We start from the raw sequence: 228693 nt of genomic DNA, 5'->3' as shown, positions 1-228693 counted from the left end.
CGTATCGAGAAACGGCCGCAACGCACGGGCGCGGGAAAGACGCTCGTCCAGCCCCGACTGGTGTCGCAGATCGTCGGCGTCCGGAGAGATTTCAAGATATCTGGCTATTCCGAGACCCGCGATCTCGCCCGACAGCGTCGCCGCAAGCCAGCCGCCGATCCCGCCGGCATCACCGGCCACGAACAGCCCCGGCCGGCTGGTTTCGCCCCAGCGGTCCAATCGCGCCGAGAAATAGTTCTGGGCAGGATTCCAGACGTGAACACAGCCGAGCGCCATCGTCTCATGAATGCGCGGCACCACGCCTTCATGTACGAGCAATACATCCGCCCTGACCTGGCGCTGCTCGTTGCCGGCCCGCCACTGGAGATGCTGGAGACTTCCCTCGCCTTCGGCGTGCAGGTCGCTGAAGCCGCGGACTATCCGGCCGCTGCGCTTGAGATCCCAAAGCCAGCGAGCCCCTTTGAGCAAGCCCGGAATATCGCGCCATGCGCCAGGAAGTCTGCTCAAGGCTGCCAGTCCTGGCCGTTTTGACGTGTCGAGGAAGCCGGCGATCCGCCCTTCAAGGCCGAGAAGCTGGGTTGCGTAGAGCAGCGGAAGCGGTCCGGCGCCAGCGATCCACACTTCGCCTTCCGGCAACATGCCGCCGGATTTCAGAAGGATCTGTGCGGCCCCGACCGTCATGACGCCCGGAAGCGTCCAGCCCGGAAACGGCACCGGCCTCTCCTGTGCACCGTTCGCCAGAAGCACCGCGCGTGCCTTGATGCGGCGCGCCTTTCCCTCCGATGTCAGGAAGAGGTTCCATCCTTCTTCGATTTGCCAGACCTGAGTCGCCGGCAGATACTCGGCGCCGCTGGCTCGGAAGGCTTCGACAAGAGCGGCGCCTTTCTGGTAGTCGGCTCCCAGTGCCGCCGAAACCGGTCCGCCATTGCGCTCGACTCCGCGCCAGATTTGACCTCCGGGTGCGGCCTGCTCGTCAACCACCGCAACGACAATACCTGCCTTCCGCAACTGGATTGCAGCCGACATGCCGGCCGGCCCGGCGCCGATCACCACGACATCATAAGTCATTTGGAAATCTCCCGTGGGCCGTGCTGGCTCTCGATCCGCATTCCCGGCGCCACGGGTACCAGACATCCCTGCGTCGAGGCCGTGCCGTCGACGATCACCAGACATTCGAAACAGACACCCATTTGGCAATAGGGCAGACGCGGCTCGCCGCTGACGGTCGACCGCCTTTCCGCTCCCGGCGCGCGCAAAAGCACGCTGGCGACCGTCTCACCATTCCAGGCGGCGATTTCCGCCCCATTGACGAAGACGGTCATGTCCGACGCCTTGCCGGGTTTGTCATGCACATTTTTGAACATTGAATCTTCCGTTGGAAAAGGGCGCCAGGTCGTCAGGTAGACGTCCGTTGGCGACAGTCGGCGCGATGACGTCGGCATGGGCCGCGGCAAGGGTCACGCCTGAGTGGCAAGCCACTGCGAAAAGACCGGGATGATCGCTCGATTCGGCATAGATCGGTGTCTTGTCGAGCGGCAGCACTCGCAATCCCGCCCATTGCCTGACCAGTCGGGCGGATCCGAGCGCCGGGATAATCCGTGTTGCTCTTTGCGCCAGCTTGGTTGCGGATGCCGCGGTCACGGCGATGTCCGCGATCTTCTCGTTCGTCGCACCGATCATCACCGTCCCGTCGGCGCTCTGCCTGAGGCCACTTGCGGGAAACGGCAGGATGGGTGCGACGCGTTCCGTAACAAGGATTTGCCCACGCTCCGACTTCAAGGGTATGGCAAGTCCGAGTGGCTCGGTCAGCCCCGGCGTCGCGAGGCCCGCCGCAACGACGACACGCGGCGCCTGCAGCGTTCCGTCGGAGACGGAAACGCGAAAACCGCCGGAAACTGGCACGATCCTGTCGACCGGGTTGCGGAACAGGATTTTTCCTCCCAGAGCCACGATCGCCCGGTGCAATGCTGCCAGCAGCTGCAGCGGGTTTACGTGTCCGTCGAGCCTGCAATAGCTCGCCCCGACGACATCCGGGCCGAGGGTCACCGCCGGAAGCATGCGCTCAAGCTGCACGCGCGGGACCATTTCCGTATCGGCCTGGGCTACCTGATTGTGCGTACGCTCGTTGACGGCCTGGCGACTGGCGTATTCCGTCTCGCTCAAACAGTAGACGAGACCACCCGGCCGCGCGTAATCGACGCGGCTGGCCGAAATGTCCGAAAGCTCGTTCAGGAAGCTCGGCCAGAGATCCGAGCTTTGCCTGGTCAGGGCACTATAGGCGGGCGCATCGGCCCCCTTGCCTTGCACCCAGACCAGGCCGAAATTCGCCCGCGCCGCGCGCAGGTCACGATCGGCGCCGTCGAGAACGACGACGCTCCGACCCTTTCGTGCGAGGCCATAGGCCAAAGCCGCACCGACCACGCCGGCTCCGATAACTAGGACGTCACAATCCACTTGGGTTCTCCCTACTTGTTGTCACAATCTTGTTAGAAGGGTAGAAAGTCAAAGTCGATTATTTTGCCACGGTATTCATAGAGGTTATAGTGATGAGAAATCCGAGCCTGAGGCAGCTCGAGGCGCTGATGGCCGTCGTCGAGGCGGGGACTGTCAGTCGGGCTTCCGAGATATTGCGCATTTCCCAGCCTGCCGCGAGCAAGCTCATCCAGGATCTGGAGGCCGATACAGGGCTGCAATTGTTCGAACGCGACAGCGGCCGGCTGGTGCCGACGGGCCGCGGAATGCGGCTCTACGAGGAAGTCGAGCGCATCTTTGGCGGCGTCAATCAATTAGCACGTGCCGTTGAAGCCATCCGGCGCGAAGAGCATGGCCAACTATTCATCGGCACCATGCCGGCCCTGTCGGGCCCTTTCATTACACGGGTGCTGAAGCTCTTCCGGGTCCGCCATCCCGACGTCTTCGTGTCGGTGGAGGCCAGAAGTTCGCAATACCTGACCGAAGCGGTGCTGCTGCGACGGCTCGACGTGGTTTTGGTCATCAGCGGGCTGGAACACCCGTCGGTCGTCGCGGAAGCCGTGAAGAACCCTCCGGCGGTCGCCATCCTGCCTAGAGGGCATCGTCTTTGCGAGAAGGAGGAGCTGACGCCGCTCGACCTTGCGGAAGAGCCTTTTATCGCTTTCGGGCCGACCAGCATGATGCGCCGGAAGGTCGATGCGGCTTTCAACGACTGCGGACTTCGTCCCCGGATCGTCATCGAGGCCACCACGGCTCCGAACGTGGCCGAATTCGTCGCCGCCGGGCTGGGCATAACCATCGGCGACCCTCTCTCCATGGAGATCATCGCGGATCGCGTGGCCGTTCGCCGGTTCAAACCGGAACTGGCTTTCGAATATGATATCGTCCGGCCAGTCCGCGCCCGCCACAGCAGTCTTGTCGCGGATTTTGTCGAAGCCGTCCATGCTGCGGCATCGACTACGACGATATCGCCATGAACGAAAAATGCCCCGCCTGAGACGAGCCGCTGTCAGGCGGGCACTCAGGTCGAGGCAAGGCTTGGGAATTTGGTCGCTTTAGCGTTTCAACACGGTCTTTTCGGTGATCGGCGGAGCGAGATTGAGGGAACCTTTCAGTTCATAACCGTAATCCAGGGCTTTGCTGCGAACCCAGACCTGCATCAGGCTGAACAGCGGAACCGCGCAGACCTGCTCGAAGATTTTCTTCTGCGCGGACGACCAAAGCTTCAGCCGCTCAACATCCGAGCTTGCCCGCCTTGCGGCGGTAATATCGGCGTCGGCCGCATTGCAGTGCGAGAAATTCGTGGATGCCGTCGGCTTACCGACGGCGGCATCCGAGTGGTAGAACTGGCTCAAATAACTGTCGGCAACGGGATAACGGGCGGCTCCGTAGAAAATGACATCGCCAAGATCCTTGCGGATCTGTTCCTGATAGGTCGGGTGATCGACGACTTTCATCTGCAAGTCGATCCCTGCCTCTGCGAGCTGCGCCTGGATAACCTCCATGATGGGAAGCTGCGACGAGTTCGACGAGACGACCGCCGAAAGCTTCACACCCTTGGCAAAACCCGCTTCCGCGAGCAGCTTCTTCGATGCGGCCGGGTCGAATTTATAGGTCCAGCTACAGTCTTCCCCAACGTAGCCGGACGGAACGACCGAGCAGCCCTTCGGCCCGACGCCGGCCCCTACGAACTGGACGATCTGGTCGATATTGATGGCTTGCGCCACGGCCTGGCGGACTTTGAGATTGTCCAGGGGCGGATGGGTCATGTTGAGAAAGACGGTACGGTATTCACCCGGCGCGAAGATATCGACGACCGCACCGCTCCATGCCTTCGCCTGGTCGACCCATCGCTGCTCCCGCTTGCCGTAGATAAGATCCAGTTCGCCGGAGCGGAACGCCAGTTCCCGGCTGGAGTCGGTCGGGATGAGGTCGAAGCGGATGCCGTCCAGTTTGGGAGCGCCGCGGAAATAGCCGGGGAAAGCCTTCAGGTTGACCGCCTGCTGGGTGACGGCACTATCGAACATGAACGGACCGGTGCCGACCGGCCGGCTCTTGAAATCCGCTCCGAGCTTCTCGAAGGCTTTCTTGCTGATGATGTTGCCGCCATGATAGTTGGCGATCAGCCCGAGAAAGCCCGGAACTGGTTCGTTCAACGTAATCCTGACGGTTGTCGGATCGACGGTCTCGATCGACTTCACGCCTGCAAAATCGCTGGAGAAAGACGAGGTTTTCGGATCCTTGGCCCGCATCAGGGAAAAGACGACGTCTTCAGAGCTCAGCGTCCCGTAGTCCCCATGGAACTTGACGTTGGGCCGCAGTTTGAATGTCCAGACCAGCCCATCCTGCGAAGAAGTCCAGCTTTCGGCCAGATCAGGCTCGATCGACGCCGGATCCGCGCTTCCCGGCGGGAAACGCACAAGCCCGTTGAACAGCCAGGACACGAGCGTGACATCCGCGGTTGCCGTTGCGCGCGCGGGATCAAGGGTCGATATATCAGGAGCGTTCATGCCGACTTTCAGGGTCTCGGCCATTGCAAGCCGGGGCGCCATAACCATGGCTGCCAGCGAGATTGCAAATGCGGTTACGGCTCTGGTTTTATTCTTTTGGTTCATGTTCACCTCCTTATTATGCGCGAATACGGCCACGTTTGCGTATAAGTGTCAAAGTCGCTATCTTTGGAATGGTATTCAAACAGGTTATACCAATCGTACTGCGGCTGAATTTGACGGGTGCTGATCCCAGGCCTTTTCGTTTCACGCGGCGCCGAGAGAGCGGGCTCCGACCACACGTCAGCGCCATATTCGGCAGTACACACAGGCTGTCCAGGTCACCGTTGACACGTGTTGATGGCTTGGAAGAACTATCCCGATGTTACATTCAAAAATCGGCGTGGTGGCGCGGATCTCGACGTCCGCATTGACGTATTCTGGAAATGAGGTTGTCGATTTACGGATTTGCAACGTAGCGGTATTGGCCCGGCCAGATTGCCGCCGAGTCGGCCGTATCAAGAACTCAATAGACCTGAAACCGTAGATCGCAAAGTGTCGTAGAGATCGGCTGGGACGTGATCTGCCGCAATTCGGACATCGCCATCGAGAAGAAACTCAGCGGCATTCTGCAAGTCATCGGCGGCAAGCCGCAGGAACTTGGCTTCGACGCCGGCGCCATCGAGACCGCCCGTAGCGAGGTCAAATCCCCTGCTCACGGCAACCGCTGCGTTCTGCATTTTGCCTCTGACGGTCCGGATAGAAAGACCGGGTTGCTCCGCATGGTCGAAGCGGAAAGCAAATGCGTCAAAATTGGCGGCAATCTCTGTCTCCCATCGCGGTCCAGGCTCTACACGATCAATCAGCATGGAGAACAAGGCCGGCAGGCTGAAAGCGATATCTGCCGTGCCGACAAGTACGGACGAGCAGAATTTCTCGACCTCCTCGGGGCCATAAACGATGACCTCCTCAACCCGATCGTCAGGCTCGACGATTTCGAGGAGGTCGCAGAGCGACTTCAGATATTGCTGGGTGTGCCAGCAACCCGGAAAGCGTTTGAACCCCGCCCGAAGGACAGCCGGTTTCGTGGCTAGAGGTTGCGGATCAGGGATCCAGCGATCGGACCCCGCCATCCGCCACATTCCGTTTTCTCCATCTAGCACGTTCGTCACGCCGGTTTGTCCCGCCTCCGCCAGATTGGCGGAGAGAACTGCACCCATGGCGATCCAGCCCATGTTGTTCTTCATGGCCGGAACCGGCCGGTCATACCATTTGGCGGTATATGGCAGGATCGTATGGGCTGTCGCCACTCCGATCACCCGTTCGATCATCTCGGCGTGGGCGTTCCGGGCGATCAATATGCCGATCGCAGATGCGAGCGTATCCCATATGCCGACTGACCGGACATTCACTGCGTGTTGGGGAGAGGGCAATGCAGCCGAGCAAAGGAAGGCGTGAGCCTCATACCCGCCGGCGATGCCCCTCAAGACCCTGTCTGAGGGCAAGTTCTCTTCGGCTGCGATGGCCAGCACCGCTCCGACGATCGGCGCACCGGGATGCCCGATCAGGGTGTCGTCGTAATCGAGCGCATTGCTGGCCTGCCCATAGACATAGGCGGCGCCGGCTGCACTCGATACATGCGCAAAGCTTTTTCTGAAGCCGATGAGAGACTGCTGAAAATGGTGCAGACTGAGACCCGCCGAAAAGCAGGCGAGACTGTCAAGAAGGCATAGTTTCGTGCGCGCCAGCACTTCGCTATCCCAGTTGCCGTCACGATAACGCCCAAGGTGAGAGATCAGTATCGATGGCGCGCTGCCTGGATGAGACATTCGACGATTCCTACCGGTCAAGAAGGCGGATCGCGTTAGCGCTGATGGAAACGGTGATCGGCTGCCCGGCCTTGAGCGTGCCGCTACGGTTCGATCTGACCAGCGCCTTGATCGTTATGCCCGGATCGATGGAGACCCAGAGATCTAGATGCGCGCCCAGATTGACGATCTTCGCGATCGTGCCGTCGAAAACGTTCTCATTCGGCATCGGCTGGGTTCCACTATCGATCACCCTGACGTTCTCTGGCCGGATGCAGCAGAATTTCGCGTTTGCTCGCGTCGAGGCATCACCTTCCACCCGAAGCGACAGGGGAGTTCCACCAATGGAGATCTCCCGGCAATCGCCGCCTGCCTGCTTGACCGCAACCGGCAGGATGTTCGACTTGCCGATGAAATCCGCCACAAAGCTTGTGGTCGGGCTGTTGTAGATAGCCTCCGGCCTTCCCTGCTGGGCGATCACGCCGCCGGCCATGACCACGACCCTGTCCGACATCGCCATGGCCTCCTCCTGATCATGGGTGACATAAACGAAGGTCATTCCGAGCTTTTCCTGAATTTCCTTGAGCTCGACGCGCATCGCCTCACGAAGCTTGAGGTCGAGGTTGGAAAGGGGCTCGTCCAGCAGCAGTACGGAAGGTTTGGGAGCGATGGCTCGGGCAAGCGCGGTGCGCTGCTGCTGTCCGCCGGACAATTCCTTCGGATATCGAGCATCGAGGCCCTCGAGATGGACGCTCTTCAGTGCAGCCTTCACCGCCTTATCGATTTCGGCACGCGGTGCGCCTTTCATCCTCAGCCCGAAACCGACATTCTCGGCAACGGTCATATGCGGAAAGAGGGCGTAGTTCTGAAACACCAGGCCGATGTTCCGCTTTTCCGGCGGTGTTTTCGTCTGGCTTTTCCCACGTATCCGGATTTCGCCGGAAGTCGGCTCCTGAAAACCGGCGATCATGTTCAGCGTGGTGGTCTTGCCGCAACCGGAGGGGCCGAGCAGGCTGACGAATTCGCCCTTCGGAACCGAGAGGCTGACGTCATTCACCGCCCGAAAGTCTCCAAAGGTCTTGCACACGGAAACGAGTTCGATGTCGATGTCGCTCATTTACTGCCACCATGAATTTGTGCGGAAAAACCGCCGAGTTTTTCGAACAGGAATATCGTCGCAAGAATGAAGATCAGCGACGCAACATTCACCGCCGCCAGGACGGGATCGAGGCTGTATTCCATGTAGTTGATGACCGTTATCGGCAGCGTCGTCTGGCCGGGCCGCACGAGGAAGACCGAAAGCGGGATGTTGTTGAAGGAGATGATGAACGCGAAGATCATGCCCGAGAACACGCCCGGCTTCACCAGGGGAAAGAGAATGTGCCTGATCCTCTGCCACTTGCTGGCGCCAAGGATCTGCGCCGCGCGATCGAGATTCCGGTCGAAATTGTAGATCGACGTAGCGATCATGCGGGCTGCAAACGGCAGCGTCAGGACGATATGCGCGGCGATCAATCCCGGCGTTCCGAGCAGCATGTAGAAACCCGCCGACGACAGAAAGAGAACGATCGCGACACCTTTGACGATCTGTGGGACTGCCAGCGGCGACAGCAAAAACGTCATGATCGCAGCGCTGCCGGGGCATTTCTCGTAGGCGATCGCATAGGCCGCAAGCGCGCCAAGTACGCCGCTCAGGAGAGATACGACCAGAGCGATCTTCAGGCTCAACAGGAAGGGGTTCAGCCATTTGTTCGCCCACAGGGCGCCATACCATTTCAAGGTCCAGTCCGAAGGCGCGAAGGTGACGGCCGAGGACGGGCTCAGCGATGCGGCAACGACAACAAGCAGCGGCAGCGTGATGAACAGGAGGATCAGGATCAGCGAAAGCCAATAGAGGCCGGATAAAGCTCGATTCATTGTCCGCCTCCCTAAACGTTCAGCTTCTTGTGAAGCCGTGCTTCGCTGCGCGTGCCAACGAACGAAAAGACCAGCATTAGCACTAGGAGAACAAGCGCCATCACCGCAGCCATGGGCCAGTTGGTATAGAACATGATCTGTTCGTAGATCATCGTCGCCAGCACCTTAAAGCGGGCTCCGCCGAGCAGTGCCGGTGTCGCATAGGCGCTTGCCGCCATCGTGAATGAAATCAGCAGCGAGCTCACGATCCCCGGCACCGAAAGCGGCAATACGATATGCCTGAGGACGGACAGGCGTGACGCGCCAAGGATCTGGGCTGCCTTTTCGAGGTTGGGATCGATGCCCTGGATGCTTGTCAGGATGGCAAGGATTCCGAATGGAAGAACGACATGCGTCAGACCGACCACGACCCCGAAAAGGTTCTTCGCAAGCGGCAGCGGGTATGACACAAAGCCTGACCAGATCAGCGCGTCATTGATGAAGCCGCGGTCTTCCAGGATGATCAGCCAACCGTAGGTCCGCAAAACGACGCCGGCGAGTTCCGGCGCGATCGCCAGAGCGAAGACGACAGCGCGCCAGCGGGAGGTCGACCGCGCCAGAAAATAGCCGACCGGATAGGCCATCACCGTGACGCATATCGCGACCAGCCCGGACATCACCAGCGTCCGAATAAGACCGGCTATCATCAGGTTGTCGGTGAAGAACTTTTCGTAGCTGACGAGGCTCCACGCAGCCGTCTTGGGATCCTGAAAGCTGATGCCGATCATCATGCCGATCGGTATTGTGAAGAAGATCACAAGGACGGTGAGAGGCGGTACAAGCGGAATATATCCGCCGAGTGACGATCTGCGGCTTCCTGGCGCCGCAGGCATTTCCGTTGCAACAGCCGACATCGTGCGCGCTCTCAATTGGCTGCGTGAACGACGTCTCGCTCCCAGCGGTCGCCCCACTCGGGCAGTTTGGCCGCGGTGATGGACAGGTCGGGCAACAGCAGCTTCTTCAGATCGTCTTCGGTGGTGATCTGCCTGGCGCGGACGCTGTCCGGAACCTCGATGTCGGGGCGGGCGCTGCCGACCTTGTATCCGGTGACCCAGGCTTCCTGGCTGGACTTCTCCAGGAAGAAGTCGACGAACTTCATGGCCGCCGCCTTGTTTTCCGCGCCGGTCGGTACGTTCAAGGTGGCGATCAGCGGTATGGTTCCTTCCCTGGGACGCGTATAGTCAACGGGAAGTCCGCTATCCATCAGGAGCTGAGCGCGGCCGTTCCAGAAGGGCATCGCCCACACTTGGCCGTCTTTTATGTAGGTTTCCATCACCGCCGACGATTGCTCGAAACCGAGCGTCTGCTTGGCCAGCTTCCCCATCGCCGTGAAGCCTGGAGCGACGTTTTCGAGGAGATCGCCGCCGTTCATGGCAGACAGGGCCTGAACGAGATTCGCGGCCATGATGTTCTGGAACGTCGGCAGGATGACCTTGCCTTTGAGCTCCGGCTGGAACAGCAGCGACCACGAGGTCGGCGCGGATTTGATCTTGTCCGTCCGCCATATCAGGGACATGTACTGAAGCTCGTGAACCGCGCCGCATTCGCCGGCGATCTTGTTGATCGCGGGGCTCAGCTTCGCGAGGTTTGGCACAGTTTTCACGGTGAATTTTTCCAATAGGCCTTCGCGGCAGCCGTCGAGCGACTGTGACGCCGTCATGACGACGACGTCGAAACCGGGCCGGCCTCTGGTGGCCTTGATCTTCGCGTAATCCTGCGACGCCGAGCCGACTGAGTCATAAATGACGGAAATACCTGTCTTTTTCTGGAACGGCTCGATAATGCGCGCCATGATGATCTGCTCGTACGGGCCGCCATAACTGTTGACGACCAGCTGCTCGGCATGCGCGACGGATGCCGCTCCGGCGGCGAAAACAACGGATGCGAAAAGGTGTTTTGTGATCGGCATGATGTACTCCCTTTATGTTTGTTCCCAATGTGAATGCTTGCTCGTTCACATGCCGTGCGTCCAATAGGAATTGAGTTCTATTTATTATCGATGCAAATCAATTCGGGCGCATCTAGTGCATCTTATGGTCTCTCCGTAACCATATTACCGAGGACGGGCCTTATCAGCGAGCAAGCGGCGCAATTCTCAAGTATTTGCCAATGGCAGCTCGGTTCAGAGAATCCTTTCAGTTTATCCATGGCCGGCGAGCGCCTCATTGCGGCAGCAGAATGCTGGTGTGCAGCCATCGACTTTTGGCCAAGGCAGGTCGATGTCGCTCACGCTTCCCGAGTTCTCTATTGGTCCATTATCGAGTGGCCTTCCGCGACAGATTGATTGGAAACTGAAATCAATGCTCGCGAATCCTTACTTCTCTGCGTGAAGGCTCTCGCTGTACCGTCGTGTCGATGCGACTGCCGGATCTTAGACCAGGTTCGAAACATCGCAGCCAACACGATGAATTCACATGCCCTGGGCATCTCCCCGGGCTTTCTAAACTGAAGAGAACGCGAAATATGCTTCGGATAGGCGTCGATATTGGCGGCACATTCACTGATTTCTGCGGTTGGCGCGAAGGCGAACACGAGATTATCAGCCTCAAGGTGCCCTCCACCCCCCCTGCATTTGAGAACGGCTTCCGCCGGGGGTTCGAAAACCTGCTTGAACTCCTGTCACCAAAGACCGGAGAGGCTGCTCTCGTCATGCATGGGACGACCGTCAGCACCAACGCCGTGATCGAGCGCAAGGGGCCAAAGATCGCTTTCTTCGTTACGAAAGGCTATCGAGACCTGCTCGAACTGCAGCGGATGGGCGTCCGTAACCCTCTCAATATTTTCGAGAATCGCACACGGCCGCTGATCGCACGCTCTATGGTCTTCGAAGTCGAGGAAAGGCTCGTGCGGGGCGGTGTCGTCGAAACCCCCATTGATGAAGCCGCAGTCGAGGCTTCGGTTCGCCGGGCCTGCGCCGCCGGCGCGGCCGGATACGCCGTCGCCCTTCTGCACAGCTACGCCGATCCGCGACATGAGCAAGCGGTGGAGCGGGTCATCAGGAGAGTGGTCGGTGACGATGCGGAAGTCAGCCTCTCAAGCGAAATCTGGCCCAGGATCGGCGAGTACGAACGAGCGACCGTCAGCGTGCTCAATGCCTTCGTGCGACAGCGCATGAACGAATATATCGGGGCGGTCGAGAGCTATGTGGCTGAACGACTGCCGGGATCCCAGCTTTTCGTAACCCGTTCGAACGGCGGAGCGATGGCTGCCGCGGAGGCCAGGATCTTCCCCGTCCACACGCTTCTTTCAGGCCCCGCCTCGGGCGTCACGGCGGTGCAATATCTCGGTCGGTCGCTCGGCGAGCGAAACATCCTCACGGTGGATATGGGCGGCACCAGTACCGACATCTCCCTCGTGCGAGACGGCGAAGCCCTCACATCGACAGCTGCCGAGGTGGGCGATTTTCCCGTCGTGATGCCGGTGACGGGGATCGAAGCGATCGGAGCCGGCGGCGGCTCGATTGCGACGATCGACGGCGGCGTGTTGCGGATCGGCCCTCAGAGCGCCGGTTCCTATCCTGGCCCTGCATGCTTCAGCCGAGGTGGCACGGCGCCGACCCTGACGGACGCCTATCTGCTGGCCGGCTATCTGCCCGAAGCGCTGCTGGGCGGCGAGATGAAACTCGATATAACCGCCGCCGAACGCGCTATGGCGCCGATCGGCGAAGCGCTGGGCACCGACACGTTGAGCGCGGCGGAAATGTGCGTCACCGTTGCGAGTTCGAACATGGTTGCGGGCGTGCTTCCCTATCTGGCCCGCCAAGGCGTCGATCCTGAAGAACTCACCCTGCTCGTCTACGGTGGTGCGGGTGCGCTTCAGGGACCACTGCTCGCAGCCGAGATCGGCGTCAACCGCGTTTTGGTACCGAGCACCCCTTCGGTTTTCTGCGCGCTTGGAGGACTTGTTTCGGAACTGAGCAACGACACGCTCGAAACGGTGCACGGCGTCGATCTCGACGGTCCGACCATCGCAAGCAAGTTCTCGGTTCTCAAGGAGAAGGCAGCCGAGTGGCTTTCGCGTCAGGCAGCCTCGGATCGCCTTGTGGCGGAGAAATTCGAATACTGGGCCGAGATGCGTTATCTCGGTCAATCATTCCAGATCGATGTCCGCCTGCCCGACAGTGCCGTCGACAGCGGCGATATCGCAGCCATGCACGAGGCTTTTCATAAGGAGCACGAAAGGATCTACAGCCACGCCGATCCGTCTGCAGCCGTCGAATTCGTCGATCTGAGAATGCGGGTCCGCGGCGCCCTGTCCATCCCCGAACCATCATCTCCCAGGACATCGACCGGCGGCGACGCGCTGAAGGCCATGCGACCGATGCGCTTCCAGGGCGAGGTTTTTCCGAAAGTTTGCGTCTATGACCGGGGCCGCCTCGGCTTAAACGAGGAGGTGCGGGGCCCCGCCGTGATCGAGCAGCCAGAAGCCACAATCGTCGTACCGCCAGGTTTTGCCGCCCGCGTCGGCGCCTATGGCGCAATTTTCATGAGCCGGAGCTGATCGATGGACGCTGTAAGAACCGCTATTATGAGCAACCGCTTCAATGCGATCGTCGAAGAGGCTTCGGCTGCCGTCTATCGCACGGCGCATACGACCTTCGTGAAACTGGTTCAGGATTATCAATGCGCACTAGCGACCGCTGACGGCGACATGTTCGCTTACCCGATGATGTCGGGCGTCAACGTCTTCATCGGTTCGCCCATGCGCCCGACGCTCGACGCCATCGGGCGCGAGAACCTGAAGCCCGGCGACATCATCATCACCAACGATCCCTTCGCCACGGATGGTCTCGTGACGCATCTGATGGATATCACCCTGCTCTACCCGATCTTCCGCGACGGCAAGCTGATCGCCGTGGCCTGGGCATTCGTGCATGCATCCGATATCGGCGGGGCGGTGCCTGGAAGCATTTCGCCGGCCTTCACGGAAGTGTTCCAGGAAGGACTGCGCCTAAGGCCGGTCAAGCTATACGAAAACGGCGTCCTCAACGGCGCCATCAAATCCATCCTGGAAGACAATAGCCGGATCCCCGGCGAATTGTGGGGGGACATGCAGGCCATGATTTCCGGCCTGAAGAGCCTGGATCGGCGCATCAACGAACTGTGCGACCGCTATGGCCCCGCGGCCGTCGAGGAAGGCATGCATGACGTGATCGGTTATGCCGAAGCGAAGGCCCGCGCCGTCATCGAGACGATCCCCGACGGCGTCTACAGTTTCTCGGATTATCTGGAAGGCATCAACCAGGGCCAGCTTGCCTATTTCAGCGTGACGATCACGGTCAGCGGCGGTGAGATCGAGGTGGATTTCTCGGGCACCGACCCCCAGCTTTCTGCAGCCTACAATCTGGTCACCGGCGCCACGACCCATCCTTACGTGGTGATGTGCCTCATCACCTTCATCCTAACGATGGACCCGCTGACCCCGCGCAATTCCGGGATTCTGCGAGCGATCCGTGCGCACGCGCCGCGCGGAACGGTCCTGAACGCGGTATTTCCTGCCTCCGGCGGGTCGCGTGCGGCCTCCGCCACCCGCGCCTATGACATCATCATGGGTTGCCTGGCCCAGGCACTGCCCGACGGCCTGGGTGCAGCCGGCGCGGGCATGGCGGGCGTCATCGTCGTCTCCGCTCCCGATCCGAGGACCGGCCGCGACCGGGTCAACGTCATCAACACCATTCACGGCGGCGGCGGCGGTCGTCGCGGCAGCGATGGCGTGGATGGCACCGAAGTACGATACGCGCAACGCATGGTGCCGGTGGAAGTGATTGAGGTCGAAACGCCCATCATCATGAGGACGATACGCAGCGTTCCCGACAGCCGCCGGGCGGGCAAGTTCTCAAGCGGCGCGGCTCTGGAAATGGAGATCGAGAACACCGCGAACCGCGCGGTCATGACCGTCAGAAACATGAATCGCTTCGTCTTTGCGCCCTGGGGTTTCCGTGGCGGCGAAAAAGGGCTGCTTGGCCAGACGCTAGTCAACCCGGGTCGCCCGGATGAGCGCTCGATCGGCAAGATCTCGGTCCTGGAAATGGGACAAGGCGATGTCGTGCGCATCACCAGCCCGACCGGCGGCGGTTTTGGCAACCCGCTCGAGCGCGAAATCAAGGCGATCGCTGCCGATATCGAAAACGGAATGCTCTCGCGTGAGCGCGCAGCAGAAGCCTATGCCGTCATATTCGATGCCGGTGGCGACATTGATGCGTCCGCGACATTCGCAGAGAGAGAAAGGAGAAGCGAGCATGAGCTTGCGGACTTCAATTTCTGCGACGAACGTAAACGGCATGATCACGTCTGGCCTCTACCGATACGCCGACAGCTCGCGTGCCTCGCACTCACGTTCGAACAGCGAATTCGCAGCCAACTCGTCGCCAACGTCCATAGCCAGCTCTTGAACGAAGGTAGCCCTGTCGAGCAGAGCCGGCTCAAGGAAGTCGTCGATAGCGAGGCGATGCGACTGTCGGGAAAACTGAAGCGCGCGTCCTGATCGAACGCGCTGCATCCCGTCGCATCCACTTGAGGCGCATCGGTTGCGCCTCTTTTTTCTGCATAACTCCCGGTTTTGTCCGGTCCCGATCCAGGCTGGCGATCTGCAGTTTCCTGGAGAATGCCAGGCCTGACATTGCCAGACGGGATTTTGCTTTCAATCCGGATCGTGATACGCCTGCTGCGATACGTGATGAGCAGCACTCTTCGACAAAAGAGGTCCTCCCACACGATCTACCTGTGGTGTGGATTAAATCTCCAGGAGGATGGCGTACTCGTCCGATGGCCCCGTCAATGGAACTGTCAAGCATCCGCTGCTTTATCGCCCTGGCCGAGGAACTGCATTTTGGAAGGGCGGCCAAGCGCCTGAACATGACGCAGCCGACACTCAGTCAGCAGATACGCAAAATCGAATCCAGTTTTGGCGTGGCGCTGTTCAATCGATCCACCCGGAGCGTGGAAATGACGGCCTCGGGCGAGGCTTTTCTACCCCTTGCGCGTGAGGCTCTTGCAAAACTTGAAGAAGCGGTCCTCGTTTCAAAACTGGCTGCCGGGGGGATGACGCCCGGCGGCGAGCAGCTCAGGATCGGCGCCATCGATCCTGCAGTGCATCGGATTCTGCCCCTCATCCTGCGGCGTTTTCGAAATCGGTTTCCTGACACGCGGCTCGACGTGCGAACGTTCGATTCCTCCGAGATATTGCGGGCGCTGGAGAGAGGAGAATATGACGTCGGCATCATGCGCCCACCGGTTAATGTCAACCTCATTCGCTTTCGGCCCCTGGTCGCGGATCGTTTTGTGGCGGTCATCCCGAGACAGTCTCCGCTCGCGGGTCGTGGCACCCTGCATATGAGAGATTTCATCGGCCATCATGTGTTCACGCTCGATCGTTTCGAACTGTCGAGCTTCAAAGCCGTGCGCGACCAGGTGGTCGAGAGCGGGATATCCGCCGATCAAGGCATCAAGGTTTCTAACACCACGGCCGCGCTCGCCCTCGCATCTGCCGGCTTGGGCATCACTTTCCTGCCGGAGTGGATCTCCAGCATCGTCGGCAAGGACGTAGTGCTTCGACGGGTAGAAGATCTGACGGAAGAGATCTCCATCGGCATCGCCTGGCGCGGGGACAACCCCATTCCGGGGATCCTGCCATTCGTCGAATACGCGGAACTGGTCTCCCGGCACGCGTGAGACGGTTTGATCTACAAGTGCGTCGAGCCGTCCCCCTACCCCGATCACCTCTCTTTGGCTCAAGCGAAAGCTCGCCGTTGCAATGAGATGAGCGTGGCCTCTCCGTCTTGAGATCCCGTCAGGGGTGAGTAGCGGCCTGCACCGTGGCAGAGTGAGGTCGCTAGAAAACTCTCTGGAGGCCAATCATGCCGATAGCAGCAGACCAAATCCAAGCACAGACCACTACCCCCGTCGAATTTGGCGCAATATTCGTCTCTTTGGAATTGAGCAAATCGACGTGGCTCGTAACGGCGCTGTCGCCGGGCAGCGAAAAGATGTCTCGTCATACTGTCACTGGATGCGATACCGCGGACCTGTCTTCGTGTTCTGCAGCACTTCGCCAGAAAACCCAACGGCGAAAGAACAGACTTCACCCATTGATGGTGATCCAGGAGGCCGGACTGGACGGCTTCCGGCTAGGATGAGTCCTCTGCAATGAAGCATGGATAGAGAGCCATACTGTAGAGGAGAGGTCGTGTTCGAGAACTTCAACGCCGCGATCGGCGAAATCAGCTTCACCGGCGTCAGCGCCCATCCCATGTCCGCCAATGGCGGCCGGCGACCCTGCAATCAAGGGCGAGCCGCCCCGTGTCGTTCATGGCTGAGGTGCCGCGAAAAAATCAAAGCCATCCGGTTGGTGATGATCCTCCCATCCTCACCCAAATTGTTTAATCGCCCTTTCAGTTGCAAACTCCTTCCAAGAGATGCGGCCTGTCTTTGCAAATTCCAGCAAGGCTCCCGACATCTCATAGGCGAGCCGCACGGCATCCGGCTTGCCGCCGGCTAGTGGCACACGCTCGGCTTCGACATTCCCAAACACGAACGGCTCATCGAATCCATGCGAGGAGCCCAGCCGACCGCCCTCGAAATCTGGCACCCAGGCGAACTCGTAAGCAAACGCCCGTCCTCCTGCATTGGCATGCGTTGAAGCGGTTCGTTGCGCGGCATCCCGATAGATCGTCGCCGAAAGAAACCGTTCTTCGAGTTCGGCAAGCCCGGCCTGCGGATAGGCCTTTTCCAGCTCCGCCAGCACTGCTTCAGAACGATCGGGGAAAAAGCGCGCAACCGTCGAGAGGACCCGCGCGCGGTCCTGTGGCGCCTGCATGATGCCGAAGGCATACCACATGCGCGCCTCGTCACGGGTCCAACCGACCACCATCTGCTTGTCGCGGTAGGCTCCGGAGGCAAGCCCCTCGAGCGGATGGCGCTTCAGGCTCGTGCCGTCCAGCACGATGCCCATCGTGCGACCGCCGGGAGAATTGCGTTCGCCGAGATCAGTGGCGATGATCCTTTCCTGCACGGCAAGAATGGTTTCGACAGGAAGGTTCTCCAGCGCCTGACGGTTTTCCGGTTCGATACCGGCCTGTTGCAGGAAATCCAGCGCCATGCCGCTGGCCGTTTGCGGATCGATGATGCGGCTGGCGGAGCCGCTCATCATCCAGGCACGCCGGAAGAGGTGCGCGACACCGTCCATGCCGAACAGCGCGCCGATCGTAAAGCCGCCAGAGGAGAGGCCAACCAGCGTGACGTTGCCCGGATCGCCGCCGAAATCGGCGATATGCGCCTGCACCCATTCAAGCGCCAGCACGAGGTCCAGCATGCCGCGATTGGCCGGGGCTCCGTCGCCCGTGACATCACCGAGATGCAGGAAGCCCAATGCGCCTGTCCGAAAATTCGGCCGCACGAAAACCACATCGCCACGGGTGATGAAGCCGAGTTCATCCTGGTAACCGCCATTGACCGAGCCCGTCTGAAAGCCGCCGCCAAGGACATGCACGATGACCGGGCGGCTGGCATCGTCTGCCGCCGGCGTGAAGACATTGAGGTTGAGGCAATCTTCGCCGGTCTCGAATCCGGTATTGCGCGTCGTCCAGTCCGGCACGGGACGACGGATCTGGGGCGGCGCCTTGCCGGGCTGCGTCGCATCGACAAGGCCCTTGGCCATCACCGCCTGCGGCGGCTGGAAACGTAGAGTGCCGACCGGCGGTTGGCCATAGGGAATGCCGAGAAAGCTCAATCCCCGCGCGGAGACAAGGCCGCGATAGGTCGCGCCATCAGAGGAAATGTCGATCGCCGTCATACGCTCACCGCCTGGTCGAGAAGATGGCAGGCCGCCTGCTGACCATCGTCGAGCTGCCGCATTACCGGAGGCTCGATCGCGCAACGTTCATGGGCGTGCGGACAGCGGGTGCGGAACGCACAACCGCTCGGTACTGCATGGGCGCTCGGGATTTCGCCACTCAGCCGCGCTCTTTTGCCGGCGCCTTTGCCGGGCGCCGAGGCAAGCAGCGCCTGCGTATAGGGATGCGCCGGGGCGCCATAGATGCGATCGCGTGGTCCCTGCTCGACGATCTCTCCGAGATACATGACGGCAATCTCGTCGCACATGAACTGCACGACGCGCAGGTCGTGAGAGATGAACAGCATGGTCGTGCCGTGCCGGTCTTGCAGGTCGCGCATCAGGTTCAGCACCTGCGCCTGCACCGAGACGTCGAGCGCACTCACCGGCTCGTCGGCGACGATCAGTTCCGGATTGGTGGCAAGCGCGCGGGCAATGGCGATGCGCTGGCGCTGGCCGCCAGAAAACTCATGCGGAAACCTGTCGAGGGCGCTCGATGGCAAGCCGACTTCGGCAAGCAGGTTGCGCGCCACCTCCGCCCGCGAAGCGGGCGCGCCGATGCCGTGCACGAGCTGCGGTTCGGTCAGCGTCTCGCGCACCGTCATGCGGCCGTTCAACGAACCGAACGGGTCCTGGAAAATCATCTGCATGTGCCGCCGCTGGCGTCGCAGTTCTTCCTGCCGCATTGCCGCCAGATCGACGCCCTGAAAACGGATATCGCCAGTAGTCGGGTCGATGAGCCTCAACACGAGCCGCGCGGTGGTCGATTTACCGCTGCCGGATTCCCCGACAATACCGAAGGTCCTGCCCTTGGCGATGGAGAACGAAACGTTGCGGACGGCCTTGACGGCTTTGAAGGATTTTGAGAGGCCGCGGACTTCGAGCACCGGCGCCGGCACGATGTTCATCACAGGCGTGCCTCCTCGACCGGATGCCAGCAACGGACGAGCGATGCGCCTGCCGGCCCAAGTTCGGGACGCGTACGACACTGTTCATCGGCCCGCAGGCATCGCGGTGCGAACCGACAGCCTTTGGGCCAGGTGCCTACGGGCGGCACTGTGCCGGGAATGGGTGTCAACCGATGACGGGTCTCGCCGTGCGCCGGAATTGCGTCGATCAGCCCGCGCGTATAGGGGTGCCGCGGCGTCTCGACGACCGCCCTGCTCGTCGCCCGCTCCACCACGTCGCCGGCATACATGACCACGGCGCGGTCACAGAAATCCCCGACCACTTCGAGATCGTGGGTGATGAATAACATCGCAAGGTCGAGCTCGCGGCGCATGTCTTCCAAAAGGTCCAGCACCTGCGCCTGGATCGTCACATCAAGGGCGGTGGTCGGCTCGTCCGCGATGATCAGAGACGGACCGCAGGAAATGGCGAGCGCGATCATGACGCGCTGCCGCATGCCGCCGGATAGTTCGTGGACATAGCCCTTGAGGATGTCGCGCGCCCTTGGAATACCGACCTTAGCAAGCAGCTCGGCCGCCCGATCAGTCGCGGCGCGGTGGCTCAAGGCCAGGTTATGGCGCAGCGTATCGGTCATCTGCCGGCCGATCGTCAGCGTCGGGTGCAAGGCCGTCATCGGCTCCTGGAAGATGAAGCCCATGTGCCGGCCGCAGAGCTTGCGCCGTTCCTTCGGAGGCAGGCCGGAAATCCGCTGACCATTCAGCATGATCTCACCGGTGATGACCGCATTGTCGGGTGCAAGGCCCATGACAGCGCTGGCGGTGATAGACTTGCCGCAGCCGGACTCGCCGACCAGCGCCACCGCCTCGCCACGACCGATCGAGAATGAAACATCGGTGACGATGGGGAGGAGACCACCCTCGTTGCGAAACGACAGCGACAGTCCCTCGACCTCCAGCACCGGCCCGGTCTTTTCCGCCTCCTGTGGCATGGCAAACGCCTCCGGTGGAATATGCGTGTTCATTGGTAACGTATCCGCGGGTCGAGGAGAGCGTAGACTATGTCAATCGCAAGGTTCAGCACGGCGAGAATCAAAGAGATGGTCAGCACGCCACCCTCGACGAGCGGATAATCGCGCCGCGCGACAGCTTCCACCAGCATGCGGCCAAGCCCCGGCAACGCAAAGATGATCTCGATCGCCACCGCCCCGCCGAGCATGTGGCCGGCAGCAAGCCCAACCACGGTGACGACCGGAATGGCGGCGGTGCGTAGCGCATAACTGCCGATGACCTTGCTTTCCGGCAGGCCCTGGGCACGCGCAGTGGTGATGTAGGGCTCGTTCAATACGTCGAGCATGGATGAGCGCATCATCCGGGTCATCAGCGCCGACTGACGCACTCCAAGCGCCAGCGCCGGCAGAAAGATGGTCGCCGCGAAGGCGATGATTCCGGCCGATGGCGGATTGTAACCCGCGACCGGAAACCAGCGCAGCGTCACGGCAAAAAGGAAGATCAGCAGCAGCGCGAACCAGAATTCCGGCAGCGAAATGCCAAGCACCGCGCTGACGATGACACCCCGGTCAATCGGCTTGTTGCGGTTCATCGCCGAGATGAGACCGAACGTCACACCGATGACGATCGTCAGCGTCAAAGCAACGACCGCCAGCATGATTGTCACGCCGGCATATTCGGGAATGATCTTCATCACCGGCTCGCGGAAGAAAATCGACTGGCCGAGATCGAGCGTCACGATATCCTTCAGCCAGATGAAGAACTGCACATAGATCGGCTGGTCGAGGCCGAGTTCACTCCTGAGCGCTGCGATCTGGTCGGCGGTGGCCTGATCGCCGAGCATCATGCCGGCCGGATCACCTGGGGAAAGGCGCAGCAGCAGGAACACCAGGATCAGCGGAACGAAGATCGTCGGAAGGATGAGCAGGAAACGCCGGGTCAGATAATTGAGCATCAACGCCTCCTCGCCAGCCGCGGATCGAGCACGTCACGCAGCGCGTCGCCCAGCAGATTGAGCGACAGGATCGTCAACATCAGCGCCAGTCCCGGAAAGAGTACGATCCACGGCGCCTGGCTGATGTAGTTGCGCGCTTCTGTCAGCGCATTCCCCCAGCTCAGGTCCTTCGGACCGATGCCGACGCCGATGAAACTCAGCCCGGCTTCGCCGAGCACGGCGGCCGAGAAGATGAAGGAGGCCTGGACCAGGATCGGCGAGCTGACTGCCGGCAGGACGTATTTCGTGAAGATGCGCAATGTCGGCACGCCGACCGCCCGCGCTGCCTCGATCATCTGCAGTTCTCGCACAACAAGGACCTGGCCGCGAACGATCCTGAGCGACGGCGCGATCAGCACGATCGACAGCGAAGTCATGACGGTCGTGACGCTCGGTCCCATGATGCCGGCGGCAGCCGTCGCCAGCACGATGCCCGGAAACGCCATCAGTCCGTCGACGAAGCGCATCAGCACCACGTCTACCTTGCGATAGAAGCCGGAAACCACCCCGAGCACGATCGCCATCGACATCGATATAGTGGTCACGACGAGACCGACGAGCAGCGAAGTTCGCGAGCCGTGCAGCACCATCTTGAACATGTCGCGGCCAAGATTGTCGGTGCCGAACGGGTGCCCCATGCCCGGCGGCGTGAACCGCAGAGCCGGGCTGACGCGCATCGGATTCCCGGGGGCGATCACCGGCGCCAGGATTGCTCCAAGCGTCAGGATCATCAAGACGACGATGGAAAAGACCGCCGCGGGATTGCGGATCAGCCTTTGCCACAGGGGCCTTTGGCTGGAGACGAGGGTTGCCTCCTCGCCAGCCGCCAGTCGTTCCGGCAGATTTTGCTCGATCGTGCTCATGCTCACTTCGCCGGCGGTGGCGCCACGTTGTAGAAGTCGTCCGAGCGGGCCGGAACCCGCGGCGCGTTACCGACGCCCTTGCGCATGCCGTACATGTTGGACTCGGTCCCGTATTTGATGAATGGAAACTGATCATAAGCAAGGGCATGAATCTTCTCGAAGATCGCCTTGCGCTCCTTCGGGTCGATCGTCGTCGAGATTTGCTTCATTAGCTCAGTCTTCTGAGCGTCCGCCCAGAACCCCGGATAGGTCGGGTTCAGGTAAGCGATCGACGTGGGGTCCACGTAGGTCGGCAGGAAACTGGAAAAGGCATCCATCTGGGCGACATTGGCGCGGGCCTGAATGTAGCTCGCCATCGGTGACTGGACGATATCTACCTTGATACCGAATTCCTCGAGCTGCTGGCTGGCGGTGATCGCCGTCAGATAGTGCTTCTGGTATTGCTCGCTGGCGACCAGCCAGCGTATCGGCTGTCCCTTGTAGTTCGACTTGGCGAGATATTCCTTCACCTTGGCGGCGTTCGGTTTGCCGAAACCATCCGGAACGCCTGCCTTTGTGTACCAGAAGGAGTTCGGATCAGGAATCCAGCTCGGATCGAGCGTATAGAATTCCGCCTTGCCGACGGAAGCCTGCATGATCGGCTGCATTTCCAGTGCATAATAGATCGCCCGGCGCAGGTTGACGTCGGCGGCAACCCCGTCCTTGGTGTTGAAGACCACCGTCAGCGACTGATTGTTCGGCACGACCACTGGCTCGGTCTCCGGATTGTTCTTCAGCGCATCGTAGAAATCACTCGGCAGTTCGCGGGCGATGTCGATCTGGCCAGTAATCAATGCGTCGCGGCGCACGGAAGGCTCCGGCATCAGCCGGAGATTGATCTCGTCGGCATAGGCGTGCTTGGCGCCCGACATTGCCGAAGGCTGCTCCTTGCGGCTCTGATAGCCGCTCCAGCGCGCCAACTTGGCGCCCTGGTCGGGCTGGTAGCTTGCGAGCGTATAGGGGCCGGTGCAATCGAGCCCCTTGGTGGCGATGGTCGGCGAAGCGCCCTCCAGCGACTTCGCCGACATGATGGCGGATTGCGCGCCGGCCAGCAAGCCCGGCAGAATAGGGCTAGGGCTCGTCAGTTCGAATTCGATGGTCCTGTCATCGACCGCCCTGATCGTCTTGGTGGTCGCCTTCAGCGAGGCGCCGATGCCTGCAGATTCCCGGAAACGATTGAGCGAGGCGACGACGTCCGCGGATGTAACGGCGCCGCCGGAATGGAATTTCAGGCCCTGGCGCAGCACGATCGTGAGCTTCAGCCCGTCCTTACTGTACTCGAAACTATCGGCCAGCATAGGCTGCGGCGTCCAGTTCTCGTCGAGGCCAAACAATCCTTCGCAGACGAGATAGGATGTTCCCCAGTTGACCCCGAACGTAGTGACGACCGGGTCAGGTGACGGGGCCATCTGCGAAATGGCGATGCGCAGATTTCCGCCACGCTTCGGCTCCTGCGCACCGACAGGTGCCGTGAGCAGCGCGGTTGCGGAAATGCCCGCTAAAAGCATCAAATTCCTCTTGCTATTCATTATCCACTCCTCCCATGACTGGATCAAGATTAGGTTGGTCGGCGCGGATGGTCCGGCCGGCCGGCAAGGTTTGCAATGGCAGTTCAACGGGCAGGTCGAGCACCAGGAAAGACAGCGTCTTGCCATGCGTATCGAGGCTGAGGCTCGAATTGACGCCGCCTTCCAGTGCATCGTCGATGACGAAATTGAGCGCCTGCAGCTTCGGCAGCTCGTATCGGACGACGTTCGTCGCCCCGCGATGGGCAAAAAGCTCTGCGATGCGGGCGGCCGTCACCTGCTCGAGCAGGATCGGCCAATATTGCGGCTGATAGGCGATGACGTTGACATTGAGCCGATTGCCCTTGTCGCCTGAACGGCCATGCGCGATCACATGTAATGGAACGGTGATGCGTGCACTGTTCAAACTACGTCTCCAACGAAAGTGTGCGAGACCGAGACCAACGAACGGGGCACGAGGTGCGAAACAGTGCGGACGCGCGGGCGCACGCTCTGGCGAACGCCACCGCCCCCCGCGGGGCCGCAACAATAGAGCGCATTCACCTCCTGGACCGCCGCCTCGACCGCCGGAGCCTCGCCGCCGAAGGCGAAACGGACACGATAATCGCCATTGCCGTCCGCCTGGAAACCCGAAAGCAATACGCCCCGGTCGTCATCGAAGGTGCTGACAGTGCCGATGATATCCGCTCTCGATGTAACATCGAGACCACGCATTGCTAGGCGCTGCCGGATGATCGATATCGCCAGCCGCGCCCGCTGGAGCGCATTAGGTCCGGCATAGGAGATTTCGGCCTCGCCCAACCAGTCGCCGTAATACCCAACCGTCGCCTTGAGCTTTTCCGGCGCCGCACGGCCGCGCGCGCCGCTGACGCGAACCCGGTCGCGGGCGATGCCGATGACGTCCACATCAGTCAGATCGAGAGTGACGTCGGGCGTCAGATAGGCGGCCGGATCGTGGATTTCATAGAGAAGCTGTTCCTTGACAGTTCGCGTGTCGATGCAGCCGCCCGTCCCTTCGGCCTTGGTCAAGACGAAAGTCCCGTCCGCCTCCACTTCGGCGATCGGAAACCCGATATTGGCGGGAGCCGGCACATCCTTGAAACCGGGATCAGCAAAAAAACCCCCGGAGACCTGCGAACCGCATTCCAGCAGATGGCCGATCAAGGTTCCCGCGGCGATGCGATCGAAGTCGTTCCAGTCCCAGCCGAAATGCGCGGCAAGCGGACCTAGGGCCAGTGCGGGATCGGCTACGCGACCCGTGACCACGACCTGCGCGCCGGCACGGATCGCCTCGGCGATCGGCTGGGCGCCGATATAGGCATTCACGGCGATCACGTCTCCGGACGGCGCCGGCAAATGGCTGTCGCCTTCCCAGCGTTCTGTCGCTGCGATATCCACCTTGCCGCTCAGGTCATCGCCTTCGACGACCGCAACGCGGATATTCGCCAGCCCGAATGCCTTCGCCATATCGATGATAATGGCCGCGGCGGCACGCGGGTTGGCGCAGCCGAAATTGCCGACGATGACGATGCCTTTCTCGATACAGATTTTCAGGATCGGCAGCAGGAATTGTTCCAGGAGAGGCTCGTAGCCCTTTCTCGCATCCCGGCGCTTGGCGATCTGCCCGAGCGCCAGTGTTCTTTCGCCGATTGTCTCGAAGATAATCGCGCCGCCCTCGCCCGCAGCAGCAATGGCCGCAACAACCGATTGCGCGGCATCGATACGATCACCCGAAAATCCCGCTCCACTGCCGATCCGATACACTTGCATTTCCTCCGTCGAAATTTTCGTAGGTAAATTTATCGATAATGTCAACGATGATTGTTTTGCTCATTAAGATGCGATAATGCTTGCAATTGGGAGCTTCGTCTGAGAGCAGCGATTAAATGGATGAATCAACTGAGAAAAGCGGCAGCTGGGAAGCAGTCTACCGCGACCTGCAGCGCAAGATTATATCCGGCGCCTGCCGTCCGCGAGAAAGGTTGATCGAGGACGAGATCATGGCACGCACCGGCGCAACGCGGCACGGCGTACGCCGCGCGCTCGATGAGTTGGAAAAGGCCGGCCTCGTCATTCGCCAGCCGAACAAGGGGGTTCAGGTTCGCGACTATTCGGTTCGAGAAGTCGAGGAACTTTACGAAATTCGCGAATGCCTGGAGACACAGGCTGCCCAACATTTTTCCACGCCTGCCCCCCGGCAGTTTATTGCTGCCATAACCGAGGTGGCGGAGAAACACCGCGATGCCTCACGGGCGATGCGATTCTCCGAGGTATTCACGCTCAACAACCAGTTTCATGAACTGCTCTACGGCCAGGCCGGCAATAAGCGGCTGGCGGAAGCGATCCAGCATTACACCTTCTCCACTCACCCGATCCGAACCCGTGCCTTTCCCAACGAGGAGATGCGCGAAGTGGCGATCAAGGAGCACTTCGCAATGATCGACGCCGTCCGGGACGGCGATGGAGGCAAGCTCGCCGAGATCATCCGCGGCCACATTTCACGGCCCAAGGAGTTCTACCTTCAAGCCACCAATTTCGAGGCGTCGTTCGAGGAAGATCTAGCAGACGAGGCATCGATAAAGTCGCGCGCGCAGCCAACTTAGGGCCTAAACCCTACGTTGGCTGCGGTTAGGCAGATTTGCTCAGGAAGAGCATCCTGCAGTTGCTCCTGAACTGATAGCTATCGAATATCAACCGGCGACCGAAAAAGGCACGTCCAGAGATCGAGGTGAAGCGCGCGGAGCAATCTATAGAGATCGTTGGGAAAGAACAGGGCGATGCGGGTCGCCCAAGGTCGGATGCCAGCCCCGTTCCTGTTCAGATTTCCGAAGACGCATCTATTCCGGCGGTGAATAGAGGCTCTGCCATTTCGGCGGATACCAAAGATTCAGCATTCATAGATGCACCAACCGAGATCAAGGAAAACGTCGCTGCAGAAGGAGAGACACCGCCCGTAGATGTTTTGGCCAAGCCCGCCACCATACCGCAGCTTAAGCGCCGGAAAATGACCGAACCGGTTGTGAGGCGACTGGCACCGTTGAGCCAAACGGAAGACGATGAGTTTGCAGCCCCAAAATCGTTTATCGATGAGATGGGCGATCTCGATGTTGAGGTCGATGCTTTGCGGCACCGCCAACGGCTTGGAATTGAACTTTAGTCATATCCTATTTTTAGGGTCGCATGATTAAAATTAAGTAATTTCTAACTTTGGAACAATATGATCTCAGTAATGCTTCGGCGCTTACACTGCTGCTATCGGGTCTGTGAATATTCACGAAGCGAGGGCTGTGTGTTCGAAGTGTTTGCCTGCCGAATTCAACTTGAAGCGCCAGCATGACTAACCTGCGCATTAAAAGAGGTGTATGAACAACACGATGGCGGATTCTTCATCCTGACGGGTTATTCCGAATTTCACTCATTCGCATGAGTCATGCTCTATCAGGCAGCTCCTACGTTTTGATGCTGAGTATAGCGAACTCCGGCAGGAACCTTCATTACTGCTTTGCACCTCGCTCGGTCGAGCCAAAACCTTGAAGTCGCGCGTATTCTAGGCTGGCAGGCCGATAGTCGAGGGAATTCAGGCGGCTCATACTTGGCAAACCTGCCTACTCCCTCCCTCTTTGGACCCCCCGCGATGACCAAGATCTTACCCTTCCCCTTCCGTCGCAATGCGTTGGCACCCAGAAGACAACTATGGGATGCAATCCATGACGAAAACATCAAGATTGGAAGCGAGCTCTCGCACTTGCGGGATCGACTGGTTACCGTCAACCAATATCTTGAGAACGCTTTAGCAGAGATATTTTCGACACCCCCGCATCCCTGCGAAACCAAAGATGATGCCGAGGCGAAGTGCACGACAGTCCTTAAGCCGGGGCCGGAATAGGACCCAGTCTCTGATCCGCTCAGAACCACATCCGAACCCACGATCAAGTGGCCCAAGTCGGGCTCTCGAAACCAAAGGAAAGCAAATGTTTGGAAGTTCCAGCGTTTCCCGCATGCAGACGCAATCGTTAGGCCTGATCACAGCAAACATCATGATTGCCGATGCTGGTCTTAACATCCGCTACATGAACGCATCGGTGATGGACCTCATGAGAGAGGCGGAGACAGACCTAAAAAAGGAGCTGCCGCGCTTTGAATTTTCGAAACTCATCGGCAGCAACATCGATATCTTTCACAAGAACCCGTCGCATCAGCGCCAGATGCTCGCGACCCTTAAAACACAGCACCGGGCGACAATCTGGGTCGGCCACCGGGCATTTGACCTTATCGTTACACCGCTTCTCGATGGGCACAAGATTACCGGCTACGTCGTCGAGTGGGCGAATGCGAAAGAACGCCTGCAGAACTTGGACTACCAGGGACAGATGGTGGCGATCAGCCGGTCCCAGGGTATTATCGAATTCACGACAGACGGCGAGATTGTGACCGCCAACGAGAATTTCCTGAACGCTATTGGCTACCGTCTGGATGAGATCAAGGGGCGTTCGCATAGCATGCTGGTGGAAGCAAGTTACGCACAGTCGGCCGAATATAAGGAATTCTGGAGCGCACTTCGCCGCGGTGAAGTTCAAGCAGCGGAGTTCACTCGATACGGTAAGAATGGCAAGGTCGTGGTGATCAACGCCTCCTACAATCCTATCCTGGATTCGAAGGGCAAAGTGACGAAAGTCGTCAAGTTCGCAACGGACGTGACGGAGCGCGTCCATGCGGTGAACACGATTGGTGCTGCCCTTACGAAACTCGCGCAGGGTGATCTCTCGTTCAGCCTTGACCAGCCTTTCGCTGCTGACTTCGAGGGCCTTAGGCGGACAATGAACGAAGCGCTAGAACAGATGCGCAACGCGCTGGGAGCCGTTGCGCAGTCGACCGACCATATCGACACCGGTACGCGCGAGATCAGTCAGAGTGCAGAAGATTTGTCCAAGCGCACCGAACAGCAAGCCGCATCTCTTGAACAGACGGCTGCGGCACTTGACGAGATCACCGTAAACGTAACAAACGCCTCTAAACGTGCCGAAGAAGCGAGACACGCGGCCGCAACAGCTAGCAGCAACGCCGAGCGCTCAGGCAAGGTGGTGGCGGACGCAGTCGGCGCAATGTCCCGCATCGAGAATTCCTCCAACCAGATATCCAATATCATAGGTGTTATCGACGAGATTGCATTCCAGACGAACCTGCTGGCTCTCAACGCCGGCGTGGAAGCTGCCCGCGCGGGCGAAGCTGGCAAGGGATTTGCGGTCGTAGCCCAAGAAGTGCGCGAGCTTGCACAGCGCTCAGCGCAAGCGGCCAAAGAAATCAAAGACCTGATCAGGAACTCCTCCGAAGAGGTCAGTACTGGGGTCAAGCTTGTCAGTGAGACCGGTGACGCACTTCGGACGATCCAACAGAATATCGTTGCGGTCAACGACCATATGGAGGCGATCACAAGCTCAGCAAGGGAGCAGGCAACCGGCCTGTCCGAGGTCAATTCCGCCGTAAACCAGATGGACCAGGTCACCCAGCAGAACGCTGCGATGGTGGAGGAGACGAACGCGGCAAGCGCCACGTTGGCCCAGGAAACTGCTCGTTTGCGCCAGTTGATCGAGGGCTTTCAATTGGGTGGCGGGCGCGAACGGTCCGGATCCCGCCAACTCAGTTCCGCCACGGCTCGCCACCTGCCTGTCACTTCGCCAGCTCGGCGAATGGTCGCAAGGGTCGCCGCGGCGGCCGGTTCCTCAGCGAATGGACCATCGCGCGCCTGGGACGAATTTTGATTGGTCAGGGTTCCTCAACGTCAATTGGGGAACCCCAGCGCTGACCGCCGCTTGCTTGCTGCTGCCACAACGTTTCTTACTCAAGCGCTGGCGGCTTCAGCGAAGCGGTCTCGGCATGAGGAGATTCGGGGGTGGCATGGACTTCGAGGCATTTTTCAAGAGCGAACTGGACGAACTTCATGGGGAAGGCCGCTACCGTGTGTTCGCCGATCTGGAGAGGCACCGCGGCAATTTTCCCCGCGCCACGCGCCATACTCCCGATGGCCCGAAGGAAGTGACCGTCTGGTGTTCGAACGACTATCTCGGCATGGGCCAGCACCCCGCCGTGATCGAGGCGATGAAGGAAGCCATCGATCACTGTGGCGCGGGTGCGGGAGGCACCCGGAATATTTCTGGCACCACGCATTACCACGTCATGCTCGAGCGTGAACTTGCCGACCTGCATGGCAAGGAAGCCGGCCTGATCTTCAATTCCGGCTATATGTCGAACTGGGCGACGCTCGGCACGCTCGGCCAGAAGATCCCCGGCCTGATCATCTTCTCCGATGCGCTGAACCACGCGTCGATGATCGAGGGCATCCGTTACGCCAAGTGCGAACGGGTGATCTGGAAGCATAACGATCTCAACGACCTCGAAGCGAAGCTGGCGGCCGCCGATCCGAACGCGCCGAAGCTGATCGCCTTCGAAAGCGTCTATTCGATGGACGGCGACATCTCGCCGATCAAGGAAATCTGCGATCTCGCCGATAAATACGGCGCGATGACCTATCTCGACGAAGTCCACGCGGTCGGCATGTACGGCCCGCGCGGCGGCGGCATCGCCGAACGCGAAGGCCTGATGGACCGCCTGACGGTCATTGAAGGCACGCTCGGCAAGGCTTTTGGCGTGATGGGCGGTTATATCGCCGCCTCCAGCGCGCTCTGTGATTTCATCCGATCCTTCGCCTCGGGCTTCATTTTCACGACGGCGCTGCCGCCGGCGCTGGCAGCCGGGGCGATCGCCTCGATCCGGCACCTGAAGGCAAGCCCGTTCGAGCGCGTCCGTCATCAGGACCGCGTCAGGAAGCTGCGCACCATGCTCGACCACCAGGGCATTCCGCACATGCACAACCCGAGCCATATCGTTCCGGTCATGGTCGGCGATGCGGCCAAGTGCAAGTGGATCTCGGATATCCTGCTCGACACCTGCAATGTCTATGTGCAGCCGATCAACTATCCGACCGTGCCGCGCAAGACCGAACGCCTGCGCATCACCCCGACGCCTCTGCACAGCGATGCGGATATCGAGCACCTGGTCGGCTCGCTGCACCAGCTGTGGTCCCGCTGCGCGCTGGCGCGGCAGGTGGCTTAACTTCCACTGGCGTCTTAAGGCAAACCCTAAGCCCTTCAGCATCCTTTGCTGTGATACCATAAAACGGCAGCGTTCTCGCGAACGCCAAGCATGTCCTGCAAGCCGTATCGAGTCGACTCTGTTACAAAAAAATTTCGTCTGAGATCGAGCGGCTGACGACTTTCTCAGCGAATGCCGGCACCGAGTGCGTCCGAACGAGCGATTCTAGTGCGAATCCGCTTCCCCCGGAAGGCTGTAGGTCCTCTGGTTCCAAAGGCCTAGAACATCGCGAATCTTTAGAACGCGACTGGCATCGCACCGGTAATAGACGGTCGGATCGTGACGGCGCGTCTTTACGATCGAGAGGTCGCGGAGTTTCTTGAGGTGCTGGGGCAGCGCGGATTGGCTCAACCCGACAGCCCGGGCCAGGCCTCCGACGTCCCACTCCTTGTGACTGATTAGTGTGACGATCAATAACCGGGAGGGATTTCCTATTGCTGCCAGCACCCGGGCGGCTTCTTCAGGCGAAAAGGTGTAATGGTCGAACTTGGTGGTCACGGATTTATCCTCGCCAGCTGGCTGGCCTTGAAGCACTAGGCGGCGGCACTTTTGCCGGTTGGCACCAAAGCATCTTCGATCTGCCGTCCTTCGTCCAGGTTTGCCAACATGATGCTCATGATGCTTGGAAGAGCCTCCTCGAACGCAGCGACGCACTCGGGATCGAACTGTGATCCGGCCCGCTCGCGGATGTGAGCGACCGCTCGTTCGACACTCCAGGCCTCCTTGTACGGCCTCACCGTCGTCAATGCGTCGAAGTTGTCCGCCAAAGCCACGATCCGGCCCGCAAGGGGAATCGCCGATCCGGACAGACGCAATGGATAGCCCTGACCATCCCATCTCTCGTGGTGGCTACTGGCGATTGATGCGGCCAGCTGAAGGAGGCTGGACTGCGACTCCCGCAGGATATCTGAGCCGACGGTCGTATGCTGCTGCATAGCCGCGAACTCCTGTTCCGTCAACTTTCCGGCTTTCAGGAGAACCGCGTCGGGTATGGCGACTTTACCGATATCGTGCATCGGAGAAGCAAGGCGGATGTCGGTGCAAAGCGGCTCGTCGAGGCCGTAGGCGCGGGCGATAGCCTCCGAATAGAAACCGACGCGTCGCGTGTGTTTCGCGGTTTCCTTGTCCTTGTAGCTGGCAGCGATTGTCAGGCGCTCGATGATTTCCTCCTCGCGCGCTCTCAGTTCGGCCACGGCTTTTTCGACCTCAGTCCTCAGCCATTCGGCTTTGTCGGCAAGCTTGTTGCGCGCATCCACCAGTGCCATGAGATTGCGAATTCGGGCTTGGAACTCCAGCGGGTTGACGGGTTTGGTCAGGAAATCGATCGCTCCCGCGTCAAGCGCAGCCATTCTTGTCGCAATGTCTGTATCCGCCGTGACGAAAACCGCGGGTTTGTCGCGGTATTTCTCAAAGCGGGAGATCTCGAGGAGAAGCTCGACACCGTTGTAGACGGGCATCTGAAAGTCGATGATGGCGACGTCGTAGTCGAGCGCGGGCATGGCGAGGAGCAGATCGCCTGGCGTGTCGTACGTCACCGCCTCGCACCTGAGTTTCTCAACCAGTTTCTTCAAGAACAAGAGATTCGTCTTGTTATCGTCAATCAGAAGGATACGCATTGCTTGTTCCTAAGCGGCAAGGAAGGTCCGGTGTGTGGAAATGGTCTGGTCAAGCTCGCGAATGTCACTCAGCGTGATATCTCGACCCCGTAAATTTTGGCAATCATCGGCAAGGTTTTGGAACCCGACGCTACTGGCGGCTCCCTTGAAGGTGTGCAGCAGCCGATCAACATCGTTGAACTCGCCTCGGGAAGCTGCGTGATCGAGTTTACCCAAAAGACCGGAGGCATCGTCGAAGAAACTGACAAGCAGCTCCTGCCATCCGTCCTCGCCCAAAGCTTCGATGACTTCCTGCCGTCTGGCCTGAAATTTGTGGTCGGCGCTCACGGGTAGCGCGTGATGCCGTTGGACGGAAAGGATGACCTCGCGGAGTTTTGCCAACGATACTGGTTTTGACTGGAATCCGTCCATTCCTGCTTCGCTACAAAGGTGTCGGTCATCCTCTGAGGCGTTTGCTGTCATCGCAACAATCGGAACTCGACCGCGTTGGCCGTCCAGCTGACGAATCCTGCGCGTGGCTTCGAGACCGTCCATCCCCGGCATTTGCATGTCCATGAGGACAAGGTCGAAATCGCGGATTGAAGCAATATCAACGCCCTCGACGCCGTCGCGTGCTACGATGACCTCTTGGCCGAGTTTGGCGAGAAAACCGCGGGCAACGTCCTGATTGACCTTGTTGTCCTCGACCAACAGTATTTTCATCCGTGGGAGCGATGACATGCAGATGGTGGGGGCCGGCCCCGTTTCGCGAGCATCCTTTATAGAAGCCGCCGGTGCAGATACTTCCAACCAGAAAGTACTGCCTCGCCCCTTCTCACTCTCGGCTCCAATCTTGCCGCCCATAGCCTCAACGATCTGCAGACAAATCGTTAGCCCGAGACCGGTGCCACCGAAGCGCCGGTTGATGGTGGCGTCAACCTGACTGAAGGGCCGAAACAATTTATCCAATCCCTCCTGATCTATACCTATTCCCGTGTCGCTGATCTCGAAGCGCGTCCGGGGGTCGGCATCGTTTTCAAGCTGAAGAATTTTCACAGTGATGCGGCCGTTGGTGGTGAATTTTGCCGCGTTGCTCAACAGATTGAGAAGAACCTGCTTAAGCCGCGTCGGATCGGCAAAGACAACTGGATCGACCAGTTGTTCTGGAATTTCCAGCTGAATGCTATTGCCATTTTCCAGCGCTCGGTCATTTACGATGTCAATTGCGGCCCTCGCGACGAGCTCCAAATCGGTCGGGCGCAGTTCCATGGTCAGCATGCCGCTCTCGATTTTCGCATAGTCGAGTATCTCGTTTATGATTTCCAACAGAGCTTCACCGGACTTGCGGATGGTCGCCACGCTCTGACGGACATGGTCGGGAAGCGCTGCGAGTTGAAGCAGTTCGGCGGTGCCGAGGATGCCATTCAGTGGAGTGCGGATTTCGTGTCCCATGGTCGCCATGAACTGGGATTTTGCGCGGTTGCCGGCGTCTGCGGCCTGGTAGGCCATCTGCAGGTCGTTCGACATGGTCTCGAAGCTGATCCCCGCGGCGCGCACGGCGCGCAGCTGTCGGTTGAGCCTATAAATAAGGAATACAACGGAGAGCACAAGCGTCACAACGAGCATGGCGGACTTAATTTGAAGTGCCATGAGGGTTTCGCGAGCCTCGGCCCGGTCCGAGCTGACAGCGTTGTTGGCATAGATCAGCAGAGCTTCAGTCCGTGACAGCATGTCCTCGACAGATTCGTCAGCGGCAATGAGTATCGGCGACGACACACTGCGCCCTGCGGCTATACCGTCGAACACATCTTCCAGCTTCCTGATATCCGTCCGAATGTCGCCTAGGGCCGGACCGGCATCGTGGTCGCCTCCAAAGCTGCGGTCGAATTTGCCTTCGTCGAGGATCGTCATCCGGGAATACAGGATGTCATACCGCTGCGATGCTTCCTTCAACGCCGCCTTGTCCGCCTCGCCGCGTACGGAAATGACATGAAGCGTCTCGTGCAGCTTCCGCGCTTCCCGGTCGAGTTGATAGACAGACCAAAGCGCGTTTTCGCGGATACCATCCTGCAAAGTCGAATATCGGTGGGAGATGAGAGCGAAAATCACGGCGAGGCCGACCAGCAGGACCACCGAAAAAGCCTGCATGACCACAGTAGCCTTGTTCGCTCTGCGAATTATCTCGCTGCCCGGATGCAACGACTGGGTCACTCGACAACCTCGATTTCCTTGATCTGCCACACGGATCGCGCGAAGTACTTTTCGTTGTAGAGGTTACGGTCCTTGTCGAAAGGATAGATCAGGAACAGCGGCCCCTTTTCACGGATAGACATCGTTTTTCCGTCGATCCGCGTGGCAAGGATAGTGTCAAGCTTGGCGTCTTCGAACGGCAGGTCGGCCGCGTAGTCATTGAGGGCCTTTACTCTGAGCACTCTGCCCCTCGCACCAGCTGCTTCCAGGACGGCTCTCAGCAAGGGCCCCGAAAAGCTCACCTCGCCCGATGTCCAGGGGGTCCCCATTTTCGCGTCTCGGCCGGATAGGTTCTCGAGCATATCGAGATCGAACTGAGCCCTCTTTCCAGCATTAGGGTGATCAAGGTGGGCCGAGACAATCGTCAAGAGGACCTCACCTTTGGGTGCATCCAATGCCGCGGCGGGTCCGGTCCCGAATACCAAGGCAACAAGAAGGAACATGAGATTAATGCGGGCCGATACAATCACGTCGTCGCCTCCATGGCGTTGCGTTCAGGGGTGTGGAAGGGTCAGTCGAACGGTATTGATGACCCGAAAGATGGGCAAAGCGTTTTGGCATCAGGTCTGATGGACTACTGGACAGCCCAACCACCCAAAATATAGGGTGCAAAGGTTTACAGGCTGTCAGCTAAGATGCTCGAATGCGAAACACCTGCTTGATTTTTGAGCGGTAATGACGAGTTTTCCAGCAGCGTCTCAGGCGTCAACCCGCAGATTCGGTTGAATTAAGTCCGTTCATTAAACTTATACGGGGTTACGTTAACCTGGATTTAAGACTTTAACCCCAATTTTTGACCGGATCCCCGATTACGTCGCTCACCTGAGAGCCTGCCAGAAGTGGTGCAGATGTCCGAACTACCCGCCGATTTGAGCTCGTTTCCCAGGCATAGAAGGCTGGTCCAGGATGCTGCGCTCGAACTTGCGCGCCGGGCTGTTCCTTTCGAATTCGTTAGCGTCAGCGGTCTTGACCTCGGCGACTACAAGGTCGGCAATTTCACCAGCGTGACCTCGAATTTCCCGCCCGCGTTCGTCGAAGCCTATGAAGAGGAAAAACTCTATCTAACCGATCCGGTCGTTCTGGCGGGTTCTGCAGGCGCGCGGGTTGCGAGTGACGCGACAGTCATAGAGGAATACCAGACCCCTCAGAGACTGGCCTACCTTCTGAGAACCTTTAGGATCTTGCACAGGGTTGCCTTCTTCCTCCGAAGGGGAATAGGCAACTACGGGTCCGTGACGTTTGCCCGTGAGGGCGGCGCCTTCATGTCCAACGAGATCGAATACCTTGAACTCATCGCGCCGACGCTCCATGAGAAAGTCACCCGCCCGGTTGTCGATCGGTTCGGCGCGGAGATCGCGGGGCTTTTAGAGGGCGAACTCGAATGCCTGCGGCTCGCGGGCCAGGGTCTGACAAGCGAAGAGATCGCGAACACGTCCCGCTTCACGAGAGAGACAGTCGATAGCTACCTCAAGGCGGCGGCGAGGAAGCTCGGAGCCCGAAACAGAGCCCATGCTGTCGCAGAGGCGATACGCCATCGACTTATAGACTAAAGACGAAGATTTCGCCGTTTTTGACCGCTTTTCGGGCATTTGCTCGGAAAAGCACGCATTTCGTTGGCTTGCAGGGATTTTTTTAATCCTCCGTTAGATTCTCACCCCTATTTTCGGGGTCAGCGAAATCAACGGAACTTGAACCGTGGCCTTCGCGTCGTCGGCATTCAATCTAAGACGACCGGCTTTTCAATTGAACCTCATCCCGCGTGTGGCCGCCTTTCGCTGCTTCCACGCAATCGCTCGCTATCAGCGACTGCCTCAGAAAGGCAGCGAACCCAGCCGCATGCTTTAGACGCGGCCTATAAGGAAAACACGAATGACACTGTCTCTCTTCGGCCTTTCGGACACAGGCGCCGTTATGTCGGCTATGAACCGTTCACAGGCGATCATCGAATTCGATCTCCACGGCAAAGTCCTGACGGCCAACGCCAACTTCTGCGCGGTCCTCGGCTACGAGCTTTCCGAAATCGTGGGACACCATCACCGCATGTTCATCGACCCCGGCGAAGCAGGGTCTACCGAATATCGCGCCTTCTGGGAGCGCCTCGCCGCAGGACAGTTCGAACAGCGCCAATACAAGCGGATCGGCAAGGGTGGTCGCGAGGTCTGGATCGAGGCTTCCTATAACCCGGTGATGCGTCGCGGCAAACCATATAAGGTCGTGAAGTTCGCGACAGACATCACGGCCACCAAGCTCAAGGCGGCGGAAGACGCCGGAAAGATCAACGCGATTTCGAGAGCCCAGGCGGTTATCGAATTCACCCCTTCCGGCGAGATCATCACGGCCAACGAGAATTTTCTAACCGTGCTTGGATACCAGCTCTCGGACATCGCGGGCAAGCATCACTCGATGTTCTGCGAACCGGATCAAGTCAGAACGCCTGAGTACGGATTGTTCTGGGATCGGCTACGTAACGGAGAGTTCATGTCCGACGAGTTCACCCGTATTGGACGCGGTGGCAAGAAAGTCTATATCCAGGCCTCCTACAACCCAATCTTCGATCTGAACGGCAAGGTTTTCAAGGTGGTGAAGTTCGCGACCGATGTGACTGGTCGCGTCGAAAATGTCCTCGCGCTCGGAAACGGCCTTCAGCAGCTCTCGTCCGGGAACCTCTGTGCCGAGCTTCCAACGTCGTTCATCCCGGCGCTTGAACCTCTCCGGATCGACTTCAACCACACTTCGAATCGTCTGCGTGATACGATGCGATCGATCCGGCAGAATGCGCAAGCAATCGCGGCCGGCTCCTCGGAGATGAAATCGGCGGCGAACGATCTAGCAAAGAGAACCGAACAGCAGGCCGCCTCAGTCGAGGAGACCGCCGCCGCTCTGGAAGAAATCACCCAGACGGTTTCCGATTCAAGTCGACGGGCAGACGAAGCTGGCAAGCTGGTGATAGCCGCCAGGTCCAACGCCGAACAATCCGCCAGCGTCGTCGCCCGGGCGATCGATGCGATGGGCGCGATCGAAAAGTCCTCCCGCGAGATCGCCAACATCATCGGGGTCATCGACGATATCGCCTTCCAGACCAACCTCCTCGCGCTCAATGCAGGGGTTGAGGCGGCGCGGGCAGGTGAAGCTGGCAAGGGCTTTGCCGTTGTCGCACAGGAAGTGCGCGAACTTGCGCAACGCTCGGCGGCCGCGGCGAAGGAAATCAAGTCTCTGATCAACCTCTCCGGAGAGCAGGTAAAGACAGGCGTGACGCTGGTTGACGAGACCGGCCAAGCCCTAAGGCTCATCGCGACACAGGTCAAAGACGTCGATGTCAATGTCGCGGCGATCGTAGAAGGTGCGAGAGAACAGGCGGTCGGGCTGCGCGAGATCAACGTCGCAGTGAACACGATCGATCAGGGAACGCAGCAGAATGCCGCGATGGTCGAAGAGTCGAATGCTGCAAGTCACGGCTTGGCCGCCGAGGCGACGGCATTATTCAGCGTGATCAGTCAGTTCCAAATGGAGGATGACGTCACGCCGAGCGCCAAGAGGCCGCTAATTCTAAGTCCTGTCGATACTTCTCCCGTTCATGAACTCCGCCGGAAAGTGACCCGTCAGTTCACGGGCAACGCCGCAGTGGCCCAGCAGTGGGAGGACTTCTGATGCTGTCCAATTCGCGCAACCAGGCCGTAGTCGGCGATCTCGATATCATCGCCTTCCGCCTGCGGGGTCAGGAGTTCTGCGTCGAGACGACGAAGGTCCGCGAAATTCGCGGGTGGGTCGCCTGCACACCCGTTCCTTACACGCCTCCCGACGTTCTCGGGGTCATCAACCTTCGCGGCGAGGTCGTTCCCATCATCGATCTCGCAAGGCGGCTGGGGATGGAAATGACCTCCGGTACGGACCGTTCGGCGATCGTCGTGGCAGAAGTCGGGGACGCAATCGTGGGACTTCTTGTTGATAGCGTCTCCGACATTCTGACAGTCAGCAGTTCGAAAATACAGTCTGTGCCGGATGTCGTTGTGGCAGGCTCAAGAGCGAGGTCGACGCGGGGAATGCTGACACATGAACAGGGAATGATCTGTCTACTTGACCTCCCGCAGCTTCTTGGCGGGGGAGACGGCAATCAGGACGGAGCGGTGGATCATGCCCGACCAAGTGTCGCGACACGTCATTGATCTGGTCGATGCGTTGCTGGCAGAGGGCTGCGACATGTGGAGCGTCGGTCGCGGTTATTGCATCGGCGAACCGACGCAGGAGCCGATGGCAACCAACGTGAAGGCGATCCTCAAGAAATTCGGCCCTCGCGATCACCTGATGGAGGAAATCTCCGGCCACCTGCGCCGGATCGGGCGGACAATAGATCAGCCGATCTGACCCCGGCATTTCAAGAGATCACCCGCCTGCGGAGCGCTTCGGCGATCGCCTGCGTACGGTTCGCGCATCCCAGCTTCTTGATGGCGTTCTTGATATAGCTGTTGACGGTGTCGGCCTGGTAGCCCGTCGCCGCCGCAATGGCCTCACTTGTCAATCCGAAGCTGGCTTGGGTCAGGCAAGCGACTTCTCCGGCGGTCAGCTTCATCTGTGCGGTTGCAAACTTCTCCATCAACCGTCTGACGATGGCTGTATGAATAGGTTCAGCGACGAGTTCCAGAAACGCAAGCTCCTCTGCATCAAAAGGGTGCACACGTGTAAAGCATACACCACCGTATACGATATCGTTGCGTCGAACCGGTATGAGCGTCCGGTTGAGAACCTTGAACGACCTAATCAGGTAGAGCAAGCGCTGCGGAGGTTCGCAGGTCTTCCACACCTCGCTTTCAACCACAATGCCTTGGCCGCTCTTGGCGGCCTTCACGAACGGATCGTTGCCTACCAAACCTTCGGCCGCATATGCCTCGATAAAAGCAGGCGGGAAATCACTGTCGATCGATGTTGCCTGCCCGAAGCGATAGCCGTCAATGTCAAGACCACTGATAGCGATATGGTCAAACGGTACCGCCAGCCGTATCCGGTCGACAATCGGGTGCCTAACGAAATGCCTGTGGCGCGGAACGGAACGCAGGTCCACGTAGTCGTCAAGAGCGGGTAAGTCGTTTTTGTTAACAGCTGAAAATGGCATAACTAAGCGCGTCCTTGATAAATCTCAATTATAAGGCGGAAAGATTAACGCTTGTTAAACATTCGCTTTACTCCCACATGACGACGAGCTCTCAACCTCCATGTCGAGCTCTAGCTGTCGTTTTGCATTTAATCAGATTCTTCCTCACTTTGCGTGGCGCGGAGGGAGCATGCGTGCCCTCGGCAGTCCAGGGCCTGCCCTACCGTGCATTGCGCGCTTCAGCGTCTTGAGACGGTTGATCTGGCCTTCGGCCTGTCCGTTGCTCCAGGGCCGCTCAATTGCGTTGTTGACGGCATCGATGTGTCTGCGAGGGACGCGGGCGAACCTGGCTCATCTGTTCTTCGACGGCCGAGCGAAGATTCTAGACCAGATGAAATCGATCGGCAACCTGTCGCGCCTACGGTGCGCCCGCCCGAACAGCCTGCGCATCGATGCCGCAGCGGTCCGGGCTGACCACTTCGACCGGAGGATGGCTCCGCAGCCACTTGGCCGCACTCTCAACGATCTTCCAGAATGTCGACAACCGAGCGGCGCTCGAGATCAATCATGATGGTCCCGTAGCTTGTCGCCCGCCACCAACTCCAGTCATCGATGCCGACCACCCGGACTTCGGAGGCGGGTGAGCGACCCTGGCATCCCGCTTCAACAGTCGCAGGATAGTGCCGTCGCTGACCGGCCTGCCGAGCCGCTGCATCAGGCGCTCGCCAGGGCGCCCCCCCGTGCAGTGGCCAAGGCAGGCCAAGCTTCACTCCGACCTCCATTTTTGCTAACGTTAGCGCATGTGGGCAAGCGTCGTTATATATCTCCCTTGTAGCGAGAATATTGCTTCGCGGCAGACTGTTGCCGAAGGCGAAAGCAGACCACTGGCCGAGCCTCTGGCGCAGCCCCGTCGCAAGTCGCCCGCCTATCAGACAAGTGCATTCTGCATGATCAGATTGCGTCGTATATCCTCAGAAACAGCCTTCTTTGCCTGCAACCCGAGAGCCGCGACTATGCCGGCAGCGTGACCGGTTGCGAAGGCCGTGCCCATGACCCGTATCGATCCATAGGCGGCCTGGTCGGCGCCGACGACACGTCCTGCGAAGTAAAGATTGTCGAGATCAGCGGCCTGAAGCGCCCCAATCGGAATATCGGCATATCCTTCTCCGCCGAGATCGATGAACCGCGCTCGACCGGGCGCTTCATGCACTTCCATCGGCCAAGCTGCCCGTCCGATGCCGTCGGGCCGTTTCAGGCCGATCTCCAGTGCGGCGCCCGTCATGTCTTTGCGTGAAAGTGGTCTTCGGCTTTCCCGGATTCCGATCTGCGGCCCCGTTGCCACCAGATAGGCGTGTTCGAAGCCAGGCAATTGCTTGAGCAGTGAAAGATTGCGCCATGCTTGGCGTCTCGCCTCGCGCTCGACCGCGCCCAGGCTCACAGACGTTAATCCGTCCGTGACCAGGTCAATCGTCATCCACCAGACATCGCCCGAGATCGGCAGCCGCGACAGCACGCCGCCGTCCGCTCGGGGAATAGCCGTATCGGCCGTTGCATTATACTCACTGATGATACCGGCTAGGCGCGCTCGGTCACTTTCGGCGCCTTGCATGACACCGCCGATCCTGACCGGCATCGAGGCGGGCTGGGCATGGTCGCCACGCAGGCTGTCGAAGGTCATCCGCGCACCTGCCATGGAGGATAGGGCCGCGTCGCCGCTCGCGTCAACGAAGGCCTGGGCGGTGATCGTGATGGGGCCGGCGGGATCGAACACCGTCACCGATACCACACGCTCCTTGTCCATCATCACTGCCGCCAATCTGCTATGCAGCAGAACCTGGACGCCTGCCGTGTCGCACATCCGATCGAAGGCGAACTTGACTGCTTCCGGATCCAGCATGACGATCCAGTTGCCCGTGCGGGAGACCACGGGTGATACAGGCTGTCCGATCGCCGCCAGCTCGCCAAGCAGATCCGCGCCGACACCGCCCACCGCCGCGACCGGCGCAGGACCTTTCTGGTAGAAGCCGCAATAGGCCAGCACCAACGAATTCGCCGCGGCCCCGCCAAGAAATCCGTATTGCTCAATGAGGATTACCCGGGCGCCAAGCCGTGCGGCCGCCACTGCGGCGCTCATGCCGCCTGCGCCGCCGCCGATGACGACGACATCGGCAGTCTCATGCCTGGCGCTAAGCATGGGCCGCTCCGTCCATGATTCCCATAGTTTGCCCGAGCAGTTGCATTTGCGCCCCGGCCATCTCGGCCCCGGTTTGCACCGCGAGGCCGCGTGCGGCCGCTGCCTTGAGGAATGGCGTGTGTTCCGGCGAGGTAATGACCTCGGCGGCCAGTCCGTCCGCCGGCATCTTGTCGATAACATTTTGCGCCACCGGTTGCGCATCGGAGCTGCGCATGCCTGCCGGCGAGCAGTTCACCACCAGATCGAAGGGCCTCGCTTTTCCTATTGCCACGGCGGTGCGGCATTCCGGAAAGGCGGCGGTCAACTTCTCAACCAGCTGACGCGCACGCATCGTGTCGAGATCCTCGATCGAGAGGTCGGAAAGACCGGCCTCCGCCAACGCCTGGGCGATCGCACTGCCGGCCGCTCCCGCTCCAACAAGAAGGGCCGACCTGCCCTTGAGCGAAAAACCTCGCGTGCGGAGCGCTTCGATGAAGCCCGTACCATCGGTCATGTCGCCCGAAAGGCGGCCGTCCGCATGACGCCGCACGACATTGACAGCGCTGAGAAAGCGAGCGCGCGGGCTCAGGTCATCGACAAGGCGCGCCACCGCGTTCTTGTGGGGAATGGTGACGACAAAGCCGTCGAGGTTTCCCCACCCGCGCGCCATCCGCATGAAATACCCGACATGCTCAGCCCGCAGGTCGAGCGCGATCATGGCGCGGTCGATACCTCTTTCCTCGAAGTAGCGGTTGAAGTTTTCCGGTGATTTTACCTGGATGATGGGCGAGCCGATGATGGCAACCAGTCGGGTAGATGCACCGATCATATCGTTCCAATCCGTTGTGTAGCATCAACATAAGGGCGGCCGAACCATTGACGCCAATATATAAAACGACAAGATGCATAATCAGGATTTATAGCTTGACCGCGGGGAAGCGTGATCACTCCGAAGCTGAAGGAACGTCATCTCGAGATCTTCCGCATCGTCATGGCGACCCATTCGCTGACGGCGGCCGCACGGCATCTCGGCGTGTCCCAACCCAGCCTCTCCGTCGCGATCAAGCGGCTGGAGGACCAGTTGGGCGTGGCGCTGTTTGCGCGCATCTCGGGGCGCATGGTGCCGACGGAGGAAGCACAATTGATCCTGACGGAGGTGGAGCGCGTTCACCAGCAGTCGGAAATGCTGTCCGATGTCGTCTATGCGATCGCACGCGGCAAGGCGACAACCTTCCGCTTCGGCGCCACGCCGAGCATCGGCATGCGCCTGTTGCCCAAGGCGGTGCGGCAGTTGCAGCTGAAGGGCACGGCCGGCACATATTATTGCGATTCCTTGCCGCAGCGCGATGTCCGGGATTACCTGCTGTTCGGGCAGGGCGCCTGCGTGGCGACCATCGCCATGGTGGAGGACCCGCTGATCGAGACCGCCGAGATCGCCAAGGCAAACCTCGTCTGCGTAGTTCCGGCCGGCCATGCCCTGGCGTCCTGGGCCTCCGTCACGCCTGTGGATCTCATGGGCGAATCGCTGATTTCCTTTGCGCCCGCCACAACGCACGGCCTGCATATCGACGAGACCTTCCGTCGCTGGGGTGTTGTCCGGGAAACCTCGGTCTTCGTGCATTTCGTCGAGGCCGCCTTGTCTTTCGTCACCGAAGGTATAGGCATCACCATCCTCGACGCTTTCTCGGCAATGGACTGTACATCGAGTGGTCTCGTTGCCATACCGATCGAGAACAGTGTGACGATATCGGCCTATGTGCATTCCTGCCGGCTGCGACCGCGCCCGGTTGCCGCCGATGCGCTGATTGCCGAATTGCGCGCCATCGCAGTCGACGCATGCGGACGTTGAGGAGATGCGAGTGTGACTGATGTGGAACAGCTTTTCCCGGGATTTGCCGAGCTTGTGATCGATACCGGAGATGTCAGGTTTGCGGTTCTGACCCTCGGCCAAGGGCCGGTGATCCTGCTTTTGCACGGCTATCCGGAAACGCGCGCCGCCTGGCATCGCGTAGCTCCCAAGCTCGCCGAAACGCATACCGTGGTCGTGCCCGATCTGCCGGGATATGGCAGGAGCCGCGTCACGGCCGATGCCGACGGCGCCGGTTCGAAGCGCCGAATGGCTGCCAGCCTCGTCGCCATGATGCATATCCTGGGGCATGAGAGGTTCGCAGTAGTCGGGCACGACCGTGGCGGGCGGGTCGCCTATCGCATGGCACTGGACTTTCCGGACCAGATTGCCGCTCTGGTTTCCGTCACGGTCGTGCCGACGCCGGAAATGTGGGAGGGTGCGAGCAAGGCCTTCGGCATGGGAGCCTGGCACTGGTTCATGATGGCCCAACCAGAGCCATTGCCTGAAAGATTGATGAGCGGAGATCCGCGCTATCTGCTGGACAGAACGCTGGAAAAAATGGCGGGCGGGCTGGAACGGCTGCACCCACAGGCTCTTGCCGATTACAGGACAAGCTTCGATGACCCCGATGTTCGGCATGCCATGTGCGAGGATTATCGCGCTGGTGCCGCCACGGACGAGACAGACGACCTGGCGGACAGGGCAGCCGGGCGGCGCATCGCAGCGCCCGTGTTGGTGATGTGGGAAGCCGGACGGCGCTATGGTGGCGGACGGGAGCCACTCGATATCTGGCATGACTGGGCAGATGATGTAGAAGGCGAAGCTCTGGAGGGTGGCCACCTGTTGCCGGAAACAGCGGCAGGACAGGTCCAGGAGCGTATCCTGGCATTTCTGGGAAGGGTTGGTCATGGCTCGTGACGATTTGGATGACTACGGAAAGAGCCCGACTGAACAGCTTCTCAGTCTGCGCCAGATCGAGGTATTCCACACCGTCATGGAGGCGCGCTCGATCACCGGCGCGTCCAAGGTGCTCAACGTGTCGCAGCCGGCGCTGAGCCGCACGATCAGGCGAGTCGAGGACGTCCTTGGCATAGCCTTGTTCACCCGGGACCGGAACGGTCTGGTACCCACGTCAGAAGCGCTTGAGATCTATTCCGAAATCGATCCCGTGCTGCGGCAATTCGCGGGCGTCGGCGCACAGATCGAGCGCATTGTGCGAGGCGAGACCGCCGTTTTCCGCATCGGCTCGACGGCTAGCGTGGCGCGCGCTCTGGTACCGCAGGCGTTGCGTGAGCTATCGCAGGAAGTTCCCGGCATCGAGCTTTTCTTTGATGTGCTGCCGGTCGACCAGATCGAGGATTACCTGACCACAGGCCGAGGAGAAGCACTGGTGACGCTTGCTTTGCCCGACCATCCGCTGATCGAGGTCGAGCCGGTCGGACGGGCCGACCTCGTGGCCGTCATCCCGCGCACTCATCCCCTTTCGACAAAAGCGCTGATACGCGCCAGCGACCTGGCGGGCGCGGATTTCATAGCCTTTGCCGCCGGCGGGGCCCATCAGCGCGTCGTTGACAGCTTTCTCGACAGCGCTAAGGTCAAGGTGAATGCACGCGCTGTTGCGCGTTTCTCCGACACCGCTCTTGCGCTTGCCAACGAGGAAATGGGCATCGTCCTGGTGGACTACATGACCACCCTTGGCCCCCTGGGAGGCAACCTTGTGGTTCGGCCGATCGAAGAGGCGCCGCAGTTCGAGATCTCGGTGCTGTGGAACCGCCGACGGCCGCATTCGGCGAACCTGCAGAAATTCATCGAAATCCTTGGCAGAAAGCTCTCCAATCTGCCCGCCTTGACTTGATTATGGCCGATGGACGGCGCGAATCCAGAGCCGCGCCCATGCTTTGAAGGCATGGGAGACATAATCATTGTTGGTTGTCATCCGGGGGAGTGGGTGGCAATGAGGGCAAATGGCGCCGGGGAGGCGTCCTTTATCGGAGGAGACAGACATGAATTTTACAGTGAATCGCCGTCAGGCCCTTCGGGGCATGGGCGCTTTAGCAGCTGTTTCGGCTTTCGGCCTTCCTGCCCGCGCTGCAACCCGCAATCTTGCCGTCCTGCACCTGGCCAGCCACGCACCCAGTTTCATCGCTTTCGAACGCGGTTACTACAAGGATGCAGGCCTTGATATCGAGCTGAAATTCTTCGAAGCGGCTCAGCCCATGGCCGTTGCAATTGCCTCCGGCGATGCTGATTTCGGCGTGACCGCGATGAGCGGCGGCCTGATCAGTCTAGCGCAGAAGGATGCGGTCAAGGTGATCGGTGGCGCGCTGACTGAAGAGAAGGGCATCACGGGCGCCATTGTACTGGCATCGAACAAGGCCTATGACGCCGGTCTGACCGACCCTTCGAAGCTGGCCGGAAAGACCTTCGGCATCACCACCGCAGGCTCGTCCTTCCACTTCATGGCCCACAAGATCGCCAAGGCGACCAATGTAAACCTGTCAGACATCGAACTGCGTCCGCTGCAGAAGCTTGGCGCCATCATCGGTGCACTATCGACCGGTCAGATCGACGCCTGGGCCATTCAGCCAAGCGTCGCCAAGAAGATGATCAGCGAAGGTGCTGCCAAGCAGATCGGGCTCGTTTCGGATTATGCGCCGAACTACCAGGTGACAACTGCCTTCACCTCGACCAAGAATGCCAGGGACGAGCGGGCTATGACGGAAGCTTTCGTCAAGGCCTATTCCAAGGCAATCGCCGACTATAATGCGGCCTTCGTAGACAAGACCGCCGATGCTGGCGAGGTCGATGCACTGGCCCAGATCGTTCACAAATATGTCGAGAGCGACAGCCCGGCCGACGTGGCGAAGCAGAACCTGATCGATGGCTCTATGCGGATCAACCAGGGCCTCGCCCTATCGCTGGACAGTTGCGTGGAGCAACTCGAATGGTTCAAGTCCGAAGGCATGGTCAAGGAAGCGATCACCAACGAACAGCTCTTTGATTCATCCTATGTGAAGACGATCTGATCGCCCAAAGATCGGAATGCGGAGGCGCCTGGGCCTCCGCGAGGAGATCCCATGGACCTTAAACTTAGCAATATCAGCCACTACTACGGAGCAGTCGAGGTCCTCAAGGACATTACGCTCGACATACCGCAGGGACAGATCGTCTGTCTGATCGGTCCGTCAGGTTGTGGCAAGTCCACTCTCCTGCGTTTCCTAGGAGGGCTTGAGCGCCCCTCAAAGGGCGAGGTCCTGCAGATAGGCGATGCGCCACGGGACTCCCTCAACCCGTTGACCTACGTTTTTCAGCATTTTGCACTTCTGCCCTGGCGATCGGTCGAAGGCAATATCAAGCTTGTTCTGGAAGACCACAATCTGACCCGTCGCGAGATGGAGGATATCGTAACAGACGTCCTGGAACGGACGCGTCTTTCCGACTTTCGCACGGCCCTTCCCAAGCAGCTGTCCGGCGGCATGCGCCAGCGCGTTGCCATCAGCCGAGCGCTTGCCGTGCGACCCGCCGTCATGCTCATGGATGAACCCTTGTCGGCGCTCGACAGTCAGACCCGTGAACTGTTGATGGATGACCTGATCTCGCTCTGGACCCGCCAGCCTTTCACATCTGTCTATGTGACCCACAATCTCAACGAGGCGGTGCGCCTTGGCCATAGGGTGGTCGTGCTATCACGCCGGCCAGGCCGGATCCGAGAAGTCGTCGATATCGACATTCCTCTGGAAGATCGCCATCTCGGAGACCCACAGTTGGAAGCCAAGCAAAAGCAACTTTGGGATCTCATGCGCGAAGAAGCGATGGCAGCCGACAAGGAACTGGTCAATGTCTGACACTATAACGACAGCCGGCGAGGTCCCCTTGATCGTGAAGCCCGATCAGAACGCCAGTCGCAGCACGGCGGTCAGTTTCCGCGGCGGCGGCTTTGCCCCGGTGCCCGTTCGCGGCGTCGGCATCATCGTCTTCGTCGCGCTCATCGCGCTTGCGGAGGTTGGCACACGCAGTGGCTTCATCTCAAGCCTCACCCTGCCGCGGCCCTCTGCTGTGCTCGACACCTTCGTGCAACTCTGGAAGACCGGGCTGCTCTGGAAGCACCTGCTGCCCTCGATGCAGAGACTGATCGTGGGCGGACTGCTGGGCATATCCGTCGGCATCGCGCTTGGCGTGATGATCGGGCTGTTCAGCTATGTCCGCGCCGGCCTCGTTCCGCTCGTCGCGGCACTGTTTCCAATCCCCAAGATTGCGCTTCTGCCATTGTTCGTCATCTGGTTCGGCATTGACGAGATGTCGAAATACATGCTGATCGCCTTCGGCACCTTCACGCCCACCGTGGTCGCCACCTACGGCGCGGTCGACAATGTCGATCGCTCGCTGATCCGTATGGGCCAGAGTTTCGGGCTGAGTTGGTGGTCGATCGTGCGCAAGATCGTGCTTCCCGGCGCCTTTCCGGCGATCCTGTCGGGTCTCAGGGTTTCAATCTCGATTGCCATCATCCTGCTGGTCGCGGCCGAAATGCTTGGCGCACAGTATGGCGTGGGCTCGTACATCCTCGAGGCCGGCTCGCTCTACGACCTGGAAAAGCTTTTCGCCGGGGTAACGATCCTGTCGGTGCTGGGTCTGATCGTCAGCTTTGTCATTGGCCAGATCGAAAAACACTTTCTCAGCTGGCGCGGATAAGATCCGCGGCACGACTTTCTGGAGATCGCAAGATGCTTGCACTGCAAAAGACCCTCGCTGCCGAGGGGCTGGAATTTCGCACGCCTGCTGAACCTGTCCTGAACCCGGGCGAAGTTCTGATCCGGGTGCATTCCGCGGGAATTTGCGGTACCGACCTCCATATCGCGGAGTGGACGCCCGGATACGAGTCGATGCAAAGCGCAATGCCCATCACGCTGGGCCACGAATTCGCAGGGACGATCGATAGTGTCGGCCCAGGCGTTGCGCAGGACGTCGTGGGAACGCGGGTTACCGCGCGCCCTTCGGTCACCTGCGGCCGATGCGCGCCCTGTCTTGCCGGCGACGAGGACAATTGCAGCGGCCGCAAAGGAGTAGGCATCGGGCGCAACGGAGCCTTTGCCGAACTGGTCAGCGTGCCCTACCGCAACTGCCATGTCGTGCCGGAGGGTCTCGACATGGACATCGGGGCACTGACGGAGCCGATGACCGTCTGCGCGGAGGCTGTGGCCACCGCAGAGGTCCGCCCTGGCCAGACGGTGCTGGTGATCGGACCCGGTTTCATCGGCCAGGGGATTGCCATACTCGCGAGGGCCAAGGGCGCATCGGTTGTCATCGTTGGCAGGAATGACCAGACCCGCCTGGAGACCTTGGCCAATAGCGGCTTCCAGCATGTGATTGACACCGCCGACACCCCGCTTCAACCCGCGCTCGGCGCCTTTGCGCCCTTCGATTCAATCATCGAAGCGGCAGGCGTACCCTCACTGGTCGATGCCTGCCTGCCATTTCTCAAGAAGCGGGGCATATTCACAATTGTCGGCATTCATCCGAGACCTGCGGAAATCGACCTGACACGGCTGGTGCGAATGCATCAGCAGATCCGTGGTTCGTATCGCGCTCCAGCCGCGACCTGGGACGAGATCCTTTCGTTTCTGCGACAGAACCAAGAGATCATGCGCGATCTGATTTCGCATCGCTTCCCGCTTTCGGATGCGCTTGACGGTTTCAGACTGGCGCACGCGCGCATCGCCTCCAAGGTCATTCTGCGGATCGGGTATGGCTCATGACGAAGGCCTTTCTGTCCCTTTGGAACGATTATCCCACGACCTTTGCCGACGAATACGAGGTTTGGCATACGTTCGAGCACGTGCCCGAAAGATTGACGCCACCGGGCATCCGCACCGCGCGGCGCTACGGTTCCGTGGTCGATGGCGAGGTCAGCCACTATTTCACGCTGTACGATCTCGACAATCTCGAGACGATCCAGCATCCGACCTATCTGGATCTGGTGCGCAATCCGACGCGCTGGTCGGAGAAGATGCGCCGGCATTTTTCCAATGTTCTGCGCATACCGGCCGAATGCGTTGCCTCCGGCGGCCGGGGGATGGGCGCCCACGTGCTGGTACAGGCCTATTCCGTCGATCGCAGCCATGCCGGCGGCTCTTGCACCAAACTGGCACTGGTTCTTCAGGATCTGGTATCGACCGGGCAGATGCTCTCCTATCGGATCGGGCTTGCCGAACCGAACCAGAAATACGAGGTGTTCGAGCAGGAACCACAAATGGATACCGATATGCTCAATGTAGTCGTGCTGGTCGAAAGCAGCAGCCGTGGCGGACTGGAGCAGGTCCGTCCAGCAATTGCGACCGCGGCGAAGGATATGCTGCAACCGCAGGCCAATCTTCGCGATGGGCTGTTCGAGCTACTTGTCAGCTTTCATGACGGTGAAGTACCCGCCAACCGATCTCAGATTCTGGCCGGCGAGACGATGAGGTCGCGGTTCACGGAGGCCAGTTGAGGAAAACGCCGCCCCGCAAAACCGAAAGCTAACTTGCAGCCCATTCATTTTGCATTGCGGCATTGCACTTTTTCGAGGCGCAGGACCGTGTGTCTCATTTCGCTTCCTACCGGATTGGACGAGCGTCGGGAGGGCCCGTCGCGTGGGACAGAATGCGGCTTCCAATCAAGGCAATCCTCGTTTTTCATGCTGCGGAAGATCTGAGCGTCACTCCCTCGGCCGTCAGCCAGCAGATACAATTGCTTGATGATGGCCCGCCCTTCCGTGAACATCGCGCGTGATGCGCCGTCGTGGAAGGACGAGGAGCCGATCCATGTCAACCCATGGATTGCTTCAGGAATCCGGGCATATCCGCCGCACTCTGTTCGATCGCGTTAATGAGCGACATGACGGTGGGCGGCTGGGGGCGGCCGAGTGCGGTGATCACCCCCCAAGAAAAGGGAATGTGGAAACTGAGCGGAATGACGCTGACGCCAGTGATCGGCAAGCCGAAGATCGTGGCAGATTCAACGACGGCAATTCCCAAACCCGCCCGCGCCAAGGACATCGACACATATGTGGCATTGCTGTCGATGATACCTTGCGGAACTATGCCATGCTCCTGCATTGCCTGATTGATCCGCATGCGCAGGCGATAAGGATTGGCGGAGGCGATCAATCGCCGAGTAGACAGATCGTGCGGGGTCAGCACCGATCTCTTCGCCAGCTCGTCAGATGCGGAGATGATGGCGACGCACGGCACCTCGCCAATCCAATGTACCTCGACGCCGGAATTATCGACCGGCAGGCTGGCTATGCCCACATCGGCGGTACGTGAGACAACAGCCTGCACGACGTTTTCAGAGGCTATGCTTTGCAGATGTACCTGGTTTGGAAAAAGGTCCGCCGATAATCGGCCGAGCGCCTGGGGTACGATGCTTGCTGCGATCGCCGGTATGGAGGCGATTTCTATTGGCCTTGCCTGGGTGCTGGCGATATTGCGGGCACGCTCGCTGATAGTGCGCAAGCCACCCAGGAAAAGCTCCGCCTGCACGTAAAAATCCGTTCCCTGCGCGGTCGGTGCGATGCGGGGGCCATTGCGATGGAGCAGCAGGAAGCCAAGCTCCTGTTCCAATTCCTGGATCAGCCGCGTCACAACCGGCTGTGACTTTCCCAAAGCCTTGGCAGCACCGGTCATGCTGCCGATCGAGATGACCGCGACGAAAGCTTCCAGCTGTTTGGTATCAAGATATTGTGGGATCATCAAATGTCCGAAATCGCTCACTCTGAAGAAGCTCCATCATCACACGGATTGCCACAATGCCGGCCGGTTGTCGAACGGATCCAACTCGAAGCGGAAGTCTGGTTTTTGCATTTGCAGCAGCACGGGCTTTTCTGCGCGATAGATCGGCCAATCGCCCGCTGGAGAGATTGGCGTCTCATCGCGGATGAACGAGACCCAGACATCATGCAGTTGGCTGCCGAACGCCGTATCGGTCACGGCCTGACGTGCCGGCAGATGGCTCACATCCATGCCGGCGCGGTACCAGACCTCGCCGACCTCCGCTCCATGCGGGGCGCCGAGTTCATCGGCTTCAATCGGACCATAGAGATATTTATAGACCGGCTGGCGTTCAGAATGCAGCCGGGCAAACCGCGTCGCCGGGTTCTGGAAAACCAGATCGCCGCCAACCGCGCGCCAGATTCCCCGCGGCGAGTGGTCTGGCAATGCGCTGCGATAACGCCGAACGATATCCGCCCCTGTGAGGCCAAACGCACGAACACGTTCGTGAAGCAGCTGGGCGGCAAGGTCGAAATCCATATCCGGTTGCGCCGTCGCATGCGTGGCGTATTCGCCGGTCGTGCAACCGATCATCATCGGGACCTGCGCAACGCGGCCCGCATCCGCTGCGGCCTCTGGATGCTCGAGCAAAGAGACACCATCGATCACGGGTACAAAAGGAACGCCCAGCATGGCTGCCGAACCGTCCCGGTCAAAACTGTGACGTTCATAGGACTGGTTGCAGAGATCGCGTTGCGCCACCATCAGCGCCGCAATCGAAACCTCCTTCAGTCCGGCTTCCGTCGTCTGCAGCGCCTCCTGCATGCGTTGCGTCAGCTTTTGCGCGTCGTCCATGGTAGCGATAGCCGTGCTTGCGCCACTCTGCGGCATCGCCCGGGCAAACAGGCCCTTGGCCGCGGGCATCGCCATTACGGCAGCGACCGAAAAACCGCCGGCGGAACGGCCGGCGAACGTCACCCGAGCCGGATCGCCGCCAAATTGCGCGATGTTGTCGCGCACCCACTGGAGTGCAGCGATCTGGTCCAGCAGGCCCCGATTGTCCGGCGACCCGTCATTGAGATGCAGAAAGCCTAAGGCACCGAGGCGGTAGTTGACGCTGACCTCGACCACGCCGCTCGCCGCAAAGGCGCCGCTCTGCAGCACCGTCTCATTGGCGGAGCCGAGCGCATAACCGCCGCCATGGATCCACACCAGCACCGGCGCAGAACCTGCGACCGACGGCGTCCGAATGTTGAGCGTCAGGAAATCCGTGCCGAACTGCAGTCTGGAAGCCGCGGCATTGCCGACCGGCCCATAGGTGGGGATCTGCGGGCAGATGCTGCTGAGGACCTTTGCCGAGCGGACGTCTGACCAAGGCTCGACAGGCTGCGGCGCCAGGAACCGCCTCTCTGTAGTCACCGGTGCGGCATAGGCAACGCCGAGGAATACGGTCAGGCCGTCTTCCTCAAAACCTTCGATACGCCCGGCATTTGTCTCGACGATCGTCATATCATAGCGCCTTGCGGAGACCGATCAGCCGCTCGACGGCGATGACGACACCGATCGAGATAAAGATCAGGATCACCGAGAGCGCCGCAATCTGCGGGTCGGTCGAATATTCGAGATAGTGGTAGATTTCCGTCGGCAGGGTCGATGCCTTGACCGACACGATGAACAACGAAATGGTCGCCTCGTCGAAGGAGATCAGGAAGGCGATCACGGTGCCGGCGATCAGGCCGGGGCGCACCAGCGGCAGCGTGATGCGCCAGAAGACCATCAGCGGCGATGCGCCATGCACCAGTGCTGCCTCTTCCACGCGGGTATCGACGGCCATCAAGCTCATGGTGATGGTGCGCACCGTGTAGGGGATGGTAATCCCGAGATGGGCAAGGATGATGCCTGGATAGCTGTCGAGCAGACCGAGGGGCGCCATGACCAGCATGATGCCGACCGCCAGCACGATATGCGGCACAAGGAAGGGTGCAAGGATGAGAAAGTTGACGGCGCCCTTGCCGCGAAAACGATACCGGACCAAAGCCAGCGACAGCATCATGCCGGCCGACACCGCGACCACTCCGACAATGGCCCCGATGATCAGGCTTCGGCCAAAAGCCGAGATGAATTTTGCGTTGGCAAAAACCTTCGCATAGGAGCCCAGCGAAAAACTCTCGGGCGGAAAAGCAAGGTATTGGCGGGTATCGAAGGAGATGATGAATACAACGATGATCGGCGCCAACAGGAACACGTAGAGCAGCACGATCAGCGTGTTCCAGGCAACCCGACCGAGAAGCGGACTGTTTTGCATGGCCGACCTCACGCTTCGAGCGATCGCAGGGCGCGCTGATAGAGAAAGATCACGCTGCTGAACAGGACAAGCAGCAGCATCGACAAGGCAGCGGCAAGCGGCCAGTTAAGGGTCACCGTCGCCTCGTTGAAGACTTCGGTGCCGAGCACGAAGACGCGCCCTCCCCCCATCAGCCGCGGCGTCACGAACGACGAGATCGCCAGAACGAAGACCAGAAGCGCTGCGGTGAGGACACCCGGCAGTGACAGTGGCAGAATGATACGAGTGAAGATCTTGAAGCGATTGGCACCCAGCATCGCGGCGGCCTCTTCCAACTGCGCATTCAGCCGGCCGAAGCCGCTGAGCATGGCGAGAATAGCGTAGGGCATAAGGATCTCGATCAGCGCAACTGTTGCCCCGAAACTGTTATTGGTCAGCCGCACCACACCGGATGTCAGCGACACCGACTGCAGCGTGCTGTTGATAACACCACGATCCCCCAGGATAACCATCCAGCCATAGGTGCGCACCACCGAGGAGGTGAGCAGGGGCGCAACTGCCAGCGCTGTCAGAACGCCACGCCAGCGGCTTTCCGTCCGCACCAGGAACAGTGCAATCGGAAAGGCAAGGATGACAGCAAACAGTGCCACATTGAACCCCAGAACCAGCGTATTCCAGGCGACACGCCAGTAGAAGGGGTCAAACAGCACCGCGATATAGGATGCCAGCACCCAGTCCCCGCCGCTCAACGCGCCGATGGTCGAGGAGGCAAACGACGCCCGAAACAGCCAGATCAGCGGCAGCAGAAAGGTCACGCCGAGCGCAATCAGGCCCGGCAGGAGCAACATGAGGAGGACACCGCGCGAAACATTCGCAGACGGCGGCGCGGCGGAGGGGGATGTTGCGGCAGTGCTCATCAGACGACCTGCCCGATGAAGGTGACGTCTTGCGGCGCAACAGAAAGTGTCACTTCGCTGCCCTTTTCCGGCAGAATGCCGGCGTGGGTGAGCAGGTCGGCCTGCAGCCTGTAGTTGCCGCTTCGCACCGTCAGCGTCAGGATCTGGCCACGATAGACGACGTGTTCGACAGTGCCGGCAAAACAGTTGATGCCTTCCGCGCGGCCGAGCGCAACCGCCAGGCGGTGCGGCCTGATCATCAGCCTGACCGTTGAGCGGACCGGAGCGTCGCCGACAAACCGCAACGGGCCGAGCCCTTCAACGATGGCAAGACCGGGTTCGACCACCTTGGCGGTATAAAAATTGCCGGCGCCGATGAAGGAGGCGACGAAATCGGTCTGCGGACGATCGAAGATCTCGCGCGGCGTGCCGATCTGCTCCAGCTTTCCGTTCGACATCACGGCGAGCCGATCGGCCATCGACAGGGCTTCGTCCTGGTCGTGGGTCACGAAGATCGCGGTGACACCGGTGCGCGCCTGGATTTCCCGGATTTCATCGCGCATCTCGTCGCGCAGCTTGGCGTCGAGATTGGAGAGCGGTTCGTCGAGCAGCAGCAGCTCCGGCTCGATCACCAGCGAACGGGCGATTGCCGCGCGCTGCTGCTGACCGCCGGAAAGCTGGGTTGCCTTGCGGTTGCCGAGACCGGTCAGCTTGACGAGATCGAGCGCCCTGTTGACGCGCTCGTCGCGTTCGGCCTTGCCGACCTTGCGCATCTCGAGGCCGAAAGAGATGTTTTCGGCGATCGTCATATGCGGAAACAGGGCATAGGCCTGGAAGACCATGCCCATGTTGCGCTTGTAGACGGCAATCGAGGAGATATCCCGTCCATCGAGGCGGATCGCCCCGGATGTCGGGGCGACAAGGCCTGCGATCATCCGCAGGATGGTTGTCTTGCCGCAGCCCGAAGGGCCAAGCAAGGCCAGCATCTCGCCACGCGGCAGCGAGAAGCTGACAAGATCGACGGAAGGCTTCTGGGCGCCGGGATACGTCTTGACGAGACTATCGATATTGACGTGATGATCAGCCATGACGGCCAGTTTCCTTGCAAAGATCAGGTATTGAGGATCAGTTGAACGCAATCACTTCGCGGTTGATGCGCTGGATCCATGCGGAATACTTCTCGGCGACGAAACTCCAGTCGAGCGACATCTGAGCGGCCTGAGCTTCCTTCGAGCCATAGATGCGCGTGGCAACGGCATCGCTGAGTTTGACCTTGGTATTGACCGGTCCGTAGAAGCTTTTCTCGGCAAATGTCGCCTGGGCATCAGCGCTCAGGGCGTAGTTGATGAACAACTGCGCTGCCTCGGCATTGTGTGAACCCTCGACCAAGCCAACGGTATTGGTTTGACCGATCGAGCCCTCCTTGGGAGCTGCAACCGCGATCTTGCCACCCTGGCTATCATGCAGGAACTGGGCGCGGCCGTTCCAGCATACAGACAGATCGACTTCACCGCTCTGAACAACCGCATAACAATCCGGTGCCGGTTCCCAGGTGGATACGTTGGGCGCAAAGGCCTTCATCGCCTCCATCGCGGGTTCGATCGACGTCTTGTAGTCGGCACCGGCGATCCTGTTGAGAATCGGGATCAGGATGACGCCTCGGGTATCGCCGAGCTTGGCGGCAATCTTTCCCTTGTATTTCGGATCTGCGAGATCCTTCCAGCTGGTCGGAGGGGTCTTGACGGTATCTGTGTTGTAGAGGATGGCGAGATTATCCTGCGAGAAGGCAACCGACTTATCGCCGTCGAGGCGGGCCCAATCCGGCATGTCTGCAAGTGCCGTGACCTTGGCCGGATCGAGCTTGGCAAAGATGCCGTCCTTGTTGGCCTTGATGGCGACGGCGACGTCTATCAGCGCCACGTCGACCTTGGGGTCTGCGCGCTGCAGCGTCAACAGGGCGAGGGTTTCAGCCGAATTTTTGCTCGGCTGATAGGTCACATCGATGCCCGGATATTTCGTCTCGAAGGCATTGATGATGAACTTCTGATAATTGTCTGCAAAGACACCGGAGAAACCGACGATATTAACGGTTCCCTTGATGGACGATGCATCCTGCGCAGAGGCGCCGGTCGACAGGGATGCGATGCAGAGAGCGAACGCGCCAAGACCGGCAAGCGTTCGGGAAATTTCAGACTTCAGGTGTATTGTCATGACTTTCTCCAGTTTGCGTTGTTTGTTTTTTATACGCTTGCTTTGTTCCCCGGGCGCGCAAGGCGCGCCCTAAATTATTGATGTAGTGAGCATTTCTTGCCAAGCGACGGCAAGAGACAAGACGCTACGCAGCAGGCTGCCAAGCGGCATCGAGAACCCGCAGCCAGTTCTTGCCAAGCAGTTTCAGAACCCGTTCCTCGCTCCAGCCGCGCGCCAGCATACGGGCTGTAAGGTTCGGCATTTCGGTCATGCGCTGAATGCCCTGGGGCTTGTTGATCTTGACCGAGCCGAATTCCGTGAGGGTGCGCGCCGTACCCTTGTCTTTGTTGGCCCAGAGCAGCCAGGGACCCGGACGGGGGCGGTCCAGCGAGAAATCGGTGCCGATGCCGACATGATCCTCACCGACGAGATCGATGACATAGGACATGGCATCGAGATAACTTTCGACCGTCGCGTCATTGCCATCGGCAAGACCCGGTGCAAACAGGCTGATGCCGATAATGCCGCCCTTGCTGGCGCAGGCGGTGAACAGTTCATCTGGCTTGTTGCGCTTCACATCTTTCAGGGCGCGCGGCAAAATATGCGAAATGCAGACCGGCGATTTCGAATATTCGATGATGTCGGCGCTGGTCTTGTCGCCGACATGGCTGAGATCGCACAATACGCCGACCCGGTTCATCTCCGAGAGCACTTCCTTACCGAACCCGGTAAGACCGCTGTCATTTTCCTCCAGATAGCCGGCGCCGGAATAGTTCTGGGTGTTATAGGTCATCTGCATGATGCCGACGCCCAGATCCTTGAAGATTTCGACGTAATCCAGCTTGTCTTCCAGCGGCGAGGTGTTCTGCCAGCCGAGGATGATGCCGGTCTTGTTCTCGGCCTTGGCGGCATGGATGTCGGCCACGGTGCGAACCGGACGGATCAGGTCGCTGTTGTCACGCAGGAAATGTTTCCATTGCGAAACGTAATCGATGCCCTCCCGGAAGTTTTCCCACAATACGGTCGAAACGTTGACGGCGGTAATCCCGCCGGCGCGCATCTCTTCAAAGATCGGCCTGCCCCACTGGCTGGTCTGCAGGCCGTCGAATACGATGGCGCGATCATGAAGCTGCTTGGCATCGGTCATCAGGCGATATCCTTGAAATTGATGGTATTGTTGCGATCGGCGAGCCTGCGCGCGACGAAATCGAGACGATCCTGACCCCAGAAGATGTCTTCGCCGACCACGTAGGTGGGCGTCCCAAATATGCCGAGCTGTTTGGCCTCCTCAAGATTGCCGTTCCATTCGGCTATGATGGCATCCGGCTGAGGATCGACGACCAATGCCTCTGCCTGCGGGCCGACCGTGCGTGCCGCAATCTCGCGCAACACGGAAAGATCGGCGATATCGCGGTCCTCGGCCCAGAGCGCTCGCTGGATGGCGAACGAAAAATCGAACGCGGCGAGGCCGGCCTTCTGCACGGCAATCACCGCCTGGGCAGCCGGCTCGATGGTGCGGCAAGGGTAAAATTTCGGCTTCAGATTGAGCGGAATTCCCAGATGCCGGCTCCAGCGCCCAAGCTCCACTGCGTGGTAAAGTTGGCGCGCGTCGGGACGCGTACGCAAGGGAATACCGCCATTCGCCTCGATGAGGCGTATCGGCCGCAGCTTGACGGAGACGCCGGCATCATGTCCGATCTTTACCGCGCGGCGGGCACCGAAATAGGCCCAGGGCGACGAGATGCCGTAAAAGATCTGCAAGGACAGCGGCTCAGGTGGATACATTATAAATTTCCTCGATCATGTCTGCGTCCTCCCACTCGTCGCCAAAAAGTTCGGGCGTATCGAAGGCAAGGAATTTGTCGATATGGGTCTGCCGGTCTTCGACGAAGATCGAGCGGGCCAAGCCTTGCGCGAGACGAGCCGCGCCATCGCTGATTGAAGGAATGCCGCTCGTGATCTTGCCGTGCGAGGGAACCGCCGGATAGGCAAAGCAGTACAATCTGGAAACCTGACCGTCGGCTTCCGACTTCGGCAGGAATTCGAAATTTGGCCCAAGATACGGCATCGACGCGAGCCCCTGATGCTCCATGCCGGGTGGTGCCGTGTAGGCATCGCCCCAAAGCCTGATCCGGCCGGCCAGTTCGGCAAACTCCGGACGCCTGGCGAAATCGACTGCAAATCCTGTCGCGAAGATCACCTTGTCAGCAGCATATTCGCCCTTGGGTGTGGCAATAATCACGGCTCCAGCCTTTTCGCGCAGATCGCGGATCGGGCTACCGAGATGAAAAAATGCGTTTTCGTGGCGGGACACCCGTAGCACGCTATGGCGCGGCGGCGGTATCTGCGTGCGCTCACCTTCCAGCATCAGCACCCATTTGTCTGCGTCCGGCAGCCCGAGATATCCTTGTGTCATGCCCTGGCTACCGACACCGGTGAATTTGTCGATGCGGGGGATGTCCTTGCGGCGGATGAAGATATCCACCCGGGCAGCGCCAGCTTCGAGCGCGGCCGCGGCATTGTCCATCGCGGAGGCACCTGCTCCCACCACGGCGACGCGTTTTCCGGCAAGGGCGGTCACGTCGATCATATCGGCGCCGTGGGCGACATAATGTCCAGGAACACGCGACACGACATCCGGCAGGCTCGGCGCTCCGAGACCATCCAGTCCGGTCGCGATGACGACCCGGCGGGCCAGCACCTTCTTGAGGCCGCCCGGCGAGCCATAATGCAGCTCGACCATGCCATCATCCCGCAGATGCATCGCGTGAACGCCGGCATCATTGGTAACAGGAAGATCGAGAACCCTACGATACCAGACGAGATATTCCATCCACTGCGTGCGCGGGATGAGATTCATTCTGTCATAGGCTTCCGTGCCGAATTGCATTTCGAACCAGGCCCTGAAAGTCAGCGACGAGATGCCCAGTGCCGGACCTGCCGCTTCCTTGCGGGTGCGCAGGGTTTCCATGCGGGCATAAGTGATCCATGGCCCTTCGAGGCCGGCCGGCGCGCGGTCGAAGGCGCGCGCATTGTCGATCCCAAGCTTTTTCAAAGCGGCCAGCGCCACCAGGCCGCAAAGTCCGGCGCCGATGATGGCGACATCCAGAACCCGCTCGCAATCCACGAAACAGGGCGGCACCCAACTCTTCGGAGGGAGGTTGAGCCACAGCAAGTCCTGCTTCAGGCGCTGCTCCAGATGCTGGAGGGATCGAGGCTGCGAGACTGGCATTTATCCCCACTTCTGAATTATGTTCATTTTACATATACAGGATGCCATTATCTGAAAATTGAATTTAGAGAATGAATGGGAATTAGCAAGCGTTATTTTCAGGCGCTTTGCGCTACTGATCTTCCTGCGTATGCGTGCCGAATGCGCGTTGAGAATGCGGTCCGTTTAGGCCGCCGAACGCAATGAACACCTATGGATTCTTTGCTGCGGCAAGAGCCACTGCGCCCGTCGGTATGCACGGTGCATAGAGTAAACTGATCACCCGGCGGCGTTGTCGCGTTGTTGGTGGCTTAGCGGTTGATGGCCAATCGATCGCGATGAACATGCCGATCGTCAGCTACAGGAAGCACCACTACCAGCCCAGTCTGGCAGATATCTTGCTGGAAGCGTCCTTGAGGAGGACGATGAAGCGATCAACATCACTTCGTTGCGTGCGGAAAGCCGGCGCACCAATATTAACCGCAGCAATCACAGAGCCGTCGAAGGCAAGGACAGGTACCGACACCGAGACCAGTTGCTCGCTCACTTCCCCAAAACTCACGCAATAGCCCTGGCGCTTGATCTTTTCCAGTTCCGAAATCAGCTTGTCTCGATCCGTGATCGTCCGCTTCGTCATCCTCGGCAGGATTTCGGGGATCATCTGCTGCTGAACTTGCTGGTGGAGATAGGCGAGAAGCACCTTGTACGAGCCTGCAGTAAGTGGCCTCCGACGCCCGATCATCGCCTGTACGCGTAGATCTCGCATTGGCTCGAACTTAGCGATGCAGAGTGATTCACCATTGTCGATGATGCGCAGTTGGGTGGTTTCGTTCGCCTTCTGCCCGAGTTCTTCCAGGATCGGATTAGCAATGCGCACCAGATCGACCTGGGTCGATGCGGCCGTTCCGAGCACGATCGCCGTCGTGCCCAGACGATAGGTGCCGGTATCGCTCTTGCGGACGAGGCCACGCCGTTCCATTGTGCGTAACATGCGCAAAATTCTTGGTTTCGTCTCACCGATGTTTTGCGCGATCTCCGTTAGCCTGACGTCAGGATTTTTGGCCACATTCAGCAACACGTCGATGCACACATCAACGGCCTGTACGATATTGTTTTTTTCTGTTGAATTGTCGTCCATTTGGCGAAATTTCTTGCCGTCGCGATACTGCGGAGATTGCCACAGAGAGCATTACGACTAGCGTAACACACTTGATTTCTGTTTGACAGCATCCTTTGGCGGCCTTTACCAATTCGGTCAGGAGTGGATGGGAACCCACTCGTTCCGACCCCGTACAAGGTCGGCGAAAGAACGCTAAAACTGGGATTGAGAAAATGGCCGTAAAGACACTAAAGCGGGCAGCGATCACGCTGTTCGGCACGATTGCTATTCCTGCAATGGTCGCAGCGCAAGAAGCTCCGCTGACGATCGGCATGTCGACGACGCCGACCACTCTGGATCCGCACGAGGACAGCTCGGCGCCGAACAATGCCACCTCGCGCCACATCTGGGACAGCCTGATCAACCTCACCGGAACATCTTCCAACGCGCCGGAACTTGCGACCGAATGGAAGGCCGTCGATCCGACCCATTGGGAATTCAAGCTGCACAAGGACGTCAAATTCCATGATGGCAGCGAATTTAATGCCGACGACGTCATAGCATCGCTTCTGCGTGCCCGCGACAAGCCGAGCCAGGGCTTCGCCTCCTACACCCGTAACATCGCCAACGTTACGGCCAAAGACCCGCTGACGGTTGTCATCGAGACGAAAGTGCCGGATCCGCTCCTGCTCAATTCCGTGAGCCGGATCCGCATCATCAGCGCCGCCTGTAAGGACGCGCCTGTTACGGATTTCGACAACGGCAAGTGTGCGATCGGCACAGGCGCCTACTCCTTTGTCTCCTACCAGCCGGGCAGCAATCTGACGGTCAAGCGCAACGACAGCTATTTTGCCGGGCCGTCTCATTGGTCGAATGTCACCCTGCGCTTCCTGCCGGATGACGGTGCGCGCCTGGCATCGCTCCTGTCCAATGAGATTGACATCATCGAAAGCTTGCCGGCCGACGGCATGGCCCGCGTCGAATCGAGCAAGAACCTGCAGATCGTCAACGGCCAGTCTTCTCGCTTCGTCTACATGGGCATGGACGTGAGCCATGATGTGTCGCCCTTCCTCAAGGCTGCAGACGGCTCCGATCTCGGCAAGAACCCGCTGAAGGACGAGCGCGTCCGCAAGGCGATGCTGATGTCGATCAACCGCCCGGCGATCGTCGAGCGCGTCATGCAGAAGAACGGTACGGTCGCAGACCAGTTCGTCGCGGAAGGTTATGCCGGTCACTCCGAGAAGGTCCAAACCGTTAAATACGATCCGGCTGCCGCCAAGACGCTTCTGGCCGAGGCCGGTTATCCGGCTGGCTTCAGCCTTACCCTGCACGGTCCGTCCGGCCGCTACGTCAAGGATGCGGAAGTGCTCCAGGCCGTCGGTCAAATGTTCACCCGCATCGGCATCAAGACGAAAGTCGAGGTCATGCCGTGGTCGATGTATTCCGAAGCCTATTCGAAGGGCGCCTACAGCGTCTATCTCGGCTCCTGGGGTGTAAATACCGGCGAGACCACTAATCCGACCGTCGCCCTCGTCGCCACCCGCGACGAGAAGAAGGGCACTGGCCGTTACAATGGCGGTGGCGTCTCCGACCCAAAAATCGACGAGGTACTGGCCAAGGCAAGCTCGACGCTTGATGAAGCCGAGCGGACGCCTCTGCTGGAAGAACTCTCGACCCAGACCTTCGACAATCTCTGGCTCCTTCCGATGCACTACGAAAACGTCGTGCTCGGCGCCAGGAAGACCGTGTCCTACACGCCCCGTGGCGACAAGTACACGCTCGCCTACGAATTGAAGCCGGCAAAGTAAACCACGAGAATATCGGGGCTGCGCGATTGCAGCCCCACTCTATTTCCCCCCAGGAGACATTCATGCAGGAACTCGGAACGGGCGAAGCCGTCGCTCGGGCGAAGGCTATCTATGACTATGGCCAGACGGCGATTTTCGCCTCCAAGGTCGACCCACGCCTTCATATGGTTCTTTATGTACCGCCGACGGCTGCGGACGGCCGCAAGCTCGACCTGCTCGTCGCAGTTCACGGCACTGGGCGTACCTCCGCCCTCGACTTCCGCGACGGCTTTGCCGAGTTCGGCCTTTACAACGACTGCGCCATCCTGTGTCCGATCTTCCCGGTCGGCGTTTTGGGCGACGGCGCGCGCTCCGGTTACAAGTTCATCGCGGAAGGCGACATCCGCTACGACCGGATCGTCATCGCCATGGTCGAGGAAATGGCGGAGAAATATCAGCAGGACTGGTCCAAGTTCGCGATCTTCGGCTTCTCCGGCGGTGGTCATTTCAGCCACCGTTTCGCGATCCTGCACCCCGAAAAGCTCTGGGCGGCCTCCGTCGGCGCGCCGGGCTCCGTCACCCTTCTTGATCCGAGCCGTGACTGGTGGGTCGGCATCCGCGATCTGGAAGCTCGCTTCGGCAAACCGTTCCAGCCCGAGGTACTCGCCAGGATCCCGGTCCAGATGATCGTCGGCGACGCCGATCTGGAAACCTGGGAAATCACCCACAAACCGGGCGGCAAGTATTACATGGAAGGCGCCAACGACGCGGGCAACACCCGCCCGGAACGCCTCGCCACGCTTGCGCAATCGTTCCGCGATGCCGGCGTAAACGTGACGCTCGACCGCGTGGCGGGCGTGTCCCACGACCGGGTCAAGGTGCTCGGCCACGTCAAGGCCTTCCTCGCCAAGGTACTGAAGGACCGTCGCGCGAAATGAACAATGCAACCATTGTAGCCCCGCAGCCGGAAGCCGTGGAAGCCGGCGCGGAAGTTCTCGAACGCGGCGGCAACGCCATCGATGCGGCGCTCGCCTGCGCCTTCGTCCAGGGCGTCGTCGATCCGCAGATGTCGGGCATCGGCGGCTTCGGCTCGATGCATGTCTACATGCCGAAGAAGGGCGTCCACGAGATCCTCGAATTCTATGCCCGGGCTTCGCTCAAGGCGACGCCGGACATGTGGCTGCACAAGATCAAGCACCAGAGCCGCGACGGTTTCGGCTACGTGCTGGAAGACAATATTTCAGATATCGGTTATCACGCCGTCTGCACGCCGGGATCGCTTAAGGGGTATGAGACGGCCCTGCGCGACTACGGCACCTTCGACTGGGCCGACCTGATCAAGCCGGCCATCCGACTCGCCCGCAACGGCTTCATGATCCGCAACCACATGCACTGGTACTGGGCCAAGGACCAGTCGGGTGACGGCTTCGCAAACACGCTCGACAAGCTGCGCTTTTCCGAAACCGGGCGGCGGGTCTATTTCCACGAAGACGGAACGCTGAGGAATGTCGGCGACCTGCTGATCAACAAGGATATGGGCGATACGCTCGAGCGGATCGCGCAAAGCGGCGGATCCGACATCTTCTATCACGGCGAACTGGCCGAACAGATCGCGGCCGACTTCAAGGTCAATGGCGGCCTGATCGACGAGGAAGACCTGGCGAGATACGAACTGTCGCGGGTTTCTCCCATCTGGGGCGGGTATCGTGGCAATCGCATCGCCACGTCCCCCCCTCCGGGCTCGGGCTTCCCGCTGCTGGAATTCCTCCACATCATGGAGCAGTTCGACGTTGGTGCAATGCAGCACTCCAGCGCCGAGCATGTTCGCATCCTCTTCGAGGCCATGAAGCGGATGACGATCGACAAGGACTCACATATGGGTGATCCGACCTATGTCGACGTCCCCTACGAGAGGCTTCTGTCGAAGGAACATGCACAGGCGCAGGCGCGCTCGATCAAGGCGGGCGAGATCGCCAATGTCACTCGGATCGACCGGTCCCAGCGCGAAACCACGCATATCTCGGTGATTGATAAAGATGGCAATGCCGTTGCGATGACCCATACGCTCGGCAGCCCCTCCGGCGCCATCACAGACGGTCTCGGCTTCATGTATAATGGCACGATGAGCCGGTTCAATCCGGTTCCCGGCAAGCCCGGATCGATCGCGCCGGGCAAGCGCCGCCCGAGCTCCGCGGCTCCGACGATCGTCTTCAGGGACGGCAAGCCAAACATCGTCATCGGCGCACCGGGCGGCAGCTATATCGCGCCTGCGGTCGCCCAGTGCCTGATGAACATGATCGACTTCGACATGTCCGTGCTCGAAGCCGTCGCGGCACCGAGGATCGTCGGCGTGTCGAACACGATCGACATCTCCAATCGCATCCGTCACTCTGTCGAAGGCGAGCTGAAAGCGCAGGGCCACCAGGTGGCGCGGTCGCCCCAGACATACGCGTTCGCCGCGGTTCATGCGATCAAGATCGAGGACGGCATCTCCAGGGGCGCCGCAGATCCGCAACGGGACGGGATGGCGATCTCCGTCGGCTAGTGCATCGGCCCGAAATCCGGATCAAGCTTTCGGAAAAGGCGATGCGCAGGTTCTAGAATGCTACAGCGTCTCCTATGCGCTAAATGTGCGCACAGGAGACGCTGTAGACACCAGGGAAAGGTTCAATGGTCACTTCCATCATCAGGCGATTGATACAGGCTCTGTTCGTCATCGTGGCGATGACGATCATTGTCTTTATCGGCGTAAGCGTGATCGGCAACCCGGTCGATATTCTCATCAATCCGGATGCGAACCAGGCGGAGCGTGCACGGATCATCGCCCATTACGGGCTCGATCAGCCTCTGTGGAAACAGTACCTACTGTTCCTGCAGGGATTGCTGCAGGGGGATTTCGGCAATAGCTTCGTCTATGGCCGACCGGCCCTCGGGCTCATTCTCGAACGCCTCCCGGCAACGCTGGAACTGGCCATCACCGCGCTCGGCATCGCCATCGTTTTCGGATTGCCGCTTGGCCTTTACGCCGGACTCTACCCAAACCGGGTGTCGTCCAAGCTCATCATGTCCGGTTCGATCCTCGGCTTCTCGCTGCCGACTTTCTGGGTCGGCCTGATGCTGATCATGATCTTTTCGGTCGAGCTCGGCTGGCTGCCGACCAATGGCCGCGGCCCGACCGTCGAACTGTTCGGCGCGCAATGGTCTTTCCTCACCGGGGAGGGCCTCAGGCATCTTCTGTTGCCGGCCTTCAATCTGGCACTGTTCAAGACCTCCCTCATCATGCGGCTCACCCGTGCCGGCGTGCAGGAAGTCCTGCCCCAGGACTATATAAAATTCGCCCGTGCCAAGGGCCTGCGCGAGCGCCGGGTGATCACAGTGCACGTGCTGAAAAACCTGATGATCCCGGTGATCACCATCATCGGCTTGGAATTCGGATCGCTGATCGCCTTTTCCGTCGTCACCGAGAGCATTTTCGCATGGCCGGGCATGGGCAAGCTAATCATCGACTCGATCAACCTTCTCGACCGCCCCGTCATCGTCGCCTACCTGATGATGATGGTCCTGCTCTTCGTCGTGCTGAATTTCGTCATCGACATCTGTTACACCATTCTGGATCCGCGGATCCGGCTTGACGCAAAGGCTTGACCCATGGCTGAACCAAACGCGCAAGAGAGCAGCGTTCCCGATGCCGGTCCCGGTCGCCTCGCCAAAGGCATCTCGGACTTCTTCCGCTCCCCGGCTGCCGCCATCGGCCTCATCAGTCTGATCGCCATCTGTTGCCTGGCGCTGCTGGCGCCCTGGATCTCCCCGCAGAACCCCTATGACCTGATGCAGCTCGACATCATGGACGGACGTCTGCCTCCGGGTTCGGAATCGATGACCGGCCTTGTCTACCATCTCGGCACCGACAGCCAGGGTCGCGACATTCTCTCGGGCATCCTTTACGGTTTGCGCACGTCCCTGATGGTCGGCGTCCTGTCGGCCTTCGCGGCCGCGGTCATCGGCACCACCGCCGGCCTGTTCGCCGCCTATATGGGGAGGCGCACCGAAACCGTGATCATGCGGCTCGTCGACCTGCAGCTCTCATTCCCGACCATATTGATGGCCCTGATGATGCTGGCCATCCTGGGCAAGGGCGTGACAAACGTCGTCGTCGCTCTGATCATCGCCGAATGGGCGACCTATGCCCGCACCGTCCGTGGCACCGCGCTTGTCGAGCGCGAGAAGGAATATATCGAGGCGGCGCGCATGCTCCGCCTGCCCGGCTGGCGCATCTTGTTCAGGCATCTGCTTCCGAACTGTCTTGCGCCCGTCATCGTCATTGCCACCATGCAGGTGGCAAGGGCGATCGGGCTCGAGGCAACCCTCTCCTTCCTCGGTCTGGGCGCCTCCGTCACCGAGCCGTCTCTCGGCATGCTGATTTCGACCGGCTACCAGTACCTCCTGACCGGCCTCTACTGGATCAGCTTCTTCCCCGGCATCGCGCTTCTTGTAACGATCGTGGCGATCAACCTCGTCGGCGACCGGCTTCGCGATGTCCTCAATCCGAGGAACATGTCATGACCGCCTTGCTCAAGGTAGAAAATCTCGTCACCGAATTCGGTGGCGACGCAGCGAAACCGGGACTGCGGGCCGTCAACGACGTGTCGTTCTCCGTCGAACGCGGCAAGGTTCTCGGCCTCGTCGGAGAATCCGGGTCCGGCAAGTCGGTGACCGGCTTCTCGATCATGCGGCTGCTCGAAAAACCGGGCCGCATAGCGGGCGGGAGAGTGATTTTCGACGGCACCGATATCGCGAGCTGTTCCGACGAGGAAATGCGACGGCTGCGCGGCAAGCGCATCGCGATGGTCTTCCAGGACCCGACGATGACGCTCAACCCGGTGCTGACCATCGGTACCCAGATGGTGGAAGCAGTCCTGGCGCATGACAACGTCTCTAAGGACGCGGCTCGCCAGCGCTCGCGGGATGCTTTGGCACTCGTTGGCATTCCGAGCCCCGAGGAACGGCTTTCCGCCTATCCGCACCAGTTTTCCGGCGGCATGCGCCAGCGAGTGGCGATCGCCATCGCGCTTCTGCACAGGCCTGACCTCATCATAGCCGACGAGCCGACTACGGCCCTCGACGTGACGATCCAGAGCCAGATTATCTCGGAATTCCAGAAGCTCACCGAAGAGTCCAACACCGCGGTGATCTGGATCACCCACGATCTCGCGATCGTCTCGAGGCTGGCCGACGATATCGCCGTCATGTATGCGGGCCGCCTGGTCGAGACTGGTCCCGTGAGCAAGGTGCTGACCGATCCGCACCATCCCTATACGGCCGGCCTGATCGCATCCGTCCCGTCGCAGAACCGTCGCGGCGAACCCCTGCGCCAGATCCGCGGCATGACGCCGGCGATCAATCGCCTGCCCCAAGGCTGCAGCTTTCGCACGCGTTGCGACCGGGTGACGGACGGTTGCCTGGTGATGCCGGCCCTGATCCCGCAAGCCGACCGATCCTTCCGCTGCATCCATCCTGTGATGAAAGGGACTGTATGATGACGGCAACCGACGCGCCCTTGACCGAAGCCGCTTTGATTGAGGCCCCTTTGATCGAGGCCCCGTTGATCGAGGCAAGACATGTCTCGCAGCGCTTCGGCCCGAAGCCTGACCTCGCCGCCAAGATCGCGCTGAGGCTCAAACTCGCAAAGCCCGCGCCGATCGTCCACGCCCTCGACGACGTCAGCCTGACGATCCGCAGCGGAGAGGTCGTCGGCCTTGTCGGCGAGAGCGGCTGCGGCAAGTCGACGCTCGGCCGTATCATCGCCGGGATCACCCCCCCGAGCGATGGCGATGTTCTCTGGAAAGGCATCGACCGGAACGCCATGTCGAGACGCGAGAGACATCAACTCGGCCTCGCCACCCAGATGATTTTCCAGAACCCGATGGCAGCGCTCAACCCACGCATGACCGTCGAGGAACTGCTCTGGGAAGCGCCCAAGACCCATGGCTTGGCCCGTTCATCCGAGCGCGACCTCTATGTCGACAAATACCTGATGCTCGCCGGCTTCGATCCGGTGATGAAGAAGCGTTACCCCCATCAGTTTTCCGGTGGCCAGCGGCAGCGCGTCAATATCGCCCGGGCACTCGCCGTGCAGCCTAAATTCCTCGTCTGCGATGAAAGCGTGGCGGCGCTCGACGTGTCCATCCAGGCGCAGGTCATCAACCTGTTCATGGAACTGCGCGACAAGCTCGACCTCACCTACCTGTTCGTCAGCCACGATCTTGGTGTCGTCGAGCATATCTCCGATCGCGTCGCGATCATGTATCTCGGCCGTATCGTAGAGGAAGCGCCCGTCGAGGAGATCTTCAAGCGCGCCAATCACCCCTACACGCAGGCGCTTCTGTCTGAAGTGCCGCGTATCGAATCCGGAAAGCGACGGTTCAAGCCGGTAGAGGGCGAACTTCCAAGCCCGCTCAATCCGCCGAAGGGCTGTCACTTCCATCCTCGATGCCCGTTGGCGATGGATCGCTGCCGCGCGGAGATACCGCGCAAACTGGAGATTGCACCCGGGCATTGGTCGGCCTGTCACCTGAACAGCTGAGGAAATTCTCGCTTCCTTGCTCTGAACCAATTCAAGCTGCCGTTACGGTTTGCTTCTTCTCCGTCTGCTCGCCGCTCACCTGCTGGGCCAAAAGCTTGGAAAAGACGGGTCCGGCAGAATGACAACGAAGAATTTTGCGTTGTCCATGTGAGGCCCGTACAGTTTGGGAGCCTACGATAAGATGACCAGCAGGCCGTGCACGGCCTGTATCCGAGCCTCGGCGGTGAACACCCCTTCAGAGACAACCCGTGAAGGCGGGTGCTGGCCGGGTCGCCAAAATCTTCAGGTCGTATCGGTCACTTTTGCCATCCCTCTGTACGCCCGCCGGTGGCCGCGTCGAAAAGATGAACATCGGCCGTGCTGACAGCAAGGTTTATCGTCTCGCCGGGACGCAAGGCGACGCGTTCGCGCAGCAGTATTGTCAGATTCTCATCTTGCGCCCGGACGGTTACCTGCGTCTCCGACCCTGTCGGTTCAACTATCGCGACGCGGGCGGCAATGCCACCGTCCGCGACCAAGATGAGTTTTTCCGGCCGCACACCGTAGATCAGCTCGCGATCACTGCCCGCAAGCCTCCGGTCGGGCGGGAGCGGCAGAGGAACGCCGCTTGCAGTCCGGAATATGCTAGGATCGTCGGCCTGAATGCGGCCTTTGATCAGGTTCATGGGTGGCATGCCGATAAAGCCGGCAACGAAAGTCGTCGCGGGATTGTCGTAGATATCAAGCGGCGTGCCGACCTGTTCGACCATCCCGTCTCGCATCACGACGATGCGGTCCGCCATAGTCATCGCCTCCGTCTGGTCATGGGTGACATAGACGGTCGTGATTTTCAGCCGCTGATGCAGTTCCTTTATCTCCGCCCGCATCGCCACGCGCAGCTTGGCATCCAGATTGGACAGTGGCTCGTCGAACAGGAAGACCTTTGGATCCCGGACGATGGCGCGGCCCATTGCCACGCGCTGGCGCTGGCCACCTGAGAGATGGCGCGGATGACGGTCAAGATAGGGTTGCAGCGCCAGAATTTTTGCCGCATTACCGACCCGCCAGGCGATTTCGTCCTTGGCCACGCCGCGCAATTTCAACGAAAAGCCCATATTTTCGGCGACCGTCAGGTGGGGATAAAGCGCATAATTCTGGAACACCATGGCGATGTCGCGATCCTTAGATCTTAGGTCGTTGACGAAGGTTTCGCCGATGGAAAGCCGACCCTCGCTGATCGATTCCAGCCCAGCTATCATCCGGAGCAAAGTGGATTTTCCGCAACCAGATGGGCCGACCAGCACGATGAACTCCCCGTCCTCGATGGCGATGTCGATGCCGTGGATGACCGGCAGGCTGCCGTAGCTCTTCCTGATATTCTGCAATGCAATCGAAGCCATGCCTCTCCTCCTCCCCGGGCGACCTTCAGGCCGTCCCCTCGCCTTCATGATTCAGGGCGGTGCGCTGGCCTGACGAAAACATGATCAGCGCGAACAGGGGCTCGGAACCGAGCGCTCGCGCCCAGTGGCGGATGTTGCGGGGAATGCGGATGGCATCGCCCTGTTGCAACACATACAGCGCGTCGCCGAGCTTGTGTTCGCAACTACCCGAGAGGACATAGAGGATTTCCTCGCAATCGGGGTGCGAATGCAGCTGATTGCGTTTGCCCGGATTGATGCGGCAAGTGCCGAAGGTCATCTCCGCACCCAGCGTGCCTTCGCCGGTTATCTTCCAGTTCAGTTCGCCCCAGGATGTCGGCACGAACTCGCCGCCCGCCTTCCTGAAGATGATGTCGCTTTCCGTCATGTGCGGCTCCCGGATCAAAGAGTGATGGTGACGCCGGCATCGGCGCGTCGGTAGAATTCGAAGAGTTTCATGATCTCGCGCGCGACCTCGAGCGTTCCCTTGGTGATCGGGCGCCCGGACTGGATCGCGTCGGCCAGGTGCAGGATCTCCGGCACGTAGCCGAGATAGAAGAGGTTGTTGTTATAGAGCTGTCCGAGCGAATGCTCCGGCTCGTAGACCAGGGCCGCGTTGGTGTCGGGTTGGATGAAGCTCGCCGCACGGCCATAGCTCGGCAGGTCCGCCTTGCGGAAATAAGTGAGCTTGCTGCCGTTCTCGACGATGGCGTTTGCGCCTTCGCCGATGATCTCGACGCGCTCGAACATGCTGCCGCCGGACTGGCCGGCAGCGAAATGCAGCGTGCCGATCGCACCCGAGCGGAACCTCATGTTGGTGACGGTCGCCCCCGTGGCCGGCTCCCACTCGTAGCTCGCCCGCTCGATCTCGCCGCCGAGAAAATTGAGGATTGAGCCTGGATGATAGATGTGGTCGAGGAAGCTCTGCATCTTGACGAGGTCGCCGCGCTCGCCAGGCGCCGGCAGGCTCTGGGGGTAGCGCAGATTGATCGAGGTCAGCCTGCCGAATTCGGGCGAACCGATCAGGTCCTTGAGCTTCTCGATAGTCGGGAAGAAGGTCTTCTTGAGGCCTGTCATGACCAGGCGCCCGGCAGCGGAGCTGGCCGCCACAAGCCGCTCGATCTCCTCGACGCTGGCCGCGGTCGGCTTTTCCATCCAGACATGGCAACCCGCCTTCAGCGCATCCAGCGCAAGGTCGGTTGCCTGCACCCGCCCGTCTGGATGGTAGGCGGTGACCAGGAATACCAGGTCGGGCTTTTCCTTCGCCAGCATCTCGTGGTGATCGCTATAGGCCCTCTCCGCGCCGAACAGCCTGGCGAACTTGGCCGCGCGGGCGACATCAAGATCGCAGATGCCGAGCAGTTCGACCGGCGCGTAGCGCAGGGCCGGATAGACATTGCGATAGGCATGCCCCCCGGCGCCGATGAAGCAGGCCTTGATGCGGTTGTCGAATTCGAAATTATAGCGGATTTCCCGCTGGACATGATGTGACATGGTCAGCCCTTGATTGCACCTTGTGTCAGGCCCTCGGTAAAGCGGCGCTGCATCAGGATGTAGAGAATGATGACAGGCAGGAAGGAAATGACGGTGCCGGAAAACACCAGCCGGTATTCGGAAGCGTAAGTGCTGGCGAACCTGACCAGGCCGAGCGGAAGCGTCTGTACCTCGGGACTGATCAGCACGATCAGCGGCAGGAAGAAATCGTTCCAGGTGGATAGCGCGCTGATGATGACCAGCGCCTGGATTGCTGGCGTCGAGATCGGCAACAGCACCTTGGTCAGGATCTGCAGATGCGATGCTCCATCGATCTTGGCGGCCTCGATCAGTTCGTCGGGCACGCTGATGAAGAAGCTGCGCATCAGGAAGATGCCGAAGGGAATGCCGCTGCTCACCTGGGCCAGCACGATGCCCGACAGCGTGTTCACCAGGTTGAGGCCGAACAGCACCTGATAGAGCGGGATGACGATGGCCTGGACAGGGATCGTCAGCCCCAAAATGAAAGTGTAGAACAGCCATTCCCTGCCGGGAAAGCGTATCTTGGCCAACGCGTAGCCCGCGGGCACGCAGGTCAGCAGTGACAGGAGCACGACGCCTGCGAGATTGAGCAGGCTGTTGCCAACAAGTTCCCCGAAGCCGCCGATCTGCCAGGCATCCTGGTAGTTGCGCCACATAAGGTCGGCGGGCCAGGCATAGGGATCGGCCAGCCCGATCTCGGCCTCTGTCTTGAGACTCGACACGATGAGCCAGGCAAAGGGGGCCAGGATCAGCAGCATGACGGGAGCGAGGCCAAGCATGAGAGGCCACTCGCGGTGACGGGTACTCATCGGGAAAGCCTCGCGCGCCAGCGGTTGAAGACGATGGTGATGGTGATCGCCAGCAGGCTGAGCAGGATGCACAGCACCGCTGCTCGCCCGTGATCCTGCGACTGAAAGGCCAGTCGATAGATATAGGTGGTGATCAACTCGCTCTGGTAGAACGGCCCGCCGTTGGTCATGACGAAGACGGTCGCGAAGCCCTTCAGGCCGTTGATCATGGCCAGCGACACGACGAACGTGGTCACCTCCCGCAACCCCGGCAGGGTGACATGCACGAGCTTCTGCCAGCTTGAGGCGCCATCGACCTCCGCAGCATCATAGAGCGAGCGATCGATGTTCTGCAGGCCGGCGATGAACAGTAGCATGTAGAGGCCAAAACCCTGCCACGAGCTCGCGACGTTGACGGAGAAAAGCACCAAGGCAGGATCGGAGAGCCAGCCCTGCGTGAAGGACCCCAGCCTCAGTTCCGTCAGCGCGGTATTGAGCAGGCCGTAATACGGATCGTAGATATTGGCCCAGATGACCCCGACCACGGCGAGCGACACCAGATGCGGAAGGAAGAACGCAGTGCGGAAGAACACCTGTGTGACCTTCAGCCTGCTGATGGCCAGCGCCAGCGCAAGCCCAAGGCCGCCGGCCAGGACCACATGGTAGATCAGCCACAGGAACGTATGCCACAGGCTCTGCCAGACGATGGGGTCGGTAGCTGTGGCTGCATAGTTATCGAGTCCGACGAAGCTGGAAGCCGTGTTGAAACCGGCCGAACTGTTGAAGCTCAGCCAGAAGGTGGCGGCGATCGGCAGCAGGCTGAAGATCGCGTAGAGCACCAGGGCAGGCGCCATCAACCACAGCGCGCTGCCGGTGTCGTGGCTGTCGAAGCGACCGGCTACGGACCCTGCCGCTTCGACTGTTACCGTTTTGACTATTGCCGAACGGTTGCCAAGGGGAGCAACAGCGCTGCTCCCGGGCGTTTCACGATTGATCACGCTATTTCGCCTCTGCCATTTTTGCCTGAATCTGCTTCATCCCAGCCTCGCCGGTGACCTGCCCGGAGATCAGTCCCTGGATCACCTGGAAATAGGTGTCGAGCACGGTGGCAGGCAGGTAGACGCTGGGATTATAGCCGACGCCTGCGGCTGCGGCCGCGAAGATCTCCTTGAGCACGGGGGTCGGCGGCTCGATGCCGGTCAGTTCACGCGGATAGATCATGGCGCTGGCCGGCGCCTGGGCGCGTTTCTTCATCACGGGGTCGGACAGCATGAAATCGATCCATTTCATCGCCAGATCAGGTTGCTTGGAATTGACCGGCACGAGCCAGCTCCAGCCGACGCCGCCGGTCGGGATCGCCTCGCCCGGAATGTCCGAGGGCATGGGCGCATAGCCGGCATTGACCAAGTCGTATCCGGCCTTGCGGGCATTGGCGGTGAACCAGGGACCGGCGACGAACATCGCCGCGCGCTTGTTGAACCACAGCCGCGAGGCGCCATCGAGATCGAGGCCCGCCATCTCCTTCTTGATGAAGCCGGCCTCGACCAGCTTTTGCAGACGCACGGCTCCAACCGCGACCTTGGGATCGTCCCAGGCGATTTCCTTGCGTAGGGCCTTGCCGATCGTCTCCTTGCCGCTGGCAGACTGCAGCAGGTTGCCGAACAGGTGGCCCGCGCTGCCGGTTGTGCGCGGACCGATGGCGATCGGCTGCAGGCCCTTGGCCTCGATGGCCGTCAGCAGGGTTTCAAACTCCTTCCAGGTGGCCGGAACCTTCCAGCCGGCCTGGGCGAAGAGATCCTTATGATACCAGATGCCCAGCGCATCCAGTCCGTCGGGCACTTCATAGACTTCGCCGCCAAACTGCCCCTTCAGCTCGGTATAGAGCCAGGGATAAATCTGGTTCTTCCATCCGCGCTTCTCGAATTGCTCGGTCAGCGGCATCACCTGCTTGGCGTTCCTGACGATGCTGATCCGGCCGATGCCGGAATTGGTCAGGATAACGTCCGGCCCTACATTGGACTGGATCGCGGATTGTACTGCACCGTTGCTGATCGTGCCGGTCGGCGGCATGAACTCGACTGTTACGCCGGGATTGGCCTTCTCGAAATCCGCCTTGATGCCGTTCCAGAGTTCGGCGACCAGCGGTTCGGTGATCTGCTCCGGGCCCCACATTTTCAGCGTCTGGGCATTGGCGACGGCGCCTGTGGCGAAAATCGCCAGTGCCGCGACGCCGGCTGCAAGAAATTTCAGCATTGTTTCCTCCTCTTGAACGGCCATGACATGGACCGCCTCCCGTTTTGCTGGAAAAGGGGGACCTCCCTCCCCTTCCCGCCGCCCGGCTATGACGCCGGGTTTTCCTTCTTGAAGCGGGCGAGCACCGCCTGCTGCACGTCGCTGATATGCGCATGCATCAGCGCCTTTGCCTGCGGAATGTTCCGCGCCCTGAACGCGCGCAGGATCTGATCGCGCTCCTGCGCTGCGCGCTCGGCAAACTCCTTGCTTTCATTGGCGATGGCGCGGCAGATCTGGATCTGCAGGGCCAGCCGCGAGAGCGTCTCGATCAGCGGCGCGCTGCCCGACAATTCGGCGATGGTCTCGTGAAATTCGCGGTCACGGGTGCCGTAGGTCTCGAGGTCGCCCCGCCGCAACGCCGCAACCGCTTCGTCCAGAATTCGTTCGAAACCGGCGATGTGGGTATCGCTCATCTGCGGGACCGCCAGTTCCACGGCAAAGCATTCCAATGTCTTGCGCAGTTCGTAGAGGTCGCCGACCTCCTTGCGGCTGAAGCTTCTGACGAAGAAGCCGCGATAGGGCTTGATCTCGATCAGGCCTTCCTTGGCCAGGGTGCCAATTGCTTCGCGGAACGGCGTTCGGCTCACCTGGAGCCGCTCCGTCAGCAGCTTTTCGTCGATCGACACGCCGCTCGGCAGCTCTCCCGATACGATCAGGCGAACGATCTCCTCGTAGATCCGCTCTCGAAGGGTCTGGTGGTGCGGAGCATTCATGTCTTCATTTCCGTCTGGATTTCGATGATTAAGTATGCAATACCAAAAATAATATACAATATGCAAAATGTGGTTTTTTGAAAAATCTACTCCGCCGTGAGGAGACGGCGTAAAAATGGGAGGAATAACAATGGGAAAGGTCTATATCGTCGGCACCTGCGACACCAAGTTCGCAGAACTGGACTATGCCAGGAGGGCGGCCAGACAGGCCGGCGCAGAGGCGATCTTGGTCGATGTCGGCACGCAGGATGCGCATCCGGGCACCGATGTCGCCGCCGGAGAGGTGGCAGCACGCCATCCGTCGGGCGCCGCCGCCGTGCTCGGCCAGACCGATCGCGGCACGGCCATTTCCGCCATGGCCGAGGCGCTGACCGTCTTCCTGCAGGAATGCGGCGATGTCGGCGCCGTTCTCGGGCTGGGCGGCACCGGCAATACCGCGCTCGTCACCCAAGCCATGCGTGGCCTGCCCGTGGGGCTGCCGAAGCTGATGGTATCGACGGTGGCATCAGGCAATGTCGCCCCTTATGTCGGCCCCAACGATATCGCCATGATGTATTCGGTCGTCGATATCGCGGGCCTCAACGCCATATCCCGCAAGGTGATCGGCAATGCCGCCCATGCCATTGCCGGCATGGCGGTGCACCCGCCAGTCCTGTCCGACGACGACCGGCCGGGCGTCGGCATCACGATGTTCGGCGTGACGACCGCATGCGTCACGCAACTGAGGGATATGCTGGGCGAGACCCGCGAGCTATTCGTCTTCCATGCCACCGGCGTCGGAGGGCGGTCGATGGAGAAGCTGGCGGATTCCGGCCTGTTGCAGGCGGTCATCGATGTCACGACGACGGAAGTTCCGGACCTTCTGGTCGGAGGCGTGTTTCCCGCGACGGAGGATCGTTTCGGCGCCATCATTCGGACGAAGATGCCCTATGTCGGCTCGGTCGGGGCCGTGGACATGGTAAATTTCGGTGCGAAGGAATCCGTGCCGGCCGAATTCCACGACCGCTGCTTGCATGTGCACAATCCCCAGGTGACCCTGATGCGCACCACGCCGGAGGAGAACCGGCAGATCGGCGCCTTTATCGTCGAGAAGCTTAACCGCATGGACGGGGCAGTGCGCTTCCTCCTGCCGTTGCAAGGTGTGTCGGCGATCGATGCGCCGGGGCAACCGTTTCACGATCCAGCCGCCGACGAAGCCCTGTTTTCGACCATCCGCGCGGGCTGGCAGACCGCGCCGAACCGGCAGTTGGTAGAGATCGACGCCCATATCAACAGCCCTGAATTCGCAGCCGCACTTGCTGCCAATTTCCACGACATAACCGCCTGAGGATTTCCGCTCTTCTTCGAAACCCTCTCCGTTTCGTCTTTTACGCAATTCCGGCCGCAACCCACTGCACAATTTGGCTGGAATTGCCCTGAGGAAAAATCATGACACGCCATTCACGCAACGACATCCTAGACCGCCTGCGCCGCAAGATCGCCGACGGGCGGCCGATCATCGGCGGGGGCGCCGGTACCGGCCTTTCCGCCAAGAGCGAGGAAGCCGGCGGCATCGACCTGATCGTGATCTACAATTCCGGCCGGTACCGCATGGCCGGCCGCGGTTCTCTGGCCGGCCTCCTGGCATATGGAAACGCCAACGACATTGTGCGGGACATGGGCCGCGAAGTACTTCCTGTGGTGCGCCACACGCCCGTTCTCGCCGGGGTCAACGGCACCGACCCCTTCATGCTACCCGACCTGTTCCTGGACGAACTGAAAGCCATGGGGTTTGCCGGCATCCAGAACTTCCCGACGGTCGGCCTGATCGACGGCACGTTCCGCGCCAATCTGGAGGAGACCGGGATGAGCTTCGACCTGGAGATCGACATCATCGCGCGCGCGCATGCGAAGGACATGCTGACGACACCCTATGTCTTCGGAGAAAGCGACGCGATTGCCATGACCAAGGCCGGGGCGGATATCGTCGTGTGCCATCTCGGGCTGACGACCGGCGGCGCGATCGGGGCCGAAACGACCGCCACGCTCGACGAATGCGTCGAACGCGTCAATGCCTGGTCGGACGCAGCCCGCTCGGTGCGCGACGACGTCATCATGCTATGCCACGGCGGCCCTATCGCCATGCCGGAAGACGCCGCTTACGTGCTCTCCCGCTGCAAGGGCTGCGACGGGTTCTATGGCGCGAGTTCCATGGAGCGGTTACCTACGGAACAGGCGATCAAAGCGCAAATCGAGGCTTTCAGCAGCCTAGCTAGTAGAAGGTAGCTTCCGCCGGCAAGCGATGTCGGACCCTGCGGCCGGCATGTCCGCTGTCGTCTATTGCGGTTCCATGGGTGATTGGCCACTTCTGACGGACGCCCAACGCTGCACTTCAACGAAACCGACAGCCTTTCGGAAAGCCACTGCGCCCGTTACGACAGCCTCGGGAGGGCAAGTTGATGGAACGCACGCAGGTTCTCCAATTGATGGGCACACTCAAGCTCTACGGAACGCGCGCCGCCTAAGCATCGAGAACGATGGCCAAATCCAGATCAACAGAGTAATAGCCCCAAGCGATGCCGCGATCGGCCGATCAAAGAACGCGACCAGCGAACCACCTGATTTCATCATCGAAGTCAGGAAATTCTGTTCCACAAGCGGACCGAGTACGATACCGAGGACGAAGGGCGCGATCGGAATGCCGTTTTCTTCCATGAAATAGCCAAGGACGCCGAAGGCAAGCGCCACGCCGACTGCGGTGATCGTATTGTCGACGGCGAACGAACCAACTATGCAGAACACCAGGATGATCGGCATGAGAATGGAAAGCTTCACCTTCAGGATCGAGCGGCCGCAACGGATCGCCACCCAGCCGAGCGGGATCATCAGCAGGTTGGCAAGCACGAAGGCCATGAAGATGCCGTAGACCGTCTGCGGGTTGTTGAGGAAGATCGTCGGCCCCGGATTGACACCTTTCATGAATAGAACGCCGATGACGATCGCGGTGATCGCGTCGCCCGGGATGCCGAACACCAGCGCTGGCACATAGGCGCCGCTGACCGCGGCATTGTTGGCGGCACCGGCGGCTGCAAGCCCTTCCTGTGATCCCCGCCCATATTCCTGCGGGTTCTTCGAGAATTTCTTGGCCAGCGAATAGGAAACCCACGCGGCGATATCCGCACCCGCGCCGGGGACGATGCCGATGATGGTTCCGAGGATGTTGCCCTGTGCGATCGCCTTGCGCTGCCGCCAGAGAATACCGGCCAGCCCGGAAAACACGCCCCGCAATTCCGCTTGTTCGAGCGCCAGCTTCGGATCGCGATGGGCATAAAAACGAAAGATCTCGGCGATGGCGAAGACGCCGATCATGACCGGCACGAGCGATACGCCACCGATCAGCGCAGAACTGCCGAAAGTGAAGCGCGGCACGCCGCTGACCGGGTCGATGCCGATGGTCGAGACCAGCAGGCCGAGCGCCAGCGAGATGATGCCCTTGATCGGCGATCCCTGCATGATGAAGGCGGATGTCGTCAGGCCGAGCAGGCAGAGCCAGAAATATTCGAAGCTGCTGAACTTCAGGGCGATCATCGCGAGGGGTGGAGCAAAGACCGATAGCACGATGGCGCCGAAAATGCCGCCGATCGCCGAAGTGAGCAGGCATATCCCGAGCGAGACATGCGCCAGCCCCTTCTTGGTCAGCGCATAGGCATCGTCCGTATAGGCCGCCGAGGCCGGCGTTCCCGGCATGCGAAGCAGAGCCGATGGAATGTCGCCGGCAAACATGGCCATCGCCGATGCGGTCACCATCGCCGCCACTGCCGGCACTGGATCCATGTAGAACGTCACCGGGACCAGCAGTGCCGTCGCCATCGTGGCGGTCAGTCCGGGGATTGCGCCGATGAACAGCCCAAACACCGCGCTGGCGAAGATGACCATCAGGACATAGGGGGAAAAGAGTTCGGCAGCCGCCGCAAGGAGATGAGCCGTCATAGCCAGATTGCCCAGGGTTGAAGGAGGCCGCGCGGCAGGGGCACGAGCAGGCCCTTCGAGAACATGAGATAGATAAAGACGCTCGCCACCAGCGAAAGCGCGATTGCGAGCAGGACCCGCATGCCGCCGAAGATCAGAAGGACGGCAAGCGTCACGGCTGCGAGCGGTATGAACCCAATCAGTTCGCTGAAGTATATATACGCCAGCATCGCCAGCAGCACCAGGAGAGGCCCTGCGAGCCGGGGCCGGCCGGTGTGCGGCGAGGCAACGGCGTCCTCATTCTCGACGGCATCCGGCCGGAAAACCGCAAGCGCCACACCTGCCGCAACGGTCGCTATTCCGAGCAGGACCGGGAAGAACCCCGGCCCGTAGGCGATGTGAGACCCGGCCATCGGCTCCGGCAATTGCAGCGCCATGTAGATAACTGCAATGCCCAATGCCGCGATCAGAAGGCCAAGCCCCCTGTCTCCGAGATTAGTCATGGAACTACTCCCGACTTTGGGCGTCACTTGCCCTTGAGGGCGCTGATGACCTTCGTCGTCTCGTCGAAATGATTGCCGAGGAAGGTCGTGAAGTCCGCATGGTTCAGCCAGGCGACGCCGAAGCCGCGTGCTTCCATGCCCTTCCTGAACTTGTCGCCGTCCACGACTTTCTTGATCGCGCCCTCGATGCGCGACACGAGCGCCGGATCCATCTTTGCCGGGCCGCCGATGCCGCGCCAGGTCCCGCCAACATAGGATTTCCCCAGCTGTTCCTTGACCGTCGGCACTTTCGCATCGATCGCGACACGTTCCTCGCTCATAACGGCCACGGTGCGCACGACGCCGGCCTGGGCAAGTGCTGTGGTTTCAGGAATGGAGCACAGGACGACATCAACGCCGCCTGCAGCCAATTCCTGCAACGCGGCCGAGGAGCCGGGGCCGGGAATGAGGTTGAGCTTGGTGACATCGACGCCCTGATCGAGCAGCATGGCGACGAAGGGAATATCCCAGCTCGCATTGCAGGCTCCGCCGCAATGAATCTTGAGCTTGCCGGGATCGGCCTTGATCGCGGCGACCAGTTCCTTCATGTCCTTGAAGGAAGAGTCCTTTGCCACATGGATGGCCGATGGATCCGCGTTGAACTGGGCAATGGCCGTAAAGGTCTCTGGCGTGAAATTGGCCTGCCCGAGCAGCTTGAACTGGGCGATCGGAGAGAGCTGGCCGAGCGTATAGCCGTCTTTCGCGGCGTTCGAATAGGTCGTGTAGCCGACGATACCCGAGGCCTGCGCCTGGTTGACGATCGTGAACGGCTTACCGAGAGCGGCCTCGAGCTCTGCGCCGAGAAGGCGCATCGTGTAGTCGCTGCCGCCACCGGCACCCGCAACCACGACCAGCGTGACGGGGCGCTCAGGCCATTCCGCCATGGCAACGGATGCGGACAGCGTAACGCCGGCGAGCGCGAGACCGCCGGCAACACGCGAAAATACTGTAGAACGATTGGTCATGAATTCCTCCCTTGTGAAAGCTTGCGGGTGTCGTGCCGCGATAATTCTCCGACAGAAGTCCCGGCGGCATACCTCCATGCCGCCGGGGCTGACCGATTGGCGTCAGGCCGCCATTTTGAACGGGACGTCGAGGCCGGCGAATGCGTCGGCGATGCGGCGCTTGCGGGCTTCGTCGGGCATGCGCATGGGCGCACGCGGCAGTGCCAACGGCACGCCCTGCAGCGACTGGGCATACTTGATGCAGGCCGGCAGGTCGTCGCAGATCAGCGCGTTCCAGAAGGTCAGCAGCTTGCGGTGAAGCGCCAATGCCTCGACATGGTTGCCGGCCTGGACCAGATCCCACAGCTTGACGACGGCGGCAGGCGCCGCTGCGGGATTGGCCGCGATCGTGCCATGCGCACCAAGTGCAAAGCTCGGATAAAGAAGCGCATCGACGGCGGTGAACACCAGCTTGCCTTCCGGGACCTGCTGCAACAGATCGGCCAGCAGCTTCAGGTCGCCATTGCTCTGCTTGACGCCGATGACGCCCGGCACTTCCGTCATGATGCGGATCAGCAGCGCGGGGCTCAGGTAGCACCACGGCACGACGTTGTAGATCAGAACCGGCAGGCCGCTTTCACCGGCGATCGCCTTGAAGTGCTCGACAATCGCGTCATCGGACGGGCGGAAGACGTAATGCGGCGGGGTGACCTGCAGCGCCACCGAGCCCGCCTTCCTTGCCATCTTGCAGCGGTCCACAGCCTGGCGGGTGGAATTGATGATGACGCCGGCGATCAGCGGCGCCTTGCCGTCGAGGGTTTCGGCGGCGGTCTCGAGCAGCGCCTGCAGTTCGGACATTTCAAGTGTGTGGCCTTCGGCCGACGAACCGCCGACACAGATGCCATGCACGCCGGAATCCAGCATGAAGCGGATCTGGGTCTTGAACTGGTCGAAGAGGATATCGCCATTGGCGTCGAAGGGTGTTGTGGTTGGCGGTATGATGCCAAAGAACTGCGGCGCTGCGGCCATCGCTTCCTCCATTATGCGAACATAATGTTTGAATAGTGGACATATACAAGCCCGTCAAGGATAAAAGAAGGCGCGGGAGCTCTTTGATGAAACGATCCCTCAACGAGACGCGGCTGATCGATGGCGCGCCGTATAGCATTGATTTAAATGAACAATTCAACGATTTTTGGGCCGCGCCACGCCACCGGCCGCAGCGGCATTGCGCCCGCTTCAGCCGACAGGGGCTTGCATCGAACCCATGCAAGCCTCAATCGCCGTTTCGCTCGTATCCCAGGCGACGCGAAATCTTCTCCGCCTGAGCCACGACCAGACTGCCGTATTCCCGGATGGTCTGGTCGGTGAAATTCTCTTTCTTGCCCGTCACGCTGATCGCGGCAAAAACCCTTCCGCTCGCGTTGCGGATGGGAGCGGCCACACAGCGGCGCCAGTCCTCGTATTCGGCATCGTCGATCGAATATCCTCGCTCGCGGATCGTGGCGAGATCATCCATCAACTGTTTGCCGGTCGTGATCGTATTCGGCGTCAGTGCCGTGAAGCCGTGGGATATGATCCGGTCGATGACCGATTGCGGCTGGAAGGCAAGTGCGGCCTTGCCGGTGGCACTGCAATAGGCGGCGGCGCTTTCCAGCGTGACTACACGATTCACTTGGCCAACCTTTGAATCAGCGCGTTCGACCATCACGATTTCGAAACCGTCGAACACACCGAGATGGACGGATTGACCGGTCTTGTTGACGAGCGTCGCGATGCTTTCGCTTGCCTCCCGCTGGACGTCCATGTTGGCCAGAACGGTATTGCCCAGCTCGAAGAGCTTGAGGCCAAGCCGGTATTTCTCGCGGTCGCGATCCTGGTCGATCAGGCCAAGCGCCCGAAGCGACCCGACGATGCGATGCACCGTGGTGCGCGGCAGCTTGGTGCGCCTGGCGATCTCGAGGACGGAAAGAGAGCGATCATCACGCGAAAAACAGTCCAGAACGGCAAGCATCTTCGAAAAGGATAGCATCTGGCTGGAATTGCGTTCACCCTCCCCTTCAGATTTATCGATCTGCATTGACATTCCCGCTCCTGATCAAAATCGTCTCGAAGCCCTCGGTTACCATGGTTCATCGACGGTTGAAACGTCGCCGGTTGAAAGCCGCTATGCGATGGCCTCGCAAAGTTTGGCGAATGCGAGCATGCCCGGATCGTCGAGGCCGATCGTCTGGTCGGCGAACATTCGAGCTCGCCCGATCTTGTTTGGCTTGCCGCGGAATTCGGTCAGGACGCCCGCAGCCGCCTTGACCGCCTTGGCCTTTGCCTCTGCGGGATCGCTGACCCCCTCCAGCACCTGCGCGACCGCGTCAATCGCATCGAGAACCGTCTTGTCACCAAGGTTAGCGCCGCCTCGCGCCATCATGGCATCCCGCGCCAGCCCCAGCAGGCGACCGAGTTCGAAGACGGGGACGGCCGGTTTGCCCTTGGTTTCCCTGGCGAAGGTCATCAGTGCGGTCGCAAACAATGTTCCGAGGCTGGAGCCGGTCGCCGTTGCAGCCGCCCGCGCATAGGCCGAGAAACAGGCGCCGACGTCGTCCTGCGAGGCGATCGCGGCCCCATCGATCGCGTTGATGACGCGCGCAAGCATGCCGCCGGTATCGCCGTCGCCGAGCTTGGCGTCGGCATCGTTCAGTTCCTGCTCGAGATGCACCATGGCGGAGGCGGCCTTCGAGGCCGCCTCCATGACATCAGATACATTGAAGTCTCTCATCCGACCCTCCAGAATGGGCAATAGGCAGGAGCCGCCAGCATCGACTTCAGTTCCTCGTCGAGGAAGCAGAGGCTAATCGAGGCTCCCGCCATTTCCATAGAGGTCACGTAATTGCCGACGAGCGGCTGCACGATCGAGAACCCGGCGGCGGAAAGCTTCTGCGAGGCGCGGCGGAAGAGGATAAAAAGCTCCTCCAGCGGCGTCGCACCCAGGCCATTGACGAGGATCGACACGTCGGAACCGGCGCCTTTCGGCGTTTCGGCGATAAGCCGCTCCAGCATCTCGTCGGCAATCGCATCCGCGGAACGAAGTTTGTTGCGCCAGATTCCGGGCTCGCCGTGAATGCCCATGCCCATCTCGATCTCGTCGTCGGCGAGCGTGAAGGTCGGCTTGGCCGACCCCGGCACCTGGCAGGGCGCCAGCGCCACGCCGATCGTACGGGTCGCGGCAACCGCCTTGGCGGCAATGGCCGTTACCTCGTCGAGATCGGCGCCGGTTTCGGCCTTGGCACCGGCGATCTTGTAGGCATAAACGATGCCGGCCACGCCGCGGCGCTTGGCGCTTTCCTCCGGCGAGGCGCTGGCAATGTCATCGGTGCCGAGCACCGTCGTCGTGAGGATCTCGTCCTCCAGCATTTCGCCGGCCATGTCGAAATTCATCCGGTCGCCGCCGTAATTGCCGTAAAGGCGAAGGACGCCGCGACCACCGTCGGCGAGCTTTATCGCATCCATGCAGGAGCCGACATTCGGCCCCTCGAAGACGTTGCCGATCGAGCAGGTGTCGAGAAGGCCCTTGCCGACATAGCCGGTGAAGAGCGGCAGATGGCCCGAACCGCCGCCGGAGGCGACGCCGACCTTGCCCTTGCGGGCGCCTTCCGCCCGGCGGATCACCCGGCCGTTCTCGCCATCGCGCACGATCGAGGGGTTGGCCATTGTTAGACCGTCCAATGCCTGGTCGACGAAATCGCCAGGCGCGTTCATCAGCTTCTTCATGTCAGTGTTCTCCCATGCCCGAAGGCAACATCTTGCCGGGATTCATGATCCCATTGGGGTCCAGTGCGGCCTTGATCCTGCGCATCACGTCGAGCGCATCGCCATGTTCCGTTTCCATGTAACGAATCTTGCCGATGCCGACCCCGTGCTCGCCGGTGCAGGTTCCGCCGAACTCGATGGCGCGCAGGCTGACACGGCTTGCAAGCGTCTCGGCCTTCTTCCGCTCCTCGGGCTTGTCGGGATCGAAAAGGATCGCCAGATGGAAATTGCCGTCGCCCACGTGGCCGACAAGCGGCGCCACCATGCCGCTTTCCTCGATATCCTTCTGGGTCGCCTCGATGCAGGCGGCAAGTTCCGAGATCGGCACGCAGGCGTCCGTGCCGATCAGCTTGCAGCCCGGGATCAGCGCCACATTGGCGAAATAGGCATTGTGCCTCGCGGTCCACAGGCGCGAACGCTCCTCCGGCCTGTTGGCGAACTGAAACCCGTCGCCGCCGAACTCCGAGGCGAGCGACTGCATCATCTCTGTCTGCTCCGCCACCACGGCCGGCGTCCCATGAAACTCGAAGAACAGCGTCGGCAGTTCCTGGAATTCCTCGAGCTTTGAATAACGGATGCAGGCGCGCATTTGCATCTGGTCGGCAAGCTCGATGCGCGCCACGGTGATGCCGATCTGCAGCGCCGCGATCACGGTGCCGACCGCGCTTTCCATGTCAGGAAACTGGCAGACCGCCGAGGAGATTGTTTCCGGAATCCCGCTCAGCTTCAGCGCTATCTCGGTGATGATGCCGAGCGTACCTTCGCTGCCCACATAAAGGCGGGTGAGGTCCAGCCCGGCAGAGGATTTGCGTGCACGCCCGCCGGTGCGGATGATGCGGCCATCAGGTGTGACAACCGTCAGGCCAAGCGTCACCTCGCGCATGGTTCCGTAGCGGACGGCGTTGGTGCCGGAGGCCCGCGTCGCGGCCATTCCGCCAAGCGTTGCATGAGCGCCGGGATCCACCGGGAAGAACAGTCCGCTCGAGCGCAGCTCGGTGTTGAGCTGTTCCTTCGTCACGCCGGCCTCGACGCGGCAATCCATGCTCTCGGCATTGATCTCGATGATCCGCGTCATCCCGGAAAGGTCGAGGGCCACGCCGCCATAAAGCGGTACGACGTGGCCCTCCAGGGAGGATCCGGCTCCGAACGGGATGAGAGGCGTGCGCGTCTCGTTGCAGATCGCCGCGATCGCCGCGACCTCTTCGGTCGTCTGAGCGAACGCGACGGCATCCGGCATGGCGCTATCGGGCAGGCCCTCGCCGTGGCCGTGCTGTTCGCGCACGACCCGCGAGGTGACGATCCGATCGCCCAGAAGGGCGGCCAGTCTGGGCAAGGTGATGGTGTCGAAATCGGACGATAGTTGGATCACCGGCTGCATGACATCACCTCAACGCAGGTACTGGAGCGGCACGGTTACCAGCTCCGGGAAAAGAACCAGCAGGAAAAGCACTAGGATTTCGGCGATCAGGAACGGCGTCACCCCACGTATGACCGACCCTAGCGGGACCTTCGCGACACCCGCCGCAACGTTCAGAACCGTGCCGACCGGCGGCGTGATCAGGCCGATGGCGTTGTTCATGATGAACAGCACGCCGAAATAGACCGGATCGATGCCCGCCATCTTGATCACCGGCACGAGGACTGGCGTCAGGATGAGGATTGTCGGCACGAAGTCCAGCGCGGTTCCGATGATCACCACGAGAACCATGATGACGAACATCAGCATGATCTTGTTGTCCATGAAGGGCTCGAGAAAACCGCTGACTTCCGCCGGCACGTTGGCGATCGTGATCAGCCAGGCCGAGACCACGGCGGTCGCCGCGAGGAACATCACCACCGACGTGGTTTTCGCCGCCGACAGGAACACGTGGTACAAATGGCTGATCTTCAGCTCGCGATAGACGAACATTCCGACGATCAGGGCATAGACTGCGGCGACGACCGCCGCTTCCGTCGGCGTGAAGACACCCAGCTTCAGGCCGCCGATGATGACGACAGGCAGAAAGAAGGCCCAGACACCATCGACAAGGGTCTTTCGGCGCTGCTCCCAGCTCGCTTTCGGTGTGGTGACAACCTTGTCGCGGCGAGCGACCAGCCACCATGTCGTCATCAGGGCAACGCCCATCAGGATCCCGGGCACGATCCCGGCAAGGAAAAGCTGGCGAATGGAAACATTGCCGGACACGCCGTAAAGCACCAGGCCGATCGACGGTGGAATGATCGGCGCGATGACGCCGCCGGCCGAGATCAGGCCCGCAGAGCGGGGTATGTTGTAATTCGCCTTGCGCATCATCGGGATGAGCAGCGCTGCGATCGCGGCCGTATCGGCCACGGCCGAGCCCGAAAGCGATGCCATGATGACCGACGCGATGATGGCGACATAACCAAGGCCACCGCGCCAGTGACCGACCCAGGCCATGGCCGCTTCGACGATGCGCCGCGACAGGCCGCCTGCATTCATCAACTCGCCGGCAAGCATGAAGAAGGGCACGGCCATCAACGGAAAGCTGTCGGCGCCGGTGAACAGGTTCTGGGCGATGATCTGGGCATCGAAATTGTTGAGATAGACCATCAACGCGATGCCGGTGACCAGCAGGGCGAATGCGATCGGCAGCCCGATCGCCATGGACCCCAGCAGGGCAGATACGAAAACGACGACGGTCATGCATTCTTCTCTTCGGATTTCGCGGCGGCCATGGCCGGTCCGGCGGCTTCGATCGCCAGCGCCTCTTCCGTATCGACGACCGAGAACAGGTCGTCATTGCGGATACGGCCTCTCGCCAACTGGTAGAGACGGGCGACCGTCAGGGCTATGATGCCGATGCTGAGCACGTAGGCCGAGGCATAGACGTATTCCATCGGAATACCCATGACCGGCGAGTAGTTCTGCATGTTGACCGAGTGGCCACGGGCCGTGCCGAGGAAGATCAGCGAGCAGCTCCAGATGATCAGCAGCGAGCAAAGAACGAAGCAGATCTTCCGGCCCATCGGCGGGAGGGCGCTGACGAGAAAGTCAGCTCCGAGATGCGCCCTGTCTCGCATGCCCACGACCGTGCCCAGGAAGGCCAGCCAGATGAAGGCGAAACGGGAGAGTTCTTCGGAGACGGTCAGGCCGGAATTGAACCCGTATCGCAGAACGACATTGCCGAATACCATGACGACCATGCATGCCAGCAGGGCGACGAGGATGAGTTCAAACAGGCGAAATAGCCAGTCGACGTAGCGCATCAAATTTATCTCCCGGACGTGGAGCCGAGCGGATGCCTCGGCTCCACGGCACCATCATTTGCCGGTGCGCGACGCTTCGATCGCCTTGATGTAGCGATCGGCAAAATCCTTGCCGGCAAGCTCGGAATGCTTCGCGATGACAGGTTTCATCTGCTCTGCCATGCGGGCAAGCTCGGCATTGTCGACCTTGTTGACCTTCATGCCGCCATCCTCGATCGTCTTGACGAGACCCGCTTCCATTTCGGCGAACTGCTTGCGCTTCCACTCGACCGCATCCTTGCCGGCGGCGACCACGAGCTTCTGGTCCTCCGGCGACATTGCGTCATAAGTCTTGCGGCTCATGATGATGACTTCCGAATTGACGGAATGACCGGTCATGCTGATGAATTTCTGCACTTCATACACGCGCATGGCGCTGATCTGGGCGAGCGGCGCTTCCTGGGCATCGACGGTACCCGTTTCCAGAGCCGCATAGACTTCGGACACCGGCATCGGGGTCGGATTCGCTCCGAGCGCCGAAAACATGTCGATATACATCGCGTTCGGGATGACACGTACCTTCAGACCCTTGAAGTCTTCCCACTTCTGGATCGGTCGCTTGCTGTTCGTCGCGTGGCGGAAACCGTTATGGGAAAAGCCGAGCGCGACCCAGCCTTTTTCGTAGAGCTTGGCGGACAGTTCCTTGCCCATGTCGCCGCCCAGAACGCCGTAGAACTCGTCGGAATTGCGATAGATGAACGGAAATTCGACGACAGCCATTTCCTTCACCTGCGCGGCAAGGCCGGCAGCGTTGGCGGTCGAGATATCCTGCGTGCCGGACTGGACCTGCTGCTGCATCTGTCCGTCGTTGCCAAGCGTGCCATCCGTATAAACGTTGATGTTCAGTTTGCCGGCACTTTTTTCCTTCACAAGCTCGGACAACTTCTTCAGAACCATGGCCGAAGGGTGACTCGCCGCCATGCTGGTACCGGCCCTCAGATCCGCGGAAAAAGCGGTGCCCGCCAAGGCGATGACGATAGCCGCAACGGATGTGACGAGCTTGAGATTGTACAATTGTGTCATGAATTCCTCCCTTGTGAAAGCTTGCGGGTGTCGTGCCGCGATAATTCTCCGACAGAAGTCCCGGCGGCATACCTCCATGCCGCCGGGGCTGACCGATTGGCGTCAGGCCGCCATTTTGAACGGGACGTCGAGGCCGGCGAATGCGTCGGCGATGCGGCGCTTGCGGGCTTCGTCGGGCATGCGCATGGGCGCACGCGGCAGTGCCAACGGCACGCCCTGCAGCGACTGGGCATACTTGATGCAGGCCGGCAGGTCGTCGCAGATCAGCGCGTTCCAGAAGGTCAGCAGCTTGCGGTGAAGCGCCAATGCCTCGACATGGTTGCCGGCCTGGACCAGATCCCACAGCTTGACGACGGCGGCAGGCGCCGCTGCGGGATTGGCCGCGATCGTGCCATGCGCACCAAGCGCAAAGCTCGGATAAAGAAGCGCATCGACGGCGGTGAACACCAGCTTGCCTTCCGGAACCTGCTGCAACAGATCGGCCAGCAGCTTCAGGTCGCCATTGCTCTGCTTGACGCCGATGACGCCCGGCACTTCCGTCATGATGCGGATCAGCAGCGCGGGGCTCAGGTAGCACCACGGCACGACGTTGTAGATCAGAACCGGCAGGCCGCTTTCACCGGCGATCGCCTTGAAGTGTTCGACAATCGCGTCATCGGACGGGCGGAAGACGTAATGCGGCGGGGTGACCTGCAGCGCCACCGAGCCCGCCTTCCTTGCCATCTTGCAGCGGTCCACAGCCTGGCGGGTGGAATTGATGATGACGCCGGCGATCAGCGGCGCCTTGCCGTCCAGGGTTTCGGCGGCGGTCTCGAGCAGCGCCTGCAGTTCGGACATTTCAAGTGTGTGGCCTTCGGCCGACGAACCGCCGACACAGATGCCATGCACGCCGGAATCCAGCATGAAGCGGATCTGGGTCTTGAACTGGTCGAAGAGGATATCGCCATTGGCGTCGAAGGGTGTTGTGGTTGGCGGTATGATGCCAAAGAACTGCGGCGCTGCGGCCATCGCTTCCTCCATTATGCGAACATAATGTTTGAATAATGGACATCGCAGCTGACGTCAAGCGCATTCCTGGTCAGCGGACAAGGTGATTCGGCATCGTCAACTTAACGAAGCATGGATGTCGGCGTGAGATGACGGGGCCATGACAGACCGTGACCCACTCTACCGGGTCGTCTCGTCATGATTTCTCCTGTTCCCGGCATCTAAGCCGAAGGCAGGCAGAAATTCCACTTATCCAGCTGTGGAGATTTCCCGAACCAGTTCTGAATTTGCAATCCTTGAGCCGGAGTCAGAAATGGAATCGGTGGAAACGGACCGTCGAGAAATCCCGGAATTCACGTCGCACAGAAGCCACGGCTCGATCCGGCGCATCTGCGCCCCCGACAATACACAAAATCACTCATTGCGGCGGCCTCCTTTCGATCCAATGAATCAAAAGGCAGTAGGCAGCCGCAAGCGATTTAACAGGTCCTGAGCCTAAGCTTTTTCCGGAAAAACGTAACATTGGATAACAAAAAATGAAGCGCCGAATGATATTATTTCCGGTCTGGATACGATATACTTTGCAATCATCGTTTTATGTTGCGAAGGAACCCGTTATGACAAATTGGGACAGATCTTCGAAAGCCGATTTCAACAAAGCAGCTGCCGATCAGCCATCGAAGGATGGTTTGACTGACAAGTTAACGGGCAGCGATGATACCTTCAAATCCAGGGGCAAGAGGGACAGGCCCGAACTCAACTATCCGCCTCCTCGCATGGGATCAACGCGTTGGGACATGAGCAGGGCTCAGGGAACTGAGTGGGGAAGCCCTTCGAAGGACGGTCCGGCTCCGCTCAAGGAAGACCCCAAGCTTTCGAAGAACTTCAATAATCGCGCCAAGGGTTAAAGCTTCGGAACCCGGCCGCCCACGGATCATTTCCTGGGGCCGGGCGGACGCGGAGACTCCGGAACCTTGGAGCTTTCCGCTCGATGCCTGTCCCACGGGCCCTTGATTCCCGTGGCTACTGCGGTCGTCTTGCCATGATCATGTTTCTGTTCGAGGTCGTGGGAAGCGATCAGTGCGCCTTTCATGCTCTCAATGTTCCGCTGGTTTTCCGGTGATTGAAACAGCGCACGTTGCATGTCGGGATCGCTGCCCAACTCATCGGTAGACAGGGGCGTCCTGTCATATTCATCGACCTTGCGGCCAAGCAGCTTCTGGCTTTGCCGATGGGTCATCGTCAGCCCGATATCGCCACCACCGGTCCGCTTCGCCGCGGCATAGTTGAAGTTCCCGTCAAGGGTGTCGAGCTTTTCAACTCTGCCGGCCGAGCGGTTCGCACGCGCCGGGACCCTGGCGAGAAGGACGTATCGACCTCCCCGTTGATCGGCGATCGTCCGGGAGGCGGCATGGTCGGCGTCGTCCTTGGTTTGGGAAATTCGTTCGCCTGCTACATCGTTTGCCAGATCCCGATACTTTGTGGATTCCGGCGTGACATAGACGAAGTTGTTTCCGTCCTTGTCCGTTAGGATGAAGGCGTGGCCCTCATATCCCTTGACGTCATAAATCTTCCCGCCCGTGAACTCGCTGGCGGCCTCGGGACTGCCGAAGGCAGTGTAGACATGCTTTTTCTCGTCGTCTGTCATGGCGGAAACATCCAGTGAAACGTGGTTGCGAGGCTGGTGATCATGCTGCCTATGAACTGTCCCGCGAACCAGTAGGCGGCGGCCAGTAAGATCAAAACGAGAATGAAGCGCAGGATCATGATCAGGATTTCCCGATCGGATGGACTTTCCAGCGCATGCGCCGGGTCTCCACCTGGCTGCGGGAGGCCAGGTGCGCGATCGCCTGCGCGTAAGGGCTGTTGTCGTCCACGGACGGGACTTCCAGCGCGGTGAACTCGTCCTTCTTGATCCGCGCGGCGTATTGAGCCGAACCGGAGATCGAGGAACCGCCTGTTCCCTGCCTCAGCCCTTGCCCGATCGAAATCGAGCTTCCGCCCAGGGTTTCGATATATTGGCCGAAAAGTTCCGACGCATATTCGTTCGTTTCCTTTTCCGTATTGCGCAGAAAGATCTTGATGGCGCAGTTGCCGAGCATGTTCAGAACCGGTTCACGCCGTTCCGTCTGCTTGAAGAGAGCGTTGAGGTTCTGGAATGCGATGATGTTCGCGTGGTTCGACTCGCGCGTCCGTTCGAAGGCATCCGCGTCGCCGCGTCCTTGCCCGACGGTGAAGAAGGACTGGAACTCGTCGCACAGGAAAAAGCTCGGACGGGGTTTGCGCCGGCGCTTGAGGACTTCCCGGTAGAATTCGAGCTTGATGAAGGTGGATACCACGCGGGCCATCACCTCCTTATCGGCAATCGGCATGTTAACGTAGAGAATCTTGCCCTCGTCGAGAACCTCGCCGATCCTGACGGTCGAGCGGCCGGCAAATAACGTGTCGTAGGGCGCGCGCAGGAAGCTTCCCAGCATGTTGGAAACGAAACTGCGGATCGTACCGCGCATATCGCCCGGCATCGGCAGCCACACGTCGAAGAAATACCGGAAGGTCCGCTCCACCTCGTGGGATCTGTCGTAGGTCTCGTCGGAGACCAGCCGACCCCAACGCTCGATCACCTCGTCCGACATCGCGGCTTCGTATAGCTCGATCAGGGACGGGGGTTCATCGGGTCGCGCGTAACGGAGAAGGGAGATCAAATTTTCCACCAGCCGTTTAGCGCTGTCGATCCAGAATGTGTCGTTCTTGCCCGCGGGGTTCAGAATTTCCATGACGGCACCGAAACGTCCGGCGATCTCCTGGGAGTCATCGTCGCTGTCCAGCGGGTTCCAGCGCATGGATTTGTGCGGCTCCGAGGGGTCGATGATCAGCAGGTCGTTCTTGCGGCCATGTTTGCCGGCAAGCGTGCTGATCTTGTCGTGGAAGTCTCCCTTTGGGTCGAGAATGAGGGCCGACGCGGGTTGCCCGGCGGCACCAGTCGCCTGCAGCAGCCCGTCCAGAAGCGCATTGAGGACACAGATCGTCTTGCCGGAGCCCGGCTGTCCGAAGATCGCTGCGCTCTTGTAGAAGTCGCTGACGTTCCAGTCATATTCGCCGGCCCGGAATTTCATCGGCGCAATGACTTCCACCGCCTGCTGCGCATGAAAGGAAACGTCTTCCGTCTCGGTACGGGCATCCCGTACCCGGGAGCCGGAGATCTGCATTTCTTCGTCCATCTGGCGGCGCATGGCCCTGGCTTCCCGAAGCTCGCCCGCAGATGCGACAAGCACGAACGGCGTCAGAACCAGGCAGCCAAAACCGGCCCAGTAGAACAGGGTCCGAAATCCGGCAACGGCTCTGAACGGATCCCAGTGGGACAGGACCGCGAGGGCGATGAACACGACACCCAGCGTCGAAACGGCCGACACCCTGGCTGCGACGCGATTGCTGCGAATGAGGTAACGCTCGGCATTCTGACGCACACCGGGCGGAGCATCGGCGAACTGCCAGCGCATGCGGGCGTTGTTGTAGTCCCGGAAAGGCTGAGACAGGCTCCAGGTCGCCGTCGCCAGCGCGCCGAAGAACATGATCACCAGCATCATGCGGATAAATGCCCGATCCATGAAGCCGGGAGCCAGAAAATGGATTAGGATGGCCAGCGAAAGCGCGCCGGCGGAACTCGACCAGAAGTAAATCTTGCGATGGCGGATATCGTCGGTCGATATCTTGTGCAGCATGGCTCAGGTTCCGTCCGCCAGATTGCGCACCCCTTCAGCAAGCTTCTTGATGGCCTCGTTGAAGGCGTTGTCCCTGGCATTCTGGCCATTGCCGACGCCTTGCACGCTCAAAGGCTTCAGTTTGTCGCTCGCAAAGGTCCAGTCGCCGGTCATCGTCATCGGTTGCCGCACGCTGTCGAAGCTGGCCGAGCCCGTACTGAGCTTGGTGGTCCTCGCTTCCCCCACGTTGAGCTTCAGGCGCACGGCTGATTGTTCCTCCGCTTCGACGATGCGGAAGCCGATTTCCGTCAGCACCGATTTCAATGCCGCCAGCGCCTTGGCCATCTGCGGATGGTTGCCGTCGGCTCCGACGAACAGCGGGATTGAACGGGAAAAGGTCTTGGCTTCGGTCGCAAGCGTCACTTCGCGCGCGGCCTTCAGCGAATCGTAATCTTGGCGCTGCCGGTCTGTCATGCGGGAAATGTCGAACTGGGTTATGTCCTCGTAGTTCTTGCGCACCTGATTGCCGAGCGACGCCGGCCCGCCGGATTTCACTGCCGCAGCGGTGGCGCTCATGCTTTCAAGGCGTCTGTTGGAGCGCGTGAGCGCCGCAACGGCATCCTGCGCGACCGCCAGGGCCTGGGCTTGCGGCCCGGTCGGCTGGGTAATCCCGCCATGCCCTTTTACGACATCGGCGAGGTCCGTGATCCTCTTAAACTGGGAGGCCGGAGCGGTCTGCGGATTGAAGGTCCGGGTCTCTTCCAGGAGGTCGTCCATCGCGAAGGCGGCGGCCTCCGATTTCGCGGAAGTGATCATCGTTGCCTGTGCAGGACCGGCGCGCGCAGTATCCATGGCAGTCAGCGCACTGACCGCGGCGATCAGTTCTCCCCGAGAATCCTTGCTGCTCGTACGGCGCAGCTCCACGGCTTCGGCCAGCCGGTCGAGCCTTCGGTCGCTGTCGTTGATGCGTTCACGCGCGGCTCGCGCCTGTTCGAGCAGGCTTGCCTGGTCCGGCGACAGGCGCGGCAGATCCAGGGCATCCAACCCTGCGGCCCTGGCGAGGGCCTCCGTCTCGGCAAAACCTCCATTGGCCGTTGCGGCCGAAGCCGCCTGAACGAGCTGCGAAATCCGCGCATCGGAGGCTTTGATCGCAGCCTGCGCAACGTCACCAGCAGCGACCTGTTCCGCCTTCTGTTTCCACACCTCACGGCTTTCGTCGTAAGGGGTCATGTCGGCGCGCGCCCGGGCTAAAGCGGTTATCTGCGGTGCCGAACGGTTTGCAGCGACGGCCGAAAATGTCGACGAAAGATTTGCGAACCGGGTTTCTGACTGGGCATGGCGCTGCGAGCAGTTCTGGGCTTTCGTCAGCAGATCGTTGCCGCCCGCGAAACATTCCGCATAGGCATAATCAATCGCCTGCAGGAGATCGAGCGCGCCGGACATGAGCGCGCAACTTTCGCCCATGCGGGCTTCGGCGGTGGCGGCGTTGACCTGAACCTGGAATTTGCGGAAGCGGGATTCGGTTTCAAGCGGCATGCCGGCAGGCGGCGCCACGCTCACCGCCTTGACATTGGACGGTACGTTGCTGCCGACAACGATCGGCGCCTGAGCGCCGCTGCCCGGCGCAGCGCATCGGGCTGATGTGGAGGCCGGCGATGATGGCGCAGGGGATGGGGCGGCTTGCGGTGTCCCGGGGCCGCCGGGGATATTCTGGTTGTTCTGGGCAATTTGCTGCGATGTCGAGCCTCCGGGCAGTGAACCGGACAGAACCGCTGCCGCCGTGGCGGCCAAGGCCAGAAAGACGGTGACCCGGAAGGGTCGCGCCCGGCGCCATAGAGTGAATATTTGCGGCCCTATCGACATGGAATAACCTGCGTCAGAGGTTGTCGGCGTAACAGAGGATGTCTTCTTCCTCGATGCACATCAGCGTTTCGTTGCTGATGCGCGAGATATCCTCCACTTCGTCGATATGTTCGGCCAGGCGTTCTGCCTGGATGGGCTGGAGCGCTTCGAAGAACTGGCGCACCTCGCGGGCATTGCCGAAATTCTCGTCGGAAGAGCGCGCCATTTCGTCGATGACCTTCCGGGCCTGGTGGCGCGCATCGCGGGTAAGATTGAAGCCGTTCTTCTCGACCAGGCTTTCGAAAATCGCAAACAACTCGTCGCTGTTGTAGGAGGGAAACTCGATCGTGCGGGAAATGCGCGACTTGAGACCTGGATTGGCCTCCACAAAACGGCGCATCTCGGTCGTATAGCCGGCAAAGATGCAGACCAGCCGCTCGCGGTTGTCTTCCATCAGCTTCAGCAGGGTGTCGATGGCCTCCTGCCCGTAAGGATCGGTCTTGCCGGTCGCGCCGCCGCCGCCGGCAAGCGTGTAGGCTTCATCGATGAACAGCACGCCGTCGAGCGCATCCTTGACCTTGTCCTGCACTATGCGAGCGGTATCCCCGAGATGCGTGCCAACCAGGGCCGAACGATCGACTTCGACGAGCTTGTCCTTGCGCAGCAGCTTCAATTCGTAGAGCAACTGGCCGATATAACGGGCGATCGTGGTCTTGCCGGTTCCCGGCGGGCCGGTAAAGACCATGTGAAAGGTGAGATTGGCAACCGGAAGGTCTCTCTCCTTTTTCAGGGAGACGATCCGCGCAAAGTCGACGAGACGGAAGATCTCGCTCTTCACCGGTTCGAGGCCAATCAGGCCGTCGATCTCCTGAAGAATGGCTTCCAGCCCGTCCCCGCGCTTGGTGCCGGTCGTCCGCTGTTCCCGGCGCCTGTGTCGAAAACTCTGCTCCATCCCCGTCACTCCAGTTGGTCGTCGGCAAGACGAATGATTTCGCGATCGATGATTCTTTCGCGGGAATTTTGCGGCGAACCTTCGCTGCGTGCGATCTCGATGAGGGTTTCCGCCATGCGCCGGCAGGCTTCGGAATTGTCGAACGCGTCGCCGGCGCGTTCGCGCAATTCCGCGAGTGTTCTTCTCGCCATGACGGCGGCGGCATCATCGGCCAGCGACCATCCGGCAGCACCCAGCCGCGTTTCCAGGATATCGAGAAGCGAATCGTCGTCGATATCCTCAAATATGATCGTGCGCACAGCAAGCTTGCCCAGCCAACGCGCCGTTTCCGGCTGGCGGCTCAGGCGTTCGGACTCCTCCCGCGTCACCGTCATGGCAATGAAAATCTTGTGCGGATGACGCTGGATGAACTCGAGAAGAGCGACGCCGAAATCGGCACCCGGTCCCGTCCCTCCACTATAGGGATCCGACGCCATCAACCAGCCTGCACCCTCCAGAAGCAGCGTGCCGCCAAGCGCGCGTTGCGCCATGGAACTCGCCATCGCCGACGGAGTGCCATGTTCGCCGGAGCGCAGATCGACATCGCGGACGGTTACGACATTGGCGGTATCGAGCGCACCGCGCCCGGCCAGGATCTGACCGGTGGCGATGGCGGCCGTCGTCATGCCGACGCCGCGTGGACCGGCGAAAACCGCCACGACGGCGGGAGCTTGCGTGCCGAACGGACTGTCCGGATCACCGGAGAGCGGATCGAGGAGGCGTTGTTCGATCTGCTTTCTCGCACTTTCGACGCCGACAAGGCGGTTGAGGGCGGAGGTTGCTTCCGCTTCTATCCGGAAGCGGTCTTCCTCACTGAGCTTGCCGCGCGGGCCGGCTTCAGGCGAAATGGCATTCGTCGCGCCGGCGGCAGCCCTGCTGGTGAGAAAGCCAAGGAGGCTGGACAGGAGCGGCACTTTCGACAGCGCATTGAGCCAGCCGATCTCGTACATGATGGCGACAGCGACGATCAGCCAGAAAAACACGGCAACCAATGTCGCGATCGAACCGATGCCGCCGAAAGATGGCCCGCTGGACTGCGAGCCGCCTCCGAACATACCTGCCACCACGATACCGATCAGCAGGACGCCCAGGATTCGCAGGGGAAGCGGTATGAAGGAGAGCTGCCGCAACATGGCTCAAAAGCTCGGTGATAGTGGCAGCTTCATCTGATCGCCCGGAGCCATCGTCGGCCAGTCGATCGATGCGCGGCCGCTTTCAAGCGCAACGGTGATGCCGCCGCCGCCGTCCTTCACACCGGTCACGAGGATCTGACCGTCGGAGGGATACGGTATGGCCAGTGTGGTCTTCCTGTTGAGCGCCGTCACCTCCACCGGAATGGACGCAGAGCTTTCGAAACGAACCACATCGCCGTCCTCCGACTGCGTGTCCCAGATCGTGACCCATGCAAGCTGAAGTCGGCCCTGGTTCACCTCCTGGCGCATTTTCTCCTGCGTTTGCTTCGTCACCGTGTCGGGCATCGAGGCGAAGGCCTTGTCGAGTTCCTGCGCGCCGACGAGGCGCACCGGAAAGCCGGTTCCGCTGGCGACCAGGGTCTGATAACCGGCCATCCGCTGCTGCTTCTGCTGCTCCGAAACCGTGTCGCCGCCGCCCGCAAAAATGAAATACGCACCTGCAGCCGCGGCCAGCATGACGGCGACCGCGGCGAGCGGCTTGAACCAGCTCGTTTCGCCCGAAGGGGTGCCCGAGCGACCACTGCCGCCCGGCGGCATCGACGAACCGCTCCCAGAGGAAATTCCTGCGTTTTTCGTTGGTTGCGCCGATGCGGGCCGAATGTCTTTACGGTCGCGCGAACGGATTTCCATTCTAGGGCTCCGAATAGCTCTATGCCGGGACTTGGTAGTCAAAATCTGCAATTCTGAGGCACACTTGCCGAAATCATGGCAATAAGCAACATACCCACACCTACTACTTCTGTTCATTCTTGCGCTTGCAACGGATATAATAAATACTTGCTGCGTAAAGGATTGAGCGCGTCACTGACGCAGTCAATGCTGCGTGGATGATCAACAAGATAGATGTAATGTTGAATGTCCGGCCATCATCTATGGTCACGAAAACCATGGGGGGGGCGTCGCCAGACAAGCTTTAAATTGCTTTCAATGAACTGCGATCCTTCAAATTTCCGTCCGTGAACGCAAGAGATGTCTTAATGCTCAAATATGTCTGCCTGCTGGTACTGCTTGGCGCTACGACCGGTCATGCGCAATTTGTCAGCCCCGGAGCTTCGGGCGGTTCTTCTCCCCAGAACAACGGCAACATTCGCAATCAGCCCGATAACGCCACGGATACTTTTTCCGGCCTCACGTTCCAAGTGCAAAGGATTGTGAAGGACCCCGCAGTGAAGAACGGCCTGCGCCTAATCATGCGGGTGATCGAGACCGAGAAGGAGGGCCGTCGCGTGAGCTGGATCCAGCCGGCGGCGACAGTTACCGACGAAGTGGGCAATATCTATCAGGCGACCCAATCGACCGGCGTTCCGGTTTGCATCTACAACAAACCCTGGGACATGGATGGCGCCGGATGCGCCCGCTTCAGGCCCAACACTCCCTCGTTCCTCACTCCCAGCCAGCCGGCGGCGGTCGTGCTCAATCTCGCTCCCGCCAAGGATAGCTTCTCCGCCGATCTCGCCGCGATGGCTCGGAAGGCAGCGTTCAATGCACGCATCGGCATCTTCAGCCAGGACCTGAAAACCGTAGGCTTCTACGACGTCGTCATCAACGGAATCGAACTACCGGAGGGTGGGAATTGATGCGGAAGCTCCTTCTTGGCGTCCTGTTGAGCGTTCCGGTCATTTTTGCGGGATCCGGTCGTTCGACAGCCGCCGAAAGTGTCGATGATGCCGTCGACCAGATCGCCCAGCAATTCGTGGCCTCGCGGGCAGGTGCTGCGACCACTTCGCGCGTCGCCGTCACCGCCTTTGTCCAGTCCGACCAGAAAACGACGCAGTTCACCAACCTCGTTATGATCGCGCTGACAGGAAAACTGGTGCAGCGGGGGGGCAATGTCTTCCGGGTCATCGAACGTGCCCAGCTCGAGAACGCGTTGCAGGAAATACAGCTGTCCGAAGTCGATCTCTTCAACCCCGATAGCGCCAAGAAATTTGGCAGCTTTCTCGGTGTGGACCAGCTCGTCGTGGGTGAAATCACGCCCCTGTTCGATCGGGTTCGCGTCGATAGCCGCCTTATCGATGTCGAGACGATCGAGACGATCCAAAATGCCAGCGTCTGGATTCCCCTGACGCCGCCCGTCCAGCAGCAGCTCGAGAAACAGGTGTCGATGCGTCGGCTGAGCATAAACGGGGACAGTGGCCCCGATCCTCGCAACGGCATCTGGAGCGGAACCGGGCAATGCGGCGAGAACGTTTTTGGCGTAGCGGTTTCGATGGTCGTCAATACCGATCACAGCATCACCGCCTTGCAGACCTATTATCCAACGGCAAACGGCTCACGGATTGAAGCGGGCGTCCTGTCGATGGAAGGGAGTTTCGACCCTGCCACGAACAATTTCACCCTGGCGCCGCTGGACTGGCTGTATCGCCCGAACGGACATACGCCACTTGGCTTTACCGGTAAATTCGACACCGGCCGCAAGGAAATACAGGCTTCCTACACGCAGCAGGGATGCGGCAAGATCCGACTGCGCAAGCAGTAGCGTGAACGCAACATCGACCTCCTGAGACGTGATTGCGGTGGGATAGGCTCGCTCGCGCAAGGAAACTCGCCTTTTGGCGTAAGCAATTTGCCTGAGAGTGCAGGTGCCGTCTACTCATAATTGCTTAGTTCGAGATGCTTCGCGTGTAATGTACGGTCTTACTGTATATTGCGGAGGAATAAATGACGGCAAGAGTTCGATATATTTCGCTGTCCGTGGCAATTTTGGTCACTCTATTAATTCCTGTAAGGTCCGGTGCAAACGACGGGGCGCAGATACTGCGCAATTTTCTCGACGGTGGATTTCGGATAATGAATTCCAATCCCGGGCGCGGCCAGGACGCGCGGTCCGGGTCCAGGGTATCCAATGACGCGGGGCTCGATTCGAAAGAGCTTTATACGGCGCAAAGACGCCTCGGTGAACTCGGTTACGATGTTGGCCGGACGGACGGGAAAATCGGAAGCCGGACGACGGAGGCAATCCGGAAATTTCAGAGTGCCAGCGGCTTCACGCCGACTGGACGCCTCACGATAATGCAATTCCATCATCTGATGCAGGAAGCCGGCGACACGACCGCCACGGCCGCGCCGCAGGATGAAGCCCCCCTGTCCAGCGACGAAATGGCAGACATGCAGCGTAGTCTCGCTGCGCTTGGATTCGACATCGGTACAAGCGACGGCAAAGGCGGTCCGAAGACAGGCAGGGCCATCTCGAAATTCCTGCGGGATCGCGGATATGATCCCGATACGACACCCGTCCGCACGGCGCGCCAGATGGTCATGGAAGCCGCCGGAACGCCGGAATTGGCCGTTGAGGATGGCGTTGATGGCGTCGGGTCTGCGGCGGCCCCGGCCGGTAAATCCGGCCTTGCTGCTATGCAGGCTGGCGGGAATTATTTCGATTGGTCCGGGAAGTTCAACGGATATGAAGCCGACCGCGCCGCATTTCAGCAGGCCATAACCCGGCGTCTGATCGCCATCGATCCGCTTCTGCTCGACAATCCTGCCGTGTTGCAGCGTTGGTTCGAGGAACTCAGCCGTGGCCACCGCGGCGACTGGGCACCTCCGGAAGCGGCGGCACTGTACAAAGTCTACAAGGATGGAAGCGAGTTCGACAAGAAGAAGGCGCTCGACGATTTTCGTGGTTTCATGGGGACACAGGGACTGGCCGATCCACTAATCGTGACGCGGGTAAGGCCGGTCAGCCTGGGGCTTTACGACTTTGCGTCGGAGAGCTTCCCGTTGCAATATGAGGATGTCGGTCGGCAGATGACGCTTTATGGCGCCGGCTATAGCAAGATCACGGCGGAAGCATCCGCGTGGGATGTGCCGAACAAGCTCGCGATGCCCAAGGCTGAAGCGGAGCGTTTTGCAGCGGACCTGGGCGGGAGCAATGCAAGGTCGCTTCACATGGCCGTCCGTATGAAGGTCGGCAACTTTGCGGTGGAGAACGACCATTCAGGCCAGCGGACCGTCTTTGCCGAGGCAATTATCGAGAAGATCACCCTGCATCGACCCGTGCCCTGGCCGCAGACCGGCCTCGGACCGGTGATCAGGCAGATCGAGATAAAGCTGCCGAAGCTTGTTGAAGCGCCGCCGGCGGCTCCTCCAGCTACGAACACGATGGGATCCTGGACCAGGCTCGGTTTCGAGAACCGGGATGGACGGATTGTTCTTCCGGTCGCCCGAGAGGGCGTCTACGCGGAGCGCAACGATGCAAGGACGGCGTTGACGGTCAAGGCCATGGGCCTGCTGGGCATAGGAAATATGCCGGACGTTCCGAAGTCGTCAGGTACGGCACATCGCTTTTCGAGCATCTATGCGACGAAGGAAGCCTATCAGTCGTTATTCCCGCCAAGGAGAGAAGAGACAGCGTTACTTCGCGAGATTGCGGCGGACCCTTTCAAACAAGACGAGATCCTGAAGAAATTCAACTCGGAGATATTGCCGCAGATCGTCGCGGAGGCGCCGCGGCTTCCTGTCCGAGTGCTTGTAGCGATGCCTGTCGAACTGGGTGGCTACGACCTTACGCGTCAGGGATTTGCGATAACGCCTTCCCGGTTGCTTCTCCCCCAGGTGAGCTTCCGGTCCAACCTGAACGGGCAGTTCCCACAATATCTCAAGGTTCCGCAGGCGCGGGCCCGTAAATATGTGGATCAGGCAAAGCGTTCAAAAGTGACCGCCTACTACGGCTTCGAAATGGCCCTTACCGGCGTCGAAGCGCAGTTGCGTGAGCATTCGATCGGCATCTTCCAGTCTGGTGATGTCCGTACCACCGTTACCGGCGAGGTCACGGGTGTCGCACTTTACGAAGATGCCGACCTGAAACGGCTGATAACCAGGCTGCCTCTTTATGATTTCGTGCCGCCGCCGGAGGTGCTTCCGGGCACGGCCATCCCGGAAGGCCAACTTCTTTCCCGGTGGAACGTGTCCGCCATCACAGCCGAACTCGCCGGAAATCCGGACCTGCCTCGCAAGCTGGTCGAAAGCTCGCGCTTCGTGAAGGAAGCGGACGAGTTCAACCGTCCCAGGCTGCTGGAGCAGGCTCTGGCCCAGTTCGCAGCGTCCCAGATCGATCGATCCAAACCGATGTATCTGATGGGGGAGATCAAGCTTGGCACGCATGATGGCAAGAATGCTTTCGCGATCAAAAAATGGCAGTTTGCCGTGACGCTTGGCGAAAAAATGCAGCTTGATGGTGGTCTGACCACCGTCGATCCGGAAAATTCCGACGCCCTGGTCAGTCTGCCGATCGAGCGGGACGCGGCCCAGGCGCTTGTAAAGGACCGACCCGGCCGAACCTTTCCGGCGGTGTTCCGAGTGCGACCTGTTCGGGCAACCGAACTCACCGGCGGCAACGGGCCTTACGCCCGCCTGGATGTCGCAATCGAGCAGATCATGCTGATGGACACAAAGCATACGGATCGCGTCACGCACGCATTCTCGGTTGGCTCCCGGCCGGATGCAGGCAATGCGGACAAGGTATCCCTGGAAACCACGCCCAGCCGACTTCCGCTCAACCCGGAAACCAGCGTCCTGCTGAGCTTGGCGCATTCTGGTACGCCGCTTGACGACGCGACTTTGCGGATGCTGCTTGGCATGCGATGGGAGGAGGAAACTCGCCAAAGATATGATGTCGTCAATACCGACCCGGCGCCATGGGGCAGGTTTTTTCCAAGGAACTATCGGGCACTGACGGAGGCGGATTATACACGGCTATTACCGAACTTCCGTCGCTGGACAGAGCTTCGCATCGCCTCCTTGCCCACGCAGCTGCGATACGAGAACGTCTACGATGATCTCGGTTCCAACAAGTATTTTGGCTGGCCCGCGAGAGAATACGTAGAGGCGCTACGCGAACTCGGCATAAGCCGCAGGGACTTTTCGCAATATCAGGGCCATCTGTTCTCGCCACAGCAAGATCAATCCGGCGGTTCATTTACGCCGAAGACCATCCTGTCGCTGGTCCGCGAGCTGAAAGAGATCCCTGCCGATGTCTATGTGCCGCTGGAGAACCTGCCGGCGCTGCCAAGGGGCCAGTTTGGCCGAGCTGTCAGTATCGATCTCGATGTCCGCAAGGCGATTGCAAGCGGCAATCGGCCAGATGGGCGTCCCTTCGTGGTCCTCGATGCCGTGCCTACGGAAATCCGCTGGTTTGGGGACAAGAGCGCCGTGACGCCGAGGAGCATGATTGCGAAATTTTCCATAGCGCCGATCGCACCGCGTCTGCCTCAGGTTGTAACGGTACCGGATATTACCGGCGTCCGGATCGGCATGTCGCGTGAGGAGGCGGAAACTATCCTTCGCGATCAGATCAAGTTCGAACGAATTCTCGAATTGAAAGGCAATCCGACCAATCCGAATGAGGTTGCCGAAAGCGCCCGGCTTTATGTCGGAGCGAGCGGTACGGATCTGATCGGCGTGCTCTACGGGCCGAGCGCCCTCGAGCCCAAGGTCTACGGCATGGCGCGCAGCCTCTATTTTCTGCACGGAATGACGCAGGAGCAGGTACTCGGCGCGTTGGAGAAGAAATACGGCGCGCGTTCTCAGCCGTCCCTATGGCGCTGGGGCGAAAGTGCCGACATGCCGATCTGCGGTCATGAGGGAACGCCGAACGCGATAAACTGGACGGGCGCCGCCGTCGTCGAGGGGCCGCCGCTCATGATGCAGCCGGTGACGCAGCAGCAGATGATGCAGGACCCTGCAATCGCCGCTGAAATCCGTCTGATACGACGTATAGCCTATTTTAATTGGGGCTTCTCGGTTCAGAACATCGCAGAACAATGCGGCCCAGTCGTCACAGCGCGCTTCCAACCCACTTACCGGGTAGGCAATGCAGGCGAACGTATACCCGACGGCGAGACAAGCATTCTGTGGAGTTGGCTCTTCGACCATACTCTCCATCAGGCGGCCCTGATGGAAGGGAGCAAGGCTACGAAGAAAACTGCAGACATTATCGACCTCAAATTGTAATTTTATCCCCAAGTACTTTATCTTTTGGATTGTTTTCTTCGCGATAAGAGGTCAACGGTTCGAATACGTTCAAGGCATCGGAGCGTTTGACAAACTTTGCCAAAATTCACTATGGTGCCTTCAAATGGAGGTTTCCGATGGCCACAATGAACGTATCTCTTCCAGACCAGATGAAGGATTGGGTAGAGGCGCAGGCCAAGACCGGGCGATATTCGAATGCTAGCGACTACGTGCGCGATCTGATCCGACGCGACCAGACACGAAACGACAAGATCGCCGCCATGCAACGCTTTGTCGATGCCGGGCTCCAAAGTGGTGTTGGCATCCGATCAAAGGACGAACTCTTTGCCGAAGCGATGACTCGTGCCAGCAAGTCATGAGTTTTAAGCTTTCTGTCGAGGCGGAAGACGACATTATTGCGATCGCCGAGCAAGGTGTCCGTTTGTTCGGGGCAGGCCAAGCAAAGCGCTACCACGATGAGCTTTTCGCAGTACTTGATCTGATAGCTGCTAATCCACGCATCGCACGCGAACGGGATGAGATTGATCCGCCCGTCAGAATTCATCCCTTCAAAGCACATCTCATCGTTTATCGGATTGAAGAAGATGAGAAAATTCTTGTAATACGAATTCGCCACGGGCATGAAGATTGGGCAAGTAGTTCAATATAGCGCCACAGATAACGCTGTGGTTTAGCGTGTCTCAGGTTCCCGTTGGTTCAAGAGCCTCACAAGTCCTGCACTATACCATTGCAGCAAGCTCGAAAATTGTTAGACGTCCCAATCGTCATCATAGCGCTTTCTGGTAACGTTCTCGCTGTCCTCCGCAATGCCCCAATCGACGGTCATAGAAACTTCTTCTGACCCCATCTCCATGATCGGCATGTTACGGATTGGATAGCCGATCCGATCCGATCTTCTGCGGGTTGCGATAGGCATTCCGAAATGCCGGGCACAGTGATGGACCTTTCGAAAATAAAGACGCTGATCGATTTTGTCGGACGATCGAATGTGACCGAATTATCGGTCACGGAAAAAGACATCACGGTTCGGATCTTTCGCAACGCGGGACAGGCAACAGCCGTCGTTCCGGTTTCCGAACCGAACGAAATCGTAGACACCGCCGCGGAACCCGATTCCGGCTCGTCGCTGGCAGCTCCGGCAAACAAGGCTTTTCAGCTGAAGGCACCGGTCTTCGGCATACTGCATCGCGCATCTGCTCCCGGACAGCAACCCTTCGTCAAGAACGGCGATATCGTGGCAGAGGGGCAGACGCTTTTCATCATCGAGGCCATGAAGGTTTTCAACACGGTCGCGGCGCCGCGTGCGGGCAGCCTTGTCCAGTTGACGGAGATCGATGGCGGTGAGGTCGAAGTCGGCGACGTGCTCGCGGAGATTGCATGATGGCTAAGCCTTTCGAAAACGCCGCCTCGGCCCTTCGCCGCTTCGATACCGTCCTGATCGCCAACCGGGGAGAGATCGCGCTTCGCATCCAGCGTGCCTGCCGCGAGCTTGGCCTGAAAACCGTGGCCATCTGCTCGGAGGCCGATCGGCAGGCGCCATATGGCAAGACGGCCGACAGTTTCCTTTGTATCGGCCCGGCAAATGCCGCGAAAAGTTATCTGAACAAGGATGCCATCATCCTCGCGGCACAACTGACCGGTGCCGGCGCCATTCATCCCGGTTACGGTTTCCTGTCGGAAAGCGCTGCCTTCTCGGAGGCCATCGAAAAGGCCGGGCTGGTCTTTGTCGGGCCGGACGCCTCGGCGATCTCGACGATGGGCGACAAGATATCGGCGAAGCGGGCGATGATCGCCGCGGGCGTTCCCTGCGTGCCAGGACCACAGACGGCGCTCCCCGACGATCCGGCGATCGTCGAACGGACAGCGCAGGAGATCGGTTATCCCGTCATCATCAAGGCTGCGGGCGGCGGCGGCGGTCGCGGCATGCGCGTCGTACCGGAGGCCGGTGCGCTGCATGAGGCGATCGCGCTGACCCGCGAGGAAGCGCGCCAGGCCTTCGGTTCTCCGGCGCTCTACATGGAGAAATTCCTCCAGCATCCCCGGCATATCGAAATCCAGGTCCTTTGCGACCTCCACGGCAATGCCGTCTGGCTGGGACATAGGGATTGCTCGATGCAGCGGCGCCACCAGAAGGTGGTCGAAGAAGCGCCGGCGCCCGGTATCTCGCCCGACCTGATCGGACCGGTGGGGCTGGCCTGCGTGGAGGCCTGCCGGCAGATCGGCTATCGTGGCGTGGGAACTTTCGAATTCCTCTACGAGGACGGCGAATTCTACTTCATCGAAATGAACACGCGCCTGCAGGTCGAGCACCCGGTTACGGAAATGACCAGCGGCATCGATATCGTCCATGCGCAGATCAACGCCGCCCAGGGCATTCCGCTCGCTTTGCGGCAGGGCGATATCGCCTGCAACGGCCATTCCTTCGAGTGCCGCATCAATGCAGAGGACCCGGAAAGTTTCCTGCCCTCGGCCGGGACCATTACCGAACTCGTGCTTCCCGAAGGCCCGGGCATGCGGGTTGACACCCATATCCACGCCGGTTATCGGGTTTCGCCCTATTACGATTCCCTGATCGCCAAGCTGATCGTGCATGCGCCGACGCGGGCCGAGGCAATGGCAACGATGCGCGACGCGCTTGCCGCTACGCGTGTGGAGGGAATTTCCACCAATCTGCCCTTCCTGCGAACGCTCTTCGAGGACGACGCCTTTGCCCTGGGCCAAACGGACATCCACTATCTGGAAAAATGGCTCAAGCAGCGGAGAGCCGCATGAGCAACATCGATTTCAGTGATCCGGCGATGATTGCCGCGCTGACGGAAGCGCTGACGGAAGCCGGCGTCGACGGCCTCGAGATTTCGGGACCGGGCGGCCGTCTTTGCCTCGTCGTGTCGAACGGCAAGGGGCCACACGTCCGTGTGACAGGCGATGCCGGGGCAAAAACGGCGTCGGCGGTGACGATCAAGGCGCCGATTGCGGGATGGTTCTGCGCCATCCACCCATCGGTTTCCGAGGAGACGGAGACGCTGCCGCGCAGGGTTTCCGACAAGGATGTCGTCGGCTTTATCCGCATCGGCTCCGTGCTGCTCCCCGTTTCGGCGGGCCGATCGGGCCTGCTGGCCCGGCGGCTGGCGGAGCCCGGCGCACTGGTCGGGTTCGGCGATGCCCTGTTTGAGATTGAGCCCCAGCAATGATCGCCATGTCAAAGCCCCTTGTGTCTTCACCCCAGATCGTCGCTGCCCCGAAGGATAAGGCGCGCGTCTCCTTCATCGGAGGTCGGTCCTTCCTGCTGGAGGCGGCGGGTGAATTCGATCTGCCGGCACAGCGTTTCATCTGGGCACTGTCCCATCTGGTCAGGAATTGGGCGGATGTCGCGGAAGTGATTCCCGGCATGACTAACCTGCTGGCGATCTTTACGGAAACGCCCGAGGATCCGGAAATTATCGTTGGCCGGCTTCTGGAGGCCTGGGATAATGTCCCCAGCCTCGATCTCTCCGGAAAGACGATCGAGATTGCCGTCCATTACGGCGGCGCCCATGCGACCGATCTTGCGGCGGTCTGCGATTTTTCAGGCCTGAGCGACCGGGAGGTCGTGCGCATCCACCACGAGGCAACCTATCGGGTCTTTGCGCTCGGAAGCGCTCCGGGCTTCGGCTACCTGCACGGCCTCGATGCCCGCATCTACATGCCCCGCAAGACGGTTCCGTCGCTCAGGATGGAAAAGGGCTGCGTGACGATCGGCGGAATGCAGACGGGTGTCGCGATGCTGACCGGCCCGAACGGGTGGAATTCCATCGGTTATGCTGACCTGCAGATGTTCGACCCGACGTCCCCGACGCCGGCCCTTATGGCGCCGGGCGATACGGTGCGCTTCGTGCCGGACAGGATTGAGCTATGATCGAAATTATCGAAACCGGCCCCTTCAATACGATACAGGATCTCGGCCGCCCCGGCTATCGCGCCATCGGCGTCTCCGCCAGTGGCGCCATGGATCCGCTTGCGGTCAGGATCGGCAATATCCTCGTCGGCAACCCGCAGGATGCGGCCGCCATCGAGATACAGATGTTTCCATTCAAGCTGCGTTTCGAGAAACCGGCCGTTTTTGCCGTTACAGGTACTGATGGTCAGCCCTTGCTCGATGGCCGGGCATTGCTGCCCTGGTGTGCGTATCGGGCCGAAACCGGCGAGATCCTCGAGCTGAAACAGCCGCCAAAGCTGGCACGCGCCTATATCGTGCTCGGGGGCGGCGTCGACGTACCGGTTCTCATGGGCTCGCGAAGCACGGCGCTGCGTGGCGGATTCGGCGGCAATGCCGGCCGGCCGCTGATCAAGGGAGACCGGGTCGAGGTCTGTGCCGCTCCAGAATCTCTCCCGCTTCCCGCAAGCGGCATTGCCGCCGTGGCGCCGGCGGTCGCGTTGCGCGAAGTCTTTCCGGTGACCGATGACGGCACGCTGCTGATCCGGGCTATTCCCGCCGGGGAGCATGAGCTTTTCGCCGATGATGGCGAGGCGTTCTGGAGCCAGGTCTGGAAGATTTCGTCGCGCAGCGACCGCACGGGTTACCGCCTTTCCGGCGAACCGATCAAGCCGGTGAAGACGGTTGAAATGCGCTCGCACGGCGTGGTGCCCGGCGTGGTCCAGATGCCGCCGGGCGGGGAGCCGATCATTCAGATGAGCGACGCCAATACGGCGGGCGGGTATCCCAAAATTGCCGGCGTGATCGAGGCCGATCTGTGGCGGCTCGGCCAGGCGCGGGCCGGCAGCCGGCTGCGGTTCGTGCACTCGACACATGCCGAGGCCCGCTCGGTCGAACAGCTTGTCTCCCGTTATGTCGAGGACATCGAGCGGACATCACACATGGTCAAGCGCGCCTTGCAGGCGATGGCCTGACGCCATTCGCGATCAGATGGAGGACGCGATGAAGATTGATCTGAATTCCGACATGGGCGAGGGCTTCGGTCCCTATCGCCTGTGCGACGACGAGGCGATGATGCAGGTCGTGTCGTCGGCCAACATCGCTTGCGGCTTTCACGGAGGAGATCCGGACACGATGGCGCGCATGGTGCGCCTCGCCAGGCAGAACGGCGTCGGCATCGGCGCGCATCCCGGCCTGCCGGACCGGAGCGGTTTCGGCCGGCGCGAGATACCCTGTCAGCCGGACGAATTGCGCCAGCAGATGCTGTACCAGCTCGGTGCCCTGACGGCGATCGCCAAGGCCGAGAACATGACCGTCGGCCATTTCAGCTTTCACGCGGCCATGGGCAACATGGCCAATCGCGACCCCGCGCTGGCGGACCTGATGATGAGTGCCATTTCGAGCGTCGACCCGAACCTCGTGGTGTTCGTGACGCCGGACAGCGAAATCGAGAGGGCAGCGAAACGCGCCAGGCTGAAGACGCTGGCGCTTTTCCTGGCCGATCGCGCCTATGACGCCGCCGGCAGGCTCGTCGCCCGAGGATTGCCGGGGGCGCTGGTCAAGGAGGAGGAGGCAGTTCGCACACGGGTGCGCCGGTTCCTGACCGACGGGACCGTCGAAGCGATCGACGGGGCGATCATCGCCATGCCGGCTCGCTCCATTCTCGTGCACAGCGATACGCCCGGTTCACTGGAACTTGCCCGTATCGTCCGCAGCGAAATCGAGGCCGCCGGCGCGACGCTCGCGCCTGCGGCCGAACTCGCATCCTGACCGGCCGCCAGCCGTCACAATTTTTGTTTCACCGAGAGACCAAGTCAATGCCTTCCATCGCCGACCGCCTGAAGAACGTTTCCATCCCGGCATCCGCCGCCATGACCCAGCGTGCCCGGGAATTGGCCGCCAGGGGCATCAAGGTCGTCAGCCTTTCCTCCGGGGAGCCGGATTTCCCGACGCCGGCGCATGCGATCGAGGCCGCTCACGCTGCGGGACTGGGCGGCGATACGAAATATCCGCCGATAGACGGCACGTCGGAGCTGAAGGCGGCGATCGCCAGGAAGTTCAAGCGGGACAACAATCTCACCTATGACGCCAGCCAGATCGTCGCGTCGGCGGGCGGCAAGCAGACCATTTTCAATGCGATGCTGGCGACCCTAAACCCCGGCGACGAGGTGGTCATTCCGACCCCTTCCTGGGTGAGCTACGCGGATATTGTCCATTTCGCCGGAGGAACGCCTGTCGCCGTTCCCTGCTTCGAGCAGACCGGGTTTAAGCTGCGCCCGGATGATCTGGACGCGGCGATCACGCCACGAACCAAGTGGCTCATCCTGAACTTCCCGAACAACCCGACGGGGGCGGCATGCTCGCGCGCCGAGATGGCGGCGATTGCACAGGTCATGCTGCGTCACCCGAATGTCTGGATCCTGACCGACGACATCTACGAGCACCTAGTCTATGACGATTTCGAATTCTGCACGATCGCCGAGGCCGAACCCAGGCTCTATGATCGCGTCCTGACGATGAACGGCGTCTCGAAGGCCTATGCCATGACCGGCTGGCGGCTGGGTTTCTGCGCCAGCGGTTCGAAGGAACTGGTCGCCGCGATCAGCAAGGTCAATTCCCAGAACGCCGGCGGCATCACGACGGTCACCCAGGCTGCCGCCATCGCGGCCCTTGACGGCCCGCAGGAACTGCTCAAGGAACGTGCTGCGATCTATCGGGAGCGGCGCGACTTCGTGGTCGGCAAGCTCTCGGAAATCGAGGGTTTGCGCTGCCACAAGCCCGAAGGGGCGTTCTATCTCTATCCAAACATGTCCGGCCTGATCGGCAAGACCACGCAGGGCGGGCGCAAGATCGAGACCGACGTCGATTTCGTCATGGGCCTCATCGAGGAACACCATGTCGCGACTGTTCAGGGCGCAGCCTACGGCATGAGCCCGTATTTCCGCATTTCCTATGCGACCAGCATGGAGATGCTGAGCGAGGGTTGTGCGCGCATTGCCGAATTCTGCAAGTCGATGCGCTGAAATTCAGCAAAGGCCTCCGGCCCGAATTTCGGGCCGGAGATGCCCTCGTCAGAGCTTCAGCCGCTCGGTCAGTTCAACGAGAATATCGCGGACGGCAAATGCCGGTTCCGACAGCGAGTTCTGGTCCGAGGTGCAGAGCGAAAGCGTTTCCTCTATCCGCGGCGAGACGACCCGGCAGACGAGCGGTTCGCTCGACTCCGAAACGATGCGATCGGCAATCGCCTTTGGCATGATCGTCGCCCCGAGCCCATTTCCGACCGCGCGGGCGAGGGTCCGGACGATTTCCACTTCCGCCACGACCTTGAGATTGATCCTGCTGCGGGTGAAAGCGGTGTCGATCGCGCGGCGGACAAAATTGTAGGCGGGCGGCAGCAGCATCGGCATCCCGTCCAGAGCGCCGACCGGCACCGGTTTCGAATCCGCCTCGATCGCAAAATTGCGATGCGCGACGAGATAAAACTCCTCGCTGAGGATCGGTTCGAAACGCACGCCCTTGATCGGCCCGATACCATGGATCAGCGCCATTTCCAGCCGCCCGGTCATGATCATCTGGCTATAGGTCTGGCCGACGCTTTCGGTCAGGTGCAGCAGGATGCCCGGATGCCGCTTGCGCGTTTCCGCCAGAAGGTCGACCGAGAGCGTGGCGGCACTGCTGAACGGCACCAGACCCACCGAAACCCGGCCCACCAGTGAGTTGCCGGCCGCCGCGGCATCCGCCTGCGCCTGTTCCATCTGCCGCAGGATGATCTGTGCGTGCCGATAAACGGCATGCCCCGCATCCGTCATGCTGACACCCTGCTGGCTGCGGATCAGCAGTTTCTGGCCGAAATGCTCCTCGAGCGCCGCGAGCTGCTGGCTGAGCGCCGGCTGGGCGAGGTGCAGGATATCGGCGGCACGCGTGATACTGCCGCTGTCGACGATGACGATGAAGGATTTGAGGCGCCTAATATCCATGGGATCGGGTGATGCTCTGTTCCGCAGGCCTATGTTTTGCAGACATGCATGTCTTTGGCAATGCGCGCCCATAGGATGACTGCCTGATCCGGAGCAAAGAATTCAAGGCCTTGAGCCTGGTGCTCAATACCCGGCAGTCTCCATAAAACTTGCTTATTACTCCAGAAATAATCGGTCTTAGGCAAGCCGTCAAAGCTCCGCTACTGTCCAGGCCAATAACAAGGGGACCAGAATGTCATTCTCCGATTACAGAACCGCACTGGTCACCGGCGCATCGTCCGGCATCGGCGCAGCCGTCGTCGAACGTCTCCGGGCCGAGAAGATCGAGGTGCATGCGATCGCTCGCAGCGCCGACGCCCTCAACGAACTCGCCGAGCGTACCGGTTGTATCGCGCATGTCATCGACGTTACTAACCGTGCCGCGATCGCCGCGCTTGCAGGCAGCGTTCAGTTCGACATTCTGGTCAACAATGCCGGCGTCGACCGGCCGAAAAAGTTCCTGCAGGCGGATGCCGAGGACATCGATCTCCTGGTCGATGTCAACCTGCGCGCCGTCCTGCATATCTGCCGGCTGATCGTCCCCGGCATGGTCGAGCGCGACCGCGGCCATGTGGTCAACATTTCCTCGATCGCCGGCAACTACAATTTCGGCGGCAATTCCATCTATCATGCGGTCAAGTCCGGCGTCGCCATGCTGTCGAACCAGCTCAGGATCGACGCATTCGGCAAACGCGTCCGCGTTACGGAAATCTGCCCGGGCCGCGTTGCGACGGACATATTCAGCCACGTGCACGGTAACGACCCGAGCGTGCGCGAACGTTTCATCGACGGGTTCGAGCTGCCACAGGCATCCGACATCGCCGACGCGATCGCCTTTGCGATCGCCGCGCCGGTTGCGGTCAATATCGGCCACATGGAAATCACCCCGACACTGCAGGTAATGGGCGGGCTGCAGACTGCCAAGCCCGAAACCTCCGCAGACGCCTACCAAGCGGAAGGCGCAAAGCGGTGAGCGGCTTCGACTTATCTGCAATCCTCAGCAATCCCGATTTTCGTGGGATGCTGCTGCACGGCATCGAGACGACCTTCATCATCTATGTCGGCTCGTGGCTGCTGGCCATGACGCTTGCCATCCTGCTGCTGGCGTTCCGGATGTCGCCGGTCAGGATCGGCGAGCCCGTCGTCAAGGCCTATATCTCCTACCACCGCAACGTGCCGACGCTGGTGCAGCTGATGCTCTGGTATTTCGGTATCTTCACACTGTTGCCGCAAGGTTTGGCGAATTGGCTGACGGATCACAATGCCGAAGCGATATTCGCCGTCATCGGCCTTGGACTGTGCCAGGCCGCCTATTTCAGCGAGGACCTGCGATCCGGCCTGCGCTCGGTCAGTCCGGGGCAGATGGAGGCCGCCAAGGCGCTCGGGCATGGCTATATCTCGGCCCTGCGCTTCGTTGTCATGCCCCAGGGCGTGCGCAATGCCTTGCCGCCGCTGATCAATCACAGCGTTTCGCTGTTCAAGAACAGCAGCCTGGCGATCGTCGTCGGGGCGTCGGAACTGACGCATGCGGTCAAGGAAATCGACAACATCAGCTTCCGGACTTTCGAAATCTACCTGATCGGCACTGTCCTCTACCTCTTCTTCTCGCTCGTCATCATGGGGGTCGGTGCCTATCTGTCGATGCGCGCAGATCCTGCCCGGAGAGCGCGCGCATGATCCAGGACATCATCACCATTATCCAGGACTATTGGCTGCTCCTGCTGATCGGGCAGTATCCCAACGGGCCGCTGGGCGGTCTCGCCAATACGATCATCCTCTCCCTGCTGGCGATCCTGCTTGCCTTTCCGGTCAGCATTCTTCTCGCCCTGGCCCGCCTTTCGAAATGGCGGGCGTTGAGATGGCCGGTAACGGGCCTCGTCTATGTCACCCGCGGCGTGCCGCTGCTGATGCTCATCCTATGGTGCTATTTCGTGGTGCCGTTGTGGACCGGCGCCGATGTGCCTAGCTTCCTGATCATGCTGTTGACGCTGGTCATCTACCAGGGTGCGTTCCTCAGCGAAGTGGTGCGGGCCGGCATCGTGGCCCTCGGCTCCGGGCAGATGGATGCCGCAAGGGCGCTCGGCCACAGCCATCTCGGTGCGATGCGCTTCGTGATCCTGCCGCAGGCGCTCTACAACATGATACCGAGCATGATCTCGACCTTCGTATCGACGATCAAGGATACGACTCTCGGTTACGTCATCAACGTGCCGGACCTGACATTCGCGGCAAGCCAGGTGAACAACCAGCTGATCACCCAGCCGTTCCAGGTCTTCATCATCCTGGCCGCCGTCTACTACGTGCTCTGCTGGAGCCTGACCTATGTGGCCAACAGCGTGGAGCGGCGCATTGCACGCCGCCGGGCAGGACCGCGCCAGAACGCTCGCCTTGCCACCGAGGCCGCCCCCCTCAAAACACTCACGGAGCAGCCATGAGCATGCCAGTTTCCCAGCCGCAGGACGGCCATGCGATCCGCCTTTCGGATGTCTGCAAGAGCTACGGCGACTATCAGGTCCTGAAGAACATCAACGCTGAGGTCGGCCGCGGAGAGGTGGTGGTGATCTGTGGCCCGTCCGGGTCCGGCAAGTCCACGCTGATCCGCACCGTCAACCGGCTTGAAGAGATCAACAGCGGAGCGATCAATTTCGAGGGCCAGGATATCCATGCGCCGATGCGCGGACGCGAGCTGAACCGGCTGCGCAGCCGGATCGGCTTCGTGTTCCAGAGCTTCAACCTGTTTCCGCATCTCTCGGCAGTCGAAAACGTCTCGATGTCACCGATCCGGGTGAAGGGTATTTCCGCTGATGTGGCCCACGACAAGGCCCTCAAGCTGCTCGACCGCGTCGGTCTTGCCGACAAGGCCAACTCCTACCCCGGCCAGCTTTCCGGCGGGCAGCAGCAGCGCGTGGCGATTGCCCGGGCGCTCGCCATGGAGCCGCCGGTCATGCTGTTCGACGAACCGACCAGCGCGCTCGACCCGGAAATGGTCGGCGAGGTGCTGAGCGTCATGAAGAGCCTGGCTGCCGAAGGCATGACCATGCTTTGCGTCACCCACGAAATGGGTTTTGCCCGCGATGTCGCCGACCGCATCTGGTTCATCGACGCGGGCGAGATCCTCGAAATGGCACCGCCCGAGGACTTCTTCCAGAACCCTCGCCATCCCCGCGCCCAGCGGTTCCTGTCCGATCTGCGCCATTAATCAATCAAGACTTCATAACAAGGAGAACAGCAATGAACTGGAAATGCCTCACACTCACCATCGCTCTGGCGGCAGCGGGCGCCGCTTCGCCGGCAGTCGCGGATCAACTCGATACGATCCTGGCCAACAAGACCCTGCGCTGTGCCACGTTCGCCGACGTTCCGCCCTTCGCCGCTCCGGATGTGAAGACGCGCGAAATGGTCGGCTTCGACGTCGATCTCTGCAATGCCATCGCCAAGGAACTCGGCGTCAAGGCTGAAGTGAAGCCGGTCTCGGTCGAAGCACGCGTGCCGGAAGTCAAGCTCGGTCGCGTCGACATCACGGTTGCCAACCTTGCCTACACCCAGAGCCGCGCCGAGCAGATCCAGTTCAGCGATCCATATTACCTCGCCAAGGAAATGCTGATCGTTCCGGTCGATGACGCCGGCAAGAAGAAGGCCGACTACGAAGGCCAGCGCGTCGCCTCCACCAAGGGCTCGACGTCGGAAATGTCGATCAAGCTTAACAAGTCCGAGCCGCTGACATTCCAGGATACCGGTTCGGCCTATCTCGCGGTCCAGCAGGGCAAGGCGCGCGGCATGGTCGCCAACACCATGACCACGACCAAGTTGGTCAACGAATCCAAGACCAAGGGCAAGCCGATGCGCATGATCGAGGAGCCGATGCTCTTCCAGCCGATCGGCATCGGCATGGCCAAGGACAATCCGGCGCTGACCGCCAAGGTCAACGAAGTGCTGCGCAAGCTCGACACGTCCGGTGAACTCAACAAGATCTGGGACAAGTGGCTCGGCCAGGACACCGAGTACAAGATGACCCGCACCGACAAGGTCGTACCGCTCTCCGAGCTGAAGTTCGACCCGATCCCGTAAGCCGGCTCTCGTCCGGCTCCGCCTGAACTCAATCACACAACAACAAAGACTGCAGGCGGCGGGACGTGCCCGCCGCCGGTCTTCCCGTGGGAGGTTTTTCATGATCCATATCAAAGACATCGCCGAGCGGCCGAGCAAGGCCGATATCGACGCGCTTTCCAGGTTTTCAGCCGCAACCATTCATGAGGCCCAGGGTCGCAGGGGGGCGCTATCCTCCCGCCTGAAGCCGGTAGACCACCGGATGAAACTGTGCGGCCCGGCCTTCACGGTCAAGAGCGCACCGCGCGACAATATCATGTTGCAGTTCGCCATCCACTATGCCGAGCCGGGCGACATAATCGTCGTATCGGCGGGCGAATACGAGGAAGCGGGCTCGTTCGGCGACGTGCTGGCCAATGCCTGCCTTGCCAAGGGCATCGGCGGTCTGGTCACGGATACCGGCGTGCGCGACACGGCGATCCTTCGGGATCTCGGCCTTCCGGTCTTCTCGCTCAGCGTCTGCATCAAGGGCACGGTCAAGGAAACGGTCGCTGCCGTGAACGATCCGATCATCGTCGGTGGCGAGATCATCAATCCGGGCGACATCCTCGTCGGCGACGCCGATGGGCTCGTCGTCGTGCGCCGCGACGAAGCACAGAAGGTTGCCCAGCTTTCGCAGGCCCGCGACGACGAGGAAGCGCGTTACATCGAAGCCTACAAGCGCGGCACGACAGTCATGGAAATCTGCAAACTCGACGCGTTCATCAAGGCCAAGGGTGTCGTGGTCGATATCTGACCGTCACGACACCTCGAAATCATTGCATGTTGGGAGGGGGCGTTTCATGAGCTTCCAGTTATTTGATCTTTCGGGCCAGCGCGCTCTTGTGACGGGTTCGTCGCAAGGGATCGGATATGCGCTGGCGGCGGGACTTGCGGCGCATGGGGCGTCGGTTGTCCTCAACGGACGGGACCGTGCAAAGCTCGAGGTGGCTGCCGGCAAACTTCGGCAGGCGGGTGCCGAAGTGTCGGTCTCGGATTTCGACGTGACGGATGCCGGGGCCGTCAAGGCAGGTATCGATGCGATCGAGGCGGAAGCCGGACCAATCGACATCTTGATCAACAATGCCGGCATGCAGTTCCGCACACCGCTGGAAGACTTTCCCGTCGATCGGTGGGAGCAGCTGCTGAAGACCAATATTTCCAGCGTCTTTTATGTCGGCCAGGCGGTGGCAAGACACATGATCGCTCGCGGTTGCGGCAAGATCATCAACATCGCCTCCGTGCAGAGTGAACTCGCGCGTCCCGGCATCGCGCCCTATACGGCGACGAAAGGGGCGGTGAAGAACCTGACGCGCGGCATGTGCACCGACTGGGCCAAGCACGGCCTGCAGATCAATGCTCTGGCACCCGGTTATTTCAAGACGCCGCTCAACCAGGCTCTGGTCGATAGCGCCGAATTCTCATCCTGGCTGGAAAAACGCACCCCGGCGGCCCGCTGGGGCAATGTCGAGGAACTGGTCGGTGCGGCCGTATTCCTTTCCGGCAAGGCTTCCTCCTTCGTGAACGGACACACGCTTTATGTCGACGGCGGCATCACGACCTCTCTCTAGCGGAACCGGCCATGCCGGCCCGCTGGTCGTCATGGGTGTTTCCGGCTGCGGCAAGACATCCGTCGGCAAGATGCTCGCCTCCGGCCTCGGATACCGGTTCATCGAGGGCGACAGCCGTCATCCGGCAGCCAATGTCGAGAAGATGCAGGGCGGCATTCCGCTTTGCGACGACGATCGATGGCCGTGGCTGGAGACGCTGGGCACCGAACTGGCGGAAGACGAAAGCACGGTCATTTCCTGTTCGGCGCTGAAGCGTTCCTACCGCGATCTGTTGCGGAAGAAGGCGGGCCAGCCGATCACCTTTGTGTTCCTGCAGGGTACCCGGACGATGCTGGCGTCGCGGCTGACGGGTCGCAAGGGGCACTACATGCCGCTGTCGCTACTCGACAGCCAGCTCGCCACGCTTGAGCTTCCCATCGGCGAACTCGATGTCGTCACCGTCGAGATCGACCAGTCGCTGGAGCGGATCGTCTCGCTGGCGATCTCCCGCATAGCGTCCATGGCCATACGCCATGGCGACATAAAGTCATAAGATCATACGGAGAAAACAATGGCCAAACCGGAAATCCTGCTCGTCGGACCCTACCCGGAATGGGACCTTGTCGAGCTCGACGCACAATACGAGGTTCGCAAGCTTTATGAAGCGGCCGATCGCGATGCGTTCCTGCAGCAACACGGCGCCAACATCCGCGGCATCGCCACCCGCGGCGAGCTCGGTGCCTCGGCAGAGCTGATCGGCAAGCTGCCGAAACTGGAAGTCGTGTCGGTCTACGGGGTCGGCTACGATGCGGTTAATCTCGATGCCTGCCGCGCACGCGGCATTCGTGTCACCAACACGCCGGACGTGTTGACCAACGATGTGGCCGACCTCGGCGTGGCCATGATGCTCGTCCAGTCACGCGGAATGATTGGTGCGGAGAGTTGGGTGAAGGACGGAAGCTGGGCGGCGAAGGGCCTCTATCCCCTTAAGCGTAAGGTTTGGGGTCGGAAGGCCGGCATTCTCGGCCTTGGCCGTATCGGCTTCGAGGTCGCCAAGCGCCTCACGGGCTTCGACATGGATATCGCCTATAGCGACGTGTCGGCCAAGGACTATGCCGATGGCATGACGTTCATTGCCGATCCGGTCGAACTCGCACGGCACTCGGACTTCCTGTTCGTCACGCTCGCCGCATCGGCTGCAACGCGCCATATCATCTCCAAAGAGTTCATCGAGGCGCTCGGGCCGGAGGGGATGCTGATCAACATCTCGCGGGCCTCCAATATCGACGAGGATGCGCTGCTCGACGCGCTGGAGGCCGGCACGCTCGGCTCTGCCGCGCTGGATGTCTTCGAAGGCGAGCCGAAACTCAACCCGCGCTTCCTGAAGCTCGACAACGTGCTGGTGCAGCCGCATCACGCTTCGGGCACGATTGAAACCCGCAAGGCGATGGGCAAGCTGGTGCGCGACAATCTCGCCGCTCACTTCGCCGGCACCGCCCTGCCGACCCCTGTTATCTGAGGATAGACTGATGAAAGCCGTCGTTATTCATGCCGCCAAGGATTTGCGGATCGAGGAAAGAGAGATCGAGGCGCTTGAAGCCGGACAGGTCGAAGTCGCCATCGAGGCGGGTGGCATCTGTGGATCCGATCTGCACTATTACAATCACGGCGGCTTCGGCACGGTTCGCGTTCGCGAGCCGATGATCCTCGGTCATGAAGTGGCCGGCACCATCAAGGCGCTCGGCGAAGGCGTTTCCGGCCTTGCGATCGGCGACCGGGTCGCCGTCTCCCCGAGCCGCCCGTGCAATCATTGCGAATATTGCCTCAAGGGCCAGCAGAACCAGTGCCTCAACATGCGGTTCTATGGTTCAGCCATGCCCATGCCGCATATCCAGGGTGCCTTTCGCCAGCGTCTCGTTGCCGAAGCCTGGCAGTGCCACAAGGTCGGCGAGAAGGTATCGATCCATGAAGCGGCTATGGCCGAGCCTTTCGCTGTGACGTTGCACGGTGTCAACCGCGCGGGCGCGCTCACCGACAAGCGGGTTCTGGTCACTGGCTGCGGCCCGATCGGCGCATTGGCGATCATAGCGGCCCGCGCGCATGGCGCCCGCGAGATCGTTGCAACCGATGTGATGGATGCCGTGTTGCTGAAGGCGCTGTCGATCGGTGCCGATCGCGTCATCAATGTGGCCAGCAATGCCGAACAGCTCTCCGCCTATTCGGCCAACAAGGGCTATTTCGACGTTCAGTTCGAAGCTTCTGGCAACGAACGTGCTGTCCGTTCCGGACTGGAGGTCCTGAGGCCCCGCTCGACAGTCGTCCAGCTCGGTCTTGGCGGTGACGTCTCCATCCCGCAGAACATTGTGGTTGCCAAGGAAATCGAGATGAAGGGCACATTCCGTTTCCATGAGGAGTTCGGGCTGGCCGTCGACCTGATCAGCAAGGGCCGCGTCGATCTGAAGCCCTTGCTTACGGGAATCTACCCGTTGGAGGACGCCGTCGCGGCGTTCGAAGCCGCTGGCGACAGAAACAAGGCCATGAAAGTGCAGCTCGTATTTTGATGCAGTCTCAGAGTTCACTGATCACCAATTCGAGCGAATGCAGGCATGAAGCTCCATAATGGCTCCTAGATCGCCTGCGGCTTGAAGTCGCTCTTGGCGACGGGCATGACGGCCTGGAGCAGCGCCACAGACTTCTCCAGGCCTTCAAGGCTGTTCAGAAGGACGTCTTCATGCTCGATCGAAAGCCAACCGTCGTAACCTGCCATCTTCAGCCTGTAGCAGAACTGCCGCCACCATTCCTCCCCGTGGCCGAAGCCGAGCGTGATGTAGGACCAGCTCCTGGCGGGGATGTCCATCAGGCTACCGTTCTCAAGGAGGCTGCCTACGGCCTGTTTCGGTAAGTTCAGGAATGTGTCCTTGGCGTGGACATGATAGACGGCCTCGCCGAGCGCTTCCGCCGCCACAAGAGGATCGGCGCCCATCCAGAACAGGTGGGAGGGGTCTAGGTTTGCACCGACGACCGGGCCCACCTCCTCCCGCAGTCTGAGCAGGGACGGAACGTTGTAAACGCACTGGTTGCCATGAAGTTCTAGCGCGATGCGTTCGACCCCGTGTTCCTTTGCCAGCGCAGCGATCCTCGTCCAATACGGGATAAGTTTCTCCTCCCATTGATACCGGAGTATGGCCTGCGTTTCGGGGGGCCAGGAGGAAACCACCCAATTCGGCATGGTGTCCGTTGCGTTTCCGGCGGGGAGCCCCGACATGGAGCAGACAGTTCTGATCCCGAGCTCGCCGGCCGCTCGGATCGTATCCTCAAGGCCCTGCCCTTGCGCGGGGTCGGTCGGATGCAACGGGTTTCCGTTGGCGTTGAGGCTGATGACCTCCAGTCCACGGTCGGCGAAGGACGCCAGGAAGTCCTTCCGCACGTTGCCGTCCTTCAATATCCCCTGCAGGTCAAAATGCGGAGCGGTGGACCAGCCGCACGTGTTGACTTCCACTCCGGAAACCCCGAGCCGGCGAGCGTGGTCGAGCATCTCGTCGAACGGCAGACCACCCAGACTGCCTGAAACAAAACCCAGTTTCATGCGTAGAACTCCGGCTTCATGATCATCTCCACGGGCATCTTGTGTCCCTTGTTCAGTGCTTGCACTCCAGCCTCGGCGACGACCGCGACGCAGTACCCGTCCCAGCTGCTGGGCGCCGTCTCTGGGAACACGCCACTCTCCACGAAGCGCAGGAATGCCCTGTTCTGACGCCGGTAGGCTTCATGATAGCGGCCACGCCAGTCGGCCTCGTAGCTCGTGCTCTGTCCCAGATCGCGGTCCACCCGCGTGTGGTTCACCGGGTTCATCGCTATAGTCGCCTTTTCGCCTACCAGCTCGGCACGAATATCGTGGCCATAGGCCGCGTTGTTGTTGATCTCGATGTTGACAAGCTGGCCGTCCGCCGTCTCAAGCACCATATAAACGGGCGCGACGAGGGAGTCGGAGCGCTTTGGCTGGAACGCAGAAATCGAAATGTATTCGGTGCCAAGGACATGCCGCACCACGTCGAATTCATGGGGTGCCGAATTGGTGATAGCCATCGCACCGGTAAAGTCGGCAGCTGGGGTGGCTACGTTGCGGTGGAAGTTGTGCATCATGAGGGCTCGGCCGATCGCGCCATCCTGTACCGCTTGCTTGATCTCGACGTACGACTGGTCGAAGCGGCGCATGAAGCCAAGCATGATGAAGCGTTCGCCAGCCTGCTCCTCCGTCTTGAGGATATCGAGGCACTCCGATGACGATTGCGAAAGAGGTTTCTCACACAGGACCCGCTTGCCCGCCTTGATGCAGGACAACGAAAGGGGCGCGTGAGTAAAGTCCGGGCTCGCGATGATGATCGCATCAACGTCCGGTCGTGCCGCGATACGGTCCGGGTTTACGTCCACATCCTGAGCGCCGTAGCGGTCAGCGACTTTCCTCGCCCGATCAGCGTCCATGTCACACACGACCTGGAGCGTTGCGCCCGGCAGATCTTCCGCCACGATCTTTGCATGGTCAGCCCCCATCAGTCCCGCCCGATGATTGCGATCCTGGTACCCATTTTCTATGATCTTCCTGTAACTGATAAAGGGATGGCCGGCGCCAGTAGAGCGCCGGCCTGTGTAGTTGCGTGCCGGGCCACTTGGGAGAGCTATTTCTTTGCATACTGATCGACGTTTTTCTTGGTGATCGAGGCGAACGGAACCAGCTTTTTACCTTCGCCTTGAAAGCCGGCTATGGTTCCGGCGCGCTCGTCTCGTCATGGTATCTCCTGTTCCCGGCATCTAAGCCGAAGTCAGGCAGAAATTCCACTTATCCCAGCTGTGCAGATTTCCCCAGCCACCTCTGCGCAGGGTGGCTCGCCTGGAAGAACTGGCCATCCGATGATGCGGTTGTTCGCAGCCGCCTGCTCACGACCGGCGCTTGAATGTATGTTCCTCGGCGGGAAACACTCGGGAGCGAACCTCATCCGCATAGGCTGCGGTGGCGGCCGCGGCCCTTTTTCCAAGCTCATCGAACCGCTTCACGAAGCGTGGGGTGAAATCGTTGAACAGCCCGAGCATGTCGTCCGATACTAGGATCTGGCCGTCGCAGGCCATCGAAGCACCGATTCCAATCGTCGGAACAGGCATTGCCATCGTCACTTCGCGGGCAAGCGTTTCGACCGTGCCCTCGATGACCACCGCAAAGGCTCCCGAGTTGCCGACCGAATCGGCGTCACGGCGGATCTTGGCGACTTCTTCGTCGAAGTGGCCGACGGATCGATATCCGCCCGCGGTATGAACCTGCTGCGGCATCAGGCCGATGTGGCCAAGAACCGGGATGCCGCGAGCGGTGAGAAAGGCGATGGTCTCGGCCATCTCTTCGCCGCCTTCAAGCTTGACCGCATCGCAGCCGGTTTCCTGCAGAATGCGCACGGCGTTGCGATAGGCCAGTTCCCTGGATTCCTGATAGCTTCCGAAGGGCATGTCGACGACGACGCAGGATTTGGCAACACCCCGCATCACCGCTTTTCCATGCGCGATCATCATGTCGAGCGTCACAGCCACGGTGCTCTCCATGCCGTAGAGGACCATGCCAAGCGAATCTCCAACAAGCAGAAGATCGCAATGTTCATCAAGGATCCGCGCCATCGGCGTTGTATAGGCGGTCAGGCATACGATCGGCGTTCCGCCCTTCATCGCCCGGATACGAGGAGGCGTCAGGCGCTTCGGGGAGTTCGTGGCACTCATCGCACCGCTCCTGTTTCAGGCGAGATTTTTTTCGCAATCACCCGGTTGTCGAGAAGTTTCGTGGTGCCGATACGCACGAACAATGCGACAACCACGGGAGCCGCTATCTCCGTTATATTTTGCAATGTCGCAGCGTCCCTGACGGCAACCACTTCGGCGCTGGCCAGAGGCTCGCGCGAGATGAACCCGGCAAGCTCCGCTTCCAGAACCTGCGGGTCCGCAAGCCCTTCGGCGACAAGACGTTCCGCTTCCTCCAACGCGCGCGGGACGACGGCCGCGGCTCGTCTTTCGCTCTCGCTGAGATATACGTTGCGGGAAGACAGGGCGAGGCCATCCTTGTCCCTCACCGTCGGCACGGAAACCACCCGCACCGGCAAGGCGAGATCTTCCACCATCCGCTTGATGATCACGACCTGCTGATAGTCCTTCTCCCCGAAATAAGCTGCCTGCGGCTGCACAATGTTGAAGAGCTTGCAGACAACGGTCGCCACGCCGGCAAAATGTCCGGGCCGAACGGCGCCCTCGAGCTCGCATCCGAGATCGGGCACGTCAACGACGGTCTTCATGGGCTGCGGATACATGTCCTCGACGCCCGGCGCAAAGAGGAAGTCGACCCCCGCCTCGTCCAGCATGGTCATATCGCGCTCCAGATCGCGGGGGTATCGGGCGAGGTCTTCGGCCGGGCCGAACTGAAGCGGGTTCACAAAAATCGACGCGACGACGATCTCGTTGTCGGCCCGGGCACGGGAGACAAGCTCCATATGCCCTGCGTGCAGATATCCCATTGTCGGAACAAAACCCACGCTCGCCTGGCTGCCCCTTGCCTTGGCAAGCCCGATCCGCATGGCATCAATGTTCGATAAGACCTGCATGCGTCCTCCCAAGTCCGCCATTCCCACATTGGGGGCAGATACAGAGGCCAGGCTGGCTTGTGGGTCAATGCATCCCATCCGATAAAAACGATTAGATGAAAAATTCCATTCACTGGTGTTCGCAGCCAACGCTCTCAATCGAGAGGACGGATCTTTCGTGTCAACGTTCAGGAAGCCATCCCTCCAGAACTTGCCATCCAGCACGCCCGATCCTTCGTACCGCGAACTGCCGCTCCGGGTGATCGCCCATCGTCAGCCACGAAAGGCTGTTTCCTTATTTGCGAGCCGAACCGACGGGTGGTTCGCTTCCTTCCGGAAGCGGTGTCCGATATGCTTCTCCACCCCGCCGGGTGTTCAACTCCCCCTTTGCACGGGCCAACAGGTCGGGATCGGTCACCACGCGTGCGCCGGTCGCCGCCATGACCTTGGCGGCCGTGACCATCGCCTTGTGAGCGCTTGGCAGCTTGCCCTGCGTCACAGCTTGCCAGGCATGGAACGGCGTGCCGATCGCCGCCGTGGCGGTCAGGCATTGCGCCGTCGGCACGACCCAGCTGACGTCACCCACGTCCGTGGAGCCGAAAAGCAGGCCGGGGGAACTGGGCAACGGCAGAAGCCCGTCATGCAGGGACTTCGGATAGTCTTGCGGACCTCCAAAGGCCTCCGCACTGGCGCGGATGTCGTCATCCGTCAGCGCGGCAGCGCGCAACCGGTCCGCAAAATCGAAGTCTGCCGCATCGAAATCCGGAGCGCCAAGCTGCGTGAATTCGCGGTGCATCGCCTCCTCCAGGGCTCGATTGGGCAATATGTTGGACGTGGCTCGGTCAAAGATCATCTCGACCGAGGTTTCCGTCATGAGTGCGGCGCCCTCGGCAATCTTGCGCACCCGCTCAAAAAGGCTTCGGACATCGCTGAGCTTCGGTGCCCGGATGAGATACAGTCCCTCTGCCGAGGCCTGCACGACATTCGGTGAAATGCCACCCGTCTGGGTAATCGCGTAGTGTACGCGGGCATCCGACGGCATATGCTCGCGCATGTAGTTGATGCCGACATTCATCAGCTCGACGGCATCCAGCGCGCTGCGGCCGACCTGCGGGCTCATGGCCGCATGCGCCGCGCGGCCGCTGAACCGGAAATAAGCCTGGATATTGGCGAGCGTCGAGGACGACATTACGGCATTGTAGACGCACGGATGCCAGCAGAAGGCGGCATCGAGATCGTCGAAAGCGCCGGCGCGCGCCATGTAGGTCTTCCCGGAGCCGCCCTCCTCGGCCGGGCATCCATAATAACGCACGCGTGCCTTGATGCCGGCTTCGGCAAGCGCGTCCCGCAGGGTGACCGCTGCCAGCAGCGACGCTGCGCCGAGGAGATTGTGATGGCAGCCGTGGCCGTTCGCGCCGGGCTCTAGTTCCCGCTGCTCGGTACTGCCCGGCACCTGGGAAAGACCAGCCAAGGCATCGAATTCTCCGAGAAAGCCGATGGTGACGTCCCCTTCGCCGGATTCCGCCATAAAGGCCGTCTTGATGCCGGCAATGCCGCAAGTCACCCGAAAACCCTCGGCCTCCATCGCTGCGAGGTGCTCGTGGACAGAGCGAAACTCCTCGAAACGCAGTTCCGGCATGCCCCATACCCGGTCGCTGAGATCAATGAAGGTCTGGGCCTTTGCGTCGGCGCAACGTGAGATATGGCCGGCGTCGAGAACGTCGTTACGCCCTGCCGCGGCGGCATTATCCTTCTGCATATCGCTCAATCCTCGATCAGTGTCACACATCTGCGCCGGCGCAGGCGAGCAGCGTGACCAGCCCCACGGACATGCCGGGAAGCGTCTTGGCCGGATCAACGTCCGTCCACTCGCTCAACGAATGCGCATCGCCGCCCTCCCCGCCCCAGGACAGAGTCACAGCCGGAATACCCAGGCTCATGGCCATGTTGGCATCCGTCGAAAACGACCCGAATACGGGCGTCTCGCCGATCGCCTCGATCGCGGCAGCAGCGCATTCGGTCAATTCGCCGTCTGCGGTAACGCCGGCTGGCCGGTCGCCGATCAGCACCATCTCGACGGCAATCGCCCCCTTCTGGATCGATCGGCTGTCGTTCTCGACATGGCATGACTGCATCACGATCTCGCGGAAGCGCGTATCGAGGTCCGCCAGCTCGGGGGCGGAGTTGGAGCGCAGGTCCACCATAAGCGAGACCTCCGCCGGTATGGCGTTTACCGAATTTCCGCCCTTGATGACGGTCGAGCTGCAGGTCGTCTTTGGATCGTCGGGCAAGGACAGGCGCCCGAGTTCGACTACCGCACGCGCCGCAGCGATCATCGGATTGACGATGCCGTGATCGGCGAAGCTATGGCCGCCCGGCCCGCGGAACGTCACCCGGTAGCGTTTGGACCCGGTACCTCCGGAAACGATGGCGTTCGCCGGTGTCGGCCCGTCCAGGCAGATCAGGGTGGTGATCCGATCGCGATACGCGCTCTCGGCAAAGAAATGCCGCATGCCACGCAAGTCGCCCTCACCCTCCTCACCCACGCTGGCAAGGACAAGGATATCGTCACGTGTGCTGATACCGGCCGCATCGAGCGCGCGAAGATAGGCGAGGATAGTGGCAAGGCCGCGGGTATTGTCACCAACGCCCGGTGCGGCCAGCCGGTAGCCGTCACGGCGGACGGTGACATCCGTGTCTTCGGGAAAGACGGTATCGAGATGCGCTGAAATGGTGACCATCCGCTTCCCGGTTCCATTGCCGCGGCGGATGCCGGTGACGTTGCCGATAGAATCCGTCGCCACATCCGCAAGACCAGCCGTTTCCAGCATGCTGCGATAGACCTGGCCGCGGCGTTCCTCCTTGAAGGGCGGAGCGGGAATTTCAGTCAATGTGATCAGTTCGTCGATAAAACGGTCGTGGGTCTGCGCCAATGTATCCATGGCGACCCTGAAGGGTGCGCTGTCGAGGAGCGTCCGGACGGCAATTTCTCCGGCCGGCACGATAGTTTTCAGTTTTGACATGTTCAGGCTGCTTCGTTGAGATGACAGGCCGAAAGGCGACCTGCGCCGATCGATTTCAGTTCGGGAACGTCCCGCCTGCAGCGATCCATCGCGCTTGGGCAGCGTGGATGGAACGGGCAGCCGGGTGGAGGGTCGAGCGGCGACGGAAGTTCGCCCTGGATCGGCTTGTAGTCCCGCTCGCCGGCTTCCAGCACAGGCAACTGCTCGAGAAGCAGCCGCGTATAAGGATGGTTCGGGCTGGAAAACAGGTCGACGGTCGGGGCAATCTCCACGACGCGGCCGAGATACATGATGACCACCCGGTCGGAGATATGTTCGACAACGCCGAGATTGTGCGAAATGAACAGATAGGTCAGGTCCAGCTCGTCACGCAGATCCATGAAGAGGTTCAGCACCTGCGCCTGGATCGACACATCGAGCGCCGCGACCGCCTCGTCGCAGATGATCAGCGACGGCTTGACCGCAAGAGCACGGGCAATGCCGATGCGCTGCCGCTGACCGCCGGAGAACTGGTGCGGATAACGGTTGGCATAGGCGCCGGAAAGCCCGACCTTTTCCATGAGGTCGACGACATAGGCCCGCTGCTCGGCCTTACGGATCAATCCATGGGCGACAGGCGCTTCACCGATGATATCGATCACGCGCATGCGCGGGTTAAGCGAGGCGAACGGGTCCTGAAAAATCATCTGGACGCTCAGCGCGAAATCGCGGCGCTGCTCGGGCGTCATGGTCGCGGACGAAACGCCTTTGTAGCTGATGGTGCCGGCACTGATGCTGCTGATGCCGGCGATCATCCGGGCCACTGTAGACTTGCCGCAGCCCGACTCGCCGACGATCCCGACGACCTCCCCCCTTCTGACGGAAAGATCGATGCCGGCGACGGCGCGCACGTCGATCCTCTTCACCCCGGCGCCAAAGAGATTGGCGATGTGCCCGGCGACGCCGACCGGCTTGGTGAACGTCTTGGCGAGGGCGCGCAATTCCAGCATCGGTTCCTGCTGGCCTCTTTCTGTCGTCATGTCCTGTCTCATAGGGTTGGGTTCCAGCAACGCACCGATTTCCCGCCCGGCAACAGGGTAGGTTCGGGTGCGACCAGACATTCGGGCGTCGCCTTCTCGCATCGCTCGCGAAAGGCGCAGCCCTGCGGCAGGTTGAGCAGCGACGGCGTCATGCCCTTGATCTGGTGAAGTCTGTGGCCACGCGTGGCATGAGAAGGAACAGAGTCGATCAGCCCTTGCGTGTAAGGATGCAGAGGCCTCCCGATCACATCCGCGGTAGTACCTGTCTCGACGATGCGTCCGGCATACATGACCGAGATACGATCGGCGAGACCGGCAACAACAGCGAGATCGTGGGTGATCCAGATGAGCGCGGTGCCGGTCCTGCGGCAAAGCTGCTTCACCTCATAGATGATCTGGCCCTGGATCGACACGTCGAGCGCGGTCGTCGGCTCGTCCGCGATGATGAGCTTCGGCTTGTTGATGAGCGCGATGGCGATGGCGATACGCTGCCGCATGCCGCCGGAAAGTTCGTAAGGATAAGCTTTCAGGCGTTCGTCGGGAGATGGAATGCCGACCTGTACGAGCACATCCCTGGCCCGCTGCCGGGCTTCGACCGTGCTGACCTCTGCATGAGCCTGGACCGTTTCGATCAACTGCGTGTCGATGCGCAGAACCGGATTGAGGGTCATCGACGGATCCTGGAAGATCATCGCGATGTCGTTGCCGCGCAATTGCCGGCGTGCCTCCTCGCCCATCGAAACGAGGTCGAGGCCATTGTAGTCGATGCCGCCGTCCACGATTCGGCCGGGCGGATCGATCAGCCCCAGAATGGAGAAACCGGTGATCGACTTGCCGGAACCGGACTCGCCGACAAGCCCCAAGATCTCGCCGCGACCGAGTTCGATATCGACGCCATCGACCGCTTTCACCACGCCTGCTCTCGTTGCGAAATGGGTCTTCAATCCCTTGATCGAAAGCAGCGGCTCCTGTTTGACCGTCGGTGCTGCTTGCATGCTGGTAGCGTCCATCACTGAGCATTCCTCGGGTTGAGAATGTCGCGAAGATGATCGCCCACCAGATTGATACCGACGATGGCGAGAGCCAGCGCGATCCCCGGGAAGAACGAAATCCAGTACTGGCCGGACAGCATGAATTCGAAACCGTTGGCGATCAGCATGCCGAGCGACGGCTGCGTGACCGGAACGCCGACGCCGAGGAATGAAAGGGTCGCCTCAAGCGCGATGGCGTTGGCAAGATCGATCGTCGCGATGACGATCAGCGGCGGAAGGCAGTTCGGCAGGAGATGGCGGGCGATGATGCGCCGCCATCCGAGCGAAAGACAGCGGGCGGCAAGAATGTACTCGCGATTGCGCTCCACAAGGGCGGTGCCTCGGACGGTCCGGGCAAAATAGGCCCATTGCACGATGATCAGCGCGATGATCACCTTGTCCAGTCCCTGACCGAGGACCGAAAGCATGACCAGCGCCACGAGGATCGCCGGGAAGGAAAGCTGGATATCGACGATGCGCATCAACAGGGCGTCCAGCCAGCCGCCGAAATAGGCAGCGCAAAGGCCGACCGTCGAGCCGATCAGGAGCGATACCGTAACGGACAGGAAGGCAACCAGCAGGCTCGTCCGCATGCCGTAGAGCACTGCAGAAAGAACGTCGCGGGCCTGACTGTCGGTCCCGAGCCAGTAGGTAATGCCGCTGACCTCGGCAACGCTGCCCGGCGGCATCTGAGAATCCAGAATATCGAGCGCGCCGATATCGTAGGGGTTCTGGGGCGCGATCCACGGCGCCGCAAAGGCGGGAATTGCAAGCAGGATCATCAGGATCAGTCCGGCCATGGCCAGCCTGTTTTCCCGGAACTGAACCGCAAAGCGGCGGAAGGGCGTTTCCTCGACGGTTGTCGCGGGTGAAATGGTCGCCGGCGTGGTCATCAGTCGCGCACCTTTTCACGGGCACTCGGGTCGATCGCCATGTAGAGAATGTCGATGACGAGGTTCAGGATCACCAGGAAAAACACCATCATGACGAGGTAGGCGACGACCACGGGACGATCGAGGGTGATGATGGAATCGATCAGCAGTTTGCCCATCCCGGGCCAGGAGAAGACACTCTCGGTGACGACCGCAAACGCGATGGCCTGGCCAAATTCCAGACCTGCGACAGTGACGATCGGGATCAGGATGTTCTTCAGCAGGTGGACCTTGAGAATGCGAGAAGGACGCAGTCCTTTGGCGCGGGCGAATTTGATGTAATCCATGGGCAGGACTTCGCGGGTGGCCGCGCGGGTGACGCGGATGATCAGCGCGGCCTTGGCGAGGCCGAGCGTGAGCGCCGGGAGCGCCAGATGCTGCCAGCCATCGATCGTCAATATGCTGAGCGCGACCGGGCCGACATTGACGGTTTCCCCGCGTGCCGAGGCCGGCAGGATGCCGAGATAGACGGCAAACAGCATGATCAGCATCAGGCCGATCCAGAAATTCGGCAGGCTGAAACCAAGGATCGAGCCCGTCATGATTGCCTTGCTGGACGGCGCTTTCGGCCGCAACCCGGCCAGGATGCCCAGCGGAACACCGACGACGACGGAAAACGTCATGGCGACGATCACGAGTTCGACGGTCGCGGGCATGCGCTCAATGATCAGCTGCAGCGCCGGCTGGCCGGTAAGAAAGCTGCGGCCGAAATCGCCATGCGCGGCATTGCCCAGAAACGTCAGGTACTGAATCCATATCGATTGATCGAGGCCGAGCGCCTTGCGCAGCGCATGCCGTTCGATCTCCGTTGCCTCGGGGCTGACAAGCATCGAAGTCGGATCACCGATCAGGTAAAGCCCGACAAAGACCAGTACCGACATGACAAGGATCACGCCGAGCGCCTGAAACAGCCGGTTGATAATAAAAACGGGCACTTGCCTGTCCTTTTTCCACGTGTCCCGGCCTGCTGCGCATCGTGAAGCAGGCCGGAACTCTGATTTACTTCGCGGACGTGACGTCCTGAGGCAGGGTATACTGATCGGCGCGGGCAGCGTAGCTCAGGCCCTTGCGCAGTGCCCAGACCGGCACTTCGAAATGGACCGGAATGATGCCGTAGTCGGACAGAACCATCTCGTCGGCCTTCTGCAGCAGTTCTTTACGGGCTTTGTCGTCCATCGTGGCGGATGCCTTGTCGAGAAGCGCGTCGAGTTCCGGATTGGAATAACGCCCGCCGTTCGACGTGCCCGACCCCTTGGACGGCTCGCGGGTTCCGACCAGCGACCGCAGCGTCGTGGACATCTCCCCGGTGGAATTGCCCCAGGCGGCGAGATAGGCGCTGTATTCGAAATTGTCGCGGCTCTTGAAGAACACCGGCGGCGCGGCCGCAGCGACCTCGGCCTTGACGCCGGCACGCGTCCACATGGCGGCGATCGTCTGCGCGACGCGGGCGTCGTTGACGTAGCGGCCGTTCGGAGTGCCAAGCGTAATCTGGAAGCCGTTGGGATAGCCGGCCTCCGCAAGCAGTGCCTTGGCCTTCGCGGTATCGACCGCCGGTGCGGGCTGGCGTGCCTTGACCGCACCGAACATCGGCTCGGGCAGCAGGTCCCCGGTGGCGACGGCGACGCCGCCCATCACCCGTTCGGCGATCGCCTTGCGATCGATGGCCAGCGAAAGCGCTTCGCGCACCCGCTTGTCCATCAGCGGGTTCTTGTTGCCCTGGCCGGGAATGCCGGGGCTTGGTTCACCCTTCTGGTCCAGAGCGATATAGACGATACGCGTACCGGGGGCTTCCGCGACCGAGAGCTTGGGGTTCGTCTTGAACTGCTCCAGGTCCGTCGTCGGCGGGTCTTCCATCATGTCGATGTCGCCGGAGAGGAGCGCGGCAGCGCGGGCCGCCGGATTGGTCATCGGGCGATAGATCACCTTGTCCCATGCCGCCGGCTTGCCCCAATAGTTCGGATTGCGCTCCAGAACCAGATCTGCGCCCTTTTGCCAGGAAACGAACTTGAACGGGCCGGTACCGACAAGCCCGTCGCCGCGGTTGAACTCTACGGTCGTCTTGCCTTCCGGAGCCGGCCCGGATGCAGCTGCCTTCGAGAGGATTGGCAGGTTGGCAAGGTCGGTGATGAGCAGTGGATAAGGCTGCTTCGTGGTGAAGCGAACCGTATGCGCATCGACAGCCTCCACCTTGGCGATCTGGCGAGTAAACAGCGTGAAGGCCGTCGGGCTGTTCGGTACCTTCGGGATGCGGTCGAAGGTAAACACGACATCGTCGGCGGTAAACGGCGAACCATCCGAGAATTTCGCATCCTTGCGCAGCGCGAACTCCCAGACCGTGTCGCTCACCGGCTTCCAGCTTGATGCCAAGGCGGGCTGCGGCACCAGTTTCGAATCCATCATGATGAGCGGATCGAACATCGCGAACGTGACCTGCATGTTCGGCACGAGAACGTGGAACTGCGGGTCGAGCGAAGACGGCTCCGACTTGACGCCGACCTTGAGGTCGGCTGCTGAAAGTGGCAGCGCACCGAGCAGGATCACGGCAGCCGACGCGGCCAGCCTGGTTTTCACGAAATTCATGGGCTCACTCCAATTTTTGTCTTCGGTTATGTGATTTTTCGAAGACGTTCCCTTTTGACTGATTGGCCCGAACGGGCCGGTTAATGACTGCGCAGTTTCCTTCCGATCACGGCCATGATCTCGCCGATGTCATTCGCCGTACCGAGGGAGCGGGCGAGTTGGAAAAGAGGCTCGGCCGCAGTTTCGTGGCCGCTCCAGTCACAACAGGTTCGGAATTTTGCGAACAGATCGCCGTCGCTCAGCGGGTTTTCCGGCGATCCCCTCGGATGGCTCACAGAAGCCTCCATGACCCGGCCATCCTTCAGGAATATTCGGGTGGCCGCTTCGAAATTCGCGCCATCAACCATCAACGCGTCATCGTAGGCAATCAGGCGGATACGAGGTATCCAAGCGGCGATGCGTTTGTCGTGCACGCTGTCAGCAGTGAAATGTCCGAGTTCGACGTCGCCGTCCACCAGCATGCGCGCCATACAATAGGTGCCGCTGAACCGTGCTTCCGTTTCGTCGGTCGGACAGTCGAAACGCAGGTTGCGTAGCGCCATTTCCGGCAGTGACGTCTCAATCCGCTCGATCGCATCCGGAAATAGTCCGGGCTCCCGTATCAGGATTTCCAGCCCCTCGATACTGCGATGCGCCGCGCCGCAGCAGGGAAAGCGCTTGGCGAGCAGGCCGCTCGTCTCGATTTCCAGCGCCTCACCCAAACCTTCCATCATAACTTCAGGATCTATATGGCCCGCACCGGTCATCGACGCAAATCCCCAGTCGCCGCCAAGGGGATCATCGTTGGCAACAATGCCCGCCATCGCCAAACTCGCCGAGAGAACGGCATTCTTGGCAGCAAGCCCGGCATGGATCGGCTTCATCATCGAGCCGAACTGCCGCTTGGAGCCGCCCGCCATGCTGGTGGCGGCGCTCATTGCAGACAGGATTTGGTCGGGAGATCCGCCAAGCAGCCGGGTGCAGGCGCCGGCCGTCCCGATGGCGCCGATGGTGGAGGTGGAATGCCAGCCACGCCGATAGTGGTCAGGCTGCATGAGGCGGCCAAGGCGGCCTTGCAGTTCAAGTCCGACGATGAAGGCTTCGACCAATCCCGTACCGTCAACCTTCCTATCATTCACCAGGGACAGGAGCGCCGGAGCAAGGACCGCCGTCGCATGGGTGAAGGCGGGCGCAAAATTGTCGTCGAAATCGAGTGCGTGTGCGGCCGTTCCGTTGACCAGCGCTGCCCAGGGTGCGGGAAGTCCCTGCGATGCTCCAAACGCAAAACATGGCCCCTTGCCACAATCCTCCAGCGCCTTGACGACGGCATTCGTCGAAGCTTCGTTCATGCCGGCAATCATGCAGGCTATGATATCGACGAGCGCGTCTTCGGCGCGACGGCGCGCGAGGGGGCTGAAATCGAGAGCAGGTGCGGCCCATTCGCACAAGGCGCGAAATGCCGAAATGCCTTCATTGCCCGTATCAGGTGCTTCGTGTGCGGTGGCTGCGTTCATCATCGTTCCCGGCCGGCATTGTTGCCGTGTTGTTAGCCTCGATGATGGTCAAAGGTGGCGGGCCGAGCAAGAAACTAACTGGCCCTCTATGATGAATAATAGTTATAATGACCGATAGCCACCAGGCGAAAATCTTGCAAATATGCCAAGAGTTGCGTCTCCGCTGCATCAACGGACATTGGGTCATAACGAAAATGCATTTTCATAGCCGGGAGTATCGGCGAATCAAACTGGCAAGCTCATGGACCTGAGACAGCTAAGAAATCTGGTGCTCGTGGCACGATATTCCAGTTTCGGAGTGGCCGCCGAGAGGCTGAACGTGACGCAGCCGGCGCTGAGCAAGAGCATCCGCGCGCTGGAAGAGTCACTGGGCGTGCGCCTGCTCGACCGCGGACCCTGGGGCGTCAGGCCGACCGACTACGGCCAGCGGCTGATCGAATACGCGGAGTTGGTCCTGTCCCTGACGGACGAGGCTCGCAACGAGCTGGATGCCATGCGCGGCGCCCGCCGTGGCCGGCTGCGTATCGGGGCGGTTACGACGGCGATGCGCGAGATCGTCCCGACCGCCATCAAGCGGTTCCTGGCGGCCCAACCCGAAGTCGACGTGTCGCTCAACGAAGAGTTGAGTTCAGCGCTAAACATTGCATTGCTCGGCGGCGCGATCGATATCGCGGTCATGGCGCGCCCGAGAGAGATCTCCGAGGAGATTGAGTTCCTGAACCTGCTGGAGATCCCGGTGGACATCGTTGCCGACCGTGACCATGATCTGGTGAAGTTGCCGAAGGTCACCCTTTCCGATCTCAGCGAATATCGGTGGGTCATCCCTGCCCGACCTGAGCCGGATCGGCTGGCACTGGAGTCCCTATTTGCCGCCGCTCAGCTTCCCCGGCCTCTTGCAGTCTGCGAGACAACGTCTTCGACCTTCCAGATGTCGATGATCGCCGGTTCAAAATGGCTCAGCTACCTCACCCGCACCAGCGTGTTTGTCCAGGGTCCCGACGCGCAGTTCGTGGCTTTGAAGCTGGACAGCCGAACCTGGAGCCGCAATATCGGTATTGCCTATCGACGGCGTAGTATTCTGAGGCCCGTGGTAATGTCCTTCGTCTGGGAACTGGAAGCACTTTGCGCAAATTTGCCGCGACACGAATATCGCGCGCCGACCCCGTAACGTTAATTGGCCGGACACGAGACTGCGACGCACGCTACTTTTGTGGGTCATGCCCGGGCGATTGTCGCCCAGATGTTCATCGCCTCGGCGCGCAGATCGCGATGATGGTCCGAGGGACTATCGTGGCGCGGAATGTGGAACAGGTTGGCAATCGGATCATGAATAGAGACGAAGCGTTGCAGATGTCGCCTAGACTTGAAGCGCTTCATGATCTGGTCTCGTCGCCGGATTGGCTGGTGGGAATTCTCCGCCCGATTGTTCAGTCCCTTGTGCGATCCATGCTCGACACCCGGCATGATCTCTCGCTTTTCGGCATCGTAGGAGCGCAGCTTGTCGGTGATCATCACGCGCGGCGCGCGGCCTTGGTTCTTCAAGAGCTTGCGCATCAGGCGTTTGGCCGCCCGGGTGTTGCGGCGGCTTTGCACCAGAACATCGAGAACGAAACCGTCCTGGTCAACGGCACGCCAGAGCCAGTGCTTCTTGCCACGGATTGAAACAACGGCCTCATCGAGATGCCATTTGTCGCCGAGCCGACCGGAGGTGCGGCAGCCGATCTCGTTTGCAAAGGCCCGCCCGAATTTTTCCGCCCATGACCCAACCGTCTGATGGGAGACGATAATCCCACGTGCAGCCAGAAAGGCGCGTTGAAGATACGTAAACAGGTTTCTCGCAGCTCGCATCCTGCCGACTTTGTGGAAGCGAAGGGCGAGGCGCAGCGGTATTCTTGCCGGGTCGATCGGGATCAGTCGCCGCTCGTCGAAGCGAAACAGCAGCGCATCCGCGCGCATGTCTGATGTGAACCGCTTGCCGAACCAGCCGAGGTTTTCAAGCACGCCGTCGAAGGGGTGGCCGGCCGGAATGCCCCGACCAGTCCACAGTCCGACCATCTCGCGCGGCTCGACCGGTGGCAGGCTGTTAAACGCACCAAGCGCTTCCTGCATCTGTCTACTCAATCCCAACGCTCCTCTCCGGGTAATGCGGGGGGACTATTTAGGCCGTATCGCCCTGCTCTTCCCTACGCTGTTTGATGCGCCGTTTTGATCTGGCCTTTTGCCGAGCGGTCCGCAACTCCTCCAGGTCTGGCAGCCACCAACCTCGCGCGAACTCTCTTTCTCCGGGTGAGGTCCTCGCAGGCCAGGTCGTCACCAACTCCTCCAGCGAACCGGGCCGCCACGACGCCCAAACATATTCTTCACCCTGCCCCGCGGAGAAATAAAACGTGCTGACCGTCGCGGTATCCGCCAATTCACCGTCGGTGCCGGTGAAGATAACGACACCGGCGTGCGTGCCGATCGCACGCTCCAACGGCGGGACATCGTCAACGGGAACAGGGTAGCGTTGTCGTCGACGCTCCCTCAGTCTCGCCTTCGACGCCGCCTCTTCATCCGTGCCCTTCATGGCTTCCCGTCGCGCGCGTCGCGCTTCCGGCTCACTGCGCTCAGCGGCCGCCTCGATCGCCGGCCATCGCCGGCGGAGTTCATCGTATGACCGATAAGGAACAGTCCACAGCCGGCGATCCGCCTCCCAGCGGGCATGCGGGATTCCCCGGATCTCATTGACGACGGTGCGCGAGTAGGGGGTTCGGATTTGAAAGGCCGAAGGCGTGGTTTCGAGATAGCGGCTTTCGATCGGATCGAATGCGAAAGCGTCCCTGCCCTTTTCATCTGCAAACGCGTCGGCTTCCGCTTCCATTTCGGCAAGCCAGCGCCCGATGCGCCTTTCGGCGGTTCGCCCGGGCACGAACCAGGCATTCAGGCTGTCGCTCCAGCGTGCGCGAGGGAAGGACTCGCGAAACCGCTGCACGGTGATGCGATCATGCGGCAGGTCAGTGGTCGCGCCAACACGCGGTTCAGCCTGAGCGGTTTCGTTTGGTTCCTTTTCCATGGTGCCTTACCGCTGGTCGCCGCGCGGCCTCAGACGTTCACGCTGCGTTGCTGGATTTTCCGAGGCGCTTGATGGCCTGTTCCAGCGGACGTTGACCGTCGCAATAATCCTGCCACGCGGCGCTTTTCGCAAGCAGCGCAGGGACAGTGCGAACCGTGAACCTCTTCGGATCGAGGTCCGCTTTGACCTGGGTCCATGTCAATGGCATCGATACGGTGGCGCCGGGCCGCGCTCGCGGTGAAAGCGGTGCCACCGCGGTCGCCATCCGATCGTTACGGAGATAGTCGAGGAAGATACGGCCCTCACGCTGGTTCTTGGCCATCTTGATCAGGTAGAGATCCGGATTGTCGAGGGCCATCTGCTCACAGACATCACGGGCAAAGCCCTTGGCGATGTCCCAGCTGAGTTTCTTGCCTTTCCCGACGGCAAGCGGCGTCACCACGTGCAGTCCCTTGCCACCTGTCGTCTTGCAGAAGCTGACGAGCCCAAGTTCCTCCAGCCGGTCGCGGATTTCGCGGGCGGCTCCGACGACTGTAGGGAACTCGACATCAGGTCCAGGATCGAGGTCGAACACCAGGCGGCCGGGCACTTCCGGCTGACCCGGCTCACAGTTCCACGGATGAAGCTCGACGCCGCCGATCTGGGCGATTGCCGCAAGACCTTCGACGCGGTCAATTTGCAGGTAAGGCTTCTTGTCGCCAAAGACGGTGACCAATTCCAGCAGGTTTGATGTCCCCGGCATGGCGTGGCGCTGGAAGAACTGTTCTCCGCCGATGCCGTCCGGTGTTCGTATGATCGAGCATGGCCGCCCCTTGATATGGTCGATCAGCCAGGAACCGACGGCTTCGTGGTAATGCGCCAGATCAACCTTGGTCACCGGGTCTCCGTCACCGGCATCCGGCCATAGCGGCTTGTCGGGACTGGAGATCAAAACGCCCATAACCTCCACCTTCGCGCCCTTGCGGAAACGCTTTAGCGCCGGTGTCGACGTCTCGGCATCGGGCACTTCGGTTTTGGCTGGTGAAGCCGGCTTCTCGGCCTCGACTTCCGCCGCCGGCTTGTCTTCCCGCAAGCCCTTGAATGCCGCTTGCCGAACCTGGCCATCGGCCGTCCAGCCGGCAAACTCGATCTCGGCAGCCAGCTCGGGCTTCAGCCAGACGATATCGGATGATTTCTTCGGCGCACCGATACCTATGAACGGAGACTCCGAGGTCTCCACCGCCTGCAGCTTCGGCAAGAGTGTGTCGACGACCTTGGCGCCAAAACCCGTGCCGACGTGGCCGACATAGACAAAGTGGTTGCCGCGAAAAACACCGACGAGCAGGGAGCGGAACTTGCCATTGGTCTTGGCATAGGCGCCGATGACGACTTCGTGGCCTGCGCGGCATTTCGACTTCGCCCATGTCTCCGTGCGGCCCGATTGATAGGGCGCATCGGCTTGCTTGGAGACGATCCCCTCCAGCGACAAACGGCAGGCCGATCGGAGAACCGCGTCACCACCGGTTTCGAAGTGCTCCACGAAGCGCAGACGCGGATCGTCGCCGGCGTCCGACAACAGCGCCGCAAGTCTTTCCTTCCGTCCGGTGAGCGGCAGCTCGCGCAGATCTTCGTCTCCCGCAAAGAGGAGGTCGAATGCAAAGTAGACCAGATCGTCGGTCTTTCCTTCCGAGAGCGCCGCCTGCAGTGCCGCAAAATCCGGGGCGCCATTTTCGTCGAGAGCGCAGATTTCTCCATCGATGATCGCGTCGGGAAGCGCGGAAGCCGAGTCGGCGATGGCCGGGTATTTGGCCGTCCAGTCCAGACCCTTGCGGGTCTTGAGGGTTGCCTCGCCATCCTCAATCCGCATCTGGATACGATAGCCGTCGAACTTGATCTCATGGATCCAGCCTTCAGCGGCCGGTGGGCGGGCCAGAGTTTTGCAGAGCTGCGGTGGAATGAAATCGGGCATGGCGGACTTCGACCGCTTGGCGGCCGCCGGCTTTTTCGCGGTCTTCAGGCCCGATTTGCGCTCCTCGGCCGCAAGACCGTGACTGCTGTCCCAAACCGCATCCGCTTCGATCTCGCCATTCTCCATCATGAATGGCCTCGGTTTCCTGCCTTTTCCGGCTGCGATTGCCTCCATAGCTCTCCCGGATGCCACCGACGTATCGTTCTCCTCAAGGATAGCGGCGCCGTTTTCCTCGACCGAAAAGTCGTCGTGGTGCTTGATTAGCAGCCAGTTGGTCCGTTTGCCGCCGTCGCGGTCGTTGCGCATGCGGACCAGTACGAAGCCGCCGTGCAGCCGCTTGCCTTCCAGGGTGAACTTGAAATCACCCTTCTTCAGAGCCTCTTCCGGCGTCCTGGTACCTTCCGGCTCCCAGTAACCGCGATCCCACAACATGACTGTGCCGCCACCATACTGGCCTTTAGGGATCGTGCCTTCGAAATCGCCATAGTCCAAGGGATGGTCTTCGACTTCGACTGCGAGGCGCTTGTCGTGCGGATCGAGCGACGGACCTTTGGTCACAGCCCAGGATTTGAAGACGCCGTCGAGTTCGAGCCGAAGGTCATAGTGCAGCCGCGTGGCATCGTGCTTCTGGATCACAAACCGCCGACGGCTAGACGGCTTCACCTGCACTTTACCGCTCGGTTCGCCAGTCTTCTGGAAATCGCGCTTGGCACGGTATGTCGAAAGATTGTCTGCCATGAACTCCCGGCTCCCTCCTGCTGTTGATGTCCAGGATCAGAACGCCTCGGCAGGCCAGTAGTTTCACCGCATCCAGACCTGGATAACTTGCGTTGTTGATATCGCGGGAAAGGCGATTATGTTCTTACTTTGTTTCCGTGTAAGGTCCAAAGGAACGCCGAACCCGCAGCCGTTATTTCGAAGCCGCCATGAACGATATGACCAACATCCCGGTCCGGAAAATCGTCCACATCGACATGGACGCATTTTACGCGTCGGTAGAGCAACGCGACAATCCTGACCTACGCGGTAAGCCGCTCGCTGTCGGAGGATCCGCAGCGCGCGGCGTCGTAGCCGCCGCCAGCTATGAGGCGCGTGCCTTTGGTGTCCATTCGGCTATGCCGTCGGTTACCGCGAAACGAAAATGCCCGGACTTGATCTTCGTGCCGCCGCGCTTCGACGTTTATAAAGCGGTGTCTCAGCAGATCCGTGAAATCTTCGCCGAATATACGCCGCTGATCGAGCCGCTATCGCTTGACGAGGCCTATCTCGATGTAACGAAGAATCTGAAAGGCATGGAAATTGCCACCGAAATTGCCCTGGAGATCCGTGCGAAAATCAAGCAGGTCACCGGGCTTAACGCCTCGGCCGGCATTTCCTACAACAAGTTCCTTGCGAAGATGGCCAGCGATTTGAACAAGCCCAACGGCCAGGCCGTCGTCACGCCCAAGAATGGACCAGGATTTGTCGAAACCCTGCCCGTCAAGAAATTCCACGGCGTCGGGCCGGCGACCGCCGAGCGCATGCGAAAATATGGAATCGAAACCGGACTCGATCTGAAATCGAAGTCGCTCTCCTTCCTGCAAGAGCATTTCGGGAAATCAGGCCCATATTTCTATGGCGTCGCTCGTGGCATTGACGAGCGCCAGGTCAGACCCGACCGCATCCGCAAATCGGTGGGAGCCGAAGACACGTTCGTCGAGGATATCGATAACCTTGAACGCGCCACAGCCGAGCTAAGGCCGCTCGCCGAGAAGGTCTGGCGCTATTGCGAGGCACAGGGCATCAGCGGCAAGACGGTCACCGTGAAAATCAAATATTCAGACTTTACCCAAGCGACGCGCAGTCGGACCGGCACAGTACCGTTCGCGGGCATGGCGGAGGTATTCGACGCGGCATCGGCACTTCTGGCAACCGTCTATCCCTTCCAACGGGCAGTACGTCTGTTGGGTGTGACGCTCTCGTCGCTGACCAACAACCAGGCCAGCGACGCGGCCGAGCGGCAACTCGATCTCAACTTGTAGCAGACAAGGGTCAGCGAGATCAAATTCGCAGTCCTCGAAGTGAGTGGCAATTCCAGCATCATTAAGATGGAAGTAGCAGTGCCCAACTGCTCTTCACGCAGACGTCACGAGATCGCCCAGAAGTGTCGGTTCACACGGTCGAGTGGGGCATGGGGCGGTCTTTTCGCTGATCGTCGTACGGATCGGTTTGCCGCGCATGATGCCCCTGCAGCCCCATCACCCTCATAAGCCGAGCGACACGAGCGACAGTGCAGCGGGCGATGTCGAATCCCTCCCGCTGCAACTACCGCCAGACCTTGGGCACGCCATAGACCTGGGCGTATCTCGACCTTCAGGCCGATATCGCTGCGGGTTCGGACCGAAAGGCGATTCACATCCGGACGCTTGGCGACGTTCTCGTAGTAAATTGATCGGGCAATCGGCAAAAAGCCTGCAGATCGGTTCGACCCCGAACACACCACGGTATTCGTCGATGAACGAGATCATCGCTTGTAGGGCGGTCGAACTCCGCCATGGCGAAATATGCAGACGCCTTGCGCAAAATCTCGTTGGCCTGACGAAGCTCGCGGTTCTCCCGCTCAAGAGCCTTCATCTTCTCGGCTACATCGCTCGGCAGACCTGCTCGTCTACCACTGTCGACCTCGGTCTTCTTGACCCACTCGTGCACCAAGGAGCAACAAGCGAGGTCGGCGGTCTTCCGCACGCGTGAACTTCTTGTTAGGCAGCGCACACAACTGATCAATGCTTTGCGCGGGCATCTTGCCGAGCACGGTGTTGTTGTATCGCAGGGTCCAACACACTTTGCGGGCGAATTCCTTGGTCCGCCTTCAACTGACCAGAAGTGCGGGTCAATCGCATCCGTTCACTGGGTTAAGCTGTTCGTCATCGGCATCACCGACAAGCGAGGATATCGTTCTGGCCGACATCGCGGCGGTCTGGATTGACGTGAAAGACGCCGCTCATCCCCAGCGTTTCTCTGGTCGACAACATGACACCGCCGACTCGGGCTGCATCCCGTGATCGACTAGACAGATTCACGCTCGATGAGGGCGCACTCGACCTTCAGTTGGTCATGGCTGCTTTTCAGTCCGCCGGCGATGTCGTGGATCATTTCCACGGCCATGGCGCCCATCTCGAACAACGGCAGGTGCAGGGTCGTCAGCGGCGGCCGGATGAACTGGGCGATGTCGCGGTTGTCGAACCCGATCACGGAAACGTCTTTCGGGACTGACTTTCCCCGTTCCTTGAGCGCCTCGATGCATCCCAGCGCCATCAGGTCGTTGGCACAGAAGATGGCATCCGGTGGATTAGGCAGGTCCATGAGAACGTGGGTTTCCGTATAGCCTGACGACGGCTCCCAATTTCCGTAGCGCACCAGTTGCGGGTCGAAGGTGAAGTCGTTGCTGGCCAGCGCCTGTTTGTACCCGCGCAATCGATCGCGCGGGTTGTCGAGACCTTCCTGGCCGTTGATCAGGGCGATGCGGCTGCGCCCGGCACGGATCAGCCGTTCCGTCGCGGCGCGACCGCCGGCAACGTCGCCTGGCAGGATGGACGGAAGACGCCGACTCTCATCATAGCAGTTGACCAGCACCGAAGGCACTGTGAACAGCGCCGCCGGTGGGGCTATCTTGCGGGTCAGGATGGTGCCGAAGATATAGCCCAGCAAGGGCTGTTGCTGGCACAGCGAAAACACGTTCTCGTCGGGGTCTTCACCGGCGCGGAAAATACCGAGCGTGACAATGATGCCGAGTTCGAGCGCCTTTTCCCGCGCGCCCTCGAAGGCGAGCGCCATCCAGGGATCGGTCGTCAGCTCGTCCGTGATGAAGCCGATGACGCTGTTGTCGGACAGGTCGCCAGTCGGCGACCTGTTGGGGAGCCTGTAACCGAGTTCCTGAACCGCATCCATCACCTTCTTGCGCGTGGCTTCGCTGAAGCGGGCGCCGGAACTGCCGTTGAGGATCAGGGAAACGGTTGCCTGTGACACACTCGCTCGCGCCGCGACATCCATCATGGTTGGTTTCAAGGCGTTCTCCAGGCCGCGTGCCGCAACACCGCAACGTTTTCCACCTATCTCCGCATATTCCGGAATCGGTCGAATGCCACGGCAACGATAATGAACGTACCTATGAACATTCCTTGCCAGAAAGTCGAGATGCCCAACAGGATCAGGGAGTTGCGAATCACCTCTATCAACAGCGCCCCTACCACTGCGCCAAGCGCATTGCCCTCTCCACCCGCCAGATTGGCTCCGCCGATCACCGCGGCGGCAATCACGGTCAGCTCCATTCCCTGCCCGAGATTGGTCGTGACGCTTCCCAGCCAGCCGGCCATTAGGATGCCGGCGACGCCCGCGGTGAATGCCGAGAACATGTAGATGCTGACTTTCAGCCGCCTGACTGGAATGCCGGCCAGCACCGCCGCATTCTCGTTGCCGCCAATGGCGAACAGATGCTGTCCCCACCTCGTCCATCGAAACACCAGCGACATGACAATCGCAAGGGCACACAGCACATAGAGCGGATGCGGCAGGCCGAGGGTCGAGCCGCCGCCGATCCACAGCAGCAGGTCATGATCGGGGCCGAATTCCCAGATCATCTTGTTGTCCGAAAGGACCATGGCCAGGGACCTCGCGGCCGAAAGGGTTCCCAGCGTTACGACAAAGGCCGGCATGCCGGCATAGGCGATCAGGATGCCGTTGAGCAGGCCGACCAACAGGGCGGCGCCCAACGCGAGACCGGCGGACAGCCAGAAACCCATGCCGCTGGCCATGGCGACGCTTATCACCATGGCGCTCAGCACCACGCTCGAGCCAACGGACAGGTCGATGCCGCCCGATGCGATCACCGCCGTCATGCCGATGGCAATGACCGCCACGAAGGCGAAATTTCGCGCGACATTGAAGAGATTGCGGTCGCTGGTGAATGCATCAGTCATCAGAGACAGGGCCAAGCATGCCAGCACGGCCGCTATGAAGACCCAGAAGACCTGCAGGTTCTTCACCCGGGCAAACCAGCTGTCGTGCTGGGAATTGTTGATGATGTCGTCGAGTGTCGTCATGGCGATTTTTCTCCTAAGCGGCATCGATGGCGCCGGTGATCAGTCCGGTCACTTCCTCGGGCGACGAGGCGCCCACCGGTTTTCGGCAGACCAAGCGCCCGCGGCGCAGGACGGCAATATTGTCGGACACGCTGAAGATGTCCGGCATCCGGTGGCTGATCAGGATCACGCTGATGCCACGGTCGCGGAGGCGGCGGATCAGGTCGAGCACTTCAGCCACCTGGCGTACCGAGATGGCCGCCGTCGGTTCGTCCATCATCACGATCTTGGGTTCAGACAGCAGCGTGCGGGCGATCGCGACCGCCTGCCGCTGCCCCCCGGACATGCGGCGCACGAGCTGCCGCGGGCGGGTTTCGGACTTGAGCTGCTTGAACAGGTCGGCAGAGACCGTGTTCATCCGCTTGTAATCGATGTATCGGATCGGTCCGAACCGGCGCAGCGGCTCCCTGCCCAAGAAGACGTTTGAGGCGGCCGAGAGATTGTCGGCAAGCGCGAGGTCCTGGTAGACCATCTCCACCCCCTCGCGCTGCGCATCGATCGGCTTGTGAAAGACGACAGAAACTCCATCGATGCTGATTTCGCCGGTAGACGGGCGGAAATTGCCGGCGATGATCTTGGCCAGCGTGGATTTGCCCGCGCCGTTGTCACCCATCAATCCCAGCACTTCTCCCGGTTCGATGGACAGCGACACGTCGCTGAGTGCCTGGATGGCCCCGAAGTTTTTCGAAATTCCTGAAAAGACAAGTCGCGACACGTGGCTCTCCCTCCCCCGTAATGGTTTCCCGGCGCGCCGGCAGGCCGTTCTTTGCCGTGCCGGCATTCCCATTTTGCGCATTAAATAACTAATTACTTGACTTAATATTATTAGTAAACAAAATCCATCACACAGGAATGTTGCAGGGGAGTGCGACATGAAACTGCTGGTTACAGGCGCCACGGGGAAGGTAGGGCAGGCTTTCCTGCCGGCGTTCCTGTCTGATCTCCGTTTCGCGGATTGGGAGGTGGCGGCGCTATGCAACAACAGGACCGTCGAGCCTGGAGACCGCCTGTCCATCGTCGCGGGTTCCATGTCGGATCCCGCCGTGGTCGCCGAGGCCCTGCAGGGGGTGAGCCATGTGATCCACATGGCCGCCGTCAAGGAAACGCCGGAACAGATCTTCGATGTCGCGTTAAAGGGCCTTTTCCTGCTGCTCGACGCGTTCCGCAAATCCGATACCGCCCGGCAATTCATTCTTCTCAGCGGCGATTGCACCGTGGGCCATATCTTCCAGCGCTACGACGAGCCGATCACGGAAGCCTCGGCGCGCCGCGCCTACAGGGGCTGCTATGCCCTGACCAAGACCTTGGAGGAGGTGATGCTGGAGCAGTTCGGCATCCAGTATGGGGTGAATTGGACGACCCTACGGGCGCCGTGGATCATGGAAAAGGATGACTTCCGCTTCGCGCTTGCCCTGAGCGACGACCAGTTCGGCGGTCCAAGCTGGGCGGAACTGATCGACGCAGATGCGCTCGAACAGTGCCGCAACGGCGGCTATGCGCCCGTCATGCGCGACGCGGGCGGCGGCTACCTCAAACGCAATTTCGTCCATGTCGACGATCTGGTCGGTGCGATCCTGGCTGCCATCGACAACCCGCACGCCGCCGGCCAGCTCTTCAACATTTCAATGGACCAGCCAGTGGATTACGGCGATCTCGGCGCCCGTCTGGCGGCGCGGCATGGCTTACGGCCGATCGAGATCGACACCCCATTTCACAGCAACTGGCTCGATAATTCCAAGGCGAAAATGCTGCTTGGCTGGGCACCGCAGGTCGATCTCGAGCAGATGATCGATCGCGCATGGCGCTACGAGCGCGCGGACAACGACCCGCGCATTGTCTGGTATCCCGGCTGAGGCATGAGGCCCCGATCGGTGTAAGAGGAGGAGGAAAGAAAATGAAAATCAATATATTGGCAATGGCGGCCATGTCAGTTGCGGCGCTTGCTGCGGCGCCGGCGCCGGCGGCAGCGCAAGCCAAGAAGACCTTGGCGATCGTCGTCAAGGGTCTCGACAATCCGTTCTTCGAGCAGATCAATCTCGGCTGCAAGAAGTGGAAGTCGGAGAATGCGAGTAGCGAATATGAATGTCTCTATACCGGCCCGGCCTCATCAGCGGATGAAGCCGGCGAGGTCCAGATCGTCGACGACCTGCTGACGAAAGGCGTTGCGGCCATCGCCATTTCGCCCTCGAACGCGCCGGCAATGGCGACCCGCATCAAGGCCATCGCCCCATCCATTCCGGTCATGACCGTCGATGCCGACTTTCTCGAGAAAGACCACGGCCTGCGCAAGACCTATCTGGGCACCGACAACTACCTGATGGGCGTGAAGATGGCCGAGCAGACCATGAAGCTGAAGCCCAAGGGCGGATCGGTCTGCCTGCAACTCGGCAACGTGGCCGCCGCCAATATCAATGCCCGTGCCCAGGGCTTCCGCGACACCATCGGCGGCGCCAAGAACATCGATCGCCTGACCGGACAGGGCGGTTGGAAGGAAATCGGGGGGTGCCCGGTTTATACCAATGACCAGGCAGACCTTGCTAACCAGCAGATGTCGGATGTGTTCACTGCAAATCCCACACTGGACGCCTTCATCCTTGTTGGCGGCTGGGCGCAGTTTGCCCCGCAGGCCTATGCGCAGGTCACGGACCAGGTGATGCCCAAGCTCAAGAGCAAGGAGTTGATCATCGTCGCTGGCGATACGCTGCCGCCACAGACCAAGGCCTTCCGCGAAGGTCGCAGCCATTCGCAGGTCGGCCAGCGCCCCTTCGAGATGGGTTACAAGGCGCCTGACGTCATGATCAATCTGATCAAGGGCGAGAAAGTGGCCGATCCGCTGTTTACTGGTCTTGACGTCTGCAACCTCGACGATCCGGGTTTCTGCGCCCAGAACTAGTGCAGATCCCTGCCAGGGAGGTACCGGTTCGTCTCCCGGCTCCTTTAGCAGTGATGCGAATTATTAGTAATAATATTAGGCTGCCGCCAGATGTGAAACCGCGTTTAGCGCGACCTTTAAGGAATGGGTCGCGAGGAGGAGCAACATGAAACGTCTCAATTCACTGATGCTTGCCGCAGGCCTGGTGCTTGCCGCCAGTCCGTCACTTGCCGAGGACAAGCCGGCGCTCGCGTTTGTCGTCAACGCCGCGTCCGATTTCTGGAAACTGGCTGAGGCCGGCGTGAAGGCGGCCCAGGCCGAATTGCCGGGTTACGACCTGCAGTTCCGTTACCCGGCCCAGGGGACCGCCGCCCTGCAGAATGCCCTGATGGACGACCTAGTTGCCGCCGGGGCAGATGCGATCATGATCTCGTCGGCCGATCCGAAAAACTCGATCGGCGCCTTCAACAGGATCGCAGCCCAGGTGCCGCTGTTCACCACCGATAGCGATGCGCCCGCCAGCAAGCGCATTGCCTATCTCGGTTCGTCCAATACGGATGCTGGGGTCCAGGCCGGCGAGATCGCGCGGGCGGCCATGCCCAAGGGCGGAAAATGCATGGGCTTCGTCGGCTTCCTGGGGGCCGACAATGCCGTCGAACGGATCGCAGGCTTCCGCAAGGCGGTCGAAGGATCCGGCATTGAGCTGATCGACGTGCGTGGCGACGATGTCGATTTCGCCCGCGCCCGGTCGAATGTCGATGACGTACTGGCCGCCAACCCTGACATCACCTGCATGGTCGGCTTCTATTCCTATAATCCGCCCAAGATCTACGAAGCGCTGCAGGCGGCCGGCAAGCTGGGAAAAATCCAGGTCATCGCCTTCGACGAAGATCCCGTCACGCTCGGCGCGGTGAGGGAAGGCAAATTCGCCGGAACGGTGGTCCAGGATCCCTACCAATGGGGATACCAGGGCATGAAGCTGATGGCCGCCTACCTGAAGGGCGACAAGTCGCAGGTACCGGCGAACGGCCTGATCATCGTGCCGACCAGGAAGATCGACAAGGCTAATGTCGATGCCTTCGCCGCCGAGTTGAAGGCGCGCGTGGGGAAATAGGGCCGTCTCCAAAACGGTCCTGCTGCACGAACTCCCGTGGTTCGTGCAGCACCTATCCGTCCCTGCCATCCGGGAGTTTCGATGACGGCCTATCGGCAAAAGGACATATCGCTCGACCTTCTGGGGATCACCAAGGTCTATCCGGGAGCAATCGCCCTCAACAATGTCTCACTGAGCATTCGCGGCGGCGAGGTGGTCGGCCTGGTTGGAGAAAACGGTGCGGGAAAATCCACGCTGATGAAAGTGCTAAGCGGCGCGATCGCACCTGACGAGGGCCACATCGTCATCGATGGCGAGGAGGTGACATCGCTAACATCGGCGCGCGTGCATGAGCGCGGCATCGCCCTTGTACACCAGGAACTCAATCCATTTTCCAACCTCGATGTGACGGCAAACGTGCTTCTGGGGCGCGAGATCAGCCGCGGGATGTTCGGCTTTCTCGACCGGGCCGCCATGGAGCGCAAGGTCGCGCCGATCCTCGCCAGGCTGGATACTCGTTTCGGTCCGAATGACGCTGTCTCCGGCCTGTCCCTGGCCGATCAGCAATTACTTGAAATCGCCCGTGCGCTTTCGATCGATCCGCGCCTGCTCATTCTCGACGAACCCACGTCCAGCCTGACCCTGTCCGAGACCAAGCGTCTTCTTGATGTCATCAGGCAGTTGAGCGCCGACGGCGTGGCGGTGCTGTTCATCACCCACCGCCTGGCTGAAATCGAGGAAGTGGCGTGCCGCGTCGTGGTGCTGCGTGACGGCCGCAATGCCGGAATCCTCGGTCGCGGCGAAATCACCAAGGACGCCATGATCCGGTTGATGATCGGCCGCGATGTCGGCCAGTTCTATCAAAAAGCAGAGCACGACCCCGGCAGGCCGATCCTGGAATTGAAGGGACTGCGCACAACGGCATATCCACAGCATCCGCTCGACCTTTGCCTGCGCGCGGGCGAGATCCTGTGCCTGACGGGCCTGGTCGGCGCGGGGCGTACGGAGCTTGCCCGCGCGCTTTTTGGCATAGACCGTATCGAAGGGGGCGTGATGGAGATCGAGGGCCAGCGGCTCGTCGACCGTTGCGTTCCAGCCGCCATCGCCGCCGGCCTCTGCCTGGTGCCGGAGGATCGCAAGACGGAAGGCCTTTTTCTCGATTTCTCGATCACCGAGAACATCGCCATGCCGAGCCATGCCGTACTGTCGCGGCTAGGATTTGTCGATATAGGCGCCGAGACCGCCCTAGCTGAGGCAGCGCGGCACAAGCTGAACATCAAGACGGCAAGCCTTGGTCGCGCGGCGGCAGAAATGTCAGGTGGCAATCAGCAGAAGGTGGTCTTGGCCAAATGGCTGGCAATGAAGCCCAGGATCATCATTCTGGACGAGCCCACACGCGGTATCGATGTCGGCGCCAAAGCGGAGGTCTACCGCCTGATGCAGGCGCTCGCAGCCGATGGCGTAGCGCTGCTGATGATCTCGTCGGACATGGAAGAGGTAATCGGAATATCCGATCGGGTCGCCGTCATGTGCCGCGGTCGCATCGCCGGTACGCTCGCGCGCCATCAACTGACCGAGGAGAGCATTCTCCAACTGGCCGTGGAATAGGAGCTCCGTAGCATGCAAAAAAAAGATATCGGATTAGCCATGCTTGTGATGACCGTCGGCGCAATCGTCGCGGTGATCAATCCACGGTTCCTGTCGCCGATCAACCTGGCCAACACGGCAAACCTAATCGGCCTGTTCGGGCTGTTCTCCATTGCCGAGGCCTTCGTCGTCGTCACGGCGGGCATAGAACTGTCCATCGGCTCGGTGATCGCGTTGATTGGCGTCATTTTTGTCGATCTAATCGCTAGCTTCGGCGTTCCCTGGCCATTTGCACTTGCAATCGTGATGGTTCTGTCAGTCACCATCGGGCTTCTGCACGGCTGGCTGATAACCCGCCTGAAGCTTCAGCCTTTCGTCGTCACGCTCTGCGGGCTTCTGATCTATCGCGGCATTGCCCGCTTCTACACCAGGGATGGCACGGCCGGCTTCACCTTCGGGTCCGACTTTCCGATGCTGGAATATCTGATCGCGGGTCGCACAGCCGGCGTGCCGCATTCCGTCGTCGCGTTCCTGCTGGTAGCTGTTGCCGCCTGGTTTCTCCTCCACCGGACCGTGCTCGGCCGGCATCTCTTTGCCGTCGGCAAAAGTGCCGAAGCGGCGAGTTTTTCAGGTATCGACACCAACAGGGTCATCATCCAAGCCTATGTGCTTTGCGCATTCCTGACAGGCATTTCGGCGGTGTTTTTCGCCATGTATACCCGCTCTGTCCAACCTTCATCCCATGGCAATTTCTACGAACTGTACGGCATAGCCGCCGCGGTCCTGGGCGGCTTCTCCCTGCGGGGTGGCGAAGGGTCGATCATCGGCGTCGTGCTGGGCGTGATCCTGCTTCAGGTCCTGCAAAATCTCGTCAATCTGTTGGGCATCCCCTCCTCACTGAATTTCGCCGTCATGGGCAGCGTCATCCTTGCAGGCGTGATCGCGGACACGCAGTTTTCCCGCTACCGCGACGCCCGCAGGCAGGCCATTGCCATGGCCGCCTTGGAAGATACTGGCAAGCCCCAAGCCTGAGTTGAGATACGATTGCAGGGGCGTGACAGCTTTCGGCCCCTCTCCAGTCAAGCGTTGAGACCGTAACGACTAGCCTTCCCGCCCTTACTTGCCATCTGTCGCCTCGACAGGATCTGAACCGACACCCCTCCATTTCGACACCCCAACTACCTAGGAACATTCGATATTATCCTTCACGGTTATCTAGGATGCGGATTGGGAACATATTCTCGCCGTGGTAGTGTAGACGGGTATGATGTAGTCTACATAGCCAACGTACATTTAGGGGCTCATCGTATCGATCATGATGAGCGTCTACCACTTCACCCCACAAACCTCACACGTTTGTTTCTCGAGGTCACCAGCCTTCACAGCCCTCTGGACGGCGAGGTGAGCATCATATTTTGCTGGATTGGTTCGGCGCCAGATGGCCTGACGGGTATTGGTTTTCAACATGGGATTGTTCCCAAATAAGTTTACCCCGCAACGAGCTCAGAGATCCAGGCGGCCGGGATCGGATCAAGACAAAGATGCGGCACTCCCGGGTCGACGGCGGATCTTTGATCGCGCTGCGGCAGAGCGCCTCATGTTGCTCGGCTTCCACTATCCTTTGCGAGCCTCGGTTACATGCTAAATAGTGACCGTGCTATCTCTGGGTTCCTGTCGGTTGGCAGTTTTAAAATCTTCGTAGCGGGTTAATCCATGGTTTCCTTCGCTTCGAAGTAACCCAGAACTTCGAAATGAGCCATGAAGGATGGGCGCGCAAACGCCCCCAACGAGCCAAGGTTTAACTTAAGAAGATGCTCCGACCCTTTTGAGCGCGAGTGCTTTGACACTGGGATTGGAAAATGTATCTCCCGAAGGCGTCCAATCTACGAGTGAGTAAGCGGTATCTTCAACCGTGCGACTAGGCCATGAGGCTGTCGCTCCAGAAACTCCAAAGTGCCTGCATGCCCCTGAACGATTTCAGAGACAATGGATAAGCCTAAACCAAACCCTGCGCTGTTTACCGACCGGGCCGAATCGATCTTGTAGAACGGCTCCAAGACCCGTGACCGCAGGACCTCGGGGATGCCGGGACCGTCGTCGGTTACCTCGATGACGACGGTCTCCGCAACGACACCTAGGCAAATCTCGACGTTACTGCCGAATTTGGCTGCGTTTTCGCAAAGGTTGTTAACCGCTCGAGTTATCGCAACTGGCTTGAGGCGTGCCGGCAGACGATTCGGGCCGACATAGCTCACGTTGTGGCCGATGTCGCTGAATTCGTAGCAGATGGTTTGAAGCATCGAGGCTAGATCGACGATTTCCGCTGTCTCGCGGTTATGATCGTCGCGCAGGTAGCGAAGACTATCCCTTAGGAGGCTGTCGATCCGAGAGATGTCGGCAAGCAACATGTCTCTCAATTCACCCTCGCAAGCACGCTCCGCACGCAACCTTAACCGTGTCAAAGGGGTTCGGAGATCATGACTTACCCCTCGCAGCATTCGCGTCCGGCCTTCGATCATCGTTGTGATGCGATCGCTCATGCCGTTCAGCGACCGTGCGACGGCGACGATTTCAACGCTTCCCTTTTCTTCGAAAATCATTCGTCCGGATGTGATGTCGGCATTTGCTGCTGCCGCCGCAATCTTCCGCAATGGACGCGTGATTGCCCTCACGGCGAAGGAGGAAAAGAGGACGATCAATGTGATAAGCGCTACCAGGTAGTGCGGGCCTCGGGCCAGGAGTTCATTCCAAAAAGCCGTGTCCTGAAACCCTCCCAATACCAGCATTGACTGTTCATCGACCTCGGCGGAAACGACGCGCTTGCCGTTAAGAAACGTCTTCCAACCACCCACCGGTGTCTGCGTTCCGTCAGGCGCGAACAGGAAGTCAACCACAGCATCGAGCTTGCTTTCGGCGGTAGATGTCGTGGTGAATGTGGTTTTGAGTGAACTCGGTTGCAGGGTTAGATCCCAGCCAGCGCGACGGGCGGCCGAAACGACCACATCACGTTCTTCGAGTGTTGCCGTTTTCAGGATGGAACTGAGCGCAAAGACCCGATCCGCGTAGGTGTCGACGGTGTCGATATCGAGCATCGGGTAATCGTTACCTACCCTTTGCTCAAGCATGGAGCCGCCCACGACGATGATGATGAGACCAAAAAGTATGATCGCCGTGATCTGACTTTGAATAGTCGAAAGCGAAAAAAGGTGGCGGTGCGGCATCCAAACTCCGGTGCATCTGGGCGGACCAATAAGGGTCGCGCCTATTGGCAAGTGGTGAAGATACCCGAACTCTCGCGTAAGGTCGCGGATGTTTCCTTGATCAATCATTACGTTTTGTTGCGATTCGAGAAGGTTTATTCTGTCATTCCGGGCATCCAGGGATCCGTAACAAAGCGTAACACAAATACACGTTCCCTATGGCTCCACCATGCAACAACCGCCTCGCAGGACCCGCTTGCGATCTGGAACGGCGGGCTGATCACGCATCTGGAGCCCTCATGTCATACCTTAAACGAAACAAGCGGCGCCTTTCCCCCGTCGCGCTATGTGCTGTCATTGGCTTTGCAGGGCTGGCCTCGAAGGCCTCTGCTGCCGATCAGGCCGCGTCGAATGGCACGCCTGAACCACCCTTCGATGGCGCACGGTTCGAGAACACCAAGCCCAAGCATGACTGGAGCCTGATCGTCGGCGCCGGCGCCGCCTACGAACCCAAATATGAAGGAAGCGACGAGTTCGAGGTGAGCCCCATTCCCTTCGTCGTCTTCACATATGGAGACTGGTTGGAGATCAATCCCGGCGGCATCAGTGTGACGCCTTACAAGGCCAATGGATTTTCCATCTCCGGAAATGTCGGGTACGAAACCGGCCGTAAGGACGATGACGGAGACCGCCTCAGGGGGCTCGGCGACATCGATTTTGCGGCTACTGTCGGCGCTAAGCTTGCCTATGAATGGGGTCCGGTTGAGCTTTATGCAAGCGTGGATCAGACCATCAATGGTAGCGAAAGCCTAATCGGAAAATTCGGCTTAGAATACTCGGCGCCGGTGACCGAACGGCTTATCATTGGTGCGAAAGCAGAGGCAACCATCGCGAATGCCAAGCATATGCAGGCTTATTTCGGGATTGATGCGGCACAGGCAGCGCGCTCGGGCTTGCCCGAATACAAAGCGGAAGCAGGCCTCAAGCGCATCGACGTCTCCGCATCCGCCACATATGCCTTGAGCGAACGTTGGCTGGTTCGTGGCGAAGTTGGGGTTGGCGTCTTGACCGGAGACGCTGCCGATACCCCGATCGTCGAAGAGAAGGTGCAGCCCTCGGTATCGGCCTTTGTCGGTTATAAATTCTGACCGGCATCCAAGCCCTGGAACGCAGGTAATATCGATAAAAACAGCCGGGCTTGACCCGGCTGTTTCTGTTTCGCGAGCTCACCGCCATGCGTGTCAGAATTCCTCTACCGCAGCGGTAAACGTGTATCCCCCGAGCCTGACCGTCTGCAGCATCGCCGGCTCCCTCGGATCCGCCTCGATTTTCTGGCGCAGCCGGCTGATATGCACATCTATGCTGCGCTCGATAGGACCGGCCAGCCCGGCATGGGTGAATTGCAGCAGTTCCTCGCGTGTAATGATCCGGCCGGGATTGCGACAGAAGGCCAACAAGAGATCGAATTCCGTCGTCGTCAAAGAAATGCGGGCGTTGCTCGGATCATAGACCTGCCGGCGCATGGGATCGATCAGCCAGCCGTCAAACCGAAGCTTTCTCTGCCCCGAGCTGTTCGTCAATCCGTAGGATGCCCGCCGAAGAAGGCTGCGGACACGAGCGACGACCTCCCGCGGGCTGAATGGCTTGGTGATATAATCATCCGCGCCGACTTCGAGCCCGACGATCCGATCGACCTCCTCGCCAAGGGCAGTAAGAAGGATAATGGGGACGGTCCTTTCCGAACGAATGCGCTTGCAGATGCTAAGGCCATCCTCGCCCGGCAGCATGATGTCCAGGATGATGAGATCGAAGGAATTGTTTCGGAGCAGAGATTGCATCAACCGTCCATCTTCGGCGACGGTGGCGTGCATACCGCTTTCCTGGATTGTCAGCGCCAGAAGATTGCCGATAGCCGGATCGTCCTCGACGATCAGTATCCTGGCGTTAGCGAAATTCGGCTGCATCGACATGTTTCCTGTTTGGGAGTGCGTAAGGATGCCTGCAGGATAACGTCCCAAATATTTCGCTTTGTTAAGTTTTATTGCGATGTCTCGGGTGCCGCGTTTCAGTGTGGCCATCACCACCGATTATGGTTCTACCAGAATCTCTGGGCCGGCCAAATGGCCGGCCCAGACGTCTAGCGCCACCGTCGGCGGCGCCGGATCCGTCAGATCTCGGCCGACTGGAGGAAAGGCCGGAAGACGCGGACGGCCCAATCGCCGACACTCGAAACGATCAAGTGAAGCGAGGGAATAACGATCAGCGACAGGAGAGTGGAAACCAGCAGCCCGCCGATCACCGCAATCGCCATGGGGGCGCGGAATTCGCCGCCGTCGCCGATCCCAATCGCGGACGGCAGCATGCCGCCGACCATGGCGAGCGTCGTCATGATGATCGGCCGCGCCCGCTCCGAACACGCCTCGACGATGGCGTCAATGCGGGACAGGCCATGGGCTTCGCGGTGGATTGCGAAGTCCAGCAGCATGATGGCGTTCTTGGTCACGATGCCCATCAGCATCAAGATGCCGATGACGACCGGAAGCGACAGGGCACTGCCGCTCAAAAACAGGCCCGCCGCAACGCCGCCGATCGAGAGTGGTAGGGAGGCCAGGATCGTCCATGGCGCCAGGATGCTTCCGAATAGGAGGATGAGGACAACGAGAACCAGTAGGAGACCGGCTCCCATCGCCACGCCGAAACTGGAAAATACCTCGCCCTCGGTATCCGAGTCTCCCGTCGCCTGAATCCGAACGCCTTGCGGCAGGTTCTTGACGCTGTCCAATTCCATAAGCCTGTCGAGCCCCTGGCCTGACGTCAGGCCGGAGGCCATATCCGCGCCGATCTCGATGCGGCGTTCGCGATCAAAACGTTCGATGGTGGACACCGATTCATCGAGACTCATGTCGACCACGGCGGACAACGGGACGGCGGTCCCGTCGGCGGCGGGCACCGTCAGCATTTCGAGCGTCGGCAGGTCATTGCGAGCCCTGCTGTCCAGCAGGACGCGGATTGGAATCTGCCGCGAACCGTCGGTGAACTTCGGCAGACGGGTGTCCACGTCGCCAACGGTCGAAACGCGGATCGTTCGAGCAATCTCGGCCGACGACACACCGATCGTCGAAGCCTTGTCCATCTGCACCGTCATCCGTAGTTCCGGCCGCGTCGCCGCGTTGTCAGCAGTTGGATTGACGAAACTCTTGTCCGCCGCAAGTGTGGCGAGGATTGCCTCCGCAGCGCGCTGGGCGAGATCACTATCGGCGGAAAGGACCGCGAACGACAGGTCCCTTCCTCCTCGCGTATTGAGAAAACGCAGCCGCACGTCGGCAACGGCCGAAAGTGTTCTCTCGAGGCTCTCCTCTATCGCAAAGGATGAGCGGGCTCTTTGCGACTTGTGGAGGAGGTCGACCAGAACCACGGCATAGCGCACATCTTCCTGTCCTGTCGTATTGGCGCCGGCTCGCACGAACACATGCTCTACCCCATCCTGTAGACGGACCAGGTCGACGATCTCGTTCGTCGCCTTGCGGGTTTCGTCGAGGCCTGCACCCGGCGGCAGTTCCACGGAGAGTGTCAAACGGCCCGTATCCTCCTCCGGCAGAAATGCGGTCGGCAGCGATCCTATGACGACAAGCGCGAGAGCGAAAACGCCAAGGGCGCAGCCGACCGTCAACCACCGCCAACGGAGCGTGACCCGCAGCAACCCTTCATAAGCAAGTGCGAGAAGTCCTTTTTGTTCCGGCGAAGCTGCATGACTCGTCATAATGTAGGCAGCCAAAATAGGCGTAATGAGCCGCGCGACGAGAAGAGAGAAGAAAACCGCTATGGCGACCGTCAGGCCGAACTCGCGGAAATAAAGACCGACCACGCCGCTCATAAAACCAACCGGGGTAAAGACCGCGATGATCGTTGCGGAAATCGCCATGACGGCAAGTCCGATCTCATCAGACGCGTCCAGCGCCGCCCGATAGGCAGATTTGCCCATGTTGCGATGGCGGACAACGTTTTCGATCTCGACGATCGCATCGTCGACCAGGATGCCGGTGACGAGGGTGATCGCCAGCAGGCTCAGGATGTTGAGCGAGAAACCAAGAAGATCAATCGCGAAAAAGGTCGGGATGATGGAGAGCGGCAAGGCGACGGCGGCAACGGCCGTCGCTCGCCAGTCACGCAGGAACAGAAACACGATCACGATGGAAAGTGACGCTCCTTCGAACAAGGTCTTCATGGCCGAATGATAGTTACCCGCCGTGTAGGACACGTTGTCTTCCACCAGCTTGAACTGAGTGCTCGCGTTGTCTGAGCTGAGGGTGGCAAGTGCCGCCGCCACCTCCTGCGCCACGGCGACGTCGCTGGCACCTTGCGATCGATAAACGGAAAAGCCGATGACATCGAATTTGTCGAGAGTGGCGAAGGACCGGGGCTCCGCGACGGTATCCCTGACCTGGCCGATATCGCTCAACCGGATACTGGTCGTGTCCGACAGGGAGATTCGAAGAGCCGCGAGTTCCTGCACGCTTCGGGCCACGGCGACGGACGTGATCGTTCGGTCCCGCCCGCTGAGGCTGCTCCTCCCGCCGGATCCGTCTATCTGGTTGTCGATCAGGTTCTGATTCACTGCATTGGCCGTCAGCGACAGCGCCTGCAGCCGGGTCGGGTCCAGTTCGACGTGGATTTCCCGCTCAACACCTCCGATCCGCTCGACCCGCCCCACACCTTTGAGCCCCTGAAGTCTTCGCGAGACAACGTCGTCCACGAACCAGGACAGCTCCGAAAGCGTCATGTCCCTGTTGGTGACGGCATACGTCACCATGGACTGTGCCTCTTCCTCCACCCGCTCGATCACGGGTTCATCGATAGTCTCCGGCAAATCGGAGCGCACCTTGACGACTGCGTCACGCACGTCCGCGACGGCGCGATCCGGCGATACCAGGCCCAGCTCGAACTCGACTTCCGTGACGGAGCGTCCTTGCGTGACGGTAGATTTCATTTCCTTGATGTTCGGCAACGTCGCCACCGCATTCTCGACCGGACGCGTCACTTCGGTTTCGAGTTCGCTGGGCGTCGCTCCCGACTGTTCGACAGTGATCTTGACAACGGGTTCGGTGATCGTCGGGAAATAGGTGATCGGGAGTTGGGTGAAACTGTAGAGGCCGACGACGATCAGCACGACGAAAAGAAGAAGCGACGGAAGTGGCTTGCGGATTGCCCAGGCGGAGATGTTCATGCTCATCGCGTCAGGGCTCCCGTCCGATTTTCCAGCGATGCGGCGGCGGCAGGCACTCGGGCTTGAGACTCAGGCGGCGATACTATGACGGCCTTGACCCGTTCCTCCGCCTTCAGGAAGGCCCCGGCCTTCAGCGCGATCGCCTCCCCGGCCTTTATGCCGTCGACGATCTCGACCAACCCTCCCTGCGAAGACCCGACGCCCACGCGGCGCACATTCACTACGCCATCGGAAATCACGTAGACATTGTGTGCGCCCCCGGCGCTTCGGACGGCAGAACTGGGTACGAGGATGTTTCTGCGTTCGGCGACGTCGATTGCGCCGCGGGCGAATACGCCGGGGACAAGCCTTTCATCATCGGCAAGCTCGACCCGGACAGTTCCGCTTCTTGTCTTGGGGTCCAGTTGGGCAGCGTTCAGACGAATTCTGCCTTCTATGGCGTCATTCCTGCCCGGCAAAGCGATCGCGGCGCGCATTCCCTCATGCAGACGCACGAAACTTGTTTCAGTCACCTGCGCCACGAATTCCATGTCGTCGTCTTCGGCGATGACAAAAAGCGGCTCGGCCGACCCGGAAGTCATCGCGCCTATACGCGCGTTGCGGCTCAGTATCTTGCCGGCGCTCGGAGCCCGCACTGTGCTTCGCTCGACCGTCAGTTCGATCTCCTGCCGCTCGCGAGCGATCATCTGTTCTTCGGCTTCGGCGAGTTCCAACGATTGACCTGCAAGCCGCAGTTCAGCACGGGCCCGCGCATAGGCATTCTGATGCTCCTCGAGGACGTTGTCGGCGATAGCGCCTTTCGGCTGAAGCGCGCGGCTGCGCTCGAGCTTCCTGCGGGCTTCTTCCTCACTGATCAAAGCCAGATCCACCCGGCTGCTCTCGACGGCAACGGCTGCCCTGGCGCGCAGCAGGCTCACCGCGTTCTTCCCGAGCTGCATCTGGGCCTCCGTAGTGTCCAGGAGTGCAAGTGCTTCGCCCCGATCAACATGCTGCCCCGCCTCGACGAGGATCTGCCTGATCTCCTTACCGAGAACCGATGGCTGAACCTGGATCTCCTCTCGTGCGGCAAGCGTTCCAACAACCTCGATCCGCTCGGTAATCGCTTCCTGCCGGGCGACCACTGCCGTTACGGGCATCTGCCGTTCCTCAGCAAGCGAGCCAGTGGGCAGGCAGAAGGCGACAAGTGCAGCTCTTGCCGCACGGTTGGCGCTATATCTCAGCGCAGAGACGATCTTTGGTGATGCAGTCATGAGGCGACCCTATTTGTACCGGAGCACCACAGTGCCCACCGTTTCGGATTGCACTGTAGAGAGACGGAAAGCCCGTGCTGTTTCGTATTCTTAAGAAATGTTTCGGCGTATCGGACGTCGCCGACATCAACGGCAACCGGGCGAAACATGATTTAACAACAATCAACATCGGGAAGCCCGAGGGCGGCCTACCATCGCTTCTGGATCATGAAGGAAGTGGTGAGATGGTCACAATTGTTTGCATGAAATGGGGAAGCGAGTTCACGGCCGCTCATGTCAATGCGCTTTATGCCGGTGTGCTGCGAAATATGGACGAAGCCTTTGTCTTCGTCTGCCTGACGGATGATGGCCTCGACCTTGCCACCGGCATCGATGTTCGGCCGATACCCGATCTCGGTCTACCTGAGCGTGCATGGCGCCGGGGATGCTGGCCGAAGGTCGGGGTGTTCGCCCCGCATCTCTTTCCGTTTGAGGACGTCGTGCTTTTTCTCGATTTGGACGTCATGGTGCAACATTCGCTCGCGCCCTTTATCGAACTCGTCCGCCGGCGCCGCCATCTCGTCATTCAGCGGGAATGGAACCCTGATCTATGGAGCCTTCTGCCCCCTATTCTCAGACCCGACCGCGGCGCGCAGTCTTCCGTCTTTGGCTTTAACCCCGCAAACCTGGAACGCGTATACAGCGACTTCACTGCTGAAACTGCCAGGATCATCGAAGCGTTCAAGAACGACCAGGCCTATCTGAGCCATGCGGTGAAGCGGCGAAGCTATTGGCCCACCGGTTTCTGTGTCAGCTTCAAGAGAAGTTGTACGCATTATTTTCCGATCAACCTGCTCCAGCCGAAGATCAGGCAGCCGAGGAAGGCGAAAGTCATCGTCTTCCACGGGAAGCCGCGTCCCTGGGAGACGTTAGTGGGAAACGGTGTGCGCTGGGGATCAAAACGTCGGTTCGGCATCGGTCCAGTTCCGTGGATAAAGCGGTATTTCGATCAGGCGGATGCAATGCTTGCGTCGATCCACGTCAGCGCAAACAGGGAATCGCAATTGCACCTCGTCAGAAGCCCAGATGGTTTTAGCCAGGGTCGCCTCCCAGCCAACGGACAGGGCGAGCCAAATCCCGGACATGTCGTTCAGGGTGCAGCAATGCCAGCGGCGCAGAACTTGACCGGTAAGGTTTCTCCATGATCGGGGTAAACGTTGCGCCGCATCCTCTTATTCTTATTTACGCACGCAGCTCCATTGCGTCACGACTCGGCCAGACGCTTGCGCAGCAAGCATTCTCCATCACAACTGCAATGGATCACAGGGAGTTTGTGGCGGCGCTCGAACATGACCGCTGTTGGGCGATCGTGACTGGCACGGCGCATGTCCGTGAGGTCCGGGCAAGGACAAGCCATCCGATCATCAACTACGAGATCTTCATCCACAGCGTACCGCAGACCACCAATCCTTTCTCTCGCACCGCACCCTATTTTGATGCCAACGAATTTACCAAGCGCGTCCGCTCTCAGATGAAGAACCCACGAGATGAGGTCGGACCCTAGCATTACAGTTGCATTTTAGTTTTGAGATGAGCTCGTCGAGCTGCCGCCTGATGGGTGCGCCTCCAAGATGACCATGCGATGACGTAGGCGAGGTTTATGCGACGCTGAGCGAGTCTGATGGCGATGCGCCGGACTTCCTGGATAGACCAGCGGATCAAATCCTGATGGTCGGCATCCGCGGTCTTTTTTGGGGCGTCGCGTCGTTGGCACGGTACCGGATCAGCGCCATCATGGCGAAGGCAAGCATGACGTGGCAGACGTGGCGATGCCAGCCATGCCATGACCGGGTTTCGTTGTGATCGAATCCGAGCTCGTTCTTGGCGGTCTCGAAGCTGTCTTCGATCGCCCAGCGATGGCCTTCAACGGAAACGAGCGTCTGGATGTCCGTCCCGGCAGGGCACCATGTGGTGAAGAATGCGAGATCACCGTCGCTGATATTGTGCCGGATCAGGAGGCCACGGGTCCAAAGCCCCGATTTTATCTCGCTATATTCGTCGGCATCGAGATCGGCGAGTTCGCAGTAGGCCCAGTCATGAAGCCGCGCGCCTTTGGTGCCCTCACCTGCGGAAAGACGTTGCCATGCGCTTGGATCGAGATCACGGGCGATCTCCTGCGCTGTGCCGGCGACCGGAGGCTTTCCCGACCACGAGCCGAAATAGTGGTCCGATTTAACCCCAAGAACGTGGCCTTTGAAGGCTTGGCGCAGGGTTCCTTCGACGTCCCCGATCGATTCCGACAAAAGCTGCTCGCCTTTCCTGCATCGTCCATGCGTGCGAGCCATATTCGTCGCCGTCCAGTTCTCATCGATGAACACGAGCCGCTCTGGGTCGAGATCGAGTTGGTCCTCGAACCAGCATTGTCGCTTTTCCTGGATGTCCGGACGGCTCTGCTCTACCGCATGGCCAGTCTTTTTTTGCGCGTCTGGTCGTGCCGAACCAGAAACCGGTGCAGGGCCGACTTGCTCGCAATGATGCCCTGGCCCGCAAGAGCGTTACGAAGCTCGAACAACGTCCCATCGCGGTGCTCCCCGAGCCAGGCCATGATCAGATCGGCATGAGCTTCAATCTTGTGGGAACTGCGGTCGCCACCGAGAGGACGAGGACGAACGTTCCCTTGCCGGATTTGTAGGTTACGCCAGCGGCTCACACTGGCGGCACTGACGCCGAAACGCTCGGCAGCCTCCCTATGTGGAGCGCCGCAGTCATGCTATCGGCGTAATATCTTCTACATTAACAAGCTGGAACAAAGCAGCCCCGGCAAGTTCGAGAACAAGATCGAACTTACGAGCCTATATATAGGCGCCTGTACGAGGTTAGGCGAAAAGGTAATCAATGCCTCTGTCAACGCCTTCTTCGATATGGTCAAGGCCAATGGCGAGCTGGCGGGCCTTTATAAGAAATGGATGCAACAGGATCTTCCCGCATTTCCGGAATCCGTCCCTGACGCTCCATTCACCGTGAAATGACAAGGGTTGGGCCCTTTCCAACACATCTTGATCTTAGTCTGTCAAGTTCCTTTGCTCTAAATGTGAAAGGGATCGATTGTTCAGGCGAGGGAAAAGGCGGCGACCTGCGCCTCATTGCCTGGATGTGGGAGCGTAGTTGACAGTCGGGCTGCACCGATCGGCTTGCGCGGCGTGCATTGCTCTGCATCCTGCATCAGTAGGTGATGCCAACGCCGGTCAGAAACGCGTTCATTCGGTCATCGAGATCGCACTTTGTTTCTGCCCAAGCGGGGACCGTATCGAGAATGCGCTGTTGCCAAGCCCAAAGATTCGGGAATTCAACAAAAGGCGCTTTGGTCCGGTGTACCTGTGAGAATGGTGCGGCGATATCGATGTCAGCCAGCGTGAGTTGGTCGCCGACGATAAACCGCCGTTCTGCAAGATGAGCGTCGAGAACCTGGGCTGCAGAGCGGATGTTCTTAAGTGTGAGGTTGACGATCGATGCGTCCTCGGACTGCCCCATCGCGCGGCCTGCTACACGCTCGTTGAACAGCAGAGTCGAAAAGATCCGCCACTGCTCGCCTGACCAGAACATCCATTGTAGCACTTCATAGCGCTCCTTCGACGTCTTTCCTAGAAGTGGAGAGCTGATCTTGTCGGCCAGGTAGATATTGATCGCCGAAGCTTCCCAGATGGTGGTGTCACCTTCCTGCAGCACTGGCGTCAGCCCATGTGGGTTGAGCCTCAGGAACTCGGGCGTATGGCTTTCGCCCTTAAATAGATCGACATTCACGCGCTCGATTTCGATGCCCATGATTTTTGCAGCAGCGAGGGCACGGCGCAGGCTGCCAGAGCCCAGGTCACCATAGATTTTGATCGACATGGTTTTCTCCTAGTTCGTTCGCCGTTCCGATGAGGGCGTGCGCACTAGGTATGCTATTCCCGATCCGCCGATTAGGCAGACACAGCGAATAGAAATTATTCCATTATAGAATTGAGGCGATGCCGAATTTTGTAGCGTTGACCTGGGTTTCGATGAATTCAACCAGCGCCCGAACCTTCGCGCTCGTGCGCCGTCCAGCAGGCATGACTGCCCATAAATCAAGATCCGGCAAGGACCAGCTTTCGAGCACCTCCCGCACGGCACCGCTTGCCAACTCCGCCTCGAACATCCACTCCGTTGCAACAGAAAGCCCCGCACTCGCCAGAACGGCCGACCGAACACCCTCCGTAGCGTTAACGCGCAACTTGGGCTTCACCGCCATCGTCTTGGTTCCGTGTAGCCCCTTGAACGTAAAACGGTCGCCTCCTTCGCCCTGGGCGAAGACGACGGTCGAGTGATCCATCAGATCTTCAGGTGTCTGCGGCGCAGGATGATTGGAAAGATAGGAAGCGCTACCGACAACGATGCGCCTGCACCGTCCGATCCGTTTGACTACGAGACCAGAATCGTCGAGGTGACCCATCCGAAGTGCAACATCAATGCCCTGCTCAATCAGGCCGACATTCCGGTCATCGAGATGGACCGAAATCTCAACACCCGGGTGGGCGTTGAGAAACAGCGGCAGCTTCGGGATGATGTATTGGCACATGAAGGTGTGTGTACCGCTGATGCGGATTGGCCCTGAAAAATTCCGGGACTTCGTTCCGACGGACGATATTGCCGCCTCAGCGTCCTCTACAACTTTGACAGCATGTTCGTAGAAAGTCCGACCTTGCTCTGTCGGCGTGAGTTGCCGGGTCGACCGGAGGAACAATGATACACCAAGTTCCTGCTCAAGATGGGCGATCGCCTTGGACACGGTCGATTGGCCAACCCCGAATGTCTTTGCCGCGGCGCTGAACGAACTCGTGTCATAGACGCGAATGAAATAGCGCATCGACGTGAAAAGATCCAAATCCCGCCTCCTACAGCCGATCCGCGATTGGCGGAGCCTGACATCATCAACCTAGCCTTCAGATATCAACAAGATTGGATTTGATCCTCCCAGGCTCGCTCTCCATCTATGTCACCGGGAAAGAGGCGCTCAAGTGCATACTGCTTGATTGACTTGCCCTGCAAAGCGGCTAGCGCCTTCAGGCTTTGATGTTGTTGGTCTGTCATGTCGATCGTCAATCGGCTCATCTCAAGTGATCCTGAACTGAAAGGCCCCACATTAGCACAGATGTGGATATGTGGCCCTCGCCCCGATGCTCTGGTGCGATGTCGCTTAGAGAGATCTGCTATTTCGAACAAAAGGCCGATCAGCCCTATCTACCTCTGCTGGAGCAGAACCCTAGATCATCGCTCGACGGGTGCGTCCACAGTCGGATATATTTGGATCATCCACTTGCTTGGTGGATCATCTAAGCCACTGAAAAGACAGTGTGGCGTAAGAATGAATTATGGAAATTGACGGCGACTTTTCTGCGGGCCACCACGACGCTCAAAGGTTTTCCTTGAGCAGAATCTCGATGCGGATCTTTTCCTGGGCGGCGAGGGGTTCGCGGGCATCCGAGCGGGCGCGCATGATGCGAATTGCGCTGCGCACCGCATGGCCCGGATCCTGCGCGATCACGGCATCGATCAGGTCGTCACGCAGCGCCTGTTCGGTAAAGGGCGTTCGCTCATGGACGACCACGGCGATGCCGCCGAGCTCCACGTTTCCGGCAGCAGCCAGGATCGGCGCGCGCGCCTCGGCACTCAGGACGTAGATGCCGGAAACGTCGCGATTACCGGCGAGCACGCGGGCCACCACCTGGCGGGTGCGTGCTTCGTCGGCATGGGTTTCGATCGACGGCAGACAAGTCAGATGCGGGAAGGCGCTGTTGATCACCTGGTCGAAACCGAGTCGGCGCTGGATACTGTCGAGCGACTGCATGGTCTCCGCAATCACCATCACCTTCCCCGGCTGAGGACCCGCGAGCATGCCCATCAGCTTGCCTGCGGTCGCGCCGGCCGCGAAGTTGTCGATGCCGACAAAGTCGGCCTCCGGCAGTTTTTCCTGGCCGGACAGGAATTGCACGACCTTGATATTGCGTTCGAGAAGCCGGGCCATGGCGTCGCGCACCTGAGGGGATTCAGGCGCCATCACGGCAACGCCGTCAACCGTCTCCTTGTCGAGGCTGGAAAGAAGCTTGGCGAGGCCATGCGCATCGTCGATCTCGATCTGACGGTACGCGATCTCGGTGAGGTCGCCCTTGAGCGCACTCGTCAGTTCTTCCACATGGCGCAGAAGCTCCATCAGGTATAGATCGCCAGCATCCGGCAGCAAGAAAAGAAAACGATAGACCTTACTGCGCGCGAGCGATACGGCCGCGGGATTGCGCACGAAGCCGATCCGCTCGATCGCGTCATTCACCAGCCGAGCAGCCTTTGGGCTCACGTTCGGCCGGTCGTTCAAGACACGATCGACGGTCGCAAGGCTGACGCCCGCAGCCTCGGCCAGATCTTTCGCTGTTGGACGCATGGTCACTTCCTGCTGATTTCCGCCTTCCTGAGCTTTCCTTCAAAACGTTGCGAAACGCAAGAATTGATGTGCGCACCTCAAAATTTGCTTGCGTTGAGGTGCGCACATCAATTAACGTCCACCTCAGTTCAGGGTGAGGCATGCAATGCAGCCCGTTCCCCTGGAAGGAGGTCGGCCAAAGATCAGGTCCGGAGCCGGCATTTGGCCCGCAAGGGTGTTTCGCCATCCGTTGGAGACCGGACGGCGCTGGGAGGATGACATGATGAAATCGCTTTACGTGAAAGGCCTGCTGGCTGCCGGAACGGTCGCCTGCTCCATGAGCTTCGGAACTGTCATGGCGCATGCGGACGACAAGGAGCTGACGCTTTGCTGGGCCGCGTGGGACCCGGCCAATGCCCTGGTGGAACTCAGCAAGGACTTTGAGGCTTCGTCCGGCATCAAGATGAGATTCGAGTTCGTGCCGTGGCCGAACTTCGCCGACCGCATGCTGAATGAACTCAACTCGGGCGGCAAGCTCTGCGACCTGATGATCGGCGACAGCCAGTGGATCGGTGGCGCCGCCGAAAACGGCTGGTATGTGAAGCTGAACGATTTTTTCGACAAGGAAGGCATCAAGATGGATGCCTTCGTGCCGGCAACCGTCACCGGCTATTCCGAATGGCCGAAGAACACACCAAACTACTGGTCGCTGCCAGCCTTTGGCGACGTGGTCGGCTGGACCTATCGCAAGGACTGGTTCGAGCGCCCCGAGATCAAGACCGCCTTTAAGCAAAAATTCGGTCGCGACCTCACGCCGCCAGCAACATTCGACGAACTGAAGCAGGTCGCCCAAATTTTCCAGGGCCGCGAAATCGACGGCAAGACCGTCTACGGTGCCTCGATCTACACCGAGCGTGGCTCGGAAGGCATCACAATGGGCGCGATGGACGTGCTTTACAGCTACGGCTTCAAGTACGACAATCCTGAAAAGTCCTACGAGATGGAAGGTTTCGTGAATTCGGAAGGCGCCGTGAAGGGGCTCGAATTCTACAAGTCGCTCTATGATTGTTGCGTCGCGCCGGGCACGTCGAACACCTACATGGGCGAAGGCATTGACGCCTACAAGTCGGGCCAGGTCGCCATGCAGATGAACTTTGCCTTCACCTGGCCAGGCTTCGAGGTCGACCCAAATGTCGGTGGCGGCAAGACCGCATATCTCGTGAACCCGGCCGGCCCCGGCGGCAAGAAATTCGCCCAACTCGGCGGCCAGGGCATTTCGGTCGTTGCCAATACCGACAACATGGACGGCGCATTGGCTTATATCAAGTGGTTCGCCCAGAAGGGCGTGCAGGAGAAATGGTGGTCCATGGGCGGCTTCTCGTGCCTGCGTGCCGTGGTCGAGGACCCGAATTTCGTCAAGAGCCAACCTTATGCGCAGACCTTCCTCGATAGCATGGCCGTCGTGAAGGACTTCTGGGCCGAGCCGTCCTATGCGACGCTGCTCCAGGCATCACAGAAGCGGTTCCACGATTATGTCGTGGCGGGCAACGGCACAGCGAAGCAAGCGCTTGATGGGCTGATCGCCGACTGGACTGAGACGTTCGAGGATGAAGGCAAGCTTTGACGCACAATGGCGTGTCTCCTGGACCTGATCCGGAGATATTTCCATCCTCCTCTCCTCCGGACTTTCCGGGGGAGAGCCCTCAAAGCCAGCGTTCCGCCGGCACCAATCTCTGGAACCCTCAGCCTGCCGGCACAACCCGAACTTTGTCTCGTTGCCTCAAGGGATAAGACACAGCAAGCGGTTGCCCTTTGGAAACGCCATACGGACCCGGACGATGACCGACACACCCGCAGACCACCTCGCTCGCGCGACACCTCAACCGGTTGCAGAGCGCATCCGACGACTGAGCGACAGGGCCATTGCCTGGATATTCGTGGCACCCACGATCTTCCTGCTCCTGTCGATCAACATTTTCCCGCTGATCTGGACGATCCGCCTATCCTTCACCAACTTCGCCGCCAACAAACCCAATGCGGAGGTGAAGTGGGTCGGATTACGCAACTACACGCGCATCCTGACAGACGCCGACACCTGGGCGAACATGCAGACCACCGCGCATTTCCTCATCTGGACAATCCTTTTCCAGGTGCTGGTCGGCTTCTCGCTGGCATGGCTCATAAACCGCAAATTCAGGGGCAACGACCTCGTGACGACGCTGATCGTCATCCCGATGATGCTCTCGCCTGCCGTGGTCGGCAATTTCTGGACCTTCCTTTACCAGCCACAGATCGGCCTGGTGAACTACGCCGTTGAATTCTTGACCGGCATTCCTGCCAACAGCTTCTCGATGCTTGGCCCCGGTGGCTGGGCGCGCTGGGCGATCGTCATCGTCGATACCTGGATGTGGACACCCTTCGTGATGCTGATCTGCCTTGCCGGCCTGCGCTCGATCCCCGACTACATCTATGAGGCAGCGGAAGTCGACCGCGCATCGAAGTGGCGGCAGTTCTGGACGATCACACTGCCGATGGCGCTGCCGTTCCTTATGCTTGCGGTGCTGTTTCGCGGTATCGAGAACTTCCGGATGTTCGACCTCGTTGTACTTCTCACCGGCGGCGGGCCGGGGGACGAGACGCTGCTCGCCTCGATAGACCTCAAGCGCGAGGCGTTCGAGAAATGGCGCACCGGCTATTCCAGCGCCTACGCAATTATACTTTTCGTCACGGTATTCGGCCTCGCCTCAATCTATGTGAAGGCACTGAACAAGGTCAAGGAACGATGAGCGCCCATTCCGTCACCGAACCCTCACCTAGCTCGAAGTGGATTGCCGGCATCCTGGTCGGACTTTACGCGGTGATCACCCTGATACCACTATTGTGGATCATCTCGACGAGCTTCAAGTCCGGCCCGGACTCGATCAGCTATCCGCCGAAAGTCGTCTTCCAGCCGACGCTTGAAGGCTATGTGAACCTCTTTACCACGCAGTCGCGCCCCTCGGCAGAGGAACTGGCCAAGCTGCCTGCGCCCGCCACCTGGTACGACAGGATCACCCGTCAAAGGGGCATGATCATCTCGGGTCCATCGCGCTACGGACAGAGGTTCCTGAACTCGGTCATCATCGGCTTCGGCTCGACATTCCTGTCAATCTTCCTCGGCACGCTTGCAGCCTATGCCTTCAGCCGCTTCAAGGTGCCGCTCAAGGATGATCTGCTGTTCTTCATCCTATCGACCCGGATGATGCCACCTATCGCTGTCGCCATCCCGATCTACCTGATGTTCCGCCAGCTCGGGCTTTCGGATACCCACCTCGGCATGATCCTGCTCTACACAGCGGTCAACCTGTCGCTGTCGGTCTGGCTGCTCAAGGGGTTCATCGACGAAATCCCGCGCGAATACGAGGAAGCGGCACTGATCGACGGCTACACCCGCTTCCAGGCCTTCTACAAAGTCGTCCTGCCGCAGGCAGCGACAGGTATCGCCTCGACCGCGATCTTCTGCCTGATCTTCGCCTGGAACGAATATGCCTTCGCCGTTCTGCTGACGAGCGGGAATGCCCAGACGGCCCCGCCCTTCATCCCGACGATCCTTTCGGTCGGCGGCGGTATCGACTGGCCGGCCGTTGCGGCTGCCGCAACGCTGTTCCTGCTACCCGTTGTCATCTTCACCGTGCTGCTGCGCAAACACCTGCTCCGCGGCATCACCTTCGGAGCCGTGCGCAAATGATGAACTTCCTTGCCCGCCTGCGCCAGTTCCGCCGGTCCGAATGGGAAATGCTCGCATCGGCCCTGATCGCGGTTGGAGTCGTCATGCTCATGCAGCCGCTTTCGCTGCCTCTCTTTACCTTCTCCTTTCCGGTGACGCTGATCGGAACCGTCATGTTCATCATCGTCAGTCATTTTCCGGAGTGAGTCATGGCCCAGATTCGCATTGAAAACCTGCGCAAGGACTTCGGAGCCTTCAATGCGGTGAAGTCGTCCACCTTTACCGTCGAGGATGGCGAGTTCTTCATGCTGCTCGGTCCGTCCGGCTGCGGCAAGACGACGACGCTGCGCATGATGGCCGGCCTTGAACTGCCGACCAGCGGGGAGATCTACATCGGCGGCGAGGAAGTCGGCATGAAACGCGCGAGCGAGCGTGACATCGCCTTCGTGTTCCAGATGTTCGCGCTCTATCCGCATATGAACGTGCGCAAGAACATCTCCTATCCCCTGGTCAGCCAGGGTGTATCGCGCTCTGAGGTAGATCGCCGGGTGGCGGAAGTCGCACGCATTCTGCAGATCGAAACAATCCTCGACAAGCCGGTCGGCGGGCTTTCGGGCGGTGACCGCCAGCGCGTCGCACTCGGCCGTGCGATCGTGCGCCAACCCAAGGCCTTCTTCATGGACGAGCCCCTGGGTGCGCTCGATGCCGAATTCCGCGAGCACATGGCAGAGGAACTGCGCGCCCTGCATGATCGAATGGGGGCAACCACTGTCTATGTCACCCATGACCAACTGGAAGCAATGCAGATGGGCGACAAGATCGTCGTCATGAACCATGGCGTAATCGAGCAGTTCGGCAAGCCGCAGCAGATCTATGACTGGCCAGCGACCAAATTCGTGGCAAAGTTCATCGGCTCGCCGCCGATGTCCTTCCTTGAGTTCGGAGGCCCCATCGAGGAAGGCGGCAGCGAGGTCATGATCGGTGGAGCCCGCATCGAGATACCCACCTCTCGTGAGGGCCACCAGGGTGCGCTGACGCTTGGCGTCCGGCCGGAACATGTTCACCTGTCGGACGCGGCCGGTCTGCGTGGACGGGTGGCCTCCGTCGAATATCTCGGCACCACGCAGATCGTCACGATCCATACCGCGCAAGGCGAGATCAAGGCGCGAACGGCTTCGAGCAATGCCATCCGTACCGACGAGACCGTCGGACTTGAATTCGATCGGCGCTCGCTCACGCTGTTTGATGCGGCCTCCGGCCGGGCACTGGTGTCCGAAGCCAATGAAGGAGTCCTCACCCGTGGCTGACGTCGTCCTCTCCAGCATCAGCAAGTCGTTTGGCGCCACCCAAGCGCTTGGCGACGTGACCATGATAGTACCTGATGGCTCATTCGTGGTGCTCCTCGGGCCAACCGGTGCGGGCAAGACCACGTTGCTGCGGATGGTTTCCGGGCTCGATAACCAGGACAGCGGGGACATCAGGATTGCCGGCCAGTCGATGGCCGGACTGACGCCAGCGCAACGCAATGTCGCGATGGTGTTTCAGCAGTATTCCCTGTACCCGCACATGACGGTGCGGCAGAACCTCGAATTTCCGCTGAAGTCGCCGCTGCTGCGCACGCCGCAATCGACGATCGACCAGAAGGTGAAGGCGATTGCCGAGGTGCTGCAGATCGCCCACAAGCTCGACAACCGCGCAACAGCTCTTTCGGGTGGCGAGATGCAGCGCGTCTCGATCGGCCGGGCGCTGGTACGTAATCCGCAGATTTACCTGATGGACGAGCCACTGAGCTCGCTAGACGCCAAGCTGCGCGCCGATCTTCGGGTCGAACTGAAGAACATCCAGGCGAGATCTGGCGCCACATTCCTCTACGTAACGCATGACCAGATCGAGGCAATGACCATGGCGACCCATGTCGGCGTGCTCAAGGAGGGCCGCCTCGTGCAGTTCGGGCCGCCGCGCGAGATCTACGAAGCGCCGGTGAGCATCTATGCCGCGACCCGGCTCGGCCAGCCGCGGATCAACGTACTGTCCGCAAAACTCTTCCCCGGGGCACCGCCCAAGGCCCAATCGATCGGCCTCCGGCCGGAGCATATTCGTTTCGGAGAAGGCCAGGAAGCGAGGGTGATCCGCGTCGAACATCTCGGCGATCAGACGCGCCTTCATCTCGCTATCGGGGAACACCCCATCATTACAGTGACCGATGCCCATACCACCCTGAAGGGCGGCGATATCATCAAAATCCAACCGCGCCAGCCGCTCTACTTCGATGCGGCCGGAATGCGCCTCGTTTAAAGGAAGGTCTCATGTCTCAATTCCTCAACAGCAGGGAAAATGCCGTGACCGAGGCGATCGACGGCGTGCTGATGGCCTCGGCCGGGGCATTGAGCCGCCTCGACGGGTATCCCCACATCCGCGTCGTAGTCCGCTCCGACTGGGACAAGTCGAAGGTCGCGATTGTGTCGGGCGGAGGGTCCGGCCATGAACCGGCCCATGCCGGCTTCGTCGGACGCGGCATGCTGACGGCCGCTGTCTGCGGTGATGTCTTTGCCTCGCCGAGCGTCGATGCTATCCTTGCCGCAATCCTTGCGGTAACCGGTCCGGCTGGCTGCCTGCTAATCGTCAAGAACTATACCGGCGACCGCCTGAACTTCGGCCTTGCAGCCGAACGCGCCCGTGCCTTTGGGCTCAATGTCGGCATGGTGGTCGTGGACGATGACATCGCGCTTCCCGACCTGCCACAGTCGCGCGGGGTGGCGGGCACACTTTTCGTCCACAAGATCGCTGGTGCTATGGCGGAAAACGGCGCAAGCCTCGATTCCGTGGTCGAGACGGCACGGCGCGTGATCGCCAATACCCGTTCGATCGGCATTTCGCTGGATACCTGCACCGTACCGGGCTCACCGAAGGAAGCGCGCATTCCCGAAGGTCGCGCCGAACTCGGACTTGGCATTCACGGAGAGGCCGGTGTGGAGCTGATCGACTATGACGGAGTGCAGGGCGCGGTGGCCGCCATGGTGGAAAGGCTTGCGGTGGGCATGGAGGACAAGCCGCATGTCGTGCTTGTCAACAATCTCGGCGGCACCTCCGTGCTTGAAATGGCCGTTGTCGTCCACGAACTCGTCCGGTCGCCGATCGGCGCGCGCATTTCGCATATTGTCGGGCCGGCGCCGATAATGACCTCGCTCGACATGCATGGCTTTTCGATCTCCGTGATGCCGGCGGGAAAGGCCGATCTCGATTTGCTGGCCAAGCCCGTCGGCCTGGCAGCCTGGCCAGGCGTGACGGCCATCCGGCCGGTCAAAATCATCGCCCTGCCCGACGGCCTGACACCGATCGCGCCGCTTGCCTCGCAGCATCCGCCGACCCGTCAATTCCTCGCCGAATGCTGCAAACTCCTGATCGAGGCGGAGAAGGAGCTCAATGCGCTTGATGCCAAATCCGGCGATGGCGATACGGGCTCCACGCTGGCAAGCGCCGCACGCGCCCTGATCGGGGCCCTTGACCGGCTGCCGCTTGCCGATCACACCCAGCTTTTGCGCGCCATGGGCCAGGAGCTCAGCCAGACTATGGGCGGCTCGTCCGGGGTTCTGCTCGCTATCTTCTTTGCGGCCGCAGGCGACGGGGCATCGAGCGGGCTTGGCATGCGCGACGCTCTGAAGGCCGGCGTTGCCCGCATGCAGGAAATCGGCGGCGCAGAACTCGGCGATCGCACGATGGTCGATGCGCTTTCGCCGGCACTCGACGCCTATGACAAGGGCTTTGCGGCAGCGGCAAGTGCAGCGCGCGCAGGCGCCGACCTCACCGCCACCTATGTGAAGGCGCGAGCTGGACGGGCCGCGTATATCAATGCTCAGCAACTCGAAGGACACATCGATCCAGGTGCTGAGGCCGTGGCGCGTCTCTTCGAATTCTTCGCCGGCCGCCACGGCGGATCGCAGGGCAAGGCCGCAGAGTGACGACTTCACAGCCGAGAGCTGGTGCGGCGGGGTCCATCCAATACTCCGCCGCCGGCATCTGGCTGACCTTTAGCCTTCGAATTCGCAATCGCTTACTCTGCCGAATTGAGGGCATGCAAGGTCCAGAAGATGGAAAAGTGCATGAGAGTGTAGATGAGTGGAACTACTATAGAGCCTCTCATTCGCCTTGATAGGATTCGAACCGTTGGCCCACCTATTTGTCATGAACTGAGAGGCAGGGGATCGGTGCCTTCGCTTAGAATTGCAAGATATCGTCGATAGCTGAATACGCGGCCGCCCCAGTCCTTATTTAAGCAAGGCGCACTTTTTTTAATTAAGCGACAAGCTTAGATAAGCGGGCTTAATTAAATGCGCGGGCGTTGAACTCCCGAGCCTTGCTCCAGAGTGATTTGCTTAAGGGCTCAACCCGATGATCGGGCAGCACTCAAAGTTCACGCTCGATACATCCTTTGTTAAAATCTCGCCTCATATTCCCGCTCGCCCTCGGCATTGGCGCCGAGAGAGACGGAATGAGCATGACCCAAAAAACGACATTTCATCACGCCATTTTCAACGAAAGATTGAATAGCCCCGATTTTTGTAGATCCATTTCCGTTTTTCGCACCGAACCTAAGCTATCGGTGACTATCATGGTTGCAAACCGTGTCCCATTTCCTGGGTCCCCGAAGTAGTAGAGTGCATTGAACCGGTTGGTTCTCAGAACGCTGGTCGCCTCGTATGGAAATACATATCCACGAACGAAGCTTGCATAGTGAGGGATGTCGTCGGGGCTCCGCTTCATCAGAGACGCAAGTTTATAGGCGGCAGCCGGACTGTATTGGGCGATACTATCCGGCTTGAGTTTTGCTTGTATTCTGGGGGCCGCTGCAAAGCAGGATCGCAACTGCTCCTCGCCAATGGACGATTCAGATGGCGATGCTGGCCGAATAGAGGCAGCAACATTTGCATCCTGCTATTGCGCAACGCACCCTGAAAGGGTCAGCGCCCAGAAAGTCCAGCTGCCACGCGCATTGTCCCGCCTGCGATCATCAGCAATGCCTATATCTCGATGGTGCGTTCCAGCTCGCTATCACAAACCAAAGATTGCACAAGTCCGTAGGGATCGTGAATGCCATAACGACCCAGATCAAAGGTGACGAGAGGGCGGCCAACCCCATCGGGACGCCGCGCCGCTGATTTACCGCTGTTGGAGGCTGCCGGGATCGTCTCGGGCCGTTAGCGGCCACCGACACCGTAATCACATCTGCGGGTCGCAACCGCACCGGTCCTGGGTCCGACTTCTTGCATTGCAATGGTGGGCTCTATTCGAGTTCCTCGGGCATGAAACCGCCGGTCTGACGCCTCCAAAGCCGAGCGAACAATCCATCCCGCTCCACGAGTTCGGCGGGCGTGCCTTCTTCAACGATGCGCCCGCCATCAAGGACGACAATTCGGTCCATCTTCACGATGGTCGAAAGCCGGTGGGCGATAGCTATCACTGTCTTGCCTTCCATCACCAGGCTGAGCCGGTCCTGGATCGCCGCTTCAGATTCGCTATCGAGGGCGGACGTCGCCTCATCGAGCACCAAAATGGGCGCGTCTTTTAAAAGGACACGCGCGATGGCTACCCGCTGCCGCTGACCTCCTGATAGCTTGATGCCCCTATCACCAACATATGCCAAGTACCCTTTTCGGCCTTCGCCATCTGCCAAATCGGCAATGAAAGCATCGGCCCGTGCGGTTTTCGCCGCCTCTTCGACTTCCTCTTGCGATGCGTCAGGCCGCCCGTACCGGATATTGTCGCCGACGGAACGATGAAGGAGTGCGACATCCTGGGCGATGACGCCTATGTTCCGGCGAAGGCTCGCTTGGGTGACTGAGCGGATGTCCTGCCCGTCAATCAAAATCGCGCCCTCCCCTATATCGTAGAACCGCAGCAGCAAGCTCACCAACGTCGTCTTTCCGGCACCGGACAATCCGACCAGTCCGACCTTCTCACCGGGTTTGACGGTGAGTGAGAGACTTTCGATCACCTCTTTCCCGGCCCGGTACGAGAAGCAGACGTCCTGGAACCGAACCTCTCCTTCGGGGACTGCAATTTCCCTGGCGTCAGGTGGGTCCGTGATAGTCGGCGGGGTTGTCATCACCGGCATCGCATCCTTGATCGTGCCTATCGCCTGGAAAATCTGCTGCCCCATCTGGAGGAAAGTGAAAGTGTGGCCAGACAGGCGCTGTAGAATGGCGACTGACGCGACGAATTCCCCCACCGTCACAAACCCTTTGACCATGCCGGACAGCCCGATGGATAGAATAGCAACCCAGAGCCCGGTATTCAGGACGACGACGATCAGCTCAGACGTCCGATATATACGTTGCTCGCTGTGTTGCGTGGTCACCGCACTCTGAAGCACACTGCGAATAGCCCCGGCCTCGCTATCCTCTGCAGCAAACTGCTTGATCATCGGCATATTGCTGTAGAGATCGTTGATTGTACCCGCGATGAGACTGCGCCGCTTTGCGGTACGTCGGGAGCGTTCCGTAAAGATCGGTGCCATCTTCACCGCCAGCGCGACGTTGAGTACGATCCATATGACGACTGGCAGAGCCAGTTGCCAAGACAGGGCTGCGAGAAGCAGGACGGACCCGGCCATCGAGAGGATGAAACGGGGGATCGTTTGGAACGCGGCGATAATCTGCTGTTGAACCGCTGATGCCACCTGAGACAGCCGCGAAGCGACCTGTCCGGCGAAAAGATCGTGGAAGAAGGCAATGTCCTGTCGCTCCACAGCCTTGTGACCCTGCCATTGAATCGCAACCGGCATCGCAACCCCGAGGGTATGAGACTGAAGTGTGTTCAACAGGAACGACGCGACGGGCAATCCCGGAAAAAGCAGGAAGCCCAGAAAGGTCAGCAATGGCCATTCGCCCTGCAGGAAGGCGGCTGCTCCTTGCTGGCTCACCCCATCCACGACCACAGATAATCCCCACACAATGCTCAGATTGATGGCTTCGACGGTCATGGAAACCAGTGCGAGAGCGATGAGGACTCCACGAAACATCGAAATGAAGTGAAGAAGAACAGCAACCGGCCCCGTTGAAGGTAAGGGTCGGTGGGGAATATCAAGCGGCCGGATCAACGTTTCGAACGGGCGATAAATGACATCTGAAATCGACATGGACCACTCGTTGCTATCGGGCGGTGGAAAGGAGTTGGTGCGATGAACCACATAGGAGCATCCGCCGCCACGTTAATCAACCTCAAGAGGTATCGGCATCTGGCAGGGGGCCTCGCAGAAGGCATGATGTCTCCGCAACAGGTTATCGTGAGGGATGAAATGGAGACGAGGCCCGATAACGAAGGTCGAGCAGACGCCTTGAAAGCCCTCGCGGGGGTCGTTGTCATCGCGTTGATTTCTCTTTTTGATGGCAACGGGAGGCGACGACGCGAAAAAACATGCACAAAAAGAAGCCGACGCCCGACGCCAATCTTTCCCTAAGCCATGGTCTCTTCAATCGGGACTGCCATACCAGCCGGGTGACTGATGATGTCTTGGAAGCGCCCGAGCGATCATAATTATATCACCGGGCGACGATTCTCTCCTCATCTCAGCTTACCAATCGCGGTAGTGTTAAGGAGCGGCGAGGACTAACGATGAAACTGGACGCTGAAACGGTTGGCGGGCTGATCCGCGACTTTGAGCCTGCTCTTACGATCAGGGGTTTTTCTCGGTTGGCGGGCGGCAGCACCGACATTTATAAAATCGACCTGGCAGGTTCCAGGTACAGCTCGCTGGTTCTCAAGATTTATCCAGACGTGCCCGAGGGGGCCTTCAAAGGAAGCGCTCGTTGGGGGCTGGCTCAAAGATTTGACGCCACCGGTTCCGACATGGCTACGCACCGATGAATCCCGCTCCCTGACACCGCGTTACACTATTCCTTGATGACGTACTTGCCGGGCCGCTCGCTGCGTCACTGGATGACCCAAGGCGACATCACTCAGGCTTATCGACAAATGGGGGAGCTTCTGAGGCGCATTCACGCCGTGCCAATGCCTGCTTATGCTATGTGCTTGGCGAAGGGATCGATAATCCAGTGTCCACAAATGCAGAATACATTACGATGGCGTTTGACAACGTGTTTGGCCGGTTTCGGGTCCTTGGCGGTGATCCCGATTTGGCAAATCGTTTCGAAAGACTTCCAAGAGCTTCTCGTACCATGCGGCAAGCCCGTTCGGGTTGGTTGCCCGGAAGAATACACCACCAATTCCAACAACTTTCGGCATGGCAGTTCCCTCTACGTCGGACACGGCAATGCCCTTGGCGAAGCCCGCATACAAGTCAAAGATCACAAGAATGCGGCCCAGCATGTGCTGGGCTGGGGTGGATTTCCCAGGAATCCCCAAACGCGATTGGCTGCCGGAACGGCAAAACGCTACTTCGATGAAAAAGCCGCGATAGTCGCCTCGCACGACTCTCTGAACCGTCTGCTCGACCCTTCAGGCCCACTTGTCTGGACGCTGACGCGAGCGCCCTCAAGCAGAAGGGATAGCGTGTCCGCCAGCAGCTGGGGGTCCGACGAACCTGCTGCCTCGCACACCGCCGCGAGCCGGTTGCGCTGGGAATTCTTGAATTCCTGAACAACCGCGTGGGCTGGATGATCGCTGTCACGCAGCTCGACGGCAGCGTTCGCCAGATCGCAACCGCCCGGTTCCTGCTCCAGACGCTCCACCTGGAATTCGACCCATCGCCTCAACTGCGCGGCAGCGTCGCCTGAGAAATCTCTCTCCAGCTCGTCCCAGATGGCCCCCGCTCGTTGGGTCACCTGGCGCAGAGTCGCGCAAAGAAGCTCGTCCTTGGAACCGAATTTTCGGTAGAGCGTCATCTTGTTTGTCTGCGCAGCCTCCGCAATGGCGTCGACGCCAATCCCTCGAATCCCGAATTTTCGAAAAAGGTCTGCCGCTGAAGATACGATGCGCTCGCGGGGAGGAATGGCCGCCGGTGAAGAAAGATCGGGGGCTTTATCTGGGAATTTCGAACTTGACATGGGTGTGACCGGTCGGTAACGTTTATCTGTTACTTACCGGTAACACCCCTCCGTAGCTCGGTCAAGGATCATGAGAGGATTGGAAATGGCAAGGCACGACGATCTGACGCTCAACGAAATCCTGTCTGACCCAATGATCCTATTATTGGCTCGCGCGGACGGATGGTCGAAGGCTGAGTTTCGGGACGAGATGATCTGGGCATCACGAGAGCTGAAGCGTGCGCCTGGCGGCCTTGATGCCACCGTAGCCCGAGGATCGAGGCGAAACGGCCGTCCCATTGAGATAGGGTGCTGCGCCATTTAACTCCCTTTTCGGGCGAGCCTGAACTTATGTCCGGTTTTGCCAAGGTTCCGATGGAGATTGTGCCCGCAATTCCGGCGGTGGCAATAATCGGAGCGTCATGTCGCGTGAATTCCCAGGGAAGGATATGACTAAGCCTGTCGGCCGATAGCTGACGCAATGGCCGGTTAGGGCGATTGATGCTAAAGGGGAAAAGCCGCAGCTACACGCGCCTGAGTTCGATGCACCCCACCCCGACGCTACGACGACCTCTTGATCAAGGCTATGAAGCCTTCGCTCACTATCGCAAGCCAGCGGCTCTTGAAACCTCGCCGCTACGCACCCGGAAAAGCTACTGGAGCGACTGACGTCCAAGCCATTGAGGCTTATGGAAGTTGAGGACGTACAGGAATACGCTGCGGCTGCACTGACGACCGTGGGGACTCGTGAAGATTTTAGGTATTTCCTTCCGCGCCTGCTCGACCTCTCAGTGAACTCTGCTCTCGTTGAGCCTGAAGTCATCGCTCCGAAGCTGAAGGCGGCAGACTGGCTGACCTGGCAAAGCGGGCAGAGTTGAGGGACTGTCTGGAGTAGTCTGGAACGCAGCGGAGCGCGGTCAAGTGCTGATGGATGGAAGGGCCGCCGCGTCGGTCGTTCGAACGCGACTGAGCCAAACGTTCCGCGCCGCAAGCTGATATCCTCGTTCCCCCCGCCATGCTGCCGGAGCGCGCGGGTCCGCTTCTTGCAATTTCAGCTTCCGAGGAGTACAAGTGGTTACGTAACCACGAATGTCGAGGCTGGCCGTGACCATCACAACACTTTCGGGCCGTGAACTCAATCACGATCTCGGTCGCGCAAAGCGCGCCGCCAAGGACGGACCTGTCATCATCACCGACAGGGGACGGCCCGCGCACGTCCTCTTGTCTTTCGAGGCGTACAAGAGGCTTACCGGCAAAGCGCGGACGCTCGGTGACATGCTGGCCGAGCCGGGCGCGGAAGACGTTGACTTGCCGCTGCCGCCACGCACGGAACACGCCCAGCCGGTGGATCTGTCCTGATGTTGCTGCTCGATACGAACGTCGTGTCCGAGCTGCGCAAAGTCGCCACTGGCCGGGCTGATCCGAGTGTCGTCACCTGGACCGAGACCGTCGATCCGGCCGAAACATTTATTTCGTCCGTGGTTCTGCATGAGCTGGAGACTGGCGTCCGGCTGGTGGAGCACAAAGATGCCACCGCCGGGAAGGTGTTGCGCAACTGGCTGGAAAAAACAGTCCTCACAGCATTTTCCGGCCGTATCCTGCCGCTTGACGAGGCGGCAGCCCTCAAGGCCGCCCAATGGCATGTGCCCCATCCCAAACCGATCAATGACGCTTATATTGCAGCGACAGCCTTCACCCGACATATGACGCTGGTGACCCGTAACATCAAGGACTTCGAAGGCATGGGAGTGGCGCTTGTGAACCCGTGGGCGACGCCGGCATAGGGCCATCCGGATCTTCGCTTCTTGCTCTGGACCGTGATCGGGCGGGCGATTCGACTTTTTGAGGCCGCGCGGGATGCGACCGTTTCAGCCCGAATGTCCGTCGCAAAGATCGTTCGCGCTTCGGTCCATCCGCGCGAGAGCGCAATGCGCTCTATGCCCAAGGCGTGGAGCCGGCTATTGCCGTCTCCACCGATCCCCGTGACGGTCCGCCCTTCCATCTTCGCGGTGACCCGAGCCGGTCCGAACGCTCCAGCCCATTCCTACCATCGGCGTCACCGTTCTCGCGCGAACAACGAAATGCAGGCGGCGCGGGCCGTTTTCAGGACCTTGTCGAACGAAAATCAAGGGGGGCACGGCCCCCGTACGGGAGCACCGCTCCGCTGCTCGCTCCAGGATCCGCAGGCTTCGCTTGTGGAATGAGCCCTAAAGTCACTGACCCCTCTGGCGGGGTAATACTAATCCGATTTTGCCCCCTCCCCTCCCACGGGGTCAATGTTTGTTCGGTGCTGATTGACACTTTGGCAGCGCGTGAAGATGCGTCAGGAGAACTGGCGCACGGGCTAGAACAGGGCTTCGCTACCGCTTGGCCGGATGACCTTACTCCGCGCACGTGCCAAGGATCGGCGTCATCAGGCGCACATGAGCATCGATACGCTCAAGAACCTTCGCCGGAACGATCCTTCGTTCGGGCAGCGACCACCAAACTTCGTTCACGCGCTCGACCGTGTCGACCACCGCTTTGAGCACGGCCGCTTCCGGCAAGCGCGCCCGATTGGCGAACGCTTTCCATCGCTGCACGCTCATTGCCTTGAAGGGCCGCTCACCGGCGAGCGACAGAGCCATGGCATCCGCGGGGATGTAAGGGATCGTCGAGAGCACGTCATAGACAGGCGCAAGTTTCGGTTTGTCGCCTACCCCACGATAGATCAATGACCAGTTCTTCAGGTGCATGTCGCCATTGCCGGTTATGGCTGCCAGAGCCAGTCGACGGACGAACTCGAGAACAGCGGCGGAGGAAACGGCAACGTTCAATGCTGCGGCGATATCATGATAGGCAGCCCCTTCGTATTTCCGCGAAGGATAGATTCCGAACACCTGCGCGAAATCCTCAATGTGGATGCGCTCGCCGTTTGCGCCACGATCGAAGCGTTTGACGAGCAGGACTTTTCCATCCGACAGCGTCTCGAATTCCTTCGGGATACCTTCGAACTCCGATTGCTCTACGAGTTCGCGCTCCGGAACCTCCATGCCGATCGCTTCCGCCAGTGCAAGATTGGCATATTCGTTTTCCGACACGCCGGGAAACGAGGTCGATGGAAACTTGGCAATGTAGGCCCCCTGCTCGTCGCCGAGCGGCACCGTCAGCCCACCGCCCTTGCCCGTGTTCTTGATGACCGAAAGCTTCATCTGAACGCCGGCGAGCGAAAACCGGGCTTTCGGCTTGGCAGCAGGCAGATTGTCGAGACAGGCAATCGTCCTGTCGCTCGGCACGACGCGGACGGCGCCTGGCAGATCCGAACCCAGTGCGACGAGCAGATCGAAATCGTTTCCCGCGCGGACACTCCCCGCGTGGTGTTTTTCCATTGCCTCGCGCAGCTTGTCTTCCGGGAGCAGATTGGCAAAGAACGCAGGCAACGCGCGGGCAACGGGTTTGGGGTCCTTTCGCAAGCCGCCGGCGGCTGCGCGAAAAGACAGGCTGAGCACCGGATAGCCCCCGGTTGCGCGATAGCTTTCCTCGAAGCTGAAGGCATTAAAATCGCCAGGTGTGCGAACGATTGTACCGACCTTCACATCGTTCAGCAGCACATCGAGCGACGAGATGGATCTCGGATCGGATGAAACTTCAGACATTCTCATCCCCGTCTGGACGCGCCATGAATGCCGGGAGATCGTCGACATCGTCATGAGGGCGCAGCAGCGCATCGACGGCCGGAACCATGGCTTGCGGTATGAGCATTAATTCAAGCCCGAGAGCGCGGGCGATGTTGATCAGGGTCGTCGTGCGCGCAGCACTGCTTCCGGCTTCTATCTCACGATAGCGGGGACGCGATATACCCGCCATGTCGGCAACCTGCTCCTGCGTCAATTTCCTGCCCTTACGCGCAGCCTTCAGCAACTGCCCGATTTCCAGCAAGGCATCTGACGCAGATCGTGCCATCCTACCTACCCAAATGTTTTCCGTGGAGCAGGGGCAAGCTATCTCAAACATTCTGCGTTCAGTCAACGGGAAAGACATGTATACAGATCATCGCGCTTCAATTGATCTGTTTATATCTCATTCATGCTGTTTTCTAAATGGCCGCGTTACCGCCAGCGAGTCGCGCTGAAGATGCATGTTAGACCCGCAGGCGTTCCAACAAATAATTTTCCGGTAGCGCTCGCTATTTTTGAACATGGGGTATTCGCGGACGGTTTCCCCAAAGGCATTGCCTCAGCAATATCTGACATGGGTGGTTGCCCCCGGTAAGATGGAAATACGGGCTCACGATTGGAACCGGGCCCAGCATCAAATGGGAGGCAACCATGGACCAATATATCGGGCTTGATGTTTCGCTGAAAGATACTGCGGTTTCGATCCGAGAGAATAGGAAGCGTATCTGGCGAGGGAAATGCCCTTCTGATCCGAAAGTTCTGTCGCAAATCATCCGCAAGCATGCTCCGCACGCAAAGCTGGTCGTCTTCGAGACAGGTCCACTGTCGACATGGTTCTATCATGAGCTGAAAGCCGAAAGAATTCCCGCGATCTGCATTGAAGCACGTCATGCGCAAAAGGTTCTGAATGAAACCCTCAATAAGACTGATGCCAATGATGCGGATGGCCTAGCGCAGTTGGCTGAAGCCGGATTTTACAAAGTCGTGCGAGTAAAGACTTTCGACAACATGGTGACGCGCACACTGGTGGCAGCGCGTAGCCAGCTCGTAAGCATTTCCAAACAGCTCAGCAACCAAATACGTGGTCTCCTGAAAACGTTTGGTCTCATCGTGCCCAAAGGGGAAGGCGGGGTATTTGATGCCACTGTGAGAGCGCTGCTGAATGGAAATAGCGGCCTGGCAGCTGTGATATTGCCCCTGCTCGAGGCATGGCGCGATATACGTAAGCGCCTGGAATAGATTGACGATCTGGGCCTGGATCGAGCCATCAAGGGCCGTGATCGGCTCGTCGGCAACGATGAAGGCCGGATCGAGCGCGGTGCCTCGAGCGATGCACACCCGCTGGCGCTGGCCGCCGGAAAACTCATGCGGATAACGCGTCATAAAGGTGGGATCGAGCCCCACCGCCGGTCCATGGATCCTAGTCTCGATGCGGTAGGGACCCTTGGCCGCGGTAATGTAGAGCCAGGTCCGATCACCCTCTGTGGTTAGTGCAATATTGGTCACCGCGCTTACATGTGGCACAGGAACAAATGCAATCTCCTTTCCATCTGGGCTGTAGACCTTGCCTCCAAAGGGAATCCAAATTCCGATTCCACCAAAATCATCCCGCTTTAGCATTGCAAGCCCTTTCAAAAGAGCTGCCCTCACGCGATCTCAGTCGAGATCTGCACCAGGGGCAGCGTCTGATTGAGATGCGCGAGGGGAAATCGGACGCGTCCTCGTCACCGGATCGCCTGCGGCTTGAAATCGCTCGCTGCAACCGGCATAACGCCCTGCAAAAGAGCTACGGACTTCTCCAGCCCCTCCAGGCTGTTCAGAAGCACGTCCTCATGCTCGATCGAGAGCCAGCCATCGTAACCGGCCATCTTCAGCCTGTAGCAGAACTGCCGCCACCATTCTTCGCCATGGCCGAAGCCCAGCGTGATGTAGGACCAGCTACGCGCGGGGATGTCCATCAGGCTGCCATTCTCCAGAAGGCTGGTGACGGCCTGCTTCGGGGCGTTGAGGAAGGTGTCCTTGGCGTGAACGTGGTATACCGCGTCGCCGAGCGCTTCGGCGGCCGCGAGAGGATCGGCGCCCATCCAGAAGAGATGCGACGGGTCCAGGTTGGCGCCGACCACCGGGCCAACGGCTTCACGTAGTTTCAGCAGCGAAGGGACGTTATAGACGCACTGATTGCCATGCAGCTCCAACGCGATGCGTTCCACACCGTGATCCTTCGCCAGTGCCACGATCCTGGTCCAGTACGGGAGGAGCTTCTCTTCCCACTGATAGCGAAGGGCCACCTGCGTTTCCGGAGGCCATGAGGAGACCACCCAGTTCGGCATTGTGTCGGTGGCATTGCCGGCTGGAAGTCCCGACATCGCGCAGACGGTCTTGATGCCCAGTTCGCCCGCTGCGCGGATCGTATCCTCAAGCCCCTGTCCCTGGGCAATATCGGTCGGATGCAGGGGATTTCCGTTGGCGTTCAGGCTTACCACTTCCAGTTCCCGGTCGCCGAAAGCTCTGAGGAACGACCTTTGGGCGTTTCTGTCCCGGAGGATCGTCGGTAGATCGAAATGCGGCGCCGTCGACCACCCGCAGGTATTGACCTCGACGCCGGAGACGCCAAGTCTTCGAGCGTGGTCCAGCATTGCCTCGAAAGTCAGGCCACCAAGGCTGTCTGATACGAATCCAAGCTTCATACGTAAAACTCCGGTTTGGCGATCATTTCGACGGGTACCTTGCGGCCGTCGTTCAAGGCGCTGACGCCGGCCTCGGCGACCTTTGCGGCGCAGTATCCATCCCAACTGCTCGAGGCGATATTTGGGAATATTCCTGTTTCGACGAAACGAAGGAAAGCGCGGTTCTGGCGGCGATAGGCTTCGGCATAGCGGCCCCGCCAATCTGCATCGTAGCTTGTGCTCTGGCCGAGTTCCCGATCAACGCGCGTGTAGTTGACGGCGTTCATGGCAATGGTCGCCTTCTCGCCGACCAGTTCGGCGCGGACGTCGTAGCCATAGGCCGCGTTATTGTTGATCTCAATATTGACCAGTTGATCATCCGCCGTTTCGAGCACCATATAAACCGGTGCGACCAGCGCGTCGGACCGCTTCGGCTGGAAGGCTGAGATCGAGACGTATTCGGTGTCGAGGACGTGTCGGACGACATCGAACTCGTGCGGGGCGGAATTGGTGATCGCCATCGCCCCGGTGAAGTCCGAGGCGGGTGTGGCGACATTGCGATGAAAATTGTGCATCATCAAGGCTCGGCCAAGTACACCATGCTCCAGAGCCCGCTTCATTTCGACATAGGATTGATCGAAGCGGCGCATGAAGCCGAGCATGATGAATTTTGATCCCGTGGCCTCTTCCGCCTGCATGATTTCCAGGCACTCTGTCGAGGACTGCGACAGCGGCTTTTCGCAGAGAGCCCGTTTGCCGGCTCTTATGCAGGACAGCGACAGGGGTGCATGTGTGAAATCAGGGCTTGCGATGATAACTGCATCCACGTCCGGGCGAGTGGCGACCTGATCGGGCTTAGAGTCGACATCGTAAGCGCCGTACATATCGGCCACCTTGCAGGCGCGGGCCGCGTCCATGTCGCAGACGACCTGCAGGCTCGCTCCTGGCAGATCTTCCGCGACGATCCGCGCGTGGTCGGCTCCCATCAGTCCCGCCCCGATGACGGCGATCCTTATAGTCATTTCGGTATGTCCTGTCGTTTAAAGAACCGCGAACTACGGCTTGTAATCACTGCCCCCATGGGGAACGCGTGCCGGGCGTCCCATCCCGACACGCAGCCTTGGGAAGCTTATTTCTTTGCGTACTGCTCAACATTGTCCTTAGTGATCGAAGCGAAGGGCACCAGCTTTTCGACCGGAGCGTCCTTGCCCTTTTTCAGGCCCTCCACGACCTCGAAGGCAGCCTTTGCCTGGCCCGCGGCGTCCTGGAAAATGGTCTGCGACATCGTTCCGGCCTTGATAGCGTTCAGAGCATCAGTTGTGCCATCGACACCGGAAATCATCACGCCCTTGAGACGATTCGCGCCCTGTAGTGCCTCCAGCGCTCCGAGCGCCATCTGGTCGTTGGCTGCGACGATGGCGTCGAACTTGGGAAAACTCTGGATCCAGTCTTCGGTGACCTTCATACCTTCTGCGCGGTCGTAATTGGCTGAGAGGCTGGCGAGAGTGGTCACGTCAGAACGACCGAGTGCATCCTCGAAGCCTTTTTTGCGCTCTTGCGTGTGCGAGAGCCCCGGCGTGCCTTCAAGATAAAGGATCTTGGCACCCTTCGGCAGGTGTTCTTTCATGTACTCGCCCTGAAGGCGGCCGGCGTCGATGTTCTTCGAGCCGACGAACGTGTACTTGCCGCCTGCCGACTGGATGCCGAGAGCGATGACGGGGATGCCCGCCTGGTTAGCCTTCTCGACGCCCGGGACGATGCCCTGATAGTCGACCGGCACGACGACGATTGCGTTGACTTTCTGCGCAATGAAGTTGTCGATCTGGTCGAGCTGCTTGCTGACGTCGTTGTTCGCGTCGGAGAAATTGACTTCGACTGCCGGATCGGATTTCGACGCTGTGATGAAGGCATTCTTGCGCGCCATGACGAAGACGTCCGTATCCGCCATATTAGCGTAACCGACGACGAACTTGTCGGCGGCGAATGCCGCGCCGGTGGAGATGGCGGCAAGGGATATGGCGCAGGCGAGAGCGAGTTTGGAAATAGCTTTCATAGGGTCCTCCCATAGAGTTTCAGGTTAATTCCGGACGCGGGAAATCCCCGCCGACAAAGAGTTGGTACCCAGGCAGGCACGAGCCTGCTGGGAACGATGGTCATGCCTTCTTTTTGTTGCGGACAGACTTGGTCCAAACGTCGAGGATCACCGCGATCGCGATGATCAGACCCTTGATGATCTGCTGCCAGTACGAGCTGACATTCATGAGGTTGAGCATGTTGTTGATGACGCCGATGATCATCGATCCGATGATGGTTCCGGTGATGGTTCCGGTGCCGCCCATCAGGCTGGTGCCGCCGACGACGACAGCGGTGATCGCATCAAACTCGTAGCCGACGCCGCCCGCAGGCTGACCGGAATTGATGCGAGACATGAGGACGATGCCTGCAACGGCGCAGAGGATGCCGTTAAAGATGAAGGCCTTCACGACGATGCTATCCGGGTTGATGCCCGAAGCGCGAGCAGCACGCTCGTTACCGCCAACCGCATAAACGTATCGGCCGAACTTGGTCTTGTTGAGAAGAATCCAGGAGACGATGACGACGGCCGCGAGAATCATCACGGAAATCGGCACCGGGCCGAGCGAACCCTGGCCGATCACTTTGAAGTCGCCCAGTCCCGTCACCGGCGAACCGCCGGTGTAAAGCAGCACGGCGCCGCGTGCGACTGTCGTCATCGCCAATGTCATGATGAATGACGGGATGCGAAAGAAGGTCACGACAAAGCCGTTGATGATGCCGGCGAGGATTCCCACCGCAATTCCGGCAGCGACCGCCAGGATGACGCTTCCAGTCATGGCCATCACGCTGGCCGCCAAAACACCGCAGAGTGAGAGGACGGATCCCAGCGAGACGTCGATATGCCCCAGAATGATGATGAAGGTGACGCCGCACGCAAGAAGGCTCACTACGACGACCTGACGCAGGACATTGGTCAGGTTGGCCTCGGTCAGAAATGTCGGACTCAAGATTGAGGCAAGCGCGCAAATGCCGAAGAAGATCAGGATTGTGCCATACTTGCGGTAGATCTGGGAGAAGCTTATATTCCTGTAGCCAGCCATCCCCCGGCCCTTTCGTTTCACAGCCGCGTCTGCGCGTTCAATACTCATCAGTGTCCTCCCGTGGCGAGGCGCATGATGTTTTCCTGAGTGGCCTCGTCTCTTGTCAGTTCGCCGGTGACCCGGCCTTCGCTCATCACAACCACGCGATCGCTCATGCCGAGGATCTCGGGTAGCTCGGATGAGATCATGACAATCGCGAGCCCTTGCCGGGCGAATTCGGTCATCAGTCGGTGAATTTCGGATTTGGATCCGACGTCGATACCGCGCGTGGGTTCGTCCAGGATGAGCAGTTTCAGATCGCCCAGCAGCCATTTGGCCAGCACGATCTTCTGCTGGTTGCCGCCGCTGAGGTTCTCCACGATCATTGCCGTATCGGGCGTCTTGATCTGGAGCATCTTGATCATGCGCTGAGATGCCGTCTCTTCCCGCCGCTCGCTGATGAAAAGGCCGGAAGCGAATTTCTTGAGGTTCGCAAGTGAAATGTTCTCGCCGACGGACCGGCAGAGCACTAGGCCTTCCGCCTTGCGATCCTCCGAGACCATGGCGATGCCGTTGGCGATGGCATCCCTCGGAGACGTGAGCTTTAGCGGGGTTCCATTCAGGCGGATCACGCCCGCATCCGCGCCGTCCAGGCCGAAGATCACACGAGCTACCTCCGTCCGCCCGGCACCGATCAGGCCGGAAAGGCCGACGATTTCTCCGGCACGAACTGCGAAGCTGACGTTTTCGAAAACACCGTCACGAGAGAGGTTCTCGACGGAAAGGACGACATCGCCAATCGGCACCTCCTCTTTCGGGAAGATGCTGGCGATCATCCGGCCCACCATCTGCGAAATCAGCTTTGGAGGCTCGTACTCGCTCGCCGGGGCGGCCGCGATGAACTGGCCATCACGCATCACCGTGATGTCGTCGGCGATCTGAAAGATCTCGTCCATCTTATGGGTGATGTAGATAATCGCGACGCCTGCTGCTTTCAGATCTGCGATCTGTCTGAAAAGCATCGCGACTTCAGTGTCGCTGATCGCCGACGTCGGTTCGTCCATGATCACGAGAGAGGCCTCTCGCGAAATCGCCTTGACGATCTCGATGAGCTGCATTGTCGCGATAGACAGGTCGCGCATTTTGGTTTGCGGGCTGTATTTCAGCCCCAAGCGATCCAGGAGCGCTTGGGTGTCGGCATTCATCCGATTGAAATCAACGAACCGGGACAAAACGCCGGTGTGACCGTAGGTGGGCTCGCGGCCGAGAAAGATATTTTCGGCGATGGTCATGTCGAGCACCGGGCTGAGTTCCTGATGGATCATGGAGATCCCCCTCTCCAGCGCGGCTGCGGCGCTCTGGTGATCGAGCTTCTCACCCCTGAAAAAGATCTCGCCGCCATCGATTTCGTAGATGCCACTCAGGATCTTCATGAGCGTCGACTTGCCCGCGCCGTTCTCCCCAACGAGGACATGGACCGTGCCGGCACGAACCTTCAGGTTCATGCCATCGAGCGCGAGCACACCAGGGAAAGCCTTGGTGATCGAACGCATTTCAAGAACTAGGTCGGCTCGCCGACCTATAGGCGTGCCATCGCCTTCGCCGCCCGAAGGCGGCGCTGCCTTTTGAAAGGTCGCAGACATGAAGGTATATCCTCCCAGATGAGAGAGCTCTCCCAAGCTCTCCCGCCAAATTGGCTATTATTGGAAGATGAAATTGCGAAAATTCCGCAAAGTGTCAACGAATCGATGGATTTTTCTCCCAAAACCTCTCACAGATAACATCAGATAATGAGAGGTTCTCTTGATGTCACGCCCAACGATCCCCGACTTGGCAAAGGCCGCAAATGTAAGCATTTCAACGGTCGACCGCGTGCTGAACGGTCGTGATCCCGTACGCCCGCAGACGGCGGAGCGGGTCCTCAACGCCGCCCGCCAGATCGGCTTTCATGGGGTGACCGCCATCGCCCGCCGACTTGAGCATGACAAACCGGTGATCAAATTCGGTTTTCTTCTCAAGCAGTCTCACCGCAAGCTTTATCAAATGTGGAGCCAGGTACTCGTTGCGGCGACCGAGGCGTTTCCCGACGCACACGGAAGGTCGATCGTTCGTTTCATGGACGATCTTTCGCCTGATAAGGCTGCCGAGGCGATCTACGCCCTCAGTCGCGAAGCCGACGTTATTGGAATGATTACTTCTGACCATCCGCAGGTGAATCACGCTGTAGATGGCCTTGCGGCGGAGAACATTCCGGTCGTGACGATGATCTCCGATATTTCCACCGCCGCGCGGGCGGGGTATGTCGGCAATGATTGCATCAAAAAGGGCCGCACGGCCGCTTGGTTCATAGCTGGGCTGAATAAGGAAGGCGGGAAGGTTTCCGTCTTCGTCGGAAGTCATCGCTACCTTGCCCAGGAACTTAATGAGATGGGCTTCCGGTCATATTTTCGGGAAAGCGCGACGGGCTTCCAGATGCTCGAAACCATAGCAACGCTTGAAGAACCGGAAATTGCTTACGAAGCGACACGCCGTCTTCTCCGTGCCGAGCCGAATTGGGCTGGACTGTATGTCGCGGGAGGTGGCATCACGGGGGTAATGCGGGCGCTTCGAGAGGATGGTGGTCCCGTCGCAAAGCGTCTGATCGTGGTTGCTCACGAACTGACGAACGAAACGAGGGCTGGTCTGGCAGAGGGGCTGATCAAAGTCGTTCTATCCCATCCTCCAAAATTGCTTGCGGAAACCTTGGTGCGCGCTATGGCGGAAGCGCTCGATGCGGGTCGAACACCGGCATTGTCTCAGCACATTCTCCCCTTTGACTTCTACACCGCGACAAACATATAACTTGGTCTTGAGGGGAATGTGAACCGTCGACCCCCGTGCCACGAATTTCCAAACCATTGGTGCTCTTTTAATTCAAACAGGCCGCACTCTTCTGTGCTTCCGCACGAACAAACTTGGGATGAGCGGAAGTCACTATTTCATCAACCCTCTTAGGTGCTAAAATCCCATGGGTCTGACAATCCGCAAATCTTGATCCGACCCCTATCTCGTTGGCGACGAGGGGAACGCGATCAATCCCGTCCTGACCGCCGCGGCTACAACTTCTCGCTCCTCATCACCGGTTGAGGCAGCTTTTTGTGGCTGGTACATTCAATATCCTTGATAAACCTCAATTCTAAGGTGAAAAATTAATATACCTAGTCACGGGGACGGAGGAACTCCCAAAATCGGGGGCAAAGCGGATATCGGGCCTGCGCGGCGGAAGTGCGGAGGCGCCCTCTATGGACGAGCGCAGGAAAAGTACTTATCACCACTGGCCACAGAATACTCATCGAGTGGAACCCCTTACGCGAAGGTTTAAACTGCTATGGACGAAGACGCGAAAATCGCAGCTGAGTTAAAGGAGCTCGAATACAGCATCGCCCACCTTGAGAACGAGAAGCAGAAGGGCTGGCTGTCGACAAGTAAGCAGAATCAGCTCGCCGAAGACCGCGCACGGCGCGACGAACTCGTTGCGAAGGCGGCCCCCGTGACGGTCGAGGATCAAGCCACTTTGGAGGCCATCAAGGCGCTCAAATATATGGCCTAGTCAACGCCCCCTTGAGCTGAAATTGCGTTGTGGGTGAGCTCGAAGAGCCCGACGCAGGCCTAGTGTGACCACTACGTCGGGCAGCGGGCGGGTGGATAGGAGAGTATCCACCCTCCTTGCCTCCCGCACGACCGACCACAATAAAATTGAACGATTCGAGTTCGCCGCGAATCGGGACACCGGCTGTGGATGTTAATGGGGAAGTAAGCAACCGGGCCAATGGGGGTGGACCATCGTCAGATCGTTCACAACTCGGCGTTGGTGCACGGATCCGAAGCATCTCGGATCTCGGTCTTTGATGATCCGGGCTATGCTACGTACACCATGTGCAGATCTATACTCGGCGGCATTTAGAACGCGCAGCCTCGGGGCGTTCGATTGCCCAACTCAAGCACCACAGCTGCCGTTGTATGTTGTCTCCTGGATCATAGGATCGGTATCGTGCGCTGCACCATTCCTGCGCATTCGCGGCTTGGGCTTCGCAAGTACGACTATCGACGGATCGCCATGTTCACTTGACGCATATTCGATGCTCCACCGGGCGACAGGTCTAGGCGCTGGAACGGCTTAGCTTCGGCCATCATCGTGTGTGTAGGTAGAGGGGCCGGAAGGCGCTCATATGTCTGTAAGTTGGGGTCAACATGTCTCACCTCAGACGACCATGGGGGCTGGGAACACAGATCACCGAATACGTGCGGGGCGCTGGCCTTAGTGAGGCTTGACGAAATCTGCATGCCTCCGACGAGGACCGGGAGGAGACACGAGGGTAAAACCAAATTGGTCAGAAGTTCGCGCATGGGGGCATCAACCTTATGATTTCACCCACAAATGCACTTATCGTAGAATTTATTCCTCAGCCAAAGGTCCGACCGATCTTGTCGCCGCCCGAAATTCACTCGACATAGGTGGCGCTTGCATAGCACTCGGTTCACCAGACGAAGAACATTTACATGTGCGGGCTCGCCGATCCCACCGGAGCCAATTGCCTTTCTAGTCCTCGTTACTGAGCGAGCGGTGGCCCGCCACCCAAGCTGAAAAAAGTTCCGGCTCCGTCAGCGCGCTGTATGGGCAGAAGGCCAGACCATGCCTACGACCATGGGCAGCGCGACCTTGTCGATACGCCGCCTCTCGCGGTTCCGACGATGAACCAGGCAGGAGGGAGGCCGGCCCGCAATGCCCTGTCTCGTCTGGTGCATCAACTCCGGGCCCCCGCACCTGTTCCATTGTCTGAGAACGAAGCTGTGCGACCTGCCTCTCAAGCTCTCGCGCCTTTTCTTGACTCTCCAACAACAAAGCCGCAGCTTTTTTTTCCGAATTCCACCTTTGGACCAGCGTTGCTGCGAGTTGGAGAAGTTCGTCCGGATTGAATGGCTTCACAAGGTAGAAGAAGCGATCGCTACCGCCCACCTCGGAAGCAATCTTTTGCGGTGGCTGGTCCGAGTAGCCCGTGACGACGACGATATTGATGTCCGGATTGAACTGACGCAGCCGCTTGGCGGTCTCAAGGCCATTTATGCCAGGCGGCATCCGCATATCGATGAAGGCAACCGGGTAATGGTTTTGCTCGCCTTGTCGCGCTTCAATCTCTTGGACAGCCTCCTCGCCCTGCCGACAAAGATCAATTCCTGCGACGGTTGTCTCGTCCGCCGGCATTGCGGCAGGCGGGTCGAAAAGTACGTCGACTAGCGTCGCAAGTTCATCGGTAGGGCTTATGACGAGGCCGCTGAAGATTTGCCGATACGCCTCCAGGACGTCCGGTTCGTCATCCACGACCAGAATTCTTGCTCCGGCGAAATGGCTCACATGGACCTCGTCAAATGTGCTTCTCCAAAGCCTGCGGTATCGGTCTCAACTGAGCGCCATGTGATCCGCGCGTCCCACTCAAGCCGCACGATCCGATTTGCGCTGGCGATCCAGCAACCGCTGCACGTCCTCTTTGCTACAAGGCCGGTGGAACAGAAAGCCTTGCATCTGATCACAGCCGGCAGCGCGGAGAAGCTCGTGCTGGAAAACCTCTTCAACGCCTTCGGCAGTGACCGTCAACCCCATTGCCTCACCAAGGCCAACGATAGACTGTATCATCCGTTCAGCATTGGGCTTGAGGCGCAGGTTGCTGATAAACGACCGATCGATCTTCAGCTTGTTGAAGCGGAGCTGGCTCAAATACCCTATGCTGGCATAGCCGCTTCCGAAATCGTCCAGTGCCAACTTGAAGCCGGCCTCGCATAACGTTTCCACCTGGCGCGAAAAATCGATCATGTTGCCGGCCAAGGCGGTTTCTGTGATCTCGAACTCGACTACCGCCGGAGAGATTCCGGCCGCTTTTGCAAGCTCGATCACATCCTCGGCGAAGCGTGGATTGCCGAATTGGACGGCGGAAAGGTTGATCGAAGTCACGATATCCGGCCAGGCGCGAATGTCTCTGATGACCTGGCCTATCACCCAGTCGCCGAGTTCAACCATCAGGTTGTGCTGTTCCGCGATTGGAATGAACAGGGCCGGCGAGACCTGGCCATGATCGGGGTGGCTCCAGCGCAGAAGGGCCTCAACACCGGTTACCCGGCTGCCGTCGGCGCTCATCAAGGGCTGATAGTGCAAGTGTAGTGCGTCTGCCTCGATGGCGGTCTTCAGGTCGCGGGCAAGCGTCCGGCTGCGCAGAAATTCCTCATCTAGGTTCCTGTCATAGATTTGTGCGATACCCCTGCCGGCCGATTTGGCGGAATAAAGCGCCAAATCTGCGCGCCGCATCGCATCAGAAAGGCTGTCTCGACTGCTATCGCAGTGACAATATCCGATCGAAAGGCTCACCGGCAGACGCAAATTGGCGTCGGCAAACGGGCGCTCACTCACCGCCAAGAGGCGGCTAAGCAGGTCATCGAGTTTCTCTTGTCTCGTACAGACAACCGCAAACTCATCGCCGCCCAGCCGTGCAACGAAACCATCCTGTCCCGTCGCACGAACAATGCGATCCCCTAGCTCGCAAATAAATCGGTCTCCGACGGCGTGCCCGTGGACGTCGTTCACCAGTTTGAACCGGTCAAGATCGATGTAAGCGAACGAGAGTTTACCGTCGGCTTCACCTGCTGCGCAAAGCGCCGTATCGAAGGCTTCCTGTAATCCCTTTCGGTTCAGCAAACCTGTCAGCGGATCCCGTCGAGCGGCCTGAAGCGCGGACGCCTCACTGGCCTGCAGCGCCCGATTGACCTGCTCCAGCTCTTGCAAGCGTCCGGCCAACTCGTCGGCGGCGCGTATGTCGCTCGCCCAGCGATGGACCAGGGTCGTCGCCATCTGCCGGACCTCGTCTGCGTCAAAGGGCTTCACCAGATAAAACAGGCGATCCTGAGCCCCGACAATTCCTGCTATCTCCGCCGGCCGATGATCGGAATATCCCGTCACCATGACGATGTTGATCGTCGGGTCGAGCGCCCGCATCCGCCTTGCTGCCTCCACTCCGTCAATACCAGGAGGCATGCGTACATCGAGAAACACTGCGGCGAAAGGCTCGCCCTTGCTCGTTGCCTTCTCGAATATGGCAACGGCCTCGTCTCCTTGCCGGCAGTAGACGATCTCATTGATCCCTGGGTCTACCAACGCTGCCGGCTCCTCGCCGAATAGGTCGGCCGCGAGCGCTTCAAGCGCTGTCTCGCTGTGGCTGCCATCGGCTTTGACGAGGTCCGACAGGATCCGCCGATACGCATCGATGACATTGGTTTCGTCATCACAAATCAGGATCCGTCGTCGTGCTTGAACGTTCATCATCATGCAGCAGCCTTAATGGCCGGTGATGCGGGAAGAATAATGCTGAACGTCGTGCCCTTTCCGATGCCTGCACTGTCGACAACAATCTTGCCGCCCATGGCGTTGATTGCGTTCGCGCACCAGTGCAATCCAAGGCCACGTTTGCCATCGCGCTTGGTGCTGAAGCCTTTCTCGAAGATGCGATCGAGGTCGCCTTGGTCAACGCCGATCCCGTCGTCACGGATGTGCAGAACCACCTGTGCATCTCCTTGGTCCGACACGGCTTGCTCCATGGCGATTTCGATCTGGCCCCTTCTTTTGGGCGACAGTTCGATGGCTTCGGCGGCGTTGATCAGAACGTTGGCGATCACTTGGTCCAACGGCACCTTGTGACCTGCGACGGCAGTCCCATGCGTGCCATCGAGATTGACCTCGACCGATCCGCGGCGTTCTACCAGCCGCACAGCGTCGCCAACGGATTTCTCGAGATCGATCTCTTCGACAACGCGCTCGAGCTGAGCGGACTGGTCCGTCTCCTTGAGGATATCTTCGATGTGGCGGAGCATCGTCACCATTGAACGGAGATCCTCATGCCTCTTTGTATTGTCCTCTATCAAACGCGCGGCCGACATTGCCACAAACTGATGGAGCTTTGCCGCGCGATCAGCGACAAGGGAGGGGTCCTTGAGCTGATCGACAGCCTTGGCGAGGTTCTGCTGTAACGTCATCTCATTCTGCCTCGATAGCTGCCAGGCTAATGCTGATATCGGGCTCATGGCGTTGCGGACATTGTGCAGGAGACCGGCCGCCTGATCGGCAGCGCCATGTTCGTAGTCCTGCCTACGCAGCTTGTCCCGCAGCTCTGCCAGCTGCTTCGCCATCTCATTGAAAGACTGGACTGTCTCGCTGAGCTCGTCCCCCTTTCCGTCCTCAGGCAACGTCACCAGATTTCCTGTCGAGGCGACAGTATTGAGGTGAGATCGAAGCGTCTCGATGCGGCTCACAGCAATTCTCCGAAGCACGAAGCCGAGCGCGAGGAGGAGCAGCACCGCAGCTCCAAGCAGGAAGAGCATCGTTGTCCAAATTGTGCGGGTGCCGACGGCGGTGATATCGCGGCTGGTTTTCGAAACGAGCGCTGCAACGGACGTACCGTCCAGCCCAGCAAGCTGGTCAACTCTGTTCAGTTGCGCCGCATCAGATGCCGCCACAGGCTCTGCGGCACCGGGCCGCAGCAGATTGAAGTCGACCTTCGTCGCCGTCTTGATCGCATCCAGATCGAGAATACGGCCGAGAACCAGGGTTCCCGCGCGTTCTCCACTACGGTCGGATCGCAGGATGGGTGCGTAACCGACGACGATCACGCCTCGTTCGGTGCGCATCAATGCCGATTGGACCTTGATCTCGTCCTGTTTCCCAACAAGCGCATCCACCAGGGAGACCGCGTCCGTTTGAAATAGCTTAAGCGGCTCTGGCTCATCGCCACCGTACTGGAAGCCTTTGTCGATCACGACCCTTCCACTGTTGTCGAGCGCGACAAAGTAGTTCACGCCAAGCGTCTTCAGCGATTCCGCCGTGACATTCTTCTCTTCGTATTCCTCCTCCCTGCCCTTCATGAAGTCATAAGTGTCGTCCCAGATGGCGTAGTCGCCGGCACTGTTAGCGACCTGCTCCTTCTGTAGCTCGATGGCCTCGATGACGCGGCTCTGGTTCTGATCGGCCGCCTGCTCCTCTAAATCGGCAAAGCTCGGCATAACGGCCATCCGCAGTGCCGCGAAGTTCAAGACCGCCGAGACTGCGACTACCCCGACGAGTGCCATATTGATTTTGGTGACGAGCCGCATGATCTACCCCTGTTTTTTGGTAGTTTAGGACATCCAATATTAAGCAAGGCTTCTATTCGATGGTAAACGCATGCTGAAAGTGGCAGCTTACGTTATCGTACGAGCGTGCCGCTGGCCTACCAATCGACATATAAGAAATACCGGTCGCGCGGCTCAACCTTGGGTACAACCCGACCACAAAACCCGCTGCAACGAGGTTGCGCAGGACCATAGCGGTTTTGAGACAACCCGCGCGGCTCTTGCCGCGCCTCAGTCTCTACCATGTTGGCGTTGAAACGCGCCAAAATGTCGTGACGGAGCAGGCAGATGAGGAGGGAAGGCAAAGCCGAAACCTGCTCTGCATCCATTTCGTACCCCCAACGGATTCGTTAGCAAACTGAGTTGTTCTAGCTATCAGGACGGAGTGCTGCGAATTCCGGAGCATAGACCCGAGTGGAAGAGTGACTGGCTGGATCACCAAGGACGAGCAACGCCACAATCATGCCTGCCATTGCTATCAGGGTTGCAAATATGGCCGATTTCACCTGAAGCCCCTTAGAAAGATTGGAGCGCGGAGGCGGCTGCGCTTTAGCCGCCTCCGCCTGATCTTAGTTGATCACCTGGATGACCTTACGCGACGAAGGCTCGACGATGACGCGCTGTTTGTTGACAATAGCGTAGGCGTATTTCGGGTTGTCCGGAACGGGCTGAACCACAACGGTCGAGGGAAGCGCCGCCCCGACGACCACCTTCTCCTGAACGACGACGGTGTCGGCTGGAGCGGGTGCCTCGCGAACATAGGCGACGACCCGTTCCGGCGGCGGATCGATTGCCGTGCCGGCAACAGCGCCGACGACACCGCCGACGGCCGCGCCGACCGGACCACCGACGATTGCACCAGTGACGGCACCTCCAGCGGCGCCGTTGACGGTGGAGGACTGGGCGAAGGCTGAGCCTGCGGCCATCAGAACGGCCGAGGCGAGAACAACGTGTTTCCTGGACATAACATTCCTCCTTTTGGTGGCAATTGATGCCGTGAACTGAACGTGGTGCCTGATCGCTTGTTCCTGATTGGGGCTTTGGTCGGATCGTCGTTAAGCCTTAAGTCCTGGCCAATTTCTTCATAGCTGCACGTTCTGTTCAAACGTGGCGAATCGCCGTACGGCATTGGTTCGCCAATGTGGAGAGGGTTGATGTGCCCTCTTGCAATCCCCGATCTGGAGCCGGAGACATATTATTGGGCAAGTCGGAAAGATCAGCTTGCCGACGCTGTCCTTGACGTCGTCCAGATATCGACGGTGTTTGGAAACGGACCTGACTATTTAAGCGTCGCGGTGCTTGGGTCGGATCAGCATTATTCGCTGCAGGATTATCTTTTCTTCGAAAAGATCAGGCCACCGCCCGATGACCCTTGTGAGCAGAAGGTTTAGCAATGGCCCGCGGCATCGGTTCAGGACCTCGATGACGGCGGCTGCGAACAACCCGCAGATGCAGCCTTCGGAGTCGCGAAAGATTGCGCTCTCATCGAACGCAATCGGAAGCGCCCCCTGGAAAGAAACAACCGGTTGCTCGGGTGTTTTGCTCAACGGAGAATTCCGGCTTCCCTGGCGGCAGCCCGAAACGCCAGCGCGGCCGCCGATGGCGCGCTACGTCCCTCAACAGCATCCATGCAAACTCGCTTGGCGGCGGCGAAGGATTCTCCTCCCTTCTGCGGCCAGCAGGTCATCAGGTAAGCAACCGCCTCCCTGCTATTGCGGATGCTTTTGAAATGATCGCCGCACTCGATCGCGACTTCAATCGGCCTATCCCAAAGATCGTGGTCCATCATAATTCTCCGCAGGTCTGGGCTTTGCGGAAAAAACGCCATCCGCGCACGCTCGTTCCGGCGTTGGGCTTTGGTCCTAAACGTGCCTTTCAAATCGGGGCGGCAAACGGTTCCGGGAATCCTTTCGGCTGCAGGTCCAGCCTCATCTCACATGTGCCGTCCGGGGCTCAATGAGCGCCGGACCAAGCAGAGGCTTAGAGGTGAAGTTCGCGCTATTTCCTAAGGTGGCGTCTGTGCAACCAAGAGCGCCTTTCAACAGCCGCTTGAAAGAAGATTGAACGCAGCCCAGTTTCGCCTGCCCGTCCATGAAAGTAAGGTGCCCGAATTGCGCCCCTCCCAGCTGTTTCCGGTATGGAATTCTCAATCCCCGCAAAGCAGCTCCTCGTTGCGGGTGGCACCGTGACGTTGATCGTTATGCTGGCGGTGGGGACAGTGGTGACGGAGCTGATCGAGCAGGCGGTGACGTGCAATTCAGCCACGACCGCCGCGCTTTACGTTGACAGCATCATTGCGCCGATCCTGCCGGATTTAACGACTACCGAGCAACTGGATGATTCGGTCGAGCGGGCAAACGTGTCGAAGAGCTGACCGAGCTGCTCCCCGCGCCATGCTGACTATCCGTTACTCCGTCAGCCATGCTGATCGTCCCGATCGAAGTTTCAACTTTCGAGTTGGTTGGCTGAGTTTGGCGCCGGACACCGGTCGCTCGCGGCTCACATTGTCCAAAGGATCGATAGTGGCACTGCCTGGAGTTTTTCTCCAAACGGAGTGACCCGGTCGTGGTCGTGTAAGACAAGTCCACGAACAAAACGATCGCCGACCGCGTCTTGCAGCTGGCGCAACCCGCGAAAATCGTCAGACTTCACCGTTGCTGACGCCTTTACGTCTATCCCAACGATCCGGCCGCGACGGTCCTCGATGATGACGTCAACCTCATCTTGGTCTCTCGTCCGGTAGTGCGAGAACGATAAGCGCCGGTCTGACCAGGATGCCAACTTCAGCAGTTCTGACTCCACAAAGCTTTCAAGCAGGGCGCCAAAACGACTTCTGTTGTCGCGCACCACATCCGCTTCATCCTGTCGCAAAGTGGCAAGCAACCCCGAGTCCAGAAAGTCAAGCTTTGGTGTCTTGACCAGCCGGTTCAAGCGGTTGTTGGACCACGGGACGAGTGTCCTGATCAGAAAAAGGTGCTCAAGGATAGCAACGTATTTCTGTGCGGTGATGCTCGACAATCCGAGCGCCGCACCGAAACTGCTATGATTGACCAATTGTCCGGCGTGCCCCGCTAGGACATCGAGCTGCCGCGGAAGCCGGTCCAACTGACCGATGTTGGCGATATCACGCACGTCGCGGTCGAGGAACAATTTCACATAATCCACAAGCCAAGCGGTCCGCCGTCCGGGCGTCGGCCGACGCAATGCTTCTGGATAGCCGCCCAGTAGCACCGTCGACAGCAGGTCGTCGCCAATGACGGTGTCCTCCCCGGCGCAAGGCTCCTCGCCGGCGAACAGCCGATCCAGGAGGCGAGCCGCAGTGGATTGGATCTCAGATTGGGCAAATGGCAGTAGCGGGACAACGGCCATACGACCGGCAAGCGAGTCTGCAATCGCCGGAATGGTGGCCAGATTGGCTGAGCCCGTGAGCAAGAACCGTCCGGGCTCGTCATCGCGGTCAACGCTTTCCTTGATCGCAAGTATCAGTTCGGGCGCCCGCTGCACCTCATCGATCACAGCCCGTTTGATGCCTCGGATAAAGCCGATCGGATCGGCCCTTGCTGCGTTAAGCGTACCGACATCGTCGAGAGTTATAAATGGACGATCGGAGCCAGAAACCTGTCGCGCAAGGGTCGTTTTCCGGCTTGCCGCGCTATAGCGGGCAGGCGATGAGCACGACTCGTGTGTCAGCCAGGGCGGTTCCGACGATCGGTCGGGCTTTGCGCTCAATCAGCTTTTTCGGTTGCGGCGAGTCAGTCATCGGCTATCATTAACCGAATTCTCGGCTAATTTAAAATCTGTGTTCGGCTATTTTTAATTGCAGCCAAGGCTAATTGAAATCAGGCGGCCTCTTTCTGCTCGCACTCCTGCCAAATTACAGGGTGGGCGCGGACCAGAATCCCAGGATTTCCACTATTATTGTGCATTTGAATTCCACTAATTGCCTGCATTTGAAAACATCCCCCTTGTCGGCCAATAGGGTATTGGCCTTGGGAAAGGCGGCGAGCATTTTCGCTGCCCCTTTTGTAGTCGCTCATTCTCCAAACGGAAGTTCAATTTCTTCGCGGTTTCTTTTTGCGCCCTCGATCAGGACCGTGTTGAGCCGCTCGGCATCTTGTGCCGGCAGCATTCCTGCTCCGGTTCGAATACCTTCTTGCCACGCAGGTCCGCGCTCCCATGCTTCGTTGTAGGCGAGGGCCAAGTCGGCAGATCGCCTTGTCTGCTGCAGGGCCTCAAAGAGCAGCGCAGCTTGACGAACGTCCTTCTCTCGCTTCGCCGGTCCCTGCCCGTCAGTGTTTCGGCGGCTGGCGACTATGAGCTTGTGGACCGCATACCGGGACGGGTCAGGGACGAAGACTGGGACCCCGCTTCGGTGGAGCAGCATTGTCCTGACGGGTTCCCTTATGAGAAAGTCGAGAAAGCGCAGTGGATCCGCGCTGGCGCCGCCAAGTGCGGGCATCTTCGCCGGCTGGTCGATGTAGTCATCCGAACCACGGTTCGACCTCAGGAATTCAACCCGGTAGCCGTCGGCATTTTGAAACGCCGACGAGGACGCGGATCCCGATCGATGTGGAACTGGCCGGAAACTGGCATCGACGCCCTGCAGCAGCTCAACGATCGGAGGCAGACTGTCTTCAACCTCCCGACTGATGGCATAGTCCTGGGCGATGTCCGCATCGCCGGTCAGGAGCGCAGCCATGGGAAGGCGGACGCCCAGCAGTCCTGAATAGCACTGAAAGGCCATCGTGCCGATGAGAACCCCACGGAGCCGAAAGAGACCGCCATCGGCAAGAGCCTCGACGATGTCGCCCGACATCGCATCGGGGGCGATCATCCCGCCTTCGCGGGTCAGGGTATTTACCAAGCGCCTGCGAGCGCGTAGATCGTCCTTGTCCCGCTTGTGATCAGCTACGCGTTGCGCGATAACCGGATCATCGGCAGAACCGACGTAACGACGTTTCGTACCACCATGTCCATCCGGGATGTCGAAATACCAGTACTTGCGCCCCTTGATGTTCGCCGGGGTGAACCGGCCCTCCGGCGGGAAATCGGCCGTCCAAGCGGCGTCGAGCGAGCGCTGACCTAGCTCGGCGAGCATCGTCAATCTTGATGAAACAGTCCCTTAGGTTGAGGTGTCGATATTGTATGATTTGACACTTGGCGTCGTCATCCGACCTTTTTTCCTTCATGCAATAACAGCTTTGGCAATCGCCCTAGCGAAAGCCGATAACTGTTCATGGTTTCCGGTAAATTTCTCGCGAAATGTACGCGTTATGTCCAGCTGAATGGCGTTCCGCTTTTCCCGCGATAGGTCGCGGTGTCAACAGATTGACAGGACACATTGCTTCGGGCTAACTGTCCTCAGTCCCAGGACAGAGGACAGTGTTTATGAAGAGCCAAGATATCGTCGTCCTGCTAAAGCTAGTAAGCCTGCAAGACCAGGAACTCACCAAGGGCATTGATCAATTGCGATCGGAATCCGTGGGGGGGGATCCATATTCTGTTCGGAACCTAGAGGCACTACTCGGGATCAGCAAGACCGAAATAGCGCAGTCGATCAAGCGCTGCGTCGCGTCAGGGATCGCGCGAAAAGACAATGCCAAGAACGAGCCCAGGCCGAGCCGAAGGAACCTGTTCGGCTTCATTACCACCGGGCTAAAGTTCGTCTTCCCCGCCCAAGTTGGGCCGATGCAGCGCGGCGTACCGACCGCTTTCGCCGCACCTATGCTCACGGAACTCCTGATCAGCGGTGGGACGTACAACTACGTTTGGCCCTATGCCAACGGAAGGGAGATGGGGCAGGCGGTGGAGCCGCTCTTCAAGACCGTGCCGGACGCAGTCCTGAAGGACGACGCACTCTATGAGTACCTCGCGTTGGTCGATGCGATCCGGCTCGGGAACCAGCGGGAAGTTGCTCTCGCGACCGACCACCTCAAGTCAAGGATCATGAGCAAATGACAGCGATCCGCGCTCAACTGCTGGAAATGATGAAAGCCGTTGCCTCGGCCCTTGGCGAAGACCTCCGCTCGCGCCTGGTCTTCGTTGGGGGATGCACGACCGCGCTGTTTATCACTGATCCGGTCACGCTCGAGGATGTGCGTGCCACAGATGACATTGACCTGATCGTTGACCTAGCGGGCCTTCCTGCCTGGGCACAACTCCAGGAAGAGCTCCGACACCGGGGTTTCATGGAGGCCGCTGACGAGGCGGTGATCTGCCGCATGCGTCTCGGTAAACTCACGGTCGACTTCATGCCGGATGATCCGACTATCCTCGGATTCGGAAATCAATGGTATGGGAGTGGCATCGAGACGGCACAGCACTACCAGCTCTCGGAAGACCTCACGATCCGGATCCTCACGCCGCCAATGTTTCTTGCGACGAAGCTCGAAGCCTATACCGGAAGGGGAAATGGCGACTTAATCATGAGCCGTGACGCTGAAGACATCCTCCTTATTGTCGACGGCAGGGAGGAGCTCCTTGCCGAGGTCACGGCGGCCGACAATGACGTTCGAAATTTCATCGCCGGACAGTTTCGTGCACTCCTCGATCAAAATGACTTCGACGATTTCCTCGATGGCAATATCCGCGGGCCCGCCGGTCGTGTAGAAATCGTCCGGGACAGGTTTGTCTCGATAAGCCATTGTGCGGATGGCCCCGCACAATGAAAATCGAAGCCCGGTGGTTAAGCCAAAAGGGAACGCGCACCGACGACAATCGCGACCATGCGGGGATTGCGGGGAGACATGGCGAATTTCTTGCTATTGTGGCTGATGGCGCCACGAACGGCTCGAACAACGGGGGATATGCACGGGCAATCGTCGAAGCTGTCGTCGACTGGTTTGCCGGAACCGACGATGCGTGGGGCCACGAGTTCATGCAAGCGAAGCTCGGGAGATTCATCAAGCCCTTCGCAAATTGTTTCCGAGGGGTTCCGCCAGCATTATCCTTTTTCACGTAACAGACAAAGGCTCCTTGACGGTCCTGCACTCAGGAGATTGCCTTCTTGGCAGGCACGACGGCCAGGTACACTGGCAAGTCATGCCACATACCCTCGCAAACGCCTTGGCGGACATGCCTCTCGATGCGATCGCAAAATCTCCTACGAGGCACCTTCTCACCCAGAGTTTTCGTTCCAGGGAGTTCATGGTCCCAGACGTCCTCGCAGAAGAGAAGGTCAGCGGCACGCTTCTTCTTGCCACCGATGGCTTCTGGGCGGAATTGACGGAAAGCGAGCAGGAAGTCTTCCTTGGCGGCGGCCAGTCAGCTGCTCCAGAGAGAGATGATCGCAGCGTGCTACGATTATGGCTTTCTACCGCGGAGCCGACCGAAATCTTGCTGGACGATGGTGGATCGACCAATTTTTATGTGCGGACTGCAGCGCCCCAGAAATAACCCAGGAGCAGTAAGTCATGGAAGACGTGACATTTGCGGGGGACACGCTGCTCTTTGACGGCGGCAATACGCTTCGATAGATATCCGGCATCTTTGCCGCCCATCAATGCCCGAAGCTAGGTCTAGCGCCTTGATAGGAATCGAACCGCTACCCCGCCCAGAGCAAGGTCGAACAAAATCAAATCGTTATGGCAAAGACGCCCACAATTAAGCGCACTGGAGGGCCGTTTTCCGCCCCTCACATCATAGACGTGATCAGAACTGGCTGACATGAGCGGACACAATCCGCCAGCCTTCCGGTAGGCGTGCCCACGTCTGTGACTGGCGGCTCACGCGACCATCGGTGTTGCGCACCAATGCATTCGTAGTTGCGAAGTCGGGCCCGAGTGCGGCTATAGCAACTTTTTCCAATCTTCGCGAACCGCCGCTTCCTTTCCATTTTCCGGAACGGAAAGCGGCGATTTCTTCGAAGCCAAAGAGGTTTTCGGTCGGGCCGAAGCGGATGGTCGAGGCGGAATTCCAGAAGAAGCCGTTCAGGGCTTCCACATCGCCGCTGTCGAGCGCGCTGTTGTAATCGTCGAACGACTTTCGCACCTCGGCGATCACATCCGCATTGTTGACGTCTTTGATCATCGGATTTCCCTCAAGGTAGCGCCGGTGTCGTCGCGGGCGGATGACGGTGCTTTGTCTTCTGCTCGTAGGCATAGACGATCTCGATCAGCATCGGTTCGGTCCAGGGCCGGCCGACGATCTGCAGGCCGGAGGGCAGGTCCTCGTAGGTATAGCCCATCGGCACCGCCATGGCCGGCCAGTGCAGGCCGGAGGCGACCCAGGTATTGGCGCCGGCCGGCGTCAGGTTGCGGTCGCGTTGAGCTTCGGCGGATAGCTCGCCACCGGCAGGACGAAGGCGTCGACGCCCGCCGCCCGCATCGCCGCGTCATAGACTTCGCGCATCTTCTCCTCGTCAGCCTCGAGCTGGTGGACGATCGGGTCCTCGCGCGGCGGCGGGGCGGGAACGGTCGCCCTCAGGCTTACCTCGTGGACGGGATGGAATTTCTCGGTTTCCATCACCTCGGCGAGCGTTTTCGGGAATTCCGGTCCGGTGGTTACGAGATAGCGCTCGATCGCCGCCTTCACTTCGCTCAGCGGATGTGAGCGGGGCGGGAAATCCTTGAATTCCGGGACGATGAAGGGATCGACGATCTCGGCGCCGGCTGCCTTCAGGTCCGCGACCGCCTTGTCGAACAGGTCGACCACGTGCGGGTCGGAAGTATTCGGCGGAAAGGCCTGCCGCAGCACGCCGATGCGCTTGCCCTTCGCACCATCGGGCTTCAGGGATGCAGCATAGGTCTCGGGGACCTTGCCTTCCGCGCCGGCCGTCGCCGGATCGGCGGGATCGACGCCGGCGATCACGTCGAGCAGCGCTACAAGATCCTCGACAGTGCGGGCCATCGGCCCGGCGGTATCACGGCCGTCATAGAGGCCGACCATGCCGGCGCGGGAGACGAGCGCCCAGCTCGGCCGCAGCCCCACCAGCGCATTGTTGGAGGACGGGTTGCGGATCGAGCCGAACGTATCCGACCCGAGACCGGCGACGCCGAAGCTCGCCGCCACGCCGCTGCCGGTGCCGCCGGAGGAGCCGCCGGTCGCGTGCGCAGTATTATAAGGGTTGCGGGCGAAGGTCGGCAGGACGGAGTTGATATTGTCGAAACCACCCCTCGCCCATTCCGACATGGTCGTCTTGGCGAGGATAATCGCGCCGGCCTCACGCAGCTTTGCGACGGCGGTCGCGTCCTTCTGCGGCACCCAGCCGATCAGGGCGCCGGACCCGCCGGTCGTCTGCAGGCCAGCGACGTCGTAATTGTCCTTGATGAGGACAGGGATGCCATGCAGCGGGCCGGCGAACTTGCCGGTCTCGGCGAAGGTCCGGTCGAGCGCTTCCGCGTCAGCGATAGCCTCCGGATTGGTGACGACGATCGCCCAGAGCTGCGGGCCGCGTCGGTCATAGGCGGCGATCCGGTCGAGAAAGGCCTGGGTGACGGCTTTTGCCGTGGTCGTGCCGTCGCGATAGGCGGCCTGGATCTCGGCGATCGACTTTTCCTCGACGCGGAACATGGTGCGGTAATCCATCGCCCCTACTCGCTCTTCTCGATCGTGGTGAAATCCTGGTACCAGTTCTTGGCCTGCACAAAGCCCTTGAGCTTCGGCGACAGGGCGCGCGGGCTGGAATCGTGGACAACGAGCAATGCGGCCGCGTCGTCGGTCAGCACCTCGTTGACCCGGGCCATCGCCTCGTCCTGCTTTTCCGGATCGAACTCGGCGCGGGCGGCGGCGAGCACCTTGTCGAATTCCGGATTGTTGTAGAAACCCCAGTTGCCGCCGGCCGGTGGCGCCAGGGACGAGGTGTAGCTGACAATGCCCGATGCCGGATCCTGCATGGTCATGGCGACGTTGATGCCGTCCGCCTTCACCTCCTTGGCGCCCTGGCGCAGCATGGTGATCATGGCGGTGAAGTCGCGCACGTCATAGGTGACGTTGATCCCGACAGCGCGCAGGTTTTCCTGGATCAGCTCGTTCATGGAGAGCGGCACCATTTGGCCGCCGCCGGAGGACGAGATGACAAGCTTGAGCTGGACCGGGTTGTCGGGGCCGTAACTATGTGTGGAAATCTAATGTCCGGAAGTCGCTGTGACTCTGTGGCGGTTCTCCGCCTTAAAGGGCTCAGAACCGTCGACTCCGTTGCTTCTACCGCTTTGAATGACTTTGACTGCGCTGCAGATAGATTCATCCACACATTTGCCGAACGGCGTATATGTGTGACGCTCAGCCATATCGCCGAAACAAGAAAATAAAACGCTCCGACGTCCGCATAACCGGCAACCGTGGAGATCGAAGGCTCCTGCGGCATTTGCGCCTGAACATGAAGAGCGCGCCGGCCACTGCGGATTGGCCACCGCTCAGAACCATCGCCCACTCACCACCGGTCGTTTTCCAACGCCGTACAGCAGTGCCAAGCTGCAGCAAGCCTGAGAAAATTGCCCAGAGGCCGAAGGCGCCGAAGACCCAGTTCATGCTCATGGTCAGGGCAGCGATCACGGCAATCGTCATAACCGAGCTCGCTGTGACGTTTATCAACTGGCTCCGGTTGACCGCGAAGCCCCGCTCCTGACCTCATCAACAACGTTCGCGGCAGCATCCCAAGCCGGATAGATGATCAGCAATGCGGCAGCCACCGCAAACGAGTTCTTTCCGGCGGTCAATGCAGCCGTGACCCACAGCACCGAGAACGCCGCTCGGATAAAGTAATACTGCTTGAGCCATTGTTCATTGCCGCTCGCGGCATGGGAGGTCTGACTGCTCGACATTATTTTCCACTTTCTTGATTGATGAAACTGTTCTCGCGAGCTCTGTCAGAAGAAGCCGACAGAGTAGAAGCGATCTCACACTGGTATTGGGGTCACTATGGCGCAGTGCTTGCGGACTGTTCTGGATTCGATCAACAACGCCCGCCAGGTGTTCACACCAGATCGCTTGCGAAGCCTTTCGGCTCCGGCTGGATCTACTGCTCAGCTCGCCAGAACCGCTCCTCGACGACAGCTGGCTGCTCTCCAGGAACCGTGGCGAGGTTCTACTGTAACGTCATCTCATTCTGCCTCGATAGCTGCCAGGCCAATGCTGATAGTCGCCAACCTCCATCGCCTCCCTGGCGACACGCCCAATTGTCAACGGCGGAGAAAAAAGGCCATGGGGCGGAGCAAAAGTCGGCCACTGTGGCGCCCGCCTGAGACGGCCGGGAGGGCGTAGCCCGAGCGGGGTCTCAGGCGGCGCGGCGATTTTTTGAGGAACGTTTCAGCCGGCCTTTCGGGCGCGGCTTTGGGCGAGACGATAGCTTAAATTCTTCCGCTACGATCAGTCGCTCGCTGAGCGCCCGCCGTTGCCGAATCGATCGACTATGATTCAATCCAACTGCGGAGGGTCATTCGGCGAACACCTCATCCCGACCTTTTCGGATATGCGGAACAACGGCGACAGCAAGGAGCACCAGCGACACAAAAAGGAGGCCGGCGCTGATCGGCTCGGTCAGGAATGCCGAGAACGAGCCCCGCGAGAGGATCAGCGCTCGCCGAAGGTTCTCCTCCATCAGTTTGCCCAGCACGAAGCCGAGAAGCATAGGCGCCGGCTCGAAGCCGAATTTGATAAGCAGGAAGCCCACGAAACCGAAGAGACCGATCAGTAGGACGTCAGTGGGTTGCGCATTGATCGAATAAATGCCGATGCAGCAGAAAACCAAAATGGCCGGAAACAACAGTCGGTAAGGAACCTTCAGAAGCCGGACCCAGAGGCCAACCAGCGGCAGGTTGATGACCAGCAGCATCAGATTGCCGATCCACATCGAGGCGATCATGCCCCAGAACAGCGCCGGATTGCTGGTCATCACCTGCGGGCCAGGAATGATGCCGTGGATCGTCATCGCTCCGACCATCAGAGCCATGACGGCGTTGGCGGGAATACCGAGCGTCAGCAGTGGGATGAACGAGGTCTGTGCGCCGGCATTGTTGGCCGATTCAGGACCTGCCACACCTTCGATTGCGCCTTTACCGAACCGACTGGGGTCTTTGGCAATTTTTTTCTCGACCGCATAGGAGGCGAATGGCGCAAGAATAGCACCGTTGCCGGGCAGGATGCCGAAAGCGGATCCGAGAAGCGTGCCGCGCACCACCGGGGCGATGGACTGGCGTAGTTCGTGCCGGTTCGGCAGAAGCCGGCCTATCGCACTGCGCACCACGTCACGACCTTCCGGTTGACCGAGATTGCGCAGGATTTCCGATACGCCGAAGACACCCATGGCCAGGATGGCGAAATCGATGCCGTCCCAGAGGAACGGTTGCCCGAAAGTCATGCGCTGGTCACCGGTTTCAAGATCCGTGCCGACGGTGGAGAGCAGCAGACCGAGCAGGATCATCGCTACGGCCTTGAGGATCGAGCCGCCGGCCAGGACGACGGCAAAGACTAGGCCCATCACCATGAGCGCGAAATATTCAGTCGGCCCGAACAGCAGGGCGACACGCGTCAGTGGTGCCCCCATAGCGGCGATGACGATCGTCGCTACCGTGCCGGCAAAAAATGAACCAAGTGCCGCGATGCCCAATGCCGCGCCGGCTCGACCTCGGCGAGCCATGGCATGCCCATCGAGCGCGGTTACGACAGACGTCGCTTCGCCAGGAATGTTGACGAGGATTGCAGTCGTTGATCCACCGTACTGCGCGCCATAATAGATGCCGGCGAGCATGATGAGCGCGCCGGTGGGATCGAGACTGAAGGTGATCGGCAGAAGCATGGCGATTGTCGCGACCGGACCGACACCCGGCAAGACGCCGATCAACGTACCGACGAGACAGCCGAGAAAGGCAAGTGTGAGATTCTGGAGGCCAAGGGCGACCGAAAAACCGAGCGAGAGATTGGAAATGAGCGTGTCCATCAGTCCTGCTTCTCTTGATGTATAGTGCCGGATTTCGCGCGGTCCGTGGCAAAGATTAGGGTCGCGACAGCAAGCATCGCCACCGAAGCGACACGTAGGACTGCCTTCTGCGACCATCCTTCGGGGAAGGAATCGATCAGGGATGCCGGAAAGATCGGGATGGGCAGATTGAGAAGATCGCCGAACATCAACATGCAGAACGGCGTGAGGCCGAGAGCAAGCGCAAGGAGTTCCCGCAGACGTGCCGCGGGCGTTGCAAAGCCGGCAATGACGATCGCGATAGGCGCCGAGATGATCAATCCAAGACCGGGAATGGTGACCGGACCGACGGCAAACGGGCGGATCGTCAAAGCGAAGAACGCTATCGCGAGGAGTACGAGAACGGGGCCGTAAAGCTCCGTTCTCTCAATTGCAGAACCGGGACGCAGGAAGGCCGAGACTGAAAGAGCCAGACCCATGAGACCGAGCCCAACCGCGAGCGCACGCGGCATAAGGGCCGATCCCATCTCTGAAAGCGAGCCTGCGTTCAGGTCCCGGAGCAGCCACAGCGCCAATGCGGCAAGAGCCATCAGGGCCAGGCCGCCGGCAAGGTTTTGTGGCGCGCGGACGGTGCCCGCTCCCCTTCCCGTCCGGTTTCTCGTCTCGATCTCGTTCATCGCCTCGCTCCCTCCGTCGTCCAGTCGCTCAGGCCTCAGTTCGGCTCGATGCCGAGTTCCTTGAGGACCTGACCGGTATAGGCGTATTGCGCAGCGAGGAACGCCTTGGCGCCCGCCGACGTAACATTCTCACCCTTCTCCATCTCGAAGCCGAGGGTCGGCGCGCGCTCGAGTACATCCGGCTCGGCAATCGCCTTGGCGACCGCCTTGCTCATCGTCTCCACGATGGCGGCGGGCGTACCGGCCGGCGCCATGATCATGAACCAGCCCTGCAGCTCGACACTCTTCAGAGTCTCGGAAATCGCCGGGACATCGGGAAGCGATGCAATGCGCTGATTTCCCGCTACAGCGATCGGTCGCAGCGATCCATCCTTGATGAAAGGTTCGACCACGGAGGCGGACTGGATGGTCACCGCTGTACGGCCGCTAATGCTGTCCTGCACGGCGTTGGAGATCGTATTGTAGGGCACAAGTACCATTTTCGTGCCGGCGTCCTTGTTGATCGCCTGCGCGATCAGGCCGGAAATGTTGCGCGGTCCGTCAACGGCAACACTCAGCGAACCTGGCGCCTGCTTCTCAAGGGCAATCAACTCTGCAAGGTTGTTTGCCTTCACCTTCGGGTTGACCAGAAGCACATGGTGGCTCTTGGCAACCATCGCGATCGGCACGAAATCCTTGATCGGATTGTAGGACAGCGACTTGATCGTATAGGGGTTCGTCACGAGCGCGGCAGAGGTAGCAAATACGAACGTATAACCGTCGTTGGTCGCGCGTGCGACCGATTGCATGCCGACGACGTTGGCAGCACCCGCCCGGTTTTCGACGATGAATTGCTGACCGAGGGCGCGTGACAGCTTGTCGGTGATGATGCGGCACAACACATCCGGGCTGTTGCCGGCGGCCTGCGGCACGACCACCGTAACCGGTCGCTGCGGCCAGTCTGCGGCCTGAGCGGGGCCGCAGGCCAGAGCCAAGCCTGCGCCGACGCCTGCCATGAAAGTGCGTCTTGAAAACTTCGACATATCGTCCTCCCGTTGAAGTCAAATCTTCCAGTCGTTCACGAGGGGCCGGCACCTCTCCCGGCCAACCCCCAGCGAACGAGTCTTGTCAGTGCGCTTCGTCCGTAATCGGATTGCGCAGGATGCCCAGGCGATCGATCTCGACTTCGACAACGTCGCCCGGCTTCATCCAGAGTGGCGGAGTGCGCTTGGCACCGACACCGCCCGGCGTGCCGCTGACGATGACGTCACCGGCTTCCAGGCGCGTGAAGCTTGAGCAATATTCGATCTGGCGGGCGATATCGAAGATCATCTGGGCGAAGGTCGCGTCCTGCACCACGTCCCCGTTCAGGCGGGTCTGCAGGCGCAGGTCGGCCAAGGGGCCGAGTTCGTCCGGCGTCATCATCCACGGACCGAACGCGCCGGTGTCCGGGAAATTCTTGCCCGGCGTGAACTGGTGCGTGTGGTACTGGAAGTCTCGAACGCTGCCGTCGTTGTAGCAGGCATAACCCGCAACGTGGCTCATAGCCTCGCCGCGCGAAATGTAGCGGCCAGACTTGCCGATGATGACGGCGAGTTCGCCCTCGAAATCGAGATGGGTGGAGACCTTCGGACGGATGATCGGCGCAAGGTGGCCGGTCTGGCTGTTGGCGTAGCGCGAAAAGATGGTCGGATTTTCGACTTCGCTGCGGCCGGTTTCCTTGCGGTGCATCTCGTAGTTCAGGCCGACGCAGAGGATCTTGTCGGGATTGGGTACAACCGGCAGCCACTCCACATCGGAGATCAACGTCGTAGCGGCCGAAGCGGCCGCCTCCGCCACACCTGCGAAATTCGCAGCAATTGCGGCCTTGAGGTCGGAATAGCGGCTGGCCAGCACGGCGCCCGCGTCCTGGAAAGTATCACCTTCGACAACGCCCCAGGTGGTGCGGCCAGCGATCTTGACGGTGGAAAGTCTCATTGTCTTACTCCTGAAAGGGTGTCTCTGTCGAAAGGCGCGTCAGGCAAGGCGGGCGCGCAGGTCGGCAATCTGCTGGCGAAGCGTCTCGACATTCTGTGCGGCGCCGAAAACGTAATGGTCAGGACGGACGAGAGCGGCGATGACGCCATAACTGTCGAACCAGGCGGAAAGTACACCGTCCTTCTCGCGAAGCGCGGTGGGATCGGCAGCCTCATCGCCCTGAGGCACAATGGCTCTGACCACGATTCCGTCGATCGCTTCGGCCAGTGCCTCTCCCTCCCCTGCCCCGATCCGGCGACCGTCGAGAACCAGCCGCCATTCCGGTCCGGTGAATTTGTCCAACAGGCGCGGAGAAGCGCCTTCAACGATCGCCGGCTGCGGGAAGAGCAGCCCTCGTGCCGGGGTGCCCTCGGTAGCAATCAGCCCATCCTCGATGGGCGGAACGATTTCCTGCCGGGTAATGGTGAGCGGCTTGCCGCCGCCATCGGCGAGAATTTTGGCATCGCGTGCGGCAGCGGCTTCCGGATCGCGTTCACAGATCATCTGACCGATCGCCTTGATCTTGCCGGTCAGTGTCTGCACATGCCGCTTGCGTTCAACCGTATAGGTATCGAGCAGCGCTTCTGAGGACTGCCCCTTCAGGATACGGTCAAGCCTCCAGACGAGGTTAGAGACGTCGCGCAGCCCCTGGCACATGCCCTGGCCGATGAAGGGTGGCTGCTGGTGTGCCGCGTCGCCGGCGATCAGCACGCGGCCGCGGCGCCAATCGTCAGCCACCAGTGCATGGAAACGGTAGGCGGCTGCGCGCCAGAGGTCGCCCTCTTCAGGTGTCAGCCAGGGCGACAGCAACTGCCAGACATTTTCCGGCTTTTCCATTTCGCGCGGATTTTCGCCCGGCAGGAGCATGATCTCCCAGCGGCGATGGTTCTTTGGTCCCATGATGTAGCTTGTTGGCCGAGCCGGATCGCAGAACTGCGCCGATGTCTGCGGCAGCTTGCCCAGAGCGTCCTCATGAACCTGTACATCGACCACCAGCCACGGTTCGTCAAAGACCAGGTCCTCGAACTTTATCCCGGACTGTTCACGCACCTGGCTCCAGGCACCATCGCAGCCGATCACGTATTTCGCGGCGACTCTCCGGGCCTCTCCGGGAGCGTCCTTCAGTGTCGCGACGATCTCTTGCGCTTGCGGATCGAGATCTGTCATTTCCGTCCCAAGCTCGACCGTCACGCAATCGAAGCTTTCGGCATGCTGCCTCATGACAGCCTCGACCGGCGGCTGGGTGAACACCATGCTCGGCGTGTAGCCTAGCGGATAGGGCTCCGGCACCATGTCGATGCGGCGGATAAGCTGCCCCTGTGCACCGAAGTGCTGGGATGCGGTAAACGGCGCGATATAAGGCAGGACCTGGTCGGCAATACCCATGTTATCAAAGTGCCGCAGGATCTCGTGATCGATCGCGATAGCGCGTGGCTTGTCGTAGATTCCGGTCAGGCGATCCACGACAAGTGTAGAATGTCCGCGTGCGCCGAGCATGCCGGCGGCGACTGCGCCGGCCGGGCCGAAGCCCACCACCAGCACGTCATAACGTTTCGAAATATCGGTCTCGTTCGTCACGGGTAAGCCTCTGCAAACTGGAACGGCGGTGTCAGGCGCCGGAAAATCCGATGGAAATCTGCGCCTTCTTGCAGGCGTCACTTTTTGGAGGCGCAATGCCCCAATGGTCTGTGCGACCCGGCGGCCATACCCACTCTTCCGGCCCGCGGACGCGATAGCCATCATCGACCTGAAGCACCTCGGCGGTGTATTCGATCACCACGCCCTGCGGATCGATGAAATAAGCGAAAACATTGTCGCCCGGTCCGTGCCGTCCCACACCCCAGCCGATCGGATACCCCTGGTCCACGACCAGTCCGGAACCGCGCATGACGGATTCTAGGTCGGGCATCAGGAAAGCAACGTGGTTCAGCCCGTTGGCCGCCGCTTCAGCCAGCACCACCGCGTGATGGTCGTCGTTGCAGCACAGGAAGGCCATGAGCTTGGAGCGGTCCGTCAGGCGGAAGCCAAGAACATCCTGGTAGAAGCTCGAAAGTGCCTCGATCTCGGCGCTGTTGATGTTGACATGGGCGAGGCGGTGCGGTCGGTTGGCGACGATCGCGCCTTGCCTGCGGCGGTCGCCATTTACGAATTCCAGCACGGAACCCTGCGGCTCCCGGATAACGAAGCGTTCGCCGCCGGACGGCGCGTCGGCCGGCCCCAGCTCGCGCAGCACGGCGCTGCCCGTTGCGACTGCCTTCGTGAAAAGCGAATTCAGGTCTTCGGCGGAGCGGACGCGAAAGGTAACCTTGCGCAGTTCGGAACGGTGGCTTTGCTTCAGTTCCAGCACATGAAAATCATCGCCGGTCGCCGCCAGGAAAACCTTGTCCCCCGCTTCTGCGACGACTTCCAACCCCCAGACCCGGATGTAGAAATCAACGGAGGCCGCGAGGTCGGGCGTACCCAGTTCAACGCTCCGCAGGGCGGAAACGGGAAAGTCGGTCATCTGATCAAACCTCATCCAGTGCGAGGAAAGCCCGCGCATTCGCAAAAGTCAGGCGTTGGCGCAGACCGGTATCGGCAAAAGCCTCGTCGATACGCGCGACGGGTTCTTTTTCGCGGAAATTGAAAGGATAGTCGGTGCCAAGCAGCACCCGCTCTTCACCGAAGACGGAGACCAGGCGCCGCAACGTATCGGCATCGAAAACCAGCGAGTCGACATACAGGCGCCGCGCCAGCGCCGAAGGCGCCTCCGGCATGATATCCTTGACTGCCGGAAATGCGGAATAACCCTGTTCCAGCCGCGGCAGCAGCGAGGCAAATGTGCCGCCGCCATGACTGAATGCGATCCGGAGTTTGGGAAATTTCTGCAACAGCCCGCCGGTAATCACGGAAGCCGCCGCCAGGCCGACATCGGTCGGATAACCAAGCACCTGCTGAAGCGGCGCCGGACCGACGAGCCGATCCACGCCAGCCGGCCGTACGGCGTGGACGAATACCGCGGCGCCGAGCTTTTCGACTTCCGCAAAGAACGGGTGGAGCCGCGCATCGCCGATCGCTGCACCGTTGATATTGCTGCCGATCTCGATGCCGCGGAAACCGAGTTCACCCGCAATGCGATGCAGCTCGGTTATGGCGAGATCGATATCCTGCATAGGCAGACCACCCAACCCGACGAAACGCCCTTGACCTTCCGCAACAAGCGCAGCAATCGCGTCGTTGACGTGACGCACGAGATCGTTGGCCGCTCCTGCCTCGAACCAGTAGCCGAAAAGCTCGGGCATCGGCGAAACGGCCTGAAGCTCTATGCCGGCGCGGTCCATTTCCTCGAGCCGCCGCTCGGCGACCCAGCAGGCATCGCTCACCTGGCGATAGGGCTTTTCATCGATGACGACAGTCGCATGGCAATCACCTGTGGCAACCATGGACGGCCAACCGCGTAACGCAGAGCCACCAGGCGGCAACGGAAAACGGGCCGGAACAACGTGACAATGGACGTCAATGCCGCCACAGCCACAACCGCTCCTGAAGCCTTTTGCCTTCTCCTCGCCCACGCGTCTCCTCCTGTGTTGACCTTTCGAATAATATACAAAATGCGACGCGTAAAGTCAGAATTTATAAATTTTGAGATTTGGATGTGTTCGTGTATATAAAAATCGATTTGAACTGTGGAAGCCACATGAACGTCGATGCGCCGAACAAGGGGCTGGAAAGCCCCGCCACGCTTGCCACGGGCATCTACGAGCGGCTGAAGTCCGATATCCTCTCGGCGCGGCTCGAACCTGGCCGCAAGCTGCAACTGCGTTTTCTGATGGAACAATACGACGCGGGTCAGACGCCTTTGCGCGAAGCGTTAAATCGCCTCACCACCGAGGATCTGGTGATCGGCAAGGAGCAGCGCGGCTTTTTCGTGAAACCGATCAGTCTCGAGGAACTGGGGGAGTTGACGAAAACCCGCTGCTGGGTGGAAGGCCTGGCACTGCGAGAATCGATCGCCAATGCCGACCCGGCTTGGGAGGAGGCTCTTATCGTGTCCCATCACCGGCTGGATCGGGCACCGCGCTCGCTCAATCCGGAGTGGTTCGAAAGCAACCCGGAATGGGAGCGCCTGCACAAGGCTTTTCACGCCATTCTCATCAGCGGCTGCCAGTCGCGCCCGCTGATCAGTTTCTGCGACCAGCTTGCGGACCGACTTGGCCGCTATCGCGCGCTTTCCAGCCGGAAAGCATTCAGAGTGCGCAAGGTTAGCCAGGAACACGCGGATATTATGAAGGCAGTTCTCGATCGTGACTGCGAGGAGGCCATGCGCCTCCTGCAGCGGCATTATGAACAGACAGCCGAATTCATCCGAGCAGATCTGGAAGCGACCGAAGCCGGCGACATACTGCCGCCGGCCTGATGTCCACACGATCGGAAAGTTACTTGCCTGCGTTCTCGCATGCTCTTGAAGGACCGCTAAAAGGCGACCCGGATCAGATCGGATAATGTCCCGGCAGGGTCTCGACTGTGATCCAGCGCAGTTCCGTGAATTCAGCAATGCCGGCCTGGCCGCCGAAACGGCCGTAGCCTGAACCCTTCACGCCGCCGAACGGCATCTGCGCCTCGTCGTGGACGGTCGGGCCGTTGACGTGGCAGATCCCCGACTTGATGCGGCGGGCAACCCGCAGGCCGCGGGCGGCATCGCCGGTGAAGACCGAAGCCGACAGGCCGTATTCGCTGTCATTGGCGAGTTCGATGGCGTGATTTTCGTCACGCGCCCGCAGGATGGCGACGACCGGGCCGAAACTTTCCTCGCCATAAAGGCGCATGTCCTTCGTCACACCATCGATCACCGTCGCCGACATCAGCACACCCTCCGCGGACCCGCCGGCCGCAAGCCTGGCGCCCTTGGAGACGGCGTCCTCGATCAGCGACCTGACCTTGTTGATGGTTTCCGTGCCGATCACTGCGCCGAGAGGCGCCTTGCCTTCCGCCGGATTGCCTGCGACGAGCGTTGCGGCCTTGGCCCGGAACTTCTCCACGAATGCATCCGCGATCGCATCGACGACGATGATGCGTTCCGTCGACATGCAGATCTGGCCCTGGTTGAAGAACGCGCCGAAAGCGGCCGCTGCAACGGCTTCATCGAGATTGGCATCGTCGAGCACCAGAAAGGGCGCCTTGCCGCCAAGCTCCAGCAGGACAGGCTTCAGGTGACCAGCCGCGCGCAACGCGATCATCTTCCCGACCCCGGTGGATCCGGTGAAGTTGATGCGCCCGACGGCGGGGTGATCGATGAGCGCATTCACCACCTCGGCTGCATCTTCCGGAGCGTTGGTGACGACATTGACGACGCCTTCCGGGAAGCCGGCCGAGTGAAAGCACTCGACGATCAAGCTGTGCACCGCCGGGCATTTTTCGGAAGCCTTGAGTACGACCGTATTGCCGCAGGCCAGTGCCGTCGCGATGGCGCGAACGCCGAGGATCACGGGCGCATTCCACGGCGCGATGCCGAGGCAGACGCCGACGGCCTCCCGCACCGACATGGCATGGCATCCCGGCTTGTCGGAGGGAATGACTTCGCCCTTGATCTGTGTCGTCAGCGACGCCGCTTCGGCGATCATGCCGGCGGCAAGCATGACGTTGAAGCCGGCCCAGCTTGCGGTCGCGCCCGTCTCGGCCTGCATCAGCGCAACGAACTCGTCCTTCTTCGCGGCCAGCTCATTGGAGGCCTTCAGCAGGAGTTGCCGCCGTGCATTGGGGCCGGTCTCCGACCAGGCCGGGAAAGCCGCGGCGGCCCTGTCTGCGGCGGCGCAGGCTTCGAGGGCGGTCGCCGCCTTGGCCGTGCTGGCGATCTCGCCGGTCAGCGGATTGAGGCGCACGAACTCGCCCGTCCTGCCGGAAGTGGATACGTTCTGCTGCATGGCAGCCTCCGTTTTTTCAGTTGAGTTGAAGTCCTGTCAGGCCGGAAGCTTGGGAGCCGCCCGAAAACCGGCTTTTTCGATGCCGGCGATCGCGCACAGTTCGTCGTTGTCTCCGATATCGCCCGAGATGCCAACCGCGCCGATGACCGTGCCTGCATTGTCGAGAATGAGGACGCCACCCGGAGAAGGCACCATGCGACCCGCACTGACGGAGGCCAGCACCGTGATGAACGCCGGGTTCTTGGCGGCGCGTTCCGTAAGCTCCCGTGTGCCAAAACCCATGCCAAGCGATCCCCATGCCTTGCCATAGGCGATGTCGAACCGGACTATCCCAGCGCCATCCTCACGCTTGTAGGCGACAAGATGCCCACCGGCATCCAGGACAGCCACCGCAAGCGGGGCAAGCGAGCGGGCTCGCGCTTCGGCGATTGCGGTATCAATGATGGTTGACGCGTCGGTGAGCTTGAACATGTCTAAATCCAGTAAGTTGAGAGGAGAGGAAACTACCGGCTGACGGCCTGCCAGCGCAGAAGACGTCTTTCGGCAAAGGAAAGCAGACGGCTGCCGACAAGCCCGATCGCGCCGAGGATGACAATGCCCGCGAAAAGATCGGGCGATCGGAAGCTGCGGCTCGCCGCCAGAATGCTCTGCCCCAGCCCCTGGCGGCTTGCCAGCATTTCGCCGACGACCGCGAGAATGAGCGAAATGGTGAGGCCAAGCCTCAGGCTGGCGAGAATCATCGGCATGGCACTCGGCAGGGCGAGCTTCCAGATAACCTGGGCGCGGCTGAGACCAAGGACGGCACTGACTTCATAGAGACGGGGCTCCATGGCCGCAAAACCGTGGATCGTGGCAAGCAGCATCGGCCAGAGCGCCCCGAAGGCAATCACGACCAGAACCATGTTGTCCGAGAAACCCAGAAAGGCGATGGCGATCGGAATCATGGCCGAAGCCGGCAACGGCCGGAGCAGCTCGAGCGTCGGCGCGATGAACACCCGCGCCCGCCGGGACACGCCAATCAAGGCACCCAGAAATACCCCCACGAAGGAGGCGAGCAACCAGCCCAGCAGCATCCGCTGGACCGTCTCCAGCGTCTGCGAAAGCATCACGCCGCCGGAAAGGCCCTTCACCAGAGCGGCATAGGTCCGTTCCGGGCCGGGAAAGAAGATCGGCGATACGAGCTTCGCATCGGTAACGAGCTTCCACGCCAGGATGAAAAGCGCCAGCGCGCCGCAACCGAGGAACAGCTTGCGCAGGGAAAAATGCTTCATCGTCCCTCTCCTTTCACAAAGGCCGGGAAGAAGGCGCGCTGCGCCACGTTGAGCAGCAGGCTGATCAGCCAACCGATGGCGCCGATCCAGATCAGATAGGCGAACATTTCCGCCGGACGCAGCGCCTGCTGCGCCATCATGATCCCGTAGCCGAGGCCCAGCGGGTTGGCGGTGATCTCCACCGTCACCGCCACGACCAGCGCATAACCGGCGGCAAGCTTGAGCGACATGAAGAGCTGCGGCAGTATCGCCGGTAGCACGATCTTCGTCAGCCGGGCCAGGAAGCCGAGTTGCAACACGCTCGACACTTCCATCAGACGCGGCTCCACTTCCTTGACTGCAGCACGTGCCAGCACGACGGATGGCCATAACAGGCCAAGTCCGATGATGACGATCTCCATTTCCGCGCCGAAACCCAGCAGCATCATGACGACCGGAATAAGCGCGACGACCGGGACTGGCCGCAGCAGCTCGATGGTGAGATCGAGCGCATCATTGGCAAGGCGGGAAAGACCGAGCACGATACCGAGCAGCGACCCCGCTCCGACACCCAGGATACAGCCGGCTGCGGCGGCTTTCAGTGTGTCCAGCGTCGCCTTCGGAAGAGATCCGTCGGCCATCACGGAACCGAACGCCTGCGCGATATCGAACGGGCTGGCGAGCGTATCGCTTTCCAGTTGGGTAACGGTTGCCGCGACCTGCGCCACAACGATCAGGGCAACGGGCAGCAATGCCGCGCGCCAGCCGTTTTTGAGGAGGCTCGCCGCCCTCATTGATGGTCGTCCTTGATGAGCTCGTAAAGCTCGCGGCGCAGACGCAGGAATTCGGGATCCTCGCGGGTCAGCAACTGGTCGCGCGGCCGGGCGAGCCGAACGTCGACGATACGCCCAACACGGCCCGGATTGGGCTGAAGGCAGATGATACGATCGCCGAGATAGATCGCCTCTTCAAGGTCATGGGTGACGAAGACCATGGTGGCGCCCGTTGTCGCCACCAGCCCGAGCACCTCGTCCTGAAGCGCCTGCCGCGTCATCGCGTCCAGCGCACCGAAGGGCTCGTCCATCAGAAGCACCTTCGGTTCCTGCGCAAGACACCGGGCGATCTGCAGGCGCTGCTGCATGCCGCCGGACATCTCGGCCGGATATTTGTCGGCGTGCCGGCCAAGGCCGATCTTCTCCAGCAATTCTCGAATGATTGCCGGACGCTCGGCACCCGGACATCCGCGTGCCTCGAGCGCCAGCGAGACGTTACCGGCTGCGGTCCGCCAGGGCAGGAGCGCCTTTCCGTAATCCTGAAAGACGATCGCGACGGAGCGGTTCGGTCCACCGAGAACCGACCCGTCGAGCTCGACGCTGCCGGAAGTCGGCCGGGCCAGGCCGGCCAGCATCCGCAGCAAAGTCGTCTTGCCGCACCCAGAGGGTCCGATGACGGAAATGGTTTCACCCGGCGCGATATCGAGGCTGATACCGCCGATGATCTGCAGCGAACCGTAGGAAAGCGTGACGTCGCGGATACGGATTCGCGCTTCGCCGGATGTCGGAGTGGAGTTGCCCACGCCATGCCGCCGGGGGGTGGAAAGCTGCGTCACAACCACGTCATGCTCCTTTCACGAGAGCCGCATGCGGCCCGCCGCCCACACCCTTCTGAAAGCCGTAAGCATTCATTTTCGCGAAATAGGGCATGCTGGGATGGGCCTCGAAACGGACGTGGCAGTCTATAACCGCCGGCAGGCCAGACGCGATAGCGCGTTCGAGCGCAGGGCCGATCTCATCCACAGTGGTGACGCGCTCGCCGTGGCAGCCGAAGCCGCGGGCGACGTCGGCATAGTTCACGCCGTCGAGATCCGTACCAAAGGAGAAATCGTAGGTCTTCCGCTGGCCCATCTTGATGACGCCCCAGGAGGCGTTGTTGTGGATGATGTTGATGATCGGCAAACCGTAGCGGCGGGCGGTATCCAGCTCGGAAAGCGTGAAGCCGAAGGCACCGTCGCCGCAGATATTGAAGACCGGGCGGTCTGGATGGAGCAGCTTCAGCGCCACCGCGAAGGGTGTGCCGAATCCGAGCTGGCACATGCCGGGTTCGTGGAACCGGGTGCGCTCGACGGTCGCCGGGGTCAGGTCATTGCTCCAGAAGGATGTATGGCCCCCGTCATAGGCGATAAGGGCATCCGAAGGCAGCAGCTTGCCGAGGGCGGTGCCAAGTTTGGCCGGATGCATGACCGGACCTTCATCCTCGTTCATCCGTTCGAGCTTGCCACGATAGGCAGCATAGATTTCACGCAGGCGGGCAAGCCATTTCGACCTGTCCGGCATGGCGTGACCCTTGAGGGCTGCCAGAAGATCGGGCAGCGCACTTGCCGCATCGGCCCAGATGCCGAGCGTGTGAGGCGCGTTCGCACCAAGGCTCATCGGGTCGATGTTGATGTTGATGAACTCCGCGCCGCCCTTCACGAGCGCACCGCTTTCGTTCCAAAGCCAGGAAGAGAGCCGGCAACCGACAGCCAGGATGACATCCGCCTCGGCCAGTGCCGCAGGGATGGCATCGCCGCCGATGATTCCGCCATGCCCGATGAAGAAGGGAGAATCCGACGGTACCGTGCCGATGCCCATCTGGGTGGCGAGAGCCGGAGCACCCATCTCTTCGAGGAGATCGCGGAACAGGCTGCCGCCATTAGCGGAAACGACGCCGCCACCGGCGATCAGGACAGGTCGCTTGGCTTCGGAAAGCAGTTGGGCCGCGCGGGCGATCTGGACGGCAGACGCTCTCGGACCTTCGACGGCGCGATAGGCCTCCGGTGGAAGCGAAAGTTCGGCCTCGTCGAACTCGAACTTGGTGGTGAAAATCTCCTGTGGAACGTCGAGATGAACGGGTCCGCGCCGCCCGGTCAGCGCCTGCCGGAAGGCGTCTCGCACGAGATCCGGAAGGCGGCGCCCGTCATGCACGACCGCGCTCCACTTGGTGAGCGGCTTCAGCAGCGCGTGGGTGTCGAGATCCATGAACATGCCGCGGTTGGGATAGGATGCGCCGAGATGGTTGTTGGAGGTGACCAGCAGCAGGGGCAGGTTGTTGTTGAACGCCGTGCCGAGCCCGCCGACCAGATTGGAAGACCCCGGCCCCATTTCTCCGAGCGCCACGCAGATCCGGCCGCTTGCGGCTGCAACCCCAGCGCCCATCAGAGGGCCGGAGGCCTCGTGCCGCACGCCGAGATAACGGATGGACGGCTCGCGGGAGACTGCGTGCAGGAGGGGGTTCAACTTGCCGCCGGCGATGCCGAAGACGAAGGGAACAGCCTCGGGGACGAGCAAACGGGTCAGCGCTTCCGCGCCGGTCAACTGGACCATGATATCACCTGTCATCTGTAGGAATGGCCGGGGCGGCGAATTGCACGCCCCGGCCTTGTCGGCTCAGGGCGCGATCAGACCGGCCGTGTCGATCTTGCCGGTCAGCATGCCGCCTTCGCGCATCGCCTTTTCGAAGTAATCAAGCGCGGCCTTGGTCGGCACGGGCCTGCATTCCGGCAGCTCGATCTTGTTGAGGACTTCGAGCGGCAGGCGGGTATATTTGGAAACGATCTCGCGGGTTTTGCCCTGGTTGGCGGCCACGAAGTCGGCAGCCTGTGCGAATGCGACTCGGAAAGACTTGATGATCGCCGCATTGTCCTTCGCCCAATCGCGGGTCGCGACAAAGGTCGTGTAAGGTAGGTTTTCCGGAAGTTCGGACATGTAGTTGAACGCGACCTTGCCGTTCGACTGAGCGACGGCGCGACCGATCGAAGGTTCGCCTGCAATGATCGCATCGATCGTGCCGCCCTTGAGAACGTCGGCGGTGTTCGGGATCGGCACTTCGATGAAGGTAACGCTCTTTTCTGAAACGTTCTTCTGCTTGAGCCACTGGCGGAAGAGAATGTCGAGGGTGCCGCCGATGCTCGGCGTGCCGACCTTCTTGCCGACAAGGTCTTCCGGCTTGGAGATTTCGACGCCGCCGCGCACCGCCAAGCCGGCATTCTTGGCCGTGCGGGGGGCCGTCACGCCGCAATTGGCCACGACGACGAGGTCGATGCCGCTGTCAACAGCCTGCAACAGAACGGTGGGCGAAACGGCGACGATCTGGTGCGAGCCGGCCACAAGCGCCGCCACCAGCGTCTGGTTGGAGCCGGTCGGCAGAAATTCGACGTTCAGACCGTTCTTGTCGAACATGCCCTCGTCTTTCGCCACGAAGGCGGCTTCCACCTCGGCGATCGGCGGCGTGCCGACGGCGATTTTGGTCTGGGCCAAGGACGGGGCCGCGCCAGCCATGACGACGCTGGCGATGAGAATTGCGCGTTTGAGCATAACTACCTCCTCGAATATGGGGCTCCTCAACCCATCGCGACTATTCCAACTGCGCGGCTCTTCATCAATAGACAGGATGACAGTTCAGATATAATCTGAAATGCATATCTCAGCGAAAGCGGGAGGCGGGGCGATGAACCTGCGGAAGTGGGAATATTTTCTGAAAGCCGCCGAGTTCGGCAACCTTTCGCGGGTCGCCGAAAAGCTCGACATCTCTCAGCCGGCGCTGAGCCGCCAGATTTCCGCGCTGGAGCAGGAGATCGGCACCGCACTGTTCCGCCGCACCGGCCGCGGCCTGACCTTGACGCCGGCCGGCGAGATCTTCCGCGTCAGGGCCGAAGCGATCATGGAAGAGATCGAACGGGTTCCGGAAGAGGTCATGCACGCCGCCGACACGCCGTCCGGCCGACTTGCCTTCGGTGCGCCGCCCTTCATGGGCCGCGTGCTGACCGGCGAACTGGTGGCCAACTATGTCGAAGCCTTTCCGCATGTGCGACTGCGCGTCCGCGGAGCCCACTCCTTCCAGCTTCGTGAGGCGATCTTCTTCCGGGATATCGATATCGGCATCCTGGCGGCGCCGCTGACGGAGCCTGATCTTTACACGGAACCCCTGCTGCAGGAGCAGCTCTATTTGGTCGGACCGGCGGGCAGCGATCTTTCGCCCGAGCGGCCGCTCACACTCGACATGGTGGCGGACCGGCCGCTCATCCTGACACCGCGCCCCGATGGCCTGCGGACGCTGATCGAAACGGAATTCGCTCGCATCGGCCGCCGCGCCAGGGTCGCGGTGGAGACCGAATATGCCCCGATGGACGATCTCATTCGCCGCAGGGTCGGGTTTACGATCATGCCCTACTGCGGGATGGTCAATTCACCGCTCACCCAGCTCGCCTGGGCCCCGATCGAGGGGCTTTCCGTGATCTGGCTCATCGCGCTGCTGCAGAACTCCGAGCGGTCGCTGGCCGCCAGGCGTTTCGTGGAAATGCTGCAGGCCTCCACGAAGGAGAACATCAGGTCGGGCCGCTGGGAAGCGACGTATCTCGGCAAGTGACTTCGGGACCGGCCAGCCCGGGCGCGGTTGTCGCCGCAAGCCTCACGCTGTAACAGGTTCTGGAAACCGAATTGCCTTTCTGGATACCATGGACCTCGAACCGCGACTGCTTCGCTATCTGCTCGCCATCGACCGCGCAGGGTCTTTTCAGAAGGCCGCGGAGGCGCTTGGCATCTCGCAGCCGGCCCTGTCGGTCAGCATCGCCCGGCTCGAAGACATCACCCGCATGCATCTCGTCGACCGCGGCCGATACGGCGCCATCCTGACGGATACGGGCAGGATCCTGATCCGGCACGCCGAAAGTATCGAAGCCATCCTGCAGCTCGCCCAGAAGGAGCTCGAAGCCCGGCGGCGCGGCGCCGAGGGGCCCTTGCGCGTCGGCGGAACGCCCCTTGCGACGGGCAGCATCCTGCCCCGCGTCATCGCCCAGGTCCTCAATGAAACCGGCAATGCGGCTGTGACGGTCACCGAAGGCACCGACGAAGAGCTTATGGAGCGGCTTCTGACGCATGAACTCGATCTGGTCATCTCCAATGTCGGGCAGAGGCCGACGCCCGAAGGCGTGGAGGAGATCCCGCTCTTCACCGCCCGCTCCGTCATCGTGGTCAGGGCGGGGCATCCGCTTGCGGGCAGGGACAAGGTGTCTCTTGCCGAACTGACCGGCTCCACCTGGATCATGCCGCCGCCGGGCGGCGCCTTTCGGAAGCAGATCGAAGCCCTGTTTACGACCAACGGGGTCCCCTTCCCTGCCAATCTCGTCGAGGCGGCGCCTTTCAGCGTTTTGAAGGCAATCGTCGAGCGATCCGACGGCGTCAGCATTCTCTCGGACCAGTTTCTGCGCGATGAAATCCGACGCGGCATACTGGCCGCAATTCCCCTGGTGGAGCATATCGCCACGCGACAGTTCGCACTGCAGAAGATTGCCGGCCGGCAGCTCAATCCGCTCGGGCAACGTTTTGTCTCCGCCGCCAAGGATCTGGCAATGGGTACCGATGAGGAATGAAATGCAAGTCAAGGGGATAGCCACGAAACAGCCTGCCGGGCGACGGCATCTATAATCCTAGATTATGGTCAATGCCAATTCCATTATTTGACGAATGGAATATGGCGGCGATAGGGTTCCCTCGGAATTCAGGAGGAGGGAGCTACATTGATTTCCAAATTACTTCTCGCAGCGACCACCGCCACGGCACTCTGCTTCGCAGCATCCGCGAATGCACAGGAAGTGAAGGGCGAAGTGATCCACCAGTGGACCTCGGCGGCCGAATCCGCCGGCGTCAAGGTTCTCGCCCAGAAGTTCACCGAGCTCGGTGGCACATGGGTCGACAACGCCATTTCCGGCGGCCCGAACGCCCGTTCGACGGCCGTCAACCGCGTCGTCGGCGGCAATCCGCCGGCCGCCATGCTTTTCAACACCGGCGCTCAGTTCGTGGAGCTTCAGGACAACAGCCTGCTGCGTGACCTGACGGCGACGGCGAAGGCCGACAACTGGCAGACCAAGATGCCGGCGGCACTCCTGAACTCGGGCATCGTCGATGGCGAGATCTGGGCACTCCCGATCTCTGGCAACGGCGCCAACTGGTTCTGGTTCAACAAGCCGATCCTCGACAAG

201 protein-coding genes, 18 pseudogenes and 1 other annotated feature (2 of these 220 cut by a window edge) are annotated in these 228693 nt (G+C 60.1%); of the genes and pseudogenes, 88 read left to right on the top strand and 131 right to left on the bottom strand.

The features are described from left to right. The 3 genes in view from ACSQ8R_RS25415 to ACSQ8R_RS25405 are tightly spaced (each overlapping or abutting the next) and all read right to left on the bottom strand, a layout consistent with a single transcriptional unit that may run on beyond the window. Positions 1 to 1068, bottom strand: the 5' portion of a protein-coding gene (locus tag ACSQ8R_RS25415; protein WP_436256116.1) for an FAD-dependent oxidoreductase. The gene continues 306 nt to the left of window position 1, outside the view; 1068 of the gene's 1374 nt are visible here — the first part of the coding sequence; the start codon lies at positions 1066 to 1068; its stop codon lies off the left edge, out of view. Beyond that, positions 1065 to 1364: a (2Fe-2S)-binding protein gene (locus ACSQ8R_RS25410; protein ID WP_436256115.1), complete on the bottom strand. Its 300-nt coding sequence runs from the start codon at positions 1362 to 1364 to the stop codon at positions 1065 to 1067. Before ACSQ8R_RS25410 ends, ACSQ8R_RS25415 begins: the two co-directional genes overlap by 4 nt. Next, complete coding sequence (locus ACSQ8R_RS25405; RefSeq protein WP_436256114.1) at positions 1345 to 2454, bottom strand: NAD(P)/FAD-dependent oxidoreductase; 1110 nt, start codon at positions 2452 to 2454, stop codon at positions 1345 to 1347. Before ACSQ8R_RS25405 ends, ACSQ8R_RS25410 begins: the two co-directional genes overlap by 20 nt. Positions 2455 to 2546: 92 nt before the next feature. Between ACSQ8R_RS25405 and ACSQ8R_RS25400 the strand changes: the two genes are divergently transcribed. Beyond that, positions 2547 to 3449, top strand: coding sequence for a LysR substrate-binding domain-containing protein (locus ACSQ8R_RS25400; RefSeq protein WP_436256113.1), 903 nt, complete (start codon positions 2547 to 2549; stop codon positions 3447 to 3449). Positions 3450 to 3527: 78 nt separating this feature from the next. On the opposite strand, the gene ACSQ8R_RS25395 is transcribed toward ACSQ8R_RS25400, so the two are convergent. From ACSQ8R_RS25395 to ACSQ8R_RS25370, 6 genes are all read right to left on the bottom strand, one after another. Next, complete coding sequence (locus ACSQ8R_RS25395) at positions 3528 to 5087, bottom strand: ABC transporter substrate-binding protein (RefSeq protein ID WP_436256112.1); 1560 nt, start codon at positions 5085 to 5087, stop codon at positions 3528 to 3530. A gap of 392 nt (positions 5088 to 5479) precedes the next feature. Next, positions 5480 to 6790, bottom strand: a complete 1311-nt coding sequence (locus tag ACSQ8R_RS25390) for an MmgE/PrpD family protein (protein ID WP_436256111.1) — start codon at positions 6788 to 6790, stop codon at positions 5480 to 5482. Positions 6791 to 6800: 10 nt separating this feature from the next. After that, positions 6801 to 7886: an ABC transporter ATP-binding protein gene (locus tag ACSQ8R_RS25385; RefSeq protein WP_436256110.1), complete on the bottom strand. Its 1086-nt coding sequence runs from the start codon at positions 7884 to 7886 to the stop codon at positions 6801 to 6803. Continuing rightward, a complete protein-coding gene (locus ACSQ8R_RS25380) occupies positions 7883 to 8686 on the bottom strand; it encodes an ABC transporter permease (RefSeq protein ID WP_436256109.1) in 804 nt (267 codons plus the stop codon). Before ACSQ8R_RS25380 ends, ACSQ8R_RS25385 begins: the two co-directional genes overlap by 4 nt. 11 nt (positions 8687 to 8697) lie before the next feature. Further along, positions 8698 to 9579, bottom strand: a complete 882-nt coding sequence (locus tag ACSQ8R_RS25375) for an ABC transporter permease (RefSeq protein WP_436256108.1) — start codon at positions 9577 to 9579, stop codon at positions 8698 to 8700. 11 nt (positions 9580 to 9590) lie between these two features. Continuing rightward, complete coding sequence (locus ACSQ8R_RS25370; protein WP_436256107.1) at positions 9591 to 10634, bottom strand: ABC transporter substrate-binding protein; 1044 nt, start codon at positions 10632 to 10634, stop codon at positions 9591 to 9593. Positions 10635 to 11188: 554 nt separating this feature from the next. Between ACSQ8R_RS25370 and ACSQ8R_RS25365 the strand changes: the two genes are divergently transcribed. The 3 genes from ACSQ8R_RS25365 (at position 11189) to ACSQ8R_RS25355 (ending at position 16395) form a co-directional block, all read left to right on the top strand. After that, positions 11189 to 13225 (top strand): hydantoinase/oxoprolinase family protein, encoded by a 2037-nt coding sequence (locus tag ACSQ8R_RS25365; RefSeq protein ID WP_436256106.1) that lies wholly within the window; start codon positions 11189 to 11191, stop codon positions 13223 to 13225. Between the two features lie 3 nt (positions 13226 to 13228). Beyond that, positions 13229 to 15208: a hydantoinase B/oxoprolinase family protein gene (locus ACSQ8R_RS25360; RefSeq protein ID WP_436256105.1), complete on the top strand. Its 1980-nt coding sequence runs from the start codon at positions 13229 to 13231 to the stop codon at positions 15206 to 15208. Between the two features lie 293 nt (positions 15209 to 15501). After that, on the top strand, positions 15502 to 16395 hold the full coding sequence (locus ACSQ8R_RS25355) for a LysR family transcriptional regulator (RefSeq protein WP_436256104.1): 894 nt from the start codon (positions 15502 to 15504) through the stop codon (positions 16393 to 16395). A 694-nt stretch (positions 16396 to 17089) separates the two neighbouring features. Here the strand turns inward: ACSQ8R_RS25355 and ACSQ8R_RS25350 are convergent. Genes ACSQ8R_RS25350 through ACSQ8R_RS25315 form a run of 8 tightly spaced genes read right to left on the bottom strand, consistent with a single transcriptional unit; the run spans position 17090 to position 25661 of the window. Then, positions 17090 to 18514: a carboxylesterase/lipase family protein gene (locus tag ACSQ8R_RS25350; RefSeq protein ID WP_436256103.1), complete on the bottom strand. Its 1425-nt coding sequence runs from the start codon at positions 18512 to 18514 to the stop codon at positions 17090 to 17092. Beyond that, positions 18511 to 19452: an ABC transporter ATP-binding protein gene (locus ACSQ8R_RS25345; protein ID WP_436257278.1), complete on the bottom strand. Its 942-nt coding sequence runs from the start codon at positions 19450 to 19452 to the stop codon at positions 18511 to 18513. The genes ACSQ8R_RS25350 and ACSQ8R_RS25345 overlap by 4 nt, the downstream gene beginning before the upstream one ends. 8 nt (positions 19453 to 19460) lie before the next feature. Beyond that, positions 19461 to 20483, bottom strand: coding sequence for an ABC transporter ATP-binding protein (locus tag ACSQ8R_RS25340; RefSeq protein ID WP_436256102.1), 1023 nt, complete (start codon positions 20481 to 20483; stop codon positions 19461 to 19463). Then, complete coding sequence (locus ACSQ8R_RS25335) at positions 20480 to 21424, bottom strand: ABC transporter permease (protein ID WP_436256101.1); 945 nt, start codon at positions 21422 to 21424, stop codon at positions 20480 to 20482. The genes ACSQ8R_RS25340 and ACSQ8R_RS25335 overlap by 4 nt, the downstream gene beginning before the upstream one ends. Then, positions 21424 to 22326, bottom strand: a complete 903-nt coding sequence (locus tag ACSQ8R_RS25330) for an ABC transporter permease (RefSeq protein WP_436256100.1) — start codon at positions 22324 to 22326, stop codon at positions 21424 to 21426. The genes ACSQ8R_RS25335 and ACSQ8R_RS25330 overlap by 1 nt, the downstream gene beginning before the upstream one ends. 2 nt (positions 22327 to 22328) lie before the next feature. Continuing rightward, positions 22329 to 23894, bottom strand: a complete 1566-nt coding sequence (locus ACSQ8R_RS25325; RefSeq protein WP_436256099.1) for an ABC transporter substrate-binding protein — start codon at positions 23892 to 23894, stop codon at positions 22329 to 22331. Next, entirely contained in the window at positions 23887 to 24297 is a 411-nt protein-coding gene (locus ACSQ8R_RS25320) for an AtuA-related protein (protein ID WP_436256098.1), read from the bottom strand. Before ACSQ8R_RS25320 ends, ACSQ8R_RS25325 begins: the two co-directional genes overlap by 8 nt. Then, entirely contained in the window at positions 24294 to 25661 is a 1368-nt protein-coding gene (locus ACSQ8R_RS25315; RefSeq protein WP_436256097.1) for an acyclic terpene utilization AtuA family protein, read from the bottom strand. The genes ACSQ8R_RS25320 and ACSQ8R_RS25315 overlap by 4 nt, the downstream gene beginning before the upstream one ends. 116 nt (positions 25662 to 25777) lie before the next feature. Between ACSQ8R_RS25315 and ACSQ8R_RS25310 the strand changes: the two genes are divergently transcribed. The 4 genes from ACSQ8R_RS25310 to hemA all read left to right on the top strand — a co-directional run bounded on the left by ACSQ8R_RS25310 (position 25778) and on the right by hemA (position 31001). Beyond that, entirely contained in the window at positions 25778 to 26494 is a 717-nt protein-coding gene (locus tag ACSQ8R_RS25310; protein ID WP_436256096.1) for a GntR family transcriptional regulator, read from the top strand. Between the two features lie 125 nt (positions 26495 to 26619). Further along, positions 26620 to 27048: a hypothetical protein gene (locus tag ACSQ8R_RS25305; protein WP_436256095.1), complete on the top strand. Its 429-nt coding sequence runs from the start codon at positions 26620 to 26622 to the stop codon at positions 27046 to 27048. 814 nt (positions 27049 to 27862) lie between these two features. After that, complete coding sequence (locus ACSQ8R_RS25300) at positions 27863 to 29650, top strand: methyl-accepting chemotaxis protein (protein ID WP_436256094.1); 1788 nt, start codon at positions 27863 to 27865, stop codon at positions 29648 to 29650. Positions 29651 to 29786: 136 nt separating this feature from the next. Beyond that, entirely contained in the window at positions 29787 to 31001 is a 1215-nt protein-coding gene (gene hemA / locus ACSQ8R_RS25295) for a 5-aminolevulinate synthase (protein ID WP_436256093.1), read from the top strand. 204 nt (positions 31002 to 31205) lie between these two features. Here hemA and ACSQ8R_RS25290 read toward each other — a convergent pair whose 3' ends face one another. The 4 genes from ACSQ8R_RS25290 to ACSQ8R_RS25275 are packed head-to-tail and all read right to left on the bottom strand — an operon-like array spanning position 31206 to position 35355. Further along, positions 31206 to 31538: an ArsR/SmtB family transcription factor gene (locus tag ACSQ8R_RS25290; RefSeq protein WP_436256092.1), complete on the bottom strand. Its 333-nt coding sequence runs from the start codon at positions 31536 to 31538 to the stop codon at positions 31206 to 31208. A 35-nt stretch (positions 31539 to 31573) separates the two neighbouring features. Continuing rightward, positions 31574 to 32656, bottom strand: a complete 1083-nt coding sequence (locus ACSQ8R_RS25285; protein ID WP_436256091.1) for an HD domain-containing phosphohydrolase — start codon at positions 32654 to 32656, stop codon at positions 31574 to 31576. Between the two features lie 9 nt (positions 32657 to 32665). Further along, positions 32666 to 34846, bottom strand: coding sequence for an ATP-binding protein (locus ACSQ8R_RS25280; RefSeq protein WP_436256090.1), 2181 nt, complete (start codon positions 34844 to 34846; stop codon positions 32666 to 32668). Continuing rightward, the gene (locus ACSQ8R_RS25275) at positions 34843 to 35355 is read right to left on the bottom strand and encodes a molybdopterin-dependent oxidoreductase (protein ID WP_436256089.1); all 513 of its coding nucleotides are present in this window, start codon (positions 35353 to 35355) and stop codon (positions 34843 to 34845) included. The genes ACSQ8R_RS25280 and ACSQ8R_RS25275 overlap by 4 nt, the downstream gene beginning before the upstream one ends. Before the next feature lie 378 nt (positions 35356 to 35733). Here ACSQ8R_RS25275 and ACSQ8R_RS25270 point away from each other — a divergent pair, with 378 nt between their 5' ends. From ACSQ8R_RS25270 to ACSQ8R_RS25255, 4 genes are all read left to right on the top strand, one after another. Then, positions 35734 to 36435, top strand: coding sequence for an autoinducer binding domain-containing protein (locus ACSQ8R_RS25270; RefSeq protein WP_436256088.1), 702 nt, complete (start codon positions 35734 to 35736; stop codon positions 36433 to 36435). Positions 36436 to 36754: 319 nt separating this feature from the next. Next, positions 36755 to 38533, top strand: a complete 1779-nt coding sequence (locus ACSQ8R_RS25265; RefSeq protein ID WP_436256087.1) for a methyl-accepting chemotaxis protein — start codon at positions 36755 to 36757, stop codon at positions 38531 to 38533. Then, positions 38533 to 39048: a chemotaxis protein CheW gene (locus ACSQ8R_RS25260; protein WP_436256086.1), complete on the top strand. Its 516-nt coding sequence runs from the start codon at positions 38533 to 38535 to the stop codon at positions 39046 to 39048. Before ACSQ8R_RS25265 ends, ACSQ8R_RS25260 begins: the two co-directional genes overlap by 1 nt. Continuing rightward, on the top strand, positions 39017 to 39247 hold the full coding sequence (locus tag ACSQ8R_RS25255) for a hypothetical protein (protein WP_436256085.1): 231 nt from the start codon (positions 39017 to 39019) through the stop codon (positions 39245 to 39247). The genes ACSQ8R_RS25260 and ACSQ8R_RS25255 overlap by 32 nt, the downstream gene beginning before the upstream one ends. Positions 39248 to 39257: 10 nt before the next feature. On the opposite strand, the gene ACSQ8R_RS25250 is transcribed toward ACSQ8R_RS25255, so the two are convergent. The 4 genes and pseudogenes from ACSQ8R_RS25250 to ACSQ8R_RS25235 form a co-directional block, all read right to left on the bottom strand. Further along, positions 39258 to 39992, bottom strand: coding sequence for a LuxR C-terminal-related transcriptional regulator (locus ACSQ8R_RS25250; RefSeq protein WP_436256084.1), 735 nt, complete (start codon positions 39990 to 39992; stop codon positions 39258 to 39260). Between the two features lie 364 nt (positions 39993 to 40356). Beyond that, a pseudogene (locus ACSQ8R_RS25245) lies at positions 40357 to 40725 on the bottom strand (ISL3 family transposase); the annotation flags it as partial. Positions 40726 to 40899: 174 nt separating this feature from the next. Continuing rightward, positions 40900 to 42165: an FAD-dependent oxidoreductase gene (locus ACSQ8R_RS25240; RefSeq protein ID WP_436256083.1), complete on the bottom strand. Its 1266-nt coding sequence runs from the start codon at positions 42163 to 42165 to the stop codon at positions 40900 to 40902. Further along, positions 42158 to 42973, bottom strand: coding sequence for a shikimate dehydrogenase family protein (locus tag ACSQ8R_RS25235; RefSeq protein WP_436256082.1), 816 nt, complete (start codon positions 42971 to 42973; stop codon positions 42158 to 42160). Before ACSQ8R_RS25235 ends, ACSQ8R_RS25240 begins: the two co-directional genes overlap by 8 nt. A gap of 111 nt (positions 42974 to 43084) precedes the next feature. Here ACSQ8R_RS25235 and ACSQ8R_RS25230 point away from each other — a divergent pair, with 111 nt between their 5' ends. The 9 genes and pseudogenes from ACSQ8R_RS25230 to ACSQ8R_RS25190 form a co-directional block, all read left to right on the top strand. Beyond that, positions 43085 to 43993 (top strand): LysR family transcriptional regulator, encoded by a 909-nt coding sequence (locus tag ACSQ8R_RS25230; protein ID WP_436256081.1) that lies wholly within the window; start codon positions 43085 to 43087, stop codon positions 43991 to 43993. A 12-nt stretch (positions 43994 to 44005) separates the two neighbouring features. Continuing rightward, on the top strand, positions 44006 to 44911 hold the full coding sequence (locus tag ACSQ8R_RS25225; protein WP_436256080.1) for an alpha/beta fold hydrolase: 906 nt from the start codon (positions 44006 to 44008) through the stop codon (positions 44909 to 44911). Continuing rightward, positions 44901 to 45848 carry a LysR family transcriptional regulator gene (locus ACSQ8R_RS25220; protein ID WP_436256079.1) on the top strand — a complete coding sequence of 316 codons (948 nt, stop codon included), beginning with the start codon at positions 44901 to 44903 and terminating at the stop codon, positions 45846 to 45848. The genes ACSQ8R_RS25225 and ACSQ8R_RS25220 overlap by 11 nt, the downstream gene beginning before the upstream one ends. A gap of 148 nt (positions 45849 to 45996) precedes the next feature. Then, entirely contained in the window at positions 45997 to 47019 is a 1023-nt protein-coding gene (locus ACSQ8R_RS25215; RefSeq protein WP_436256078.1) for an ABC transporter substrate-binding protein, read from the top strand. A gap of 51 nt (positions 47020 to 47070) precedes the next feature. Further along, complete coding sequence (locus ACSQ8R_RS25210; RefSeq protein ID WP_436256077.1) at positions 47071 to 47838, top strand: ABC transporter ATP-binding protein; 768 nt, start codon at positions 47071 to 47073, stop codon at positions 47836 to 47838. Continuing rightward, entirely contained in the window at positions 47831 to 48682 is an 852-nt protein-coding gene (locus ACSQ8R_RS25205) for an ABC transporter permease (protein ID WP_436256076.1), read from the top strand. Before ACSQ8R_RS25210 ends, ACSQ8R_RS25205 begins: the two co-directional genes overlap by 8 nt. A gap of 32 nt (positions 48683 to 48714) precedes the next feature. Continuing rightward, positions 48715 to 49746 (top strand): zinc-dependent alcohol dehydrogenase, encoded by a 1032-nt coding sequence (locus ACSQ8R_RS25200; RefSeq protein ID WP_436256075.1) that lies wholly within the window; start codon positions 48715 to 48717, stop codon positions 49744 to 49746. Then, positions 49743 to 50477 carry a hypothetical protein gene (locus tag ACSQ8R_RS25195; RefSeq protein ID WP_436256074.1) on the top strand — a complete coding sequence of 245 codons (735 nt, stop codon included), beginning with the start codon at positions 49743 to 49745 and terminating at the stop codon, positions 50475 to 50477. Before ACSQ8R_RS25200 ends, ACSQ8R_RS25195 begins: the two co-directional genes overlap by 4 nt. A 152-nt stretch (positions 50478 to 50629) precedes the next feature. Then, positions 50630 to 50725 (top strand): annotated as a pseudogene (locus tag ACSQ8R_RS25190) (LysR substrate-binding domain-containing protein); the annotation flags it as partial. Between the two features lie 68 nt (positions 50726 to 50793). Here ACSQ8R_RS25190 and ACSQ8R_RS25185 read toward each other — a convergent pair. From ACSQ8R_RS25185 to ACSQ8R_RS25140, 10 genes are all read right to left on the bottom strand, one after another. Further along, positions 50794 to 51741 (bottom strand): LysR family transcriptional regulator, encoded by a 948-nt coding sequence (locus ACSQ8R_RS25185; RefSeq protein WP_436256073.1) that lies wholly within the window; start codon positions 51739 to 51741, stop codon positions 50794 to 50796. A gap of 18 nt (positions 51742 to 51759) precedes the next feature. Continuing rightward, the gene (locus tag ACSQ8R_RS25180; RefSeq protein WP_436256072.1) at positions 51760 to 53247 is read right to left on the bottom strand and encodes a carboxylesterase/lipase family protein; all 1488 of its coding nucleotides are present in this window, start codon (positions 53245 to 53247) and stop codon (positions 51760 to 51762) included. 1 nt (position 53248) lies between these two features. After that, a complete protein-coding gene (locus tag ACSQ8R_RS25175) occupies positions 53249 to 54043 on the bottom strand; it encodes an ABC transporter permease (protein WP_436256071.1) in 795 nt (264 codons plus the stop codon). Positions 54044 to 54051: 8 nt separating this feature from the next. Further along, positions 54052 to 54939, bottom strand: a complete 888-nt coding sequence (locus ACSQ8R_RS25170; protein ID WP_436256070.1) for an ABC transporter permease — start codon at positions 54937 to 54939, stop codon at positions 54052 to 54054. Then, entirely contained in the window at positions 54939 to 56006 is a 1068-nt protein-coding gene (locus ACSQ8R_RS25165; RefSeq protein ID WP_436256069.1) for an ABC transporter ATP-binding protein, read from the bottom strand. Before ACSQ8R_RS25165 ends, ACSQ8R_RS25170 begins: the two co-directional genes overlap by 1 nt. 37 nt (positions 56007 to 56043) lie before the next feature. Then, positions 56044 to 57129 (bottom strand): ABC transporter substrate-binding protein, encoded by a 1086-nt coding sequence (locus ACSQ8R_RS25160; protein WP_436256068.1) that lies wholly within the window; start codon positions 57127 to 57129, stop codon positions 56044 to 56046. Between the two features lie 124 nt (positions 57130 to 57253). Next, complete coding sequence (locus tag ACSQ8R_RS25155; RefSeq protein ID WP_436256067.1) at positions 57254 to 58255, bottom strand: membrane dipeptidase; 1002 nt, start codon at positions 58253 to 58255, stop codon at positions 57254 to 57256. Continuing rightward, positions 58255 to 58893 carry a 2-hydroxychromene-2-carboxylate isomerase gene (locus ACSQ8R_RS25150; RefSeq protein WP_436256066.1) on the bottom strand — a complete coding sequence of 213 codons (639 nt, stop codon included), beginning with the start codon at positions 58891 to 58893 and terminating at the stop codon, positions 58255 to 58257. The genes ACSQ8R_RS25155 and ACSQ8R_RS25150 overlap by 1 nt, the downstream gene beginning before the upstream one ends. After that, the gene (locus ACSQ8R_RS25145) at positions 58880 to 60340 is read right to left on the bottom strand and encodes an NAD(P)-binding domain-containing protein (RefSeq protein ID WP_436256065.1); all 1461 of its coding nucleotides are present in this window, start codon (positions 60338 to 60340) and stop codon (positions 58880 to 58882) included. Before ACSQ8R_RS25145 ends, ACSQ8R_RS25150 begins: the two co-directional genes overlap by 14 nt. Positions 60341 to 60692: 352 nt before the next feature. Beyond that, complete coding sequence (locus ACSQ8R_RS25140; RefSeq protein ID WP_436256064.1) at positions 60693 to 61457, bottom strand: IclR family transcriptional regulator; 765 nt, start codon at positions 61455 to 61457, stop codon at positions 60693 to 60695. 194 nt (positions 61458 to 61651) lie between these two features. Between ACSQ8R_RS25140 and ACSQ8R_RS25135 the strand changes: the two genes are divergently transcribed. The 7 genes from ACSQ8R_RS25135 (at position 61652) to ACSQ8R_RS25105 (ending at position 69788) form a co-directional block, all read left to right on the top strand. After that, positions 61652 to 63226 (top strand): ABC transporter substrate-binding protein, encoded by a 1575-nt coding sequence (locus tag ACSQ8R_RS25135; protein WP_436256063.1) that lies wholly within the window; start codon positions 61652 to 61654, stop codon positions 63224 to 63226. A 62-nt stretch (positions 63227 to 63288) separates the two neighbouring features. Continuing rightward, complete coding sequence (locus tag ACSQ8R_RS25130) at positions 63289 to 64143, top strand: alpha/beta hydrolase (protein WP_436256062.1); 855 nt, start codon at positions 63289 to 63291, stop codon at positions 64141 to 64143. Continuing rightward, positions 64140 to 65750 (top strand): gamma-glutamyltransferase, encoded by a 1611-nt coding sequence (gene ggt, locus ACSQ8R_RS25125; protein WP_436256061.1) that lies wholly within the window; start codon positions 64140 to 64142, stop codon positions 65748 to 65750. Before ACSQ8R_RS25130 ends, ggt begins: the two co-directional genes overlap by 4 nt. 125 nt (positions 65751 to 65875) lie before the next feature. Further along, positions 65876 to 66850: an ABC transporter permease gene (locus tag ACSQ8R_RS25120; RefSeq protein WP_436256060.1), complete on the top strand. Its 975-nt coding sequence runs from the start codon at positions 65876 to 65878 to the stop codon at positions 66848 to 66850. A 3-nt stretch (positions 66851 to 66853) separates the two neighbouring features. Continuing rightward, positions 66854 to 67768, top strand: coding sequence for an ABC transporter permease (locus ACSQ8R_RS25115; protein WP_436256059.1), 915 nt, complete (start codon positions 66854 to 66856; stop codon positions 67766 to 67768). Next, complete coding sequence (locus ACSQ8R_RS25110; RefSeq protein ID WP_436256058.1) at positions 67765 to 68742, top strand: ABC transporter ATP-binding protein; 978 nt, start codon at positions 67765 to 67767, stop codon at positions 68740 to 68742. The genes ACSQ8R_RS25115 and ACSQ8R_RS25110 overlap by 4 nt, the downstream gene beginning before the upstream one ends. Further along, entirely contained in the window at positions 68742 to 69788 is a 1047-nt protein-coding gene (locus ACSQ8R_RS25105) for an ABC transporter ATP-binding protein (protein WP_436257277.1), read from the top strand. Before ACSQ8R_RS25110 ends, ACSQ8R_RS25105 begins: the two co-directional genes overlap by 1 nt. Before the next feature lie 296 nt (positions 69789 to 70084). Here the strand turns inward: ACSQ8R_RS25105 and ACSQ8R_RS25100 are convergent, their stop codons facing one another. The 7 genes from ACSQ8R_RS25100 to ACSQ8R_RS25070 all read right to left on the bottom strand — a co-directional run bounded on the left by ACSQ8R_RS25100 (position 70085) and on the right by ACSQ8R_RS25070 (position 76493). Then, positions 70085 to 71167, bottom strand: a complete 1083-nt coding sequence (locus ACSQ8R_RS25100) for an ABC transporter ATP-binding protein (protein WP_436256057.1) — start codon at positions 71165 to 71167, stop codon at positions 70085 to 70087. 25 nt (positions 71168 to 71192) lie between these two features. Continuing rightward, positions 71193 to 71573, bottom strand: a complete 381-nt coding sequence (locus tag ACSQ8R_RS25095) for a cupin domain-containing protein (RefSeq protein WP_436256056.1) — start codon at positions 71571 to 71573, stop codon at positions 71193 to 71195. Between the two features lie 14 nt (positions 71574 to 71587). After that, positions 71588 to 72679, bottom strand: coding sequence for a Gfo/Idh/MocA family protein (locus ACSQ8R_RS25090; protein WP_436256055.1), 1092 nt, complete (start codon positions 72677 to 72679; stop codon positions 71588 to 71590). Between the two features lie 2 nt (positions 72680 to 72681). Further along, positions 72682 to 73509 (bottom strand): carbohydrate ABC transporter permease, encoded by an 828-nt coding sequence (locus ACSQ8R_RS25085; RefSeq protein WP_436256054.1) that lies wholly within the window; start codon positions 73507 to 73509, stop codon positions 72682 to 72684. Continuing rightward, positions 73506 to 74426: a carbohydrate ABC transporter permease gene (locus ACSQ8R_RS25080; RefSeq protein ID WP_436257276.1), complete on the bottom strand. Its 921-nt coding sequence runs from the start codon at positions 74424 to 74426 to the stop codon at positions 73506 to 73508. Before ACSQ8R_RS25080 ends, ACSQ8R_RS25085 begins: the two co-directional genes overlap by 4 nt. 61 nt (positions 74427 to 74487) lie before the next feature. Next, positions 74488 to 75741 (bottom strand): ABC transporter substrate-binding protein, encoded by a 1254-nt coding sequence (locus ACSQ8R_RS25075; protein ID WP_436256053.1) that lies wholly within the window; start codon positions 75739 to 75741, stop codon positions 74488 to 74490. A gap of 86 nt (positions 75742 to 75827) precedes the next feature. Next, positions 75828 to 76493, bottom strand: a complete 666-nt coding sequence (locus ACSQ8R_RS25070; RefSeq protein ID WP_436256052.1) for a GntR family transcriptional regulator — start codon at positions 76491 to 76493, stop codon at positions 75828 to 75830. 130 nt (positions 76494 to 76623) lie between these two features. Between ACSQ8R_RS25070 and ACSQ8R_RS25065 the strand changes: the two genes are divergently transcribed. Together ACSQ8R_RS25065 and ACSQ8R_RS25060 are read left to right on the top strand one after the other, a co-directional pair. Further along, entirely contained in the window at positions 76624 to 77820 is a 1197-nt protein-coding gene (locus tag ACSQ8R_RS25065; protein ID WP_436256051.1) for a Tm-1-like ATP-binding domain-containing protein, read from the top strand. A gap of 101 nt (positions 77821 to 77921) precedes the next feature. Next, positions 77922 to 78758 (top strand): phosphoenolpyruvate hydrolase family protein, encoded by an 837-nt coding sequence (locus ACSQ8R_RS25060; RefSeq protein WP_436256050.1) that lies wholly within the window; start codon positions 77922 to 77924, stop codon positions 78756 to 78758. Between the two features lie 210 nt (positions 78759 to 78968). Here ACSQ8R_RS25060 and ACSQ8R_RS25055 read toward each other — a convergent pair whose 3' ends face one another. The 12 genes from ACSQ8R_RS25055 to ACSQ8R_RS25000 form a co-directional block, all read right to left on the bottom strand. Continuing rightward, on the bottom strand, positions 78969 to 80462 hold the full coding sequence (locus ACSQ8R_RS25055) for a tripartite tricarboxylate transporter permease (RefSeq protein WP_436256049.1): 1494 nt from the start codon (positions 80460 to 80462) through the stop codon (positions 78969 to 78971). Then, positions 80459 to 80944, bottom strand: a complete 486-nt coding sequence (locus tag ACSQ8R_RS25050) for a tripartite tricarboxylate transporter TctB family protein (protein WP_436256048.1) — start codon at positions 80942 to 80944, stop codon at positions 80459 to 80461. Before ACSQ8R_RS25050 ends, ACSQ8R_RS25055 begins: the two co-directional genes overlap by 4 nt. A 23-nt stretch (positions 80945 to 80967) precedes the next feature. Continuing rightward, the gene (locus tag ACSQ8R_RS25045; RefSeq protein WP_436256047.1) at positions 80968 to 81948 is read right to left on the bottom strand and encodes a Bug family tripartite tricarboxylate transporter substrate binding protein; all 981 of its coding nucleotides are present in this window, start codon (positions 81946 to 81948) and stop codon (positions 80968 to 80970) included. Between the two features lie 102 nt (positions 81949 to 82050). Continuing rightward, positions 82051 to 82956: a dihydrodipicolinate synthase family protein gene (locus ACSQ8R_RS25040; protein WP_436256039.1), complete on the bottom strand. Its 906-nt coding sequence runs from the start codon at positions 82954 to 82956 to the stop codon at positions 82051 to 82053. A gap of 247 nt (positions 82957 to 83203) precedes the next feature. Further along, positions 83204 to 84007 (bottom strand): IclR family transcriptional regulator, encoded by an 804-nt coding sequence (locus ACSQ8R_RS25035; protein ID WP_436256046.1) that lies wholly within the window; start codon positions 84005 to 84007, stop codon positions 83204 to 83206. 87 nt (positions 84008 to 84094) lie between these two features. After that, positions 84095 to 84700, bottom strand: coding sequence for a DAK2 domain-containing protein (locus tag ACSQ8R_RS25030; protein WP_436256045.1), 606 nt, complete (start codon positions 84698 to 84700; stop codon positions 84095 to 84097). After that, positions 84697 to 85692, bottom strand: coding sequence for a dihydroxyacetone kinase subunit DhaK (locus tag ACSQ8R_RS25025; RefSeq protein ID WP_436256044.1), 996 nt, complete (start codon positions 85690 to 85692; stop codon positions 84697 to 84699). Before ACSQ8R_RS25025 ends, ACSQ8R_RS25030 begins: the two co-directional genes overlap by 4 nt. 1 nt (position 85693) lies before the next feature. Then, the gene (locus tag ACSQ8R_RS25020; RefSeq protein WP_436256043.1) at positions 85694 to 87109 is read right to left on the bottom strand and encodes an FAD-binding oxidoreductase; all 1416 of its coding nucleotides are present in this window, start codon (positions 87107 to 87109) and stop codon (positions 85694 to 85696) included. 9 nt (positions 87110 to 87118) lie between these two features. After that, complete coding sequence (locus ACSQ8R_RS25015) at positions 87119 to 88396, bottom strand: TRAP transporter large permease subunit (protein ID WP_436256042.1); 1278 nt, start codon at positions 88394 to 88396, stop codon at positions 87119 to 87121. Beyond that, the gene (locus tag ACSQ8R_RS25010; RefSeq protein WP_436256041.1) at positions 88393 to 88959 is read right to left on the bottom strand and encodes a TRAP transporter small permease; all 567 of its coding nucleotides are present in this window, start codon (positions 88957 to 88959) and stop codon (positions 88393 to 88395) included. Before ACSQ8R_RS25010 ends, ACSQ8R_RS25015 begins: the two co-directional genes overlap by 4 nt. Before the next feature lie 54 nt (positions 88960 to 89013). Then, positions 89014 to 90021 (bottom strand): DctP family TRAP transporter solute-binding subunit, encoded by a 1008-nt coding sequence (locus tag ACSQ8R_RS25005; protein WP_436256040.1) that lies wholly within the window; start codon positions 90019 to 90021, stop codon positions 89014 to 89016. Positions 90022 to 90123: 102 nt separating this feature from the next. Then, the gene (locus ACSQ8R_RS25000; RefSeq protein ID WP_436256039.1) at positions 90124 to 91029 is read right to left on the bottom strand and encodes a dihydrodipicolinate synthase family protein; all 906 of its coding nucleotides are present in this window, start codon (positions 91027 to 91029) and stop codon (positions 90124 to 90126) included. Positions 91030 to 91625: 596 nt separating this feature from the next. On the opposite strand from ACSQ8R_RS25000, the gene ACSQ8R_RS24995 reads away from it, so the two are divergent. Then, positions 91626 to 91916, top strand: coding sequence for a hypothetical protein (locus ACSQ8R_RS24995; RefSeq protein WP_436256038.1), 291 nt, complete (start codon positions 91626 to 91628; stop codon positions 91914 to 91916). 26 nt (positions 91917 to 91942) lie between these two features. Here the strand turns inward: ACSQ8R_RS24995 and ACSQ8R_RS24990 are convergent, their stop codons facing one another. The 7 genes from ACSQ8R_RS24990 to ACSQ8R_RS24960 form a co-directional block, all read right to left on the bottom strand. Beyond that, entirely contained in the window at positions 91943 to 92656 is a 714-nt protein-coding gene (locus ACSQ8R_RS24990) for a hypothetical protein (RefSeq protein ID WP_436256037.1), read from the bottom strand. Further along, a complete protein-coding gene (locus tag ACSQ8R_RS24985) occupies positions 92653 to 92775 on the bottom strand; it encodes a hypothetical protein (protein WP_436256036.1) in 123 nt (40 codons plus the stop codon). The genes ACSQ8R_RS24990 and ACSQ8R_RS24985 overlap by 4 nt, the downstream gene beginning before the upstream one ends. A gap of 2 nt (positions 92776 to 92777) precedes the next feature. Beyond that, a complete protein-coding gene (locus ACSQ8R_RS24980; RefSeq protein ID WP_436256035.1) occupies positions 92778 to 94727 on the bottom strand; it encodes a type IV secretory system conjugative DNA transfer family protein in 1950 nt (649 codons plus the stop codon). A gap of 3 nt (positions 94728 to 94730) precedes the next feature. Next, entirely contained in the window at positions 94731 to 96260 is a 1530-nt protein-coding gene (locus ACSQ8R_RS24975; protein ID WP_436256034.1) for a hypothetical protein, read from the bottom strand. Positions 96261 to 96582: 322 nt separating this feature from the next. Beyond that, the gene (locus ACSQ8R_RS24970) at positions 96583 to 97500 is read right to left on the bottom strand and encodes an AAA family ATPase (RefSeq protein WP_436256033.1); all 918 of its coding nucleotides are present in this window, start codon (positions 97498 to 97500) and stop codon (positions 96583 to 96585) included. 5 nt (positions 97501 to 97505) lie between these two features. Beyond that, positions 97506 to 98672 (bottom strand): hypothetical protein, encoded by a 1167-nt coding sequence (locus ACSQ8R_RS24965; RefSeq protein WP_436256032.1) that lies wholly within the window; start codon positions 98670 to 98672, stop codon positions 97506 to 97508. Between the two features lie 3 nt (positions 98673 to 98675). Next, complete coding sequence (locus tag ACSQ8R_RS24960) at positions 98676 to 99269, bottom strand: hypothetical protein (protein WP_436256031.1); 594 nt, start codon at positions 99267 to 99269, stop codon at positions 98676 to 98678. A 440-nt stretch (positions 99270 to 99709) separates the two neighbouring features. Between ACSQ8R_RS24960 and ACSQ8R_RS24955 the strand changes: the two genes are divergently transcribed. The 12 genes from ACSQ8R_RS24955 (at position 99710) to ACSQ8R_RS24900 (ending at position 112640) form a co-directional block, all read left to right on the top strand. Then, positions 99710 to 100309, top strand: coding sequence for a hypothetical protein (locus ACSQ8R_RS24955; RefSeq protein ID WP_436256030.1), 600 nt, complete (start codon positions 99710 to 99712; stop codon positions 100307 to 100309). Then, the gene (locus tag ACSQ8R_RS24950) at positions 100309 to 101211 is read left to right on the top strand and encodes a FlgO family outer membrane protein (protein WP_436256029.1); all 903 of its coding nucleotides are present in this window, start codon (positions 100309 to 100311) and stop codon (positions 101209 to 101211) included. Before ACSQ8R_RS24955 ends, ACSQ8R_RS24950 begins: the two co-directional genes overlap by 1 nt. Positions 101212 to 101393: 182 nt before the next feature. Further along, positions 101394 to 105683: a peptidoglycan-binding domain-containing protein gene (locus ACSQ8R_RS24945; protein WP_436256028.1), complete on the top strand. Its 4290-nt coding sequence runs from the start codon at positions 101394 to 101396 to the stop codon at positions 105681 to 105683. A 137-nt stretch (positions 105684 to 105820) separates the two neighbouring features. After that, positions 105821 to 106063, top strand: coding sequence for a type II toxin-antitoxin system ParD family antitoxin (locus ACSQ8R_RS24940; protein WP_436256027.1), 243 nt, complete (start codon positions 105821 to 105823; stop codon positions 106061 to 106063). Continuing rightward, the gene (locus ACSQ8R_RS24935) at positions 106060 to 106353 is read left to right on the top strand and encodes a type II toxin-antitoxin system RelE/ParE family toxin (RefSeq protein WP_436256026.1); all 294 of its coding nucleotides are present in this window, start codon (positions 106060 to 106062) and stop codon (positions 106351 to 106353) included. The genes ACSQ8R_RS24940 and ACSQ8R_RS24935 overlap by 4 nt, the downstream gene beginning before the upstream one ends. A 288-nt stretch (positions 106354 to 106641) precedes the next feature. After that, entirely contained in the window at positions 106642 to 107085 is a 444-nt protein-coding gene (locus ACSQ8R_RS24930) for an acetyl-CoA carboxylase biotin carboxyl carrier protein (protein ID WP_436257275.1), read from the top strand. Beyond that, complete coding sequence (locus ACSQ8R_RS24925) at positions 107085 to 108476, top strand: acetyl-CoA carboxylase biotin carboxylase subunit (RefSeq protein WP_436257274.1); 1392 nt, start codon at positions 107085 to 107087, stop codon at positions 108474 to 108476. Before ACSQ8R_RS24930 ends, ACSQ8R_RS24925 begins: the two co-directional genes overlap by 1 nt. Beyond that, positions 108473 to 108895: an acetyl-CoA carboxylase gene (locus tag ACSQ8R_RS24920; RefSeq protein WP_436256025.1), complete on the top strand. Its 423-nt coding sequence runs from the start codon at positions 108473 to 108475 to the stop codon at positions 108893 to 108895. Before ACSQ8R_RS24925 ends, ACSQ8R_RS24920 begins: the two co-directional genes overlap by 4 nt. Positions 108896 to 108900: 5 nt before the next feature. Further along, complete coding sequence (gene pxpB / locus ACSQ8R_RS24915) at positions 108901 to 109599, top strand: 5-oxoprolinase subunit PxpB (RefSeq protein ID WP_436256024.1); 699 nt, start codon at positions 108901 to 108903, stop codon at positions 109597 to 109599. Next, positions 109596 to 110591 (top strand): biotin-dependent carboxyltransferase family protein, encoded by a 996-nt coding sequence (locus ACSQ8R_RS24910; protein WP_436256023.1) that lies wholly within the window; start codon positions 109596 to 109598, stop codon positions 110589 to 110591. Before pxpB ends, ACSQ8R_RS24910 begins: the two co-directional genes overlap by 4 nt. 28 nt (positions 110592 to 110619) lie before the next feature. Next, positions 110620 to 111387 carry a 5-oxoprolinase subunit PxpA gene (locus tag ACSQ8R_RS24905; RefSeq protein WP_436256022.1) on the top strand — a complete coding sequence of 256 codons (768 nt, stop codon included), beginning with the start codon at positions 110620 to 110622 and terminating at the stop codon, positions 111385 to 111387. A 47-nt stretch (positions 111388 to 111434) separates the two neighbouring features. After that, entirely contained in the window at positions 111435 to 112640 is a 1206-nt protein-coding gene (locus tag ACSQ8R_RS24900; RefSeq protein ID WP_436256021.1) for a pyridoxal phosphate-dependent aminotransferase, read from the top strand. Positions 112641 to 112688: 48 nt separating this feature from the next. Here ACSQ8R_RS24900 and nac read toward each other — a convergent pair whose 3' ends face one another. After that, positions 112689 to 113594, bottom strand: coding sequence for a nitrogen assimilation transcriptional regulator NAC (gene nac, locus ACSQ8R_RS24895; RefSeq protein WP_436256020.1), 906 nt, complete (start codon positions 113592 to 113594; stop codon positions 112689 to 112691). Positions 113595 to 113826: 232 nt separating this feature from the next. On the opposite strand from nac, the gene ACSQ8R_RS24890 reads away from it, so the two are divergent. The 10 genes from ACSQ8R_RS24890 (at position 113827) to ACSQ8R_RS24845 (ending at position 121830) form a co-directional block, all read left to right on the top strand. Next, complete coding sequence (locus tag ACSQ8R_RS24890; protein ID WP_436256019.1) at positions 113827 to 114606, top strand: SDR family oxidoreductase; 780 nt, start codon at positions 113827 to 113829, stop codon at positions 114604 to 114606. Continuing rightward, positions 114603 to 115310, top strand: coding sequence for an amino acid ABC transporter permease (locus tag ACSQ8R_RS24885; RefSeq protein WP_436256018.1), 708 nt, complete (start codon positions 114603 to 114605; stop codon positions 115308 to 115310). The genes ACSQ8R_RS24890 and ACSQ8R_RS24885 overlap by 4 nt, the downstream gene beginning before the upstream one ends. Then, positions 115307 to 116068, top strand: a complete 762-nt coding sequence (locus ACSQ8R_RS24880) for an amino acid ABC transporter permease (protein ID WP_436256017.1) — start codon at positions 115307 to 115309, stop codon at positions 116066 to 116068. Before ACSQ8R_RS24885 ends, ACSQ8R_RS24880 begins: the two co-directional genes overlap by 4 nt. Next, the gene (locus ACSQ8R_RS24875; protein WP_436256016.1) at positions 116065 to 116832 is read left to right on the top strand and encodes an amino acid ABC transporter ATP-binding protein; all 768 of its coding nucleotides are present in this window, start codon (positions 116065 to 116067) and stop codon (positions 116830 to 116832) included. Before ACSQ8R_RS24880 ends, ACSQ8R_RS24875 begins: the two co-directional genes overlap by 4 nt. 32 nt (positions 116833 to 116864) lie before the next feature. Further along, complete coding sequence (locus tag ACSQ8R_RS24870; RefSeq protein WP_436256015.1) at positions 116865 to 117701, top strand: ABC transporter substrate-binding protein; 837 nt, start codon at positions 116865 to 116867, stop codon at positions 117699 to 117701. A gap of 100 nt (positions 117702 to 117801) precedes the next feature. Beyond that, the gene (locus ACSQ8R_RS24865) at positions 117802 to 118476 is read left to right on the top strand and encodes a 4-carboxy-4-hydroxy-2-oxoadipate aldolase/oxaloacetate decarboxylase (protein WP_436256014.1); all 675 of its coding nucleotides are present in this window, start codon (positions 117802 to 117804) and stop codon (positions 118474 to 118476) included. 46 nt (positions 118477 to 118522) lie between these two features. Next, the gene (locus tag ACSQ8R_RS24860; RefSeq protein ID WP_436256013.1) at positions 118523 to 119290 is read left to right on the top strand and encodes an SDR family oxidoreductase; all 768 of its coding nucleotides are present in this window, start codon (positions 118523 to 118525) and stop codon (positions 119288 to 119290) included. Continuing rightward, on the top strand, positions 119259 to 119822 hold the full coding sequence (locus ACSQ8R_RS24855) for a gluconokinase (protein ID WP_436256012.1): 564 nt from the start codon (positions 119259 to 119261) through the stop codon (positions 119820 to 119822). The genes ACSQ8R_RS24860 and ACSQ8R_RS24855 overlap by 32 nt, the downstream gene beginning before the upstream one ends. Before the next feature lie 18 nt (positions 119823 to 119840). Further along, a complete protein-coding gene (locus ACSQ8R_RS24850; protein ID WP_436256011.1) occupies positions 119841 to 120788 on the top strand; it encodes a 2-hydroxyacid dehydrogenase in 948 nt (315 codons plus the stop codon). Positions 120789 to 120798: 10 nt separating this feature from the next. Beyond that, positions 120799 to 121830, top strand: coding sequence for an L-idonate 5-dehydrogenase (locus ACSQ8R_RS24845; RefSeq protein WP_436256010.1), 1032 nt, complete (start codon positions 120799 to 120801; stop codon positions 121828 to 121830). 65 nt (positions 121831 to 121895) lie between these two features. Here ACSQ8R_RS24845 and ACSQ8R_RS24840 read toward each other — a convergent pair whose 3' ends face one another. The 12 genes and pseudogenes from ACSQ8R_RS24840 to ACSQ8R_RS24785 all read right to left on the bottom strand — a co-directional run bounded on the left by ACSQ8R_RS24840 (position 121896) and on the right by ACSQ8R_RS24785 (position 135958). Continuing rightward, positions 121896 to 122855 carry a sugar phosphate isomerase/epimerase family protein gene (locus ACSQ8R_RS24840; RefSeq protein WP_436256009.1) on the bottom strand — a complete coding sequence of 320 codons (960 nt, stop codon included), beginning with the start codon at positions 122853 to 122855 and terminating at the stop codon, positions 121896 to 121898. Next, positions 122852 to 123855 (bottom strand): annotated as a pseudogene (locus tag ACSQ8R_RS24835) (Gfo/Idh/MocA family oxidoreductase). The gene ACSQ8R_RS24840 and the pseudogene ACSQ8R_RS24835 overlap by 4 nt, the downstream one beginning before the upstream one ends. Before the next feature lie 349 nt (positions 123856 to 124204). After that, positions 124205 to 125026, bottom strand: coding sequence for a 3-methyl-2-oxobutanoate hydroxymethyltransferase (panB, locus tag ACSQ8R_RS24830; RefSeq protein ID WP_436256008.1), 822 nt, complete (start codon positions 125024 to 125026; stop codon positions 124205 to 124207). Further along, on the bottom strand, positions 125023 to 125898 hold the full coding sequence (gene panC, locus ACSQ8R_RS24825) for a pantoate--beta-alanine ligase (protein ID WP_436257273.1): 876 nt from the start codon (positions 125896 to 125898) through the stop codon (positions 125023 to 125025). Before panC ends, panB begins: the two co-directional genes overlap by 4 nt. 274 nt (positions 125899 to 126172) lie before the next feature. Further along, a complete protein-coding gene (locus ACSQ8R_RS24820) occupies positions 126173 to 127636 on the bottom strand; it encodes a M20 family metallopeptidase (RefSeq protein ID WP_436256007.1) in 1464 nt (487 codons plus the stop codon). 22 nt (positions 127637 to 127658) lie between these two features. Further along, positions 127659 to 128900: a M20/M25/M40 family metallo-hydrolase gene (locus tag ACSQ8R_RS24815; protein WP_436256006.1), complete on the bottom strand. Its 1242-nt coding sequence runs from the start codon at positions 128898 to 128900 to the stop codon at positions 127659 to 127661. 2 nt (positions 128901 to 128902) lie between these two features. After that, on the bottom strand, positions 128903 to 129919 hold the full coding sequence (locus tag ACSQ8R_RS24810) for an ABC transporter ATP-binding protein (protein WP_436256005.1): 1017 nt from the start codon (positions 129917 to 129919) through the stop codon (positions 128903 to 128905). Positions 129920 to 129927: 8 nt separating this feature from the next. Continuing rightward, positions 129928 to 130929 (bottom strand): ABC transporter ATP-binding protein, encoded by a 1002-nt coding sequence (locus ACSQ8R_RS24805; RefSeq protein ID WP_436256004.1) that lies wholly within the window; start codon positions 130927 to 130929, stop codon positions 129928 to 129930. After that, positions 130929 to 131843, bottom strand: coding sequence for an ABC transporter permease (locus tag ACSQ8R_RS24800; RefSeq protein WP_436256003.1), 915 nt, complete (start codon positions 131841 to 131843; stop codon positions 130929 to 130931). Before ACSQ8R_RS24800 ends, ACSQ8R_RS24805 begins: the two co-directional genes overlap by 1 nt. Beyond that, on the bottom strand, positions 131843 to 132817 hold the full coding sequence (locus ACSQ8R_RS24795; RefSeq protein WP_436256002.1) for an ABC transporter permease: 975 nt from the start codon (positions 132815 to 132817) through the stop codon (positions 131843 to 131845). The genes ACSQ8R_RS24800 and ACSQ8R_RS24795 overlap by 1 nt, the downstream gene beginning before the upstream one ends. 64 nt (positions 132818 to 132881) lie before the next feature. Next, entirely contained in the window at positions 132882 to 134462 is a 1581-nt protein-coding gene (locus tag ACSQ8R_RS24790; protein WP_436256001.1) for an ABC transporter substrate-binding protein, read from the bottom strand. Between the two features lie 80 nt (positions 134463 to 134542). Continuing rightward, positions 134543 to 135958 (bottom strand): MmgE/PrpD family protein, encoded by a 1416-nt coding sequence (locus tag ACSQ8R_RS24785; RefSeq protein ID WP_436256000.1) that lies wholly within the window; start codon positions 135956 to 135958, stop codon positions 134543 to 134545. Positions 135959 to 136196: 238 nt separating this feature from the next. Here ACSQ8R_RS24785 and ACSQ8R_RS24780 point away from each other — a divergent pair, with 238 nt between their 5' ends. After that, positions 136197 to 137123, top strand: a complete 927-nt coding sequence (locus tag ACSQ8R_RS24780) for a LysR family transcriptional regulator (RefSeq protein ID WP_436255999.1) — start codon at positions 136197 to 136199, stop codon at positions 137121 to 137123. Between the two features lie 47 nt (positions 137124 to 137170). On the opposite strand, the pseudogene ACSQ8R_RS24775 reads toward ACSQ8R_RS24780, so the two are convergent. From ACSQ8R_RS24775 to ligD, 4 genes and pseudogenes are all read right to left on the bottom strand, one after another. Then, positions 137171 to 137758 (bottom strand): annotated as a pseudogene (locus tag ACSQ8R_RS24775) (IS6 family transposase); the annotation flags it as partial. A gap of 138 nt (positions 137759 to 137896) precedes the next feature. Beyond that, a pseudogene (locus ACSQ8R_RS24770) lies at positions 137897 to 138064 on the bottom strand (GXWXG domain-containing protein); the annotation flags it as partial. Between the two features lie 49 nt (positions 138065 to 138113). After that, on the bottom strand, positions 138114 to 139007 hold the full coding sequence (locus ACSQ8R_RS24765) for a hypothetical protein (protein WP_436255998.1): 894 nt from the start codon (positions 139005 to 139007) through the stop codon (positions 138114 to 138116). A 37-nt stretch (positions 139008 to 139044) separates the two neighbouring features. Next, a complete protein-coding gene (ligD, locus tag ACSQ8R_RS24760) occupies positions 139045 to 141693 on the bottom strand; it encodes a DNA ligase D (protein WP_436255997.1) in 2649 nt (882 codons plus the stop codon). 188 nt (positions 141694 to 141881) lie between these two features. Here ligD and dinB point away from each other — a divergent pair, with 188 nt between their 5' ends. Continuing rightward, complete coding sequence (gene dinB, locus ACSQ8R_RS24755; protein ID WP_436255996.1) at positions 141882 to 142976, top strand: DNA polymerase IV; 1095 nt, start codon at positions 141882 to 141884, stop codon at positions 142974 to 142976. A gap of 113 nt (positions 142977 to 143089) precedes the next feature. Here dinB and ACSQ8R_RS24750 read toward each other — a convergent pair. Further along, positions 143090 to 143643, bottom strand: a pseudogene (locus tag ACSQ8R_RS24750) (IS3 family transposase); the annotation flags it as partial. Beyond that, positions 143388 to 143503: a sequence feature (AL1L pseudoknot), on the bottom strand. (Overlaps the previous pseudogene by 116 nt.) Before the next feature lie 19 nt (positions 143644 to 143662). Here ACSQ8R_RS24750 and ACSQ8R_RS24745 point away from each other — a divergent pair. Then, positions 143663 to 143770, top strand: a pseudogene (locus ACSQ8R_RS24745) (IS110 family transposase); the annotation flags it as partial. 230 nt (positions 143771 to 144000) lie between these two features. On the opposite strand, the gene ACSQ8R_RS24740 reads toward ACSQ8R_RS24745, so the two are convergent. Genes ACSQ8R_RS24740 through ACSQ8R_RS24730 form a run of 3 tightly spaced genes read right to left on the bottom strand, consistent with a single transcriptional unit; the run spans position 144001 to position 146787 of the window. Then, the gene (locus tag ACSQ8R_RS24740) at positions 144001 to 144999 is read right to left on the bottom strand and encodes a LacI family DNA-binding transcriptional regulator (protein ID WP_436255995.1); all 999 of its coding nucleotides are present in this window, start codon (positions 144997 to 144999) and stop codon (positions 144001 to 144003) included. 44 nt (positions 145000 to 145043) lie between these two features. Beyond that, positions 145044 to 146033, bottom strand: coding sequence for an ABC transporter permease (locus ACSQ8R_RS24735; protein ID WP_436255994.1), 990 nt, complete (start codon positions 146031 to 146033; stop codon positions 145044 to 145046). 13 nt (positions 146034 to 146046) lie between these two features. Further along, positions 146047 to 146787: an ATP-binding cassette domain-containing protein gene (locus tag ACSQ8R_RS24730; protein WP_436255993.1), complete on the bottom strand. Its 741-nt coding sequence runs from the start codon at positions 146785 to 146787 to the stop codon at positions 146047 to 146049. A 157-nt stretch (positions 146788 to 146944) separates the two neighbouring features. On the opposite strand from ACSQ8R_RS24730, the gene ACSQ8R_RS24725 reads away from it, so the two are divergent. The 5 genes from ACSQ8R_RS24725 (at position 146945) to ACSQ8R_RS24705 (ending at position 152656) form a co-directional block, all read left to right on the top strand. Next, a complete protein-coding gene (locus ACSQ8R_RS24725; protein ID WP_436255992.1) occupies positions 146945 to 147925 on the top strand; it encodes an NAD-dependent epimerase/dehydratase family protein in 981 nt (326 codons plus the stop codon). Between the two features lie 41 nt (positions 147926 to 147966). Continuing rightward, entirely contained in the window at positions 147967 to 148965 is a 999-nt protein-coding gene (locus ACSQ8R_RS24720) for a substrate-binding domain-containing protein (protein WP_436255991.1), read from the top strand. 145 nt (positions 148966 to 149110) lie between these two features. Beyond that, entirely contained in the window at positions 149111 to 150058 is a 948-nt protein-coding gene (locus tag ACSQ8R_RS24715; RefSeq protein WP_436255990.1) for a sugar-binding protein, read from the top strand. Positions 150059 to 150139: 81 nt separating this feature from the next. Continuing rightward, entirely contained in the window at positions 150140 to 151645 is a 1506-nt protein-coding gene (locus tag ACSQ8R_RS24710) for a sugar ABC transporter ATP-binding protein (RefSeq protein WP_436255989.1), read from the top strand. 12 nt (positions 151646 to 151657) lie between these two features. Then, entirely contained in the window at positions 151658 to 152656 is a 999-nt protein-coding gene (locus tag ACSQ8R_RS24705) for an ABC transporter permease (RefSeq protein WP_436255988.1), read from the top strand. Positions 152657 to 152822: 166 nt separating this feature from the next. Here the strand turns inward: ACSQ8R_RS24705 and ACSQ8R_RS24700 are convergent. Next, positions 152823 to 153091 (bottom strand): annotated as a pseudogene (locus tag ACSQ8R_RS24700) (hypothetical protein). Positions 153092 to 153143: 52 nt separating this feature from the next. Here ACSQ8R_RS24700 and ACSQ8R_RS24695 point away from each other — a divergent pair. Next, a pseudogene (locus tag ACSQ8R_RS24695) lies at positions 153144 to 153315 on the top strand (MBL fold metallo-hydrolase); the annotation flags it as partial. A gap of 192 nt (positions 153316 to 153507) precedes the next feature. Here ACSQ8R_RS24695 and ACSQ8R_RS24690 read toward each other — a convergent pair. After that, entirely contained in the window at positions 153508 to 154845 is a 1338-nt protein-coding gene (locus tag ACSQ8R_RS24690; protein ID WP_436255987.1) for an ATP-binding protein, read from the bottom strand. 278 nt (positions 154846 to 155123) lie between these two features. Between ACSQ8R_RS24690 and ACSQ8R_RS24685 the strand changes: the two genes are divergently transcribed. Further along, a complete protein-coding gene (locus tag ACSQ8R_RS24685; RefSeq protein ID WP_436255986.1) occupies positions 155124 to 155972 on the top strand; it encodes a MipA/OmpV family protein in 849 nt (282 codons plus the stop codon). A gap of 93 nt (positions 155973 to 156065) precedes the next feature. On the opposite strand, the gene ACSQ8R_RS24680 is transcribed toward ACSQ8R_RS24685, so the two are convergent. The 3 genes from ACSQ8R_RS24680 to ACSQ8R_RS24670 all read right to left on the bottom strand — a co-directional run bounded on the left by ACSQ8R_RS24680 (position 156066) and on the right by ACSQ8R_RS24670 (position 161298). Beyond that, positions 156066 to 156788, bottom strand: a complete 723-nt coding sequence (locus ACSQ8R_RS24680; RefSeq protein WP_436257272.1) for a response regulator transcription factor — start codon at positions 156786 to 156788, stop codon at positions 156066 to 156068. A gap of 203 nt (positions 156789 to 156991) precedes the next feature. After that, the gene (locus ACSQ8R_RS24675; RefSeq protein ID WP_436255985.1) at positions 156992 to 160054 is read right to left on the bottom strand and encodes an efflux RND transporter permease subunit; all 3063 of its coding nucleotides are present in this window, start codon (positions 160052 to 160054) and stop codon (positions 156992 to 156994) included. After that, positions 160051 to 161298, bottom strand: a complete 1248-nt coding sequence (locus ACSQ8R_RS24670; RefSeq protein WP_436255984.1) for an efflux RND transporter periplasmic adaptor subunit — start codon at positions 161296 to 161298, stop codon at positions 160051 to 160053. The genes ACSQ8R_RS24675 and ACSQ8R_RS24670 overlap by 4 nt, the downstream gene beginning before the upstream one ends. Before the next feature lie 74 nt (positions 161299 to 161372). On the opposite strand from ACSQ8R_RS24670, the gene ACSQ8R_RS24665 reads away from it, so the two are divergent. Both ACSQ8R_RS24665 and ACSQ8R_RS24660 read left to right on the top strand, forming a co-directional pair. Then, a complete protein-coding gene (locus ACSQ8R_RS24665) occupies positions 161373 to 162482 on the top strand; it encodes a hypothetical protein (protein ID WP_436255983.1) in 1110 nt (369 codons plus the stop codon). Then, complete coding sequence (locus ACSQ8R_RS24660) at positions 162479 to 162841, top strand: hypothetical protein (RefSeq protein WP_436255982.1); 363 nt, start codon at positions 162479 to 162481, stop codon at positions 162839 to 162841. The genes ACSQ8R_RS24665 and ACSQ8R_RS24660 overlap by 4 nt, the downstream gene beginning before the upstream one ends. A 154-nt stretch (positions 162842 to 162995) precedes the next feature. Here the strand turns inward: ACSQ8R_RS24660 and ACSQ8R_RS24655 are convergent. The 6 genes and pseudogenes from ACSQ8R_RS24655 to ACSQ8R_RS24630 all read right to left on the bottom strand — a co-directional run. After that, positions 162996 to 163568, bottom strand: a pseudogene (locus tag ACSQ8R_RS24655) (IS701 family transposase); the annotation flags it as partial. Positions 163569 to 163580: 12 nt separating this feature from the next. After that, a pseudogene (locus tag ACSQ8R_RS24650) lies at positions 163581 to 164044 on the bottom strand (IS630 family transposase); the annotation flags it as partial. 455 nt (positions 164045 to 164499) lie between these two features. After that, entirely contained in the window at positions 164500 to 165168 is a 669-nt protein-coding gene (locus tag ACSQ8R_RS24645; protein ID WP_436255981.1) for a glutathione S-transferase family protein, read from the bottom strand. 103 nt (positions 165169 to 165271) lie between these two features. Next, positions 165272 to 166183, bottom strand: a complete 912-nt coding sequence (locus ACSQ8R_RS24640; protein ID WP_436255980.1) for a LysR family transcriptional regulator — start codon at positions 166181 to 166183, stop codon at positions 165272 to 165274. 83 nt (positions 166184 to 166266) lie between these two features. Next, a pseudogene (locus tag ACSQ8R_RS24635) lies at positions 166267 to 166410 on the bottom strand (antitoxin); the annotation flags it as partial. A 301-nt stretch (positions 166411 to 166711) separates the two neighbouring features. Beyond that, the gene (locus ACSQ8R_RS24630) at positions 166712 to 167734 is read right to left on the bottom strand and encodes a LacI family DNA-binding transcriptional regulator (protein WP_436255979.1); all 1023 of its coding nucleotides are present in this window, start codon (positions 167732 to 167734) and stop codon (positions 166712 to 166714) included. 316 nt (positions 167735 to 168050) lie between these two features. On the opposite strand from ACSQ8R_RS24630, the gene ACSQ8R_RS24625 reads away from it, so the two are divergent. The 7 genes from ACSQ8R_RS24625 (at position 168051) to ACSQ8R_RS24595 (ending at position 175378) form a co-directional block, all read left to right on the top strand. After that, on the top strand, positions 168051 to 169337 hold the full coding sequence (locus tag ACSQ8R_RS24625; protein WP_436257271.1) for an ABC transporter substrate-binding protein: 1287 nt from the start codon (positions 168051 to 168053) through the stop codon (positions 169335 to 169337). Between the two features lie 214 nt (positions 169338 to 169551). Beyond that, the gene (locus ACSQ8R_RS24620) at positions 169552 to 170499 is read left to right on the top strand and encodes a carbohydrate ABC transporter permease (protein ID WP_436255978.1); all 948 of its coding nucleotides are present in this window, start codon (positions 169552 to 169554) and stop codon (positions 170497 to 170499) included. Further along, positions 170496 to 171440: a carbohydrate ABC transporter permease gene (locus tag ACSQ8R_RS24615; protein ID WP_436255977.1), complete on the top strand. Its 945-nt coding sequence runs from the start codon at positions 170496 to 170498 to the stop codon at positions 171438 to 171440. Before ACSQ8R_RS24620 ends, ACSQ8R_RS24615 begins: the two co-directional genes overlap by 4 nt. Next, the gene (locus ACSQ8R_RS24610) at positions 171437 to 171625 is read left to right on the top strand and encodes a hypothetical protein (protein WP_436255976.1); all 189 of its coding nucleotides are present in this window, start codon (positions 171437 to 171439) and stop codon (positions 171623 to 171625) included. Before ACSQ8R_RS24615 ends, ACSQ8R_RS24610 begins: the two co-directional genes overlap by 4 nt. A gap of 3 nt (positions 171626 to 171628) precedes the next feature. Then, the gene (locus ACSQ8R_RS24605; RefSeq protein WP_436255975.1) at positions 171629 to 172726 is read left to right on the top strand and encodes an ABC transporter ATP-binding protein; all 1098 of its coding nucleotides are present in this window, start codon (positions 171629 to 171631) and stop codon (positions 172724 to 172726) included. Further along, positions 172719 to 173714 carry an ABC transporter ATP-binding protein gene (locus ACSQ8R_RS24600; protein WP_436255974.1) on the top strand — a complete coding sequence of 332 codons (996 nt, stop codon included), beginning with the start codon at positions 172719 to 172721 and terminating at the stop codon, positions 173712 to 173714. The genes ACSQ8R_RS24605 and ACSQ8R_RS24600 overlap by 8 nt, the downstream gene beginning before the upstream one ends. 11 nt (positions 173715 to 173725) lie before the next feature. Beyond that, positions 173726 to 175378 carry a dihydroxyacetone kinase subunit DhaK gene (locus ACSQ8R_RS24595; RefSeq protein WP_436255973.1) on the top strand — a complete coding sequence of 551 codons (1653 nt, stop codon included), beginning with the start codon at positions 173726 to 173728 and terminating at the stop codon, positions 175376 to 175378. A 1322-nt stretch (positions 175379 to 176700) separates the two neighbouring features. On the opposite strand, the gene ACSQ8R_RS24590 is transcribed toward ACSQ8R_RS24595, so the two are convergent. After that, positions 176701 to 178554: an ABC transporter ATP-binding protein gene (locus ACSQ8R_RS24590; protein ID WP_436255972.1), complete on the bottom strand. Its 1854-nt coding sequence runs from the start codon at positions 178552 to 178554 to the stop codon at positions 176701 to 176703. A gap of 476 nt (positions 178555 to 179030) precedes the next feature. Between ACSQ8R_RS24590 and ACSQ8R_RS24585 the strand changes: the two genes are divergently transcribed. After that, on the top strand, positions 179031 to 179282 hold the full coding sequence (locus ACSQ8R_RS24585; RefSeq protein ID WP_436255971.1) for a hypothetical protein: 252 nt from the start codon (positions 179031 to 179033) through the stop codon (positions 179280 to 179282). Positions 179283 to 179318: 36 nt separating this feature from the next. Further along, positions 179319 to 179381: pseudogene (locus ACSQ8R_RS24580) on the top strand (hypothetical protein); the annotation flags it as partial. A 111-nt stretch (positions 179382 to 179492) separates the two neighbouring features. Here ACSQ8R_RS24580 and ACSQ8R_RS24575 read toward each other — a convergent pair. After that, the gene (locus tag ACSQ8R_RS24575) at positions 179493 to 179846 is read right to left on the bottom strand and encodes a hypothetical protein (RefSeq protein ID WP_436257342.1); all 354 of its coding nucleotides are present in this window, start codon (positions 179844 to 179846) and stop codon (positions 179493 to 179495) included. Next, positions 179810 to 180421, bottom strand: coding sequence for a TetR/AcrR family transcriptional regulator (locus tag ACSQ8R_RS24570; protein WP_436255970.1), 612 nt, complete (start codon positions 180419 to 180421; stop codon positions 179810 to 179812). The genes ACSQ8R_RS24575 and ACSQ8R_RS24570 overlap by 37 nt, the downstream gene beginning before the upstream one ends. Positions 180422 to 181504: 1083 nt before the next feature. On the opposite strand from ACSQ8R_RS24570, the gene ACSQ8R_RS24565 reads away from it, so the two are divergent. Both ACSQ8R_RS24565 and ACSQ8R_RS24560 read left to right on the top strand, forming a co-directional pair. After that, a complete protein-coding gene (locus ACSQ8R_RS24565) occupies positions 181505 to 181759 on the top strand; it encodes a type II toxin-antitoxin system Phd/YefM family antitoxin (protein ID WP_436255969.1) in 255 nt (84 codons plus the stop codon). Then, the gene (locus ACSQ8R_RS24560) at positions 181759 to 182184 is read left to right on the top strand and encodes a type II toxin-antitoxin system VapC family toxin (protein WP_436255968.1); all 426 of its coding nucleotides are present in this window, start codon (positions 181759 to 181761) and stop codon (positions 182182 to 182184) included. Before ACSQ8R_RS24565 ends, ACSQ8R_RS24560 begins: the two co-directional genes overlap by 1 nt. Positions 182185 to 182781: 597 nt before the next feature. Here the strand turns inward: ACSQ8R_RS24560 and ACSQ8R_RS24555 are convergent. Then, positions 182782 to 184035, bottom strand: coding sequence for a type II toxin-antitoxin system HipA family toxin (locus tag ACSQ8R_RS24555; protein WP_436255967.1), 1254 nt, complete (start codon positions 184033 to 184035; stop codon positions 182782 to 182784). Further along, positions 184028 to 184342: a helix-turn-helix domain-containing protein gene (locus tag ACSQ8R_RS24550; protein WP_436255966.1), complete on the bottom strand. Its 315-nt coding sequence runs from the start codon at positions 184340 to 184342 to the stop codon at positions 184028 to 184030. The genes ACSQ8R_RS24555 and ACSQ8R_RS24550 overlap by 8 nt, the downstream gene beginning before the upstream one ends. 365 nt (positions 184343 to 184707) lie before the next feature. Here ACSQ8R_RS24550 and ACSQ8R_RS24545 point away from each other — a divergent pair. Next, a pseudogene (locus tag ACSQ8R_RS24545) lies at positions 184708 to 185286 on the top strand (IS110 family transposase); the annotation flags it as partial. On the opposite strand, the pseudogene ACSQ8R_RS24540 reads toward ACSQ8R_RS24545, so the two are convergent. The 6 genes and pseudogenes from ACSQ8R_RS24540 to ACSQ8R_RS24515 form a co-directional block, all read right to left on the bottom strand. Next, positions 185281 to 185460: pseudogene (locus ACSQ8R_RS24540) on the bottom strand (ATP-binding cassette domain-containing protein); the annotation flags it as partial. The pseudogenes ACSQ8R_RS24545 and ACSQ8R_RS24540 overlap by 6 nt on opposite strands. Before the next feature lie 320 nt (positions 185461 to 185780). After that, positions 185781 to 186743, bottom strand: a complete 963-nt coding sequence (locus tag ACSQ8R_RS24535) for a sugar phosphate isomerase/epimerase family protein (RefSeq protein ID WP_436255965.1) — start codon at positions 186741 to 186743, stop codon at positions 185781 to 185783. Then, the gene (locus ACSQ8R_RS24530) at positions 186740 to 187744 is read right to left on the bottom strand and encodes a Gfo/Idh/MocA family oxidoreductase (RefSeq protein ID WP_436255964.1); all 1005 of its coding nucleotides are present in this window, start codon (positions 187742 to 187744) and stop codon (positions 186740 to 186742) included. Before ACSQ8R_RS24530 ends, ACSQ8R_RS24535 begins: the two co-directional genes overlap by 4 nt. Positions 187745 to 187851: 107 nt before the next feature. After that, entirely contained in the window at positions 187852 to 188775 is a 924-nt protein-coding gene (locus ACSQ8R_RS24525; protein WP_436255963.1) for a sugar ABC transporter substrate-binding protein, read from the bottom strand. 100 nt (positions 188776 to 188875) lie between these two features. After that, positions 188876 to 189886, bottom strand: coding sequence for an ABC transporter permease (locus ACSQ8R_RS24520; protein WP_436255962.1), 1011 nt, complete (start codon positions 189884 to 189886; stop codon positions 188876 to 188878). Continuing rightward, complete coding sequence (locus tag ACSQ8R_RS24515; RefSeq protein WP_436255961.1) at positions 189886 to 191460, bottom strand: sugar ABC transporter ATP-binding protein; 1575 nt, start codon at positions 191458 to 191460, stop codon at positions 189886 to 189888. Before ACSQ8R_RS24515 ends, ACSQ8R_RS24520 begins: the two co-directional genes overlap by 1 nt. A 163-nt stretch (positions 191461 to 191623) precedes the next feature. On the opposite strand from ACSQ8R_RS24515, the gene ACSQ8R_RS24510 reads away from it, so the two are divergent. Both ACSQ8R_RS24510 and ACSQ8R_RS24505 read left to right on the top strand, forming a co-directional pair. Then, positions 191624 to 192658, top strand: a complete 1035-nt coding sequence (locus tag ACSQ8R_RS24510) for a LacI family DNA-binding transcriptional regulator (RefSeq protein WP_436255960.1) — start codon at positions 191624 to 191626, stop codon at positions 192656 to 192658. Positions 192659 to 193184: 526 nt separating this feature from the next. After that, entirely contained in the window at positions 193185 to 193406 is a 222-nt protein-coding gene (locus tag ACSQ8R_RS24505; RefSeq protein WP_436255959.1) for a hypothetical protein, read from the top strand. 334 nt (positions 193407 to 193740) lie between these two features. On the opposite strand, the pseudogene ACSQ8R_RS24500 reads toward ACSQ8R_RS24505, so the two are convergent. The 6 genes and pseudogenes from ACSQ8R_RS24500 to ACSQ8R_RS24475 all read right to left on the bottom strand — a co-directional run. After that, positions 193741 to 193866 (bottom strand): annotated as a pseudogene (locus tag ACSQ8R_RS24500) (BA14K family protein); the annotation flags it as partial. A gap of 530 nt (positions 193867 to 194396) precedes the next feature. Further along, positions 194397 to 195209 carry a response regulator gene (locus ACSQ8R_RS24495; protein WP_436255958.1) on the bottom strand — a complete coding sequence of 271 codons (813 nt, stop codon included), beginning with the start codon at positions 195207 to 195209 and terminating at the stop codon, positions 194397 to 194399. A gap of 78 nt (positions 195210 to 195287) precedes the next feature. Next, the gene (locus ACSQ8R_RS24490; RefSeq protein ID WP_436255957.1) at positions 195288 to 197168 is read right to left on the bottom strand and encodes an EAL domain-containing protein; all 1881 of its coding nucleotides are present in this window, start codon (positions 197166 to 197168) and stop codon (positions 195288 to 195290) included. Then, entirely contained in the window at positions 197165 to 198985 is a 1821-nt protein-coding gene (locus tag ACSQ8R_RS24485; RefSeq protein ID WP_436255956.1) for a CHASE4 domain-containing protein, read from the bottom strand. Before ACSQ8R_RS24485 ends, ACSQ8R_RS24490 begins: the two co-directional genes overlap by 4 nt. A gap of 587 nt (positions 198986 to 199572) precedes the next feature. After that, positions 199573 to 199968, bottom strand: a complete 396-nt coding sequence (locus ACSQ8R_RS24480) for a DUF1236 domain-containing protein (protein WP_436255955.1) — start codon at positions 199966 to 199968, stop codon at positions 199573 to 199575. Between the two features lie 578 nt (positions 199969 to 200546). Then, positions 200547 to 200792 carry a DUF982 domain-containing protein gene (locus tag ACSQ8R_RS24475; RefSeq protein ID WP_436255954.1) on the bottom strand — a complete coding sequence of 82 codons (246 nt, stop codon included), beginning with the start codon at positions 200790 to 200792 and terminating at the stop codon, positions 200547 to 200549. A 396-nt stretch (positions 200793 to 201188) separates the two neighbouring features. On the opposite strand from ACSQ8R_RS24475, the gene ACSQ8R_RS24470 reads away from it, so the two are divergent. Further along, positions 201189 to 201377 carry a hypothetical protein gene (locus tag ACSQ8R_RS24470; protein ID WP_436255953.1) on the top strand — a complete coding sequence of 63 codons (189 nt, stop codon included), beginning with the start codon at positions 201189 to 201191 and terminating at the stop codon, positions 201375 to 201377. Positions 201378 to 201502: 125 nt separating this feature from the next. Here ACSQ8R_RS24470 and ACSQ8R_RS24465 read toward each other — a convergent pair. Together ACSQ8R_RS24465 and ACSQ8R_RS24460 are read right to left on the bottom strand one after the other, a co-directional pair. Continuing rightward, positions 201503 to 202763 (bottom strand): annotated as a pseudogene (locus ACSQ8R_RS24465) (ATP-binding protein). Positions 202764 to 203036: 273 nt separating this feature from the next. Further along, positions 203037 to 204101: a nucleotidyltransferase family protein gene (locus ACSQ8R_RS24460; protein ID WP_436255952.1), complete on the bottom strand. Its 1065-nt coding sequence runs from the start codon at positions 204099 to 204101 to the stop codon at positions 203037 to 203039. Positions 204102 to 204391: 290 nt separating this feature from the next. Here ACSQ8R_RS24460 and ACSQ8R_RS24455 point away from each other — a divergent pair, with 290 nt between their 5' ends. From ACSQ8R_RS24455 to ACSQ8R_RS24440, 4 genes are all read left to right on the top strand, one after another. Then, the gene (locus tag ACSQ8R_RS24455; protein WP_436255951.1) at positions 204392 to 204961 is read left to right on the top strand and encodes a hypothetical protein; all 570 of its coding nucleotides are present in this window, start codon (positions 204392 to 204394) and stop codon (positions 204959 to 204961) included. Beyond that, positions 204958 to 205671 (top strand): hypothetical protein, encoded by a 714-nt coding sequence (locus tag ACSQ8R_RS24450; RefSeq protein WP_436255950.1) that lies wholly within the window; start codon positions 204958 to 204960, stop codon positions 205669 to 205671. The genes ACSQ8R_RS24455 and ACSQ8R_RS24450 overlap by 4 nt, the downstream gene beginning before the upstream one ends. Next, positions 205668 to 205964 (top strand): hypothetical protein, encoded by a 297-nt coding sequence (locus ACSQ8R_RS24445; RefSeq protein ID WP_436255949.1) that lies wholly within the window; start codon positions 205668 to 205670, stop codon positions 205962 to 205964. Before ACSQ8R_RS24450 ends, ACSQ8R_RS24445 begins: the two co-directional genes overlap by 4 nt. 185 nt (positions 205965 to 206149) lie before the next feature. Beyond that, positions 206150 to 206398 carry a hypothetical protein gene (locus ACSQ8R_RS24440; protein ID WP_436255948.1) on the top strand — a complete coding sequence of 83 codons (249 nt, stop codon included), beginning with the start codon at positions 206150 to 206152 and terminating at the stop codon, positions 206396 to 206398. Positions 206399 to 206653: 255 nt separating this feature from the next. Here the strand turns inward: ACSQ8R_RS24440 and ACSQ8R_RS24435 are convergent, their stop codons facing one another. The 12 genes and pseudogenes from ACSQ8R_RS24435 to ACSQ8R_RS24380 all read right to left on the bottom strand — a co-directional run bounded on the left by ACSQ8R_RS24435 (position 206654) and on the right by ACSQ8R_RS24380 (position 218079). Next, positions 206654 to 207031 carry an AtzH-like domain-containing protein gene (locus ACSQ8R_RS24435; protein ID WP_436255947.1) on the bottom strand — a complete coding sequence of 126 codons (378 nt, stop codon included), beginning with the start codon at positions 207029 to 207031 and terminating at the stop codon, positions 206654 to 206656. A gap of 10 nt (positions 207032 to 207041) precedes the next feature. Continuing rightward, positions 207042 to 207188 carry a hypothetical protein gene (locus tag ACSQ8R_RS24430; RefSeq protein ID WP_436255946.1) on the bottom strand — a complete coding sequence of 49 codons (147 nt, stop codon included), beginning with the start codon at positions 207186 to 207188 and terminating at the stop codon, positions 207042 to 207044. Between the two features lie 62 nt (positions 207189 to 207250). Beyond that, complete coding sequence (locus ACSQ8R_RS24425; protein WP_436255945.1) at positions 207251 to 208528, bottom strand: amidase family protein; 1278 nt, start codon at positions 208526 to 208528, stop codon at positions 207251 to 207253. 5 nt (positions 208529 to 208533) lie between these two features. Then, a complete protein-coding gene (locus tag ACSQ8R_RS24420) occupies positions 208534 to 208977 on the bottom strand; it encodes a hypothetical protein (RefSeq protein ID WP_436255944.1) in 444 nt (147 codons plus the stop codon). Between the two features lie 224 nt (positions 208978 to 209201). After that, a pseudogene (locus ACSQ8R_RS24415) lies at positions 209202 to 209763 on the bottom strand (DUF308 domain-containing protein); the annotation flags it as partial. 611 nt (positions 209764 to 210374) lie between these two features. Beyond that, positions 210375 to 211877 carry a tripartite tricarboxylate transporter permease gene (locus ACSQ8R_RS24410; RefSeq protein ID WP_436255943.1) on the bottom strand — a complete coding sequence of 501 codons (1503 nt, stop codon included), beginning with the start codon at positions 211875 to 211877 and terminating at the stop codon, positions 210375 to 210377. Continuing rightward, a complete protein-coding gene (locus tag ACSQ8R_RS24405; RefSeq protein WP_436255942.1) occupies positions 211877 to 212533 on the bottom strand; it encodes a tripartite tricarboxylate transporter TctB family protein in 657 nt (218 codons plus the stop codon). Before ACSQ8R_RS24405 ends, ACSQ8R_RS24410 begins: the two co-directional genes overlap by 1 nt. 35 nt (positions 212534 to 212568) lie before the next feature. Beyond that, a complete protein-coding gene (locus tag ACSQ8R_RS24400) occupies positions 212569 to 213555 on the bottom strand; it encodes a Bug family tripartite tricarboxylate transporter substrate binding protein (protein ID WP_436255941.1) in 987 nt (328 codons plus the stop codon). Between the two features lie 85 nt (positions 213556 to 213640). Next, the gene (locus ACSQ8R_RS24395) at positions 213641 to 214489 is read right to left on the bottom strand and encodes a fumarylacetoacetate hydrolase family protein (RefSeq protein ID WP_436255940.1); all 849 of its coding nucleotides are present in this window, start codon (positions 214487 to 214489) and stop codon (positions 213641 to 213643) included. Positions 214490 to 214528: 39 nt separating this feature from the next. After that, entirely contained in the window at positions 214529 to 216106 is a 1578-nt protein-coding gene (locus ACSQ8R_RS24390) for a bifunctional 3-(3-hydroxy-phenyl)propionate/3-hydroxycinnamic acid hydroxylase (protein WP_436255939.1), read from the bottom strand. A gap of 31 nt (positions 216107 to 216137) precedes the next feature. Continuing rightward, positions 216138 to 217031, bottom strand: coding sequence for a VOC family protein (locus tag ACSQ8R_RS24385; protein ID WP_436255938.1), 894 nt, complete (start codon positions 217029 to 217031; stop codon positions 216138 to 216140). A 4-nt stretch (positions 217032 to 217035) separates the two neighbouring features. Then, positions 217036 to 218079 (bottom strand): amidohydrolase family protein, encoded by a 1044-nt coding sequence (locus tag ACSQ8R_RS24380; RefSeq protein WP_436255937.1) that lies wholly within the window; start codon positions 218077 to 218079, stop codon positions 217036 to 217038. 125 nt (positions 218080 to 218204) lie between these two features. On the opposite strand from ACSQ8R_RS24380, the gene ACSQ8R_RS24375 reads away from it, so the two are divergent. Then, on the top strand, positions 218205 to 218924 hold the full coding sequence (locus ACSQ8R_RS24375; protein WP_436255936.1) for a GntR family transcriptional regulator: 720 nt from the start codon (positions 218205 to 218207) through the stop codon (positions 218922 to 218924). 73 nt (positions 218925 to 218997) lie between these two features. On the opposite strand, the gene ACSQ8R_RS24370 is transcribed toward ACSQ8R_RS24375, so the two are convergent. The 7 genes from ACSQ8R_RS24370 to ACSQ8R_RS24340 all read right to left on the bottom strand — a co-directional run bounded on the left by ACSQ8R_RS24370 (position 218998) and on the right by ACSQ8R_RS24340 (position 226030). Further along, entirely contained in the window at positions 218998 to 220428 is a 1431-nt protein-coding gene (locus tag ACSQ8R_RS24370; protein WP_436255935.1) for an aldehyde dehydrogenase, read from the bottom strand. Between the two features lie 36 nt (positions 220429 to 220464). After that, a complete protein-coding gene (locus tag ACSQ8R_RS24365; protein ID WP_436255934.1) occupies positions 220465 to 220899 on the bottom strand; it encodes a GlcG/HbpS family heme-binding protein in 435 nt (144 codons plus the stop codon). Between the two features lie 32 nt (positions 220900 to 220931). Then, the gene (locus ACSQ8R_RS24360; RefSeq protein ID WP_436255933.1) at positions 220932 to 221699 is read right to left on the bottom strand and encodes an ABC transporter permease; all 768 of its coding nucleotides are present in this window, start codon (positions 221697 to 221699) and stop codon (positions 220932 to 220934) included. After that, positions 221696 to 222472, bottom strand: coding sequence for an ABC transporter permease (locus ACSQ8R_RS24355; protein WP_436255932.1), 777 nt, complete (start codon positions 222470 to 222472; stop codon positions 221696 to 221698). Before ACSQ8R_RS24355 ends, ACSQ8R_RS24360 begins: the two co-directional genes overlap by 4 nt. Next, positions 222469 to 223293, bottom strand: a complete 825-nt coding sequence (locus ACSQ8R_RS24350; protein ID WP_436255931.1) for an ABC transporter ATP-binding protein — start codon at positions 223291 to 223293, stop codon at positions 222469 to 222471. Before ACSQ8R_RS24350 ends, ACSQ8R_RS24355 begins: the two co-directional genes overlap by 4 nt. A gap of 1 nt (position 223294) precedes the next feature. Next, on the bottom strand, positions 223295 to 225040 hold the full coding sequence (locus tag ACSQ8R_RS24345) for a thiamine pyrophosphate-binding protein (protein ID WP_436255930.1): 1746 nt from the start codon (positions 225038 to 225040) through the stop codon (positions 223295 to 223297). Positions 225041 to 225103: 63 nt separating this feature from the next. Continuing rightward, positions 225104 to 226030 carry an ABC transporter substrate-binding protein gene (locus ACSQ8R_RS24340; protein ID WP_436255929.1) on the bottom strand — a complete coding sequence of 309 codons (927 nt, stop codon included), beginning with the start codon at positions 226028 to 226030 and terminating at the stop codon, positions 225104 to 225106. A 133-nt stretch (positions 226031 to 226163) separates the two neighbouring features. Between ACSQ8R_RS24340 and ACSQ8R_RS24335 the strand changes: the two genes are divergently transcribed. The 3 genes from ACSQ8R_RS24335 to ACSQ8R_RS24325 form a co-directional block, all read left to right on the top strand. Beyond that, positions 226164 to 227081 carry a LysR family transcriptional regulator gene (locus tag ACSQ8R_RS24335; protein WP_436255928.1) on the top strand — a complete coding sequence of 306 codons (918 nt, stop codon included), beginning with the start codon at positions 226164 to 226166 and terminating at the stop codon, positions 227079 to 227081. Positions 227082 to 227169: 88 nt separating this feature from the next. Further along, on the top strand, positions 227170 to 228084 hold the full coding sequence (locus ACSQ8R_RS24330; protein ID WP_436255927.1) for a LysR family transcriptional regulator: 915 nt from the start codon (positions 227170 to 227172) through the stop codon (positions 228082 to 228084). Positions 228085 to 228231: 147 nt separating this feature from the next. Then, positions 228232 to 228693, top strand: partial view of an ABC transporter substrate-binding protein gene (locus ACSQ8R_RS24325; protein WP_436255926.1) — the start only. Its footprint extends 774 nt past the window's final position; the window shows 462 of its 1236 coding nt (coding positions 1–462); it begins with the start codon at positions 228232 to 228234; its stop codon lies off the right edge, out of view.

Source organism: Neorhizobium sp. LjRoot104, assembly GCF_964253725.1.
Lineage (GTDB): Bacteria > Pseudomonadota > Alphaproteobacteria > Rhizobiales > Rhizobiaceae > Neorhizobium.
Note: the sequence above shows the minus strand (reverse complement) of the source record. Positions and strands in the feature narration are given on the sequence as shown.

Coding starts and splice junctions, on each gene's coding strand:
- ACSQ8R_RS25410 (WP_436256115.1), bottom strand. CDS start 1,364: ATGTTCAAAAATGTGCATGACAAACCCGGCAAGGCGTCGGACATGACC.
- ACSQ8R_RS25400 (WP_436256113.1), top strand. CDS start 2,547: ATGAGAAATCCGAGCCTGAGGCAGCTCGAGGCGCTGATGGCCGTCGTC.
- ACSQ8R_RS25395 (WP_436256112.1), bottom strand. CDS start 5,087: ATGAACCAAAAGAATAAAACCAGAGCCGTAACCGCATTTGCAATCTCG.
- ACSQ8R_RS25390 (WP_436256111.1), bottom strand. CDS start 6,790: ATGTCTCATCCAGGCAGCGCGCCATCGATACTGATCTCTCACCTTGGG.
- ACSQ8R_RS25385 (WP_436256110.1), bottom strand. CDS start 7,886: ATGAGCGACATCGACATCGAACTCGTTTCCGTGTGCAAGACCTTTGGA.
- ACSQ8R_RS25380 (WP_436256109.1), bottom strand. CDS start 8,686: ATGAATCGAGCTTTATCCGGCCTCTATTGGCTTTCGCTGATCCTGATC.
- ACSQ8R_RS25375 (WP_436256108.1), bottom strand. CDS start 9,579: ATGTCGGCTGTTGCAACGGAAATGCCTGCGGCGCCAGGAAGCCGCAGA.
- ACSQ8R_RS25370 (WP_436256107.1), bottom strand. CDS start 10,634: ATGCCGATCACAAAACACCTTTTCGCATCCGTTGTTTTCGCCGCCGGA.
- ACSQ8R_RS25365 (WP_436256106.1), top strand. CDS start 11,189: ATGCTTCGGATAGGCGTCGATATTGGCGGCACATTCACTGATTTCTGC.
- ACSQ8R_RS25360 (WP_436256105.1), top strand. CDS start 13,229: ATGGACGCTGTAAGAACCGCTATTATGAGCAACCGCTTCAATGCGATC.
- ACSQ8R_RS25355 (WP_436256104.1), top strand. CDS start 15,502: ATGGAACTGTCAAGCATCCGCTGCTTTATCGCCCTGGCCGAGGAACTG.
- ACSQ8R_RS25350 (WP_436256103.1), bottom strand. CDS start 18,514: ATGACGGCGATCGACATTTCCTCTGATGGCGCGACCTATCGCGGCCTT.
- ACSQ8R_RS25340 (WP_436256102.1), bottom strand. CDS start 20,483: ATGAACACGCATATTCCACCGGAGGCGTTTGCCATGCCACAGGAGGCG.
- ACSQ8R_RS25335 (WP_436256101.1), bottom strand. CDS start 21,424: ATGCTCAATTATCTGACCCGGCGTTTCCTGCTCATCCTTCCGACGATC.
- ACSQ8R_RS25330 (WP_436256100.1), bottom strand. CDS start 22,326: ATGAGCACGATCGAGCAAAATCTGCCGGAACGACTGGCGGCTGGCGAG.
- ACSQ8R_RS25325 (WP_436256099.1), bottom strand. CDS start 23,894: ATGAATAGCAAGAGGAATTTGATGCTTTTAGCGGGCATTTCCGCAACC.
- ACSQ8R_RS25315 (WP_436256097.1), bottom strand. CDS start 25,661: ATGCAAGTGTATCGGATCGGCAGTGGAGCGGGATTTTCGGGTGATCGT.
- ACSQ8R_RS25310 (WP_436256096.1), top strand. CDS start 25,778: ATGGATGAATCAACTGAGAAAAGCGGCAGCTGGGAAGCAGTCTACCGC.
- ACSQ8R_RS25300 (WP_436256094.1), top strand. CDS start 27,863: ATGTTTGGAAGTTCCAGCGTTTCCCGCATGCAGACGCAATCGTTAGGC.
- hemA (WP_436256093.1), top strand. CDS start 29,787: ATGGACTTCGAGGCATTTTTCAAGAGCGAACTGGACGAACTTCATGGG.
- ACSQ8R_RS25285 (WP_436256091.1), bottom strand. CDS start 32,656: ATGCGTATCCTTCTGATTGACGATAACAAGACGAATCTCTTGTTCTTG.
- ACSQ8R_RS25270 (WP_436256088.1), top strand. CDS start 35,734: ATGTCCGAACTACCCGCCGATTTGAGCTCGTTTCCCAGGCATAGAAGG.
- ACSQ8R_RS25265 (WP_436256087.1), top strand. CDS start 36,755: ATGACACTGTCTCTCTTCGGCCTTTCGGACACAGGCGCCGTTATGTCG.
- ACSQ8R_RS25260 (WP_436256086.1), top strand. CDS start 38,533: ATGCTGTCCAATTCGCGCAACCAGGCCGTAGTCGGCGATCTCGATATC.
- ACSQ8R_RS25255 (WP_436256085.1), top strand. CDS start 39,017: ATGCCCGACCAAGTGTCGCGACACGTCATTGATCTGGTCGATGCGTTG.
- ACSQ8R_RS25250 (WP_436256084.1), bottom strand. CDS start 39,992: ATGCCATTTTCAGCTGTTAACAAAAACGACTTACCCGCTCTTGACGAC.
- ACSQ8R_RS25240 (WP_436256083.1), bottom strand. CDS start 42,165: ATGCTTAGCGCCAGGCATGAGACTGCCGATGTCGTCGTCATCGGCGGC.
- ACSQ8R_RS25235 (WP_436256082.1), bottom strand. CDS start 42,973: ATGATCGGTGCATCTACCCGACTGGTTGCCATCATCGGCTCGCCCATC.
- ACSQ8R_RS25220 (WP_436256079.1), top strand. CDS start 44,901: ATGGCTCGTGACGATTTGGATGACTACGGAAAGAGCCCGACTGAACAG.
- ACSQ8R_RS25215 (WP_436256078.1), top strand. CDS start 45,997: ATGAATTTTACAGTGAATCGCCGTCAGGCCCTTCGGGGCATGGGCGCT.
- ACSQ8R_RS25210 (WP_436256077.1), top strand. CDS start 47,071: ATGGACCTTAAACTTAGCAATATCAGCCACTACTACGGAGCAGTCGAG.
- ACSQ8R_RS25205 (WP_436256076.1), top strand. CDS start 47,831: ATGTCTGACACTATAACGACAGCCGGCGAGGTCCCCTTGATCGTGAAG.
- ACSQ8R_RS25200 (WP_436256075.1), top strand. CDS start 48,715: ATGCTTGCACTGCAAAAGACCCTCGCTGCCGAGGGGCTGGAATTTCGC.
- ACSQ8R_RS25195 (WP_436256074.1), top strand. CDS start 49,743: ATGACGAAGGCCTTTCTGTCCCTTTGGAACGATTATCCCACGACCTTT.
- ACSQ8R_RS25180 (WP_436256072.1), bottom strand. CDS start 53,247: ATGACGATCGTCGAGACAAATGCCGGGCGTATCGAAGGTTTTGAGGAA.
- ACSQ8R_RS25175 (WP_436256071.1), bottom strand. CDS start 54,043: ATGCAAAACAGTCCGCTTCTCGGTCGGGTTGCCTGGAACACGCTGATC.
- ACSQ8R_RS25170 (WP_436256070.1), bottom strand. CDS start 54,939: ATGAGCACTGCCGCAACATCCCCCTCCGCCGCGCCGCCGTCTGCGAAT.
- ACSQ8R_RS25165 (WP_436256069.1), bottom strand. CDS start 56,006: ATGGCTGATCATCACGTCAATATCGATAGTCTCGTCAAGACGTATCCC.
- ACSQ8R_RS25160 (WP_436256068.1), bottom strand. CDS start 57,129: ATGACAATACACCTGAAGTCTGAAATTTCCCGAACGCTTGCCGGTCTT.
- ACSQ8R_RS25155 (WP_436256067.1), bottom strand. CDS start 58,255: ATGACCGATGCCAAGCAGCTTCATGATCGCGCCATCGTATTCGACGGC.
- ACSQ8R_RS25150 (WP_436256066.1), bottom strand. CDS start 58,893: ATGTATCCACCTGAGCCGCTGTCCTTGCAGATCTTTTACGGCATCTCG.
- ACSQ8R_RS25145 (WP_436256065.1), bottom strand. CDS start 60,340: ATGCCAGTCTCGCAGCCTCGATCCCTCCAGCATCTGGAGCAGCGCCTG.
- ACSQ8R_RS25140 (WP_436256064.1), bottom strand. CDS start 61,457: ATGGACGACAATTCAACAGAAAAAAACAATATCGTACAGGCCGTTGAT.
- ACSQ8R_RS25135 (WP_436256063.1), top strand. CDS start 61,652: ATGGCCGTAAAGACACTAAAGCGGGCAGCGATCACGCTGTTCGGCACG.
- ACSQ8R_RS25130 (WP_436256062.1), top strand. CDS start 63,289: ATGCAGGAACTCGGAACGGGCGAAGCCGTCGCTCGGGCGAAGGCTATC.
- ggt (WP_436256061.1), top strand. CDS start 64,140: ATGAACAATGCAACCATTGTAGCCCCGCAGCCGGAAGCCGTGGAAGCC.
- ACSQ8R_RS25120 (WP_436256060.1), top strand. CDS start 65,876: ATGGTCACTTCCATCATCAGGCGATTGATACAGGCTCTGTTCGTCATC.
- ACSQ8R_RS25115 (WP_436256059.1), top strand. CDS start 66,854: ATGGCTGAACCAAACGCGCAAGAGAGCAGCGTTCCCGATGCCGGTCCC.
- ACSQ8R_RS25110 (WP_436256058.1), top strand. CDS start 67,765: ATGACCGCCTTGCTCAAGGTAGAAAATCTCGTCACCGAATTCGGTGGC.
- ACSQ8R_RS25105 (WP_436257277.1), top strand. CDS start 68,742: ATGACGGCAACCGACGCGCCCTTGACCGAAGCCGCTTTGATTGAGGCC.
- ACSQ8R_RS25100 (WP_436256057.1), bottom strand. CDS start 71,167: ATGGCTTCGATTGCATTGCAGAATATCAGGAAGAGCTACGGCAGCCTG.
- ACSQ8R_RS25095 (WP_436256056.1), bottom strand. CDS start 71,573: ATGACGGAAAGCGACATCATCTTCAGGAAGGCGGGCGGCGAGTTCGTG.
- ACSQ8R_RS25090 (WP_436256055.1), bottom strand. CDS start 72,679: ATGTCACATCATGTCCAGCGGGAAATCCGCTATAATTTCGAATTCGAC.
- ACSQ8R_RS25085 (WP_436256054.1), bottom strand. CDS start 73,509: ATGAGTACCCGTCACCGCGAGTGGCCTCTCATGCTTGGCCTCGCTCCC.
- ACSQ8R_RS25075 (WP_436256053.1), bottom strand. CDS start 75,741: ATGCTGAAATTTCTTGCAGCCGGCGTCGCGGCACTGGCGATTTTCGCC.
- ACSQ8R_RS25070 (WP_436256052.1), bottom strand. CDS start 76,493: ATGAATGCTCCGCACCACCAGACCCTTCGAGAGCGGATCTACGAGGAG.
- ACSQ8R_RS25065 (WP_436256051.1), top strand. CDS start 76,624: ATGGGAAAGGTCTATATCGTCGGCACCTGCGACACCAAGTTCGCAGAA.
- ACSQ8R_RS25060 (WP_436256050.1), top strand. CDS start 77,922: ATGACACGCCATTCACGCAACGACATCCTAGACCGCCTGCGCCGCAAG.
- ACSQ8R_RS25055 (WP_436256049.1), bottom strand. CDS start 80,462: ATGACGGCTCATCTCCTTGCGGCGGCTGCCGAACTCTTTTCCCCCTAT.
- ACSQ8R_RS25050 (WP_436256048.1), bottom strand. CDS start 80,944: ATGACTAATCTCGGAGACAGGGGGCTTGGCCTTCTGATCGCGGCATTG.
- ACSQ8R_RS25045 (WP_436256047.1), bottom strand. CDS start 81,948: ATGACCAATCGTTCTACAGTATTTTCGCGTGTTGCCGGCGGTCTCGCG.
- ACSQ8R_RS25040 (WP_436256039.1), bottom strand. CDS start 82,956: ATGGCCGCAGCGCCGCAGTTCTTTGGCATCATACCGCCAACCACAACA.
- ACSQ8R_RS25035 (WP_436256046.1), bottom strand. CDS start 84,007: ATGCAGATCGATAAATCTGAAGGGGAGGGTGAACGCAATTCCAGCCAG.
- ACSQ8R_RS25030 (WP_436256045.1), bottom strand. CDS start 84,700: ATGAGAGACTTCAATGTATCTGATGTCATGGAGGCGGCCTCGAAGGCC.
- ACSQ8R_RS25025 (WP_436256044.1), bottom strand. CDS start 85,692: ATGAAGAAGCTGATGAACGCGCCTGGCGATTTCGTCGACCAGGCATTG.
- ACSQ8R_RS25020 (WP_436256043.1), bottom strand. CDS start 87,109: ATGCAGCCGGTGATCCAACTATCGTCCGATTTCGACACCATCACCTTG.
- ACSQ8R_RS25015 (WP_436256042.1), bottom strand. CDS start 88,396: ATGACCGTCGTCGTTTTCGTATCTGCCCTGCTGGGGTCCATGGCGATC.
- ACSQ8R_RS25010 (WP_436256041.1), bottom strand. CDS start 88,959: ATGCGCTACGTCGACTGGCTATTTCGCCTGTTTGAACTCATCCTCGTC.
- ACSQ8R_RS25005 (WP_436256040.1), bottom strand. CDS start 90,021: ATGACACAATTGTACAATCTCAAGCTCGTCACATCCGTTGCGGCTATC.
- ACSQ8R_RS25000 (WP_436256039.1), bottom strand. CDS start 91,029: ATGGCCGCAGCGCCGCAGTTCTTTGGCATCATACCGCCAACCACAACA.
- ACSQ8R_RS24995 (WP_436256038.1), top strand. CDS start 91,626: ATGACAAATTGGGACAGATCTTCGAAAGCCGATTTCAACAAAGCAGCT.
- ACSQ8R_RS24990 (WP_436256037.1), bottom strand. CDS start 92,656: ATGACAGACGACGAGAAAAAGCATGTCTACACTGCCTTCGGCAGTCCC.
- ACSQ8R_RS24985 (WP_436256036.1), bottom strand. CDS start 92,775: ATGATCCTGCGCTTCATTCTCGTTTTGATCTTACTGGCCGCCGCCTAC.
- ACSQ8R_RS24980 (WP_436256035.1), bottom strand. CDS start 94,727: ATGCTGCACAAGATATCGACCGACGATATCCGCCATCGCAAGATTTAC.
- ACSQ8R_RS24970 (WP_436256033.1), bottom strand. CDS start 97,500: ATGGAGCAGAGTTTTCGACACAGGCGCCGGGAACAGCGGACGACCGGC.
- ACSQ8R_RS24965 (WP_436256032.1), bottom strand. CDS start 98,672: ATGTTGCGGCAGCTCTCCTTCATACCGCTTCCCCTGCGAATCCTGGGC.
- ACSQ8R_RS24960 (WP_436256031.1), bottom strand. CDS start 99,269: ATGCCGCCGGGCGGCAGTGGTCGCTCGGGCACCCCTTCGGGCGAAACG.
- ACSQ8R_RS24955 (WP_436256030.1), top strand. CDS start 99,710: ATGCTCAAATATGTCTGCCTGCTGGTACTGCTTGGCGCTACGACCGGT.
- ACSQ8R_RS24950 (WP_436256029.1), top strand. CDS start 100,309: ATGCGGAAGCTCCTTCTTGGCGTCCTGTTGAGCGTTCCGGTCATTTTT.
- ACSQ8R_RS24945 (WP_436256028.1), top strand. CDS start 101,394: ATGACGGCAAGAGTTCGATATATTTCGCTGTCCGTGGCAATTTTGGTC.
- ACSQ8R_RS24940 (WP_436256027.1), top strand. CDS start 105,821: ATGGCCACAATGAACGTATCTCTTCCAGACCAGATGAAGGATTGGGTA.
- ACSQ8R_RS24935 (WP_436256026.1), top strand. CDS start 106,060: ATGAGTTTTAAGCTTTCTGTCGAGGCGGAAGACGACATTATTGCGATC.
- ACSQ8R_RS24930 (WP_436257275.1), top strand. CDS start 106,642: ATGGACCTTTCGAAAATAAAGACGCTGATCGATTTTGTCGGACGATCG.
- ACSQ8R_RS24925 (WP_436257274.1), top strand. CDS start 107,085: ATGGCTAAGCCTTTCGAAAACGCCGCCTCGGCCCTTCGCCGCTTCGAT.
- ACSQ8R_RS24920 (WP_436256025.1), top strand. CDS start 108,473: ATGAGCAACATCGATTTCAGTGATCCGGCGATGATTGCCGCGCTGACG.
- pxpB (WP_436256024.1), top strand. CDS start 108,901: ATGTCAAAGCCCCTTGTGTCTTCACCCCAGATCGTCGCTGCCCCGAAG.
- ACSQ8R_RS24910 (WP_436256023.1), top strand. CDS start 109,596: ATGATCGAAATTATCGAAACCGGCCCCTTCAATACGATACAGGATCTC.
- ACSQ8R_RS24905 (WP_436256022.1), top strand. CDS start 110,620: ATGAAGATTGATCTGAATTCCGACATGGGCGAGGGCTTCGGTCCCTAT.
- ACSQ8R_RS24900 (WP_436256021.1), top strand. CDS start 111,435: ATGCCTTCCATCGCCGACCGCCTGAAGAACGTTTCCATCCCGGCATCC.
- nac (WP_436256020.1), bottom strand. CDS start 113,594: ATGGATATTAGGCGCCTCAAATCCTTCATCGTCATCGTCGACAGCGGC.
- ACSQ8R_RS24890 (WP_436256019.1), top strand. CDS start 113,827: ATGTCATTCTCCGATTACAGAACCGCACTGGTCACCGGCGCATCGTCC.
- ACSQ8R_RS24880 (WP_436256017.1), top strand. CDS start 115,307: ATGATCCAGGACATCATCACCATTATCCAGGACTATTGGCTGCTCCTG.
- ACSQ8R_RS24875 (WP_436256016.1), top strand. CDS start 116,065: ATGAGCATGCCAGTTTCCCAGCCGCAGGACGGCCATGCGATCCGCCTT.
- ACSQ8R_RS24870 (WP_436256015.1), top strand. CDS start 116,865: ATGAACTGGAAATGCCTCACACTCACCATCGCTCTGGCGGCAGCGGGC.
- ACSQ8R_RS24865 (WP_436256014.1), top strand. CDS start 117,802: ATGATCCATATCAAAGACATCGCCGAGCGGCCGAGCAAGGCCGATATC.
- ACSQ8R_RS24860 (WP_436256013.1), top strand. CDS start 118,523: ATGAGCTTCCAGTTATTTGATCTTTCGGGCCAGCGCGCTCTTGTGACG.
- ACSQ8R_RS24855 (WP_436256012.1), top strand. CDS start 119,259: ATGTCGACGGCGGCATCACGACCTCTCTCTAGCGGAACCGGCCATGCC.
- ACSQ8R_RS24850 (WP_436256011.1), top strand. CDS start 119,841: ATGGCCAAACCGGAAATCCTGCTCGTCGGACCCTACCCGGAATGGGAC.
- ACSQ8R_RS24845 (WP_436256010.1), top strand. CDS start 120,799: ATGAAAGCCGTCGTTATTCATGCCGCCAAGGATTTGCGGATCGAGGAA.
- ACSQ8R_RS24840 (WP_436256009.1), bottom strand. CDS start 122,855: ATGAAACTGGGTTTTGTTTCAGGCAGTCTGGGTGGTCTGCCGTTCGAC.
- panB (WP_436256008.1), bottom strand. CDS start 125,026: ATGAGTGCCACGAACTCCCCGAAGCGCCTGACGCCTCCTCGTATCCGG.
- panC (WP_436257273.1), bottom strand. CDS start 125,898: ATGCAGGTCTTATCGAACATTGATGCCATGCGGATCGGGCTTGCCAAG.
- ACSQ8R_RS24820 (WP_436256007.1), bottom strand. CDS start 127,636: ATGCAGAAGGATAATGCCGCCGCGGCAGGGCGTAACGACGTTCTCGAC.
- ACSQ8R_RS24815 (WP_436256006.1), bottom strand. CDS start 128,900: ATGTCAAAACTGAAAACTATCGTGCCGGCCGGAGAAATTGCCGTCCGG.
- ACSQ8R_RS24810 (WP_436256005.1), bottom strand. CDS start 129,919: ATGACGACAGAAAGAGGCCAGCAGGAACCGATGCTGGAATTGCGCGCC.
- ACSQ8R_RS24805 (WP_436256004.1), bottom strand. CDS start 130,929: ATGGACGCTACCAGCATGCAAGCAGCACCGACGGTCAAACAGGAGCCG.
- ACSQ8R_RS24800 (WP_436256003.1), bottom strand. CDS start 131,843: ATGACCACGCCGGCGACCATTTCACCCGCGACAACCGTCGAGGAAACG.
- ACSQ8R_RS24790 (WP_436256001.1), bottom strand. CDS start 134,462: ATGAATTTCGTGAAAACCAGGCTGGCCGCGTCGGCTGCCGTGATCCTG.
- ACSQ8R_RS24785 (WP_436256000.1), bottom strand. CDS start 135,958: ATGATGAACGCAGCCACCGCACACGAAGCACCTGATACGGGCAATGAA.
- ACSQ8R_RS24780 (WP_436255999.1), top strand. CDS start 136,197: ATGGACCTGAGACAGCTAAGAAATCTGGTGCTCGTGGCACGATATTCC.
- ACSQ8R_RS24765 (WP_436255998.1), bottom strand. CDS start 139,007: ATGGAAAAGGAACCAAACGAAACCGCTCAGGCTGAACCGCGTGTTGGC.
- ligD (WP_436255997.1), bottom strand. CDS start 141,693: ATGGCAGACAATCTTTCGACATACCGTGCCAAGCGCGATTTCCAGAAG.
- dinB (WP_436255996.1), top strand. CDS start 141,882: ATGAACGATATGACCAACATCCCGGTCCGGAAAATCGTCCACATCGAC.
- ACSQ8R_RS24735 (WP_436255994.1), bottom strand. CDS start 146,033: ATGACGACACTCGACGACATCATCAACAATTCCCAGCACGACAGCTGG.
- ACSQ8R_RS24725 (WP_436255992.1), top strand. CDS start 146,945: ATGAAACTGCTGGTTACAGGCGCCACGGGGAAGGTAGGGCAGGCTTTC.
- ACSQ8R_RS24720 (WP_436255991.1), top strand. CDS start 147,967: ATGAAAATCAATATATTGGCAATGGCGGCCATGTCAGTTGCGGCGCTT.
- ACSQ8R_RS24715 (WP_436255990.1), top strand. CDS start 149,111: ATGAAACGTCTCAATTCACTGATGCTTGCCGCAGGCCTGGTGCTTGCC.
- ACSQ8R_RS24710 (WP_436255989.1), top strand. CDS start 150,140: ATGACGGCCTATCGGCAAAAGGACATATCGCTCGACCTTCTGGGGATC.
- ACSQ8R_RS24705 (WP_436255988.1), top strand. CDS start 151,658: ATGCAAAAAAAAGATATCGGATTAGCCATGCTTGTGATGACCGTCGGC.
- ACSQ8R_RS24690 (WP_436255987.1), bottom strand. CDS start 154,845: ATGCCGCACCGCCACCTTTTTTCGCTTTCGACTATTCAAAGTCAGATC.
- ACSQ8R_RS24685 (WP_436255986.1), top strand. CDS start 155,124: ATGTCATACCTTAAACGAAACAAGCGGCGCCTTTCCCCCGTCGCGCTA.
- ACSQ8R_RS24680 (WP_436257272.1), bottom strand. CDS start 156,788: ATGCAGCCGAATTTCGCTAACGCCAGGATACTGATCGTCGAGGACGAT.
- ACSQ8R_RS24675 (WP_436255985.1), bottom strand. CDS start 160,054: ATGAGCATGAACATCTCCGCCTGGGCAATCCGCAAGCCACTTCCGTCG.
- ACSQ8R_RS24670 (WP_436255984.1), bottom strand. CDS start 161,298: ATGACTGCATCACCAAAGATCGTCTCTGCGCTGAGATATAGCGCCAAC.
- ACSQ8R_RS24660 (WP_436255982.1), top strand. CDS start 162,479: ATGATCGGGGTAAACGTTGCGCCGCATCCTCTTATTCTTATTTACGCA.
- ACSQ8R_RS24645 (WP_436255981.1), bottom strand. CDS start 165,168: ATGTCGATCAAAATCTATGGTGACCTGGGCTCTGGCAGCCTGCGCCGT.
- ACSQ8R_RS24630 (WP_436255979.1), bottom strand. CDS start 167,734: ATGCGTCCAACAGCGAAAGATCTGGCCGAGGCTGCGGGCGTCAGCCTT.
- ACSQ8R_RS24625 (WP_436257271.1), top strand. CDS start 168,051: ATGAGCTTCGGAACTGTCATGGCGCATGCGGACGACAAGGAGCTGACG.
- ACSQ8R_RS24620 (WP_436255978.1), top strand. CDS start 169,552: ATGACCGACACACCCGCAGACCACCTCGCTCGCGCGACACCTCAACCG.
- ACSQ8R_RS24615 (WP_436255977.1), top strand. CDS start 170,496: ATGAGCGCCCATTCCGTCACCGAACCCTCACCTAGCTCGAAGTGGATT.
- ACSQ8R_RS24610 (WP_436255976.1), top strand. CDS start 171,437: ATGATGAACTTCCTTGCCCGCCTGCGCCAGTTCCGCCGGTCCGAATGG.
- ACSQ8R_RS24605 (WP_436255975.1), top strand. CDS start 171,629: ATGGCCCAGATTCGCATTGAAAACCTGCGCAAGGACTTCGGAGCCTTC.
- ACSQ8R_RS24595 (WP_436255973.1), top strand. CDS start 173,726: ATGTCTCAATTCCTCAACAGCAGGGAAAATGCCGTGACCGAGGCGATC.
- ACSQ8R_RS24590 (WP_436255972.1), bottom strand. CDS start 178,554: ATGTCGATTTCAGATGTCATTTATCGCCCGTTCGAAACGTTGATCCGG.
- ACSQ8R_RS24585 (WP_436255971.1), top strand. CDS start 179,031: ATGAAACTGGACGCTGAAACGGTTGGCGGGCTGATCCGCGACTTTGAG.
- ACSQ8R_RS24570 (WP_436255970.1), bottom strand. CDS start 180,421: ATGTCAAGTTCGAAATTCCCAGATAAAGCCCCCGATCTTTCTTCACCG.
- ACSQ8R_RS24560 (WP_436255968.1), top strand. CDS start 181,759: ATGTTGCTGCTCGATACGAACGTCGTGTCCGAGCTGCGCAAAGTCGCC.
- ACSQ8R_RS24555 (WP_436255967.1), bottom strand. CDS start 184,035: ATGTCTGAAGTTTCATCCGATCCGAGATCCATCTCGTCGCTCGATGTG.
- ACSQ8R_RS24550 (WP_436255966.1), bottom strand. CDS start 184,342: ATGGCACGATCTGCGTCAGATGCCTTGCTGGAAATCGGGCAGTTGCTG.
- ACSQ8R_RS24535 (WP_436255965.1), bottom strand. CDS start 186,743: ATGAAGCTTGGATTCGTATCAGACAGCCTTGGTGGCCTGACTTTCGAG.
- ACSQ8R_RS24530 (WP_436255964.1), bottom strand. CDS start 187,744: ATGACTATAAGGATCGCCGTCATCGGGGCGGGACTGATGGGAGCCGAC.
- ACSQ8R_RS24525 (WP_436255963.1), bottom strand. CDS start 188,775: ATGAAAGCTATTTCCAAACTCGCTCTCGCCTGCGCCATATCCCTTGCC.
- ACSQ8R_RS24520 (WP_436255962.1), bottom strand. CDS start 189,886: ATGAGTATTGAACGCGCAGACGCGGCTGTGAAACGAAAGGGCCGGGGG.
- ACSQ8R_RS24515 (WP_436255961.1), bottom strand. CDS start 191,460: ATGTCTGCGACCTTTCAAAAGGCAGCGCCGCCTTCGGGCGGCGAAGGC.
- ACSQ8R_RS24510 (WP_436255960.1), top strand. CDS start 191,624: ATGTCACGCCCAACGATCCCCGACTTGGCAAAGGCCGCAAATGTAAGC.
- ACSQ8R_RS24505 (WP_436255959.1), top strand. CDS start 193,185: ATGGACGAAGACGCGAAAATCGCAGCTGAGTTAAAGGAGCTCGAATAC.
- ACSQ8R_RS24490 (WP_436255957.1), bottom strand. CDS start 197,168: ATGATGATGAACGTTCAAGCACGACGACGGATCCTGATTTGTGATGAC.
- ACSQ8R_RS24485 (WP_436255956.1), bottom strand. CDS start 198,985: ATGCGGCTCGTCACCAAAATCAATATGGCACTCGTCGGGGTAGTCGCA.
- ACSQ8R_RS24480 (WP_436255955.1), bottom strand. CDS start 199,968: ATGTCCAGGAAACACGTTGTTCTCGCCTCGGCCGTTCTGATGGCCGCA.
- ACSQ8R_RS24475 (WP_436255954.1), bottom strand. CDS start 200,792: ATGATGGACCACGATCTTTGGGATAGGCCGATTGAAGTCGCGATCGAG.
- ACSQ8R_RS24460 (WP_436255952.1), bottom strand. CDS start 204,101: ATGCTCGCCGAGCTAGGTCAGCGCTCGCTCGACGCCGCTTGGACGGCC.
- ACSQ8R_RS24455 (WP_436255951.1), top strand. CDS start 204,392: ATGAAGAGCCAAGATATCGTCGTCCTGCTAAAGCTAGTAAGCCTGCAA.
- ACSQ8R_RS24450 (WP_436255950.1), top strand. CDS start 204,958: ATGACAGCGATCCGCGCTCAACTGCTGGAAATGATGAAAGCCGTTGCC.
- ACSQ8R_RS24445 (WP_436255949.1), top strand. CDS start 205,668: ATGAAAATCGAAGCCCGGTGGTTAAGCCAAAAGGGAACGCGCACCGAC.
- ACSQ8R_RS24440 (WP_436255948.1), top strand. CDS start 206,150: ATGGTCCCAGACGTCCTCGCAGAAGAGAAGGTCAGCGGCACGCTTCTT.
- ACSQ8R_RS24435 (WP_436255947.1), bottom strand. CDS start 207,031: ATGATCAAAGACGTCAACAATGCGGATGTGATCGCCGAGGTGCGAAAG.
- ACSQ8R_RS24430 (WP_436255946.1), bottom strand. CDS start 207,188: ATGGGCTATACCTACGAGGACCTGCCCTCCGGCCTGCAGATCGTCGGC.
- ACSQ8R_RS24425 (WP_436255945.1), bottom strand. CDS start 208,528: ATGGATTACCGCACCATGTTCCGCGTCGAGGAAAAGTCGATCGCCGAG.
- ACSQ8R_RS24420 (WP_436255944.1), bottom strand. CDS start 208,977: ATGAACGAGCTGATCCAGGAAAACCTGCGCGCTGTCGGGATCAACGTC.
- ACSQ8R_RS24410 (WP_436255943.1), bottom strand. CDS start 211,877: ATGGACACGCTCATTTCCAATCTCTCGCTCGGTTTTTCGGTCGCCCTT.
- ACSQ8R_RS24405 (WP_436255942.1), bottom strand. CDS start 212,533: ATGAACGAGATCGAGACGAGAAACCGGACGGGAAGGGGAGCGGGCACC.
- ACSQ8R_RS24400 (WP_436255941.1), bottom strand. CDS start 213,555: ATGTCGAAGTTTTCAAGACGCACTTTCATGGCAGGCGTCGGCGCAGGC.
- ACSQ8R_RS24395 (WP_436255940.1), bottom strand. CDS start 214,489: ATGAGACTTTCCACCGTCAAGATCGCTGGCCGCACCACCTGGGGCGTT.
- ACSQ8R_RS24385 (WP_436255938.1), bottom strand. CDS start 217,031: ATGACCGACTTTCCCGTTTCCGCCCTGCGGAGCGTTGAACTGGGTACG.
- ACSQ8R_RS24375 (WP_436255936.1), top strand. CDS start 218,205: ATGAACGTCGATGCGCCGAACAAGGGGCTGGAAAGCCCCGCCACGCTT.
- ACSQ8R_RS24370 (WP_436255935.1), bottom strand. CDS start 220,428: ATGCAGCAGAACGTATCCACTTCCGGCAGGACGGGCGAGTTCGTGCGC.
- ACSQ8R_RS24365 (WP_436255934.1), bottom strand. CDS start 220,899: ATGTTCAAGCTCACCGACGCGTCAACCATCATTGATACCGCAATCGCC.
- ACSQ8R_RS24360 (WP_436255933.1), bottom strand. CDS start 221,699: ATGAAGCATTTTTCCCTGCGCAAGCTGTTCCTCGGTTGCGGCGCGCTG.
- ACSQ8R_RS24355 (WP_436255932.1), bottom strand. CDS start 222,472: ATGAGGGCGGCGAGCCTCCTCAAAAACGGCTGGCGCGCGGCATTGCTG.
- ACSQ8R_RS24345 (WP_436255930.1), bottom strand. CDS start 225,040: ATGGTCCAGTTGACCGGCGCGGAAGCGCTGACCCGTTTGCTCGTCCCC.
- ACSQ8R_RS24340 (WP_436255929.1), bottom strand. CDS start 226,030: ATGCTCAAACGCGCAATTCTCATCGCCAGCGTCGTCATGGCTGGCGCG.
- ACSQ8R_RS24335 (WP_436255928.1), top strand. CDS start 226,164: ATGAACCTGCGGAAGTGGGAATATTTTCTGAAAGCCGCCGAGTTCGGC.
- ACSQ8R_RS24330 (WP_436255927.1), top strand. CDS start 227,170: ATGGACCTCGAACCGCGACTGCTTCGCTATCTGCTCGCCATCGACCGC.